Raw genomic sequence first — 188,916 nt, forward strand, 5'->3', positions numbered from 1 at the left:
CACTTCCTCCTTCTGGCAGGCAGTGGTAAGCGATGACAATAAAGCGATGGCTAAAAGTTGCTTGATTTTCATTAACTGCTTAAAATTTAAAAATTAATATGTATGGTGTTTTCTTGCTGATAGTGATATTGTAGTTTTAAAAGTCGTTATAACAAATGTTTATAGGTATTAATGTAATTTCTTTGTGTTATCCTTCTTGTTTTGACTTCACAAAGATTCCAGGAAGCATTAAAAATGTTTAATTAACCTATCTCGTTTGGCAAACATATATTATATGTTATTAACTGCAAATTCATTAACTAAAATATTATAATATTCATTGTGTTTCTTATTTATGTTATATAAATATGATCATAAAAGCTTTATATGCTTGGTAATGTCTAATAATCAACATTTTAATTTATATATATAGTGGTAGAGTAGATTGGTTGGGAGTTAATGGATGTGCATGAAATTCTTCGGTCTATTTTCAAACTTTAAGTCAATAATGAGTATAATGTTTTGAGAGGAGGTATAGTACATTTTTTTCTGAGTATTTAGGAGATGAATTTTGAAAATTGGACTTATGGTATGTCTTAAGTGTGTTATAACAACGGGTGTATGAAAAAGGAAAATGTGTCTATAAATAATAGCTGGAGTACATTGGAGCGAGGTTAAGTTGGAGAGAAGAAACACAAGAAGCTACTAGTTTGATGATAAACACATAAAGATTTAACTCAGGACTGGTTTTGAATAAAGCATCAATAGGAAATAGTTTTACAATTCACTTATGTAAAAAAAATGTAAAGTTTGGCTTTTTTGAAGCAAAAAGAGGGTTTTAAGTTGTAATGTAAGCACTGATACTGCGTATAAAACTAGATAGAGCTATACATTATTTATTAAGGGAGGACTAGGTATAACTTTATGAGCTTTACAAAGCTATTACATAAGATAACTTTAATTCTTGTACTAGAAATTGTACTTGTTGCCAATATATGCGCAGACACAACTCCTCTAACCTTTATTTTGGATAGAGAATTACTGAAAAGAAACAAGTATGAAATCAGAACCGGTAACGAGATTTACCTGACAGCTTTATCAGACCTCGTTTTAGCTGCAGACAATGTGCTCAATAATCCTCCCTATACTGTAGTTAATAAAACGATTATACCTCCTAGCGGTAATAAGCATGATTACTTTAGTTTAGCTCCCTATTGGTGGCCTGATCCAACCAAACGGAATGGTCGGCCTTATAAGCAGAAAGATGGTAGAACAAATCCTGAAGCAAACGTAATAAAAGACAAATTTTATGTTGCCAGTTTGAGTAAGGACATTCAGTTGCTCGGGTTAACCTATTACTATACAGAAGATGAAAAATATGCTCGGAAGGCAACAGAATTGTTGCGCGTATTTTTTATTGACAGAGCCACTAGAATGAATCCAAATCTCAACTACGGACAGGCCATACTTGGTGTCAATGATGGGCGCAGTGTGGCATTAATCGAGACACAGCATTTTGTTAATCTAATTGACGGTGTTCAGCTGGTTGCGGGGTCTGATAGTTGGACACCTAAAGATCACGAAGCATTAACTAATTGGTTTTCGCAGTTTTATAAGTGGATGTTGAATAGTTCTATTGGCAAAGAAGGGATAAAATCTGATAATAATATAGGCACTTATTATGACATACAGATTATAACTTACGCACTGTTTACTGAGAACAAGTCATTCGCAAAGTCCTATCTAATTAATAATGTAATGAAAAGGATAGACGTTCAGTTCGATAAAGATGGTAGCCAACCACTTGAACTTAAGCGTACCAAGTCTTGGACCTATTGTATAAAGAATATAAGGGGATGGATGATGTTGGCAAATCTTGGGGCTGTGACAGGAGTTGATATTTGGAACTATAGAACTAGTAGTGGTAAATCGCTTGAACAAGGTATATTATGGTTACTACCTTATGCAGCCGGAGATAAAAAATGGGATTATGAGGAAATAAGATCTGTGAATCTGGATTGGTTCATCCCTATAGCAAGAACATCATTGCCAGTATACAAAAATGTACGATTGGCTTCATACCTTTCACACAAAACTTTGACCTCCAGAAGTAAAAAGGAATTGCTAATGTAATAATATTTGTCTGCTAAATTTATAATCCATCAGCGGGATTACATACGATTTAATGGGAGTGTAATTTAAACTGTGTCATTTCCTGATTTCCATTTGCTGGCCCTGTTGCTGTACTGGCATGAAGCCATATAGTAACAGGGCCAGACTTTTGAAGTGCGGCTCACTGCAAGTCCAGCAGCATCGTGTCCCTGAACCAGATGGAGTGTTGCCGGACCGTCTGGCTCCAGTTGCTTGAGCCCACATACTTGATGCAGCAGCGGATCTGGTGCACGATACAGTTTTGTACTTCAGCCTGAGGGAAGACACTGGCAATAGCCTTTATGTTGTCGATGCAGGCAACGAGCATGTCGGAAGCGCCCGGCTGCTACAGGTCGGTGAGCACTAAGAGCTAGAAGGCGGCCCCCTCGCATTCGGAGACTCACAGGCCCAGCAACTCCTTGTGGTCGTGGCGGACTGTACACAGAATGTTATAAACAGCTTGCGAGATGGTGCACCTCCAGCACCGCGTCCAGGGCAACTTACAGAAAGTGCTTCAGCAAGGACCCTAAGGCGCCGTCTTGGCCGAAGATGGGCTTGCCGCTCCGGAACTCTTCTAGGAACTGGCGCTTCTTGATCTTCTCCAGATCCAGCTAGTTCTACTATTCCATGTTGACTGTCTTGAAGGTATTAGTTCTAATCCTTTGATACGTTTTATTTTACAGCCTCAATATAGGAAAGATACTTGTCTGCTATTTTAGCTACCGCAAAGTCTTCTGCTCTAGTTATCAATTCTTTTTTCTGAAAACTCACATTGTTTAATATTTGAGCTAGTGCAGCAGCCATTTTATCTGGATCACTGGTAGGAACTAATATACCATACTTGCCATTCTGTAGGATTTCATCAGGTCCGCTCGGACAATTTGTAGAAACTACGGGTGTTCCTACTCCAAGCGCTTCTACTATTGTATTCCCAAAACCTTCAAACTTAGAAGAAACGACAAGCGCCGATGCTCTTCTAACATAGTAAAGCGGGTTGCTAACAAATCCTAGAAGTAGTACATGATCACTTAAAGACAGCTGATTTATCTGTTGCTCTAACTCTTCCCTTAAAGGGCCTTCTCCGAGTATAACTAACGAAATATCTTCTTTCTGCCTTAGAAGGTAAAATGCTTCAATCAGAGTAGCGAAATCTTTTTGTTGTGTTAACCTACCGACACCTATTACAAATCTTTTGTTTAGGTTTTTAAATCGTAGGTCTACCGTTTCAACACTCTCACAACCCAAGTCGTAAGGCTTGTAAACAGGATTATAGATTACTTCTATATTTTTTCTATTAACCCCCATCCTTAAAGCAAAGTCATCCGCCACCCCTTCTGATACAGCAATAATTTTTGACGGGAGTTTGTAGAGCAACTTGGCCATTAGCTTAAAGTGTAACTTCTTATATAATAGTGCACTTTTGTGCTGGCTGTAGTAGTTCTCAGCAGTTTGGTTTGTATGTAGTGATACTACTGCTTTTGTCCTGTTTAAAGTAGTGGCACAGCATACAATATTTACAATGTTGAGGTATTCTCGCGCAGAAATAACAGCAAAAGGTTTCTCCTTGTGTAGGTAGTTTATGAAGCTTCTGATGCTAGCAGATGCCCTTCCATTACCTTCGAACACCCTTACGTTTTCAGGAATTTGTTCAAGAAACTCCCCTTCTTTCTTTGTAAGAAATAAGTCTACAGGGATACCTCTGCTTGTATATTCTTCTATAAGGTTAATAAAGAGTTTACCAATACCACCTAATGAAAGTGTGCCAGGGAAAAAGCAAATTCTTTTCATTAATCGATTAACTATTATGTATGTGGAGTTTCATTTGTAGCGAGTCTATAGTTTTCAAATACTCGCGGACAGTTACTGAAGAATATGCTAGTATGAGTCCTAGCCAGAGCCAAAACACACCTTCACCAAATATTGAACTAGGTCCTACACTTAAAAGCGGGAAAACAATAATTGAAGCTCTGAGCATCATTGGCATAGCATTCTGTACAGCAAAATGATACGAACTCAATCTTTTGTATACTCTAAACAGGATATAAAGCTGACCTATGACTATTAGGATGCCATACTCCACAAGTAATTGCAGGAAATAACTATGTGGAGGTAATCCATTTAAATTATGTACTGAAGAACCTGGACCCATGCCTATACCTAAATTTTCAAGTGCATAGTTTAGGGTAGTTGAATATAGAACACTTCTTCCTTCTTCTTTTGTTTGGTGGTTTTTTTCAACAACAAGGTATAGTTTACTTGTAATGGCGTCTAAAATTGCGGGTTCAAACAAAGCGAGGCCCAAGAAGGCTATTACTCCTAAAATAGCTAAGTTGGCTAAGTTGACTTTAAGCTTGCTAGTGGAGAGGAATGTAAAAATAAAGAAGAGAGCGAAACATAATGAAAATCCTGCAATGGCAGCTCGGGAGTAAGAGCAAATAAGTATAAAAATGCTAAGTGAGAGGCTAAAGCAGTTTATAATATACAATTTAGTTGGTTGATATTTCTTTATGATCTTGCCTAACAATACTATGGATGTGATGGCATTAAAAAAAGCGTAGTTATTTTGGTTGTTAAAAATTGACCTAGGTGCTAAAAAACCAATTCGCTCTATTGCTCTTTCTGTTTTAGAGCCTATTTCTGTTACAAGCAAAAATTGCTGATTTAACACCTCCCACAGCCCAATCAGGTTGACAAATATTGCTCCGAAAATCCAAATACTGATGACAAGGTTTAATCTATCCTCTGTATTTACATACCTGGTTATAAGCCATGTAAAGGTTAGTCCGGTCTGTAAAATCCCTATTTCTTTAATTGCGAGTATTTTGTCGGGAGCCCAAACTACACTTATCAGACCCAACAGCAAAAAGACTGCGATAAACCTTGAATTGAAAGATAATAAGGGGTCGTTCCATCCTTTGTTTATTAGTATAAAGAACACTCCAACAAATCCGAAGAAACGTAATGGGTATAATTGAAAAAAAGATAAATCTATTTTTACTAAGAGACTACCTAAGAAGACGCTGCCAACAGACAGAATGGTAAGTATAAAACCCCAATCCCAGGTCTTTAACTTTTCCTCTTCATGCGTAGTATCAGGTTCAATTCTGTTTAATGTGACTTCACCCATATCCTTTATTTTATAGTAGCAAAGGTAATTTAGGCTAAATATCAGAATGAGTGCCTAACCCTATTTAAGTGCAGTTTTGTTATAAGCCATACGGCTTGTAGGTTTAAGTTCATTTTCTTTACGAGATCATATCGAATACTCTTACGCTCATAAACCCGACCATTCAAAAGAATATACAAATACCTGTTCTGATAATACTTTATAGCTTTTTTAACTGTATTGTTTTGCGTGTGAAGCAAATCCTGTAAGAACGGTGAGAAAATAAAAGTGATATCTCGTTCAACATTCTCCGTTACCATATTTACAGAGTCCATGTGATAATAGGACAAGACTTTATTTATCCAAATACATTTACTGCTGCGCCATAAACACCTTGTCCAGGTATCCATATCGCCTCCTCGTTTAAAACCATTCTCAGGGAATCCCGATGACTCGATTAACAGCTTTTTTTTTATTGAAACTGCTCCGGTCCACATAGGTTGTGGCCCTTTTAGGAAATCAATTAGATTAAAAGACCTTTGAGAGTATTTTTTGTTTTGTTTCGAAAAGGTATCCAGTTCTTTTTTAGAACCTGATACCTTGCACCAGCCCCAACTGATAATTTCGATGTCTCTGTTTTGCTGTAAGGTGTTGTGTAGATTTTCCAATAATGTTAACTCCCAACGATCGTCTGCGTCCAGAAAACATACCCAGTTGTTCTGAGCTGTAGCAATGCCTAAATTTCTCGCTGCATATCCTCCAGGTCCAGGGGTGTCCCGTCTTAATAACCTTATTCTCGGATCTCTGAAAGTTTTAAGTTTCTCAGAGGATCCGTCAGTTGATGCATCGTCAATAAGAAGCAGCTCAAAATTTTGGTGCGTTTGGTTCAGCACTGAATTTACTGACCGCTCCAAATGGGGGAGTTTATTGTGAACAGGGATGATAACTGAAAATGTAATCTCTTTATCCATATGGCGCATGTTATAGGGGTACTTCCATTGTAAAAAAAATTTGAGATAACTAATCGATATCTCTGAATGGTTCTGCACCATGCTGCAGCCTTATTTCCTCATAAGCACGAATAACTCTTATGTTATACCTTAGAAAGAAAACAAGCAGCTTTAACTTAAGGCTTAAGTGCTTGCCCCTGGCATATATATGCCTGAACTCATTTATCGGTGGGCGAACCTCATAGATCAGATAAGCGAGTCTGGAAATAGACGATTCCATGGATTGGTGTTCCATTTGAATTGTTCCGGAGGCACAACGACGTACTTTGTCTATAATTTGCTTCAGACTTTTTCTAGCTGGGTGCTTAACGATAACATCGGGTGAAAATCCAATATGGAATTTTTTTGATTCTGCCCTTTTACCCCATTCGTAGTCGCCTCCAGAGAACATGTTAGAATTAAAGTATCCAACCTCATTCAGCACTGATTTCTTTGTAAACATATTGGCGGTTACAGAAACTCCTCTGCTCACGTTTTCTTCTTGCCTGAAAGCATATATAAGATCGTAAGCTTCTGCCAGGTTGTAGTTGTCGCCTGATGTAAATAGATCAACTCTTCCACCTAGTCTATCTATATTTTGGTTCTTATCAAAAAAGGAGACCGCAGCTCTTATCCAATTAGGGTCAGGTATGCAGTCTGAGTCAGTAAAGCCTATGATCGAACCTTTCGCTTTGGCAATACCTGTATTCCTAGCAGCATAAGATCCAGGTACGGCTTCATTTATGACTTCCAGGTTTGCATCAATTTTAATTTTCTCTGGAATTAGATCATCGGGAGCATTATTAATAACCAGTACTTCGAATTTCTCCTTGGGATATGTCTGCGTCTCCAATGCTCTCAAGCAAATTAGTAGCCTATCCCAGTCATGGTAAGTAGGTATAATGATCGAAACAAATGGAGTTGGTGATGACATAGTGACTTGGTGTTTACTGAGGTTATCTTAGTTGCAACGCTTTATCGGTAGTTTTTCTGCCGAAATGTTTGAATAGATTTAATATCTGAGTAAGTAGGCGTATTTAACTATAAGTACGATATCTAGAAGTTTAGTAGGTATACTAGAATCAGCATATTTCATTCTGGTATAATGGCTTACAAAATTTCCATAAGCTTTAAGCTTGTTGATAAATTTTAGTTCTGAAAAGTGAGCGTACTTTTTCTGCTCCTTAAAAAAGTAACTGTTTTGTTGTCCTATTAGAAATAGGAGGTAATACATGTTTTTGAGTATCTCTTGTTTATATTGAGAGGAGAGAAGCCCCTTTTGTTCTAAATGGTTAAATATCCTTACTCTCAGATCGTATCGGTTGTGAAAAATCACCGCATTTTTAGTCGTATTATTTGTCTTGGAGATAGATTCAGGTTGTTTATAGACGATGGTGTGCATGTAGTGGCTTTGTGCAAACACATGGTTTGACTGTAAAAGCCTGAACATTAAGTCATATTCTTGAGAAGACTTTATATTCTCATCAAATCTTTGAACTTGTAGAAGGCTTTTCCTCTTCCATAAGTTTGCACTTGTTATACCTAGTTTAGAGCTTATAAGTCCTTTCCATGGATCATCTTCTGTAGCAATCTCCACTTTATAGGACTTGTTTTTGTTTTGAACAAATCTTACGTAATCCCCAGTAACAACATCGGGCTTATGTTCTTTTATGATATTCACCTGTACCTCAATTTTTTCAGGTAGAATTTCATCATCAGCGTCCAGGAACTGTATCCATTCTCCTTTTGCTTTTTCAATACCTAAATTTCTTGCAGCACATGCTCCTTTTTTAGACTCTCTATACACTTTGATCAACCCAGGATACGCTTGTTCGAACTTCCGAAGCAGATCTTCAGTCCCATCCGTCGAGTTGTTTTCGATCAGTAAAACCTCAAATATCGGATAAGACTGTTTTAACACACTATTAATGGCCCTGCTAACCCAATCCTCGCAGTTGTGACAAGGAATGACAACTGTAACAGGTACTACTGTTTGTGTTATTCTGTGACGAGAAGCCTCTATCATTGATCACTCAGTTAATACAAAATGAACTCATCTTAAACAGCAATGCTACTCTTTTTCTTCCTGAAAGTACTGCTGAAATTATGCAACTGCTCTGTAAGCTCATCCTTCAAAAACAGCCATATTAAGCCCCCATATGTTAAACCTAATGCCGCAGCACAAAGAAGGTAGTGTAATTTTAAGCTATAAAGCAAAAAGCTAACAATGAAGGCTGCTGCGCTGGCTAGTAAAACAGGTCTCATTGTAACCAACAAATCCTTTAGCGAAACGTGTAGCAGTTTATTCAGGTAGAATTGGGCAATCGCAACTTCTAAAGTTTTATTTAAAACATACGCCCAAGCCGCACCCACTATTCCATAGAAGTAAATGCCAACAGAAATAGAAGGAACATAAAGTAGAGCCTTTAAAAATTGCATTTTCATTTCAGCGCCGGGTTTGCCAATACCTCTGATAAGAATTGCATGGCTGCTGACGAGCATATGTAACATAACAGAAACGCTCAAGATTTTTAAGGGCAATATTGTACCTATCCATTTTTCGCCAAAAAACCCTAGCACAAAAGGCTCCCCTAAAACAATAAAAAACAGCATAATAGGATAAACGATGGCTCCATTTAACTTAACTACTTTATAGTAATATCTTTTTAAGGCAGGTAAATCAGACTGCTGTTGGCTGTAGACCGGATACATTACCTTATTAACCATGGTTGTCAATTGATTTCTAAAGGTGTCAGTCAGCACAAAGGCGAGCGTATACTTTCCTAATGCTGCTGCGCTTAAAAGTTTGCCAATAAGCAAATAATCAATGTTCAGTATCAGAAAATTTACAAGGTGAGACCCTGTAGTGAAAAGGCCAAATCCGAATATATCTTTAAATGCTGTCTTGTCCCATACCAACTTGGGTAACCAGGATGTAGCTTTGAAATACAAGGGCATCGCAACCAGAAAGGTAGCTACAGAGTTAAAAACCAATGCCCAGACACCTGCACCAAGATATGCCAATGTCAGGGCTAGTAAACCTGAGAAAACTGTTGATACATTGTCTATGTAAGCGAGCTTTTTAAAATCCATCTGTTTTGTCAAACGCGCTTTATGCACTAGGTTAACTGGCCCGGATAATATCCCAAGGCTAAGCACCGGAATGATTTTCTCGAGCATGGGCTCGTTGAAAAACAAAGCAGCCATTGGCGCAAACACAAAGTAGATAGATATGTAAACGGCCACAGCCCATATTACGCCTGTCCAAAAAGCTGTATGGTAGTGACTGTCTTTGAGATTTTCTTCTTTCTTTTGAATTAGAGCAGCCCCTATACCTAGGTCATTGAATACCTGAATTAGACTGATAAAGACGGTAGCCATACCCACTATACCGAACTGCTCGGGGAAAAGCAGTTTAGCTAAGAGTATCTTGATGGCAAAAGCAAATACTTTATTGATGACCAATTGTACAGAACTCCATAGTATTCCGCTAAAAATCTTTTTGTTTAAACTAAGGGGTTCCATTAAGATACTCGACGTTATATTTAGTGGCGGCTATTATTAAATTTTACACTCTTCTATCATTCTCATAATTCAACCTGTTTCCTGCTGTTATACTTTCACATTCTTGTTGAAATTGTGGTTTTTCTTTTGCTCACCATATCCGTAACCATACCCATAGCCGTATCCATTCTTCCTTTTTGCATCGTTGAGCACAATCATTGGAAACTTGAGCTTCCTGTTTCTATAAATTTCATCAATGATGTTAATCTGCTCCTTTGAAGTGTAATTATACCTCACAATGTAAATGCTTGAATCGATGTAAGGAGATAGTGCGAGAGCATCTGCCACCTGCCCGATAGGCGACGTGTCAATGATAACATAATCGAAGATGGCTTTAAGGTCCTCTATTAGTTTGTCCACCCTCGGATGAAGCATTAATTCTGAGGGATTAGGTGGAACCGGACCAGCCCCGATCAGGTAGAGTTCTGGTATCTGTGGCGATTGAACCACGATGTCGTCTATAGAAGGAGTTTCAGAGATGAGATAATTCGTAATGCCTTTTTCGTGTGTAATACCTAAATAGTGCATTAACTTTGGCTTGCGGAGATCAAAATCTAAAACAATGACTCTCTTGCCGGTTAGGACTAAACTTGCAGCAAGATTCAAACTGAAAAAGGTCTTTCCTTCTCCACTCATGCTAGAAGTTATCAGAATGACTCTGTTTTCTCCACCTACTGTAGCGAACTGAAGGTTAGCACGAATCAATCGGAACGATTCAGCTACCGATGTTCTGTTTTTGTTAGTCACTACCAAAGATTCCTTCTCTTCGTTGTGTGCTAACTCTCCTAGAATTGGTGTTTCTGTCGCGCGCTCTATATCTTTCTTATGTTGTATATCGTGATTCAACTGGTCTTTCAGGAAAACAAAAGCTACGGGTAAGGCTATTCCAAAAATGATCGCTGCCAGGTAAATAAGTTTTCTTACGGGTTTGATTGGATCCAGACTGACCATTGCTTCGTCTATGATCTTGATATTACTGACATCTGCTGCCAATGAAAGGGCGGATTCCTCTCGTTTCTGGAGAAGGTATAGGTATAGGCCTTCTTTAGTGCCTTGCTGTCTATTAATCTCTAATAAATCGCGTTCTATTGAAGGGACTAGCTGTTTTTTAGTTTGAAATTGTGCATAGCTCTTCTGTAAATTGTTCCTGGTTACAATAAGACCTTGTTTAATGTTTCGTAAGTTCTCCAGGATGTTTACTTCAAGGTTTGAGAGTTGGTCGTTTAAGTTGACTACCAGTGGATTGTTGGGTTGCATTGTACGCAACAGGCCCTGACGTTCCAGTTGTAATTCGTTGAATCTACTAATTAGGTCTTGTAGGGTAGGGTCTTTAATGTTGAGAGTACTAGGTACAAGTATGGACTTGTTCTTACTTTTGGTAAGATAATCTTCGATGGTTTGGAGAACATCTATTTGTACCTGCCATTCTGAGATTTGCCGGTTATAATCTGCTGCTTTTTCTACATACATGCGAGCATCCGAATCGAGGTTTGTTACCTCGTTACTCCGTTTATACCGTTCCACGTTCTCTTCGACATCGGTAAGCTCACTTGAAAGAAATTTTATACGCTCATCTAAGAAGCTCAAGGAGTTAACTGCTGAAGCCTTCTTATCATTCGCCTTATCTTTATTATAGAGAGAAATCAAATGGTATACCAGGTCTATGCCTTTCTCAGGTACAGGCTCAGTAAGTTCAATGGCTATAACTTTCGTCTCTTTATTGATAGGATAAATGCTAAGAGCATTGCGGTAGTAGTTAGCCACCCTTCGGTAATCCTTGAATTCAACTAAAACTTCGCTGTAATTGGTAGTTGAGAAACCTGGTGCTGCAGTAACGGTAAAAGTTGCATAGGGCAGAACAATCTTTTGTCCAAATTCATGCAAGGTTTCCTTCTCCTCATCATTTAAAACAAAATTGTTTTTATCCTTTATCTGGACTCTCAATGTCTTACCAAAGGCGGGCTGTTTCAGATCGCTAACCACTACTTTAATAGGTAAGGACGAGCCATATATTTCCTCTGTCTTAATGTGCCCTTCAACATAATAATTCACATACAGAGAGAGGTCTTTGACTACACGTTGCATTAACGAGATTGATTTTAGCAACTCAATCTCGTCGTTTATGCTCTGATTTGTTTGGAATATGCCTAGTTCGGAGAAAAAGGAATTTTCGTAAACAGAGGCTCCTTTATTATTATCCTGTATTAGAAGGGTGCTGGAAATGAGGTATTGGGGTGTAGCATAGCGTAAGTAGGTATAAGCTCCGGCTAGGGACAGTAGTAAAGTAGCTGCGAAAAGATACCAGTATCTTAAATACTTAGTTAAGACTCCCCTTAAATCAAAATTTTCCGGCTCTGCTAGGAATATATCTTTCTTGTTCATAAACGGGGTTCCTTAAAGTAAACGCCAAAGAATTAATGATAGCGTAGACATTGCTGCAAATGTCAATGAAATGAAACGGGTATCAACAGTAGACTGTGTTATCTTGGATTTGTTAGGCTCTACATATACCACGTCATTTTGTTGCAGATAAAAGTATGGAGAGCTAAATGTGCTCTTACTATTTAAATCAAGTCTGGCTAACTTCCTGGTACCATTCTCTTCTCTGATTATAAGCACGTTGTCTCTTCTTCCGAACGGAGTCATGTCGCCTGCCATACCTAATGCCTCTATAACATTAAGTCTCTCAGATGGAATAATGAAGGTGGAGGGGCGGCTTACCTCCCCAACAACCGTAACCCGGAAATTAAGAAATCGGATGTTTGCTGTAGGTTCCTTCACATAGTCGCGTAGCTGACTTACTATTTTTTGGGTTGCTTCCTGCTTGGTGAGTCCCCCTAGTTTGATTTTGCCTAGTACAGGTAAATCTATGTTGCCATCTTGGTCTACCAAATAGCCTAGTTCCCCATTCGCTTTGCTACCAGGTATACCTGTGCTACTGGGATTACTTACTTGTGCTACAGTCCCTCTGCTGAAGAGGGTACCAGCATCGGCACTTAAACTGCTTATCGTAATGCTCAAAAGGTCGTCAGCTTGGATCCTTGGTTCTGAGAGGTTTACTATTTTTTCTTCATATTCAGGCACTTGCTTTAAATCACTGAAATATGCTAGGTTTCTATTGCTGCATGAAAATAGAAGGAAGATAATCAGGTAGGATAAATATTTTATTCTCATAAAGTTAGCAATGCTGAAAGGGTGAGGACTTTAATAAGAGACAGGGTATACAAGAACCCTGTTCGCTTACCTTTTTGTGGCTTGAATCTATTTACGTAATATTTGTAAAAAGTATGTATAGTGTGACAAAAAAAACTTAGAAACATCACAAATATGCTATGATGAGGTTTTAGGTTGCATATAAAAAGATATATTTATGTATATAGTAGAGAATCAAGCCTGTTTGTAATTTTCAGAACCGCGTGCAGATGTATGTATGGTTACATGATTTCACGCAAATTGGAAGCACCTTTCATAGTAGCTGCTTCATGTGGATTAGACTAGCAATGCGTGCAATTTAGAGTAGGGGTTGATAGAGAAAGGTTAGACTACCTCCTTTTTAAATGGTCTACCACTTGAAATCATCACCTGCCGCCTTTCATGAATTTGGGTATAGATGTACAACACAAGAGATGTGAATGCAATAATCAAAGAAATACTGAACAAGATCAAAGTCTTTAAAAGCCTTTGATCAATGTTTATACTGAAGGTGTTATGGATAAATTCAAGTAGAGAAGGGACCATAAAGCCTTCTCTGAAGAAGAAATGATAGAGACCGTAAGAGAGTATCAGGGTTAAGCAGACGAAAAGGTACTTAGGCCTGATGAATTTATTGGCAATATTATTAAAGGAAGCCGAGTTTAACACTGGATAAAAGATGGCCCAATTGATAAAAAGTAAATAGGTTAGTAAATTATTTGTGAATACAATTCCAAAGGTGAGGAATATTGAAATATGGAATAGAACGGCAGAGAAAACAAAGAACCTAAAAACCTGCGGCCAGAATATTGCAAGTAAAAACCCGAACTCAAATACAACTGCCAGGTAATCCAATGCTTCCCAGAATACGATATTTTTTATCTGAAGAACTTCTTGTAAAAGTAAAGGCTCTCTATCCCAGTATAAATCGTTGTAAACCATATGGGGAAAAGTAGCATGAGAATCAAATGAAAGCCATCCTGAATAAATTTTGGGAAAACTGGCTGTAAACATAGCGAAGCCTAATAGCAGTGCCATCAAGCTAATGGCCCAAGGGTTTACGTCCTCCTTCCTTTGGTACAAACTATCTATTGAGTAGGTATTGCCCCAACCCGAGAAGGCCATGACTAATGGTATGACAAGCCAAATTATATTGTGGTCTATCTTTCCAAATGAAAACGAAAAGCTCTGGCATATCAGTAGTACAAAGAACAAAGCCAGTGATGTGTATTTGGTTCTCCAACCGAAGAGCAGCAGTACATGAAATATTACGATCAAAAGATCGGCAATAATGAAGAATACTGCATCAGGAAAACCATTGAACAAATTAGCCAGGCTTATTTCTGGGGAGAAAACAACATATCCGGACTGTTGCCGATCCAGCTAAATCTTGGAATACCGAAGAAAGTAAATGTGAACAAGCAATATAATATACGATAAACCCCTAAATACTCTGATTTTAATTTATAGGAGTCGAAAATGAAATTGTCAATCCTATTGGTAAGTTTATTGAACTGTATCATACAGATTGTTGCTTCAATTAAACAGTAATACAGCTTAAGGTTTAAGTTCTACCGTAGTGTTATTTCGACTCTATCTAGAAACTCGGCTTCACCCACTTTATCGGGCATAGTAAGATCGCGTGTTGTAATTATCTTTCTGATCACTAGTTTGTCGCAATGCTCTTTGCCTAAAACGGCTAGTCTTGAATTGATCCACTTTTGAAATTCTTCATACTCACTTGCTGCATCACTTTCTAACAGATGCGATTTTTCTGATGACCTTTTATTATGAGTTGTGAAAATGTTGCTTAACATTCACGGGACATATGTTTTAGGATACCCCTCGAACAAATCATAAGCGCTTACAGCAGTAGAGTCATAAGCATTTATGTAAGTAAACAATTCGTAATTTATCGCTTGAATTTGTCCCTCAGTCTGTGGAATGCTTCCAAAGCCAGGAAATTTAATAGCAGGATAGGGCTCAGACACTTTTAAGATAAAGAGAAACTGGATTATAAGAAAACAGGTCAGAATGATGAATAATAACCTATTCCTGAATTTGTTCATACCGTCTTATTAAATAAACCAACACTTACCCATCTAGAAGTTTTCATTTATCATTATATACGATAAGTTTAAAATAAAATTTAAAAAATATAATTTTATTATAATTGCATATGCGATTACATTATTAAGCGGATCTCATATGGGTTCAGCTGCGTTAGCAAACTATCGGCTTTTATAGCGATCCGCTTAAGTGGTATGAATAAAAGGTTATTGTCGCTTGATCATCGGCTACCTGCACCTGTCTTGGCTCGGTTTCGTGTCGCTCTTCGTACTGGGCTTCCTCCTGCAGCAAGGCCTCTACCGACTCGGCCGATATGGCGGTCTCAGGCTAACGCTTTTTCTGGCTGGCTTCTTCGCCACGGAATTGCTGATGTTCGGGCAGGGTACTTTGCTCTGGCTCGGGCTAACGGCTTTGCCGAGTTTCAACTGGCTGATGTTCTGGGCGAGTGTGCCCATGCCCCTGGGGTTGGGGTTGTTGTTTCTGGGGCAGCGGGGGTTGAAAGTGAAAATTGTCTGAATTAGGATTTACAGGATTATAGGATTGGCAGGATTGATATGTTTGCTACGTATTACTTTTTGAGTATTGGAAGAAGTTTAATCTCTTCAATTTGACTTTGGAAGATTTTTATAAATTTAAAATTTACTTTAATTAACTTATAAAGAGCAATATATTGATTAATCATATTAGAGCGACGAAATTCAACCTCGCCTGAATGGTTTTCAATCATTTTCGAACCATAGACACTTCCTTTTTGATCACCTACATTTACTTTAGGTTGAGAAAGTATACTTGAGCTAAAGTCATATTTTCTGCAATTTTCTAAAAATTTTATACATTCTATTTCTAGATTTGGCCAATATGAAAAATTAATATCTAGAATTAGTTCTTTGATGCTATTCTCTAAACTTTTCAAGTGCTTAAAGTAATATGAAACGGCTGGTTCATTAAAGTCATCAGTCATTCTAAAACTACTTAAAAACAAGTCTTTCATGTCGTTGAATGAAAAATCTTCATTAATAACATTTTCATTATTTCTATTCGCCACAGGTGTTGTTATATCATAAGTATATGTCAAATAGAACTGTAGATTTTGTTCGATAATCTTACTGTGTCTTAATATTTTTTCACATTCAGTTTTAAAGCGTTCTTGTTTTTCTTTTTCCTTTTCTTGTTCTGTTAGTTCATTTGCCTGCTGTATAGATAATGAATTCAAAAACAAACCGATTGTAATAACTCCAAGAATCGTTTCTGACATCACTAGTATTTGCGCAGTTATTGTAAGAGAAGATATATCCCCATAACCTAAAGTAGTAATTGTAACTGTACTATAATAAAGACAAGTAATAATGTTATCCATTGATAAATCCCCTTTAAAACTATCAGAGGGCAATAGAAAATATATAAATGCAAAGCTTGGGATTAAAATGAAGTAGCTCCAAGCGTAAAAATTAGGTTTCTTTTTTGTCATCGAGTTCGAGTATTTAAATTACCACCAACAGAGTTAAGCAGCTTGGGATAGACATATAGTAAGGATTGAGGCAGAAACTGGTTGGAAGTGTTTACTTTTTTTCAAACTCATATGGAGATTCAATAAAATCCAAAACTATTTTAGGATACTTATCTTGTAGAAAGTCCATTAAGTTAAGTGCGAATGGTAATACACTATCATTGTTAATACCCTTGTTTATGTTGCTCCATGTTGTCGGATAATACCTAGAGATTGTTCCAAAAATAAATGATGCTGCATACATAGTTGAGATATCATTTATGTAAACCCCTTTTCTGAAAGGAGGAACAACGCAAGGATCACCTATCACTTGAAAAGCACTTACCCATTTTTGAGCAAGATTTGGGAATTGGTCAGAATCAATTTTGACGATACAAGTATGATTCCGTTCAACAATCTCTAAATTATTAAAATAAGTTGCGGGGAAAATCTGGTCCAACAATTCAGGATTACATTTACCTTGAATCTCTAGCTCAATTTTATTGCCATTAAGCTTTAAATTATTAAACACCCTATACGGTACTTCTACATCCAGCCATGACTTTACAGACATATCTAAGTCAGGAAAACAAAAAGAAATTTCTTTCAAGCTAAATTCGAATTCGTTATCTGGTATGTCAAATTTTACATGCCAATTAATTCCACTACTACCAGCTCGGAAATAAGATTTATTTTCTGTCACTGAAATGAGTTCAGTAAAGGTTCCTTTCGATGATCTTAGAATAACGTCCTCTATTTTACCTGATTTGTTAACATCATTCCAGTTCTTGATTTTCAAACCGTGTGAGGGCGTAATATTGTTCTCTCTAGCTTCTTTGTTCATGATCAGAATAAGTCCTCTACTTAAAGCTACTATTCCATAATACTGTAATAAAGGTCTAACCGAAATATCTGCCTTAAGACAAGAAGAGAAGTATTCTCTTCCTTGTGTAAAAGCAGAAGTAATTTCTAAAGCCTTAGAGGTGTTCAAGCCGTAGTCATATTTCTTTTTAATAAACCTTTTGACTAACTCCTTACTTTCAAATTCTCTCAAAAAATGCCAGATATCGTTCATTCTTTCTGCCGACTAATTTTTAAAGTCACTATAGCGTTTATAAATCATATATGTGATGATGTACTACTGCCTAGATTAACTTATCTGTCCTAAAACATGCTAAGTCTACCATATGCATTTAACAAATCTAATATAGACCTTTTTATATAACACCCACCTCACCCCCCCAAACAAAAAAACAGGAGCGCCTATACCCAGACGCTCCTGTTTCATTTCCACTTAATTCGATCAACTACACCCCAAACTATTCCCACAGTTCAGGCACTTGTAGCATGTGCCGGAGCGGATGGTGATGTGGCCGCAGACGTTGCAGATGGGGGCATCGCCCATCATGCTGGCCAGCACCTGCTGGGTCTGTTCCATCAGCACGGTGCGGCTCTGCGAAACCAGGGTATAGCCATTGGCTCTCCCGTCGGTGACTGGCTCGGGCTGGGCCACTGGCTTTATTACGGCAGGTATAGCCGCGGCAACGGGCGGGGCGGGTGCTTCTGTTTTCTCACGCGGTACATGCACGAGGTCTTCGCGCTGCAGGTACTCGTAGCCGAGGAGGCGGAAGAGGTAGTCGAAGACCGAGGTGGCAGACTTGATGTTGGGGTGCTCCACACGGCCCGCCGGCTCGAAGCGGGTAAACGTGAAGCGGTTCACAAACTCTTCCAGCGGCACGCCATACTGCAGCCCCAGCGACACCGAAATGGCGAAACAGTTGAGGATGGAGCGGAACGAGGCGCCCTCCTTGTACATGTCGATGAACACTTCGCCCAGCTCGCCGTTCGGGTACTCACCCGTGCGGATGTACACGGTATGGCCGTCAATCTTAGCTTTCTGAGTGAAACCGTTGCGCTTGTCGGGCAGTTTGCGGCGCTCCACCATGTGGGCCAGTTGCTTACGGAACGGCTCGTTGGCGGCGTCTTCCAGAATGGCCTTGGCCGCCTGCAACACCTGTTCGGCGCTGATGCTGTTGTCGGTCTGCGGCGCTTCCGCGTCGGGTGCTGCGTCGGTTTCGGCTTTCTTGCTGCCCGACGAGAGCGGCTGCGAAAGCTTGCTGCCGTCGCGGTAAATCGAACAGGCTTTCAGGCCCAGCTCCCATGACAGGTGGTAGCAACGGGCCACTTCTTCGCGGGTGGTTTCGTTGGGCAGGTTGATGGTTTTGGAGATGGCCCCCGAAATGAAGGGCTGCACCGCTGCCATCATCTGGATGTGCCCCTCTGGTCGGATAAAGCGCTTGCCTTTCTGTCCGCACTTGTTGGCGCAGTCGAACACAGGGTAATGCTCCTCACGCAGGTAGGGAGCCCCCTCAGTGGTCATGGTGCCGCAGATGTAGTCACTGGCTTCTTCTATTTCTTTATAGGTATAGCCCAGCGCGCGGAGCAGGTTGAAGTCAGGCAGCCTGTAAAGCTCAGGCACAAAACCCAGTCGCTGCAAAGTGGCCTCGCCCAGGGTATAGACGCTGAACAGAGAGGCCACATCGTAAGCCGTCGGCAGGGCCGCTTCCAGTTGCTGCACCTCCTCTCTGGTAAAGCCCTTTTCCAGCAAGGCTTTTTCGTTGATGTGCGGAGCGCCTTTGAATGTCGCGTGGCCTTTGGCGTAGTTCACGATGGCCTGCAGCTCGGCTTCGGTATAGCCCAGTTTGCGAAGCGCGGCAGGTATAGACTGGTTGATGATTTTGAAATAACCGCCTCCCGCCAGCTTCTTGTACTTCACCAGCGCAAAGTCAGGCTCCACGCCCGTGGTATCGCAGTCCATCAGCAAACCGATGGTGCCCGTCGGGGCGATGACCGTAGCCTGCGCATTGCGGTAGCCGTGCTTTTCGCCCAGTTCCAGCGCTTCGTCCCACGCCTGGCAGGCGGCAAGGTATAGGTAATCGGGGCAGAGGGCAGGGGCGAGGGGCTGCGCAGGTATAGACAAGCCTTCGTAAGCTTCGGGCTGGTTGTGCGCGGCCGCACGGTGGTTGCGGATGATGCGCAGCATGGCTTCTGCGTTGGGTTTATACTTCGGAAAAGCCCCCAGTTCGGCGGCCATCTCGGCAGAAGTCGCATAAGCCGTACCCGTCATAATCGCGGTGAGCGCGGCGGCCACGGTGCGGGCTTCGTCGCTGTCGTAGGCGAGGCCCTGCACCATCAGCAAAGCACCGAGGTTGGCATAGCCGAGGCCGATGGTGCGGTAATCGTAGGAGCGCTGCGCCACTTCTTCGGAGGGGAACTGCGCCATCAGCACCGAAATCTCCAGCACCATGGTCCAGAGGCGGCAGGCGTGACGGTAGGCGGCCACATCAAAGGTCTGCGTGGCTTCATCGAAAAAGCGAATCAGGTTGAGCGAGGCGAGGTTGCAGGCTGTGTTGTCGAGGAACATGTACTCCGAGCACGGGTTGGACGCCCGTATCGGTCCTTCGGCGGGACAGGTATGCCACTCGTTAATTGTCGTGTCGAACTGCAGTCCAGGGTCGGCGCAGGACCAGGCGGCGTCGGCAATTTGGTCCCACAGCTCGCGGGCAGGTATAGCCTTCACCACCTTGCCAGTGGAGCGGGCACGCAGGTGCCAGGGTTCGTTGTTATTCAGTGCCTTAAAAAAGGAGTTCGGCACCCGCACCGAGTTGTTCGAGTTCTGGCCCGACACGGTCTGGTAGGCTTCGCCGTTGTAGTCGGCCGAGTAGCCCGCCGCAATCAGGGCCGCCACTTTTTTCTCTTCTTCTTTTTTCCAGTTTATAAACTCCACAATCTCGGGGTGATCCAAATCGAGGCACACCATTTTAGCCGCCCGCCTTGTCGTGCCACCCGACTTAATCGCCCCTGCCGCACGGTCGCCAATCTTCAGGAAAGACATCAGTCCTGAAGAGCTGCCGCCACCACCCAGCGCTTCGTCCTTGCCGCGGATGTTGGAGAAGTTGGTGCCCACGCCCGAGCCATACTTAAATATGCGGGCTTCCTGCACCCACAAGTCCATAATGCCACCTTTGTTCACCAGGTCATCGTCCACGGCCAATATAAAACAGGCATGCGGCTGCGGACGCTCGTAGGCCGAGGTCGACTCCTGCAGCTTTTCGGTTTTGGGGTCTATATAATAGTGTCCCTGCGCCTTGCCCTTTAATTTATAGGAGCTGTAGAGGCCCGTGTTAAACCACTGCGGGGAGTTGGGTGCGGCGTACTGTCCGAGGAGCATGTACACCAGTTCGTCATAGAACGCCTGCGCGTCTTCTTTGGTCCTAAAATAACCATGGCCTTCGCCCCACGAGCGCCAGCAATCAGCCAGACGGTGGACCACCTGTTTCACCGATTTCTCGGGGCCCTTGCTGCCGTCGGGCTGCGGCACGCCCGCCTTGCGCAGGTACTTCTGGGCGAGTATGTCGGTGGCAATCTGCGACCATGTAACAGGCACTTCCACATCCTGTATCTCGGCCACTATACTACCAGTGGGATCACGGATGGTGGAGGACCTTTTTTCGTAGTCGAACAAGGCATATGGGCTCCCACCTTTTTGGGTGAAGAAGCGGGAAACAGCCAGACCGCTGGCTCGGGGACTTCCTTTTTTCATAAGGCTTGTTTTAAATTTTAAGTGCTGAATATGAATGATTTATGAAATATCGTGAACTGCTATATAGGATGCTGTAAATGTAGAGAATAAATATTTAAGAAAAAAAGACCTTTTTATCTTTTATATCTGATTCCTCGTACATACCTTTACATCGGCAATCATTTACAACCTACTCAAAATTTTAAAACAACACCATGGAAACCATAGAAAAATTAGATGTAACGGTACTGGAGCCGCGCATGAAACACCCGACCATTTTTAACTGGTTCGACAACCTGAATGGCGGCGAGGCTTTCGTGATTCACAACGACCACGACCCGAAGCCGCTGTACTACCAGTTGCTCGGCGAGCGCGGCAATACCTTTAAGTGGGAGTACCTGTTGCAGGGCCCCGAAATCTGGGAAGTGAAAATCTCGAAACTCACACAAGAGGAGGGAGAGACCGTGGGCGAGCTGGTGGCAAAAGACTACCGCAAGGCGCAGGTGTTCAAAAAATACGGCATCGACTTTTGCTGCGGCGGCAAGAAATCGCTGAAGCAGGTGTGCGAAGAAAAAGGCATCAACCCCGAAGTGGTAGAAAACGAGCTGAACGCTATACCTGAAACAGGCAGCGCCACCACACGTGGCAACGAGTACGAAAAATGGAGCCTGAGCTTCCTCGGCGACTACATCGTGAACATGCACCACAGCTATGTGCGTGAAGCCATCCCTACACTTTATGAATATACCACCAAAGTAGCCCGTGTGCACGGCAGCCGTCACCCGGAGGTGATTGAAGTGGCCAAGCACTTTGTAAACATCGCCAACGAGCTGGAGGCCCACATGCCGAAAGAAGAGCGCGTGCTGTTCCCCTTCATCAAGCAACTGGAAGAAGCCCAGAAGAGCGGCGTGAAAATAGACCGTCCCGCATTCGGCAGCATCCAGAACCCGATCAACATGATGGAGATGGAGCACGAAGCCGCCGGCGACGAACTGGCCGCCATCCGCACCCTGACCAACGACTACACCCTGCCAGCCGACGCCTGCGCGACCTACCGCGTGATGTTCTCGAAGCTGCAGGAATTCGAGGAAGACCTGCACCGCCACATCCACCTGGAGAACAACGTGCTGTTCCCGAAAGCGCTTGAGCTGGAGAAAGAGGTGCTGAAGTAATACCCCACCCCAGCCCTCCCCTAAGAACAGGGGAGGGAGTTAAGTGCCCTCGCTCGCGTCCCGCGAGTGTGAGCTATTCGGCGGACTCTGGCCGCTAGTTTGTGTCTGTCGGCACAGGTGGCGAGACGCCACCAAATGTCTCACACTCGCGGGACGCGAGCGAGGGCGAAGAGAGACAAGCGAGAGCAAGAAAGTATTTAACCCTTTCCTAACTCCCCCTCCTGTTTTTAGGAGGGGGTCGGGGGGAGGTAAAACACCACCACTATGACTACTGCAACCAAACCACTGAAACGCGACAAGAGCCTGATACCGCTCTCACGGGAGCACCACTTCGGGCTGTTGTTCTGCTGGAAACTGAAACAAGGTTTAGCCAACGGCACATCGCTGGAAATCATGCGCCAGTACATCCAGTATTTCTGGAAAAATGTACTGAAAGCACACTGCCGCGAAGAGGAAATTATTCTCAAAAGACTGCTGCCCAAAGACGATGTGATGTCAGCGCGTCTGCACGAAGAGCACCAACTAATCGAAGCGATCATTGGCCTGATCAACAAGCAAAAAACCGTGAACACCTCGCTGGTGGCAACATTGCAACAGGACCTGACCGACCACATCCGCTGGGAAGAACGCGAGCTGTTCCCTTACCTGCAAACCGTGGCTGACCCGGAGGAACTGTCCGACGTGGGCAGACTGCTGGAGCATGACCTGCAGGAGCCGAAAGATGAGTTTGAGCCCGCTTTCTGGGAGAACAAAAAGGTAGCCTGACCATGGAACTCTCTGCCACCACCCGGATCTCGACCATTCTGCGGGAGAACCCTGCGGCGATCGAGGCCATCGTGTCGATCAACAGGCACTTCGAGAAGCTGCGGAACCCCGTGCTGCGCAAGGTGCTGGCATCGCGCGTGACAATCGCCGATGCCGCCCGCATAGGCAAGTGCCGGGTGGAGGATTTTTATGAAAAGCTGGAACCACTTGGCTTCAGCGTCGCGTCAAAACCAACATACAACAAAAGGGCCATCCCCATGGAAACAGATGTTTTGGAAAGACCCGCCTTTATGGTGAATCTAATAGAAAGCAACACCATTGTGCTGGACGTGCGCGACACCATCACCAAAGGCGACGACCCATTCCTGCAGATCATGGATGCAGTGAACAAGCTGAGTCCTGAGCAAGTGCTGTGCATTGTGAACACTTTTGAACCAATTCCGCTAATTGCGATCGTGCGTCCCAAAGGCTTCGAGTACTATACCGAAACGTTGGGGCCATCGCTGGTGAGGACCTATTTCAAACGAGAATCTGCCGGAGAAAAAGTAGAAATAGCGAAAGTTACCACTGAGGAAAACGTTGATGAACTGGTCAGCAGGTATAGCGGCAAGCTACAGCGCATTGACGTGCGGCAGATGGAAATGCCCCAGCCGATGGTGTCTATATTGAGTGCGTTGGAGACGCTGCCAGCCGACGAGGCTCTTTACGTGCAGCACCGCAAAGTGCCACAGTTTCTCTTGCCACAACTGACAGAGCGGGGCTTTAAGGTGAGCATAAAAGAAGTAGGGCCGAATCAGGTGTATTTGTTGATATATAGGTAAAAGCCCTCGCTCGCCTCTGGCGAATGTGAGTTACCCAGTGGCTTCCCGGCACTTGTGCCGACAGGTTCATATCAAAGCGGCCAAGTCCGCCCGATAGCTCACACTCGCAGGACGCGATCGGAGATACGAGTGCGTTTATACTGGACTAATGCTGTCTTTTCGAATGACTTTTGTCATTTCGACCATCGGGAGAAATCTGGAAATTGTGAACAAAATCAATGATCCAGGTCTCGCAATTCTTTCGAGATGACATATAAGGCTTGTAGCATGTAATACCAAACCATTAACATTCAACAACCAACAATAAACAATTCAAGTCATGAGCGCCGCTACTACTTCCAATTCACCACCCAAATGGCTTGTGCTGCCGCACTATGCGTTTGCGGCGGTGGCCTTTGTGGTGCTGTGTTTGCTGCTGGTTTTCTCAACCGACGCCTTCGGTGGGCACTACTTTCACCCGAAGCTGCTCACACTCACGCACGTGGCGGCGCTGGGTTGGGCAACCATGATCATCTTCGGATCAGTCTACCAACTGCTGCCGGTGGTGCTGGAGGTGCGGCTTTACAGCGAAAAGCTCGGAACATGGGCCTTTGCGCTGCTGGCCATGGGCACAATCCTACTCACTGTTGCTTTCTGGAATTTCTGGGTGGGTACGATCATGCATATTGCGGCCTGTTTGCTCTTTGTTGCCTTTTCGCTCTTTGCCATCAATGTGGTGCAGACGACACGGCAGGTGAAAAAGTGGGGGATCGAGGCTGACTTTATGGTTACTTCGGTGGTTTGGCTCGTGGCTACTGGTTTGGTAGGCGTATTGATGGTTTTCAACTTTCAGTATCCTTTCCTGCCGCAGGACCATGTGCATTATCTGAAGTTGCATGCGCACCTGGGTATGGCGGGTTGGTTCCTGTTGCTGATCGTGGGCGTTGGTTCTAAACTGATTCCAATGTTTTTGCTGGCGCACCCCGAAGATACCAGAAGCCTGAACTGGAGCTATTACCTGATCAACGGTGGGCTGGTACTTTTTGCCATGGATCACCTGTTCCTGCATACGGGTTACAATGCCCTGTATGCGGCTATGGTAGTGGCCGGCATCGCTAGTTTTCTATATTTCCTGTACCAGGCCAAGTGCCTCGGCAAACGGCCCGATCTGGATCTGGGTATGAAACAGACCTTCGTGGCACTTGCCCTCTTGGTGCTGCCTATCGTGCTGGTATTCATCGTAACGCTTCAGTTTGGCTTGCCGCAAGGCCTGCTGTCGGCGCTATACCTGGTGTACGGGCTCTCGATCTTCTTCGGCTTCGTGTCGGCGCTGATCCTGGGGCAGACCTTCAAAACGCTGCCATTCATTGTCTGGATGCACAGCTACGAAGATTATGTCGGACGATTTAAGACGCCTATGCCCAAGGACCTGTATAGCGTGGCGCTGCTGCGCTGGCAGAACATCACCTATATTGTCGGGCTGGTGACCTTGCTGGCAGGCGTGTTGCTGGCCGAGCAAAGCGTGATCCTGTTGGGGGCAGTGCTGCTGAGTGTAGCTGCGGCGCTGTATGCCGGTAATGTATTTAAGGTGCTGCTGCACAAGGTGAAAGATTTAAAACCATTCGGATATGAAAACGCAGGAACAGGAGCTCGTCAACGAAGCGTATGAGGCGCTCAAGTACATCATCGATCCTGAGATCGGTATAAACATTGTGGACCTTGGGCTTGTATACAAGGTGACGCTCAAAGAAGAGGAGGAGAAGCTGCACATTGAGCTGACGCTCACTACGCCGGGTTGCCCGATGAGTGGAACAATCACAACGGCGGCTGAGCAAATGTTGCACAAGCGCTTTCCGAATCTGGAGATAGAAGTGGAACTGGTGTGGCTCCCGCAGTGGACACCCGAGATGATAAGTGAAGAAGGCATGCGATTACTGGGAAATACCTGATAAATTTGCAGGCTGGAGCAAGAAATTAGAAAGGACAAGGTTATGCTTTCGAAAACAACAGAATACGCCCTGCGGTCTATCGTGTACATCGCGATGGCTGACGATGAAGGAAAGCGGGTAGGTATAAAGGAAATCGCAAACGAGCTGGAACTGCCGGCTCACTTTATGGGCAAGATCCTGCAGGACATGGTGCGCAAAGGCGTCATCGCGTCTATCAAAGGTCCGCACGGTGGCTTTTTCCTGCATCGCCCGGCCAGCGAGATCAACCTGTTGGAGGTAGTGCGCATTATCGATGGGCTCGAAGCTTTCAAGAAATGTGGGATGGGCATGAAGCAATGCTCCGATAAACACCCTTGTCCGCTCCACGACGAGATCAAGGTATACCGTGACCACCTGCTGCAAGTGTTCCGCGACAAGACCATCCAGAGTCTTGTAGACGATGTGAAAACCGGAAAATATTTCATCAAAAACCAACCCGAAACCTTGCTGAACGGCCAAGCCCAAGGCATAGTTTAAAACAACCCTAAACATACAAATGACAGCGACCCTGACACAGGGTGCCTTCTCTGAAAAATTCAGAGCCATGCACCCTTTTGCCCAAACCGAAGAGATTGCCGCCCTGCAGGAGATGGTTGAAGAGATACGGGAACTGAAGCGTGAGAAGAACGCGGTGATCCTGTCTCACTTCTACATGTCGCCGGAGTTGCAGGTGTCGCACGCCGATGGCGGTATAGCCGATTTTGTGGGCGACTCGCTTGGCCTGAGCGTGGCCGCCAAAGGTGCACAGGCCGACAATATCATTTTCTGCGGTGTGAAGTTCATGGCCGAAACCGCCAAGATCCTGAATCCGGCCAAGCAAGTGCTGCTGCCCAGTTTTGAGGCAGGTTGTTCACTGGCCGAGAGCATCACTGGCGCTGATGTGCGCAAGCTCAAGGCCCAGTATCCAGGCGTACCGGTAGTGGCCTACATCAACACCTACGCCGAGACCAAGGCCGAAGCCGACATCTGCTGCACATCCCGCAATGCGCTCGACATTGCCCGCTCCTTTGACTCCGACCGACTGATCTTCTTGCCTGACCTGTTCATGGGCCGCAACCTGCAGACCCGCATCAAAGCCGAAACGGGCAAGGAACTGATCCTCTGGGAAGGCAAGTGCGAGGTGCACGAGCAGTTCACGCCCCAACGTATCAACGGACTCAAAATGATGTACCCCGAGGCGCAAGTGCTCGTGCATTGGGAAGTGCCCGACAACACAGTAGCCGACGCCCTGACCGGAGCCGGTGGGGTTGTGGGTAGCACCTCCGACATCCTCCGCTTTGTAGGCGAGAGCAAATCGCGGCAGTTCATTCTGGGCTCGGAGTGCGACCTGGGCGCGACCCTGCGCGGCATGTATCCGGAGAAGGAATTCATCGTGCCCTGCATCAAGTGTCCGCACATGAAACAGATCACGCTGCAGCGCACCCTACAGGCACTGCGGGCCATTGGCACGGAGGCGGAGCAGATGTATACCGTGGAGTTGGCAGAAGATATACGCCAAAGAGCCTTACTGCCGATAGAGCGCATGCTTGCCTTTTCATAGATAAGTCTCGGCTTAGAATAAGACTGGGCCATTCATCAAAGAAATAGTGTTCATGGGAAGAAAGTCTATTGTCCTTTGTCATTCAGTCTTTTGTCAAAATAATAAATGAAAGCGCCAGACTTTGATTTCGTGGTGTTGGGCAGTGGCATTGCGGGGCTCAGTTTTGCCTTGCAGGCCGCTGCCCATTCCTGCGTGCTGGTGCTTTGCAAGTCTTCCCTCTCCGAAACCAACACCGCCTATGCCCAGGGAGGTATAGCCGCCGTGCTCGACCCCACCGATTCCTTTGAGCAACACGTGCAGGATACGCTGGAAGCGGGTGCTGGGCTCTGCAAAGAAATGGCCGTTCGCTACATGGTGCAGGAGGCGCCTGCTGCTATTGAGTGGCTGCAAGGTATAGCCGTGCATTTCGACGAGGCGGCATCCGGCGACATAGCCCTGGGTTTGGAAGGGGGCCACAGCCATCACCGCATTGTACATGTAAAAGACCATACCGGGCGCAGTACACAACAGGCTTTGGAAGAGGCTGTGCGGCGACACCCAAACATCTCTGTGCAGGAGTTTCAGATGGGTATAGAACTGCTCACTGATACCAGTAATGCAGGCACGTTTTGCTATGGCGTGCAGGTGCTGGATCTGCATACGCAGGAGATTCGGTCTATACCTGCGCAGGCGGTGGTGCTGGCTACCGGCGGTTCGGGTCAGGTATACCAGTATACCACCAACCCAGGTATAGCCACAGGCGATGGACTTGCTATGGCGGCCAGGGCAGGAGCAGAGGTGCAGAACATGGAGTTCTTTCAGTTTCACCCGACTTCTTTATATCAGACCAATGGTGAGGTTTTCCTGATCAGCGAGGCCCTGCGTGGGGCGGGAGCGGAGCTGGTGTTGCCGGATGGCAGCCACTTTATGCACCAATACCATCCACTGGGTTCGTTGGCTCCCCGAGACGTAGTAGCCCGTGCCGTGCTCACCGAAATGCAACGCCTCAACAGCCCTTGTCTATACCTGGATGTGCGGCATCTGCCACCGGGGAAAGTGCAGCAAGAGTTTCCCTCTATTTATCATAAGTGTTCCACTATAGATATTGATGTGACAAGCCAGCTCATACCTGTGGTGCCGGCGGCGCATTACCAGTGTGGTGGCGTGAGAGCCGATCTGCACGGACGTACTTCCTTAAACAGGCTGTACGCCATTGGGGAGGCGGCTTGCACCGGGGTGCACGGGGCGAACCGCCTGGCAAGCAACTCGCTGCTGGAAGGTGTCGTGTTTGCGCAGAGTGCCGCAGAGCAGGCTGTGCGTCTGCTTGAGCAGTCGCCGTTTATACCCGCTTTCGCAATTGCTGAAAACAGCCCAGCCTACTGGTGGCCAGGAATGCAGGCTGAGGTGTTCCAATGCCGTGCACGGATGCAGAGGCTGATGTGGGAGCAGGCCGGGATTGTGCGCTCCGTTAGTGGTTTGATGCGCTGTGAAGCCCAACTGAAAGTGTTGCAGCAAAAGGTGAAGTATATTACCAGCCTGACAGGTATAAAGCAGGAGGTGCAGGAACTTCAAAATCTGCTCACTGTGGCCGAGTTGATAACGAAGGCAGCGCTCGCCAGGCGCGAAAGTGTGGGAGGGCATTTCATCGTGGAAGCGCAGACAGACCGACTTTTGAGCGAAAACAGCATGATACCACAGGTAGCCCGAAAATAGGTGTACAATCACTTTTTTGAGAATACTGCCGTAGTGCTTATATTTAGGAAATTAAACGCACTTGGAAGTACACGAAAATCCATCTAATCAGCACACAGACAATGCGTCGCGCCTGAAAGCCATCATCGAGACGGCGATCGACGGCATCATCACCATCGACGGCAGGGGCATTGTAGAGACCGTGAACCCTGCTGCCGCGCATATATTCGGCTATCAGCCCGAAGAAATTGTCGGCCAGAACGTAAGCATGCTCATGCCTGAGCCAGACCATAGTCTGCATGATAAATACCTGAACAATTATCACCGCACCGGTGTGGGGCAGATCATCGGGAAGGGGCGGGAAGTGCTCGGCAAGAAAAAAGACGGCACGGTGTTTCCTTTCCTGCTCAGCATCAGCGAGGTGAACCTGCACGACAAGCAGATCTTCACGGGTGTGATTCACGACATCACCGAACTCAAAAAAACCGAGGCCGCTTTGCGTGAAAGCGAAAGCCGCATCAACTCCATCATCCAAACCGCTGTGGACGGCATCATCACCATCGATACGCGTGGTGTCATTGAGATGATCAACCCGTCGGCATGCAGGCTTTTTGGCTATGATGAGTCGGAGGTGATAGGTCGGAAGATTAACCTGCTCATGCCCGAGCCCGACCGCAGCCTGCATGACAACTACATGCACCACTACCACGAAACCGGCGAGAAACGCATTATCGGTATAGGCCGCGAGGTGTCCGGACTCAAAAAAGACGGTACGATCTTTCCGCTATACCTGAGCATCAGTGAGGTAATACTGGCCGACCGCAAGGTATACACCGGCTTCATCCACGACATCACCCGCCAGAAGGTAACGGAGGAGCGCCTGCGCCGCTACGCTGCCGAACTGGAGCGAAGTAACCGCGAGCTGCAGGACTTTGCCTACGTGTCGTCGCACGACCTGCAGGAGCCGCTTCGCAAAATCCAGGCTTTTGGCGACCGTCTGAAGATGAAGGAATACGAGAACCTGAGCGAGCAGGGCAAGGACTACGTGGACCGTATGCTCAACGCAGCCAACCGCATGCAGAACCTGATTAACGATCTGCTCACTTTCTCCCGGGTCACTTCCAAGTCCAAACCCTTTGTAGAAACAGACCTGAACGAGATTGCCCGCGACGTGATCTCGGATCTGGAGATTGCCATTGAACGCTCCCACGCCACGGTGGAGGTGGGGCCGCTGCCCGTCATTCAGGCAGAGCCCACGCAGTTGCGCCAACTCCTGCAGAACCTGATCAGCAATGCCATCAAGTTCCGCAAAGACGACGTGGACCCGGTGGTGAAGGTATACGGCAAAGAGGTGCAGCTGAAAGCACACATGACAGCAACCCCTGGCGACGAGCTGGTGGAGCTGCACGTGGAAGACAACGGCATTGGCTTCGAAGAGAAATACCTGGACCGGATCTTTAACATCTTCCAGCGGCTGGAGGGGCAGAAATACGAGGGCTCCGGTATAGGCCTGGCCATTTGCCGCAAGATTGCGATACGGCACGGAGGCGATATTACAGCGAAAAGCAAGCCGGGAGTGGGCACGCATTTCATTGTTACTTTAGCAAAAACACATCTGAAGGAATAAAAGCCTATGAAATCGAATAGACCTATTGTGATACTGATAGCTGACGACGACGCGGAAGACCGCATGCTCATTAAGGAGGCGTTGGACGAGAACCGGCTGAGCAATGCCATTCAGTTTGTGGAGAACGGCGAGGAGCTGATGGATTACTTACACAACCGCGGAAATTTTGCAGACAAAGAGAAGTACCAGACACCGGGACTTATTCTGCTCGACCTCAACATGCCCAAAAAAGATGGGCGAGAGGCGCTGAAAGAGATCAAAGCCGACGAACACCTGCGCGTACTGCCGGTGGTGGTGCTGACTACCTCCAAAGCCGAAGAGGATATCCTCCGCACCTACGATCTGGGTGTAAGTTCCTTCATTACTAAACCAGTTACTTTTACAGCACTGGTAGACGTGATGAAAACCCTGAGCAAGTACTGGTTCGAAATAGTAGAACTGCCCAAACCCTAGTAAGTTTAGGAGTTGGGGAGTTTGAGAGTTTAGGAAATATGAATTTTCAGTATTGAGTTAATGAAAGAATGAGACTCAGTCACTTAGTTAAGTCAATTCAACATTCTAAAGCTGTTACCCTACTCTTAACCTCCTAAACTCTCAAACTCCCAAACTCTCTAACTCCCAAACTCAAAATATGCCTGACAGAATCAGAGTTTTGCTGGTGGATGATGATGAAGATGACTTCATCATTGCGCGGGATATTATGGACGATATACCCGGGCGCAACTATGTGCTGGAGTGGGCGCCGTCTTTCAACGAGGCAATTGACATTATCCGCGAGCAGCGCCACCACGTATACCTGGTCGATTTCAGGCTGGGTGCCCATGATGGGCTCGAGCTGATTACGCAGGCGGTGAACGAAGGCATAGCCGCTCCGTTCATTTTGCTCACTGGCCAAAGCGACCGCGAAACCGACGAAAAGGCCATGCGGGCCGGGGCGCAGGATTACCTGGTGAAGGGTACTTTTAACCCGTACGACCTGGAGCGCTCGATCCGATACAGCATTGAACACGCGAAGAGTCTGGCCGAGATCCAGAAACTGAACACGGAACTGGAGCAGCGGGTAGAAGACCGCACGCAGGAACTGGCCGCCGCCATTCAGAATCTGGAGAAAGCGAACCGGACCCTCAAAAAAGCACAGACCGAGATATACAAAGCACTGCAAAAGGAGAAAGAGCTGCACGAACTCAAATCACGGTTCGTGACCATCGCCTCACACGAGTTCCGGACGCCGCTCAGCACCGTGCTGTCGTCGGCATCGCTTATAACCAAGTATAAAACCGCCGAAGACGACGAAAAGCGCCTCAAGCATGTGGGGCGTATCAAGTCAGCGGTGCATAACCTCACCAACATCCTCAACGACTTTCTGTCTATCAGCAGGATGGAGGAGGGGAAAATACACAACGTACCGACTACTTTCGATCTGCAGAGCTTCTCTTCTGAGGTAGTAGACGAAATGCAGGGTTACCTGAAAGAAAAGCAGCGCATTGACTACCACCATGAGGGCGATCAGCAGACAGTATACCTGGACAAGCAACTGTTGCGCAACGTGATCATCAACCTGCTCTCCAACGGCAGCAAATACTCCGGGGAGGAGAGTACGATCTGGTTCAAGACTTTCGTAACAGGCAATGTCGTGACGCTGGAGGTACGCGACGAGGGCATTGGTATACCTGATGAGGACAAGACGCACCTGTTCACCCCGTTTTTCAGAGCGCAGAACGTCACCAACATACAGGGGACAGGGCTGGGGCTTAACATTGTAAAAAAATACGTAGAGATAATGGGTGGCGAGCTACGCTATGAAAGCCAGCTGGGCCACGGCACCACATTCACCATCACTTTGCCATATACCGCACAGATATGAAAAAGATATTGCTGATTGAAGACAACCAGGAGATCCGGGAAAACACCGCCGAGATTCTGTCATTGGCCAACTACCAGGTGCTGGAGGCACCAAATGGCAAGCTGGGTGTGGACCTGGCCAAAAAAGAGCACCCCGACCTGATCATTTGCGACATCATGATGCCGCAGCTCGACGGCTATGGCGTGCTGCACATGCTTAGCAAGTATCCGGAAACAGCCAGCATCCCCTTCGTGTTTCTAACCGCCAAGTCGGAGAAGGATGACTTCCGGAAAGGCATGAACCTGGGAGCCGACGACTACCTGACCAAGCCATTTGACGATGTGGAGTTGCTCGATGTGGTGGAGATGCGGCTGAAGAAAAACGAGATCATGAAGGCGGAGTTCCAGCGCAATGTGCAGGGGCTCGATAACTTTATACAGGAGGCAAAAGGTTACGAGGAACTTAACAAACTGATCTCTGAGAACCGCCGCGTTACGATATTCCGCAAAAAGCAGCACTTGTTCTCGGAAGGAAATTACCCGAGCAACCTGTACTTCCTGAACAAGGGTAAGATCAAAACCTACAAATCGAACGAAGAAGGGCGCGAGTACATCACCTGCCTCTACAAAGACGGCGACTTTATCGGTTACCTCGATTTGCTGGAAGAAAAGGCCTACCGTGAGTCGGCGATGGCGCTGGAGGACTCTGAGGTATACATCATTCCGCGTGAGGACTTCTATACCTTGCTTTACCAAAACCGCGACGTGGCCGGCAAGTTCATCAAGATACTCTCCGACAACCTGGCCGACCGGGAAGATCGCCTGCTGAAACTGGCCTACAATTCGGTGCGCAAACGAGTAGCCGAGGCGCTTCTATTTGTAGAGAAACAGTACAAAGAAGACCCGAACTACAAGTCAGAGGTTTCAATTACCCGCGAGGACCTGGCCAGCATCGTAGGCGCCTCCAAAGAGACCGTGATCCGGACCCTGGCCGACTTCAAGGACGAAAACCTGATCGACACCCGCGGCAGCAAGATCACGATCCTGAACTCGCAGAAGTTGGAACGGATGAGGAATTAAGGGTGACAATTCTCCTACACGAAAGTGACATAAGTCATACTTTCCAATCCCGGGTTTTAAGAAATTTGCATTGTATCTGAGAGAAAGACATGCAAAATCAGTTTAAAGCCCTGACATTATCTTACAAGCAAGCACCCATTGCTGTGCGCGAAGCCGTATCGCTGAACGAGATCGGATGTCGCAACCTGCTGGATAAGATTCGCGAATTCACCGATGCGCAGGATGTGATGGTGCTTTCAACCTGCAACCGCACCGAGGTATACTATTCAGCTGCGCAAGACCTTTCCCGGGCCATCATCAAATTGATCGCCATTGAGAAAGGCTTTATCGCAACCAAAGAGATCTCGACTTATTTCCAGAACATCACCGAGCACCAGCAGGCCGTGCAGCACCTGTTTTATGTGTCGCTGGGGCTGGAGTCGCAGGTGGTGGGCGACATGCAGATACTTAACCAGGTGAAGAAAGCCTACCAGTGGGCGGCCGATGCCGATATGGCCGGACCGTTTCTGCACAGGCTGATGCACACCATTTTTTATACCAACAAGCAGGTGTTTAACCAGACGGCCTTTTTTGACGGAGCTGCTTCGGTTTCTTACGCCACTGTAGAGCTGGTAGAGGAATTGACCAGAGGGATGGCCGATCCGCGCGTGCTGATGATTGGGGTAGGGGAGATCGGAGCCAATGTGTGCGATAACTTCGGCAAGTCGAAGATCAGCAACGTGACCATTGCGAACCGCACGCACCTTAAGGCGCTCGAGTTGGCGCAGAAGACCAATGCCCGCGCTATTTACTGGGAGAACGTGTGGGAAGAAATGGCGAAAGCCGATGTGGTGATTTCGTCTGTACCGGGCGACTGTTTTTTTATAGGCAAAGCAGAGGTAGAGCAAATGGGCACAAACGCACCTCAATTCTTTGTGGACCTCTCCATGCCGCGCAGCATTGATGCTGAAATCGAAAGCCTGTCAAACGCCAAGGTATACAACGTAGACAACATCCGGAACCGTGCCACCGAGGCACTGACCATGCGCATGGCCGCTATACCGCAGGTAAAAGAGATCATAGCCGAAGCCATGATTGAATTTAATGCCTGGACCCGCGAAATGGCGATGTCGCCTGCTTTGCAGCAGTTTAAGAGCCGTTTGGAGGAGATTCGTCAGCAGGAACTGGCCCGCTACACCAAAAAGCTGGGCGATGACCAGCGGGAACTTGTTGAGGCCATTACCAAAAACATCCTCAACAAGATCGTGAAACTGCCTGCTCTGGAGCTGAAAGCAGCCTGCCAACGCGGTGAGTCTGAGGCATTGCTCGAAGGACTGAGTGCGCTGTTCAATCTCGAAAAGCAGGAAGCATAAGCTATACCTGATAAGCTCTAAAATTCTTAGATTACCACATCAGAAGTTTATGAAACTCTCCACTAAAGGAGAGTTTTTTGTTTTAGTCTCACTCGAATCAGCACTAATAATACTTGATCGGAATTGAAAACACTTTCAGGATATCCGGCACTCTGATGCGTGCCTCACGCTGGTCTTTCAGTATGTTCTGTCCGTACCGGAAATTGGCCTCTGCATCCATGGCTGGCATTTTGGTGATCGATTTGTAAACTACGGGTGGAGGTATAACAGGTAGCTTGTCCTTAGGCTCCTCGGGAAGTTTGGTGCGCAGCACGGCCTGCCGCAGGTCATATTCCGTTGCCCAGGGCATCACCTCCACCATAGGCAGCTTGTTTTCTTTTCTCTTGATCACAATCTTTCGCGCCAGGTAGTTTTCTGTCGTCTCCAAAGGCACGATCAGGTATAGCTTTTCGTAACCCAGTGTACCGAATACGACCGTGTCACCAACCACAACAGGCATCGAAAAGTAGCCACTTTTGCGCGTGTGCGTTCCCCGTGTCGTGCCAGGAACATACACGGCAACTCCCTCCAACGCAGTCAGGCTATCGCTGGCAAATACCATCCCCGAAAACTGAATGACTTTTTTGTCGATTGACTGAGTGTGCTGCGCCTGCGCTTCCGAACAGGTAAATAGAGCCAACAGGCCGATCGCAGCGAAGAAGAACAAAGTTTGTTTCATGCAGGGCAGCTGTGGTGGTTATTGCCTCACGGTGACATAAGCAGCTATCCTGCCGCCGATCTCCCGCTTCCAATCTCCCAGGCTGACTTTTCTGGAGTAGACACTTCCACCCAGAGCCGCTCCATAAATAAAAATATACTTCTCGTGGTTGCTATGTTCGGGCAGGTACTCTATACCCAGGTAGAAGTTCTCGTCCATTACTAAATCGTATTGTTCCAGCGGCACTGTCACCCAGCCCTGCGTGAGCGGCAGCCGCTTGATGATGCTTTTCTCGACAAGCCGCTCGCCTGGCATACCTGCCACATCGCGGTACAGGTTGATGCGGAACGTAGCCGAGTCGAGTTTAATGCTGCGCAGGTATACAGTGGCCGATGCAAGCTCCGAAGGTTTGCCATCTAAATTGATATACCTGGCCAATTCGGATATGTCGTCTGATTGTGTGGTTTCAGCTGAGCCGTAGAGGAAGGGGTTGCGCGACGTAGTACCGATTTTCTTGGTCTTGAGCGCCTTGCTGTTGATGACGATTTCGCGCAGCGCGGTTGTCTTTTCCTGGAGTTCAAAAGTGCTGTTATTACCCGAGAGGATTGCCGAAACAGGCACAGCAAGTTCGCTATACCCGATCGCTGAGAAAGCAAGGGTGTCGAGCAGGTTTTCTTCCTTCAGACTAAGCGTGAAACTACCGTCTGGCCGTGTGGCCGTGCCGATGTTTTTCTTTTTGATGCCGATATTGGCATAAGGCAAAGCCTCCTGCTGTGCTGCAGATACAACGGTACCTTTTATGCTGAAGGTCTGGCTGAAAGAAACAGTTGTAATAAAAAGGAAGAGAAGCGTAGTAAGCAGTAGGGGTAATTTGTCTTTAGGCATAGCTTGAATCTTAAAGGTGAGTCGCCTATACCGTGTTTAGGTATAGCGGGTATCAGGAAGATTCAATTTCTGTAACATAGGTTGCAAGCGCTGTCGTGATTTTTGCAAGCGCTCATACAGCAATTGAGTTTTGCTGCTAGGTACTAGTACCTTATCAGACTAGCGGGCTGATCAACCTAGAAGAACTCTTTTGGGTATACCACTTCACCGCTTATACCTGCCAGACCATTTTCTACCAGCTCCACAGCCATGGCGTTTGCATCGGGTACTTCGAAAGGAAAGCGTATGCCAAATGTAGAAGCAGGTTTGTAGCCGGAGCGAGGATAATATTGTTCGTGCCCCACTAAAATAACGGAGGTATAGCCTAAGTCTTTGGCAACAAGGTGCGCTTGCTCCATGAGCATGGCTCCAATCCCTTGCCGATGGTAGGTAGGCAGCACCGCTACTGGCGCCAGCGACAGCGATTCAAACTCCTGCTGGTGGTTCTTGATTTTCAGCTTCGTCAGCAAGATGTAACCGACTATTTTCCCCTGGTCGACGGCCACCAGTGAAAGCTCAGGTATAAACGCATTGGACTTTCGGAGCCGTTCTACCAGAAACTGCTCGGTGTGGTCGCTTATCACCAGATCCCGGAACGCCTGCTCCACCAGCGCAAACACAGCAGGATAATCGGCGGGTTGTTCTTGTCTGATCTGGATGGGCATGCCGTTTAATTTATCTTCTTTAGACTCAGTTCAGCCCAGCTCCACCCAGCACCGTCAACTGCTGGCCTTTGTCAGGTCGGCCGGCCAGCAGCGGCATGGCTTGTGCGATCAGTTCCTTCACACCGGGTGCCTGCAGGGAGTTGTCATGGTCTTCCTTGCTGTCCCATACCTCGGTTACCCATACATCGTCCGGAGCTGTGTCTTCCTGGCTGATCAGGTATAGCCGACACCCTTTTGCTGTTGAAACCATCTTGGAAGCTTCTAATAGAAGCTGGGCGAGTGCAGGGCCGTTGCCTGTAGTTGCCTGTAGTTTTCCGTGTAGGCCGTACTTTTTCATACTGTTGGAAGTGCAAAGGTTTCTGCCCTGTAAGCAAGGCATAATGTCACAATATAAGGAATATTTAATGCAATTGGCGCCGCATTCATTCAGGATATTGGGTTACTGTGGGCAATGGAAGGAGGATGTATCTAATTTATACCTTTAAAAGCATGGCAAAACTAGAAAAGCTGTTTAATTTAAATGCTGTATACCGAAAACCCTGCCATGATGAAAACACTTCTGCCCGCCGTGCATAAACTGGCCTTATACCTGGGTTTGGCCACAGGTATAGTCCTTGCATCGTGTGCGGGTAGCGGACAGGGGGGAAGCAAGCAAATGAATATGATCGAAAAAGTACTCGCCTCCAGACCCGGGCAGTTTAGAGCCATACTCGACAAGCCGGAACAGTACCGTGTGCAAATCCTCTATACCCAGATCGACCGCGACGAGCAGAACCAGCCGCACTTCACTTCTTATACCTACCGTGTTAATCCGGAGGAGTACTTTTACCCAGCCAGCACCGTAAAACTGCCGGGAGCCTTAGCAGCACTGGAGAAGCTAAACGAACTAGGTATAGACGGGCTTGATAAGTATACGCCTTTACAGGTTGACAGCGCCTACAGTGGCCAGAACCCGGTGCGGGGCGACAGCACCTCTGCCGACGGGCAGGCTAGCATTGCGCACTATATCAAGAAACTGTTTTTGGTGAGTGACAACGATGCCTACAACCGCTTGTATGAGTTCGTGGGGCAGCAAGCTCTGAATCAAACGCTGCACAAGAAAGGCTTCAGGGAGGTACAGCTTGTGCACCGGCTCAGCCTTTTTCTGAATCCAGATGAGAACCGCCACACAAATCCGTTCCGGTTTTACAAAAATGGCCAGGTAATTTATGAGCAGCCCTTGATCATTAACCCGACGCCTTTCACGCAGATAAAATTTGATGGTATGCTCGGCAAAGGGCACGTGGTGGGCGACCAGTTGGTAAATGGCCCGATGGATTTCACGGCTAAAAACTACATTTCGCTGGAAGCGCTGCAAGAAATACTCAAAACTGTGCTTTTTCCGGAGGCAGTGCCTGCTCAGCAGCGCTTCAACCTAACCGAAGCCGACTATACCTTTCTCTACAAATACATGAGCATGCTGCCCCGCGAAAGCGACTATCCGGCCTACGACCCAAAAGAGTACCCGGATGGCTATGTGAAGTTTCTGATGTACGGGAATTCGAAAGACCGCATACCTGACAATATCCGCATCTTCAACAAGATCGGCAATGCATATGGCTTCCTGATCGACAACGCCTACATCGTGGACTTCGACAAGCAGGTAGAGTTCCTGCTCTCGGCGGTTATTCTGGTGAATGAGGACGGCATTTTCAACGATGGCAAGTATGAGTACGAAACCATAGGCTATCCGTTTATGCAGCAACTTGGCCGCGCCTTCTACGAGCATGAACTGAAACGCAAAAAGCAACACCTCCCCAACCTCGACAAATTCAGGCTGACCTACTAGTTATATACCTGCTCCAACGCTTTGCTAAGGCATGTTGCGGATAGGAACCGCATATTAGCCGGAAGTAAAAAAAGCAGCAGCCGACCCACCCCGATCAGCTGCTGCTTCCATTACTACCAAAGTCAGAAAATTTAATTTACTCTTAAACTCTCAAACTCTCTAATTCTTAAACTCTACTGATCCCACCACAAACGCTCTGACAATACAGGCGAGTCCGGTGTGTTCGGGTTCTTGCTTGTTTCTCCCTGCGGGTAAGCGATCCTGCGGATAAAGGTGCTCAGGTCGGCATTGGCAGGTAGCTCGAAACTGGCGTACTGGTAATCGTAGCGACGTGCGTCGGTCCAGGCTTCTGCGTTCAGGTAGGTAACCACATACTTCTCCTTGAAGATCAGGTCAAGGGTCAGGTTGGCCGCGCCTACACCCACAGCGGGGTTACTCAGGTAGGCATCGCGCTCACCGGCCGGTACCCCTACCTTGTTCATGTGCGCTGTTATGCCTGCTATGTAAGCATCATATGCCCGTTGGCGATTGCCAGCCCTGAAAGCGGCTTCGGCCTCCACAAACTTCATCTCGGCATACGAGGCTATGGTGATGGGGGCCAGGTCTCCGGTCAGAGGGGAGTTGCGTGAGATGTATACTTCGTCGCGTATGGTGTTGTTGGCCGGCCCCACATTGCCTACACCATTGGGAGTGCCCACAAACGTACCGGCCACAGTAGGGTCAGTAATGCGTGTTAGCCTTGGGTCTACTACACCGTAGGTAGATCCGTTCAGGTGGTTCACGAGCTGCTCCGACAACCAGCCGCCCAGCACAAGAGAGGTGTTGCTGCGCGCTACGGCAGCCCAAGGGTTGATGTCAACAAACACAGCCATTTGTGCGTCGTCGGCATTAGACTGGTAAGAATTCTCAACGGCGCTCAGCACCGCAGCCGGGTTGTAGGAAGGTAGTTTACTAACCTTGTTGAGCAGTCGCGCCTTGAAGGCGTTGGCCGTCCGGATCCACTTCGTTTTATCACCTCCATGGATCAGGTCATCGGCTTTGCTCAGTGTCACACGCGAGTCTGTTTTATTCAACTCAGCTATACCTTCATCCAGCAGTTGCAGGGCCTCTGCGTACAGGTCCTGCGACGAGTCAAAGCGGGGTGTCAGGGTGCTGTTGTTGAAAGCCTCAGAGTAGGGGCCATCTCCCCAGTGGTCGATCACCAGGTTAAGGTGGTAGGCCATCAGGATGTTGGCAACACCCACGTAGTCGGAGGCGCCTTCCTCCACTCCGCGCTGCTTCATGTCGTAAATGTCGGCCATGGCCAGGTAGATCGCGTCCCAGGAGCCGGTCAGGTCCACTACCTGGTAGGTGTCGGTGGCATTGCCTGCCACGGGGCTGGCCAGGTACTGCACATAAAAGGAAGTAGTGGCTGCCACACGCTGGCTGTTGAGCCCGGTTTTGTGGGTGGCTGTGGAGAGCATGGCATTGAGCGGCGGGCTCGACACCAGGTTCGGGTTGTCGTGCAGGTCAAAGTAATCCTCACAACTCTGTAGTCCAAGCGAAACCCCTGCCAGGAGAAACGCTAAGGTATAGCGATATAGCTTTTTCATGATTTTCGTAGGGTTTAGAATCCGACATTGAGCGTAAACAGATAGCTTCTGACAGCAGGATAGGTGAAGCCGGCAAAGCCGTCGACGTTGCTGCCGCTTGGGGTGGCGCTGTTCTCAGGGTCAAAACCCGAAAAGTCCGTCCACAGGATCAGGTTGTTGCCCGTAAGCCCCACCGAGCTGTTTCGGATGAAAGTTTTCTCAAACCAGCTGTTGGGCAGGGTATAGCTCAGTGTAAGCGAGCGCAGGCGCACCCAGGAGGCATCTTCCACAAAGTTCTCGGACACCCCTCTGTGGAAGCGGCGGTAAAATCCGTCTCCGTAGCCTACGCCGTCCGGTCCGATTCCCTGGCCCAGCCACACCTGTTTCGTGTTCGGGGTTCCGTCAGCCAGCACGCCCTCAAATACCTTGAACTCGTTGCGGTTCTCAGTATACTCAGCTATACCGAAGGCAGAGAAAAAGTTGCCCATCTGGTTATACCTTTCGTGACCCACGCGGGCATCAAACAAGCTGGTCAGGCTCAGATTTTTGTAGGTAAAGGTATTGGTCAGACCGCCGATCCAGTCTGGTTGTGAGTTGCCCAGAATCTTCTGACTGGTAAGCGGGGCGCGTACTGGAAAACCATTCTCACCGATCACGATTGGCCGGTCTGTGTCAATGAACAGCGGATCAGGCTCCTCGCCGGGCCCATAGTAGCGCTGCCAGTGTGAGCCGTAGATGTTGCCAAACGGCTGGCCGGGTATAAGTTTCATGGTAACGGTGGAGCCCACGTAGCCAAACTGCGAGGCGTACGGTATTTCGGTGAGGCCTTCGCGAATGCTCAGGATCTTGTTGCGGTTTGCGGAGAAGATCAGTTTCGTGTCCCAGGTAAAGCTCTCGGTGCGGACAGGCGTTGCGTTCAGCACCAGCTCCACGCCCCTGTTGCGCATTTTGCCGGAGTTCACAGCAGCCCGCACATAGCCAGTCGAGGAAGCCACGTCGATGTTGATGATCAGGTCTTTGCTAAGGGAGTGGTAATAGGTGAAATCAAATCCCAGTCGGTTGTCCAGGAACGCCATCTCCAGGCCTGCCTCAAATGTGTTTGTAAACTCCGGCTTGAGCGCTTCGTTACCCAGCAGCGCTGCTCTTGTAAAACCAGTGTATCCGGTTGGCAGGCTGTTGTAAGGTGCAAAACCAGAGGAGGTAGCGTACTCAGAGGCGTCCTTGCCTATACCTGCATACGACAGGCGCAACTTGCTTTGGTTGATGACGGACGGCAACTGGAGATGATCCGAGAAGACATAACTTAAGCTCACTGATGGGTAAAAGAACGAGTTGTTCGGTTTGCGCAGGGTGGAGGTGATGTCGTTACGGCCGGTCAGGGTCAGGAAGAGGAAGTTGCCGTAGTCCACGGAGGCCTCCCCAAATATACCCATCAGGCGGTAGTCTGACTGCGTTTGGGTGGAGCGAAGCAAGCGGGCGTTGCGCAGGTCAAAGTAGTCATACACAGTCAGGTTATCGCCCTCCACGCCAAAACCTTTTACCCTTCTGTCGTACAGTTCGTGGCCCAGGCGGAACGTGGCGTTGAAGTTCTCGCCGAACTTGGTGTTGGCGGTGGCCAGGAACGAGGAGTTGATGGTGCGGAACTTGGTGGTATACTCATACACAAATCCCTGTTCGTTGTCCTCATATACGCGCTCATCGGCAATTCCCCTTGGGCCGGGCGCTGTGCGGGTGCGGTCATCGGTGTAATTGTCCAGCCCGACACGGTAGCTCAGATCAAGCCAGCTGACCGGGCTATACCCTACATGGAAACTGCCGATGAAGCGGTTCACATCATCCTCCATGCGGTTGGTAGCGGCGCCGTACAGCGGGTTGTCGTTGCCGTAGCTTTGCATGGTGCCATCGGGTTTGCGGAAATCCTTCACATCCCAGCGCGGCGACCAATAGCTCAGACTTTCGTTGAAGCGGTCGGCGTTGTAGCGGAAGCCCCCTGAGTTGATGTAGTTAAAGTTAGCGCCTGAGCGAACCTTGTCACTGATCTTGAAATCGGTGTTGAGGCGGGCGGAGAAGTTTTCGTAATTCGTGAAGGGTAGTACCCCTTCGTGCCGGAAGTGGGAGAGCGATGACAGGAAGGTAATGGCCTCGGTGCCCCCCGAAAAAGAAAGGCTGTTGCGGTACTGGTGGCCCATCTCATAGGCATCCTTAAAATGATTGTACAGTTTCTCGGGATGGGTAGGGTCCAGGCGGCGGGCTTCCTCCACGGTCGGTCCCCACGAAGGCCAGAAACTGTTTCGGTCATACACGCCGGAATAGCCCTGGGTATAGGTGTCCTGCATATCCGGGAATTTATTCACTTCCTCTATACCTACGGTGCCGGTATAATTGACGCGCAAGCTGCCCTGCTGACCGCTTTTGGTCGTGATCACGACTACACCGTTGGCGCCTCGTAAGCCGTACAGCGCAGTAGCCGCGCCCCCCTTCAGCACGTTGATGCTCTCGATATCGTCAGGGTTCAGGTCGGTCAGGCGGTTACTCATACCGCGCAGGTCGGCGCTTTGCCCAAACGTAGAGGTGCTGTTGTCCATGATCACGCCGTCGATCACGAAAAGCGGTTCGTTGCTTTTGTTCACGTCGATGGAGTTGATGCCCCTTATCTGGATTTTGGTGCCCTGACCCGGCGCGCCGCCGGTGCTCGAGATAGTGGCGCCCGCCACTTTGCCCTGCATGGCGTTCAACACGTTCGGCTGCCGGTGCTCGGTCAGTTCTTTGGCCTGCACCCCTTGTGCCGCGTAGCCCAGGGCCTTCTTTTCGCGGGTAATACCCAGCGCCGTTACCATTACCTCGCCAAGTTCCTGTGCGTCTGTTGCCAGGTTTACGTTGATGGTAGACTGGCTTCCCACTGTTACCTCCCTTGTCTGGTAGCCCAGGAAGCGGAAAACAAGAACAGCGTTGTTGTCGGGCACCTGAATTTGGTAGTTGCCTTCTGCGTCGGTGGACACGCCGGTGGTAGTGCCCTTCAGGGCCACACTAACGCCAGGCATCCCCTCGCCAGTGTCGGAGGCGGTCACGCGCCCGCTGACTTGCCGCTGCTGTGCCCAGGCACCTGAGGAGCCCAGCACAAATAGCATGAATAAAATGAGTGTAAAGGTGTTTTTCATAATGATCCTGTTTAGTGCATTATAAAATTTATAGAAAGTGAAATTTACATTCAAATATTCAGCATGTCGGGTAGTCTGAGTCAGGAGGCAGCTCGTGTGCTCTTGAGCAGTTCGTAATGTCCTCTTCGGTGTTTGCCTGCAGGTGTTCTGTAAGCAAGCCGCTACTTTACTACATGAACCAGCTAAAGCAGGTTTGTCTGGACACTATAGGGCTAAGTATGGAAAAGTTGTCTTGTATACGACGAATACATAAAAAAGGCAATATTAGATGCTGTTAAATGCAAGTTTGAAACAAAATCCGATGAAATTAGGCAGTCAGAAGGGATAATTATCGGTCTAAAGGGGTTAACTAATGCCAAATAAATATTTGTTAAGTGCTAAATTAAGCATAGCTATCATCACTTCCGGGTATAAAGATTGCCGCGCAGCTGTATAGCACTGCAGGGAGAAATGTGGTTTTTTTAGTTTAGGAAGGAAGCAGGATTGATCCGTTGTTATAACATGGTTTTGGATGCATTGCTTCGTTTGATGAGGAAAGCGCAACCTGATGTGTTAGCCTTAGCACAAGCCGTTTTCTTGGGCAAAAATCGGCACTATAAATACTGGGCCGGCAGGTATAGCAAAAGCCTGATTTCAGGAGTAAGAGGTCTTTTATGCGAAGTTTACGTATAGAAACGCATGGAGATCATTATCATTCTATCGGTTTTAGCCCTCTACGCTGTTGGTTACTTTGTGTATTACATGTATGGCAGGGATAGAAAGAACAAGCGGAAGAGAAAATTTTATGACCACCTGTGGCCCTAAAACAGAACAGGCTGCCCATTCATTGGGCAGCCTGTTTTGTATATCGACTAAGGTATAAGGCCGCTTAGGCGTGCACTTTCTTTTGCAGGGCAGCGATCTGGTCATTCAGTTCTGCCACCAGGTTCATCTCCGTTTGCAGCTCACGCTTGATCTTGATCTCCCGCTCGCGGGCATTTTTCTTGAAGTCGGCGAATTCACGGTCGATGTCGTCAAACTCTTTCTTTTTCTGGTCTGTCACCTTCTTGCTGCTCTTGAACTGGGTATAAACAACACCCAGTGCGATGAGCAGGAGGGCGATGATGGCAGTGTTGATGATCACGTAAATCTGCTTGTGGATCGGGATACCCAGCACATGCAGGTTGTTCACAGCATCTTCGCTCTGCTGCACAGCCGCTTCTTTTTGGGCGTTGTCCAGCTTCAGTGCTTCAATCTCTTTCTCCTGCTCCGCGATACGTGCCTGAGCGGTTTCCAGGTCCTCGCGGGTAGCGTTCAGGTCTTTAATTTGCTTTTGCTCCACTTCCTTGATCGTGGCCTGCACACTTTGCCAGAATGAGTTAAGCAAACCCACGTTCACCACTTTATACTCTCTGTTGCCTTCCATATAGGAGTTGGACTTGCTCTTGAGGTCGTTAAACTGCCCTGTTAGCGCAGTAGCAGACTTGTTCTCATTTTTAGCTGTTTCCTGTGCCTGCACTGCTGGTGCCGCTATGGTCAGCCCAATCAATAAGGAAAGAAAGAATGCTTTCATGTTTTTTGTAATAATGGTAAAAGTTGAATTGCGGTAAATATAAAAATAATATTTTTTTGAGAAAGTCGAATAGCCGATTTTATGCTGTAAATCCAAAAACCTTTTTACACTAACTTCAAAAGTTTATTTTTTATTGCCAGCCAGACCCGAAAAGATAGGTTCTGGTGTGCGGCCAATGCCGCACCCTCCGCGCATTTGCATGCAGGGGTAACACCAATAAGATGGTTAAAGTTCTGATTGCTAGGGATGAAGCAGTTATAGACCACTCTTCAATACTGAGAGAAGCGGGTGATATAGTCAGTTTTCTGCGTCCACAAGGGGCTTTTTGAAAAGGAGCCTCATGCTTTCAGCGCACAACGGATTAATGAAAAGGGCAGGCACCTGAAAGGGACGGAAACGAGTTAGCAGATTTTAAGGCATATACCCGGCAAAGGGTTAGAGGGGCTGTTCTGCCTCGGGTCGGCGGGGCTGCCAGGGGAAGCGGCCTTCCAGTTCTACCTGCAGCGACAGGCTCAGGAAGGTACGAATCAGCACGATTAAACCCAGGGTGAGCACACGCTCCATGGTAGCCTCCGTCACTACCGTCGCGATGATGTCGGCAGCGACCAGTATCTCAAGGCCGAGCAGGATCGCTTTGCCGAGCTCGTGGCGGAGCATCTTATATGAGCGGCGTGTGTTGGGGCGCAGCGGAAAAACAAAATGGAAAAGCGCAATGGTCGACCCGATCGCAATGATCAGGACGCCAATCGCTTCTATGGCACTTGCAATGTATTCAATGTAGAGTTTGAAATCCTGCATGGGCAGTCTGGGGAGTTTGAGTTTACTTTTTAGCGTTCTCCGGGTACCAATTGCGCAGGCGCACCTCAATGTTCTGATTACCCTCGTTCACTTTGCGCTTGAAGGCCTCCACATCACTCAGTCCATCCTGACCCCGGTAGTGGTACGGGTATACGATTGCTGGTTTAAACTCGAGCACTGCAGAAGCCGCCTGGTCGATGTCCATGGTATAGGGCAGGTTCATGCAGACGAAGGCCACATCGATGTCACGCAGGGCGCGCATCTCCGGTATGTCTTCTGTGTCGCCCGAGAGGTATACGGTTTTGTCGGCGAATTGCAGCAAGTAGCCATTGCCACGGCCTTTGGTATGGCGGGAATCCTCTGTTTCAGGCAGGTTATACATCGGTATGGCGGATATGTCGATCCCTAGCTGTTCGGTTTTTTGTCCATTATGGAGCACCACTATCCGGTTTTTGTAGCTGGCCGGTAGCTGCTCGGCTACCGCCTGTGGCACCACTAAGGTTGCTTTGTCTGTTTTGAGTGCCTCCAGCGTTTTCAGGTCCAGGTGGTCGCCATGAATGTCGGTTATCAGGATCAGGTCGGGGGGCGCTATACCTTTAAATGCTGCTGCACCGCCGTAAGGGTCTACGTAAATGGTTTTGCCGCCCCATGTAAGTGCGACGGTGCCATGCAGCACCGGCTGAATGGTAATAGGACCTTTGGCAGTCTCAATGCGATCGGTGTTGTTTTTTTGCTGGGCCTGGGCTGTGAATAGCAGGAGCAAACCTGCCAGCATCAGAAAGAATTTTAACTTCATCGGTTTAATGTTAATGTGGTCAGAATTTAGTTTGATGGATTTCTAACAACTTAAGTCGCTTTTAGTTCTTGTTCAGTTTCCTTTCTCCAGCTTTTTCAACGATTGTTTGATATGCGCTTCGGGCAGGTAGGTATGGCCGATCACAATACCGGCTATGCGCTGGGTTTGGGAGATATCTTGAAGCGGATTGCCGTGCAGTAGCAGCAGGTCCGCCGCGGATCCTACTTTGAGTGTCCCGATGTCTTCCCGGTTGAAATACCTGCCCACATGTATGGTTCCGGTTTTAAGCGCTTCATAAGGGCTCAAACCGGCTGCCACCAGGTACTCAAGCTCTTGGTGCGTCGAAATGCCGGGCACATTGAACACCTGCGGGGCATCGCAACCAAGCAGCAGGCCCACCTGGTTGTCGTTACACACTTTGATCAGCCTCCTGCGCAGATTCACATACCTGTCTATTTTGGCGGCGTCGTAACGCGGGTCGGCCATCAGTTTTTGTTTGGTCGCCACCCAGTTCTGCACCGTTTTGGGGTTCATGTATTTCATCTCAGGCTTGCTGCCCAGCACTTCCGGCGACTCAGCCGGCGACATCCAGCGTTCGGCCAGGGCCTGTGTCGGCACCACCCAGATGTTTTTCTCGCGCAGGGCGGCCATCAGCTTCGGTATACGGGTGGTGTCGGCCTGGTCTGCTATGAACATGGCAAAAAGGCCGGCTTCCTGCTCAGGTATAGCTTCCAGCCCTGGTACCAGGCTCTCCACAAAACCATCCATGTGATCGATGGACGCGTAGCCTGCCTCTATGGCCCGCCAGACACCCACATCATAGGATACATGGCCGGCAAAGGGCATGCTTTCTTTATTGGCCGTACTGGCAATGGCGGCAAAAGTCTCGTTGTTGAGCCCGGGGTGTAGTTTCAGAAAGTCGTAACCTGCCTGCTTTTGTTGTCTTACCATCTCTGCACCGGCTTCGGGTGTCTTGACGCTGTTGCCGTTCAGAGAAGGGCCGGAGGTATAGAACCGGGGACCTATAAGCTCACCCGACTGCAGTTTGCTGCGCAGCTCCAGGTGGCGTGGGTGCCCCAACATACCCCGGATGGTGGTGATCCCGTGCAGCGTGAACAACTGAAGCACCTCTTTCATCTGCTCCAAATCGTCGACTGGCGGTACATGCGCGTGCATTTCGGCGAGGCCGGGGATGAGGTATTTGCCCTTGCCTTCCACAACCAGCGCATTGTTACTGTACTTCACTTTTCCCGTGTTGCCAATGGCTGTTATTTTCCCGTTCTTCACCACCACCGTCTGGTTCTTAATCACCTGCTCTTTGTCCATCGGGATGACATGGACCCCGCGGAACACCACCTCCCGCTCGCGGGAACTGACAGGTTGTTGCGCAAGGGCAGGGTACAGCGGCACTACCAGCAAGAGAAGAAACAGGTATAGCTTCATGGCAAATGTTGGCTAAGTAGTCGTTTGATTCGTTGAAATCTAATGTTATTAATGCTATAACGTAAAATCTGTTTCAGGGTCGGAAATGAGCTACTCTGTACCCTGTAAAGCATTGAAGCCGCCAGATCGGGGATCGGCGGCTTCTATACCTAGGCTGGGAGGTCGCTATACCGTGAAGTAAGCTTCCAAGGCCTGCAGGGTGTTTTCAGTCGTCTGCATGTCCTGCACGATCTGGCCTTTCTCCAGGATAACAATGCGCTTGCATACCTCAGTCACGTGGTTAAGGTCGTGGCTGGAAATCAGCATGGTCATACCGTACTGCTCGTGCAGGCTGCGGAGCAGGTTTTTAAGCCTGATCTGAGAGCTGGGGTCCAGGTTGGCGAACGGTTCGTCCAGGATCAGAAGCTCGGGGTGCGAGAGTGCGGCGGCGGCTATACCTACTTTCTTTTGGTTTCCCTTCGAGAAGTCGCGGATGTATTTGCGCTGCTGCAATATCTCGCCGTTGAAAAGATCGGTAAAGGGCTGCAGCCGCTCCTGAATGTCGCCGGTGGACAAGCCATGCAGGTCACCAATAAATTTAAAGTACTCCTCCGGCGTGAGGTAGTCTATCAGAAAACTCTCATCAAGGTGGGAGCCGGTATAGTGTTTCCAGGCATCCGAATGGGCCACCGCTATACCTTTGGAGGTAACAGCTCCTTTGGTAGGACGCACCAGGTCTAGCAGCATCCGGAACAAGGTAGTTTTGCCCGCCCCGTTGTTTCCCACCAAACCAATGGTCTCGCCTGCTGCTATGTGGAGCGAAGGTATGTTAACGACAGTCGTGTCGCTGTATGCTTTTACAAGGTCTTTTACTTCGATCATTCTGTTTATTTTTTTTCAGGTATAGCTGATGTTTTCGCCTTTGGGCAATAGGGCTTGTTAGTGCTGTCTGAAGCCGGCAGCCAGGGTATACTTCCGTTCTTCCAGGCGTTTGGCCATTAACTGGAGCAGTTGGCGGTGGAAAATTAACCCCAGCGCGCCAGCCAGGGCGATGGCGAAAATGCCCCACTGCGGGATGTCCATAAAGGAGAAGGGCAGGAAGAGGGCCACCGGACCCAGGATCATCGGCAGCATCATCACAAACTTGGAGGCGCCCACCCCTTGCCAGTTAAAGGCCGAACCATTGCTCAGGTCGAGCCGGTCTTTGTTGAGTGCTGCAAAGTAGAGCACCACAATGCTGTTCACACCCATGTTAAAGAGACAGCTGGCCAGGTTGATCAGGAGTACTTTGCTGCCAAACAGGGCATAGGGCAGCGTGAGCACCGTAACCAGCAGAATGGAAGGTATAAACATGAGGTACTTCGCTTTCACATACTGGTACGTGGTAATGGGTCTGGTGAGCAGGGCATCGTAGTGCGCGCTTTGCCAGGCAGGGACAAACTGTCCGTAATTAAACATTGGGGAGCCCGTTACGAAAATGCCCACAAAAATAAGCATGCCCCATCCCTCCAGGTATACCTTGTTGGTATAGAAAATAAGTCCGTAGAAGAGCAGGAAGGCAGAGATCATGACCATGGACTTAGGCCGTTTATGCCGCCAGATGAGTTTAAGCTCTAAGGCAATCAATTTGCCCGTATCGCCAAACCTGTTCAAAAAAGCCATGTCGTTTCCTTCTACTGCCGACACTTTTTTGACATAGATCTCCTCTGGGTATAGGTGCTGCATCAGGAAGCGGTAGTTCAGCAGGTATACGCCGATCAAGCCCAGCAACGGCACCACCACCAGCCAGGGCTGCTGCAGCAAGGCCCCGAAGGCCGCCACCGAAAACTGTCGCAAAGACAGCACGTGTAAATAGTCGAGCAGCATGAGCCCTCCGACAGCCAGGGCCAGCAAAAGAGTGAGTTTTGGGTTGGAGGTAAGTTGCCGCTTAAAGTAAATAAGTATAAAGTTGTTGATGAATGTGAGCAGCAGGAGCGAGGTTAGCCATACCAGCGCTATACCTGTGCCATGCTCCGGCACCACCGCCCGGAACATAAAAGGCACGAATACCAACAGCATCAGCAGGTTAAACACGCTAGGTATAGAGCGTAGCAGCACAAAGTGAACGAGCTTGTTGCGTTTCACGGGCAAATGCAGGTATGGCTGTATCGCCAGCACCGGCAGGTCCTGCAGCATAAAACGCGAGACCAGATCTATCAGAAAGTAAATAAGGAGAAAGCTGTTAAACGAGACCAGAGGGCTTTGGTCAGGGTAAATCTCGCTCAATATTTTATGCCCAAAAAAGCCAAGCGAAAGGAAGAGGAGGGCAAAATAGATGATGAAAAATCCCAGAATAATATTCACCACCAGGCTTTTCTGGTAAGCCGGTGAACGGCGTGCCTGCTTTAGCTGCAGGTTAAGTAAAGTTCCAAACATAAGGTATAATACATATAGCTTTTTAAATATTAAAAAATATCAGTAAAAAACCAAGTGCTATACCATTACCAAAATAATCTACTCAACAGCCACGATGCTGACGTTGATTTCATCTATGGCATTTTCGTCCTCCGGGTCGTAAATGATTTTGTCGATCACAATGCTGTTGCCTGCCTCGGTACTTAAAAGGATGTCAATAAACTCACCTACGCCAAAACTTCCAAGCGGAGCATCGTTCATGCGGGCATAGATGATGGCATCCGGGGAGAAGTATTTTCGGATGGGCGTTCTCCACTGGTCGCGAACCTGCAGCGGTATGTCATGGTTCAGCATGCCACTCAGGTACCCCTCCAAACTGGAAGGTTGCGGGTAGGAGGGCTTAGCTGGTCGGGCCGGGACAGGTTTAGATACCGGCTGAGTTTTTTGCTGCGTTGCAACGGACGGTTTCCTGCTCGTGGCCTGCTTCTTAACGGGTGTGTCAGGTTTGGTCACTGACTGCGCAGTGTCGGCAACTACGGAGTCTGTAGCGGTAGGTATGATGGGGTTGCGCTTTGTTTCTTCTGTTTCGCTTGCTAATTCCTGATCAGGCGTCCTGTTAATATAATAGTAGTAAGCGGCTGCACCTAGAGCGCTTAAAATGAGTAAAACAAGTAAAACCGGCCATAAGCTGGAGCTTTTCTTATATACTATCGATTCTGCTGTCACATCGCCAAAGGCACCGTAGGGCTTCCAGTTGCCATGTTCCAGAAAGTAATTTGCTTCCTCTGCAAGTACCTTTGCGGTGGGTCTTTTCTCAGCATCAAGATGTAAGCAGGCCCGCACCAGGTTGCTCAGTATACGGGAGTAGGGAGTAGGGATGATCGGGATCTCTGCCCCCTGGCTTAGACTTAAACCGCCGTTGCCCAGCCAGGGAGTTTCGCCAGTGCACAATTCGTACAAACTTACCCCAAGTGCGAACACATCACTTGCACCTGTATGTTTTGGGTGAGTGCCAAAAAGCTCTGGTGCGGCATAGGCAGTGCCTTGTGCTAGTGGCGTGCCGGTAGCACGGTGCAACAGGGTGCGCAACTGACTGCTCAGCGCCGGTACAGCCAGTAGGTAATTTCCATTGGCATCCAGTACGATATTGGCTGGGTTGACCTGCCGGTGGGCTAAAGCAGGCCGCTGTGTATGCAGATACTCCAACGCGCTGCCAACCTGTGCGATCAATCGGGCTACTTCCCTCTCCGGAAGCGGTGCGGACTGTGCCAGGGTCTGTTGAGATTGCAAGGGCGCTACTTCAAAGGGAATGCCCTGATGAATGCCAAAACGGGAAGGTAAAAGTAAGTGCGGGTGCCGCAACTGAGCCCGCTGCTCCTGTTCTTTTTGCAGCAGGTCCAGACTTTGGTGGTCGAGTCGTATGTGTGGAGCGTATAGCCTTAGCGTAACAGGAGCGCCTTCCGCTGACCAGTCTTCCGCTTTCCAGACTTCCTCTACCCTGTTAGAACTTAGTCTCTCTTTTAATAAGTAATGTGTTGCAAAAATGCCGTTTGTTTCCGGTATGCTCATAGTACCCATGTAATCACATGGGGTAATACGGGAAAGATAAGTTTAGGTGGTAATAATGGAGCCAGTAGTAGTTTTAAACAAAACAATGGTAGATGATTAATAGATTGAATAAGAGTTTACTATTGATAAGCAGGTAGATGAATATGGCTGGATAGGGTGATTCGTTTTTGTCTCTACCTGCAAGTTTACTAATGATAAGAAAATTCACTTATTCAGCATTTTCTAATCTGTCCTTCTCCCTGTACCTATCTTTACAAGCATTTTTCCATCTGTTAAAAAAGTCTCGTTTCCCTCTTCCCTTACCACAACCCCATTCACCAAAACATATTTAAACCCACCAGCTTTCTGATGCGGATGCTCATACGTCGCATTCTCCCGCACTTCTTCTGGTTTAAACAATAGCAGATCTGCTTTATAGCCTTGCTTCACCAAACCTCGATCGTGCAAACCAATTGTTTTGGCGGACAATCCGGTCATTTTATGAATAGCCTCTTCCAGGGAGAGAAGTTGCTTTTTGACTACATAAGTCTCCAGCACTTTGGCAAAGGTGCCGTAGCTTCTGGGGTGTCGCATTGCGGGGCTGCCATCACTGCAGATCATGATATGCCGGTCTTTTAAGAAAGTCTCCTGCAAGGCTTCGTCCATGATGAAATAGGCACCATCCGCTCCGTATGGACCGATATCTTCCATCAGAGCCAATTCGAATGGCTTGTTCAGTTGTTCGGCTATCTGTTTCAAGGTTTTGCCCTTATAGGGACCTGATCCGATCAACGTCGCTTCAGGACCGTTGCGCTGTATGATCTTGTTACGCAGGAAAGTAGCAAGTTCCTGGCGGCGGGTCTTTAGTACCTCTTCGTAATTATAAGGCTGCTTGGCCCAGTCCGGGAAAAGTATGGCAATACCGGTATAGCTAGCGGTGTAGGGATAAAAGTCAGCGGTCACCTGTATACCTTGCTGTCGGGCAGAGTCGAGTAGTTGCAGTACGCGGTTGGCCCGATCCTCGCCTTTGCCATACACCACCTTAATATGCGATACATGCACCGGACAGTATTTGCCTTGTTCCAGAAGTTCTCTGATAGAGCCCTCTACAAAGGCGTCATCCTCGTTGCGCATGTGACTCATCAATACACCCTTTTTCTTACCTACGATGTGTGCGAGCCTGTTCAGTTCGTCGTGACCTGCATAATAGCCGGGGTTGTATTCCAAACCAGTGGTCAGGCCGAAGCAGCCGGCATCAAGGGCGGCTGTGAGTAGTTGCTCCATTTTCGCCATACCTTCGGCCGTAGGTATAGAGTCATATTGTATACCTGATAGCATACGAAGTGTGTTGTGCCCGGCAAACATGGCTATATTCACGCCTAGCTCTTTTGCGGATACTTCCTGCATCCATTCTTTCAGGTCTTCGCGCTCCGGACTGAAGCCGTCCTGACCCAGGCAAATAGTCGTCACACCCATCGATAGGAAATTAGAGAAATCGGGCGTCTCGAGCGGATCGCCGTGCGCGTGGGTGTCAATGAAGCCTGGCGTCAGGTATAGCCCCTTTGCATTGATGGCGCGATCTGCTGTATAGGTCGACGTGGTGTCGGTATCAATCAGTACAATGGAGTCGCCATTGATGAGGACATGCGCTGCAAAGCCCGGATTTCCTGTACCGTCGATTACCGTGGCGTTCCGAATGAGCAGCTCGTATCGATTCTGATCAGACGGGATTTGCTGGCAGGAGGCAAATACAAGAAACGATATGCTAAAGCTGACAAAAGAGAAGACGAGGCGATACATTTTTTCCATTCTTAAAGATAATTTATACGCTTTAAAAAGCAATACCTTCCCCATTTGGTTTGCACCTTTCTGGGTTAGCGGGTTTTTATTTTAAAATTTTTTATAGTGTTGTAAAATTATTTTACAAGATTTTTTATTCCCTGTTAATTGTCTGTTTATAAGCTTGTTGTGTGTTAAGTGAGTCGCATGTTATACCCTGCTTTCTGGGTAAATAATTGATTTGGTATCCCTGCTTTTATTGTACTGGCACGCAACTTGTAAATAGTCCTGTCAACAGAGTTTAATGTTTTTAACAAAACTGAGAATGTTATGAAAAAGGTAAGCTATATCATGAGCCTGGCACTGATGGCATCAGTAGCTTTCGGCGGATCAGCAGAGGCGCAGGAAAAAAGAACTGGCTGGAGCCCGCAGGCAAAAGGCGCCGTTATCGGTGCCGGTACAGGCGCCGCTGCAGGTGCCATTATACATAAGCGTAACCGTGTAGTAGGTGGTGTTGTAGGCGGTGTTGCCGGTGGTGCCGTAGGTTATGGTGTTGGTAAGGTAATTGACAATAAGCAGAAGCGCGAGGCGGAAGAGGCGCGTATAGCAGCTGCTGAAAGAGCAGCAGCAGCACAGCGTGTAGCAACTGCAGAACGAGCTGCAGCTAATAGAGCTACTGTTGCCAAAAACACACCAGCTCCTGCTAAAAAAGCTCCGGCTGCGCAGTCAAGTCTGATGGCGGCTACGCCTGCCGAAACCGCAGCAGCCAATTCACTGGCTATGATGTATGCCTCTGAAGACGGACCAACGCCACAGATGGTATACGCTAACTTCCTGCCTAACCACGATTATGGTGACCGCAGCAAACCATACTATACCTCTGAGGTTCGGAGAAAGAGCTGGTAACACGTTTACCCCTATACTGCCCTTGGTTTTTGGCCAAGGGCAGACTTAAAACCCCTTGGACCGGTTTTCACGTATTGCGTCGGGGGTTAAACCTAAACTGTAGAAATCATGAAAAACATACTTTATACCTTGTTTGCCCTTTTCTTTCTGGCTTCCTGTGCGAAGTCGGAGGGCGAGTCGGTAGACGTGCATACCCTGAACCAGGAGTTTATTAGTGCCTGGAATGCGCGGGACGCTGACAAAGTGAATTCGATGCTGGCGGATGATGTGAATTTCCTGCAGGGCGAGGTGGCGTACCGAGGCAAGTCCGAAGTATCAGACAAGTGGGTGCGCGAAACCATGGGTACGATTGCCGATTTGAAGATCTACCCAGTCAGTTCGGACACAGACACCCGAATCGCCTACGAAGCAGGTACTTTCTCAACGGACGTTTTGCCATCTGGCCCCGGCGAACCACGTGGGCTTGGCGAGGGTAACTTTATGCTGCTTTGGAAAAAAGCAGAGGACGGAAACTGGAAACTAAGTTACGCGCAGCTGGAGGGTCACCCGGTAGTTGCCCGGAATTAAAATAGTAAAGATGGATAAATAAAAAGCGGCTGGTCTTATTAGATCAGCCGCTTTTTTGTTTAGGTATAGACAGGTTCTAGTGGAAGAACAGGTAAGCAATGAAAATGGCCGCAATTGCGCCCGCAAAATCTGCCAGCAAGCCACAGGTGAGTGCATAGCGGGAGCGTTTGATGCCCACCGAACCAAAGTAAACAGCCAGCACGTAGAAAGTCGTTTCGGTAGAGCCCTGAAATATAGAGGCCATCCTTCCCACAAAAGAGTCAACCCCGTAGGTAGTCATGGCTTCCACCATCAGGCCGCGGGCACCGCTGCCACTCAGTGGTTTCATAAAAGCCACAGGCAGGGCAGGAACAAAATCCGTGTTCACGCCCGTTAGCGCTATCAGGTAGCCTATTCCATTCACGATCATGTCCAAGGCACCAGATGTGCGGAACACCCCGATCGCTACCAGGATAGCCACCAGGTAAGGAATAATGGTGATGGCAACCGAGAAGCCTTCCTTGGCTCCCTCAATAAAGGCTTCATACACATTCACCTTCCGAATAAGCGCCAGCCCCACAAATGAAATGATGATCGAAAACAGGATCACGTTGCTCGCCACCTGCGAAATAACACTCACTTGCTCCTGCGAAATCGTACTGAAGTAGTAGATAAGCCCGATTATGAGTAGCAACAGCGTGCCGATATAGGCCATTATGACAGGGTTGAAAAGGTTAATGCGCTGGTACAGGGCAACTGCGATCAGACCCACTGTAGTGGAAAAAAAGGTAGCCAGCAGAATAGGTATAAAAATATCTGATGGGTCGGCAGCCCCCAGTTGCGCCCGGAACACCATGATGCTGATGGGTATGATCGTCAGGCCGGAGGTGTTGAGCACCAGAAACATAATCTGTGCATTGGAGGCTCTTTCTTTGATCGGGTTAAGCTCCTGCATCTCTTTCATCGCCTTCAACCCCAGTGGTGTGGCCGCATTGTCGAGCCCGAGCATATTAGCAGAAAAGTTCATCAGGATAGAGCCGAACACAGGGTGATTTTTGGGAATCTCCGGGAAAAGGCGGTTAAAGAATGGAGCCACCAGCCGGGAGAAAATGGCGATGATGCCACCGCGCTCACCTACTTTCATCAGCCCCAGCCAGAGGGTCATCACGCCGGTCAGGCCAAGGGAGATCTCAAAGCCGAGTTTGGCGTTGTCGAAGGTGCTGGTAACGAGTTTCTGGAAAATCTCCACATCGCGGAACACGATGAGCTGAAACAAGGCAATGGCAAAGGCGATCAGGAAGAAGGCCGCCCAGAGATAATTTAATACCATGAAGCTAAGGTTGGTCAGGAATCAGTCTGTAAGTTACAAACTGATTCCAAAAGGGACGGATTTTGGCGCACAAATTTATTTGGCCACAAGCCTAATGTAGCAAGCCATGAAAGGTAGCTGGCTGCTCACCCTGAAGGTCATAGACAAAACCATTAAGTACGGCATACCTGGCGAGGCCCTGGTTGTCTTTCAGGATGAAATTTGCAGGTTCCTCAAGCGCCAACCGGTGGTCGACGAGGCTGGCTATACCTGTCACATTCAGTGGGAGCGAGGTGGGGTCTGGCAGCACGCCGGGCAGGTGCTTCACACGGACGGTGGTGTAGCCTCGCTTTAGCAGCCTATAGGCCAGTTCGTCTGTTAGTTCCTCCAGATTGTCGATGGGTTGTTCGTATACCTGGCCGGGCACTAGGGTGAGCCCCCTTGCATCCAGCTCTTCGTACCCATGAAACACGCTCATGTCGCCAATCTCCTCCACCGCACTGCTGTGGTAAAAACCAAGGTGGTTAGGCGCATCCACTTCCAGGCGATTGATGCCAATGTCGAGCAAGGTATCGCGGCCATGTTCGGTATAGCGCACGTGGCGTAGCAGCAGATCGTAGAGGTGCCGTTGGTTCTCTGGTATGCGGTTGTAACCTGCCAGCTCAAAAGAGCGGTATTTTTCTTCTGCAATCAGGTATAGCCCGGAGAGGATGGCCGTGAAATTGAGTTGCCGGATGTGCTGCTTTTCCGGGTCGCCGTGTTGCCCGCCCGATTCTACCAAAATCACGCTGGTGCCCCATTTCTGGATGTTGTCGCCAAAGGCGCGCGGCTCGTGCTCGTCGTTAAACTTGGCCACTTGCCCGGGTATAAACTGCTGCAGCACGTGGTCCATGCCGGCGATGGTGCGCATGGCCCGCTCGCGCACCGTGTTGATGTTGCGGTCGTAATCATAGGCAGGAGCCAGGAAAGAAATGGTGGCCGGCAGGGCAGTATAGCCGGCGGTATAGTAACGGCTCTGGTCGTGCAGGTTAAACCCAAAAGCCGGTTCCAACTGGTCGCGTAGCTGTTTCAGCAGCACCGATTCCGGGCTTTGCAGGCGCAATGCGTCGCGGTTCATGTCGATGCCCAGGGCATTTCGGCGGCTATACATTTCGGCGCCATCCGGGTTGAGCATCGGGACAATGTAAAGCGTCAGGTGCTGCAGTATGTGATCTCTTACGGCATCCAGTTCGTCGGTTTGGCTGAGGAAGTGCATCAGGTCGAACAAGGCCATGGTGGCAGTGGGCTCGTCGCCATGCATCTGAGACCAGAGCAGCACTCTGGTCTTGCCCGTACCCGCCTTGATCAGGTAGATCGAGCGACCCTGCACCGAATGCCCTGCCACCTGTACATCAAAAGAAGATTTTTCCTGCAGTTGCTCGATCAAAGGCACAATATCGCGGTGCCGGAAGCGCCTGTGCCGCAGGGAGGGCTCCTTAAAGCGGTGGTGATTCTCGTAAAATTGGCGACCCAACTGCTGCAGGGCGAAAATGATGTTATCGTCAGAAGGTGAAGTGCTCATCGGATGGGTATGTTAAATACACTCTAAAATAAAGTGTCTCCCGTTTCAGGGCTATACCTGAAAGGGGAGACACAAGTTTGTAAAGGCTATACCTGGCTTAGTTGCCTGGCCATGCCGCCCACGGAATACGGGCCAGTACCAGAATCAGGGCGATGGTGTAGAAGATGGCGATGCTGCTGAAACGCTTCTTGTCGTCCTGCAGACGCTTTGAGCGGGCATAACCCACCGTAATCAGCACCACGGCGATGATCATGGTCAGTGGGTGCTCCAGCACATAAAGTCGTGAAGTAGAGTCTTTCATGAATCCTTCGGTGGCCATGTTGATACCCATTGGCGACACAAAATAGAGAATCACGCCAATAACCCACTGCAAGTGCGCGGGAATCAGACCCAGCAGACCTCTTTTTCTGTCTTTGTCCGTGAATGGCTTGTTGCCTGACATGCCCATAAAGGCAAAAACGATGCTGACGATAAGGCCCAACAGCACGAGGTAGGCCATGAATGAGTGAAGATGCTGTAATCCAGTATACATTTCAGAGAGTAGATTTAGTGTCGGCGGTAAATATAGGAATTTTAAAATCAAATCAGCTGTCCGAAGGCTATTTTAGCAATTGGTGACCAAGCAAGACAAAGCCCCGCTCATAAGTGTATGAACGGGGCTTTGCTGAAGGTATAGCTTTTATTATTTGCCTTTACCAGCTTTCTTGTTATCAGGAACAGTCCACAGATAAATGGTAGAGCCGTCAATCACCTGTGTCTCTTCCGGCTCCCAGTCACCCATGTCGAAGGCGTGGGACACAATGCGGGTACCTGGTTTGAGTTGCTCGAGCAATACCGGGCGAAGCTTCATGTTCACATTCGGCAGCAGGTATAGCGTAACCACAGAAGCTGGCTTGTAGTCCACCTTAAACAGGTCCTGCTCCACAAACTTCACTTTGTTTGTCACGCCGGCTTCCTTTGCGTTCTCATTGGCCTCCTTGATGCGCTCCGGGTTTATGTCAAAGCCAGTTCCGGTGGCACCGTGCTCTTTGGCCGCTGTAATCACGATCCGCCCATCGCCGCAGCCCAGGTCATACACCACATCGCCTTCCTGCACATTGGCCAGTTTCAGCATGGCATCCACTACTTTCTGCGGAGTTGGCACATAAGGCACATCTAGTTTGGGGGCCGTGGCAGTGGTTTGGGCAAATGCCGCTGTGGCAAATAGCGTGAGCACGAGTGTGCAAAGCGAATGTCTGATTGCTCTCATCTTGTTTTCATTAAGTTAGAAATTCATTTAAGAAATTTTAAAGGGTATAAGGTGAGCAGTTCGGAATTGCGTGTCACTACACACAGGGTGTATTTACGTGCCTCCGGTACCTGTAGTTCTTGATTGTGGCACTTTATAAATATTTTACTTGGATTCCTTTTAGCCGACCACACCTCAAGCTGCATGTTCCTGTTTTTTTCGAATGCGCGGAATAGCCAGCAACACCAGTACGCCCACCACCAGCACACCTATACCTACCAGGGCTCCCAAGCCGGTATACATCAGGCTCGAGTAAAACAGGTATGCGCTGGTGAAACAGAAGATGAGTGGCAAAATCGGGTAGAGAGGCACTTTAAACGGTCTGGGGCGATCCGGCTCTTTGCGTCTCAGCACAAACAGGGCTATACCTACCAGCAACAGAAAGAACCAGAAAACCGGCGCCGTGTACTCCACCATCGTCTCAAACCCATTGCGCGTAACAAGGGCAAGTCCGATCAGGGCCAGGGCAATCACTCCCTGCACCACGTAGGCATTCACCGGGGAGGAGGCCCGGCTGTTCCACTGCCCCAGGTAATTGAATACCGGGAAGTCGCGGCCGAGGGCGTAGTTGGTGCGGGCGCCAGTCAGGATAGTGGCATTGGCCGAGGTGAGGGCAGCAAGCACCACAATCACGCCGATCAGTACCATGCCTGCATCGCCAATCGCTAGCTGAGCCAGGTCAGCGGCTATCGCGTTGGAGGCGGCCATGCCCTCCAGCCCCAGCACATGCAGGTATGCCAGGTTGATGAGGAGGTAGATCAGGGTAATAACGGCGATGCTGGCGATCAGAGCAGTGGCCATGCCCCGGGGGCCGCTTTTGAGTTCGGCAGAGATGTAGGCCGCCTCATTCCAGCCACCAAAAGTGAGCAACACAAAGACCATAGCCAGCCCCATGGAGGTTTCGTTAGGCTCCCCGGCACTGCCAAACGCTGCTGTTTCGGGTGGCGTGAACAGGAAAGCGGCTCCCAACACGATCAGTATTCCCAGTACCTCCAGCACAAGAAGAAAACGCTGCACACCTGTCCCGACACTAACCCCGACAATGTTGATGACCGTGAGCAGCACGACGACCAATGCGGCATAGATGACCGAAGAAAGCTCCCCGAAACTGTAAAGCTGGGACATGTAGTCGCCGATGATAAAGGAGAGAAGCGCGATGGAACCTGTCTGGATAACGCTCATACGTGCCCAGGCAAACAGAAAAGCCAACCGCTTGCCGAAGGCCCTGGTCAGGAAATGATAGTCGCCGCCGGCATGCGGGAAAGTTGTAGTGAGTTCTGCGTAGCACAGCGCCCCGATCAAGGAAACCAATCCGCCCATTACCCAGGTCAATAAGAAAAGGGATCCGCTCTCCACGTTGGCGGCTACCAGCGAAGGCGTCCGGAAAATGCCGGCCCCTACTACCACCCCCACAATCACGGCTATGGCATCGAACATGCTGAGAGCGGGTCTGGGCTCTGCTTTCGGTTTTTCATCAGACAAAGCAGCAGTTTCGGTACTGGCCAGGGTTGTGCCGGCCTCCAGGTAGTCTTCGTTCAGGTTAGGCATAGGTTTGCAGCTAGGTATAGGCTTTATCTTCTCCGAAACACTGTTTACGGACAGTCGCTGGATTTAAGTTATAAACCATGCGCTTTTTTAAGGAGTATGCGCTATAAGAACCATGCTTGAGCAGCTGCCTGTCAGGTATAGCTCTCGGGATAGGTGCAGGCTTACTTATTAAAATCAGACACTATGAACACAAACCCCTCTTTCAGCCAACCCAGTCGTGCGATAATCGGTAAAGTAAGTGGTAACACTACAAAACTTATGGGAAAAGCCCTCGGTACCTTTCTGATTGCCATCGTCTCTGCCGCACTTGCCATTGTCGGTTACAAGTTCTTCGAAGGAGACCAGGCTCCAAACGGAAATTTCAACAACAGCAGCCCGGCCGCTATACCTGTGGTATCGTCGGTGGGCAACCCCGATTTTGTGGCCGCATCAGCCAACGTGACACCTGCCGTGGTGCACATCCAAACGGTATACTCATCCGGCCAATCAAGCCGTAACCCGATCTATGAGCTCTTTGGCTTGCCGCAGCAGTCAACGCCGGCGCGCGGCTCAGGCTCGGGTGTGCTCATCTCCAAAGACGGTTATATCGTCACCAACAACCACGTCATCGACCGCGCTTCAGGTGTGGAGGTGGTGCTACCCGACCGCCGCACGTTTGAGGCGAAACTGATCGGCACGGACCCCAGCACGGACCTGGCCCTGCTCAAGGTGGAAGCCAGCAACCTGCCGGTGGTGCCGCTTGGCGATTCTGACAAGGTGCAGGTAGGGGAGTGGGTACTGGCCGTAGGCTATCCGCTCTCGCTTAATTCGACGGTGACGGCTGGCATTGTCAGTGCCAAAGGCAGGAGCATCGGCATCCTCAACAGACCCGGGCAGGGCGGCTATGTAGACCCGGCGCAAGTGGCCAACACCGCCATCGAATCGTTTATACAAACCGACGCGGCCATTAACCCCGGCAACTCGGGTGGGGCTCTTGTAAACACGTCTGGCCAGCTCATCGGCATCAACACGGCCATTGCTTCGCAAACGGGCAGCTATTCAGGCTACGGCTTTGCTATACCTGTCAACCTTATGCAAAAGGTAGTGGGCGATCTTCGGGAGTATGGTAAAGTGCGCCGTGGCTTTTTGGGTGTGAACTTCCCGGTTCCTGCCGTAGAAGACCAGATGCTGCGCTCGCGCGGCATTGATCCGGGTAAAGTGAGCGGCGTGTACATCATGGGGGTGCAGCCCGGAAGCGGCGCTGAAAAAGCGGGTTTGAAAGAAGGCGACATCATTCAGGGGATAGACGGTATAGACGTGAATTCCTCAGCGGAGCTCTCCGAGCGTATTGCCCGCCATTACCCCGGCGACAAAGTGGAACTGGCCCTGCTCCGCGATGGCAAACAGCGCAAAGCCACCGTTACGCTGCAGGGAGAGGATGAAGAGAGCGCCACCGACATCGCTGCGAAAGGCCTGGAAGCCCGCTTAGGGGCTAATTTCGCGCCGCTCACCGACCGCATGAAACAGCAGTACCGCCTGAGCGAAGGGGTTTACGTGACGAAAGTGGAACCGGGCGGCTTCTTCGACTCGGCAGGTATACCGGTAGGCACGGTTGTGGCGCGTGTCAATGGTCGCGCTGTCAACAGCCTGGCTGACATCAGTAAGTCGTTGGCGGCCTCACGTAGCGGCATGGTGCGCCTGGATGGCATCACGCCAGACGGAACGGCCTTTGTGTTCAACTTCCCGCTGGGAGCCTAAAGCGCAAATGACAAATACGAACAAGCTACACATCGGCACTTCCGGCTGGAGCTACCGCTGGCGGGAAGTGCTGTATCCCCCCGAACTCAAATCGGCAGATTTTCTGAGCCACTACGCCACGCGCTTTAACTGCACAGAGATCAACAGCAGCTTTTACCATTTCACTATGGCCAAAACCATCGAGAAGTGGCTGGCCCAGACACCTGCGCATTTCATGTTTGCGCCCAAGCTGCACCAGGAGATCACGCACAAGCGCAAGTTTCAGGAGATAGAGGAGCCTTTGCAGAAGTTTATGTCGCGCTACCAACTGATGGGTAATCGGCTGGGGCCTGTCCTGGTGCAGATTGCGGGCAGTTTCCGTTTCGACAATGGTATAGCAGGCGATTTTTATCATACCTTGCGCGAGCTATACCCGGAGCAGCCCTTCGCGCTGGAGGCCAGGCACGTGTCGTGGTTCACGGATGAGAGCTTTGAGCTGATGCGCGATTTCAAAATCACCAGCGTTATCGCCAATGCAGGCAAGCGCTTTCCGGGTACTGAAGTGACAACCACCGACATTGCTTACCTGCGCCTGCACGGCGATGAGCGGTTGTACTCCTCTTCCTACTCCGACGAAAAGCTGGAACGCTACGCCTACATGGTAAAGGATTGGCTCGAAGACGGAAAGGAGGTATGGGTGTTCCTCAACAACACCATCCTGGGCAATGCTGTGCTCAACGCCGACAGATTACGTCAGTTTGTGACAGAGCTTTAATTTTTTCAGCTTCACGTTTTCGGTAAGCGTTTAAACATCAAACACTTGCGCTTGTTCTTAAGTCATTGAGAATGTAGCGACTAAAAATATATAGTGTTTTCAAAACATTTCGGAGAGATTTGGGTAATACCTGCGATGTAATTTAGACCTTCAGCCATGCGCTTCTTTTTATTCCTCTTCGTTTTCTTACCTGCACTCAGCTTTGCACAAACGGGTGTGATAACGGGTACCGTGCGCGATGCCAATACCAAAGAAGCCCTGATCGGGGTTTCGGTGCAGGTGGTGGGAGCCCAATTGGGTACCGTCACCAACGAAAACGGCACTTACCGGATCGACAACATTCCGCTGGGCAGCTATACCTTGCAGAGTTCGTACATTGGCTACCAGCAGCTGAGCAAATTCAACGTGAACGTGACCTCGGGCAATGCCCAGATCATCAACTTCGAGTTGGTGCCGGCATCGAGCCAGCTGGGGGAGGTGGAAGTGGTAGCCCGGCGCCGGCAGAGCGCAGCCATTGCCGACATCGTGACGCCGCTGTCGGTGCAGAGCCTGAGCACCGAGGAGATCCGCAGCAACCCGGGGGGTAATTTCGACATCTCAAAAGTGGTGCAGGTGCTGCCGGGCGTTGCAACCAACGGTGCAAACGGTGGCGGACGCAACGACCTCATCATACGTGGCGGTGCTCCGAACGAAAACGTGTACTACCTCGATGGCATCGAGATTCCGCTCATCAACCACTTCACTACGCAGGGTAGCGCCGGTGGCGCCACGGGTATTATTAACGTGTCCTTTATTGAGGACCTGAAAGTGAGTTCTTCGGCTTTCGACGCACGGTACGACAATGCATTGGCCTCGGTATTCGAATTCCGGCAACGCTATGGCAACCCGGAGCGCTTCTCGGGCAACGTGCGCCTGAGCGGCTCGGAGTTCGCAACTACCCTGGAAGGCCCGCTTTCACCTAAAACCACCTACCTGGTGTCAGCTCGCCGCAGCTACCTGCAGTTCCTATTCAAACTTATTGACTTACCGATCCGGCCTAACTACTGGGATTTTCAATACAAAGTAGACCACAAGATCGACAGCAAAACCTCGCTTTCCTTTATCGGGGTGGGGGCCATTGACGAATTTGCCTTTGGGGTGCCGCGCAAAAGCACGCCCGAAAGCGAGTACATTCTACGCTCTATACCTTCCAACAACCAATGGAATTACACGACTGGCGTTGCCCTGAAGCGACTCGTGAACGATGGCTACGTGAACCTGGCCTTGAGCCGAAACGCATTCAACATCGACCTGGAGAAATCGGAGGCTGCGCAGGAGGGAGACGCCTCGCAACTTACGCTCAAGTCCACGTCACGTGAAACGGAGAACAAGCTGCGGCTTGATGTGAACAAGTACAAGAACGGCTTCAAGTACGCCTATGGCGTATCGGGACAGTACGTGCAGTTCACCAACGACATTTTCAGCCTGATTCGAAACGAAGTGCGCGACGAAAGCGGCAACCTGGTGCAGCCTGCCGTAACGGTAGACTACGACACTAACCTCGACTTTTTCCGATATGGCGCCTTTGGGCAGGTGTCGCGCTCGGTGCTCAATAACCGGCTGGGACTGTCATTCGGTCTGCGCTCCGATATGAACTCCTTTACCGACGAGGGTCGCAACCCACTGAAAACGCTTTCGCCACGCCTCTCGGCCTCATACCTGCTCACCGACAAGTGGACGATCAACGGCTCGTGGGGCACTTATTATAAACTGCCTACCTATACCGTGCTGGGCTACCAAGAAAACAATCGCTACCTCAATCGCTCTGCCGATTACATCCGGTCGATCCACTATGTGCTGGGCACCGAGTTTCTGCCGCGCGAAGACTTGCGCTTTACTGTAGAGGTTTTTTACAAAGATTACGGCAACTACCCGGTATCGCTGCGTGACGGGATCTCGCTGGCTAACCAGGGCGGTGATTTTGGCTCGATTGGCAACGAGGCTGTTAGTACCAATGGTAAAGGAAGGGCCTACGGTGCGGAGTTTTATGTGCAGAAGAAACTGACGGGCACGGTGTTCGGGGTGCTTTCCTATACCTATGTGATCAGTGAGTTCGCCGGTACCGACGGCCGCTACGTGTCCAGCGCCTGGGACTACCGCCACCTGGCCTCCGGCTTGCTGGGCAAAAAGTTGCCGCGCAACTGGGAGTTTGGTGCCAAGTACCGCTATGCCGGCGGCGCACCCACCACACCTTTCGACCTGGAGGCTTCTCGGCGCAACTATGCCTCGCTGGGTGTAGGTATACTTGACTATACCCGCCTCAACACCGATCGCCTGCGGCCGTTTAGTCAATTGGACGTGCGCATCGACAAAAAGTGGAACTTCAACCGCATCACCCTCGACCTGTTCCTGGACATTGCCAACGTACTGGCCAGCAACACACCGGGCTACGACCGCTATACCTTCCAGCGCAATGAGGACAATACCGGCTTTGCCACTACCGACAGCAACCCGCTGCGCCTCGACGGAAGCAACGCCATACCTGTCATCCTTAAAAACGACGACGGCAACCTGGTGCCGACACTCGGGTTTATTGTGGAATTCTAGGTGCCGGAATCTGGCTGTCTGTGCGCTTTATCTCTAATTTTCGTACCTTTGAGTAGTAGGTTGCAACATTAGACGAAGAACCAACATGAGCCAGAAAAAATCCGCTTTGTACAGCATTTTCTTCAACCGGTGCCCACGCTGCCGCGAAGGTAAGATGTTTAAGAGTGGCCTTTATACCACCAAATTTGCCGATATGCATGAAAACTGCCCCTGCTGCGGGCAGGAGTTTGAGCCTGAGCCGGGCTTTTACTATGGGGCCATGTACGTGAGCTTTGCCTTCAACGTGGCAATATTCATTGTGTCGCTTTTTGTGCTGTACCAGTTCGTAGAGGAGATCACGATGGGCATGATGATTGGTGTGGTGGCAGCTGTGGTGGTCGGTTTGTTGCCTGTCATCTTCAGGTGGTCGCGCTCACTTTACATCCACATCTTTGTGCGCTACGAAGGCCCTTGCAGCCAGATACCCAAGAAAATGCATACCTAAGCCGTGGGCTTGGCAGCAGTCAGTTTAAGCTAAATTGCCTTTACCTGTAACAAGCGCGGGCGCCCTGGTTTATGCCGGGGCGCCCGCGCTTGTTACAGGTATAGGCAATTTAGTTCACCGTAAAGCCCTGCATGGTATAAAGTATGCCCAGACCCAGCGACTGGTTATACTGCACGTCGCTGTCCTGGTCGTAGTCGTAGATAAAGTTGGCCATGATATTGACATTAATGTAGCGATTCACCTTAGCCGTGAGCGTTGAGTTGAACATGTGGTCGATGCGCTTTCCGGAGAGCTCTTTGTAATTGATGTAGGACATGTAGTTCAGCCTCAGGTTGACATTGGTGAAGATGTCGCGGTTGTAGGTGGCCTGCACCATGGCGGCGAACCATTCCGTCCGCACGCTTTTGCCCTCTGGTACGCCATAGCGCTCATTGGCTGCCACGGCGTCATCGGTCAGAAACGTAAAGCGGGGTGCAAAAGGGCTGAGGCGAAGTGAGAAATAAGGGTTGGGCTTGTACTCGGCCCCCAGCGCAAAGGTCAGAAAACCTGGTGAAAGGAAATTGGAGATCAGGCGGTCGTTTCCGTCTGCATCTATGTCATACTCATAGCCTTTGGTGAACTGCGAAAGAAAGTTGGCCGACACAAAGGTGTTCCAGTCAGTTGAGATCGCGTAGCCGTACTTGGAGTCCAGAAAAATGCGGTCGATGCTTTTGCGGCGTTCTTCGCCTTTGTTCTTAAGCAAACCGTATTGCAACTGCACGGCGTTGTCCCAGGAGATTTTGCCCAGTTTATAGTCAGCCCGCCCATCCACGTGTGCGTTAAAGGCGATAGAGCTGATGCCCCCGGCCTTCCAGTTGTCGCTGAAGGCCGCCTGGTTAAGGTTGATGCCGGCTGCAAACGTTCTGCGCCAGGTAGTGTCGGGCTCTACTTGTGCCGTGGCGGAGGTTACGGTAAAGAAGACGAACAGGAGGAAAAGTAGAAGTTTGTGCATATGCGTAGGTTGCTTGGTTGAAAATTCAGGTATAGCGGCCCAGAGCAGCAGAAGATAGTACTGCTGCATCAGGTTCACTATATAGCGCTTACGCAATAGAGTTTGAATAGGTATAGCTTTGGGATAATTAATGAGATTGCTGCTTGCAAACAGGAGCTTATGAAGAGTTCAGCGAGGTTGATCACTTTTGTCCTTGCCTGGTGAATGGCACAAACACCACGGGCATCAGGTTGCGGGTAACAGCTTTTCCGCGTTTCTTTTCAATCAGCTTGAGGGTTTGCGTCCTGTGCACCGGCCCGACAGGTATAACCATACGACCACCTTCCCTGAGTTGCGCAAACAGGGGAGGTGGCACAGACTCAGCTCCGGCCGTCACGACAATGGCATCGAAAGGCGCATGCTCTTCCCAACCGGCATAGCCATCGCCAATTTTCACCTCCACATTATCGTAACCCAATTGCTTAAGTCGCGCTGCAGCCGCTTTGCCGTGCTCCGGAATGATCTCGATGGTGTATACCTGCTTCACGATCTCTGCCAGAACAGCCGCCTGGTAGCCCGACCCGGTACCTATTTCCAGCACTTTCATGGTCGGTGAGGGCTTGATCACCTCCGTCATGTAGGCCACCATATAGGGCTGGGAAATAGTTTGGCTTTGCCCGATGGGCAAGGCGCCGTCAGAGTAGGCTTCGGCGGCGATGGAGGCAGGGACGAAAAGGTGTCGTTTTACGTTGCGCATGGCATGCAGCACAGCTGGGTCACTCACGCCACGGGCCTTAATTTGCCTGGCTACCATCTCTTCGCGCTGTGCTTTGTAGCTGTCTTCCTGCACAGCGGTGGCCAGCAGTAACCATGATAGCAATATGTAAACTGGTAGCCACATCACACCCTGACGTTTAAAAACAGCTCTAATTATGTATACTGCCGCCTGTAGAGAATGTTATGGGAAGTTTGCGGTTTATGTGTGGTCATTACACTCTGAGGCATTGGCTTAAAATAACGGGGAAATACAAATTTCTTTAGGTAGAGTTGCTGGTAAAACCGATCACATCTTTTATATTTAAAGCTCATTTCTCTTGTTGGTATTTTTCAGGTATGGCTTTTAGTATCATTCAATCGTTCTTAATCCGAGGTGTAGCGGCGTGCGCCTTGTTCATGTCTTTCAGTGCTTGCTCCGGCTTTAAAAAGGAAGAGCTTATTGTGGAGGAGGACTGCGAATTGCATGTGGAGGCGCCTGAAACCTTTACGCCCACTGTCGCTACCAAACTCGGCCGTCAGGTTGATTCCATTTTCACGCAGTTGCACAAAAGAAAGGGCTTCAACGGCACGGTTCTCGTCACCAAGTATGACCAGATCATTTACCGCGGCGCTTTCGGTTATGCCGATTTCAAGACAAAAGACACCCTGAGCACGCAGACCGTCTTTCAGTTGGCTTCCGTGTCGAAGCAGTTCACTGCAGTCGCTATCATGATGCTGAAGGAACAGGGCAAACTCAACTACGACGACAGCCTGCAGGTGTACCTCCCTGATTTTCCTTACAAAGGCATTACCATCAAGCAGCTGCTCACACACCGCTCCGGCCTGCCCAACTATACCTATTTCAGTGACGAACTGTGGCCCGACCGTAAAGTGGATCTCAGCAACGATGATGTGCTGAGCATGATGGCTGTGCACAAACCCAATATCTACTATCAGCCGGACCGAACCTTTAGCTACAGTAACACAGGCTATGCGCTGCTGGCCTCCGTTGTGGAAAAAGCTTCTGGTCAGCCATTTGCCGAGTTTATGCGCGAGCACATTTTCGAGCCGCTCAAAATGAACAGCACCTATACCTTCAATCACGAGCTGGTAGCTCAGACTGGCAAGGTGGCATCGGGACACATAGGCGGTCGCCGCAAACGTCTGCCTGATTACCAGGATACGGTACTGGGCGATAAGGGCATGTACTCTACTGTAGAAGACCTATACAAGTGGGACCAGGCGCTCTATACCCAAAAACTGGTAAAACGCGAAACGTTGGAAGAGGCTTTCTCGCCTACGGGTAAGGTAAACAGAAGGGATGAGTCCTATGGGTATGGCTGGCGCATCAAGCAGGTCGAGAGTGGCGATACCGTGGTTTACCATGGTGGGCTGTGGCACGGCTTTAACACCTACTTCCTCCGTAACCCCAATGACCACAGCGCCATCATCGTGCTCAGTAACCTGACCAACGGCAGCCTGAACTACATGAAGGATGTTCGCAATTTTTTATACCCTGTTCGTTCCAAAAATACCCCAAGATCAGCGCAAGTGGCAAGCGTAAACTAATCTTTTCCGTTTATCGGACTTCCCGAAAGCCGATTGGTCGGAGAAGTTAAGTCTATCGGTAATCCGCAGGATCGACAACTTAGGCTGTCGCAGTTGTAAACGCGCCTCGCGGTTGAGCATCTTGCCTTAGTGGTACTGGCAGGTTGAGGTGAGTTCGTATGCTATAAGTATTCGCACTATGCTAAACTCCACTTATCGATGGAGGGCTTGTTTATCGATAGTGCGATCGGAGTATCTCAAGTTATCATGATAAGTATACCTGTGTAGGTAGAAATGCACCCTTTTCATGAAAGGTAAAGCAATAGTACCCTTGCACAGCACCACATGCTTTTTGAAAAGTGAAATTTTAGCTTCATTCGACATTTACATCCAATATCTGCTTAAATTAGAGCGAAGTCGGTTTCAAGAGATATTTTAATACAAAATCAATACTGCTAATGAGTACCAGATCGAGCGACCAACAAAAGAAGCAGCGCCAGAAAGAATTCAAAGAACGCAAAGAACACGAGGAACAGCTTAAAGCTGCGGCAAGGAAAGCTAAGCGCGCCACCTCTGGAAAAGATGGAGAAACCAAGCCAGATGGTGTTGATTGATTATATTCTATGCCCCTAGAGTACCGATCCTAGATTGGGGATTTCTTTACAGTTTTAAGTAAAATAAAAAGCCGCTCCAGGATTAGCTGAAGCGGCTTTTGTAGTCCGTAGGGGAATCGAACCCCTGTTGCCAGAATGAAAATCTGGAGTCCTAACCCCTAGACGAACGGACCGTGCTACTGTATTGCGGGTGCAAATATACGAGCCGATCTCATAGATGCAAAATATTTTTTTATAAAATAGCGATCTTTCTTTCCCAGTAACAACAATTTTCTGACCACTTCCTTATACCTGATTAATACTTAGGGTACTAGGTTGAGCGGATAGAAATTGTAAACTTCATCTTATCTTGCGCCGTTATATCTTCATCAGTAAAAAAATAAACACTATGTCAAAAAGAGCATTCTACACAGGCGTGACGCCGGAAGCATACAACGAACTGAAAAGCAAGCTGCAGACCTACGGCATGAATTTGCAGGGCGATAGCGGGCGCATTAGCGAGAAGGGCGTCAATGCGAATTTCAACTATGACCCTGCTGCAAAATCGCTCGAGATCAGCGACCTATCAGTAGGCTTTCCGGCCAGCATGATGATCAACGCCGACAGCCTGCTGCAGCGCATGAACGAGATGATCACCAAATACGGTGGCCGCGCTGAGGTATAGCCCATATCCTGACGCAGATAATGCCGTATAAGAAAACCACTTGAACTAATTACCTAAACGAAACAAAACTATGGAAAACGATAACAAGAGCAACCAGAAGGCCAGCAACGGCACACAAAGCCAGGGCAAGAAGGAACCAAGCGCTCTCAAGCTTCTGCAGCCGCACGACATGTCGAAGACCGTGGAGTCGGCGATGCACGTATTTCAGGGGAAACATGACAAACTGCCTGAGCTCCTGCACGATGTAGGCAAACTGGTCCTACAGGGCGCACGCCGCATGAGCACGACGCAGCTTATCCTGACAGCCGGCGCGGTAACGCTTGGTGCCGTATTGGTGGCTAAATATGTGGCTGAACAGGACTTTGATTTCGAGGCTTAGTCTCACACTCATAAAAACTAAGACCCTTCGCCTGTTGGTGAAGGGTTTTTTTGTGCCTGCACATTTCTGGTACGGCCTTTGTAATAGGACCCTATATAGCAACTGGCTATATTTACCAGATTATTTCAACCTTTTTTAACAAAACTATGAAGAAAGTATCCTTAGTTGCCCTACTGTTCATGCTGGCAACTGTATTCCCCGCATTGGCGCAGCAGCAGGTTTTGCCGCCCCTGATTAGTGTAAACGGAATAGGGGAGGTGAAGCTCGAACCAAATGAAGTAGTTATTACCCTGGGTGTGGAAAACCGGGAGAAGACCCTGGATCAGGCCAGAAAGCAAACCGACAAGCAAGCCGCCGCTATTATCGCCTATCTGCGCAAGCAGGGTGTAGACGCTAAAGACATCCAGACCTCTTTTGTGAACCTGCAGCCTATATACGCGGGAACAGAGTATGGCAAAGCACAGCCGGAGTTTTACCTCGCCCAGAAAACCATGACGATCGTGATCAAAAAGATCAACAAGTTCGACGAACTCCTGTCTGGGTTGTATGACAATGGTGTGAACCGCATTGATAACATCTATTTCAGGGTGTCGGACATGGAGAAGCACCGCGCTGAGGCCCGTAAGAAAGCCATAGCCGATGCCAAGCAGAAAGCCAACGCGCTCACTTCCGAGCTGGGTGCTAAGGTTGGCAAGGTATACTCTATCAGCGAGTATACCTCTAACGGTTCTCCGCGCGTAGGCTATGCAAAAGTGTCGATGGACATGGAAATGGCGCAGAGTGGCGGACCTTCCATTGCCGGCGGCGAAGTAACTGTAACTTCTACTGTCAACGTAAGCTTTGTGATTGAGCAATAGGTGCAACAGGTATACCGCATTAAAAAAGAGCTCCCTGGCTACAGCCGGGGAGCTCTTTTGTTTTGTTGGCCAGAATAAAAGGAGCTGCTTACTGTTGCTTCTGGTAACGTTCCATTGGTTGGAAGTTGTTGTAGTCGTCGAGCAGAAAGCTGATTGGTTTGCCGGGAACCGCCAGGATCTCATGCTCGCGGATATCCCAGGGTTTAAGCATTTCCTCCAGCATGTGCGCATAAGCAGTCATCTCCCAGGGGTTGAAGATCTCGTTCGTCACATCATCTATGATCGTGTCGAGGGTAATATGGCTGTCTCCGGGCTTTAGCGGGCGCTCGAAATACTCTGGTATCACATTAAAAATATAAGCCGCATAAAAAACACGCGCCTTGAACTCCGCTACCTGTATAGGGTGCAGTTGCTGCCCTTGCGTGAGACGGTAAAGCTTGCCCAGCGCCTTGCCGATGATGCCGTTGTCGAGCAGGGTGCATGCGAGCACTACCGGACCCAGTTTAATGCTAAAAGCCATGGTAGTAAGTTCGTCCTGGTATTCGAAAGGCAGATCGTCTTCCGTCGGATTCACTTCCAGGATAAAAAGCGAGCAAGGTAGAAAATCGGAAAACTCCATAGGCACCCGCATGGATTGCAGCACTTTAAAGAACTCACGGAATTTGCCCAACATTTTCGGATTTTCGCTCACCGGGTTCTGCGGCATGATCAGTGGGTCGGCCTCCTTGATAAGTTCGGTGATCAGGGTGCCGTAGTACATTTTGCCGATCCACTGAAACAGCTTTTTGGGATCCATTGCCTGAAAGCCCGCTATACCTTGCTCAGCCGCCTTCGCTATTTCATGTTCGAGCGGAATGACGTGCTGGGTATGGCAGTGGTCGCAGCAAGGGATGGTCAGTTCGGCGTATGTTGTAATGCTCTTATCGAGCAGCAGCAGTTCTTTGTCCCGCAGTTGGTATTTGTCCTGCAACCAGGTCGCGAACACCGGTGTTCGATTTTCAGGTTCAGTATGTGCCCCGCACAGAAAGCAGTGCTTGTCGCTGAACTGCATGTTCGGAAACGGGTCATATAGTTTCAATTCCGTCATGGTCGTGTTGTTTGGAGGTGCAAAGATACGAAGAAGTGCTTGCCGGAGTCAGGATTTTCAGGATTAAAGAGGCCCTCTACCCATGTATTGACAGGTTTCTCTTATAAGTCAGAAGAGGTTGTGTAGGTATAACTTGTCAGAATCAGGATTTTCAGGATTAAAGAATTGACAGGATTCTCGTGCACGATTGACATCCCCCTGCCCCCAAGGGGGACTTTCTGCTATTGCCATTCGACAGGTATATTGTCCGAAATAACCTGCTCTGAGCCTTTGAGTAGAACGCTATACCTTGCCAGATCATCAGCTATACCTTATACCTGGGCCGGAGGCCCCACGGAACCAGACACGAGCGTGGACGTTCGCGCCATTCGGCAAATACTTTGGTGAGAAAAAATATATAAAGAAAAGCCGATCGCTATACCTGCCCGAACTAACAACTAAAAAGAAGAGATGATCTAACAAAAGAGAAGTGAGAAAGAAAAGTTTAACAGCAAGCCTGTAAGCCGGGTTCTGTCGCTACGCCCGAAAGCGCGCGTCTTATCATTTATCTAGGCCTGCACTCACGCACAGGCTCCATCGACCTACCCACTGACATCGGACGAGCAGCCCTTAGCCCCGCCGAAGCGAGGCGCTGTCAGCCTATTTGGTCTTTCAACTCCTAAGGTTTACCCAGCCGGACTGGTCACCCAGCCGCTGGTGCGCTCTTACCGCACCTTTTCACCCTTACCCTTTTTCAGTGATCAGTTAGCAGTAAACAGTCACCAGAAAACTGATTACTGTTTATTGTTCCCTGTTTACTGTAAAGGGCGGTACTTTTCTGTGGCACTGGCTGTAGCCTTCCCGTCTCCCGAAAGGCCCCTTCCCGTTAGGAAGTAGGATGCTCTGTGTTGCCCGGACTTTCCTCCCCTCCAAACGGAGCGGCGATAAGACGGCTTGCTGTTAAGCTTTCTATACCTGCAAAGGTACGAAACAGTATACAGTTAGCAGTTATCAGTAAACAAGAATCCCTTATAAATAATTCTGGTCTCCAATTCACTGATAACTAAGTATTGTTAACTGTCATATTGTTATCTGAGCCTCACCAAGGTCGCGCCGTAGCCAAACTTTTCTTTTTTGGCGTCTTCGTAATGGCGAATGTTGGGGGTTCTGCTCAGGATCTTCTGAATTTCCTTGCGCAGCACGCCGTTGCCGGTGCCGTGGATGAACACGATCTCGTGCATGTTGGCGGCCATGGCGCGGTCCAGCGCATCCTGAAAGCGGTCGAGCTGTAGCTTGAGCATGGCGCTGTTACTCATGCCGCTGTAGTCTTCCACCAGTTTGTCGATGTGCAGGTCCACTTCGTGCTCGGGTGCCTGCACCTTGGCTTGCTCCTGGGCAGCGGGCTTTTCAGAGAGTTGCTCCTTTATCTTGTCTGTGTCAACTGCCACCGGTTTGGTGTCGAGCTGGAACAGGTAAGCCTCTTTGTTAAGCACCGGCGCGGTCTTCTTGCTCTTGTAGAAAGAGTTGGCCCGGAACTGCACTTTCTTGGTGACAGGCTCGAACAGACTCGGACTGCCATTGCGGTGCTGCAGAAACTGCACGATCAGCGTTGGCCACTTCTCAAAGTCCTTCATATGGTAATGGCTCACGATACGGCTTGCCTTCGGAGCCAGCTTGTCGTTCTGCAAGCCCCGGTACTGGTTGTTACGCTCTTCGCCACAAGTAAACAGCACGTCGTAATCGGTGTTGTTCACTACCGTAGCAGCCAGCAGCTCGTCTGACTGGTGCACCATGGCCAGATAAATGCCTTTTTCGGCCAGCACAGGCGCGGGCGGTTCTTTGCGGGCCGCTGGTTTTGCGTAGGCTTCAGGCTCAGTATTGCGGAAAGCCTTTGCCTCTTCCGGCGCGATCAAAACGATCTCACGACGAGAAACAGGTATGGTGAAGTCATTGTCAATGGCGACTTCCACGATGTTATTATCTAGTATGCGGGTGATAATGCCCTCTTCACGGCCCGACATCAGGCGTACGCGATCTCCTACGTTCATAGTCCAATGTTTAAGGACAAAGTATAAGGTTGCTGCTATACCTTGTCTTGTAAGTACAGATTGATTTTACACAAAGATACGATTTGCGCGGCGGATTAATCGTCTTGTATTAGAAGTATAGCGGATGGAAACGTAGTCCATCTTTGCGGTTGTACTCCAGTGCCGGTGCCGGTATCTTAACGATACTAAGTACATAGAGCGCCGTGTTCAGCACTTTGCTACGACCTTTAAAATGCATCAGGTTGAGGTCAGGGCTGAGGTAAAACTGACGGCGGGCATTGAAACCGCGTGCCCGGTTCAGTTCCGGGTCGTTGTATACCATCCCCTCGGCACCGTAACCTACCGCTATGCTCAGCCATTTGGGGTAGTGGCTTTCCGTTTTCAGAAAATCGCCCACATTCACCGACAGCCAGTAGGTTTGACCATTATAGTCTTTCAGTGCCTGCTCCGGCAGGGTACTGCCCAGCACATTGGGCCGCTCAGCAGCATAACCGGTCGTCCGGAAAGAGAACTTGGGCATAATGCGCACCTCCCGCCAGGCCAGTTCCTGTGCTACCACGGCCGCCGAGCCAACTGTATTGGCGATCGCGTCGCCCACCGAAGCACCGTAGTCGGACTGAAAGCCATCGAAAACCTCGATGGGGCTCTGCAGGAAGATTCCCGTCAAGCCACCGTACCAGATCGCCTGTTTGTCGGGCACGCCGGCCCAGCGCAGCAGGTCTATGCCCGCACGGCTCTGGTGGAAGGCCCCCCAGAAGTGACCGGCTTTGTCCATTTGCTTCCATTGCCGGTTATCATTAAAAAAATGAAAGCTCGTGCGCTCCTGATCTTTATACCACGCCTGATTGAGTGATACCAGCATGGCCGTGTAGCCCACTGCAAAACCGCTACCCAACACCACCAGGCGCTGTTTGTTAGGGGCTGTAGCCGTAGAGTCAGGTATAGCCGCCATACCTCGTAGCGGGTGCAGCATGCTAAGCAGACATAGCCAGAAAAGGAGCAGATATCGGTACATGGGGATCAAAGATACGCATACCGCTCAGAAACCAATTTGCCACCCAATATTTTAAGCAGAGTTTAATGCCTTTCTAATCTGTTTTTAATATGCTTTTAATAGCAGCCTTATACCTTCGTGCGAGTTTGAATACCCGCTATGAAACGCACCTTTTTCGCCCTTATTTTTTTTGCAGCCATTTCCATCACGGCCATGGCTCAGGAAACGGCCATACCTGACACTGCCACCCAGCAGCAACCCAAAAAGCCACTGAAGCTGGACCATGCTGAACCGCTGTACATTGACCTGATCCGCGACCTTGGTGCGCACAAAGGAGAGAAGGAGTGGAACATAGGCGCCGGTATGACCGACAACCTCGGCTACGATCGCTACGAGTTTCTGGTGGAGTATGAGTGGGCGCCGATCGACCGACTGGGTCTGGAGATTGAAGTGCCGGTTTCGGTTTACACAACTAATAGCAAAGACCGCCGACCGGAGGTGTACCGCCCTTCTGATCGGATCGAGTCCCTGAAGCTGGCAGCGCAGTATACCTTTTTGGTGAACAAGCGTCTTAAAGCTTCCATGGCGCTGGGCAACATCACCGAGTTTGAGCTGACGGATCTGGACCAGATTCGACGTGACGACATTTTCAAAGGCATTTTGTTCAATCCCTTTTTGGTGGCGGCCAAAAAATGGGGAAGCAATTTTCACTCCCTGATCTATACTGGCCCGCGTCTGATCAACCACTTTGGCCACAACGGACTGGAAACCAGCTACGAGATCAACACGAGTGCCCATTATATGATACCGAACTCACGCAATTTCGTCGGGCTTGAGGTGAACAAGGAAATGCAGGGTGGGCATATGGACATGGTGCTGCGTCCGCAGATGCGACTGTTGATCAACGAAGGGCTGATGATCGGCATCGTGACAGGTATACCGGTTACAAAGGAGCGGGAGCGTATGAGCACCTTTTTCCGACTGATCTACGAGCCGGGGCACAAAAAGCATTAAGTTATAAGAAGTGAAGCAAGTACTTGCTGATATTTTTAAAGTTTAGATTGTTGTTTATTTATTGTCAGCGCCGTTGCCAAGCAACGGCGCTGTTTTTTAAAGGATTTTGACGGTGCTCATGCCGCCATCCAAATGCAGCACCTGTCCGGTTACCCAACTGGAATCGTCGCTGAGGAGGTATGCGGCGGCCTTGGCCAGGTCCTCGGGTTGGCCTATGCGGCCGAGTGGGTGACGTTTGTTGGCTGCCTCTACTTTTTCCGGGGTGCTCAGCAGGGACTGGGAGAGGGGGGTGGCAGTGAGCGAAGGGGCGATGGCGTTTACCCGTATACCCGCGCTGGCGAACTCGGCCGCCAGTGATACAGCCAGTCCCTCGACGGCTGCTTTGCTGGAGGCGATGGAAGCGTGAAAAGGCATGCCCAACCGGACGGCCACGGTACTGAAGAGCAGCATGCTGGCATTGGCTGGCTTCTTGAGCAGGGGCAGCACGGACTTTATACTCTGTATCGCGCCCAACACATTCAATTCATACTCCTGCCGGAAGTCCTCCAGGCTCATGCGCTCAAAGGGGCGGAGTTTGATGGAGCCCGGGCAATAAACAAAGCCATGTAGCTCATTTGGCAGGGCTTTGGTAAAGCCTGTGTCAAATGCCAGCACATCCAGCTCCAAGTGCTCTATACCTAGTTCCTCTATTGCATCAGAGGTTTTGCGCGAGGCCACATATACGCGCGCACCTTCCGACTGCAGCTGTTGGGCTATGGCCAAACCAATGCCTGTTGTGCCGCCAATTAGTAAAATGTTCTTCCCTTCAAATCGCATCGTGCTCTTTACCTGTCTCTTGCTATAACAACTGGCAGATCACTGCATTGTTCAAGCCCCCTTCATTTTATTGCTAGTTCAGCGATAAAATACTGACAGTTAACAAGGTATAAAACTGCAAATATTGATTAAATTGAATTATAACCTTATCTTGAAAAAGCCTGTATTAAGGGATGTTTTCAAAGCGGCAGGCTCTTTCTTTTCCCGTCTGTCATCTTCTATACCTGTTTATCTTAATGGCTTATACCTGTGGCATAACATAGTTTTCCTGTTAGCCCTTAACTGATAAAATTTATAGTGCAGCTATACCTTACATCTCACCACTCATGAAAATAAAGAAAGTACTCGTCGCTAACCGCGGCGAAATCGCTATTCGTGTGCTCAGGGCCTGTACCGAACTCAACATCCAGACGGTGGCCATCTATACCTACGAAGACCGCTACTCCCTGCACCGCTACAAAGCCGACGAGGCCTACCAAATCGGCAAAGACAACCAGCCGCTGCAGCCCTACCTCGACATCGACGGCATCATCAAAATCGCCAAGGAAAATGGGGTAGATGCCATTCACCCAGGCTACGGTTTCCTGTCCGAAAACCAGCATTTCTCCCGCAAGTGCGCCGAGAACGGCATTATCTTCATTGGACCAAGGCCCGAGGTGATGGGGGCGCTGGGCGACAAGGTGTCGGCCAAAAAAGTGGCCGTGAGCTGCGAAGTGCCCATTATCCAGAGCAACGACCTCGACCTGAACACCTATGAAACCGCCCTGGAGGAAGCCCATCGCATCGGCTACCCGCTGATGCTCAAGGCAGCGGCTGGCGGCGGCGGACGTGGTATGCGTGTGATTCGAGACGACGAGCAACTGGAGAAAGGCTTTTTTGAGGCGAAGAACGAGGCCCTGAAAGCGTTTGGCGACGATACGCTCTTTTTGGAGAAGTATGTCGAGAACCCAAAGCACATCGAGGTGCAGATTGTGGCCGACAACTACGGCAACATCACCCATCTGTTCGAGCGCGACTGCTCGGTGCAGCGCCGTTTCCAGAAAGTGGTGGAGGTGGCTCCCGCCATTAGCTTGAACGAGGAGACACGCCAGCAACTCTACGACTACGCCATCCGCATTTGCAAGGCCGTGAACTACAACAACGTGGGCACGGTGGAGTTTCTGGTGGAGCCGCACACAAACAACATCTTCTTCATCGAGGTGAATCCGCGCATCCAGGTGGAGCATACCGTAACGGAGATGATCACAGGCATCGACCTGATCAAGACGCAGATCTTCATCGCCGACGGCTATACCCTGGACCACGAGGAGGTGTTGCTCGGTCCGCAGCACACGGTGCGGGCAAACGGCGTGGCTATCCAGTGCCGCATCACCACCGAAGACCCCGAAAACGACTTCAAGCCCGACTACGGCACCATCATCGCTTACCGCAGTGCGGGTGGTTTCGGCATTCGTCTCGACCAGGGCAGCGTGTACCAGGGCGCCAAGATCAGCCCGTTCTTCGACTCGCTGCTGGTGAAAGTGTCGGCACAGGCTCCTACTTTGCGCCATGCCGCCATGAAGATGTCGCGAACGCTCGATGAGTTCCGTATCCGGGGCGTGAAACAGAACATCCAGTTCCTGCAGAACATCATCACACACCCGACCTTTATTTCGGGCGATGCTACGGTGGATTTTGTGAAGAACCAGCCTGAACTGTTTGTGTTCAAGCAGCGCAAGGACCGCGCTACCAAACTGCTTAGCTTCCTGGCCGATGTGATTGTGAACGGCAACCCCGACGTGAAAAAGCCCGACCCGAGCAAGGTGCTCACCAAACCAGATTTCACGGGCTTCAACCTGAACAAACCCTACGAGCGCGGCACCAAAGACCTGCTGACCGAGCTAGGCCCCGAGGAGTTCTCCAAATGGCTGCGCAACGACAAGCAGATCCATTATACCGATACCACGTTCCGAGACGGGCATCAGTCGCTCTTGGCGACCCGCATGCGCTCGTTTGACATGCTTAAAATAGCCGAGGCCTATGCCAAAGATCATCCGCAGACATTCAGCATGGAGGTATGGGGCGGTGCAACCTTCGACGTGTGTCTGCGCTTTTTGCACGAAGACCCGTGGCGCCGACTGGCCGAGTTGCGAGAGGCGATACCGAATATCCTGCTGCAAATGCTGATTCGTGGCTCGAATGGGGTAGGGTATAAGGCCTATCCTGATAACCTGATTGAGTCTTTTGTGGAGAAGTCGTGGGAGACGGGTGTGGATATTTTCCGCATTTTCGACTCGCTTAACTGGATGAAGAGCATGGAGCCCTGCATCAACTTCGTGCGCAAACGCACTGGTGGTCTGGCCGAAGGTGCCATTTGCTACACAGGCGATATCCTCAATCCGAAAAAGACCAAGTATACCTTAGAGTACTACCTGCAACTGGCCAAACAGCTCGAAGACGCGGGCGCACATATTCTGGCCATTAAAGACATGGCGGGTCTGCTCAAACCTTACGCGGCTACCTTGCTGGTAGAGGCCCTGCGCGACACCGTGAAGCTGCCGATTCACCTGCACACACACGATACGTCAGGTATACAGTCGGCCACCTACCTAAAGGCCATTGAGTCGGGGGTAGATGTGGTGGACGTAGCCTTGGGCTCGATGTCAGGACTTACGTCGCAGCCGAACTTCAACTCGATGGTGGAGGCCATGCGCTTCCAGGAGCGCCACCGCGAGTTCGACCAGAAGAGCCTGAACCGCCACGCCAACTATTGGGAGACGGTGCGCGAGTACTACTATCCGTTTGAGTCGGGCCTGAAAGCAGGCACGGCCGAGGTATACCACCATGAAATTCCAGGTGGGCAGTACTCCAACCTGCGTCCGCAGGCCAATGCATTGGGCCTGGGCGACAAGTGGGAGCTGATAAAGGAAACTTATGCCGAGGTAAACCAACTGTTTGGCGACTTGGTAAAGGTAACGCCAAGCTCCAAAGTGGTGGGCGACATGGCACTATACCTGGTGTCGAATGGGTTGACGACGGTGGACGTGCTGGAGCGCGGCGAGCAGATTTCGTTCCCAGAGTCGGTGCAGGCGCTGTTCCGCGGCGACCTGGGTCAGCCTGTTGGCGGCTTCCCCAAAAAGCTGCAGGCTATCGTGCTCAAAGACGAGCAGCCGTACGATAACCGACCTAACGAGCACATGGCCCCGATTGATTTGGAAGGGGAGTTCAGGAAATTTCAGGAGAAGTTCGGCGAGAACACGAAGTACACCGATTTTCTCTCGCACCAGCTCTACCCGAAGGTATACGAGGACTTCCATAAGCACTACGAGCAGTACGGCAACGTTTCCAAAATCCCGACGCGCCTGTTCTTCTACGGCATGCAGCCTGGCGAAGAGGCCATCATCGACATCGCCCGCGGCAAGTCCATAGTGATTAAGTACCAGTCGCTGGGCCACGTGAACGAGGACGGCATGCGCACTGTGTTCTTCAAACTGAACGGGCAAACGCGTAACATCGAGGTGCGCGACAAGTCGGTGAAAGTGGAGCGGGTGCAGCACCAGAAAGTCGACAAAGGCAATCCGAAACACATCGGGGCGCCGTTGCAGGGCTTGCTGTCGAAGATACTGGTGGAGAAAGACCAGGAAGTGAAGAAAAACACCCCACTGTTTGTGATTGAGGCCATGAAAATGGAAACCACCATCACCGCTTCCGAGGCCAGCAAAATCGGCAACCTGCACCTGGCCGAAGGTTCTTTGGTAAATACCGACGATTTGGTAGTGAGTTTGAGCTAGGCTATACCTGTTGAGCCTGAATACGAGGGCGTTTATCTCTTCCCCTTCACGCGGGGTGGCAGGTAAACGCCCTCGCTTTTAAAGTATGCGATGGATGTGGCGATTCGATGGGACAAAGGCCGCTGCAGGACCTTCAGTCCAAGTTGCTCTAAACATAAGCAGCATAGAGAAAGTTATACTAGTATGGCTTGCAAATGTGATGCATGCATACTATTTTTGAAACGGTACCACAGTAACGTATAGCAGACGGCTATTCGTCTTCGTAGTCAAGACCCATGAACTTGTTATAGGCCTGCTGGAGTTCGGCGAAAGCGTGCATGTTGCCTTCCTGGCGGCTCACGAGCATTCCTTTCTTATAAGTTTGCTCTGCCATATCGTTTTGCCCAAGTTCTGCGTACAGACTGGCAGCATGGTAATAAGTACCTACGTAGCGCTCGTGTTCGTTGAGCAATTTTTCGTAGTATTCCATTGCTTTCTGCGGCTCAGAACTGCGCAATTCTGTCGCAATCGCATATATCGTGAACGGGTCGTTGGGGTCCTCTTTGTAGAATTGGAAGAGTTGCAGCAATCTATTTTGAGACATTTCCATTTGGCTATATTTTAACTAACTTCGCATCAAATTTAACTTTTAATAAGCTAACATTTTATTATATGAAAATATTAGTTTGCATCAGTAACGTTCCGGATACTACTTCCAAAATCAACTTTACTGGAGATAACAAAGAGTTCGACAAGAACGGGGTGCAGTACGTGATCAACCCTTGGGATGAGTACGCCCTGACCCGTGCCATTGAGCTGAAAGAGGCCAAAGGCGGCAGCGTAACCGTATTAAACGTAGGCGAAGCCGACGCAGAGCCGAACATCCGCAAGGCACTGGCCATTGGTGCCGACGATGCCATCCGCGTGAACGCACACCCAAAAGACGCTTACTTCGTAGCGCAGCAGATTACTGCCGTAGCCAAGGAGGGCGGTTATGATATGATCCTAATGGGCAAAGAGTCCATCGACTACAACGGCTTCCAGGTGCACAACATGGTGGGCGAGATGATGGGCATTCCGTCTGTTACGCCAGCCTTTAAACTGGACATGGTGGACGACAGCACAGCCCGCCTGGAGCGTGAAATAGAAGGTGGCAAAGAAGTGGTGGAAGTAAAACTGCCATTCGTAGCCAGCGCCCAGCAGCCGATGTGCGAGCCCCGCATCCCGAATATGCGCGGCATCATGACAGCCCGCACCAAGCCACTCAAAGTAGTGGAGCCTGCAGGCGGCGAAGCCAAGTCGGAGTACGTGAACTACAGCAAGCCCGAGAAAAAGAGCGGCGTGAAGCTGATCGACGCGGAAAACGCCGGCGAATTGATTAAACTATTGAGAAACGAAGCTAAAGTACTGTAATATGTCTGTATTAGTATTTGTAGAAGGTCTGAACGGAGAGATCAAAAAGTCCTCACTCGAGGCAGCATCATACGGCAGCCAGGTAGCGCAAGCCATGGGTACAACCGCCACAGCGGTAGCCATCGGCGATGTACACGAAGAGGCGCTGGCCAAACTAGGCGAGCAAGGCATCAGCAAAGTATTGTACGACGCCGACGACCGCCTGAAGCAGTTTGTAGCCGATGCTTACGTGAAAGTGATCGCGAAAGCGGCCCAGCAGGAAAGCGCCAAAGTACTGGTGTTCTCCAACTCCAACATCGGTGCAGCGGTAGGCTCCAAGCTGGCTGTTCGTCTGAACGGCTCACTGGCAACCAACGTAACCGAGCTGCCTAAGATGGACGGCGGCAACTTCATCGTGACACGCGGTGTGTTCTCGGGCAAGGCGTTTGCGGACGTAAACCTTACGTCTGACGTGAAAATCATCGCTGTGAAGAAAAACAGCACCGACATCATCAGCAACGCGGGCTCAACTGCCACAGTAGAGAAACTGTCGGCTGATCTGGCGGAGTCTGATTTTGCAGCCGCCCCGAAAGAGACCGTGATGCAGGATACCGACGGTGGCGTGTTGCTGCCAGAGGCTGAAATCGTGGTATCGGGCGGACGTGGCATGAAAGGCCCGGAGAACTGGCACCTGATCGAAACACTGGCCAAAGAACTGGGAGCAGCTACTGCATGTTCCAAGCCTGTGTCTGACATCGGCTGGCGACCGCACCACGAGCACGTGGGCCAGACTGGTATCACTGTGAGCCCTAACCTGTACATCGCGGCGGGCATCTCGGGTGCCATCCAGCACCTGGCGGGGGTTAACTCTTCTAAAGTGATTGTCGTTATTAATAAGGATCCGGAGGCGCCGTTCTTCAAAGCCGCTGATTATGGCATAGTTGGCGATGCGCTGGAGGTACTTCCTAAATTAATTGAAGCTGCCAAAGCTTTAGACAAATAGAATAGAAGAGCACAATTGTGAAAAAAATACAGCTAGAGATACTCGGGCTCTCCTCCAGCCAATCGCAGACGGGATCGTTTGCGCTGGTGTTGGGCGAGCGTGATGGAAACCGCAGGCTGCCGATCATCATCGGCATGTTCGAGGCGCAGTCCATTGCCATACAGATAGAAAAAATCAACCCAAACCGTCCGCTCACACATGATCTGTTCAAGACCTTTGCCGAGCAGATGAACGTGAACATCACCGAGATCCTGATCTCCGACCTGAAAGAGGGCGTGTTCTACTCCAAGATCATGTGCACCGACGGCGAGAAGGAGTTCGAACTGGATGCACGTCCGTCCGACGCCATTGCCATCGGGCTGCGCTTTGGGGTGCCTATCTACACAGTGGAAAGTGTGCTGTCGGAGGCTGGCATTATTCTGAGTGATCTGGAAGAAGAGGAGGATGAAAACGAAGAAATGGCTGTGAAAAGCACGTCTTCAACCACTTCGAGTGCCAAAGAGCCGCTCAACCAGACGTCAGTCGACGACCTGAACAAGATGCTTAACGAGGCCCTTGAAAAAGAGGACTACGAGCGTGCCGCCAAGATCCGCGACGAGTTGAACAAGCGAAACTAGCATAACATACGCTATACTTTAAAAGTCCTGCCCCTAATCGGAGTGGGACTTTTTGTTTTAACAGATATTCGCCTTACTTTTGGCCAAATTTTGTCCCACAGCATGTTCGATATTTTCAGAGGGCTTCTTGGCCTACTAGCCATTATTGCCATCGCCTTTGCGTTCTCTAAAAGCCGCAAAAACATTGATTGGAGACTCGTAAGCTACGGTGTTTGCTTACAGATTCTGTTTGGCGTATTGGTCACCCAAGTGCCCGTGGTGGCAAAAGGCTTTGCTTACGTGAGCGAGGGTTTCGTTACCTTTCTGGATTTCTCGCAGGCTGGTGCGCAGTTCCTTTTTGGCAACCTGGCCGATCCATCTAATAACGGTGGTTTGGGCTTTATTTTCGCATTCTCGGTTCTACCGACTATCATCTTCTTCTCCACCGTGTCGGCTGGTCTGTACTACCTCGGTGTGCTCCAGAAGATCGTTTACGGCATTGCCTGGGTGATGTCGAAAGTGATGCGCCTGTCTGGCCCTGAGAGCCTTTCTGCCGCGGGCAACATCTTTTTGGGCCAGACTGAGGCCCCGCTGCTGGTGCGTCCGTTCATAGCCCGCATGACGCGCTCCGAGCTAATGTGCTTGATGACAGGTGGTGTGGCCACTTTGGCAGGTGGTGTGCTGGCGGCTTATGTGTCGTTTTTGGGAGGAGACGATCCAGCTCAAAAGGCAATTTTTGCAGCTCACTTACTGACGGCGTCTATCATGAATGCCCCGGCTGGTATTGTGCTCGCCAAAATTCTGGTGCCTGAAACAGAACACGAGGAGATTTCAAACAAACTGGAAGTAAACCAGGAGCAACTGGGCGTGAACCTGGTGGATGCGCTGTCAAGGGGGGCGGGAGACGGGCTTCGCCTGGCTGCGAACGTAGGTGGCATGCTGCTAGCCTTTATCGCGGTTATCGCCCTGGTCAACTACATCCTGACCGATATGATCGGTGTGTGGACTGGTCTGAACGAAATGGTGGTAGCCAGTACGAACGGTCAGTTCAACGGATTTTCCATGCAATATATTCTGGGCCAGATCTTCCGGGTGTTTGCCTTTATCATGGGTGTGCCGTGGGCCGATACCCTGCAGGTAGGCAGCTTGCTCGGACAGAAAACTGCCATCAATGAATTCGTAGCTTACCTGGACCTGGCTAACATGAAAGAGGCGGGCACACTCGGACCTAAGGCCCTGGTAATGGCAACATACGCGCTGGCGGGTTTCTCTAACTTCAGCTCGATCGCCATCCAGATAGGTGGTATCGGCAGCATGGCGCCTAACCAACAGGGGCAGCTTTCCAAGCTCGGTTTCATCGCCTTACTTGGAGCTTCGCTTGCCTGTATGATGACGGCTACCGTAGCAGGTATGCTGTTCGGTCTGGACTTCTAAGCAAGAAATTTTCCATACAAAAAAGGCTCCCGCTAAGGTATAGCGGGAGCCTTTTTTGTATCACTGGGCCAGGTGGTATACCAGCTATTGCACCGGTTTATACCTGATTCTGGCCTGTTTGCGTAGTGGCAGCTGGTCCCTCCGGATTCTGGGGTTGAGGTTCGTTTGGCGTATCTGCCGGAGGAGCCATATTGTTTTCCTGAGCAGCTGGCTGGTGGTGCAGGCGTTCCTCTTCCTCTTCGCGCTCTTCTTCCTCTACTTTCTTGGCATCGCGCATCAGGCGGTTGGCAAAAATGAAATCGTTGAGTTCTTTAATATCCGTGTCCATGATCTCGTCGCGGGTGCCTTCCCACAACTTCTTGCCCTCGTACAGGAAAAAGATCTTGTCGCCGATTTCGATCACGGAGTTCATGTCGTGCGTCACGATAATAGTGGTGATGTTGTATTCCTCGGTAATCTCTTTGATCAGTTCGTCAATCTTGAGTGCCGTTTGCGGATCGAGGCCGGAGTTGGGTTCGTCGCAGAACAGGTAGGTACAGTTTGGGGCAATGGCGCGGGCTATACCCACACGTTTTTTCATACCACCGCTTATTTCAGAGGGCATCTTTTTGTTGGCACCCTCCAGTCCCACACGCTTCAAACAGAAATTTACCCGCTCCATGCGCTCATCCTTGTTCATGTCGGTGAGCATCTTGAGCGGGAATTCCACGTTTTGCTCCACGGTCATGGAGTCAAACAGTGCAGAGCCCTGAAAGAGCATACCTATCTTGCGGCGGATCTCCTGTCGGATGTCGAGTTTGTTATTGGTGAAGTAGGTGCCGTCGAAGGTCACGCTGCCCAGGTCGGGTTTGATGAGGCCCACAATGCATTTGAGCAGCACGCTTTTGCCGGTACCGCTGGCGCCGAGCAGCAGATTGGTCTTGCCGGTCTCAAAGACGCCACTTACCCCATCCAGCACTTTCTTGTCGCCAAAGGTTTTATGTATGTTGTGTATTTCGATCATGTGTTTTACAAAAAATTAAACTGGCTGGCCTAAAGCAGCACATAAGCCAATACAAAGTCGCCGATCAGGATGGCGATGACACTGCTGGTTACGGCAGAGGTACTGGCAGCTCCTACCTCCAGGGCCCCGCCGCGGGTGTTGTACCCTCTGAATGAGGAGATTGATGAAATCAGAAAGGCAAACACCACCGATTTGATCAGGGCAAAGGTAATGTTGTAAGGTATAAACCCGTCGCGGATGCCGGTGATGTACTCCTGGGGTGTCAGCTCACCGGAAATTGTGCCGGCCAGGTAACCGCCCAATATCGAAAGAAACATCGACAGGATAACCAGCATCGGGAACACCATAATGGCGGCCACCACTTTCGGGAGCACCAGGTATGAGGCAGAGTTTATGCCCATTACCTCGAGGGCGTCTACCTGCTCGGTAATCTGCATGGTGCCCAGCCCGCCGGCAATGCTGGAGCCTACTTTGCCAGCCAGCACGATCGAGGTAATAGTGGGAGCCAGTTCGAGGATAGTCATTTCACGCACCATAAAACCAATGGTGGAACGGGGGATAAACGCATTGTCCAGGTTATAGGCCACCTGCACGCAGGTAACAGCCCCGATAAAGGTGGAGACAATGGCGACGATGAATATGGAGTTGATGCCGATCAGAATAGCCTCGTCGATTGTGCGGCCGAACAGAATCTTGGTCGACTCTTTCCGGATGAAGAGGCTTTGCAGGAACAGCAGGTATTTCCCAAAGGATTGTAGCATACAGGCGATACGTGTTAAACAGGGTTTTAAACGTGCTTCTAAACAAAAATACTGTTTAAATGCCTATATTACGGTTAAATTCTGAAAACGTATTATCTAAAAACTATATAGAGCACATGCAGCAGTATATTTTGGTGACGGGTGGCACAAAGGGCATTGGTCGGGCCGTAATCGAGCAATTTGCAAAAGAGGGTTTCCACATCATCACCTGCTCCCGAAACGGGAACGACCTGCATAAACTCAAGCTGGAGATTGAGGAGCGCTATACCTTCTCCAAAGTCTTTTTCCAGGAGGCTGACCTGAGCGATATGAACTCGCTGCGAAACTTTATCGCCTATGTAAAAGACCTGAAAGTGAAAATCGAGGTGATCGTGAATAACAGCGGCCTGTTTATACCTGGCAAAGTGCACGAGGAAGACGATGCGGCGCTTCCGATGATGATCAACACGAACCTCTACAGCGCCTATTACATCACCAAAGCCTTCGTGCTGGATATGAAAAAGCGCCGGAGCGGCCATATCTTCAACATGTGCTCCACAGCCAGCATCACGCCCTATACCAACGGCGGCTCCTACTGTATCTCTAAATTTGCCCTGCTGGGAATGACCAAAGTGTTGCGTGAGGAAATGAAGGAGCATGGGGTACGCGTTACGGCTATCTTGCCCGGGGCAACCCTCACGGCCAGCTGGGAAGGCGTGGACCTGCCACCAGAGCGCTTCATGCGGTCCGAAGATGTGGCCATGGCGATCCATGGGGCTTATACCATGTCGCCGAACAGCGTGGTAGAGGAGATCCTGATCAGACCACAACTGGGAGACATTTAAGTTAGAAAGCAATAAAGTTTAGAAGTTATAAAGTGTGAAGGTGATATGTGAGGAAGTTTACCGACAATCCAAATTCTGTATGAAAACACTATACCTGCTTTTACTGGGTTTATGCTGCACAGCAGTGGCTTATGGGCAAAAGCTGGAAATTGGGGCTCAATTGAATTCCGGCATCTCGAGATTCGGCGGAGAGTCAGCTACCAGAACTACCGGTTTAAGCCTTAGCCGTAGCTGGGGACACGGCCCAGGCGTCAGTAATCCGTATGGAAGTAGGTATAATATAGCGTATGGTGCCAACCTACAGGGGCAATACGTGACTTCCAAAGGCTTTTTGCTTGGCACGCAGTTGGGGTACGAGCAACTGCGTACAACAGCTAAGATAGATAAAGCTTACGGTGTCTGGTCACACAGCTCTTCTATGATACATCCCGCTGACGGCAAAGCAGTTATTATTGCCAATTACATCAACCTGCATCCTTACATAGGCTGGCGAATCACGCAAAGGCAAGTAGATCTGGACTTGACCCTGGGCTCTGACATTGGCTTTAGCCAGCAGATGAAGGAACGATCGGAAGCGACAATGGAAGACGGCACTGAAATTAAAATAAGAGAAGACCGCAGTGAGTCTATCACTGATTTCAGGCCACGACTAGGTATAGCAGGCTACCGCGGGCATTTTGGCGTATCTATGAGCTATGCTCATGGAATCAAAAACTACCGGGCTAATATGGATGGCGCTGACATGAAATTATATACCAGAGTATTTCGGCTGGGCCTGCTCTACAGGTTGTAATAGTTTTGTAAATCGCTTTGATGCTATAAACGGTTTCGGGTACAACACAAGGACGACAAACGATGAAATTAGAAGGAAAAATAGCCGTGGTAACCGGCGTAAGCAGAGGTATAGGCCTGGCGACAGTTGAGGCGCTTTTAGAGCAGGGCGCTAAAGTAGCGGGCTGGGGAAGAACAGCCCCGGAGGTGCAGCACCAAAACTTCGAATTTGTGGAATGCGACGTGCGCCGCGCCGATTCGGTGCAAATGGCCTATAAGCACACCGTGGAGCATTTCGGAGGACATGTCAGCGTGCTGGTGAACAACGCCGGCCTGGGCCGCTCGGCCGCGCTCGAAGACCAGGGCCTGGACGAATGGCACCTGATGTTCGACACCAACGTGCATGGCCTCTTCTACTGCACCAAACTGGTTGTGCCAGGTATGAAACAGCAAGGCGAAGGCCACATCATTAACATTTCGTCTATAGCCGGCACGACAGGTATAGAACAGATGTCGGCTTACTGCGCCACCAAACATGCGGTGCGCGGCATCTCGCACTCACTCTACAAAGAAGTGCGCGACTACGGCGTGAAAGTGACCTGCATCTACCCTGGTTCGGTGCAAACCAACTTTTTTGACAACATCGACAGCGTGACGGTGAACGATAACATGATGCGTCCGGAGGATATCGCCTCTACCATAATACACTGTCTGGAGTCGCACGCCAACTACCACCACGTGGACATTGAGGTGCGTCCGCTGATGCCAAAAGGCCGGAAACAGGTATAGCCATAATGTGGAACAGCTTTTGTAGCTTTGCATGCCGAATTAATGCATAATTAATAATGACGAATGTTTAATAATTCGTCATTATTCATTCTATACAGATGTCAGTTGAAGTAAAAAATCTCACCAAGCTTTTCGGGTCGCAACGGGCTGTCGATGATATTTCGTTTTCGGTCTCGCAGGGGCAAATACTTGGTTTCCTGGGGCCTAACGGTGCCGGCAAGTCCACGACCATGAAGATTGCCACCTGCTACCTGCCACCCAGCGCGGGCACCGTTTTGGTAGCCGGTTACGATGTGCTGCAAGACCCGATCGCCGTGCGCCGCAACGTAGGTTATCTGCCGGAACACAACCCCCTCTACCTGGACATGTATGTGCACGAGTACCTGCAATTTGTGGCTTCTGTTTACGGCCTGAAAGGGCGACTGGCAAAGGAGCGGGTGCACGAAATGGTGGAGCTTTGCGGCCTCACCCTGGAGCAGGGCAAGAAGATCGGAGCGCTTTCCAAGGGCTACCGTCAACGGGTTGGCCTTGCACAAGCGCTGGTGCACGATCCGCAAGTGCTGATCCTCGACGAACCGACCACTGGCCTCGATCCTAACCAGATCGTGGAGATACGTTCCCTGATCAAGCGCATCGGGCAGGACAAAACCGTGATCTTCTCGACGCACATTATGCAGGAGGTGACCGCCATTTGCGACCGTGTCGTGATCATCAACCGTGGCAAACTGGTGGCCGATAGCGACGTGGCTAGTCTGCAGGCCGGTGCCCGTAACGAGAAGACAACCCTTGTGGAATTTGAGCAGCCTATACCTGTGGAGGTGCTCGAGCAGGTGCCGGGCGTACTGGGCGCAACCTTGGCCGAGGGCACTACCTACCGGGTAGTTTCCCGCAAAGACACCGATATCCGGGCAACCCTTTTCCGGGTGGCTGCCGAGCGCAACTGGCCGCTGGTAGGCCTGCGCCACGAAGAAAACTCCCTCGAAAAGATTTTCCAACAACTGACGAAATAGGTATACCTATGCTCGCTATACTTAAAAAAGAATTTAACGGCTTCCTGAATACGCTGATCGCCTACATTGTGATTATGGTGTTTTTAGTGGCCATTGGCATGTTCATGTGGGTGTTCCCCGAGAGCAACGTGCTCGATTACGGCTTTGCCGACATGCAGACGCTCTTCAACATGGCACCCTGGCTGTTCCTGTTCCTGATACCGGCCATCACCATGCGGACCTTTGCCGAGGAGAAGCGGGAAGGCACGATTGAACTCCTGCTCACCAAGCCGATTTCTGATCTGCAACTGATCCTGGGCAAGTACTTTGCGGCGCTACTGCTGGCACTCTTCGCCCTTATACCTACGCTGATCTATTACTATACCGTGTATGAACTCGGTAACCCGCAGGGCAACGTAGACTCGGCCGCTGTGGTGGGCTCATACTTGGGGCTTGTGTTCCTGGCTGGCGTTTTTGCAGCTATCGGTGTGTTCGCCTCTTCTGTTTCAGATAACCAGATCATCTCCTTTGTTATCGCTATTTTCCTCTGCTACATCTTCTACGCAGGTTTCGAGTTGATCGCTTCTATACCTATGTGGGGCGGCTACAGCTATTTTATCAGTCAGCTAGGTATAGAGTACCACTATTCCGCCATCAGCAAAGGGCTGATCGATTCACGTGACGTGCTGTACTTTCTGAGTGTGATCGCGATCATGATTCTTTCCACCAAACTTGTATTGAGCAGCAGAAAATGGTAACAGAGCAGGCAACGACACACAAGAGCAAGCGCAGCCGCGACCTGACCCGCTTTCTGATCGCGTTAGCAGCCATTGTGCTGCTCAACATACTGGCCGCCAACTTCTTTTTCCGCCTCGATTTGACTGAGGACAAGCGCTACACCATCTCACCTGTCACAAAACAGATGCTGTCGGAGCTGCCAGAGCCCGTGTTTGTAGAGGTATACCTGGAGGGCGAGTTCCCGGCAGGTTTCAAGCGCCTACAGCAGTCCGTACGCGAGACGTTGGACGAGTTCCGCATTTACGCGGGCGGCAATGTGCGCTATGAATTCATCGATCCGAACGATATATCGGATGAGAAAGAACGAACAGAGTTTTTTCAGAAGTTGGCGCAGGCAGGTATACAACCCACTAATTTGCGAGCCAACGAGGGCGGCAAGCAGGTGGAGCGCCTGGTGTTCCCGGGTGCTCGCGTGATGTACAAAGGCAAAGAAACCGGCGTGATGCTCCTGAAAGGCAACCTGGCCGCTTCGCCTGACGAACGCCTGAACCAGTCAGTAGAAGGCGTGGAGTATGAACTGGCCACAGCTATCCGTAAAATGGCCTTCCAGGGTGGCAAAACCATCGGCTACATCAGCGGACAGGGGCAACTGGAGACGCAGAACGTGACGGATCTACTGGGCTCTTTGCAGGAGTTTTACCGGGTAGCCCGCGGCGAGCTGCGCGACATCCCTTCGCTGCAGGGCCTGGACCTGATCATCATTGCCAAACCAACGCAGGCCTTTACCGAGGCTGACAAGTATAAGATCGACCAGTTCATCATGAACGGGGGCAAGGCAGTGTTTTTTGTGGATGCACTCAATGCGAATATGGATAGCGTAGGAGCAGGAGGTATGTTTGCGATGCCTTACAATCTCAATTTGGACGATATGCTTTTCCGGTATGGGGTGCGTCTCAATCCAACTATGATCATGGACCTGAACTCAGGCTTTATACCTGTCGTGACGGGCTATATGGGTGAGCGGCCACAGACCGAAATGACGAACTGGCGCTTCTACCCGCTGCTCAACAACTTTGCTAAACACCCGATTACCCGCAACATCGACGCCGTTTACAGTAAGTTTATTGGCACCATGGACACCGTGCGTGCCGATGGTATCCGCAAAACACCGTTAGTCTATACCTCTGTATACTCACGTGTAATGCAAGCCCCCGTACCGCTTACGCTTGAAGAAGCCCGTATGGAAGTGAAGCCGGAGCAGTACCAGGCGGGACCGCAGCCAGTGGGTTATCTGCTGGAAGGTGCCTTTACCTCGCTCTTCCGTAACAGAAGAGCTCCTGAGGGAGTGGCAAACGCACAAGTAAAGGAGCAGGGAGTGCCAACCAAAATAGCAGTTTTCTCGGATGGCGACCTCGTGCGCAACGATGTAAATCCACGCACTGGTCAGGCTTATGAACTGGGCTTTGACCGATATAACAACGTAACCTTTGCCAACCGCGAATTGGCTATGAACACCATTCATTACCTGCTGGATTCAGAAGGCTTGATCAACGTACGCAGCAAAGAAATTCAGCTGCGGCCGTTGGATAGGGTGCGGATAAAGGAGGAGCGTACCTATTGGCAGTTGCTCAATATCGTGGCTCCGATCGTGCTGTTGGCCTTGTTTGGGGTGGTGCGCTACTACCTGCGCAAGCGTCGCTACGAGCGCTTCTAAATTTTTCGCCCTGTATGTAAAGAAATTGTGAAAAAGCCAGGCCGCTGCTTTAGCATAAATGCGAAAAAGTTTTAACTTTGTCCAAATAACATTATAGCTATACATAATGAAATTTATCGTCTCTTCATCTGCTCTCCTGAAGCAGTTAGCCAGCATAAACGGTGTGGTAACCAACAACCCGGTGGTTCCTATCCTTGAGAACTTCCTGTTCGAAATCAACGACAGCACCCTGACCATCACAGCCAGTGACCTGGAAACTTCCATGATCACCGAGCTGCAGGTAGAAGCAAAGGAGAGTGGCCGCATTGCTGCCCCTGCCAAAATTTTGATCGAGACGCTGAAGAACCTGCCAGACCAGCCAGTTACCTTCACTATCGACGAAGAGACCTATACCATTGAAATCAGCTCTTCAAACGGACGCTATAAGCTTTCTGGTGAAAACGCCACTGACTTCCCGCGTGTACCTGTGGTGAAGGGCGGCAGCGCCATCGAGATACCTTCTAACGTGCTATCTCGTGCCATTAACAAGACCATCTTTGCAGTGAGCAACGACGAGCTTCGTCCAGCCATGACAGGTATTTTCGTGCAGCTGCGTTCTGATAATGTTACCTTCGTAGCCACTGACGGGCACCGTCTGCTGCGTTTCCGTCGCACGGACATCGCCACCAGCCAGGAGGCTTCTCTGATCATTCCACGCAAGGCTTTCACGCTGCTGAAGTCTACGTTACCTTCTGAGGCTACTGCGGTGCGTATGGAGTTCAACCAGTCCAACGCGTTCTTCAGCTTCGACAACATCCGCATGATCTGTCGTCTGATTGACGAGCGCTACCCAGACTACGAGAACGTAATCCCTGTGCAGAACCCGAACAAACTGGTAATTGACCGTGCTGCTCTATTAAGCTCTGTGCGTCGTATCTCTATTTACTCAAACAAAACTACGCACCAGATCCGTTTGAAACTGTCAGGCTCTGAGCTGCAGGTTTCTGCCGAAGATCTGGATTTCTCTAACGAAGCAAACGAGCGCCTGACTTGCCAGTATGATGGTGAGGACATGGAAATCGGCTTCAACGCGAAGTTTTTGATCGAAATGCTGAATAACATCGACGCTGACGAAATATCGTTTGAGCTGTCTACACCGAACCGTGCCGGTCTGCTAATGCCGCTTGCCAACGAGGATAATGAAAATGTTCTGATGCTGGTGATGCCTGTAATGCTAAACAATTACGTATAAGAAGATAATTTCTCCTAATGCAGGAAGGCGGGCCTATTTGGTCCGCCTTCTCTGTTTACAGGCTATACCTACTTCTGCAACTTAATGTATACCGGGAAGTGGTCGCTATAGCCACCCAGGTAGAGGGTGCCGGACCAGGTCTGGCGGGGCGTATCTTTATACCTGCCGAATGTGAACTTGGCAAACTCCGGGTCATGGATGAAGGCAGCCCCATGGGCATAATATAGTCCACCCCGAGTATTTAAGAGCGATTTGGATACAAGGATCTGGTCGCGCATTTTGTTATCGTTGCGGGTATGGAAGCTGCCGCGGCCCTGCACGTACCATAGGTAAAAGGTATTAAAAAGTTCTTCGTTGTAAGCCGGGTTAGGTCGTCCTGTTGCCCTCAGCACCTTTTCCATGTTCGTGGACTTTGGCTCATCCGTAAAATCGCCCAGCACAATTATTTTAGCATTTTTGTCCGCTTTCTGCTGCGCGCCTATCTGCTTTCGCAGCTCAGCTGCCGCCTCTCTTCTGCGGGCATTGCCAAGGGTTTTGCTGCCGCGGTCTTCAGGCCAATGGGTCACGTATACTGTCACCGGCTCACCAGCCAGAGTGCCTTTTACCTGCAGTACCCCACGCGAGGCAAATCCTTTCTCCGAAAACTTTATGGGCAGGTTTGTATGGGAGGTTGGTTTAAACACTCTAGGATTATAGAGCAAGGCCACATCCATCCCTTCAGGATCTGGTGAGTCGTAATGGATAATGCCGTATCGGCGTTTGCGAAGGGGAGAGGAGCTTACCAGATCGTCGAGCACCTGGCGGTTCTCCACTTCAGCTAATCCGAGGATATCAGGGCCACTTTTCCCGCCAATGGTTTCAATCACTTTTGCTATGTTCCGTATCTTGGTCTTATACCTGTCCTGGTCCCACTGCATGATGCCACCTGGCGTAAAGCCATCGTCGTCTGTTTTTGGGTCGTCTTGGGTATCGTAGAGCTTCTCCGTGTTATAAAAAGCAAGCGTGTATAGTTTCTGCTTTTTACTGGATGTGGTCAAGCTGGCGCATCCCGAAAGGATGGCCAGACTAAAAAGGAAAAAGAAGGTTTTTATTCCGTAGCGCATCGCGTAACTTTGTACTTGGTTTTAGTATTCAAGCATAGTACGAGATATATATAGTCCAAAGTTTAAAAAGAAGCAAAAATGAAGAAGTCTGAAATATACTTTAGCATTGCCCTAGACGAGCAGAAAATACCGGAAGCCATCAGCTGGAGAGCAACTGATGCAGGTGAGAAAATCCACTTTGCCAAAGCCATCAACATCTCCCTTTGGGATCGTGATGAAGCGGGAACCATGAAGATCGACCTTTGGACAAAGGATATGCCTGTTGATGAAATGAAGTATTTCTACATCGATACAATTGGTGCCATGGCGCAGAGCATTGCAACCGCCACCAGCGACAAAGTAATGGCCGATAAGATGCGCGCCCTGTGCGAGGACCTGATGAACCACGTAGAAGAAGAACGCAGAAAGCAGAACAACTAAGCCCTTAAACAACGAAAGCCACCTCAAGAGGTGGCTTTTATAATTTAAAAATTCAGATTGGACTAGTTCACACGTGTGGCAAGCGCCTTTTTCTGATCAGCGGCCATGTTCTGGGAGCCTTCCTCGTTCATGCTTGTCACGAACTCACGGTCAACTTTAGAGTACATCTTACGATCACCGAAGTAATCGTTATACTGCACGGTGCTCAGGATATCCTCAAACTGCAGGTCACGCGCTGCCAGGATGTCTTTGCACTTTTCAGTAATCAGCTGCTCGTTACCAGCGTGCTGCTGCTCAATTTCAGTGATCTGGGCAGCTACATCGAGGTTGATCTCTCTCACTTTGTTCGACTGGTAGTTGTTCAGACGAAGTTCACGAATCATCTGCTCAGAAAGGTGGTTGGCACGCTTCTCGGCAACAGCTGCAGCGTTGTTACCTGAGGCAAAAGCGCCATAAACAGTTCCGAATACCATCAATGTCATTACCAGTAGCTTTTTCATAATTGTAGTGTTTTGGTGTTGTCAGTGCTTTATCAGATTCTTTTCTGGGATTGCACAGTTTAAAAACGTGGGCAGTCTGTAAATGATTCCGGCGTTTAAAACTTTTTTTGCTAAATCTTCAGAGTCGAATACAGGCTATATAAAACAGAAATAATGCCAAAGAGGTCAAATACAACAGTATTTGACCTCTTTTTTTAATCTTTTTTGGATTTTACCACTCGTTCCGCCACATCATCGACTCAACGGGCTTTGTGGTGCGGTTATTATATTTTGCGTTGGATTTGCTGTTGTAATAATTCTCAATGCCGCCTTTTACTTCGAAATAGATCAATTGGCCAATAGGCATGCCGTAGTACACCCGCACCTGCTGGGTCACCGAGATCTCGAGGGTCCAGGTATTGCAGAAGCCTACATCGCCTTTGCCGGCAGTGGCATGGATGTCTATACCCAAACGACCAACACTTGACTTGCCTTCCAGGAAAGGCACGTGGGCGTGCGTTTCAGTATACTCCAGTGTCACGCCCAGGTATAGCGTGTTCGGTTGTAGTACAAATCCTTCTTCCGGAATCTCAAACACGTCAATTTCGTTGTGATGGCGCGCGTCCAACACCTCGTTGCGGTATGTAGCCAGGTAGCGGCCCAGGTGTACATCGTAAGAGTTCGTGCCCAGGCTGGAGCGCTTAAATGGCTCAATCAGGATAGTGCCTTTCTCGATCTCTTCTAAAATCTGTTTATCTGTAAGAATCATGGGGTGCGATGTTATGACCGTAAAAGTAAGTAAAATTGACGAGTGTTGAATTGTTAAATTGTTGATTGTTGGATTGTTAAATTGATGAATAGCTAAATTGCTGAATGTTTGAATCCGACTCTGTGAGAAAATGGGCATTTGCTGTTATAGCAATCCTGAAAAGACTTCGGACCAATGCCTCCTTTCAAGTATTAACGCGCTTTAGAGGGAGCTATGATACGCTTATAATCACAAAATAAAGACGACAGCCCGTTACAGAGCTGTCGTCTTTATTTTGTGATTCTTAAGGAGCTATACTTTATCTGCTGGCTTCTTGAAGTGCTTCTCGGTTTGCCTGCAGGTATTCTTGCACCAGGTCATCAGTAATGGCGGTGGATACGAACAGTGATTCGTACTGCGAAGGGGCCAGGTATACGCCGTGCTGGAGCATGCTGTTGAAGTAGCGCCCGAACATAGTTGTATCAGAGGTCTTGGCGCTTTCAAAATCGGTCACGGGTTGTTCTGTGAAGAAGATGCTGAACATGGAGCCCACGTGGTTGATCGTGTAGTTCATGCCAAGTTCCTGCATGTTCTGCTTCATGCCGTTCACCATGTTGGAAGTGGTCTGCTCCAGATTGGTGTATACCTCCGGGTGGCTCTGCAGGTACTGCAGCATGGCCATACCGGCCGACATGGCGATCGGGTTGCCAGACAGGGTGCCTGCCTGGTATACTGGTCCGGCCGGGGCTACAAAGTTCATGATCTCTTTTTTGCCTCCGTAGGCGCCTACAGGCATACCGCCCCCGATAATCTTACCGAGTGTGGTCATATCCGGCGTAACACCAAACAGTTGCTGCGCGCCACCTGGTGCCAGGCGGAAGCCCGTCATCACTTCATCAAATATCAGTACAATGCCCTCTTTGGTGCAAAGGTCTCGGAGGCCCTGCAGGAAACCCTGCTCCGGAAGCACCAGGCCCATGTTGCCGGCCACTGGCTCCAGAATAATGGCAGCTACCTGATCCTTATTGGCTTCCACCAGTCTCTTAACCGCCTCCAGATCATTATAAGGAGCGGTGAGTGTATCGGCGGCCACGCCCTGGGTTACACCCGGGCTGTCCGGCACTCCGAGGGTAATAGCGCCACTTCCGGCAGCGATCAGGAATGAGTCGCCGTGGCCGTGGTAGCAGCCTTCGAACTTGATCATTTTGTTGCGGCCGGTATAGCCCCTGGCCACGCGCACAGCCGACATGGTGGCCTCGGTACCTGAGTTTACCATACGCACCTTCTCAATAGAAGGCACCATGTCCACGATCAGCTCCGCAATCTCAATTTCTTTGCGGGTAGGGGCTCCAAAAGAAAGGGAGTTAGGTATAGCCTTAAGCACCGCTTCCTGCACTACTTCAGCGGCGTGGCCCAGGATCATGGGCCCCCAGGAGTTGATCAGCTCAATGTAACGGTTGCCGTCTTCGTCAAACATGTAAGGTCCTTTGGCCGACACCATAAAGCGCGGATTGCCACCCACGGCCCGGAAGGCACGAACAGGAGAGTTTACACCGCCAGGTATGGAGTGTTGTGCACGCTGGAAAAGTTCTTCGCTGATAGGCGCTATTTTCATAATGCTGTGTTCTTAGATAGTTAAAAACAATGATTTGGTTCAGGTGCTATACCTGTTTTGGATTGGCTGCGACTCTAAAATACCGGATTCACGACAGTCAGTTGCAGGTTCTCCAGTTTGGTGATTGGGATGTACTGGTTGTCGCGCCGCACTTCATTTAGGGCTGCGCGGTCGGTGTAGCCTATACCTTTGTAAAATACACCCGGTCTTAGTCCTTCGGAGCCCAAAGCCAGGTTAAAGCGTGGGCCATAGTTCTGGAGCAGGGTCCCGAAATAGTACATCATCTCAAAACCGGCATAAGCATAGGGCGAAGGCGGCATGTTATACCTGGCAGCATACCTTTTGCGGAAGTGGCGCACGACGGAGTTCATCTGGTCCACGTATTTCGGGTTAACGAAGTAGATCTCCAGGTCATCCAGTTGGCGCAGCGTCAGCTGGCCTATACCTAACCAGTTTTCGAATGTGAGCAGTGGGAGCGTGGCTGCTCTGGCCTGCAGGGTGCTTACTGTGTTTGCGGCAGCTGTCATCTGATCGGAGAATACAGCCAAATGCCCAATGCCCTCCAGTTTCAGCTCTTTAAAGACAGCAGCCGTTGCGGAGGTCTGCTTGGAGTTGATCTTTTTATAAGCGGCTATTTTCCCTCCTAACTTCAGGAACTGTTCGCGGTAGTACTGGCTAAACGCGATGTCGTCTTTGCTGTCTTCGTACAGAATGATAGCTGTTTTCGGCTCGAAGGTGTTATAAGCATACGTTGCTGCCTGCCGTGCCTGCGTTGCCACCGACGATTCGAACAAGAAGATATTCGGATTCTCACCGGCGACTTCCAGGTCCTGCGAAAGCGGATTAATCACGTTAACGTTGTTTTGAGCCGCAAAACGGTTTACTATTTTTGCAGAAGATCTATAAACGGGGCCAATGAGCAAATCCATGCTTTTGATCTCTGGAGTCTCCAGAATGCGTTTCACGGCTGTGGTATCCGTACCGGCATCGTAGGCATAGAGGTTAATGTTGATGCCCTGTCGTTTGAGAGAGTCCTGCGCCATTTTCATGCCGGCGTAAAGGTCGGTGGCAAACTGGTTTTTGCGTGCGGCCTGTCCCAGGTCCTGGTCCAACTGAAAGGGCAGAAGCGCAGCTACGGTGTAAGCCTGTTTGCGCATGGCGTTGGCGCTGAGGTAACGGTTGCGATCCAGCCGGTGCTTCGATACAATGTTTTCGAGGGTTGACTTGTCTTCGGGGCGATACCATCCTGCCAAAAGCTTGTCAGCGAAGGTTTGCGCAAGGGCCTTATCGTCCGGATAACGCTGCAAAAGCTGCTCGAAAGTTTCGCGGTCGGTGATGCGCATTAGGTAATGCCGCTTCAGGTTTTCGGCATCGGCTTGCAGCTTGTTGGAAGACAAGCTGCTTAGCTCTGCAAGTGCTTGTTCGAATTCGCCTTGTTCAAAAAGTACGTTGGCCAGCAGGTAGCTTGCTTCCGTCTGGTTTGGCCAGGTAGGGTGCTGGCCCTGCAACTGCTGCAGCATGCGGCGGGCTTCGGGCAGCTTGTTTGCCTTCAGTGCCGCCACGGCATAGAGGTAAGAGGCTTCAGGAGCATATTGATTTTTCGGGCCAGCCTGGGTGATCGGCAAAAGTTCGGCCATGGCCTTGTCGTATTGCTCCCGCTCGATCAGGACCTTGCCATTGCCATAGGTCGTGCTGAAGTCTTGCTGGGCCTGTGCCGGAAGTGCCAGTGCAGCCAGCAGCAACATACCCGCTGTATGCTTCAAAAAGCTTCTATTCATGTTGTTTTATTTTGATTGAGTGATTGAGTGATTTAGCGAATGAGTGATTGTTAATTTGGCGAGTGATTAATTCAATCAAATCAAATACTGAACCTACACGCTACCTAGCAGCAGCTTCGCTGAAACCAGATCAACAATTCAGCCATTTAACAATTTAACCAATCACTAACTCACTCAATCACCAAATCACTCCATTAAATTACTCCCACTCGATGGTAGCTGGTGGTTTCGAGCTGATATCGTACACGACGCGGTTAACGCCTTTTACCTTGTTGATGATCTCGTTCGACACATCGGCCAGGAACTCATACGGCAAACGGCTCCAGTCCGCTGTCATGCCGTCAATGGAGGTCACGGCGCGAAGGGCCACTACATTTTCATAAGTACGCTCATCGCCCATCACACCAACCGATTGTACCGGCGTCAGGATAGCGCCTGCCTGCCATACCTCGTCATACAGACCCGATTTTTTGAGGTTGCTGATGAAGATATGATCCACTTGCTGTAGTACTTGTACCTTCTCCGGAGTGATATCGCCTAGTATGCGGATAGCCAAACCCGGACCAGGGAAAGGATGGCGGCCGAGGATGTTGTCGTCAATTTTCAGTGTTTTGCCTACCAGACGCACTTCGTCTTTGAAGAGCGTCTTGAGTGGCTCTACCACTTTCAGCTTCATAAAGTCAGGAAGACCGCCTACGTTGTGGTGCGATTTGATGGTAGCCGAAGGACCTTTTACGCTCATCGATTCGATCACATCCGGGTAGATCGTGCCCTGGCCGAGCCATTTCACGCCCTCAATTTTATGTGCCTCGTCGTCGAACACCTCAATGAACACGCGGCCAATGGCTTTGCGCTTGCCTTCGGGGTCTGATATACTGGCTAGTGCGGAGTAAAAACGGTCTTTGGCATCCACGCCCTTCACGTTCAGCCCCATGTGCTTGTAGGAGTCGAGCACTGATTCGAACTCGTCTTTGCGCAGCAGTCCGTTGTCAACAAATATACAGTACAGGTTCTCGCCTATCGCCTGATGAATCAGCATGGCTGCCACGCTGGAGTCCACACCACCGGAGAGGCCGAGCACGACCTTATCGTTACCCAACTGCTGCTTCAACTCGGCTACAGTCGCATCCACGAACTGCTCGGAAGTCCAGTCCTGCTGGCAACCGCAGATGTGCACCACAAAATTGCGAAGCAGGGTCTTGCCTTCATCGGAGTGTGTTACCTCCGGGTGGAACTGAATGCCGTAGGTCTCCTGGTCGCGCAGCTTGTAAGCGGCCACGCGAACGGTTTCCGTACTGGCTATTACTTCAAAATTGTCAGGAATTTCTTTGATCGTGTCACCATGCGACATCCACACTACCGAACCAGGTGTGAGTTCTTTCATCAGGCGGTTGGCAGTGTGCAGCTCTGAAAGTCTGGCACGGCCATATTCGCGGATGGTGGAAGGAGTTACTTCGCCCTGGTGCTCGTGGGCGATCAGTTGCGCCCCGTAGCATACACCCAGCAATGGGAGCTTGCCCATGAATTGGTTCAGGTCAATGGTAGGGTGTTCTTGGTCACGCACCGAGCAGGGGCTGCCCGATAGAATAACGCCTTTGACATCTTCCGTTAGTTCCGGAACATTATTGTAAGGGTAAATCTCACAATACACATTTAGCTCGCGCACCCGTCTTGCGATCAACTGGGTGTACTGGGAGCCGAAGTCGAGAATCAGTATTTTTTCTGGCATGCGCAAAGGTAAGGCACTTTAGGCTTTTTTGCCAAAAATAGGGGAGATATGTTTTGATGTAGAGTTTTGCGCCTGACCGGCGAGGTAGTCGAGTATGGCGCGAGCGTTCACGCTCGGTTCTGGTGTAGTTGGACCTCTGGACCGGTGTTAGGTGTACCTATACCTATACCTATACCTATACCTGGCGTAGCAACCGCTTTTAGGTATAATACCTGTACTGCTCTGATACCTGTACTGCTCTGTAGCTTGCCCTGGCCGGGCGGGCCTCACTTTTTTCCTTGATGAAAAGAAAGAGGGCCCCTACCCCCAGTAAGCAAAAAAATCAAGACGATTTTGAATCGAGGGCCCCTACCCCCACTCGCTGACCGCTCAAACAAAAAATCGTCGGTGGCGCACCTGGCACAGCTGTTTGTTACATAGCTGGCTGATAGTTAGTCTTGCTATACCTGCCAGTGGTCATGTACTACGGAGCTTATACCTTTAAATGGCAATAGCCAAAAGTCCCGCTTCGAAGGGGGCAGGGGGATGACAATCGTGCATAGCTCCTTCCCCTGTTTTTAGGGGAAGGTTGGGATGGGGTTAAAATCATGCACCAAAATCCTGTAAATTCTTTAATCCTGAAAATCCTGATTCAGACTAACCATTCACTATGCCATCAAACACCGCGGCGCTCCGGCCCTCCAATCTTCCTCTTTCCATAGCCACAAGCATCCTCCTTTCAAAAATAAACCACCTGAGCAGTAACATCATCGGGGGCAAACAGCGAGGTTGAGAGATAAATCTTTAATAGATGCTTGCACTTCAGGATAATCTTCGTACTTTTGTAACGGCAAATCGGCACGGCCAGCTCCCGTCGAACTCCCCCAGGGCCGGAAGGCAGCAAGGGTAGATGGTTGAAGCGGCGCGATGTTGGTTTGCCACTTTTTTTTGCCCTTACTTTTCTGACCGGCTCCTGCGCCGGTCTTTTTGTTTTGGTGCTATAACTGTCCCATCTTGCAGTCCCTTCGCCTAATGGCGCTGGAAAATAGACTGTTCCCTTCGTTATTTGGCGCTATACCTAAATTGTGTCGCATCTTTTATTCAATGTCTTTTGACTTAGGGCATATTGCGTTAGATTTGTAAGCAAATCTACATCCCCAGCATTATGAAATTCTTTGTTGATACTGCAAACCTGCAGGAAATTCAGGAAGCGCACGACCTTGGTGTGCTCGACGGTGTAACCACCAACCCATCGCTGATGGCCAAAGAGGGTATCTTCGGGCACGACAACGTGATGGCGCACTACAAGCAGATTTGCGAAATTGTGGACGGTGACATCAGCGCCGAAGTGATCGCAACAGACTTCGACGGCATGGTGCGCGAAGGCGAACTGCTGGCCGAACTGCACCCGAACATCGTGGTGAAAGTTCCGATGATCCGCGACGGCGTGAAGGCGATTCGTCACTTTAGCGAGCGCGGCATCAAAACAAACTGTACGCTGGTTTTCTCTGCCGGTCAGGCTATCCTGGCTGCTAAGGCAGGTGCTACGTACGTGTCTCCGTTTGTAGGTCGTCTGGACGACGTGTCAACAGACGGTCTGCAGCTGATCGAGCAGATTGTACACATCTATGGCAACTATGGTTACCAGACACAGGTGCTGGCAGCTTCTGTGCGTCACGTGATGCACCTGGTGCAGTGCGCTGAGCTGGGTGCTGATGTGGTAACCTGCCCTCTTTCAGTGATCACCGGCCTGCTGAACCACCCGCTGACTGACATCGGTCTGCAGAAGTTCCTGGCCGACCACGCCAAAGGCAGCAAGTAAGACAATTAGGAATTAAGAATTAGGAATTAAGAATTGTAGAGGTATAAGCCAAAAACAATTTTAACCATTCCTAATTCTTAATTCTAAATTCTTAATTCATTCCGATGTACATCATCAAAGTAAAGGGCAAGGCCAAAATTCCGGATTATATTCAGCTGCGCGACGATAATTTCGTGCTCATCGCTTATTTTAGGGCTGATCGTCCGCTCAAGAACCTGGACCGTTATGGTCTGGAGGGAAAAGAGGAGGAGTTGGCTGCGCTGATTGAGTCCCTTGAGTTTGGTAAACTGCAGCAACTAGATATTTAATTTTCTTATGAGCTTTTCATCATCGACCCCCGTGGTCTCGCTACGCGACGTGGCTATTTATCAGGATGTAAACACCGTGCTGAGCAGTGTCAATTTCGACATTGACAAAGGGGAGTTCGTATACCTGGTGGGCCGTACCGGAAGCGGAAAAAGCTCGTTGCTTAAAACCCTTTACGGGGATTTGCCGCTTCAAACAGGAGTAGGTACCATCGCCGATTTCAAACTGACAAAGCTCCCACGCAAGCAGGTGCCATACCTGCGCCGTAAGATCGGCATTGTGTTTCAGGACTTTCAATTGCTTTTTGACCGCACAGTGGCAGAGAACTTAGCCTTTGTGCTGAAAGCCACAGGCTGGAATGACAAATCGAAGCGTAAGCAGCGCATCACGGAAGTGCTCATGCGTGTCGGACTGGATGCCGCCGCCAATAAACTGCCGCACCAACTGTCTGGTGGCGAGCAGCAGCGTATCGTAGTAGCCCGTGCCCTCCTTAACGAGCCGGTCATTCTGCTGGCCGACGAACCGACCGGTAACCTCGACCCGATTGTGGCCGACGGCATCATGCAGCTCTTCAACGAAATCAATAACAGTGGAACAGCCATCCTGATGGCTACGCACAACTACGAGATTATCAACCGCTATCCACACCGCGTGCTCAAGTGCGAAAACGGCAAAGTGCTCGATTCGAAAGTAGAGTCCTTTAACCTGACAACAGGCTACTAAATTTAATTTTCTTTTCTTGGTTTTAGAGTCGTGGAGTTTCACAGAAAGCTTCCCGGACAGGTATATCTTTACATATACTTGTCACAGTTTTCAGTTAATGAACCCTTCGACTTAATTAAGTCTGCGCCACTGTGCGAGCAGCCAATGGTTCATGTCCGGGTATACCTGCAAACTGATTATCAAGCCCATATAGATGGCGGTGATCAACAGGGAGCGGACCAGGATGTCCAGGTATAGATTGCCCAGGTATGGCACCAGGTATGAGGCCCCCAGCGCAACGGCGGCGATAGCCGTCACACCCAGAGAATTCCAGGCGAAAGGCTGCATTTTGTAGAGGTACTGCACAAAGAACAGGCGCAGCAGGTTGATCGTCACATACGAGATCATGGAGGCCAATGCAGCACCGTTTATGCCGTACAGCGGAATGAATACATAATTTGTCCAGATGGTTAGGCCGGCCAGCACCACATTAAAGAGCAGATCCCAACGGTATTTTTCGGAAGTGGCCAGGATGATGCCGTTTATACCTGTGGCCAGGTCGATGATGCGGGCCATGGACAGGAACAATACTACATACTTACCAGCCCGGTAAGTCTCCGGCATAAAGGAGAACAGGTTATCGATATTGGCCCAAATGCCAATAAAGAGCAGCAAACCCACGATCAGGTTGATCAGGGTGATCTGTTTGTAAAGCCGCTCCATACCTGCCATATCCCTGTCTTTCCAGTACTCGGCCACCTGCGGAAAAGCGATCTTGAAAATAGAGCGTGCCGGCACCATAATGGCGCTGGTGATGAAAAAAGCCGTAGTGTAGATACCGTTGTCGCCCAGGCTGTAAGAGCTGATCATGATCTGGTCGACGGTGGTGATGATGGTTACCGAGATATTGCCCAGGAAAGTAAAGAATCCGAAATACAACATCTCCCGCAAAGGCACAATACTCAGAGCAGCCAGACGCGGACGCAAAAACAACTGCTTCAGCCACAGCGCATACACTACCAGCGAAAGCGTGATCACTGCATTAATGACAATGTACAGCAGCACGAATTGCCTGAAGTCGATCCACTCAAACGCATAGAGCCCGATGAGGGCTGTGGTGAGGATGCGCAGCAGAAAGTCCTGGGCGAAAGACGAAATAATGGTCTTGAACAGCGAGCGCAGGTAGGCGGTGAGCAGGTTAAAGAGCAGCGTGAAAAAGGCCAGCGGGATGACAAAGTAATAGTAGTCGAGCAGGAGAGGAGAGTTCTCGATATAGTAGTCGATGACGACCGGCTTAAAGAGTAGGAAGAGCCCTGTAATGGCTCCAAAGCCCAGCACAGGTATAGCCAGCAGCAGAAACAGGAAGCCGTGGTGCTCCTTGCTCTTATCCCGGAAATAAGGGAAGTAGCGCACGCTCATGTTCACGAAACCGAGCGCCGAGAACTGCGCAAACATCACCGAAATCTGAATCAGCAGACGAGTCAGGCCCACTTCTTCCTCCTCCAGAAAGTTCGGAAAAAGCAGGATGGTGTTTACATAGCCGATGGCGATGCCGGCGTATGAGATCACGGTGTTCCAAATACCCTCGCGCTGGAGATGTTTGCTCATGTTTTTATTTCAGGCCACAAAGGTAGCCGATTCCTATAATTTGCTGCCCCCGGACAGCATCGCTTTTACAAAAGTGCTTGCCAGTTCGCCACTTCTGCCGTCATACTCGGTTCCTACTGTTGCGTGATAATAGCTTGCCCGCCGGTATACCTCGGGTTTGTGCGCTATACCTTGTGCTATCATCGGCCTGAGCGCGTCGTAGGAAATGGCTTCTTCAATCAGTCCCTGCGCTACAAAGCCATAATAGTCATGCAGCTCTTCTTTCGGGTTGAAATTGTAGTAGACCGACCACACATTCAGCAGCACCGCCTCCAGGTGGATGCCGGAGTTGCCGCTCACCAGCATGTCTATCCCTTGCAGGTACTCAAAAACGGATTGTTGCCGTGGGGTGGTAAGGGTAATGTTCGGACTAATGCCAGTGGCGAAGGTATAGCTGCGTTTGTCACGGGGATGGGGGCGGAGCAGGATGCGCAATTCCGGAAAATCACGACTGATGTTGCGAACAAGCTGTTGTACCTCTTCTGTCAGGTCCATCAGGTTACAGGCTATACCTAGTGTCTTTACCTGCTTACTCCTGTTGCGGTGCAGCACAAACTTGTCCGCTTTGGGCATACCGATAAACTCTACCCGCCCTGTAACCGGACCGCACAACTTATACTTGTCCAGCGAATCCTGCCCCTCCAATAGGCTCAGGTTAAATGCCAGTGGCGGAAATAAGTGGCTCACACTGGAGTGCTGCACATAGATGGTAGGTATACCTAGTTCTTTCGCTGCCAGCAGCAGGGCACGGGCATCCGCATTGTGGTCGTTGGCAAACACAATGGCCTGCGGACGGTATTTTTTCAGCTTCTGCAGGTATACCTCATAAAATCCAACGGCATCGTAAAGCAGGTCCACAAAGCGCAGGGTTCTGTGCTTGCGTTGTGCGAGAAACTGGAAGAACAGTGGCAGAAACTTGTAATAATAGAGTAGTTTTTTGCGCAGCGAGATCCGCGCAACTGCCTGGTTATACCTGCCAATGGCTTTGCTCTGACCAGCTACCATCACAGCATCAGGTATAGCTGCCTCTAAAAAGTGCAGACTATCGTAATTGTTCTGGCTCACCACATACAGCCATACCTTGTCCTGCAGTTGCTCCGGCTTCTCTACTGTTTTAAATAAGTTGCCCAATAGCCGCACTAGGGTATAGCCGGCCATGCGCAGCAGTCGCATCACCAGATTGCCGGGTGAGGCTGCGTTTTTGGCACTTTCAGGGAGATTGTAAAAACCTTCGGAAAAGTGCAGGTATAGGATGTTGCTGTACAGGGTATACCAGTCTTTCATGTGTTATACCATGTCCCAGCTAAGCGGTGTGCCTGCTTTGATGTCCTGCGTGGCACTTTTGCCCAGCAAGTTGTCGTAATGTTTCGGCGGTAGCCCCAGGCCCGGACGGATCACCCGGATGTTCTCTTTGGTGAAAGGTTCACCGGCTTTGATATCCTGTGCGGCATAAACCGAGCGCTTGAAAAGACGGCTCTTCTCCTCGGCACGCTGCACGCCGTATTGTACCTGTCCCAGCGCCAGCCAGGCCCTTTCCGATTCCACCACCAGCGAGCGCAACTCCACCGGTTCCAGCGAGAAAGCGGAGTCCACGCCGCCATCGGCACGGCTTAGCGTGAAGTGTTTTTCGATAACAGTGGCACCCAAGGCCACAGCGGCTACTGACGCTCCAACGCCCATGGTATGGTCCGACAGGCCGACCTGCACATCATACAGAGCGCTGAGATGGGGAATGGTGCGCAGGTTCGTGTTTTCTGGTGTGGCCGGGTAGGTGGAGGTGCACTTGAGCAGGATAAGCTCCAGGCAGCCTTCTTCGCGCAGCACATGCACGGCCTCGGCCACTTCCTGCACGGTGGCAGCGCCGGTGCTCATGATCACGGGCTTGCCAGTGGCCGCTACTTTTCGCAGCAGCGGGTGGTCCGTGTTCTCGAAAGAGGCGATCTTGTAGGCGGGCGCTCCCAGGCTCTCCAGGAAATCCACCGCCGATTCGTCGAAAGGGGAGGAGAAGGCGATGATGCCGCGCTCCCGTGCCCGCTCAAAAATAGGTTGGTGCCACTCCCATGGGGTGTAGGCCTCTTTGTAGAGGTCGTACAACTCACGGCCTTTCCACAGGGAACCCTCGTCCTCGATGGTGAAGGCGCCGGGCAGTGTCATGGTGTCGGCTGTGTAAGTCTGTAGCTTGATGGCATCGGCACCTGCATCGGCAGCGGCATCGACAATGGCCAGCGCCCGCTCCAGCGATTGGTTGTGGTTGCCCGACATCTCCGCGATGATGAAAGGCTTGTGGCTCGGGCCTATTAAACGGCCGGCAATAATGATATCGTTGATCATGATTTCTTTTTCTAAACTATCCCCTGGCCTTTGGCTGCCAGACAAAACGAAAAGCCTTCGGATGGGCCGGATCAGTATCACCGTAAGCAAAGCCGGCTTTTTCAAATGACCGCACCGAGGCTTTGTGATCCTGCTGCACCAGACCGTCCACCATAGTCACATCAGGCCGGTCCAGCAGCAGGTGCTGTATACCTTTGAGTAACACCGTATGTCCGAGTCCTTTGCCCCGAAAGTCCGCTCCGATCAGGTAGCTGATCGTGGCTTTACCGTCTTTCAGGTCGAACCGTATGTGCGCGGCTGGATTGCCGTCTGCTTCAGCAAGATAGAGCATGGCGTCGGGGTTGTCAAGTTTGGCCTGAAACCAGCGGGTATGGTCCTCGAGCGGAATCGGTTCCGGGTTGAACGAGTGCCGGCGCACCTCTGGGTCATTGGCCCAATCGAAAAGCAGGTGAAGATCTTCAGGTATAACGTGCCGGATTTTCAGATTAGTCGCCAGACTGAGACTTTGGAATATCTCCAACAGTCGCTCACCACTTTTTCCGTCAAAGAACTGCCGTTGAGTTGCAAGTTGTGTCTCAAAATCCTGCTGACTTATACCTTGCTGTAGTGCTTGCGAAAGGCTGCTGTAGTCACGGGCTATACCTTCTGTTGTCAGGAACTGGTGCATGCTTGTCTGGTTATCGGCGGTTTGCTTCACAAACAGCACACCACCCACGGCAGCATATTCATAAGAAATACCGCTGGCTGAGGTGATGGCAGCCTGGCATTTGGCCATCAGGCGGCGCAGACTTTCAGCGGAAAGATCCCGGTGCAGTTTAGCAAGTGGCTGGTCTTTCAGTTTCTGTTTCAGCTCGTGCAAGTGGGTATAAGCGCTACCCACCACTATTTCGATCTGCTTGACGGCAGGTATTGCCTGCAGCATTTTCAGCGCCTGCAAGGTATGGTTGTCGGGGTCGGCGCCTCCCATGGAAACCAGCACATGTAAGTCACCTTCAGGTATAGACCGCGCCGCTTTGGCAGCTCTCAAAAAGGCAGGGCGAAGCAGCGTATAGTGTGGACCGAGTAGCAGTCGGGTATAGGGAGCGACCTGGTAGAGCTCTGGAGACACTCCTCCAGCCTGATTGATCACCGCATCTGCCACAAAAGGATAGGCATGAATATCGTCGATGCAAACAACTGCCGCGCCGCGTGATTTGATGTTCTGTTGGTAATCCGTGCCAAAGGTATAGCCATCCAGCACTACGATCTCTTCATCAGAAACATAGGCATCCAGCTCGTGCACAAAGCGGTCGGCATCCGGTTCGGCGGGAGGAAGCACGATGATGCCGTCGCATACCTCCCATATCCGCTCCTGCAAAGCCTGGTCAGGCGACTGAATGGCAAACACGCATTCAAACTCCCGGCGCAGCATGTGCACCAGCGCAAGCGAGCGCGTGACGTGGCCCAGTCCGATGCGGCTGTTCCCGTCTGCCCTGAAAATGATGCGTGTCTTCCTGTTCATACGATTATAATTTTAGCAGCACTCTTACAGCTTTCGCAGCGCTCTGGTAAATCCTCCGGACTGCAGCAATTTTCTGGCGGCAGCCATTTCCTCTTCTTCAGAATTGAAAACCTGCCGCTGCGAATTGGCCGCGTTGATTTCCTGCAACCAAGGGTGCTCCTGCAGTAACGCAGCAATTAGCTCGTGTGTCACCGGTTGCCCCGTTTTCCAGAGCCGCTCTATAATCAGGGAGGCTAGTGCGTAGTCCGTTGGGTAGTCTACGGTCAGGCGCAGCGCTTCGATGGGGGAAGTGTATGGTAGCACTTGCCTCTTGAAACTGGCTGCTCTTCTGATATAAGGCGTCACGTGCTCGCGGTCGGCGGCTTCAGTAGCTTCTTTGGCAGCCGTTTCAAGAGCTTCTCGCGTAAACACTTCCACATTGGTGCCGAGCGGCAGGCCTGTGCTGATGATATAGTCTGATGCTGTTTCTAATAACCGGTTCACCGCCTGGTCGATCGTTTCCGGCATCACGAAAGGGTTATCTCCCGTGAGGCGTACGATCACGTCCAGCTCGTAGGTACGGGCTGTCTGCAGGAAACGCTCCAGCACATCATCGGCTGCGCCACGCAGGTAAGGAATAGCCTTCTCATTGCAGAAGGTTTCAATCACATCGTCAGTACTCCGGGTGGTGGTGGCTATAATTGTTTGCTGCAAAGAACTGGCAGACTGTGCATTGGCTACCACGTGCTCCAGCAGACTGGTATTTCCGCTGAACGGGAGCGGCAGCAGTGCCTTGCCGGGCAGTCGCTCCGAGCCCAGGCGCACCTGTATGATGGCGCCGACCTTTACCATGCCGTCCAGCCTCCGTCCAGCACCATGTTCTGGCCCGTCATAAAAGACGAGGCGTCTGAGGCCAGGTATACGAAGGCCCCTTTCAGGTCGTCCGGCTGCCCGATACGCCCCAGTGGGTTCTTGCGCTTAAGCTGCTCTACAAACACCTCATTCTGCTGCACCTGCTCGCTCGGGAAAGGACCCGGTGTAACGGCATTAACCGTAATGTTATGCTTGCCCAGGTAGCAGGCGAAGTAGCGCGTTAGCTGCAGTACGCCGGCTTTGGCGGCTCCATAGTGCGGCGGGTTCAGGAAAGCGGGACTCTCGTCGTAAATACTGAAATCGGGCGAGACCATGCCGTACATGGAGGACACGTTAATGATCCGACCGCCGTTTTGCTTCAGGTAGGGTATCACCTCCCGGATGCAGCGGTACACGCTGTTGAGATTACCGTCGATGCCGTAGGCCCATTCCTCATCCGTGAGCTGCTCGGGCTGCTGACCCTTAGAGTAAAAGGCATTGTTCACCAGCACGTCGATGCGGCCCGCTTCCTGCTGCACTTGCCTGAAAGCAGCAGCTACAGTGGCTGTGTCTGAAATGTCACAGTAGGCGAAGGTGATTTTCAGATCCGAATGTTCTCCGAAAGCCTCCCTGAACTTTTCCTCGCTACGGCCCAATACATAAACAGTGGCACCGGCTTCGGCCAGTCCGAGACTGATGGCAGTGCCCAGGTGTCCGTAACCACCCGTGACGAGGGCTACTTTGCCGGAAAGGGAAAATAAGTCAGTTATGCTTCTGCTCAATGTGCGGGCCACTTGTAGGGTAAGATTATGTTTTCGTTTTCTTCTTTCAGTTCCTGTAGCGCGGTATAGATTGCCGGGGGCAGTTCTGTGCTGCTGTAGCGGATGTTCTCCTGCAAGGTCTGCAGACTCTCCACACCGATCACCACCTGTGAAATATAGGGATTTGCCAGCGCAAAAGCCAGACATACCGCCCCAATTGGCAGTTGGTAGCTGTTGGCCAGCAGCTGTAGCTGCTCTAGTTTTGGAGTTACCCCCTGCAGGTATAGCGGCAGCCGATCAGGTTGCATAAAGAAAAGCCCCTGCAGGTATACAGACCGCACATGCGTTTCAATGCCCCGGTTCTGCAACTCAGGCAGTAGCTCCTCGAAGCGCCTGTCGAAGATGTTGTAGGGAAACTGCAAGATGTCGATCTGCGCCTCCTGCTTCAGCAGCGCCTCCGCTTCTGCAGGGTGGTAAAGCGAGAGCCCCACCCTCTCGGTTAGGCCAGAAGCTTTGAGCTCCTGCAGCTCGTCGAGCAGGGCAGGTTTGCTGCTGTAACTGGCGTAGCTGTGGAGCAGGTAGCCGTACAACTTCTCTACTCTCAGCCGCTTCAGCGACTCGCGGCATGCTTGTGCAATGCTTTTGTCAGGGCTGTTCGGCGGATACTTGCTGATGATACGGTAAGGTGCCGGCAAGTTATGCAGGACGTTGCCCAGGCACTGTTCACTGCTGCCATAGGCTGCTGCCGTGTCCAGGGTGTCTATACCTGCCTTCGCTGCTTCAGTTAGTATGGTGGCTATCTCGGCTTCAGGAATTTGCCCACGTTGGTTGCTGATGCCATAGGGGAGCCCGAACTGCGCCGTGCCCAGGATCAGCCTGTTTGTATATGTCTGACTCGTCAAACCTATTTCTTGCAAAACTCTTTCACTTTCTCGATCACGTAAGCTTGCTCTTCGTCCGTTAAACTTGGGAACATCGGCAGGCTCAGGCAAGCCTCGTAGTAGCGCTCTGCCTGCGGGAAGTCCCCTTTCTTATACTCCAAACTACGGTAATACGGCATGGTGTGGGCCGGGATGTAGTGCACCTGCGCAAAGATCTGATGCTCCCGCAGGAAATCATACAGCCCCTTACGGTCTGCCACTTTGATCACGTACAGGTGGTAGGCGTGGCCTGTCTCACCTGGTTCTGTCAGTGCGGAGGGGTTGGTGCCCAGCACCTCTATACCTTCAAAGCCCGCAAAAGCCTCGTCGTATATCCTGGCGATCTGTCTTCTTCTTACCATACCCTCATCGGCGCGACTCAACTGCGTGATGCCCAGGGCGCAGAGCATATCCGGAATGCGGTAGTTGTAGCCCAGTGCCTGCATCTCCATGTACCAGCCGCCGTGGTTCTCTTCCAGCAACTCAGGGTCGCGGGTGATGCCGTGGGTACGGTAGAGCAGGAGCTTCTTGTAGAGTTCCTCGTCGTTGGTGGTTACCATACCGCCCTCGCTCGTGGCGATGTGCTTGACGGGGTGGAAGGAGAAGATAGCCATGTCGGCATACCTGCCGTTGCCGCAGAACTGCCGCTCGCCTTTGCTGTCGACAAAGAAGCCACCGGGGGAGTGGGCCGCGTCCTCGATGATCCATAGTCCGTGCTCGTCCGCCAGCGTGCGCAGCTCCTCCAGATTCACTGGGTTGCCGGCAAAGTCAACAGGGATAATGCCGCTGTAGTAGCCCTTGGGTTTACTCTCCACCAGCTGCCGTACCTTGGCAATGTCGATCAAGGCCGTGGCCGGGTCAATGTCAGCAAACTCCACCGTGCCGCCGCAGTAGCGTACGCAGTTGGCAGAGGCCACAAAAGTGATCGGCGTGGTGATCACACAGGAGTTCTCGTTCACCCCCAGCGCCATGGCGCAGAGGTGCAAAGCAGCCGTACCATTGCTCACCGCCACAGCGTATTTAGCGCCCACGTAAGCGGCAAAGGCCTGCTCAAACTCAACCACCTTCGGCCCCTGCGTCAAAAAATCAGATTGCAATGTTTCCACCACTGCCTGAATGTCGGCCTCGGTAATGTGCTGGCGACCGTAGGGTATAGGGCGCATGTGCTTTTGGTTTTGCATGAAAGGAGGGGGTTACTCAGTCACACTAAAATTAGGATCCACGTGCTTTCGGATCTGCTCACGGAGTTGCTCGACGCTGAGCCAGTCTGAGTTAGTGCCGGAGTTATACTTGAAACCAAGCTCGACCATCTTACCGTTGTGGGCTTTCATGAAGTCTTCCACTGTCCAAAGCGGGGTGGAAGGCACAATCACGTAGTATTTATCCAGTTCTACGGTATTCAGCGAGTCAGTCTCTGTGATCATCTCCTCATGAAGTTTCTCGCCCGGACGTATACCTACCACCTCCTGCTTGCAGTTCGGACCAATGGCCTCAGCCAGGTCGGTGATCACGTAAGACGGAATCTTCGGCACAAAGATCTCCCCACCCCAATGATGCTCCAGCGCATGGAAAACAAGCTCCACACCCTCTTCGAGAGAGATGTTAAAGCGGGTCATTTCCGGGTGCGTGATCGGCAGTATACCTTCTTCACGCTTCTTCAAAAAGAAAGGCACCACGGAGCCACGGGAGCCGATCACGTTGCCGTAACGCACTACCGAAAATTTGATATCGCGCTTGCCTTTCATGTTATTGGCAGCCACAAACAGCTTATCGGAGCAAAGCTTTGTAGCACCGTAGAGGTTGATCGGAGCAGCGGCTTTGTCAGTCGAAAGTGCTACCACATGCTTCACACCCGTGTCGAGCGCGGCGTTGATGATGTTCTCGGCACCCAGTACGTTGGTTTTGATGCACTCCATCGGGTTGTACTCGGCGGCTGGCACCTGTTTCATGGCGGCGGCATGCACAATGATGTCGATGCCTTCGCAGGCCCGCTTGAACCGCTCACCGTCACGCACGTCGCCAATGAAGTAGCGAACCGAGTTATACTTGCTGTGTGGAAAAACCTGCGACATCTCGAACTGCTTGAGTTCGTCGCGCGAGTAGATTACCACACGCTTCACGTCCGGAAAACGGGCGTATACCATCTCCACGAACTTCTTTCCGAACGAACCCGTGCCGCCCGTCACTAGTATAGCCTTATTGTTGAGGTCTAATGCCATGTTTCTTTTTTACTTAATAAGGGGGCTCCGTTTTCGTAACCCAAGCCAAGCTGCAAGTTAAATATTTAATTGCTGAATGTTAATTGCTAAATTGTTGAATGGTTAAATTGTTGATTGCTGCTTGTTAATTGTTGGTTGTTGTTGAGGGAAGTTGTTAATTGCTCGTTGTTGGGTGGCTGGATTGTTTAATTGCTGATGGTTGATTGTTGTCTAGACATGTTTACCCCCTGCCATCCTCGATAGCAAGGCCAGTTCATTCTACGCTTTTTGTCATCCTGCAAGGATCCTGGTAGCGAATAGTATAGACCTTAGCTCCCGGGGGTAGGGCCCCTCTATTTCAACTAGGTTTCTCTAGATAATGACATGAGGCACTGCGCATATTTTTTTAGAATGGGACGGCACTGCGCCCGAGAGGGGATTCCGGTTCGTGATTTGGCAAGTCGCGACCTGCGCCTTCAGAGCAATTGTGATTTTATAAATTTTAACCAACTCATGTAAGGCTAATACTGCTACAGTTCGACTTTCTAACTCTCAAACTCCTAAATTCCCAAACGCCACTGTTTCATGTTAAAGAAAGCTTTTTTCGGGGTGTTGCATGCGCTGGGATACTATTCCCGCTATACCTCGGTGCTGCATCATCCGGGTAAACAGACGCTTGCACCTGGTTTTGTGCAGCACTTTAATGAAGCAGAGAAAGCTTTTCTAGAAGATTCGGCCCGCAGCTTTAATTATGTCATTGACTACAGCCTGGGCTACAGGCAAAAGGAGCAGTTTCTGGTGCGTTTGCCGGAAGTAGAGGTACTAGGTAACACGGGTGCGGTGGTGCTGAACGGGAAAGTCGTAATGGAGTCGGTGGGGGAGGTAAGCCGGTTAGCCAAGTCAGATGCTTTCAAAGAGGTGTCGCTTCTGCTACCGAAGCGAAAAGCAGGTCGCTATACCTCCGTGTTGTTCCTGCCCTGGGCTGATAATAACAACTACCACTGGTTCTTTGATTGTCTGCCGCGGCTATACCTGGTGCTTGAAAATACGCAGGAGCCGATCCAGGTCATCATGCGCCGCGATATGGCCCCTTACCAACTCGAAACTCTGCATTTTGTGTTGAAGGGTTATTCACAGGCTAGTGTAGTATACATTGGCAAACATGAAAAATGGCAGGTAGATGAGTTCGTGCTGCCTTCCTTCGTAGCCAATGCGCAGAGTGGCTTTCTGCCCCGGGAGGTAGCCGATTGGCTGCGACAGAAGGTTTGGCAGGGGTATAATGTGCAATCACCAGCTCGCAAAAGACGTCTCTACATCAGTCGCGCACAAGCCAAAACCCGCCGTGTGTTGAATGAGACAGAGCTTCTACCGGTGCTGCAAAGGTATGGCTTTGAGATGGTGCGTGCCGAGGAACTGACTTACCAGCAGCAAGTACAGCTTTTCTTTGAAGCGGAGGCAGTCATGGCCCCACACGGCGCCGGGTTAACGAACCTGCTTTTCTCAGAGCAGTGTCAAGTGTTGGAGTTCCACCCCGCCAATTTAATCAAGACTCACTATTTCCTACTCTGCAAAGCACTTGGCTTCAAATATAGCGCTCTAGTCGGTACAACAGGGGATAAACTGGAGTGCTACCAAGTGCCTGTTCGGGAAGTGGAGGTGTGGTTGGAAAGTATAGGGAGTTAATTAATGAAACCAGTACCTACCAGATCCTGAAAGGATATGGAGTAAAAGCAGTTTTAATTCCCTATCAAGATGGCGGCTACAAAACAGTGGCGGGCTATACCTAGATACTATACCTGAGCACAGACCTCGAAAACTTTTATGAACGCAAGGGCTGGCTATACCTGGCTGATGGGTATAATGTGATGGGAGAGGCTATTAAGATCTATACCTGCAGCACTGAGAAGTAAGCTAAATCTTAGCAGCCTTCACTGTCAACCGCTTCACCACCTTGGCCAGCTTCTCCGTCAGGGCCCTTCTCGAAAACTGCGAATGGTTGATGTAGGGCAGGTCGAGGTTGGAGTTGATGGTCCAGGCTTTGCTCATCAGCATCATGTGGTCGAGCATCAGCTCGTAGGCGGTGTAGTGAAATAAACGGCCGGCGCCACATTCATCTATGATGCGGTCGGTGTCGGAGTGCACGGGCCCCAGGCAAACGATCGGCTTGTTCGACGCCAGGTACTCAAACAACTTACCCGGCACATTGGAGTAAACGGCGGGCACATCGGCTATAGCCATGAGCAGCATCGTGCTTTCCATCAGGTACTTGATCGCCTCCGTATGCGGCACATGCGGCACAAATTCCGTTAGCCCTTCCAACCCGGCCTTGCTGATGCGCTGCTTCACGCCCTCCGATACCTTCCCTACAAAGCGCAGCTTATAGCGGATGTCGGTGTTCACTGACCTCAGGTGCGCGATCACTTTCAGAAATACATCGATGTTGTAGTTCTCGGTGATGGTACCGGTATAGGTGATCAAAAACTCATCTTCGGGCGGTGTAGAGGGATATATGAAATCATCCTCGTCATAGCCGTTCGGAATAACATGAATCTTATTCGGGTCAATCTTAGCCGGTTTGTTCAGGAAAAGGCGCTTGGTGTCTTCACTAGTCACGATCACGGCATCAGCCCGCTCCAGCACCTGCAGCTCATAATTTTTATCGATGCGCTTGGCAATGGGTGTATGGTACAGCTGGTCGTAATAATGGATGTTCGTCCAGGGGTCGCGGAGGTCGGCTATCCAGGGCAGGCCATACTTTTCTTTCAGTTTCAGGCCGATTAGCTGCGTAGAGTGAGGCGGGCTGGTTGTCAGAATTGCCTGAAACCGATCGTTCTGCAACAGGGCTTCTGCCTTTTTGAGCGCATGCTTGTTCCAGCCCACGCGGGCATCGGGTATAAACAGGTTGCCGCGCAAGAACTTAAACACTTTACCCAGGAAGCCGGTTTTGGCGTCTTCGTTGGCAAAACCGCTGTAGGGGATTTCTTTCTTGCCGGAGAGCTTCTTGTAATACTCAAAAGGCTCGGAGGTGGCAGTACGGTACACGGCTATAGCTTCGGGCACTTCGCCCGCAAAGGTATGGTCCAGAACCGGATAAGAAGCTTGTTTCTCGTCAACGGTCAGCACGCTGGGCCGCACACCCGCCTGGGGCAGGTATTTGCAAAACTTCAGTCCACGCTGCACGCCCGGGCCACCGGACGGAGGCCAGTAGTAGGAGATATAAAGTAAATTGATCTGGTCCGTTTTTTCCAAAGCAATCAGTTTAAGAGCATCTTTCCCAAAGATAGAAAACAGTTGTCAGTTATCAGGTAATAATAAGCAGTTAACATCTCATTTCTATCTGACGAAGTATAGGAATCAATGATCCTTTTACTCAAAATCTGAAAATTGTTTACATTATTCTCCTGCCAGATCCCTGTTTCGTGATAACTGTTTAGTGTTAACTGTAAAATGTAGCAACTATTCCTGATATTGCTTAGTTTTGTAGGTAAATCCAGAATTAAAGAGATGTTTGATAACTTAAGTAACAAACTAGACCGCGCCTTTAAAACCCTTAAAGGCCAGGGAAGCATCACCGAGATCAACGTAGCCGCCACCATCAAAGAGGTACGCCGTGCCCTGGTGGACGCCGACGTGAACTATAAAGTAGCCAAAACGGTAACCGACAAGATAAAGGACGAGGCCATGGGCCGCGACGTGCTCATTGCTGTGTCTCCGGGACAGCTGATGGTGAAGATCGTGTACGAGGAACTGACAGCGCTGATGGGTGGTGAGAAGCAGGACATCAACCTGAAAGGTGAGCCGGCCATCATTCTGATTGCAGGTCTCCAGGGTTCTGGTAAAACCACTTTTACAGGCAAGCTGGCGAACTACCTCAAAAAACAAGGCCGTAGCGTCATGGTGGCTGCCTGCGACGTATACCGTCCGGCTGCGATCAACCAGCTGCAGGTGCTGGCCGAGCAGGTAGGCGTAGAGGCGTATACCGAATTGGAAAACAAAAATCCGGTTCAGATTGCCCTGAATGCCGTAGCGCACGCCAAAAAGACAAACAAGAAAGTAGTGATCATCGACACCGCCGGTCGTTTGGCCGTGGACGAGGCGATGATGAAAGAAATAGCCGAGATCAAGGCTGCCGTGAAACCAACCGAAACCCTGTTCGTTGTGGACTCCATGACCGGTCAGGATGCGGTGAACACAGCCAAAACCTTCAACGAGCGCATCAACTTCGATGGCGTAGTACTCACCAAGCTCGATGGTGACTCACGCGGTGGTGCGGCCCTTTCGATCCGCTCTGTAGTAGAGAAGCCGATCAAGTTTATCTCTACTGGCGAGAAGATGGAGGCCCTCGACCTGTTCTATCCGGATCGTATGGCCCAGCGTATTCTCGGCATGGGTGACGTGATCTCCCTGGTGGAGCGTGCGCAACAGGCTTTCGACGAGGACGAGGCAAAGCGCATCAACAAGAAGATCCGCAAGAACCAGTTCAACTTCGATGACTTCCTGACACAGCTCGAGCAGATCAAGAAGATGGGTGATATCAAAGACCTGGTAGGTATGATACCGGGTGTTGGCAAAGCCTTGAAGGATGTGGAGATCGACGAGAGCGCTTTCAAACCGATTGAGGCAATCATTAAGTCAATGACGCCGCAGGAGCGCGAGAACCCGGACATGATCAGCGGCAGCCGCCGCGCGCGTATTGCAAAGGGCTCCGGCACCGACATCACCCAAGTGAACAACCTGATGAAACAGTTCAACGACATGCGCAAAATGATGCGCTCGATGAACAAGATGGCCGGTACTAAAGGTGGCATGGCGAACCTGGCCAAAATGATGGGCGGACGTCGCTAGGCGATTCTGGAAATACAGCAAAAGGGCTGAGCTTCTAAAAGCTCAGCCCTTTTTATTTTAGGAAACAAGCGCCTGTATAGCGGCTCAGTATACCTGTTTGTTCTCCTTGCCTGCCCAACGTTTAAAGGCATCCTGCGCTTCTTCCCGCATCATCTGCTCCATAGGTATAGAGCGGTCCGGTGCGTCTTTCTCTATCTCGTTGTAAATGAACTGATCATCGAAACCTACTGCGGCGGCATCGTCTTTTGAATTGGCATAATATACCTTGCGCGGACGAGCCCAGTAGATGGCTCCCAGGCACATGGGGCAAGGCTCGCAGCTGGTATAGAGTTCACAGTCAGTAAGCTGAAAAGTGCCCAGCGCCTGGCAGGCCTTACGGATGGCATCCACCTCGGCATGGGCGGTTGGGTCGTTGGTGGCCAGCACATTGTTATACCCGCGGGCTATAATCTCGCCGTTGCGCACTACCACGGCACCAAAAGGGCCCCCAAAACCGGCCTCCATTTTCTCCACGGATAGCTTAATGGCTTCCCGCATAAAGTTTTTCTGGTCTTCTGTCATAAGATGAGGTTATCGGATGCACATACGTGATGACGCTCCAATCCGGCTGAAGATACGTTTAAAAAAGGGGGAGCTGTGTGTAATTTGTTAGCCGGAGCCTTGTCCGAATTTCCGCGAGATAAGTATATATTAAACACAGCAATAGCTTACACTACACTTGTGCCTTTTAACGCATACTCGTAGTGCAAGCTACTCAAGCTAAAGCTGCCCGATGGGTATGAGCAGCTGATGTGAATTCCATTAAGTATTTAACTATGGAAGTATATGATTTAATATTTGTGTTTTAACAACCTTTCGAAATTAAATACGAACCATTTATTGGATTAGTTTTGATTACGGCAACTACGTAATTATATTTTATTGTTGGAACGATCATAATTTGAACTGCCTGATAACAAATGATTAAGAATAAAATGACCCTAAACTTGCGCCAATTATTGTACCAGCCGCTCCGTTTTGTATACCTCCCCCTTCGGGTCAGTGCTTTTGCACTGTTGGTCTCCTTGTTACTCAGTGCGTGTACCGCTACCCGCGAACAGGAGATTGAGGGGGATGTGAACGAGTTTCGGTCGTGGGTGAACGCACAGACAAACAAACTGGAAGAACGGACAGAGGAGGACTGGAAACGAACCAAAGAGGACTTTAAGCAGCGCACCGCAGAGCTAGACCGAAAGCAGGAGAGTTTCTCCGAAAAGCTGCGGGCTGATTACCAACAAATTAAGGCAGACTTCAAAGCCCGTGAAGCCGCACGCGATAGTATGGCTAACAACGAGGAACTTCTAACGAAATGGGAGCGGGACCTCCTGGGGCAGTATGCCAATGGCACGGCCCTGAGTGCAGCCAATGTAGAGCAGGCCTACCAGAATTTTATGAGTAATGTGCGGGCCAGGAAGAAGAACTGGCGTGAGCAGGATTGGGAAATGGCAGCTGCTGTGCTGGAAGAGTTGAACCAGCGCAAGGCCGCCTTCGAAGAACTACCCGACGAAACCGAAGTACGTATAAAGACCCTCCAAATGGAGTTTGCTGCCTTGAAGGAAAGCGAAACCGCGAACTAGTATTACCCCCTTAATTGCATACACCCCATGGCCAACCCCGAGACCCTCATACCTGAGCTATACCTTGTTAAAGCCTTTACAGAACAACCAAACGGAGGCAACACAGCCGGCGTGGTGCTCTTCGCCGACAGACTCTCGCATGAGAGACGCCAGAAAATAGCAGCCATGCTGGGGTTGTCCGAGACGGCCTTTGTGTCTGCCTCCGAGGTAGGAGACGTGAAAGTTGAATTCTATACCCCTCTGAAGCAGATTCCGCATTGCGGCCACGCAACGGTCGCGGCTTTTAGCCTGCTCTGGCAAAAAGGGCTGCTGCTGAACGGTAGTGCTGTTAAGGAGTCGATAGACGGCACCAGGCAGATCAGTTTTGAAGAAGGCAAGGTATACCAGGCACAACTACCGCCGCAGTACACGCCAATTGCAGCGGCAGGCATCAAACCACACCTGATCAGTACGGCGCTGGGACTTCCGGCTGGTTTTAACTTTCCTGCTATGCCTCTCATTGCGAGCACCGGAGTGCCTTTTCTGCTGGTGCCTATACCTGATGAAGCTACGCTGCACCATCTGCAACCGGACCAGGAGCTTATACGGGCTGTTTCGGACAAAGCCGGCTTGGTAGGCTTCTATGCTTTTACCACAGCTACGCAAGGGGCCGATGCAAGCGCCCGGATGTTTGCCCCGAGCTATGGTATACCAGAGGAGTCCGCGACGGGCATGGCGGCAGGGCCACTAGCCTGCTACTTGCATGATCATTTGAAGCAACACAAGGCCTCTTTCCTGATACACCAAGGCTATCTCATGCGCCACCCGTCTCCGAGTCAGATCGAAGTGATGCTGCAACTGGACGGCGAGGGGAACATCATGGGGCTGCGTGCAGGAGGCAATGGGTTGGTGATCAGAAAAATGGAGCTGGGAGACTTTTAATTGGCGCTACTGCGCCTCACGCTATTGCAGCCATAGCTGCCGAAGTCGGGCTATCTGGCGGGCGTGGTGGCTGAAGTGGTCGTGCAGAAAGTCGAGCGTTTGGTAAATATTGAGCATACCCGCATAAGGATGCCGAAAAACGCACTTATCCAGCTGTTGCTGTGGCAGGGCAGTCAGTGTGTCCTCCAGTGCATAGCGGGTGGCGTCCCATTGAATGCGAAGCGAGTTGAGGTTTACATAAGGGGGCACTTTGGAGACAACGGCAGGAGCCTTGAATTTCATGCCCGAGTGCAGCGCGATGCGCAGCAGCAGCGAGCGAAGGCTATGGGCCAGCGTAGCCGATTCCAGTTCCTGTTCCTGCACTTTGCGCTGTATGTAGCTATTGGTCAGCTGCTCTACTTGAATCACATGAGCCACAATCTGGTTGATAGACCACTTGCCGGCAGCAGCCGAGCGGTTCAGCAATTCTTCCTCCAGTCCCTCTAACTCCCCGATCAGGCGGTTCCGCGACTCTTCCAGTTTCAGGTATCGGCTTTCAAGTAAAGGATTCATCAATTGAAGATGGCTATAGACGGTTGTGCTCATAGGTAAACGTAGGTATAGGTCGATTATTGATTGCCAATCTACATAAATTTCTGATTAATGCAACGGGAGGTGCTATTTTTTTGATGTTAATTAGCTGATAATAAGCCAAGTGGTAAAATATGGAGTAAAATATATAATTGGATAAGTTCAACTTTGGTGAAAGAGAGCAAGATATTCCCTTACTTTGTATAAAATAAACAGAGCGCATGAAAGTGACGAATGACCCAGTTGGGGCTGCTATACAGGATTTTAGGTCTGGAAACCAAGCGGCTAGCATTGTGGTGGAGAGCAACCTCACAGATGATGACGAGATACCGGTAGCCTACCTTTTCCGAACCGAAGAGGAAATGCCGGAGCTGGAACAGCTCGCCCTGGAACAGTGCCGGGGGAGTGTGCTCGATGTCGGTGCAGGGGCGGGCTGCCATAGCCTGGTGCTACAGGAGCGGGGAGTGGAGGTAACGGCGCTCGATCTTTCGGCCGGCGCAGTGCAGGCCATGCAGGAGCAAGGTATAAGGCAGGTCTTGCAGCAGGATATCTTTAAGTTAAGCGGCGTGCGCTACGATACCTTGCTGCTGCTCATGAACGGGATCGGTATTGCAGGCGACCTGGAAGGCCTCGAACGCTTCCTGGAGCACACCAAAACCCTGTTGGAGCCGGGAGGACAGATCCTGCTTGAGTCCTCGGATATCCTCTACATGTTTGAGGAGGAGGATGGCTCCGTGCTGCTCGACCTCAATGCAGGATACTACGGTGAAGTAGTGTACAACATGCGCTACAAGCAACACCAGACCGGTGCGTTCAAATGGCTTTTCATCGACCCGGCCATACTCCAGGACTATGCCACAGCCCATGGCTATACCTTTGAGCAGCTTTACGAAGGAGAATATGGCAACTACCTCGCCCGCCTGGCACTGCATCAGGCTTAGGTGCACTTTGCCCACCGGGCTATACCTTTCGTAGTCGCTTTGCCGTATGCGTGTAGGTATAGCAAAAAGGCAAACCACATGCAAAAAAGGCTTACGACAACCTGGCAACTCACCAAAAAGACCTTTCAGAAATTCATCGATGACAACCCGCTCGACTATGCGGCCATTATTGGGTTCTATACCATCTTCTCGCTGCCGGCCGTGCTCATTATCACCATCCGCATTGCAGGGGCCGCCTTTGGGCAGGAGGCTGTGCGCGGTGAGGTCGTGAAGCAGGTGGGCGGTATTGTGGGGCGAAGCAGTGCCACGCAGGTGCAAAGCATCATCGAAAATGCGAGTCAGTCGGAGGCCAGCACCATCGGCACGGTGGTAGGGGTGCTAGTGATGGCCTTTAGCGCGACCACCGTGTTTGTGGCGCTACAGGATTCTCTCAATGCCATGTGGAAAGTGAAGGCCAAAGTAGAGAAGGGCTTCATGAAACTCGTCATCGGTCGTTTGCTTTCGCTTGCGCTGGTGGTAAGTTTTGGGTTCTTGCTGCTCGTCTCGCTTTCGGTGGATGTGGTGCTGGGCCTTGTCTACGATTATCTCCGGCAGGAACTCTCTGGTGTGGCCGTATACCTGGTCACGATCGGCAACATTTTAGTTTCTATCGCCATCGCAACGGTTATTTTCGCTGCCATCTTTAAAGTACTGCCCGACGCCCGCATCCGCTGGGCCAATGTATGGGTAGGCGCTGTGGTTACGGCCATTCTGTTCACGCTCGGCAAGTACATCCTCAACATCTATTTCCAACACGACCCACTGGCCGATACCTACGGCGCTGCCGGTTCCCTTGTACTTATTCTGGTGTGGGTATACTATACCTCCATTATCTTTTTGCTGGGAGCTGAGTTTACACAAGTATATTCCGAAGCTCACGATCGCGGCGTTGAGCCCACTGACACCGCCGTGAAAGTAGAGAAGCAGGAAATAGAACAGGACCAGGACACCGGTCAGGTAGAAGTAAAGCGAAAGTCAGGTCTCAATTGATCGTTGGCACTCTTCCTAAAGGTTACAAGGTTTGGCGGTTCAATATACTCGGCCTTATACCTTACTGCCGGATCAAACTGAAATATAAATCCATCGATATAAGCAGGAATCGTATATTTTGTTTGCCTATTATATCTTACAAAACTTTGCTGCGTAACAGCATAAACCGAAATCATCAACTTAAATCCTATACCTTATGAAAAACCTGAAATCCTGGCTGGCCGTGTTCGCCATGCTGACCTTGTTTATGTATGGCTGCGACAGCGGCAGCACCGATGTAGTGGAATCTGGCACGTACCAGGGCACTGTGAAAAAAGCAGTTCCTGAAAAAACAGAGATTTACGTGGAGACTGAGGACAAGAAAACCCTGGAGCTCTATTTCACAGACGCCACTACCCTAACCCGAAATGGCGAAACGGTACCGTTTGACCAATTGCGCGAAGGCACTAGGGTAGAGGTGCAGGTAGAGAAAGTGGGCCAGCGCCTGGATCCGGTAGCCGTGCGCATTCTGGAATAAGCCTATGGAGGAACTGCTGAGTTGGCGTACCGAAGCCTGGCATCCACTCACGGTGCACTTCCCGGTAGCTTTGCTGCTCTTTGGTACACTTGCTAAACTCCTGGCTGTATTGGTGAAGCCGCAGCCTGCAGCCTTCTGGCACCGCATGGGCGCTTACCTGCTCTATGCTGGCACTGCTGGCGCTTGGCTGAGCATCTATACCGGTGATCTGGCAGATGGCATTGTATCCCGGAATCTTTGCGACCCAACCGTGCTAAAGCGCCACGAATTGGCGGCTTATAACCTGGCCTACCTTTTTACGGCGGCTTCGGTACTCGATCTGAGTTTCGCGCTGGCCTGGGTGCAAAAGTATAAGAAGCTGCTGGCTGTCGTTGTGGTGCTGCTTATGCTGGCAGGCAGTGCTTACCTGGCCTATACCGGTCACCTCGGCGCCAGGCTCGTGTATGAGCAGGCGGGAGGCGTACAGGTGCCACCCGCTGATTGTGCTGGGTTTTAAAGCAAAACGGCCCCTGGTTCCGAGAACCAGGGGCCGTTTTTTATCATCAGCTCAGCTTACGCTTTCTGATACATCACTTGTTTTACGGCAGCTATCGTACGCTCCACGTTTGGAAGGGATGCTTCGATCAACGTTGGGGCGTAAGGAAGTGGCACGTCGCGGCAGGTCACGCGCTTCACAGGGGCATCCATGTAGTCAAACGCGTTGCTCTGGATATGGTAAGCCAGCTCAGCGGAGATTGAGGCCAGTGGCCATGCTTCTTCCACTACCACCATGCGGTTGGTTTTCTTAACAGACTTGATCAAGGTCTTGTAATCGATCGGGCGCACGGTACGCAGGTCAATTACTTCGGCGTTCACGCCGTCTTTGGCCAGTTCCTCTGCGGCGGCCAAGGCTACTTTCATCATCTTGCCAAACGACACAATGGTAACGTCCGTACCTTCGCGCTTCACGTCGGCCACCCCGATCGGAATCAGGTATTCTTCTTCAGGTACCTCGCCTTTGTCGCCGTACATCTGCTCTGACTCCATGAAGATCACCGGATCGTTGTCACGAATTGCAGACTTCATTAAGCCTTTGGCATCGTATGGGTTAGATGGAACGACCACTTTGAGGCCTGGGGTGTTGGCATACCAGTTTTCGAAGTTCTGAGAGTGCTGCGACGAAAGCATGCCGGCGCTACCGGTTGGTCCACGGAACACAATAGGGCAAGAGTACTGACCGCCTGACATAGACATCATTTTGGCGGCAGAGTTGATCACCTGGTCGATGGCCACCAGCGAGAAGTTGAAGGTCATGAACTCCACGATAGGGCGCAGGCCGTTCATAGAAGCACCTACGCCAATACCGGCAAAGCCAAGCTCGGCAATAGGAGTGTCAATTACGCGCTCCGGACCAAATTCGTCCAGCATGCCCTGGCTCACTTTGTAGGCGCCATTGTATTCGGCTACTTCTTCACCCATCAGGAACACACTCTTATCGCGGCGCATTTCTTCCGACATGGCTTCACGAAGGGCCTCTCTAAACTGTATACTTCGCATAGTAATGTTAAAATCTCGGTTCAATGGGTAAAATTAAGATAAGTCTTTCAATTTGCAATGTATACCCGACAACTTATCGCACCATGCCTTCCCGAAAGCTCTGCTTTCCATGATAGGCAGCAAATTCGGGGTCGTCGAAGGCGCGCTCCATGTAGCTGCGGTCGCGCTGAATGGCCCGTCGCAGGTGGATGCGCACGGCAGCCTCGTTTTGCTCACGGGCACCCACCACCGCCAGGGAATAATGCGCCAGCGGATCTTCCGGCTTTAGTTCCAGGGCTTTCTCGTAGTACTGGCGGGCACCTTCGTAGTTTTCTTTCAGCAGATAGCTCAGGCCCAGGTTCATGTTCGTCTGGTAGTCGTCGCCAGAGTAAGTCAGGCTACGGATGGCTTCGTCGTACTGACCCATTTCCATTTCCAGCGCAGCTTTGTCTGTAAAGATGCGGTGCAGCATTTCTTGTTCTCCGCCCAGTTTGATGGCATAGTCGTATAGCTGTAGCGCTTTTTCACGGTTGCCGCGCAGGTGGTAGGCGCTGGCCAGGGCGTAGTTCACTTCTGCGGTCGGGTTGCGGAAGCCAGCGAAGTTCAGGTTATGAATGGCCTTGTCTAAGAGCGCTTCTTTTGCCTTCGGGCGATACTCTTTGCGGGCCATTTCGGTATACACCACACCCAGGTTGTAGTAGGCAGGCCACTTATCAGTTGTTTTTACAGCCGCTTCATAAAGCTTGCGGCGCTCGGCCAGTAGGGGAGTGAGCGTAGCGGCGTACTGCAGTTCCTCGGCTGTAAGTGCCTGTGCACTCAGGCTGTCTTCGGCAATGCGACGGGCCAGCAGGTATAGCTCGTAGTCCGACTTGCGCGCTCTGTTATAGTCGACTTCTACACGGGCAAAGCGCATAGTCGGGTAGATGTACTTGCGGATGTACTCAAAAGCTGCGCTCTGCTGTAGGGCGTCCGTTTTCTGCTTGTCAGAACCGGTGTTTTGCAGAATTGTACTAACCTCCTGCTTCTGCGCCTTCGGTAGTGCCGATTTGTTCACGCGCTCCAGCAGGGTTCCCCAGTTGGTGCCTTCGGTCTCGGTGCCGATTTCTACTTTTTTACCGGAGTAATCGAGCAGGCCTACTTTGGTTCGGTAATAGTCGGCCAGGGCCTTGGCGCGTTTCTGAGCCAAATCGGTTCCTTTCTCGTTCGGCGCCTGACTGCCGATCACTTTAATTGTTTGCTGTTTTACAGTGTCCATGGCATACTGGTCCAGCACGGGCAGGTTTTCGCCGAGATAATTCCTGGTGGCGAATTGGTTCTCGTCAAAGTAAAATAAGATGCTGGAAGGGCCTTCGGCGATGGTTTTGTAGTTATCGGGCACGTAGGTATAGTCATTGCTGCGCACCATCAGCAGGGCGGTGGTGTTCAGTCCGGTTGCCACCTGCTCCTCCGGGGTATAGGCTACCCGGTCGCGTTTGCGCTTATCGATAACGGTGCCCTGTACCAGCAGTTTTCCCTTGTTTTTGTGTGGGGCGTAGGGGAAAGCGAATTCTTGGGTGATTGTCGGGCGTTTGTTTTCGTAGAGGTAGTTGCCGATGTCGAAGTTAAGGGCGCCGAGGTGCTCGCGCTGCTGACCGGTGGCTTCGTATACTACATCGATCTTGTAGCGGTAGTTCTGGTTGTTGTTGAGCATTTTCTCCGGCAGGGTAGCTTTTAGCTCAAACACCACCTCTTCGCCATTGGCCACGAGGGGGTTTGGTGTAACTTCGATCTCCTGCTTCTCGGCCTGTTTTACCATGCGCTGTAAGGTACATCCTGTGGTTGACGAGAGCATCACCACGGTGAGTGGCAGCAACAATACGGCGCTTTTTTTGTTGTGTTTCATACCAGATTTGGGTAACCAACGTAAGATATAGCTGGTGGCAAGCGTTCTTTCAATACCTTGCCATAGTTTTTGTCGAATATTTTTGACGGAAATCTATTAATTTCCTACTTTTAAATTTAAATCAAACGAAAGTGAAAAGGCTACAATACTTTATCGAATCTCAGGCTTTTGGTGTCTGCGCCATGTTGGGAGAGAAGCTTGGAATAGCCTCTAGCAGCATTCGCCTGTCTTTTATATACATTTCGTTTTTCACACTCGGCTCCCCGATCATCCTGTACTTTATCATGGCCTTTTGGATGAACGTAAGCAAGCACCTGCGCCGCGAACGCAGCACCGTCTGGGACCTATAACTCCCGCACTGTGCGCCGCTGGCGCACAAAGTACTGCCACACAATGCTCCCCCTATAAACGCCTGACATAGCCGGAAAAGTACCTTTCAGGTGCTGTTCTTTTCTGCGCTTGCGCCAGTATTTGCTCTTGCGCAACAGGTCGGCGTGTGCATTCAGCACTGCTTTGGCATCGGCACGCTGTCCGGCCAGCAGCATCCGGAAAGCGGCTAACCAGTCTAGCAGAATGCGGATAACAACAGTTGAAAAAAGCTCTCCGGGCGGCAGGTTTTTGTACAGCAACGCCATGCCGTTGCGGAAGTTCAGGTATGTTTTGCGCGGATTGGACTTGTGCAGCGTGCCGCCCCCCACATGGTATACCTGGCTGTGGCCATTGTACATCACTTTATAACCTACATTCTTGGCGCGCCAACAGAAATCGATCTCTTCCATGTGCGCAAAAAAGGCTGGTTCCAGTCCGCCAAGTCCGTGAAACACGTTGGAACGTACGAACATGCAGGCCCCGGTCGCCCAAAAAACCTCCATCACATCGTTGTACTGCCCTTTGTCTTCCTCCAGTGTCTCAAACAATCGACCGCGGCAGTAAGGGTAACCGAGCGCATCCAGCATACCGCCGCCTGCACCCGCATACTCAAAAAAGTCGGGATGCTGCTGCGAAACGATCTTGGGCTGGCAGACGGCGATGTTCTCGTCCGACTCCATCAACTGGATGATCGGATCTGTCCAGTCCGGCGGAACGTGCACGTCGGAGTTGAGCAGCACATAGTACTTGGCCTCTACCTGACGCAGGGCAATATTATACCCTTCGCAAAAACCGTAGTTGTCGTCGTTTTGGATGATGCGCACTTGCGGGAAGTGCTCTCGTAAGAAAGGGATGGAGCCATCGGTAGAGGCGTTGTCGGCCACGATCACCTCGCAGCCTGTACTGTTTTCCACAACCGACGGCAGGAACTCCTGCAAATAGCGGAGTCCGTTCCAGTTAAGTATGACAATAGCCGTGAGGCTGGGATTAGAGACCAAAGTTTCCTAGATCTAAGCCGGGGATGTTAGGTAAAAGGCCTTCTGTGCTCTTTTTCAGTTCTTCCTGAGCACGCTCGCCTGCTGTTAGCATGGCATTATTCACGGCGGCTACCACCAGGTCATTCACCATGTCGCGGTCATTGGTGTTCAGAATGGAGTCGTCGATCTCGATCTTGAGGAGCTTACGCTGCCCGTTTACGGTTGCCTTCACAAGCCCCGCACCCGACTCGGCGGTAACCGTGATGTGCTGCAGGTTATCCTGCGCTTGTTTCATTTTGGCCTGGACTTCTTTCATCTTGCCCATCATGCCCATCATATCAAACATAGTCTATCTACTTTTTGGGGTTGTTAACGAATATAACGGCTAAGCAGCCTCTCGGCTTATACAAATATACAAGCATAATGTCAGAAAGGCGAGATTAGTTACGAGGTGATCGGCAACCACTAAATTTTAACTTTCGTCCGTTGCTATTGCTGTAAGTATAGAGTCATCTGATAAGCATGTATTCTCCTGGTCAGGAAAAAGATAACACTCACCCGAAAATATGATGCATTCACCCAAGTTTTAGTGTAACCAATTTTAATCCGAAATGGTACTGTTTAAAAGGTTTTGATACCTGGCCTCGTGGTTTTTAGCTGCTGTTTAACTACCACAGGCATTGCCACCCGTACCTGCCACCTGGGTCTGTAGCATTGACTGCATGATCCTTCCAATCATCCTTCCTTTTAGTGCCCTTATTACAATTATATTTTTTGCCTTTGAAAACAATTTAACACGACTAAACTATGATCAAACTTTTATCTCCTATGAGGGCGGCACTTGGCTGGCGCCTCTATCTTATCTTATTGGCTTTCTTTTCCTTAACGTTTACGACCTGGGCGCAGGGTGTGAGCGAAGAATGGTTGCGCAGTTTTGAGATACCGCCGAGCGGCTCAGGCGTTATGGGAACCTCCGCCACTGACGCCGATGGCAACATCTACATGACCGGTTACAGTGAAGTAGGGGAGCGAGCCAACAAACGAATTATAGCCGTGAAGTATAGCCCTGCCGGGGAACTGCTGTGGGCTTTCAGGAACAAGGAAGACATTCGCCGACATCTTTATAATGAAGAAGTCCAGGATATTGCCTTTGATAATGCCGGCAATGTATACGTGACGGGCACGTTAATCTGGCGGGATGTCTTCACCTCGGAGGAAACCCGGATGGCGACCGTGATTAAGTTGAATGCGGCTGACGGGAGCCAGGTATGGTCTGTAAGGTATGGCCAGGATGAAGACCTGACCGATGTGGCCGGCGTAGCAGTAGACAAGTCGGGCGGGGTATACCTGGCGTCAACTGTGAACGCAGACTACAGATTGGTCAAGCTCGACGCAACGACCGGAGCTTTGCAGTGGCAGCAGCAGTATGGTGGAAGCGCCGACCTGACAGACGGTATAGCCGATGTGAAAGTGGACGACAGAGGCGGTGTATACGTAACTGGTAGCACTTTTGAGAAATACAAACCTTTCCCTGATTCAGATGTAATTGTTGATGCCAACGCCATTACGACCATTAAATACAATACGGAGGACGGCTCCCAGGCTTGGATAGCCGGACGCATAGTTGGTAGGGAGCCTCAATATGGAGGACGCCGCCTAGAGTTAGACGAGACCGGAGTCTATATTGTTGGAAATAGCGATGAGATGATCATCCTGAAGTATGACTTGAATACCGGCCATCAAAGTTGGGTGACCAATTTTCGGGGAAACACAAGGGGAAGCACAGGGCGTGATATAGCCCTGGACGGGGCCGGAGGCGTCTATGTGACAGGCGTCAGTGAATCCGGCACGGCCTATATTTCGACGCTGAAGCTAAACGCAGCGAATGGCGAGATCATCTGGTCTAACACGTCTAGTAGTAGCGGTGCTGATTTCAGCCAGGCAACTTCGATAGCAGTAGACACACAGGGCGGGGTTTTTATATCAGGTAGCAGCTATTTCCAGGGAGGTAAGAAAAGCTATGTTGTCATTCGGTACGATGGTGCTTCAGGTGAACAAGCATGGGAAAAGCGCCTTATAGGCATGCATCCTTACTTGAAATCAATAATACTGGCCAGTAAAGACGGGGGCTTATACCTGACAGGTAGTGTTTACAATGACGTTGGGGACCAAACCCAAAGTATGATAGTCACCAAAATGAATGCCGCGAACGGGGACGATGCCTGGAGTCAGAGATACGGTTGGAATGGACCAGTTCAGTACACAGGGACAGATGTGGTGGTAGACGAGGCTGGAAATACCTATACTACTGGGATAATCAGCGTTGAATTTGGTGAGAAGTATGTGTATGCCGTTAAATATGCTGCTTCGGGAGAAATGCTATGGAGCAAGCATTACCGGGACAATCGAACAGCTACCAGCAGAAATTTCATCGGCCTCGATAAAAAAGGAGGCGTGTATTTGGTCACCTCCAAGGGGCTGCTACTGAAGCTGCAGGCTACGGATGGTGAGCTGCTATGGCGGTCGCAGGTTCGTGTAAATTACGAGGTGCCAGTTCAAATAAATGCCATGATGCTCGATGATGCAGGAAACGTATATGTGGCTGGCGCTGAGGAAAAACCAAGGGTGAGCTTTGAGATAATCAGCTCTTTCCTTACCGCAAAATTTGAAGCGGCTTCCGGAAGCATAATCTGGGAGAAAAAGTATGGCGGTAGTTCCGGGAGTGATCACGTCAAAGATCTTGTCCTCGACGAAAATGGCAACCTGTATGCCACCGGCTTGGTATTCGGCAGTGACAGAACGGTTAAAATGGCTACCATCAGGTATAGCAGCGCTAATGGCGAAGAACGCTGGATTGCCCTACACGATAATGGATATCCGACAGCAATTGCTGCTGATGGAGCTGGGGGCATCTATGTAACGGGAAACAAATCGTTAGTTAACAATTTTACAACAATCAGATACAATGCGGAGGATGGAAAAGAGGTATGGGTGTCAGAGTATGGTACAGATGGAAGGCGCGATGTACCAGAAGCGATAGCTGTTGACAAAGCGGGAGGTGTGTACGTGGCTGGTATCAACCAAAGTGATGCGAACGGCATGCAGATATCCATCCTCAAGTACAATTCGGCCGATGGATCAGAGGTATGGTCGCACCGGCATGAACAATGGATTCAGGGTGAAAGCGGCACCAGACTTATGCTGGACAACGAGGGGAGCGTTTACGTGGCTGGCAATATGAGGAGGACCTTCGTAGTAGCCAGGCATAATAGTGAAGACGGTGAGGTACTTTGGACGAAAGAGTCGGATAATGTACTGGGCTTGGGGTCGGATTTTGTGTATGACTTTATCTTAGACGCCCAGCATAACCTATACCTGATTGGCCTTAACTATGGAAACATCACGACCCGGAAAGCCTTTACCATCAAATATAGCCAGGATGCGCCATGTGTGCCGGTGGTGCAACAGGCGATAACTGGTCCGGACAAGATCCGGGCTGGTTCAGAAAATGTCACCTATACCTTAGAGGGCACGAAAGCTACCCCCTATACCTGGACCATTGACGGGCAGGTGCCTGTTACATTCGACGGACAGGGCACGGAGAAAATTGTTGCAGCCTGGCCGGTCACGACTGGCTTTTATGAAGTGAAAGCCAGCTATGGCAACGACTGCAGCTCGCAATCGGCCACGCACAAAGTAGCAGTTTACAACCCGGACGACCGCATTGTAGCTGCCGCCGGCTGGATTCACTCCCCTCAAAACGCGCAGCTGGACTATATGCAGCAGGAGGGAAAAGGCTACTTTGGCGTGGCGGTGCAATACCGCAACAATACCGAGCAGGTACAGGGGCAGGTAGCTTTTCATCTGAAGGAAAACGACCTCAGTTTTAAGAGTACTTCCTTTGAAGCTGAGCGTTTGATCGTGTTCGGGCAGGAGGCCAATTTTAAAGGGAAAGGGACGATCAATGGCAAGAGTGGCTATGGTTTCCTGGTAGCTATCGTGAACCATGCCCTGAATGTGAACAACCCGAACGACCGGCTGCGTCTGATGATCTGGGAAGAGGAGAGTGGCCGGATTGTGTATGACAACCAGGCAGGTGATGCAGAAGAGGCTTCGGCCATCAACCGCATCGGTATGGGTGCCATGGTACTCTACGATCCGAAAAACCCGGATTTACTGGCGAAAGCGCAACTGGAGGCGCTCGGATTACAATTCCCTGGAGCAGAAATCGCGTCGAAACTGGTAGCCTACCCGAATGCTTTTTCAGAAAGAACCACCATCTCATTTGCGCTGGAAAACGACGGCGCCTATACCCTGGAGGTATACGACCTGAACGGCCGACTTGTGAGGAAAGTAGGAGAGGGCACCGCCAAAGCAGCGCAACTATATGCCTATGAGCTCGAGGGGCAAACCCTGGCAGCCGGTATGTACGTTGCCCGACTAGTGACCGGCTCAGGTACGCAAAGCATCAAGCTGTTGCTAAGAAGATAATTTAGGTTGTTTGTTTATTAAAAGGAGCTGGCTTACCGGCTCCTTTTTTTATGACTCTTCAGCTGTGGTCTTCTATGGAAATGATCTTGTCATCTTGAAAGCCGAAGATCGTTTTTCCCTGCAGCTCCAGGGTGTTGCCTGCTTTCAGCTCTTCGGATAGGTCTGTGGCCAGCACGGCCCGGTATGCAATCGTGACCTCCACTGCATTTTCATGCTCCTGATACGTAAGTACCACCTGTTCACGCTCCTCGAACAGCTTTGCAGCTTGCTCGGCCTGTCCCCGAAAGGCCTCTATACCTAGCAGCGACAGGTTAACTTCGCCATTTGATATGTTTCTGAACACTACTTCTTCATGCAGGTATAGCAGCATACCCTGCACATCGAAGCGGTTATAAGCCCTGATGTAATGCTCGATGATTTCTTTTCTGGTCATAGACTGCCTATTATTTAGCGCAGCAAGGTAATAGTACCGATGCGCTGCTTTGTCTCCCCGGAGTTACTCACAATGTTCACCTCGTAGGCGTAAGCACCTGCAGGCATTGGTTTGCCCTGGTAGGTGCCGTCCCAGCTGGTGTTGCGGTCCTCGGAAGTAAACACAACCTGCCCCATGTGGCTGTATACCTTGATGCTGAAGGATTTAATAAAACGGCCTTTCACCTCCAACACATCGTTCAGGCCGTCGCCGTTGGGCGTGAAGGCATTCGGAATGTGCACCTGCACGGGTTGCTCAATCATCACGATATTGGAGAAAGAATGAGTACTGCCGTTACCCGAAGTCGCCCTAATGCGGTAGCGGAGCTGCTGCAATTCATCGCTCGGGTTGCGTTCTTGGAAAGTATTGCCCGAAACGGGTATACTGCTAATAACACGATTATCGGCATTTAAAAGCTCCAGGGTATACTGGCTTACCCCATCCGGGAAACCCACGTATCCTGTCCAGCCCAGGGTGATGAGCGGGGAATTCTCCTGAGGTAAGGCGATGAGGTATACCGGGCAGGTAGTATTGCTGAGAGGTGCACTCCGCTCGCATAGATTGGTATAGCTGGCGCGGTAACAAACAGGGTTCAGAGGTTGCAGCAGGTCTGTTTGGGCTGTCTGTGTGCCAACGGATAGGTCTGCAAAGGGAGCCCCGTCGATGCTGCGCTGGTATCGGACCTGCTGCGCCGTCTGCCCGTTAGGTAGAGTCAGCTGGAGCTGTACCTGATTGTCAAGGTCGTAGGTGCTATACAGGTAACCAGCCGGTGGGGTGGTGGTGGAAGTGGCCCGGATGCAGCGGGCAGCGGAGAGCGTGCGGCTAAGTCCATTATTTAAAGCGCCCGTAACCCGGTAGCAGTAGTTTTGGCCGCAGGTCAGGTTAGGGTCAGTATAGGTGGTCGTGTTGCCATTAAGCTCGATTAGCTGGTTGCCGTCGCGGTATACCTGGTAGCGCTGCATAGCGGCTCCTATACCTGACCACCTGAGGTTTGCCAACTCATTGCCCGGCTGCACGCCAAGCACCAGACTGGTGACAGGCTCTGAAAAAATAGTCAACTGATTGCCACAGTCATCAGCGGGCCGAATCCGGAACTGGATGGGCTGCCGGGTATCCACATTGCCCATTCTGAAGTCTGTCCACGTGGTTTGCGTGAGCTGCGTGCTGGTGTAAATGGTTTCGAAGTTGCCGGTAGCCGTTGTGCGTCGCTCCAATACGTAGCGGTAGCCTGGTTGCAGTCTCTCTAACGTAAACACTATTTCGCCATCTATAGCTTCCCGAAGTACTTCCAACTGCGTTATGACCGGTGTAGGGGGAGTTGGCAATAGCGTGACCGTATTTGTGCTGCTGCTCTCGCAAGTGCTACCTGTATACCTGCCGCTTACCCGGATGGTGTAGGAAGAAGCAGTGCCCTGGTAGGTATAGCGCGGCTGTTCCCCGGCGGAAACGCCCTGTACCACGGTATTGTCGCCGTAGTCGATGTCGTAGCGGTCGTAGCCTGTTTCGGCAATGGTCAGTTGAACCGATCGGCTGGCGCAGGCCTGTACTGTGAATGCGGGAACAGGGGTGGCCACCACTTCAAACTCCATGGGCTCGATGGTGGTGCTTTGACCGCCGCCCCGGTTGATGATCTGGGTGATGATGTATTTGCCCGGATTCGTGTAGGTATACTGAAAACGTCCGTCGGCGCCACGGCTCACCAATTTGCTCTCGTCGTAGTTTTTAGGATCAAAGGCTTTTGGGCCGGGGTCATAGAAGGTGGTATAGCGTGTACTTTGATCGGGACTGCAGTCTTCAAAGAAAACAGGTATACCTACACAAATCACTTTCACTTCCTGCCCATTCTGGATAGCCCGAAAACAGCCCTTCTGCCCCAGAACAGGTATAGCAGCTAACAGAAGCGATATGAAAAGCAGTAGTTTCAAGCTATAGGTATAGGGTGTGCTACGAATATAGGCAAGCGCCAGGTATGAGAAAAGCTTGTGTTTAATTTTCAGGTATACGCCGAAGCACTGCCTGTACGACAGTTAAGTCAGGTATAAAGTAAAAATCCGCAGTAGCATGCCAGGCTATCGCGGATTTCTTTTGAAAAGGATGATCTTTTAACCTATAGAAACTGGCAAACGGCAGGTTCTGAGGAAAGTCACGCTGCGCTCCATGTCGGGATGCATTACACGGTCGGTGCTCACAAATGGAATCTGCTCCCGGAATTCGGCCAGCAATTGCTCGAGTGGTGCTGAAGTGCGCTGTGGACGTCTGAATTCCATCGCCTGTGCCGCGTTCATCAGTTCAATGGCCAGCACGCGCTCCACATTCTGCACCACTTTATAAAGCTTGGTGGCCGCGTTTGATCCCATGCTCACATGGTCCTCCTGCCCGTTGGACGAAGGAATGGTGTCGATGGAAGCCGGGGTGCAAAGCTGCTTGGTCTGGCTCACGATAGAGGCGGCCGTGTACTGTGTGATCATGAAGCCAGAGTTCAGGCCGGGCTCCGCCACCAGAAAATCAGGAAGTCCGCGGCTTCCAGAGATTAACTGATAAATACGTCGCTCGGATATGCTGCCTAGCTCCGCCAAAGCAATTGACAGGAAGTCGAGCGCCAAGGCTAGCGGCTGTCCATGGAAGTTGCCGCCTGAAATGATCTCGTCCTCGTCCGGGAAGATGTTCGGATTGTCAGTCACCGCATTGATCTCAGTCAGGATAACGCCTTCCGCATAACGAATGGCATCTTTCGAGGCACCATGTACCTGCGGGATGCAGCGGAAGGAGTAAGGGTCCTGCACGTGCTGCTTGAACTGGCTGATCAACTCACTGCCCTGCAGCAGCTGCCGGAAAGTAGCGGCAGTTTCTACCTGTCCCGGATGCGGACGAGCTTGATGAATCAGGTGGTTGAAAGGCTCGATGCGTCCGTCAAAGGCATCCAACGACAGGGCACTCACCACATCGGCGGTGCGCGACAGGCGGCGTCCCTGCAGCAGGCAGTGCACCCCGTAGGCGCTCATAAACTGCGTACCGTTGAGCAAAGCGAGACCTTCTTTGGCCTGAAGCGCAATTGGCTTCCAACTGAACATCTCCAGCACATGGCGGCTCTCCAGGCGATAGCCCTGGTAGTATACCTCGCCTAAGCCAATCAGCGGCAGGCAAAGGTGCGCCAGCGGAGCCAGGTCACCACTCGCCCCGAGCGAGCCCTGCTGGTACACGATCGGGTAAATATCGCGGTTATAAAAGTCGATCAGGCGTTTTACGGTCTGTAACTGCACACCGCTGTTGCCATAAGCCAGTGACTGTATCTTGAGCAAAAGCATCAGTTTCACCACCTCAGCCGGCACTTCATCGCCCATCCCGCAGGCATGCGACATCATCAGGTTGCGCTGCAGTTGCTCCAGGTTATCGTGTGAGATCTGCTTCTTATACAGCGACCCAAAACCAGTGTTGATGCCGTAGATGCTTTTGTCGGTGCTGGCGATCTTGCGGTGCAGGTAGTTGTAGCAGTGCAAAATGCGCTCCTCCGCCTCTTGCGATAGGGCCAGGCTATACCTGCGGCTGATGATTTCTTCGATGCGCTCCAGGCTCAGGTGCTGACTGGAGATATGGTGAACGTCGCTCATGTGGTTGTTTAGTTCGCTTCAGATTTCAATTGGGAGATGATGTCGTCGATGTAAAGTTCGTCCTGCTCGCCGGTCTGCATGTCGCGCAGCTTCAGCTTGCCAGAGGCCATTTCTTCTGACCCCACTAGCAGCACAAACGGTATCTTTTTCTGGTCGGCATAGCCCATCTGCTTTTTCAGTTTGGCCGTTTCCGGGTATAACTCAGAGGCTATACCTGCATTGCGCAGTTTCTGGAGCAGGGGTAAGGCGTATCGCTCCGATTCCTTGTCGAATTGCACGATCAGCACCTTGGTACCCACCTCGCTGCTGGCCGGGAAAAGCTGTAACTCCTCCAATACATCGTAAATGCGGTCTACCCCGAACGAGAAGCCCACACCCGATACGCCCGGCATACCGAACATACCCGTCAGGTTATCGTAACGGCCACCGCCGCTGATGCTGCCCATGTTGGCATTGTTCACCTTCACCTCGAAGATGCAGCCGGTATAGTAGGAGAGGCCACGGGCCAGTGTTACGTCCAGTTGCAGACGTGGCTGGCCGGATGGATTTTGTGTGGTGAGGGCATCACTTCCCAAATCGTTCAGATACTCCCATACCTCCTGCAGGTCCTTCAGGCCGCGTTGGCCCTCTTCGGTGTTGCCGAGCAGGGTTTGCAGTTGGGCCAGTATTTCCTGGTTTGTGCCTTTCAGATCATAGAGCGGCTCGAGTTTATCCACGGCGCCTTCAGCTATACCTCGCTCCAGCAGTTCTTTGCGCACACCATCCGCCCCAATCTTGTCAAGCTTGTCGATGGCTACACAAATGTCACCTTCGCGGCCTTTTTCACCGATCGCCTCGGCTATACCTGCCAACACGCCGCGGTGGTTGATCTTAATAGTGAAATCGGTCATTCCTAAGGTGCTCAGCACCTCGTCAATCATCTGCACGATCTCGGCCTCGCACAGCAGGGAGTTGGTGCCCACTACGTCGGCGTCGCACTGGTAAAACTCGCGGTAGCGGCCACGCTGCGGACGGTCTGCACGCCAAACCGGCTGTATCTGGTAACGCTTGAAGGGGAAGCTGATCTCGTTGCGGTTCATCACCACGAAGCGGGCAAAAGGCACCGTCAGATCATAGCGAAGGGCTTTCTCGGAGATCTTGCGGGTCAGGTGCTTAGAGCCCTGCTCAATGTCAGCGGCCGTGGTTTTACTCAGGAAGTCGCCGGAGTTCAGAATTTTGAAGATCAGCTGGTCGCCCTCGTCGCCATACTTGCCCGTCAGCACCGAGAGCTGCTCCATGGCGGGCGTTTCGAGTGGCAGGTAGCCGAATTTTTCGAAGGTGCGCTTGATAACGCCGAATATATAGTTGCGCTTGACCACCACGGCGGGGCCAAAGTCACGGGTTCCTTTCGGTATAGATGGTTTTTCCTTGCTCATGTTTTCAACTTTGCTGGCGAAGTTACTAAAACAGGAGCAAATGCACGGACTGATTTTTAAAATGCATTGTCCTCGCCGCGCAGCATATTGTACACGGTATAGAACACGATTTTAAGGTCGAGGAAGAATGACCAGTTCTCGAGGTAGAAGATGTCGAGTTTTACACGGCCACGTATCTGGTAATCGGAACTGGTGTCGCCACGATATCCACGCACCTGCGAAAGGCCTGTTATACCTGGCTTGATAAAATGGCGCACCATGTATTTTTCGGCCACCATGGCATATTCCTCGTTCACGAACAAAGGGTGCGGACGGGGACCCACAATGGACATATGTCCCATAAAGACGTTGAAAAATTGCGGGAGTTCGTCCAGGCTTGTCTTTCGGATAAATGCCCCCATGCGCGTAATCCGCGAGTCACCCCGCTTTGCTAATTGTGACTCGCTGTTCACATACATAGAGCGAAACTTCCAGCAACGGAAAGTTTTATAGTTTATACCGGAGCGTTCCTGTCCGTAAAAGACGGGTCCTCTGGAGTCAATTTTAATCAGAATCGCAATGATTGGGATAAACCACGAAAGGAAAAAGACAATCACTATAGATGAGAACGCAATGTCGAAGGCTCTTTTTATGGCTTTGTTCACAATATCATCCAACGGAATGGAGCGCGAAACCAGCACTGGGAGCATGTCATAAAAGTCGATCTTGAGCTTGTTCTGGGGTAATGCGCTGGGCTCCGGCAAAAATTTCATCCGGATCAGGTGGTCATCTGCATAATTCATGATGCGGATCACCTGATTTCGGTTAAGTTCGAACGAGGAGCAGTAGATGTCGTCTATGTAGTTATGCTCCAGGTAGTTCTCCAGTTCATCTATGGTGCCTAGTTTGTCTGGGTCATTCACGGTGTTATCATCGAAGTATCCGATGAAGTGGTAACCATACTCCGGGTGGGTATTGAAGTACTTTCGGAGTTCCTTGCCTGCCTTACCCATCCCCACAATGATCACATAGCGCTTATTGTAACCCTTCTTCCGGAAATAGCGCAGCGAAGCCAACACGATGATGCGGTATAAAACAACGCAAACTGCCAGGATAGCATAATGGTACAGCAGGAAATCCCTGGTGACAGCTTCCAGTTCAATGACATTCGAAAGGGCTTCTATCAGTAGCAGGTATAACAACATAACCTTCAGAACACTGACGGCCACATTCTTGAAATGTACTATCCGGTAAAATTGGTACGTGCCGAGCAGATAGGTGCAGATATACCAGGCCAGTAAGGCATATAAAATAAATTGCGGAAGAAAGTAGCGAAACGAAACAGCTGTCAGGCCATGCGTAAGCTGAAAAGCCACTACGGAAGACAGCACGATAGAAACTGCATCGCCAAATGCATGCAGCGGTTTAATGTATTTATTGTAAAGACCTGGCATATCTACTAATTTGTTAACCCAAAAACCTCAAGTGTTTTCAGCATTTGAGGTTTTACCATAAAGAAATTGAGAGGCAAAAATTGAGTTAAAGAGCGCATATAACAATATACCTTTGTTCGAGGCAAGGATATTTTCAGTGATACCGCTAATCAATATCAAAATTAAGAAAAAGGTATATAAGTAATACTTGTATTTTATGCTTATATAAAGTGGATACAGCAAAGTGAGCAGGTATAGCGCCAGACCGAATATGCCAAAGGTGATCAGGAAATCAAGGTACTGGTTGTGCGTATTCAGATGAATGAGTTGATCCAACCCGTGTTCGATGTAACTGGCCTCCATCGCTTTTTCTGTATCGCTTGTCCCTACTCCCCACAGCCAATTGTCCTTTGCAACGCTGAAGCCTGCTACTAATGGGCCGACTCTATTGGAAGAGTAGTTATACTGGTCGTTTTCAACATTGTCGAAAGACAGGAATATGCGTTGCTTGTATCGGTTAAGGCTTGGATGGCCACTGTTAATAAGCAGCCCGGCAGCCCCAACTACTACCAGCAAGGCGATAACGATGTAGGTAAGCTTAAAGTGTTCATACAGAAAGTAACATACCAGCAAACCGGTAGACAGCACGAGCACAATAAAAGACATAAAGCTTCCTGAGGTGAAAACCAGGACATATAGGAAGCTCACCAATACACTAGTCAGAAGTTTCTGAAAGCGGGACTTCTCTTTTTGCTTTAAGAACAAAAAGATAAGCATGTAGATGGCTAATACCATGTATAAACCAAAATACACATGGCTCATAAACAGGTGCGGTATCTCAATATAAAAATTATTGAGCTCGAATTCAGATAGATTTTTTAAGATAAACCTTTTGTAAAGGGCATTGCCAATTCCTATAACAGCAGCCAGCAAAACTCCTGCAACAAACGCTTTTAACACATTGCCGAACTGTTTTTCGCTTAATCTGGGAGAGGAAAGGATGATAAGCGGAAATAGAAACAACGTTAGAATTTTCTCAATCTTAAAAAGCCCCCAAGCGAGATTGTCTGAGTAAAGTAAACCTATGCAGCTAACAAAGAATAATGAGAAGAACAGTATGCTTATCTTATGTTCTTTAAGAAGTGATATTTTTACAACGAAATTACTTCTTATAATCCAAATTAAGGTAAGAAGTATAATCAGGATGTTCGTTATAAGTATAGGGAATGGCAGGGAAAAGCTTAGAAGAAGCAGCGTGTAATAATAAGCATTCGCCTTTAAGTTCTGGAGCATGCAAATGTGTCTTAAATAGAGGTATAAAGTTTTAACAAGTTGGATGCATAATCCTCTATCCTGAATTGCTCATTGTAAAAATCAAAGCCATTCTTACCCAGCTCTTCTCTTAATTCTGGAGTGTTATGATATTTCAGAATTTTCTCTGCTAAGGCGTTATAGTCTCCCGGCTCGAATACTAAACCTGTGTGTTTATCCTGTACCAACTCTTTGGGGCCCTCCACATTGCTAACGACAACAGGCAATTTGGCTCTGAACGCTTCTAACAGTACGATACCCATTCCTTCAAATATTGATGGCAATACAAATACGTCGCAGCATGCAAAATACTTTTCAGGATTAGGAGTCGGTTTTCGAAATTCAACCAAGTGTTGGAGCCCAAGACTTTCACACAGTGTTTTCAACTCATTCTCCAGCTGTCCTTCACCAACTAAGTAAATCTTCAGGTTCTGAATCTTATTTTGAAGCAGGTTTGCAGCCAATAACAGCGTACTGACAGATTTTTGAGGGGCTAACCTGCCGACGAACAGTACATTAAAATGAGCTGGGTCGATTCCCATTTCCTTGAATAAATCGGGAGATGCTTGCTTTGGGTCGGTTTTTAGGGCAGGTATACCATTGTAGAGCAAGTGAGTCCGTTTGCTGGGAACCCGAAGCGTGTTCACTACGTGCGTTTGAACCACACGGGAGATATTAATGACATGTGTTCGCTTTACCCAAACGTTCAATAAAAACCGGTAGGCCAAAAAAATAAACTGGTCAACTTTATTCCACTTGAACCAGATGTTATGCATGGTGCAGAACAATTTGTAAGGCATGTTATAACTTACCCCCAGCCCCAGTAGGTCTGCATGGCCCAGGTGCGTATGTACCACGTCAGGTTTGATGTCAGCCAGGTATTTTTTTAGATTGTAGGCAGCATTCCATTTCAGTGGGATATACTTAAGTGTTATGGATGGGTCAAGCTCTGGTACAAGTGCCGTGAGTTCCTTTAAATAGACAATGTATACTTCGTGTTCTTTGGCATGAAGATTCGAGAAATTTACCAGCAGCCGCTCAGCTCCCCCAAAACCTAAACCTGTAATGATATGGCAAATTTTCAAACCGGTGAATATGCTTAGTTAGTTTTTTAGAATCTAAAAGATAGCTTTTGCTTAACAACTGAGGTTATTCGGGCTCGCTGCTGAAAGAGATCAAAAATCAAGCTATCGAGTGTGCTAAAAGCGAAATGCGTTGACAAGACCTTCTTGTATTCGTTGTAATGTTTTTGCCGATTGCTTTTATTTTGAGTTTTACTCTCCTGGTGCACTCGGAACTTCCCTAAAAACTGCGGGATTCTACCATAAGTAAAACCTTGCTTTAAGGCCTTGGCGTAGAAGTCCACATCCATGCAAAAGTATAAACTCTCGTCGAGTAAGCCAACCGCTTCACTAACGCGCCTTCTCCAGAACACCGTTGGCTGAACTGGGCAGAATCTGCCATGAATAAAAAGCCAGCTGTTCCATTCAATTGGCTGTACATCACAAAGCCAATCACCTTGTTCATCAATCATCTGGTAATAGCCATATACAATATCAACCTCTGGGTTTGCCGTGAAATAGTCGGTCACTATCTGGAACGCGTCTGGGGTATACAAGTCATCACCGTTCTGCCAGGCGAAAATGTCTCCGTCAATTAACCCAAAGCCCTTGTTAATGGCATTGGATTGTCCGCTATCTTTTTCCGAAATCACCTTTTTGATGTCGTAATTTTTGACAATCTCTAAGGTGTTATCCGTAGATAAGCCATCGATGACAACATGCTCAAAATTTCTGTAAGTCTGCTGATGTATGGAATCGAGGGTGTCTTTAATGTAAGCGGCCGAATTATAAGTAGGCGTTATGATGGATATCTTCATGCGGTATGAACTGTGATCTTTCGAAATGTAATTTTCCAATCAAAATAAGTAAAATCCAAAACGGAGCGTGGTAGAAGTCTCCCACAATTGCGAAATGGATAAAGGTTGCAACAAAGGCGATGCCCACATAAAACCTGACACGGAGTGGTAGCAGGAAGACTTTAATAGCTTTAGAAAACATGAATGTTCCGAAAGCAAGAATTGAAAGTATACCCAGATCCGCTAATATAGAAAAATATACGCTGTGGTAACCCGATCCGTAGAGCTGTACACCATGACCAGGGCCATTTCCTAGCAGCGGGCTCAGGCGCCAGTCTCGAAAAGCTTTGTACCAGGTTTCGGTGCGAATACTCGCAGATGCGTCCCGGGTATTGAGCGATAGTTTTTGACTTATTTCGTTTGTGATGCTAGCAATAACATGTTGATTATTAATGGCTATTATGATAATGGCAACAAGCCCCACAGTAATCAGTACAATCCTGTTCAAGCTTATCCTGATCTTTTTGGATTCAAGTAAATTATAGAGGTATAGCACACTAACGGCGAAGATCAGGTTAAAAAGCCCGGCAGTGGAGAACAGGCAGAAGAGGCCCACCCCATACATGGCAAGCAAAATGCTGTAGGCTTTAGAATTTTGGCGCTGTTCAAAATACAATAGGCCAAGCGGAGCTGTGATATTGAGCAGCAACGCCATACTCCCTGGTTCTTCAGCTACCCCACCGACAGAAAAGAAATAGGCTCTCTGGAAGTAAAGCATATTCGCCGTGTTGTTTTCAACGTTCACAAAGTAATCCCTTATACCTATACTGAAGAGGTTAACAAGTGTCCAGTCCAGAATAATGATTCCGCAACAAACAATACTTGTAATGGCAAAGTGCTTCAAAATGAAAGCTGAGTCGATTTGATTGTTGTTTACAATCATTCTGAATATAAAATAGTAGAATCCAATCGCGAAGGTATAAGCAATCGCATGATTTAAACTACGCCCTTCCCCAAAGCCAAAAAGCCAGGACATCCAGACAAGAAGCAGAAAAATGAGCAGGAAGAAATCCTCTCTATCAATTTTTAAAACAGCTACGGCTATTTTCTGCCTGATGGCAACAGCCAGAATTGATATCGCCACCAAAATAAGCAGCACGATAACTGGTAGTCGAAGCCACGAGGATACAGCGAAGTAAGAAGTAAAGGGGGTTAAAACTATGAATATCCCAATTAATTTTCTGAGCATAGTACTTCAGCCATTGTGTAGCAGTGTGTATGGAATAGAACTGAAAAGTCAGGAGCCTTTGTGCTACATCAATTGCTCGTAAACAGTTTTGTATGCGTTACCTACATTTACCTCTAAACAGTCCTGCACAACTTCAAAAGGTGGTATGTAACTTTCACGTTGTGCTTTTAATTCCTGGAGACCGGCTTTTAGGCTGGTGACAGATCCCGGATCTACCTTTAAGGCATTTGCGTAATATTTTTGATAGGCATAGGCTCTGTCTGCAATCAGTAGAGGTTTTTGCATGGCGGCAGCCTCTAACAGCGAAATAGGTTGCTGTTCCTCAAAGCTTGGCAATGCAAATGCGCTACATGCCCTATATGCATCGATTAATTCATCAGAGCCGGGCTCCAGACCACGGATCCACTTAACATTAGAGCTCTTTTCAATTAATTGCTCAAGCTGCTGACTGTATTTTGTTTCGCCATCCAGTACCTTACCGATTATAACCAGCGGTGTACCTGTCTCGATACAGGCTTTGGCAAGGTTCAGTTGGTTCTTTCGTTGGCAGACATTACCGGTTGTCAATATAAAATCTGCCACGTTATACCTGGCAGTGAATTGGTTAGGACGGTCCGTTTTACCAGAGGCCGCGAAGAACTCGTTTTTGACTACATTGGGGGCAATCGATATTCTGGAGGGGGGAACCGAGAAGTAACGCTGGCAGACCTCAGCCTGCACATCGTTTACCACTATGACGTGATCAGCCAGGCGCGCCATTTCCCTCATCAATTTCACTTTGTAAATGGCAGCTGAAGCCAGGAATTTCGCTTTTTCAAACAGTGTCTCGTAGTAAGGAAAAAGGGCAGAAATAACCACTTTTTTGCCAGATCTGTTTGCCCAGTACACATTTTCATAATTCGCTATACCCAGTCCCCAGCAGTTCAGGATGTCATAGCTACTGTCTCTGTCCCAAACGTCCAGCTTTGAGGCGTTTATACCTGACTTTTGTACAGCCTGAAGCGTACTAAGTGTTTGTACCTCAAAACCCCCGAATGCAAAGCAGTGCGGTTGGTAAGGCAGAAATTTTACCTTCATATTTTAATTTGCTAATACTGCTCTGACATTGCGTGCAGAGAAATATTCTTCATAGATCGTTGCGTAGTCCCTGAGGATCTCCTCGTTGCGGCTATTTTGCGCAATTTCTAAAATAATATTCGATAAGTTATGAAGATTGTCCTCGTTTACGATAAAAGACGTATTCCGCTTGTGGAAAAAGTCAATAACAGAGCTGTACTTGGGACCCACGAATAGTATCGGGCGCCTGAGTTGAATAAGCTCGGCAACCTTTTGAGGAAACGAGGTGCTGACCAGATCCGCGTATACCTTGTCAAAAGAGTAAGGAACAATGAAACAATCTGCTTCTCTAAACGATGGGATGTTCGAGCTTCGTTCAGCTGATGTTCTGTACTCAACCACATTAGCTGGGAAATCCAGCCTGGCGAAGTCCTCGAAAGCCGAATAGGTCTGTATAATCAACCTGGAATTCAGTTCATTTCTCGATTTCAGCTCGCTCAGCTGTATTGCAAATTGCTTCAAGGTGTCGTTGTACAACATGCTGAGCCCTCCTGAGAAGACAAAAGTAAACGCCCTATTTCCAGGCATCATCCTGTTATTCTGCAACTGTACTTTATCAAAGCATGGAAGTAAAACCTGTGAATCGATTCCAAACTCCTGAAAGTATTTTTCTCGCAGTCCGTTGCTGATCACAATAAGCCGTTTGGTTGACCTGAGTACCCTTTTGAAAAAGAGATTCGAGATCAATTGTTCGAGCTTATTTCCATTCAGTTTATTTATTTTATGAAAATCATCAACGATATAGAGCCAAAGCTCATTTTTTAGGAATAAGCTCAAAAAATAGGCATATAGAACTGGCCTTGCCGAAGCGCCAACACAGACCATAATAGGTTCGGTAGGGTTTTTATGGGCAACTGTTCTGAGCCTAGGTAGAGCGGACAGGAACGAAATGATAAATTGGAATGCCTTGAAACTGCCAAGAACAGGTATCTTTCTAAGCTTCTCAGCGCCCGATATTAGCTCTACTTCCCACGAAGCATCATCAACGATGTCGGATTTGGTGATAGCACCTGAGTTGTGAAACGTGAAAACGCAATTTTTGCTGCTCCCCAGCGATTTGAGGATATTGAACATCAATACAGATAAACCATATCCTTTCTTTTTGAGAGGAGGATCTTCAGTGAGAATAAACATATTGTAGTTAGAAGGATTGGGTTTGATACAAACCAAACGGAGATATTGTAAGTTCGGAGGCTGCCCTTTCTTTGATTACCCGCGCAGGCACACCACCGGCAATCGTAAACGGCGGAATGGTACCGGTTACCACGGCGCCAGCGGCAATGATGGCGCCTCTACCGATTTTGGCACCACCCAGTATCGTAACGTTTGCCCCGATCCAGTTCCCGCCTTCAATTATTACCTCCTGATCTTCCTCCAAAGGGGCGAAGTTGTCGGTGCGGTGCCCACCAGATACAATAGTTACTCCCAAAGCGGTTTGAACGTAAGGACCAATAACTACTTTATTAAAGGCCCATATTTTGTTATGGTGTCCAAATGAACAATTCTCAGCGATCAGAATATTCCTGGGGTATAGGCATTTAAATCCCTTGTCAATAAAAACAGGAGAGCTGAGACGTATGCCAATCGTTTTAAGAAGCTTGCCCTTCAAACTGGAGAGTGGCAATGGGTAGCTAATCGTTAACAGGTTAGCAAGAGCCAGGACTAGCGGCTCAAGTAATCGCAGTGAAATCTCTCCTGCCAGCCTTCGAATTACTTTTACTATCATTACTATACTATAAACCCTGCACGCTACTTATTCTTCCTGATCCAGATTGAGCGGGGTTCTTTGTCAGGATTTTTAGCTAAAACAGGGCAGGCCTTGGCCAATGCGTCAAAATGATCATGCTTCAAGTAATTCACTGCGCTTATTATTTCAAAGCTATCATTCGCTGAAAGCAATGCTTCCAGCATATACTGCTCGTTAAGGAAAACGACATAGTTGTCGAAATTCTCATTTAAGTAGTCCCTTGGCGTAAAAATATCATGGATATGTATAATCACCCCTTTCTTAATAGTAGGCAACAACTCCAGGTATTCGTACAATACATCTCCCTGCGGACGTATAATATGCGAGGAGTCTATAAATAAGATATCGTTTTCCTCTAGTTCCTGAAAGAAGGAAAGGTCAATGTCCTGCACCATTTTCCTGATCACCTCTACACCTGACTCCTCTAGCCAGGGCACCTCATAGGGTTCTATGCATTTTATCGTGCAGTCGTAACTGTTATCAATTTGTTTGTTACGGTTAACTGCCTGAAGCATCATCAGGGTTGAATTTCCGCTTCCGATCTCAATAATTCTTTTCGGTTTAAAGAACCTGATCATGTTATACAGCACTTCGGCATCCCCAGCGAAGAACGAAGGATTATTATAGTAATAGTGCAGCTTGCCACTCTCTCTCTCAGCTGGAATTGCTGCTAACTCATCCTGGTAGCTAAACTCCGAGAGAAGACGAAGCTGCGTGTCTTCGTTTAAGTTGATACCTGGTAAGTTTCGCTTGTCCCTTGTTTTGAGATTCAAATGCTTAGGATTGAACAATGGTTCGTAGTAATGATCCCGGATGGGGAAAACACCGATCTTCCAAAAGGCACTTCTGCTGGCAGGCATTTTCTGTACACCATATTTTCTGATAAATAAAAACCAGAGGGCAGCGGCATAAGTAACCGGGTACAGGAGCACATCCAGAGCGGGAATGAACTTATGGGCAAGTTTCTTTAGCATAGCACAAGGGGTAGTATGAAAGGTTATATAGACAGAAAAATCATTGACTATTGAGTTCCATTCGTCTGACTAGCTGTCTGAATTGCAGGGGAATCAGAATGGCTGCAGGCAATATACAAACTATATTCGCCAATATTATGCCTTCGAGCCCCCACTCTAAGTTGCGGGCAAATATAAAAGATAATGGCACTAATAGTACTGCTGCAACAGAATATACCAATAACTGTATGTTAATTTTCCCCATTCCATTCAAAAGGTACCCAAAAACGTTATTCCACATCAGTAACACAGTATGCACCCCTATCAGAACAGTAACAGTATATGGTATGCTCACTTGATCCTTAATCCAAATGTCATATACAAAAGGTGAGGCGACTACCATCAATACAGCCAGGAAAAACAGGCCTAACCAAATGAACAGTAAGTTACTTGCCGCTTTTTTGAGCCAGAGGAAATTTTGTAATTGATAGGCTTCCGAAGCTGCAGACCAATAGGGGTTAAAGATAATAACCGACACCATCGTTAACGTATTCAGGTACTTGGCTGCAATATTATAGGTAGTTACCTGCTCAGGTCCTAAAATGGCTGTAATAATAAAGTTATTGCTGAAGAAGATTACCAGTACGGCAGCCTGCAGGAAAAAGAAGGTACCTCCTAGTTTGAGTAATTCTTTGGCATATTTAAATTGTATAAAGCCAATCCTTGGGGAAAACCTCCGATACCTGGTAAAGAAAAAATAGAAATTGGCTAAGACCGGTACCAGTGCAATGACAAGACTTAAGCCACCCCCGGCAAGTATAAGAGAGCTGCTTGTAAACCGGCTTAACAAATAAATGACAACTAAAGATACGATGTTAGTCAACAGTTCAAAAAAGCTAACCATGCCCACTTTCTGATCTGCTGCAAGCAAAGCGTAAATTAACCCTGCTGTCAGGCGCACAGTAAATGCAATCAGCACAAACAGCACAAGCTCGGACAGAACGGGTGTGCTGTAGTCTGTGAATCGAGAGAGCAACTCATTGGAAAAGAAAAAGTAAAGTATGAAATAGGCAAGGATTAGGATAATACCAATTATACCTATCGTGAAATAGGCAGTGCTGGTAAATACCCTGGCCAAGTACTCATCTTTTTTGACCAAAGCCTCCGCAAACTTGATACGTAAGCCGTTGCTGAGCCCGAAATCAAAGAATGTAACCCAGTGGAGCAGTGCACTTATGGTCAGCCAGATACCATAGTCTGTCGCCGAGAGATAGCCCAGCGTAAGCGGGACTATTAGCAGACTAACTGCTATTCCTAGGCCTTTAAAGGTAAACGATAGTGCAATATTCTTATATGCCTTAAGTGTTATTTCATCCTGTCGGTCAAGAAATTTGGATTTGGCTGCTTTGAAATAGCGAAGAGGCAATGGAACGGTGCTTTTGTATTATGGATAATTGCGAAAAGCAAAATTAGCGAAAACTGCTTAATTGTTAATACGAATGATGTTAGCTGTGAAATTAAAGTTCGAACTGGTAAACATTTGAGTGGAGTTACTATCTTTGAAAGATAATTAAGGCACGTGCCGATAGAATTGATGAAGGTTGTCCATGTTGTTGAATGCTTCTCAGGGGGCACTATAAACTTTATAAATTTAGCCACCAAATTGATTCCGGACTGCCAGCACATAGTGGTGCATGGTGAAAGACCCGATGAAATATGTCCTCAGAAAGTGAAGGCTACATTTGAGCAGGAGGTAAGCTTTATCAAATGGACATCGGTTCAAAGAGAAATTTCGGTTTGGAAGGATTTTAAAGCATTAATTTCCCTGTATAACATTCTGAAAGGTATAAAAGCCGATGTGATTCACCTTCACTCATCAAAGGCTGGCTTCCTTGGGCGGGTTGTCTGCAAGGCACTAGGTATTAAACCGGTGATCTATACGCCCCATGGGGCAGCATTTTTAAGGAAAGATATACCTGCTGGTAAAGTCAGGCTATTCAAGTTGCTCGAAAAAATTGGAGCTAACATTTCCGGTACCGTTATCTGTTGTTCCGAGTCTGAATGCAGAGCATTTACAGATGCTTCCATTCAAGCCTCTTTTATCAATAATGGTATAGCTGTAGGTAACCGGCATATCGAATTTAGGAAATCACCTGATTCGAGTCTGACAATCGTAAATTGCGGCAGGGTTACGGTTCAGAAAAACCCGCTTTTGTTCAATGAAATCGCCAGGGCTTTTGAAGGGAATGCCGGTCTCAGATTTATTTGGGTTGGAGAAGGCGAACTGCAGCATGAACTTGAAAGCAGTAATATCGAGGTAACGGGTTGGCTTCCGAAACAGGAAGTCTTAGCTTTGCTTCGGCAAGCCGATCTCTATTTATCTACTTCCTTATGGGAGGGACTCCCGTTTGCTGCGCTTGAGGCCATGAGTTTAGGCAAGCCTATGTTACTCAAGGATTGTGTAGGGAACGTTGATTTGGTACAGGATAACTATAACGGGTTTCTTTTCAGCGAAGCGGATGAAGCGGTGCAGAAAATCAAACTATTGCAGGCGAACAGAGAGATGCTCAACGAAATGGGAGCAAAGTCTATTCAATTATGCATCGACAGATTTAATATTCAGGACACATTTCAGCGCTATAAGGAACAGTATTCAAAAGTATCGCAGTTAAATGTTCAATAGACTGCATTTTCATCAGATAAATTTTTAGAACCAGAATTGTTAAATGTATAACGAGCGAGAGCAACAAAATCGGCTAACCCCGCCAAAACAGAATGATCAGATTGATCTGAGAGATGTTTTTAAAGCCATTGGAGAAGGGTTTCAAAAAATCAGCCGGTTCATATCATACCTCATTACATGCATTAAAAAGAGGATAGTGCCCGTGGTTGCTGTGCTGCTGCTAAGTATTGCGTTGGGCTATGCGGCTCATTACATTTCGAAGCCCTATTACAATTCTTCCATGACGCTTGTTCTAGCAAACATCAGGAACGAATTTATAGAAGATCAACTTAATAAGCTTTCGGAAATGATTGAGGATAACAACTTTGAAGCAGTAGCTGAAAGGCTTGATATCACCCCCGGGGCTGCCAGAGAGATCAGAGCAATGAAGTTCATTAACCTGGACCAAGATAGAATTGCCGAGGACAGCGTACTGACAGGCTCGCCGTTCAGAATCGAAATCTCCATTTACAATCCGCAGCTATTCGACATACTCGAGCCAGGTATCACCAATTATCTGGAGAATAACAGGTATTTTGCCCGACAGAAACAGATTAAGCAGCGACAGGTAGCCAGTATGATTTCGAAGTTGAAGGGAGAGATAACCTCTATTGATAGCTTAAAAACGACTGTAAGTGAACCAAGAGGACCTGTCAATGGATTTGTTTATGGACAGCCAATTGATCCGACCAACCTGTATCGCGAAAGCATTTCGATGTACAAAGAGCAGGTGGATTTAGAAGCCGATTTAGAAAAACTTGCTAACGTAGAAATTGTTACCGGCTTCATACCCCGACTTAAACCAACCGGCCCGAGGTTAAGGTATTTTCTGGCTGTAAGCGGATTGCTTGGATTGTTGCTCGGGACGATAGTGGCCGTAAATCTAGAAAAGAAAAAAATGAAGCGATCAGGTATAGCCTCATAATTATTAAATTGAGGAGCTACCCAATAAAAAAGCGGGCTGCCGATACCGGCAGCCCGCTTTTTTTAATGAGTATGGTATACTTACTCCTCCTGCCGCAACACCCAACTCAGATTATACAAATCCTTTCTGCGATCCTTCAGGTTCCTTACACTTCCAGCCGTATTCAGGTCCTTGAGCAGGTCCAGGTCCAGGTCGGCGATCAGGGTCATCTCGGTGTTCGGAGTCGCTTCGGCTACCACGGCGTCATGTGGGAAGGCGAAGTCGGAAGGGGAGAAGACGGCGGACTGGGAGTATTGGATGTCCATATTCTCCACTTTTGGCAAGTTGCCTACGCTACCCGTAATGGCCACGTAGCACTCGTTCTCGATGGCGCGGGCCTGGGCGCAAAGGCGCACCCGCAGGTAGGCGTTCTTCGTGTCTGTCCAGAATGGTACAAACAAAATTTTCATATCCATGTCAGAGAGCATACGGGCCAGTTCCGGGAACTCCACGTCGTAGCAGATCAGGATGCCGATCTTGCCGATGTCTGTGTCGAATATCTTCAGCTTATGGCCTCCGCGCATACCCCAGTAATGCGACTCATCCGGCGTTACGTGCAGCTTGTATTGCTTGTCGTAGGTGCCGTCGCGGCGACACAGGTAACTTACGTTGTAGAGCTTGTTGTCATAGTACTCCGGCATGCTGCCCGCAATGATATTGATATTGTAAGAGAGGGCCATGTGGATCATGCGCTCCCGGATCTCGTCCGTGTACTCCGCCATACTTCGGATGGCCTCCGAAGGCGACTCTTCGTTTGTAAGGGCCATGAGCGGTGCGTTAAAGAACTCGGGGAACACCACCATGTCAGACTTATAGGAACTCACGGTGTCCACGAAGAACTCCACCTGTTGCATGAAGTCGTCTATGTCTTTTACGGCACGCATCTGCCATTGTACAATGCCGATCCGGACCACCGTTTTCTTGCCACCCAGCAGCTTTTCCTTTTCCTCGTAGTACACGTTGATCCATTCCAGCAGTGTAGCATACGCCCTCGACTCGGTATCATCCGGCAGGTAGCCTTTCAGGATTTTGCGTACGTGGAAGTCGTTGCTGAGCTGGAAAGAAAGCACCGGATCTGATAATTCCTTGTTGCGCACCATCTCAATGTACTTGGCGGGGGTGAGCTTCTCTGCGTAATCCTTATAGCCAGGTATACGGCCGCCGGCAATGATGCCACGCAGGTTCAGGTTCTCGCAAATCTCTTTCCGGGCATCATACAGACGACGGCCTAAGCGCAGGTTGCGGTACTCCGGGTGCACAAACACGTCAATGCCGTACAAGGTGTCTCCCTCCGGGTCGTGTGATTTAAAGGTGCCTTTGTCAATGATCTGGTCGTAGGTATGCTTATCGCCATACACGCTGTAGTCTACAATCAGACTGAGGGCTACGGCCACTACTTTGCCTTTATCTTCGATACAGATTTGTCCTTCGGGGAATTTCTTGAGGAGGTTAGAAAACTCCTTGCGAGTCCAGGCACCGTCTATATTGGAATAGACCATGTCCATGATTTCCTTTACTTCTTTGTAATCTTTAAGTTCCAGCTGGCGCAATAACAGCCGGTGCTCAGAGTTTGCTTCTATTTTTTCACTCATATGTCAGGTTTGGGATTGCTTGCTACGGGTATACGTGAAGCAAGTATCGTTTTGATATGATATTTTAACCTAAAACGGGAATTACCGCTTTCAGGCAAATTTAAAAAGAAAAAGCGCAGCTTTGACACTGCGCTTTTTTCATACGATAGGTATAGCAGATTAAAGCTGCACCTCCGGAATGTCTCCTTCCACGATCAGGCGACCTTCAGTGGCGTTTTGAATCTCTTCCACTGTTACGCCAGGCGCACGCTCCAGCAATTTAAAACCATCCCCGGTCACTTCTATCACGGCAAGGTCAGTCACAATCTTTTTGATGCACTTTAGGCCTGTAATAGGCAGGGTGCATTCTTTTAGCAGTTTCGAGGAGCCGTCGCGGGCAGTGTGCTGCATGGCCACAATGATGTTTTTGGCGGAGGCTACCAGGTCCATGGCACCGCCCATACCTTTCACCATCTTGCCCGGTATTTTCCAGTTGGCAATATCGCCCTGCTCCGACACTTCCATGGCACCCAGGATGGTCAGGTCCACGTGCTCACCCCGGATCATGCCAAAGCTCTCCGCTGAACTGAAAATAGAGGAACCGGGCAGTGTCGTGATGGTTTGCTTGCCTGCATTGATCAGGTCAGCGTCCACTTTGTCTTCGGTAGGGAAGGGCCCCATGCCCAGCAGCCCGTTTTCTGACTGCAGCACCACTTCCACCCCCTCGGGTATGTAGTTGGCCACCAGCGTAGGTATACCGATGCCCAGGTTCACGTACATCCCGTTCTTTACTTCTTTTGCGATGCGTTTCGCTATTTGATTTTTATCTAAAGCCATTTCTTTGTCGGTTAAGCAGTTCTAACTGTACGCTGTTCGATGCGCTTCTCGTACTTCTCGCCCTGGAAAATGCGCTGCACGTAAATGCCTGGCGTATGGATCATGTTCGGGTCCAGCTCTCCGGCAGGAACCAGCTCCTCTACCTCCGCCACCGTTATCTTGCCGGCTGCTGCCATCATCGGGTTGAAGTTGCGGGCAGTGCCTTTGTAGATCAGGTTGCCGGCTGTGTCGCCCTTCCAGGCTTTTACAAAAGAAAAGTCAGCCTTCAGCCACTCTTCCATCAAATACATCTTCCCGTTGAACTCGCGGCTCTCTTTGCCTTCGCCCACCTCGGTGCCATAGCCGGCCGGGGTAAAGAAGGCAGGTATGCCGGCACCCCCGGCGCGTATGCGCTCGGCCAGCGTGCCCTGCGGAATCAGCTCTACTTCCAGTTCGCCGCTCAGCAGCTGCCGCTCAAACTCTGCGTTCTCACCCACATAACTGGAGATCATCTTTCTGACCTGGCGCTTTTGCAGGAGCAGGCCTATGCCAAAGTCGTCCACGCCGGCGTTGTTTGAGATACAGGTTAGGTCCTTCACTCCTAAACGTAGCAGTTCCTGAATGGCATTCTCAGGTATACCGCACAGACCAAAGCCTCCCAGCATCAGAGTCATGCCATCCTGCACACCCTGGAGGGCTTCCTGTGCGTTCTTTACAGTTTTATTTATCATAGTTTATGATGTGCTTAGGCCCTACAAGGTATAGCCATACCTGCCCGGGCAGCGGTTAAACAATTGATTAACTAGAAAAGGTAAGTTAGATAGAAAAAAAGCCATATACAATGTATGGCTTTTCGTTTTTGGGTGAAATAGGTTTTGGATCAGGTGAAATCAGTTACTGGTTTAACAGAAGTGCCGTGGCCTCCTTGTCTTTTGCCAGTTGGGCCTTCAGCGCCTCCAAACCGTCGAACTTCTTTTCGTCTCGTAGCATCTCTACAAACTCGACCGTGAGGGTGCGGCCATATAGATCCCCCTCGAAGTCGAGCAGGTGTACCTCCAGGGTAAGGTGGGAGCCGCCTACGGTTGGGCGCACGCCGATATTCATCATGCCAGGCAGCCGCTGACCGTTGTGCTTTGCCCAAACGGCATACACGCCATGGGCAGGTATAAGCTTGTTCGGAGAGGGAAGGGCCATGTTAGCGGTTGGGAAACCAATGGTGCGCCCCAGTTTGTTGCCCTCTTCCACAACAGAGGTCAGGCTGTAGGTATGGCCCAGGTAGCGGTTAGCCGTAGGTATATCACCAGACTCTATGGCCTTCCGTATTTTCGTGGAGCTCACACCAATGTCGTCCACATCCTGGCGCGGAATCTCTTCTACCTCAAAGCCATATTGCGCGGAGCGGGCCTTCAGGTGCTCAAAGCTGCCCTCGCGGTTCTTGCCGAAACGATGGTCGTAGCCAATCACCAAGACCTTGGTGTGGATGGCCTTTACCAGTACATCTTCAATAAAACTGCGCGAGCTCAGGCGGGAAAACGCTTTGGTGAAAGGGATGATCAGCAGGTAGTCGATGCCGAAGCTTCGCAATTGCTCGATGCGCTCTTCAATAGTAGAAAGGAGCTTCAGGTCGTTGTCTTCCGGAAAGAGCACCAGCCGCGGGTGTGGCCAGTAAGTGATGACCACACTCTGGCCATTGGCCAGGCGGGCGCGCTCCTTCACCCGCTGCAGTATTTTCTGATGGCCCACGTGCACTCCATCAAATGTGCCGCTGGTGACCACCGGAAAACTCAGCTTTGGGAAATCAGCTATATCACGAATTACTTCCATTCGCTTCAAGTTGAGCTCTTCTGATCTGCTGTATATCTTCTATCGTGAGGGCGTCTTCCAGTTTATACTCCCCAATGCGGATACGCACCAGCGACGAGAGGTGGGCACCCACGTGCAGTTTCTGCCCCAGGTCATGCGCCAGGCTGCGGATGTAAGTGCCTTTGCTGCAAATCACCTTGAATGAGATAATGGCACCTTCGATGTTAGTAATGTCGAAGGCCTTGATGGTAATGCTGCGGGGTTTCAGCTCGGCCTCCTTGCCTTTGCGGGCCAGGTCATAGGCGCGCTTGCCGTCGATCATCACCGCCGAGTAAATAGGAGGGATCTGCTCGATCGTGCCCACAAAACTGTTGGCGGCGCTTTGTATGTCTTCCGGTGTCAGGTGGCTGATGTCTTTGCTTTCGCTTACCGGAGTTTCCAGGTCGTAAGAGGGTGTGGTCTGGCCCAGTGTAATGGTGCCGGTATACTCTTTTTCCTGGGCCTGTATTTCGTCGATGCGCTTGGTGAACTTGCCTGTGCAGAGAATCAACAAACCGGAAGCCAGCGGATCAAGTGTGCCGGCATGACCGATCTTCTTGACGCGTAAGGTATTGCGCACTTTCTTCACCACGTCGAAAGAGGTCCAGGTAAGCGGTTTGTCCAGTAACAGGATCTCGCCTGCTTCGAAGTTGTAGTTCATGTTATACTCTTAAGTCAACTCCCATGGCCAGCAGGGCCAGTAACACGATACCCAGGGCGATGCGGTAGTAACCAAACATCTTGAAGCCATACTTGGTTAGGAAGTTGATGAAAAATCTGATCGCGATCATGGCCACGATAAAGGCCACGATGTTGCCGATTAACAGCAGCCTGAGGTCATCGCCTGTGATCACGTCAAAGCTGTTTCTGATTTTTACGAGGTCGAAGGTGATGATGTCCGAGATCTCCAGTTTCAGGAGGTCTTTGACAAGCTTGTAACCAGCCGCCGCCAGCATGGTAGGCACCGCCAGAAAAAACGAGAATTCAGCGGCCGCCTTGCGGTTGATGCCTTGCGTAAGTCCTCCGATAATAGAGGCTGCAGAGCGCGACACTCCCGGAATCATGGCGATACACTGGAAAAAACCAATGACAAGGGCATTTTTGTAAGTTATCTTGCTCTCCTGTGCATGGGCAAACCATTTGTCCACAAAAAGGAGCACCACACCACCAGCCACCAGCATCACAGCGGTAATGAATACACTACCCAGCATGGCGTCGATCACATCGTTGAGCAAAAAGCCAATGACAGCGGCAGGTATAAATGCCAGGAGCAGCTTCTGGTAAAACTCAAAGCTGTTCAAAAACCGCCTCCAATACAGCACCACCACCGACAGGATAGCCCCAAACTGAATATTTACGGCAAAGATCTTGGTGATCGGGAGCTCGTTAATGCCCATCAGGGCCGATGCGATGATCATGTGGCCTGTAGAGGATACAGGCAAAAATTCGGTAAGTCCTTCAACTATGGCTAAGATTATAGCCTGCCATTCACTCATCTAACTAATCTTGTGTGTTTTCGTGTGTTCTATCTTTCACCATGATCGCAAACAGCTCGATCACAAATCCGGCCATAACCACGATCGGACCCAGGGTGATGCCCATAAAGCCCAGGCCATACTGCTCGTTATCGAGCGTCATGATGATAAAACCAACGGCCAGTATGACTATACCTACCAGCATCAAGATGTAGTTTTTCCTGCCAAAGGCAAGCTTGTTCTTATTTTCCATATTAATATAGTTCGTCCAGTGAAAGGCGCAGGTACTTGCGCACGGCGCGGTAAGAGCTCAGGAAACCGATCACGGCACCCAAGACAATCAGGGTAATCATGAGCATATACATCTGTTCTTCATCTTTCAGCAGGCTCAGTTCTGTAATTTCGCGATAAGCATACTGCATCAGCGCAAAGAGCAGCACAGAGGCAATAATACCACTGATGATGCCCTGGAAGGCCGCACGATTCAGGAACGGGCGCTGTATGAAGAACGAGGTTGCCCCAACCAATTGCATGCTCCGGATCAGGAAACGTTGGGAGTACAGGGCCAGTTTGATGGTGTTGTTGATCAGAATGATTACCACCAGCACCAGTATACCTGCAAAAGCGATTAGTAAAATACTGATTTTCTGAATGTTGCTGTTTATAGACTCGATCAGGCTTTCAACATACTGCACCTCATATACGCCCTCTATACCTTCAATGTCGTTTTTTATACCTTTGAGTTGGGCAGAACTGGAGTTTTCCGCATTAATCCGGATTACATAGGTGTCGCGGAGGGGGTTGTCTCCCAGAAATGCGGTGAAATCTTCGCCGGTCTCTTCCAGAAAGGCCTTGGCTCCATCTTCTTTTGACAGGAAGCGCACTTGAGCAGTGTCGCCTTTGTACGCCACATACTCTTTCGCGGCAAGCGTCTTCTTCAGGCGGTCCAGCTGTACCTGAGTCAGGTTACGATCCAGGTATACCTGCATCTCAATGCTTTCCTTCACAATATCCGACAGTTTGCCAGCATGGATCAGGAGCATACCAAACAAACCGATCACAAACAGGGCCAGTGAAATGGAAAACACCACCATGGCATGCGGGTAGTTGCCGAGCTTCTTCTTCTTAACTGTCTTGGGGGTAGTTGTTGCCATACGATACGCTTCCGTGCAAAAATAGAAATATTATTTAAATATGAGATGCTTCCGGTCAGCTAATGCAAAAAGCCCGGCTGGCGCGCCGGGCTTTAAAGTTTCATGCGTGGGTCAGAGTCGAGTATAATAGGGTCGCCCTGCTGCTCCCGACGGCGTTCGCGGCGTCCTTCCCTGTCCCGGCCAAAGAGCTCGCGTAGGTTGTCGAAGTGCTTGGTGTGGAGCAGGCTGAGGCGCTGTGTATTGGTGATGCGGCCGTAGGTGGTCGGGAGCGTGTTGTACTCCAGTCGCCCGCGCAGCTCGCCGCTCTTGGTTATATAATACTCCACCGACCAGCTGCCCTGGTACGAATTGCGGTTGGTGCCACCCGCCTGTCCGGTCTGTGTCGTTGTGTTTCCTAAACCCGTCTGACTGCTCACACGCAGGCGACCCTGGAAGAATGAGTAGCTCAACCTCAGCTGCAGGGCAGAGAGGTCCGCCTGGCTGATGTCGCCCAGACCGATGTCGATCTCCAGGTTGCTGTCAATGGAGTTGAGGAATCCGCTCAGTTGGCCGGTGAGCAAGCTGCCCAAACTGCCGCCTACTGCAGCCGCTCCCGGGTTTTCGCCAAAGAAGGCACCTGGCGGCGCGAGCCTGCGCAGTACAAGCAAGCTGAATACCTGCCGGTTGAGTTCGTTTTCGTCGTTCCGTATACCTAGCAGGACGGGTTCAAGTCCTAGCCTTACACTGGCAGGGAGGTTCTCAAAATCCAGGTCAAGCCGGATGTCCGGCGTCAGGATAGGTCCCTTCAGGTCGACAATGGCTGTTACGGGGTAGCTTCCCTGCACGCTGCCTATCTGTCCGCTGCTCTGCATGAGGTTGTCGATGCGGGTGTTTTGCACATAGGTGGCCCTGATGTCCATGATTCCCTCCAGTGGGTCGCCGTTCCAGGAGAGCGTGCCCCCGGGAGTTACCCTAAATTCGCGCGATACCACCCCTTCAAGCAAATTAAGGTTGTAGGCGCCGTTAGCGATCACGAAGTTGCCAAACATATTAAACTCGCCCCGGGTGTCGATGGTCATCTGGATCTGTCCACTGCCCGAACCGCGTATCACGTCACCTGTCTGCCGGTCGATGATGATCTCAAAATAGGCGTCATCAGTCACATCCAGGTCAAAATTCATGTTGATGCCCGATAAGTCTACTTTTTGCTCTTCTACCGCCATGGCCACGCCGGTGGAGTCGCTGATGTTGCGGTTCACGAATCGGATAAAGTCTTTTCGGGCCAGGTCGGTCTGGTTGTCGAGCGGCACCACAATGCGGGTGTTGGCATCGCTGCGGGCATTCACGTCTATCTTCAGGTTGTCCACGGGGCCCAGCACACTGGCAGTGCCCGTGCCGAAGGCGGTGCCGTAGTAGAGTTCGTTCTGTTCATAAGTTGTGTTCAGGATCATCAGGTTCCGGAAACGGGCGTTCAGGTCAAGCACCATGTTCTGGAAGCCGTCATGCGCGATGCCGCCTGTCACGTAGCCCACATTGCCATAGAGGTCGCGCAACTGTGCATTGCGGAAACTGATGCTGTTGGCCCCGAAGTACACGCGGTCGGAGAAACGGTAGGTAGTGCCAAGGTAATCGAAGCGGAACTGGCCGCCCGTCACCATCACGGACCCGGTCAGTACCGGAGCCGACAATCTGCCAAGTACCCGGATCCGTCCTTCCATCGTCCCTTCCATCTCCGACATTATCGGTTTCAGGATCGGCTCCACGATCTTCAGTTGGGTTTCATCCAAAATGGCCAGCATGTCCAGCTGCTCTTCTTCGGCTCGTGGATAATAGTTGCCTGTTAGCGTCAGCACCTTTTTGTTGTTTCGGTCGATGTCCACATCAATGGCCATCTGCTGCTGGTCGTTGATCCAATTGCCTTTGCCCTGTATGTTGCCGATCAGCACATTGTCCAGGTAAAAAGAGTCGACACGCATGCCGGCGTTGAGGAGGGCATTGTTGTAAACATCCTGAGCCGTGAGTTCTGCATTGAGCGTGCCCCGGATCTGCTCCGGCATAAGCGGATTGAGATTGCGCAGGTCAAAGTTCTTGATGCTGGCGACGAGTGTACTGCCCGGGTCCTGCCCAATGGCCCCATCCACCCGGATGATCTGATTCTGGTTTGATAGGATCAAATCCTCAAAATCAAAGCGCTTACCGTTTTCGCTGATGTAGACCATGCTGCCTGGCTGAAAGGCCCAGGGTGTTTCGCGAAGCGTGATGTTTGATCTGCCGAAAACAACCTGTAGCCGGTCCTGCAGGAAGTTTACATCGCCCACTACGGTCGCCTGGTTGTTAAAGGCGGGTTGCAGCAGGTTGGTATAAAACCCGATGGTGCGCTCACTCCAGATCGCCTCGAGCAGGAGGCGCTCCGTTTCGCCGACAGAGGGCAGCAATTGTTTGTCTGACGTGAACTGGGCACTGGCCAGCACATCCGGGCTGTTCTGCAGCTTGGAGGTGCTCAGTTCGATGTCGTTGTGGTAGAGAGTGGCGTTGTCGTATAATATAGTATCGATGCGCGCATAGGAGGTCAGGATAACCGTGTTGCCATGCCGGAAAGTACCTTCCATTTTGGAGAAGTCGGAAATTGTGAGCTCCGGTACAAACAGCTGGAGCAAGGGGTTGACCTTTCGCAGGTATAGATCATAGTCCAGGCTATACTCAGGTCGGCCATTGGGACGTTTCCGGGCGTAGTAGGCTGTTGTTGCGGCATCGTTGCTTTCGAAATTCAGCTTGTACTCCTGCACCAGTTGCTTCAGATCATCAATCAGGGTCGAGTAATTGAAATCGCCGCTCACACGCAAGGCCAGCGGGGTGGAGCGAAGCGTCAGGCTGCGGATGCCCTCCCCAACGCGGGACTGTACCCGGATCGTGTCGAGTGCGACACGCTGGCCTTCGTAGGTAACAGAGGCGCTGTCAAAGAAAGCGGTTCCCTCAAAGTCGTCGAGCTTGAGGCCACGGAAATTGAGGTCGGCATTGGCCCGCACGATCACCGACTTGTCTGTCAGGCGCAGCGCTTTCAGGTCGGCTTTGTCCAGGTCGGCTCTCAGGTTAAAAGCCTGGTTGTTGTTTGCCAGGTTCACCTCCCCATTGGCCCTAAAGGCGAGGTTCGGGTCGGCTATGGCAAAGCGGCCTTCGTAGCGTTGTCTGCTCAGGGTGCCATCCGTGCGAATGTTGCGGTAGTTGTAGTCGAGCAGGTAAAGCTGGGCAATGTCGGCGTTGATTTCCAGGCGGGCATCTTGCAGCGTGAAACCTGAGCCGGCCACGCGCCCATCCATGGTGATCGTCTTGATAACATTTTCCTGCCCGATCAGGCGACCTATGTTGAAGTTCTGGGTCTTGAGGCGACCCCGGTATGAGGAGGTGTTGTTGCTCCTGTTGATCTTCATGTTAATGTCGGACTGCACATTGCCAAGCGCGGTGGCAAAACTGCCATTGGCCACAAAGTCGTTGTAGAAACCGAGGAAGCGACCGTCAATCTTTACGGTACCAAGCCGGGCGGCAATGGTATAGGCCTCAGCTGGCAGAAATTGCTTGATATCCTCGGCATTCAGTGTCGATGGCCTTAGGCGGATGTTGGCAAAGGTCTCGCCCCAGTTGGGCAGGCCGTCCACGTTCATGGTGCCTACAATGTGCGTGTTCTTCCCATACCTGACATCCAGGTTCGTCGCTATGAACTCCGCCACCCGGCCCTCTACCTCGGCAGACGCTACGTAGGCATTCTCATCGTAGTCTTTTAGAGGAGGGGCAAACAGGGCAATGTCACGGGAGTATACCTTGGAGTCTTTGATCCGGCCGGTAACGGTTACACTATCGATAAAGTCGGAGAAGTTGCCGAATCGGTTGTAGTCGAACCGCACATAGTTTTGCACATTGCTGTCGTTCACCCGCAGGTCCAGCTCGTCCCACTCCCAGAAAGTGGAAGCATAGGTCATCAGCACATCGAGGTTGTGCAGGCGTATACCTGATGGGCGCTCGTGGGCAGAGAGGTCCGTTACCCGTACCTTGAGCGTGTCACCGGGCTCAAACTCGGTGAAGCGAGCCGAGATGCTGTCGATGGCCAGGTGAAAGTAGTCGATGCCGTAGTCGGTGGGTGGGCGGTTGAAGTTGTCGTAGCTGAAGTGGCCGTTCCGGATCACTAACTCGTCAATGGAAAACTCGAAGGGTTGGCTCGCCTTGGTGGTGTCTTTGGTGATCAGCTCGCCAAGGGAAGTAATGAAGGTGGACAAGTTGAGGGTGTCGCTGCCCTCGTACTGGATCAGGTGCGCCCGAGGTTCCTGCAACTCCAGGGAGGCTATACCTAATGTGTTTGGTTTGAAGATGGAGAAGAGGCTGATGTCAGCCTCTGCCCGGCCTACGTAAAAAAGCTCCTCGCCCTTGTAATCGAGCACCTGCACTTTTTCCAGGATTACATTGCTGAAGAACTCAATGTCGACCCGTTGGATGGTTACCTCATGGTCGATGGTGCGGGAGATGTACTCGGCGGCTTTCTGGGCGACTTTTGTTTGCACGCCCGGGTAGCGAATAGCCACAAAAACAACCGCAAAAGTCACCAAAAGCAACAGGATTAGCGCCAAAACTATTTTTAGAATGGCTTTTCCTATAACTTTGAAGTAATTTATGGACTGTTCTTTTTCCAAAAGATGACCGAACCTACAATTTTAGCGATTGAATCTTCATGCGACGAAACATCTGCAGCGGTTATACGCGGCGGAAAAGTTTTATCGAATATTATTGCTACTCAGGCTGTTCACGAAAAATACGGCGGCGTAGTGCCGGAGCTTGCTTCGAGAGCACACCAACAGAACATTATTCCGGTGGTGGCGCAGGCCTTGCATACGGCAAATGTAAACAAAACTGACTTAAATGCAGTGGCTTTCACCCGTGGTCCCGGCTTGTTGGGCGCGCTGCTGGTGGGCAGCTCTTTTGCTAAGTCCTTTGCGCTGGGGCTCAACATTCCGCTAATCGACGTTAACCACATGCAGGCGCACATTCTGGCCCATTTTATCGACGATCCCAAGCCTAACTTTCCGTTCCTTTGCCTGACCGTAAGTGGCGGCCATACCCAGATCGTGCTTGTGAAGGACCACCTGGATATGGAGATCATCGGTCAGACCACGGACGATGCCGTAGGGGAGGCCTTCGACAAAACAGCTAAAATGCTCGGCCTGCCCTACCCGGGCGGACCGATGCTCGACAAGACGGCAGCACAGGGCAACCCCGCGGCTTTCTCATTCCCGGTAGGCAACATGCCCGGCTACGACTTTTCGTTCAGCGGCATCAAGACCTCAGTGCTCTATTTCCTTAAGGATAAAACGAAAGACAACCCGAACTTCGTACAGGAGAACCTGGCCGATATCTGCGCCAGCGTGCAGTATACCCTGATCAAAACCCTGCTCAAGAAAGTAGTGCAGGCAGCCAAGGACCTGGGCATAAAAGAAGTGGCGATTGCCGGAGGTGTATCGGCCAATTCGGGCCTTCGCCAGGCCCTGCAGGATTACGCCAAAAAGTACGACTGGAACGTGTATATACCTGCTTTCCAGTATTGTACCGATAATGCAGGTATGATCGCTATAACGGCTCATTACCAGTATCTTAAAGGCGACTTCGCTGACCAGTACGTAAGCCCGGAACCGAGGATGAAATTTTGATTGAGTGATTGAGTGAATGAGTGATTTTGAAATTTGGAGATTTGAAGAGTCTAGTGTAGGGACAGATCGCGACCTGTCTGAATCGTGCATAGGTATAATTTGTCTGAATCTTTCTATAGGGCCCCTTCCCCAAGGATTTTCAGGATTAATGGATTGACAGGATTCTCAAGATCGATTGTTCTTATATATCAAGCTTTAAAATCCTGATTATACAACATCAATCAACCATTTAACAATCACTTATTCACTAACTCACTCAATCACTAAATCAAAATGAAACACCTCTTCCAGGTCGGTGACACCAAGGTATACCGCAAGACGGTAACGGCGGCAGACTTTGCCCGTTTCGACGATGGGCTGGTACATGCGGTTTGCTCTACCTTTTCGTTGGCGCAGGCGGCAGAATGGGCGGGTCGCTTGTTTGTGCTGGAGATGAAAGAAGAAGATGAGGAAGGAATAGGTACATTTCTGACTATCAATCATAAAAGCCCTGCTTTTGAAGGCGAAGAGATGGAGATAAATGCCACCTTGAAAGAGGTGAATGGCAATAATGTAATTTGTACCTTTGAGGCCCGTGTGGGAGACAGAGTGGTGGCAGACGGCGAGACAGGGCAGAAGATATTAAAGAAAGACAAACTGGCCAGGGTGCTGGCCCCGAGATAAAGCATGGCGAAAGCAAAAGACAAAGACCGGATAAAGAAGCACGTGAACATCGTCAACAGAAGAGCTTCTTTTGAATACCAGTTCCTGGATAAGTATACGGCGGGCATTATGCTCAAAGGCACCGAGATCAAATCGATACGGGAGGGCAAGGTAAACATGCAGGATGGCTACTGCGTGCTGCACAACGGTGAGCTATACCTGTACAACGTCCATATCTCTACCTACACCGAGGGCACCCATTACAACCACGAGCCGATGCGGGTGCGCAAACTCCTTGTGAACAAGAGCGAGCTCAAGAAACTGGAGAAGGGCGTGCAGGAGCAGGGTGTCACGATTATTCCGATCCGGGTGTTCATCAGCGACCGGGGCTTTGCTAAAGTAGAGATTGCACTGGCACGCGGTAAGAAGCTGCACGACAAGCGGGAAGACATCAAAGCAAAGGACGTAAAACGCGAACTGGACAGAAGCGGATATTGATTGGATTGAGTGATTGAGTGAATATTTTAGATTTTTGATTTAGTGTTTGAGTGAATGAGTGATTGTTTATTTATTTTGATTCAAAAGACCTTTACTTAAGTTTTAATGTCATATGTAATCATCATAAAGCACTAAACATTTCATTCAAAAGCTACTCAGTCGCTAACCCACTCTTTCCCTCAATAAAAAAAATCACTAACTCACTCAACCACTCAATCACTAACTCAAAAATGGACTACGGAATATGCATGCTCAGTCTAGTGCCGATGCGCGCTGAGCCTTCAGATAAAGCGGAAATGGTGACACAGGTGCTCTTTGGGGAGTGTCTGGAAGTACTGAGCAAGCAGGGGAACTGGGTGCAGGTGCAGTTGGCATCAGATGGTTATACCGGTTGGGTCGACTATAAGCAGTATGTGCCTGTTTCGGTGGATTATTACCAGGAGTGGAAGGTGGCGCAGCACCCGCGTGCGCTGGACATTGTGCAGGTGGTAAGCAACGCTGAGATGCGTATACCGGTAGGTATAGGAGCCTATTTGCCTTTTTTTGACGGCATGACCCTGCGTATAGACGGGCAAAGCTACCAGTTTAGCGGCCGCGCCACTAACCCTGCCGTGCCTGTTAGCAAAGCCCAGTTGACAAAACTGGCCCAGGGCTTCCTGAAGGCGCCCTACCTGTGGGGTGGCAAGTCTATGTTCGGGATCGATTGCTCGGGGTTTACGCAGCAGGTATACGGCCTTTGTGGCTATCAATTGCCCCGCGACGCGAGTCAGCAGGTGACAGTGGGGGAGGAGGTGCACTTCGCAACCCAAACGCAACCGGGTGATCTGGCTTATTTTGCCAACGATGAGGGCCGGATCACGCATGTAGGCATCATGCTGGAGGGGCAGCAGATCATGCACGCCCATGGTGAGATTCGCATCGATACCTTGGATCACAATGGCATCTACAATGCCGAGCGCAAGCGCTATTCCCATAAACTACGGATCATCAAGCGTATTTTTTCCTGATTCTCAGCGCTTTTCTTTGAACATAGGCTATAACGAGTCGGTTAATTCTCGTAGAAGCTATAGCATAAGTTCAAAGCAAAGCCATGAGAGACAAGGTGCTGATATTAAACCAGGACTTCAGCGCGATCGCCGTCTGCACGGTGACCAAGGCTTTTTTGCTTGTATACCTGGAGAAGGCTGAGCTCATCTCCAAGGCTAATGGCGCAGTTCTGCGCACCATCTCTACGACTTATCCCGTTCCTTCTGTTATTCGGCTGCAGCGCTATGTCAAGGTGCCTTATTACGGCATTGCCTTGAGTAGGCACAATGTGTTGCGGCGCGACAACTTCCTCTGCCAGTACTGCGGCACCAACCGCAATCTTACTTTAGACCACCTTTTGCCTCGCTCCAGAGGAGGTGAAACCAGTTGGCAGAACATCGTGACGGCCTGTTCCAAGTGCAATTCCAGAAAGGGAGACCGCACCCCCGAAGAAGCGGGCCTCAAGCTATACCGTCACCCTTCCCGTCCGTCCCTCTATACCTTCCTGCAACAGCACCTGAACGACGCCAACGAGGACTGGCAAATCTACCTGAAGGTGGCTAAAAAATAGTATTATATAGTTGCTAACAAATTTAGTTGTACGCATTTAAACGGTTGTTCATCAGTGGTTAGCAGCTATTAAGCTTGAGTGTTGATGGATGATAGTATATTGAACCCTTGTTGAGACTCCGGCTTGAGTGAAATTCCACTTGCTTAGGTGTAAACTTTAGCGGAGCCGTACCTCTTATGCCCCATTTTATTTACACAGCCACACCTGCCTGGCTTTATTGGTGGCTTCACGATTTTATGCTATTCGCATTAAAGGACCATGCTGAGGCTATATAAAATATAAAGTGCTATACCTCTATATAAGGAGTAGCTATACCTGCCGGCTGGTCTTGCGCGATATGGAGAAGGTCAGTGGTATGTGCCTTATGAATCAGGTACTTAGGGCCGCCACTTCTTTTGCGAAATCTCCTCTATATACTAGCTTTATTTTAAAGTATTTCTTACTTTTGCCCCTTCATTCGAGTGAATGGCCCTGGCACAGTGCCACGGGAAATGTAAAACCAAACCAAACCGGCCCATTGCTCTAAGCCGGTGGCTTCTCCAGAGCAGTAAAACATTATGAGTAATTCTCCAGACAATTTCGATTGGGACAAGTTTGAGTCCCAAGGTTTCGGTGGCGGCTACAGCAAAGATGAGCGCGCTGAAATGGAAAAAATGTATGACGACACCCTGACTACTGTACAGGAGCAGGAGGTTGTTAAAGGAATCGTGGTAGGTATCACAGATCGTGACGTGATCCTGAACATCGGTTTCAAGTCTGACGGCCTGGTGCCGGTTTCTGAATTCAGAGACCTGCCTGAGCTGAAAGTTGGCGACGAGGTTGAGGTGTTCATCGAAGACCAGGAAGACCCGAATGGCCAGCTGATCCTTTCCCGCAAGAAAGCGAAAATCGTATCTGCCTGGGCTCGTATCTACGACGCACTGGAGAACGACAACGTGCTGGAAGGTGTAGTGAAGAGAAGAACCAAAGGTGGTCTGATCATGGACCTCTACGGTGTTGAAGCCTTCTTGCCAGGTTCTCAGATCGACGTGAAGCCGATCCGTGATTTCGACGTATTCGTTGGTAAGAAGATGGAAGTGAAAGTTGTGAAAATCAACGCCGCTTTCGACAACGTGGTAGTTTCTCACAAAGTACTGATCGAGAAAGACCTGGAGCAGCAGCGTGCCGCTATCCTGAACAACCTCGAAAAAGGTCAGGTTCTGGAAGGCGTTATCAAGAACATGACAAACTTCGGTGTGTTCATCGACCTTGGTGGCGTAGACGGTCTGCTTCACATCACAGATATCTCTTGGGGACGTATCAACCACCCAGAGGAAGTATTGCAGCTTGACCAGAAGGTGAACGTGGTAGTGCTTGACTTCGACGATGACAAGAAGCGTATCTCTCTTGGCATGAAGCAGCTTACTCCGCACCCATGGGATGCACTGCCAGCTGACATGGAAGTTGGTACAAGAGTTAAAGGTAAGATCGTTAACGTGGCTGACTACGGCGCATTCCTTGAGCTGATGCCAGGCGTGGAAGGTCTGATCCACGTTTCTGAAATGTCATGGTCACAGCACCTGCGCAACCCACAAGACTTCATTAAGCAAGGCGACGAGGTTGAGGCAGTTGTATTGACACTGGACCGCGAAGAGCGCAAAATGTCTCTGGGCATTAAGCAGCTGACTGAAGATCCATGGACAAAAGAAGATGTTATCACGAAATATGCAGTTGGCACCAAGCACACCGGCGTAGTTCGTAACCTGACAAACTTCGGTCTGTTCCTGGAGCTGGAAGAAGGTGTTGACGGTCTGGTACACGTATCTGACCTGTCTTGGACGAAGAAGATCAAGCACCCATCTGAGTTCGTGAAAGTTGGTGAGAACCTGGACGTAGTTGTTCTGGAGCTGGACGTAGCAAACAGAAGACTTGCTCTTGGTCACAAGCAGCTGGAGGAGAACCCTTGGGATACGTTCGAGTCTGTATTCAACATCGGTTCTGTACACAAAGCGACAGTACTTGAGAAGTCAGACAGAGGCGCTACACTGGAGCTGCCATACGGCATCGAAGGTTTCTCATTCCCGAAAGGTCTTGTGAAAGAGGACGGTTCTCAGGTTGAAGCAGGTGAAAGCCTTGACTTCCGTGTAACTGAATTCTCTAAAGACGATCGTAAGATCATCCTTTCGCACACAGCTACTTACTCTGAGGCTGACAACGCTCGCATCGCGAAAGCGACGAAAAAAGCTGCCCCAGCTGCTGGTGAGAAGAAGGAGAAAGCTCCAAAAGTTCAGAAAGAAGCTGAGAACAAGTCTACCCTTGGTGACCTGGACGCCCTTTCTGCCCTGAAAGAGCAAATGCTCGAGAACGAGAAAGAAGCTGGCGTGAAGAAATTAGAAGCTGCTGCCGCTAAAAAGGCAAAAGATTCTGACGATGCGTCTGCTGAAGAAGAGAACAACGCTTAGTACTAAGCTTGTCCTATAATAAAAGGCCCCGGAGCAGTCCGGGGCCTTTTTTGTTTTCGGGACCAGAAATTCGCTGTAGGCTTATTGAATAATTGGTAATAAACAATATATTAGCTTAATGCTATACCAGCTATGGTGAATTGCTTTGTAGCAACTTTCATCAAAGGTTCCCTTGAAAAACTACTTCTGCTATCTATTCTTTTCCTCTCTTCGGGAGAGAATGGGTAAGGGATTCTGTTTCGATGCTGGGTTGTAGTAAGAGTAAGACACACTGATCTGATGGAGGTGAGGCAAATTGCAACTGATCTCAAGAGGGGTTTCTGAACTAACTTAATTTTATAAATTTAAAATAATGGCGTTAAAACAAATAATTACATATTCCCTAATTTTCTTTCTCTCATTGGCCCTTCTAGGCTGTAACAAGCATGAGATAGAACCAGATACTCCCCAGAACACATCTGGTGTATATGCGGCAGGGTATGAAGAGAATATAAAAGGAATATCCGTAGCTAAATACTGGAAAGATGGCATAGCAACTGCGCTCACCGATGGAACGCATGGGGCTAACGCTACCTCCATTTTTGTGGTAGGCAACGATGTATATGTAGCAGGAAACGAAGCTACTGCCGAAAGAAAATATGTGGCTAAATATTGGAAGAATGGTAATGAGATTAACCTTACCGCAGGAGCCAATATGGCCTTTATTCATTCCATCTATGTAAAGCAATAGCTATAAGCCTAGTAATAGCGCTCGAAGCGGATGCGGTGGACAGTCTCTGGACGTAAAAGCAGGAATAGCCGTTTTCTACATTGACTCCAAAGGCGTTAATATCAACCATACTCCATTAGGCATCAAAATACCTTCCCGTACCCCATAAACAAACTCCTCATCCCATGCGAAAAGTAATCCTAGACCTGGCCGTAACCCTAGACGGATTCATTGAAGGCCCGAATGGTGAAATAGACTGGTGTATTCTGGACGATGACATGGACATTACAGGCTTTCTGGCAGGTATAGACACGATCCTCTACGGACGGGTGAGTTATGATATGTGGGGGAATTATGAGCCAGAGGAAAGCGCAAATGAATCAGAGAAGGCAATCTGGTCAGCTGTCCACTCGAAAGAGAAAATCGTTTTCTCAAGCCAGGTGCGAACTGGTACGGATGTCACTTTTATCGCCACAGCTATACCTGAAGCCATTGCCGAGTTGAAACAACGAGACGGAAAGGACATGTGGCTGTATGGCGGGGCAAAACTGATCACCACCTTCATCCAGCATGGGCTGATCGATGTGTTTCGGGTTTCCGTGCACCCGACTGTGTTAGGAGCCGGCAAACCGCTGTTTCAGGATTTGAAGGAGCGGATAAACCTTGACCTGAAGGAAGTGAACCGATTCAGATCCGGAGTAGTGCAACTCGTATACGAGCGTAAGAGCTAAATGCCAGAACGGGAGGCCCCACGAACCAGCATCAAAATAAGCAACCCCAAGGTATAGTGTAGAAGATATTCGCAGTAATAAATACCTTTCACCTGAACGCATGCAAAGGAAGTAGCATCACCCCATGAACCCATACCTGGAAATCCATCCTGAAGTACAGCAAGCCTTGGCAGCAGGCAAACCAGTCCTGGCGCTGGAATCGACGATCATTGCCCATGGCATGCCTTACCCGCAAAACGTGCAGACGGCCTTGGAGGTAGAAGCTGTTGTGCGGGAAGCAGGCGCTATACCTGCCACCATGGCTATCCTGAACGGTAAATGCTGTGTGGGGCTTTCACAGCAGCAGATTGAGCACCTGGGACAGGCCAAAGAGGTATGGAAGGTGAGCCTGGTGGATATGCCGTATGTCATCAGCCAGCAACTAGATGGGGCTACTACTGTGGCTGCTACGATGCGCCTGGCGGCCATGGCAGGTATACGGGTGTTTGTGACGGGAGAAATCGGTGGGGTGCACCGGGGCGCTCAGACCACTATGGATATTTCGGCTGATTTAACAGAGATGGGGCAAACCTCGGTAGCGGTGGTATCGGCAGGCGTGAAGTCGATCCTGGGTATCGGGCTGACACTGGAGTACCTCGAAACAAAGGGTATACCGGTGGTGACGTTTGGGCAGGACGAGTTCCCAAGCTTTTACTCCCGCCACAGTGGCTTCGGGTCGCCTCTGCGGCTGGACTCGGCGCACGACATTGCCAGCCTGCTGCATACCAAATGGCAGTTGGGATTGAACGGTGCCGTGTTGGTGGCTAATCCGATACCTGAGCCCTTCGAAGTGCCGGCTCCTCAAATGGAGTGGTACATCACGCAGGCCCTGCACGCCGCTGCACAGCAGCACATCAAGGGGAAAGCCGTTACGCCTTTTCTTTTAAAGTACATTGCAGAACATAGCAAGGGGGAAAGCCTCGAGGCCAACATTGCCCTGATCAAGCATAACGCGCGATTGGGTGCAGCGGTAGCCCTTGCTTATAGGCAGTTCTAATTTACATAAGCGGCTATACCTGCTCAGTGGGCACCGTTTCTGGTTTGGCAAACCCGCTGACAGGCACTTTCTTTTCTTGCGGTAAGGCATGGCCCGAACGCTGCTTATACCAGGTCTTCAGGCGGCTCACAGTAGGTTTCTCAATGTATGTTGTAATCAGCCAGGCAGCTGCGAGCGAAATAACCAGTGGCGGCACGATGACCAGCAGGCTGTCGCCGAACAGGTGCCGCGTCTCGTTGATGATCACGTAGCCAATGAACTGATGGATCAGGTAGAGTGCATAGGAGATGCTGCCTAAGAAGAGGAGTACCTTGTTCACCAGAAACTCCATCTTGCCCTGCAACCCAAGGTAGAAAACGGCAAAGAAGGAAATTACGACCAATGTATGGGGCAACCCCTCGGGCAGGTATAGGGCCACAATGCAGGCGATACAGAACAACAAGTGCCCGATGATAAGGTTTCGCTTTTCCGGCTCCTTCATGAGCAGGTAGAAGAGGATGCCCGCATAAAAGAACACACCGTGGTACAGATTGAGCAACGCACCGGCCGGCCCGAAGCTAAATGCATACTTGTGTACCAGACTCAGCAGCACCCAGACCGGACCAACCCACAGGATGCGCTTCAGGTTATTTGTCATAAACAGGCCGAGCATCATCAAATAGAACATCCACTCCGAGAATAGCGACCAGTACACGCCATCCACGTCCGGCACGCGGACCAGTTTCTGAAACATGGTCAGGTTCACGAGCATGTCGGTAAAAGTGGTCTCGAAGCCGGGCAGACCGAACGTTTGCACCACCACAAAGGTCGTGATCATGCTGAACCAATAGGTAGGGTAAAGGCGGATGCCCCGGTTAAAGAGGAATTCGCTACCGCTCTTAATGCGATCGAAACTGAAGAAGATCACAAAGCCTGAGATCATAAAGAAAAGCTCCACCCCAAACAAGCCATAGTCGACGTCGAAAGCAGGGGAGAAGCGGTGGCCATACAGGCTGCGGTACACGGAGGTATAGTGGAAAAGAGCCACGGAGAGCGCAGCAATGCCTCTTAATGCGTCAAGGAATAGAAGTCTGTTCATATCGGTAAACAAAGCCAGGCCCCGAAGGAATAAGGGTGCAACCAGTTTCCTTCTGCGCCACTGACTGGCTGATACGGCCAGTATGTATTGTGTGTTATTGTAAAGGGTAAATGCTATGCGTGAAGCTTTGACAAGTTCGGGTACGGCAGCTGAGTGGCTTGAGTTCCGGACTAATTACAGCGCATAGAAGTTTTTCTGGATATACCCTGAAAGGTGTCATAAAGTTATAGCAGGCAGAAATAGTTTTTGAGCTGGCTGGGGTAACTGTATGTCGGATGGATTTTGGTTTTGCGGCACCTTTTTGGTAGCTTGTCGGTTGTAACAAGAGCTCCCGGGCGCTGCCAAAAGGATGGCAGACGCAGATGGCTGCATATATTCTAACTCATTGCATGAAAACTATCGTTAACGTACTGCTGGCTGCTGCCCTGATCGGCTTTAGCGCTTGCTCAGAAGACAATAAGACAACCAGCACATCTGCCAGCCAGACTACAACTGCGCCAGGCCAGCGTGCCGCTACAGCTGCTCCTGCAGGCAATGTTGCTCTGAACCCGGCACATGGCCAGCCAGGCCACCGCTGCGACATTGAAGTTGGAGCACCACTCGATCTGCCTGCACAGCCCAGACTGACGGCACCACAGCCGGCGTTCCAGCCGCAAGTGTCTGGTTCGGTAGCAGCCGGCACCAATCCGCCGCACGGCCAGCCTGGTCACGATTGCGCTGTACCGGTAGGAGCGCCGCTTCCTAAATAGGGACTGTGGAAGTCTGCAAAAAATAAGGGGCTTATTCTTAGCGCTATACCTGTCGGCGTTTAAAAAATATGGCCTGATTGTTTGACAAGCATACTTCTCTGCTTATATTTGCACTCCATTCAGGGTAACGTGGCCGAGTGGCTAGGCTCAGCTCTGCAAAAGCTGCTACAGCGGTTCGAATCCGCTCGTTACCTCTTCATCGCCCGGTCAGTATTCCTGACCGGGCGTTTTTTTTGCCCTTCTCAGGTTAAAATTTTCCAATTAACGTAGTCGACCGTTGCCATGGCGCGAGCGTCCACGCTCGTGTCTGGTATAGTAGGGCCTCTGGCCAAGGTATAAGGTATAGCTGAGGTATACTTATGATCTGGCAAGGTATAGCACTCTAAGAGAAGGCTTCAAAAGCTTAGGCTCTTTCGGATTTCCAAATCCGAAAGCCCTCTGCTGGGGATGTCCACATCCCCGTGTGAAGGTATAGCGGTTCTTGTTCCATAGCTTTCGCTTAGCCAGCGGGGCAGCCGTTTCGCCTGTGCGGCGGGCACTCACTTTTTTCCTTGATGAAAAAAGTAAGCAAAAAAATCAAGACGATTTTAAACTCGCTGACCGCTCAAACACAAAATCGTCCTTAGTGCACCTGGCACTGCTTTCCGTTTCATAGCTGGCTGAGAGTATGTCTTGCTATACCTGCCAGGGGGCATGTACTACATCGCTTATACCTTTTGAATGACAATAGCAGAAAGTCCCCCTTTGAAGGGGGCAGGGGGATGTCAATCGTGCAAGGAATCCTGCTAATCCTCTAATCCTGCAAATCCTTGGGTTAGGGGCCCTATAGAAAGATTCAGACAAAAGGTAAACAGGTATACCAACCCCACCCTAAATCACCTTTCTATACCTAAGTAATTATCTCCCAATTACTTCAATCGGATCGTTCTGATTTTTCTACACTGCCTATATCCTTTGTCGACTTATAACGTATTGCAAGCAGGCAATTTTTAGGTTGCCGTTTCCTTCAACACCTACAACTTATCTGATCAGGCAATACAAGCTGCTTACCCATTCCCATGAAGATTACAGACTTGCGCATCATGCGCGGACCAAACTACTGGTCTGTTGAGCATCCTAAAATTATCGTACTGAAGCTGGACCTGGAAAAATTAGCCGATACCCTTACCCATGAGGTAACCGGCTTTGCTGACCGTCTCAAGCGACTTTTCCCTGACATGTATGCTCACCGCGCTAGCGAAGGCGTGGCTGGCGGCTTTTTTAAGTCCGTGGAAGAAGGCACCACCTTTGCCCATGTCGTGCAGCACATCGCCCTCGAACTGCAAACAATGGCAGGTATGGAGAGCGGCTATGGGCGCTGCTACATGGCCCACGAGCAAGGCACGCATTTCGTTATTTTCTCTTATCAGGAGGAGCGTGCCGGAGAGTATGCCGCGCATGCTGCCCTGCGCATCGCCGAAGCCCTCATCAAGGGAGAGAAATTCAAAATTGATGAAGATGTCGACCGCCTGCATCAGATACGGGAGGATGAGTATTTCGGACCGAGCACTTACTCCATTGTGTCGGAGGCCGAGAGCCGGGGTATACCTTACATCCGCCTCAACCGCCACTCCCTTATACAACTGGGTTACGGCGTGAACCAGAAGCGCATTCAGGCTACCATGACCTGCGGCACCGCCTGCTTCGCTGTAGAGATTGCCGGCGACAAGAATGCCACTAAAGAACTGCTGGAGGAAGCAGGTATACCTGTTCCAAAAGGAACCACTGTATACGACCAGGAAGAACTGAAACGCGCCATCGACCGCCTTGGCTACCCGCTGGTGCTGAAGCCGCTGGACGGCAACCATGGCAAAGGCGCCACCATCAACATCACCAACTGGAAAGACGCCCTCAAAGGCCTGGCTGCCGCACAGCAGTACTCCGGGGCGGTGATGGTGGAACGCTACATCCAAGGCTTCGATTTCCGCTTACTGGTGATCAATAAGAAGTTTGTGGCAGCCGCCAAGCGTACTCCCGCCATGGTGACCGGCGACGGGGCTTCTACTATAAAGCAACTGGTAGATCGGGCCAACAAAGACCCAAGAAGGGGTGTGGGGCACGAGAAAGCCCTGACACGCATAAAAATTGATCAACACACCAAAAATATTTTAAAGGCCAAAGAGCTTACTACTCAGTCGGTTCTGCCCGAAGGGGAAGTGCTATACCTAAAAAGTACGGCCAACATAAGTACTGGAGGCACTGCAACCGACGTTACTGACTTAGTAGATCCTTACAACATCCTGATGGCTGAGCGTATTGCCGGTCTGGTGGGGCTGGATATCTGCGGCATCGATGTGATGACAACCGATATTGCTATTCCGCTGAACGAGGCGGGTGGTGCTGTGCTGGAGGTGAATGCGGCGCCCGGTTTCCGGATGCACATTTCGCCGACCTACGGACTGCCGCGCAACGTGGCCGAGCCGGTGGTCGACATGCTCTTTCCGCACGGGAAGCCGGCCCGTATCCCGATTGTGGCTGTTACAGGTACCAACGGGAAAACCACAACCACGCGCCTGATCGCGCACATGGTCAAAAACAAGGGCTACCGGGTAGGGTATACGACCACCGAGGGGATCTACATACAGGATAAACTGCTCGAAAAAGGCGATACAACCGGGGCTTACAGTGCACAGTTTGTGCTTAAGGACCCTACCGTAGACTTTGCCGTGCTGGAGTGCGCCCGTGGCGGCTTGCTGCGCTCAGGTCTGGGCTTCGACCAATGCGACATCGGCATTGTGACCAACGTGAGTTCTGACCACCTAGGACTGCGAGACATCCATACCCTGGAGGACCTGGCCAATGTGAAGTCGGTGATCCCGAAGAGCGTGAGCAAGGACGGATACGCCATTCTGAACGCCGATGATGACCTGGTATATGCCATGGCAGAAGGCCTGAAGTGTAAGGTGGCTTTCTTCAGTATGGACGAGAATAACCCGCGCATCCTCAAGCACATTGCCAAGGGCGGTTTGGCTGCAGTTTTTGAGAACGGTTATATCTCGATCTTCAAAAACAGCTACAAGATCCGCATCGACCGGGTGGGGGACGTGCCGCTGACCTTTGGTGGTAAAGCGAAGTTTAACATTGAGAATATACTGGCGGCCGCGTTGGCTGGCTATGTTTCGCACTTTGACATAGAAGATATTAAGCGTGCCCTGCGCACCTTCATCCCTTCGCCGGATAAGACGCCGGGCCGTATGAACCTGTTCGAGTTCCCGAACTTTGAGGTGCTGGTGGACTACGCGCACAATGTGGGCGGACTGAAAGCCATCGGCGGCTTTATGGAAGACCTGGAGGTGTCGCGCAAGGTTGGCATCATAGCCGGCGTCGGCGACCGCAGAACGCAGGATTTCTACGAGATGGGTCAAGTTGCGGGGGAGATATTCGATGAGATCATCATCCGACTAGACAACGACCTGCGCGGAAAGACGCCTGAGGAGATCACGTTGCCGATGCTGCAAGGTATAGAGGACGTGGCCCCGCACAAGCAGGTAAAGGTGATACCGGAGGAGATGCGCGCCATCGCTTATGCACTGGAGAATGCCGAACCGGATTCCATTGTAGCGATTTTCACGGAAGACGTGCATGAGTCTGTGAAAATGGTGGAGAGCTTTAAAGTAATACAACACCGCAGCAATATGCTGGTGGAATAAAGATTTTCTTGTTGATTAAATTCTAATGCCTGCATTAGAGAATTTCATGTGAACGATGGACTAAAACCCTTTCCTCAGGATAGGGTTTTTTTTATGGGGTGAATTGTTGATTGTGGAATTGTTGATTGTTGAATTGATGATAGTTAAATTGTTGAAAGTTGTGCCGACTATAACTGATGATGGAGAAGGTGAGAAAATTACTTGTGAGCTGTATACCTCTACCTGCTGCATCAATTAAACCGGCTATACCTTAGGGCGTACAGGCGGGCATAAAAAAAGCCCCGTCCATTTGGACGGGGCTTTCAGACTTTAGGGTTTATGTTATTTCAGTACGAAGTTGGTCGTTCCGATCAGGAAGCCGTCGGCGTACAGCTCAACCGTGTGCTGGCCTTTCTTATACTCAGCGTTTTTGCTGTACACGAAGCTTACCTGCTGCTGCGTATTGTCGAACACGATGTCGCGCTTGGCTGTGTAGTACATGTCCGCCCCGTCGATCTCAAAAGAGCCTGAACCGGTAGACAGGTTATACAGCGCTGCGCCATCTGGCTCGATCAGGCGCATGTAGATCGTTTTTGGCTCGCGCGGAGCCACATCGTTTTTGCCCAGGTTAAAGGCCACGCGGATCTTCTCCACATTTTTTACCTTGAACTCGTTGTTCTTGTCATCCAGTTCTTTACCGCGTTTGTTCACCACCTGCACGTTCATGCGCTGTGCTTCGAGTCTGGAGGCCACTTTTACCTTTTCAGCCAGGTTCTCGTTTGTCGACTTCATGGTAGTGAGGCTGTCGCTCAGTCGGTTTTGGGTTGTTTTAAGCGAAGTGTTTTCTGTAAAGAGCACTTCGTTGTCCTGCTTTAGGGTAGCAATTTCCTGGTCTTTCTGTTTCAATTGCTGCTCAAACGCCTGTGCACGGTCGCGGAAACGGCGCTGGTCAGCCAGGCTGTAGCTGCTCTTACGGAAACCGCGCAACTCGTTCAGGTCAGACGTGATAGAGGCGATCTGGGCTTCCAGCGAGTCGTTTTCAAGGCCCATGGCCTGCAATTCCTGGCTCTGGCGCTCAAAATCGGCTTTGAGGGCTTCGTACACTTTTATCTGGTTCTCCAGTTCCTTATCTTTCACACGGATCACCTCGGCCTGTTCCTCGTTTTTCTCTTTTTTCTGATAGTTCATGTAAAGCAGGATGCCGTTGATGCTGATCAGGATGACAAGGAGACCGCTGATCAGGAGTTTGCGGTTGCTTCTTTTTTCAGAAGGGTTCATGGGCTGATGTTCGTTTTGGGTGTCTTTTTTTTCCAGCGTACTCATATTTTAAGCTTTTTGTGTCTGGAATGGTTCGTATGCAAGTTTCAAATTTAAGACTTTTGCTGTATTATCATACAAGATGAAACAAGAATTTAATGCCGACTACTGGCAAAACCGCTACCAACTGGGCCAGACGGGTTGGGATGTTGGGGCTATAACGACGCCACTCCGCGATTATTTTGATCAGATGCCTAACACGGGCCAGCGCATCCTGGTTCCGGGCTGCGGCAACGCCTACGAGGCGGAGTACCTATACCATAAGGGCTTTGTGCATACCTATGTAGCCGATGTTGCCGAGGCGCCCTTGCAGCTTTTCTCTGAGCGTGTGCCGGATTTTCCAAAGGATCAGTTGCTGCTCCAGGACTTTTTTGCGCTTGACAGCCAGTTCGACCTGATTGTGGAGCAAACCTTCTTTTGCGCCATCGACCCAAGCCTCCGGCCTAATTATGCCCGTAAATGTGCTGAGCTACTTACGCCAGGGGGGAAACTGGTCGGCCTCCTTTTCGACACCATTTTTGAGCAACCCGGCCCGCCCTTCGGCGGTAGCCGCGAAGAATACCGCACCTACTTCGAGCCCTATTTTGAGTTCCTGCACTTCGAAACCGCCTACAATTCCATCCCGCCACGGCAAGGGAGGGAGCTGTTTATAGAGTTGAGGAGGTTGGGAGTTTAAGATTTTAAGAGTTTGTGAGTTAGAAAGTTGGGACGTTAAAAAGTTAGAAAGGTATAGCTTGTAGGCACAGATCGCAATCTGTTCGAATTGTGCACACGTATTATTTGTCTGAATCTTTATATAGGGCCCCTAACCCAATGATTTACATGGTTTTAAGATTTTCAGGATGGCTTAATAGGAACAGTTGATATTGTGAATTCTGATGATCTGTGGATAGGAGCCCTCTTAAATTCTGTGAATCCTAAGATTACAAATATAGAATCCTGTTAATCCTTTAATCCTGAAAATCCTGATTCAGACAAACAACAAATTAGCAATCACTAAATCGCTCAATCACTAACTCACTAACTCACTCAACCACTCATTCACTAAATCGCTACATCACTAAATTTTTCCCGTAACTTTGCAGGCCGAAAGGTATAAACCAAGCAATTCATTATGTTCGAAATACCCAAACTGAAACACACCGGCTCCGGTAACTTCTTCTTGATGGCTGGTCCTTGCGCCATTGAAGGCGAAGAAATGGCCCTGCAGATCGCAGAGCGGCTGGTAGCCATTACCGATAAACTGGAGATTCCGCTGATCTTCAAAGGCTCTTACCGCAAAGCCAATCGCTCCCGCCTCGACTCCTTTACAGGTATAGGCGACCAGAAAGCGCTGCGCATTCTGCAGAAGGTGAGCCAGACTTTTGATATACCTACCGTTACCGACATTCACGAAAGCGAAGAAGCGGCTATGGCTGCTGAATATGTGGATGTGCTGCAGATACCGGCTTTCCTGTGCCGCCAAACCGACCTGCTGGTAGCAGCTGCTAAAACAGGTAAGGTAGTGAACATCAAAAAAGGACAGTTCCTGTCAGGCGAGGCCATGCGCTTTGCCGTGGACAAAGTGCGCGAGTCGGGCAATGAGAAAGTGATCCTGACTGACCGTGGCAATAGCTTCGGCTACTCCGACCTGGTGGTGGATTTCCGAAACCTGCCTGAAATGCAGACAAACGGTGTACCGGTGGTGATGGACGTGACGCACTCGCTGCAGCAGCCTAACCAAAGCTCCGGTGTGACCGGCGGCAAGCCAGCCCTGATCGAGACGATCGCCAAAGCGGCCATTGCGGTTGGAGCCGACGGACTGTTCATCGAAACGCACCCACAGCCATCCATCGCTAAGTCAGATGGCGCCAACATGCTGCCACTTGACCAGCTTGAAGGCCTGCTCACCAAACTGATCCGTATCCGCCAGGCTATTCGCTAGACAGCCGATTAACATATGAAAGGAGAGCATTGACTGTGGTTGATGCTCTCCTTATTTCATTTAGATGACACCTATGACCACACCTACCCATACCCCCGAGTGGGAAGTTTATTTCTGCGACATCAACGAGCGCCCTGCCTGCATCAGCGTCGATCTGGCTTATGAGCACATGGCGCCTATACCTGAAAAAGACCGTGCCTTTGAGCTAGTGGTAGCACTGCAACAGCCTGATGCGGATGGCTTTCCGGAAGATGAAGCCGAGTGGGAGCAGCTGGAGGCGATCGAAGAGGCATTGGTGGAAGCGTTGCAGAACTCGCTGCAAGCTGCCTTTGTAGGCAAACTGCTGCACGACGGCAAGCGCAGCTTCTACTTCTACAGTGCTCAGGAAGCCCTACCGGAAGTGATCGCCACAAACGTGATGCAGCAATTTCCCGCCTATACCTTTGCCACTAACAACCTGCACGACCCCGATTGGGGCCTATACCTGGATTTCCTGTTCCCGGAGCCAGCCGACATGCAAAGCATTCGCAACAGCCGTATTCTGCGCATGATGGAGGAACAGGGAGACGAACACCACATTCCCCGCCCTGTGTCGCACTTTATAAGTTTCGCAACGGAAGCTAACCGCGCGGACTTTAAGCGTGCAGCAGAAGCAGCCGGCTATACCTTGGTCCAGGAAGGCAAGAACCAAAATGAATCGGATGTTCCTTATAGCCTCGTGGTAGCGAAAGTGCTACCTGTTACGGAGGAGGAAATCCATACCATTACGGTGGAGTTATGGCAAATGGCGGAGGAGTTTGAGGGCGTGTATGGCGGCTGGCAGGCGCAGGTAGTGCGGGAGAATGATTAGTAAAGCAAGGTAAAATGTTCTTTCGGTTGGGTCTTGCGGAAGAACACCAGCCCGACATAGAACAAGTCAATGGTTTGGCATACCTGCGGATGTTGCTTGATTTCCCGCCAGGCCCGCTTCATCTCAGCTGACCAATACAGGTCATCCACTACAAACACACTATGCTCGTGGTGTTTGTCTAAGCAGGCCTCGAAATAACGCATGGTGGGTTCGTAGCGGTGATTTCCGTCAAAAAAAACGAAATCCAGTTGCTCCACTAGTCGCAGTTGCTGTCGCAGCGTATCATCCAGGTTACCAATGACCTGCTGCACGTTCTGTAGTCGCAGCTTTACAAAAGTAGCCTTAGCCTCTGCTGCAATGGAAGGACAACCTTCGAAGGTATAGACCTTAGCCTGCTTGTTTCCCATGGCCAGGTATGATGTGGTGAGGCCGAGAGATGTACCCAGATCGAAAATAGTTCGGGGCTTGAAATGGGCTATGAGCCGAAACAGCAGTTGCGCATATTTGGCGGGTTTGGCTGAGGTGCGGGCAATGTAGCTGATCTTGCGGTCTTTTCTTAGTCCGGCCTTCGGACCAGCCCCAAAATCAGTAACAGGGATGGTTCTGTCCTCCAACAGTAACGAAGCACGCAGTTCCTCAACTAACGGATAGGCGTAGTAATCGCCTTCATGCAAGATGACGTTCTGATACAGGTCGAATACAAAAGGGGAGTGGACTCCGTGCAGCTTAAAAGCCCTTAGGCGGTAGAGCAGGTAATTTGCCGCAAGGTGGAAGGGGAGCAACGTTTAAATTGTTAGATTGTTGATGGTTGAATTGTTGTTTTCTGGATGATGATCTCAGTGTGTAAATCAGATTAATCCTTCAGAATCTACAAATTTAAAGGTATAGCCGAATTAACAATGAAACAATTAATTCAAGTATCGATAAATCAACATTTAAACAAGAATACCCCTTTCAACAATCAGTCTGTTATAGCCGAAACAACAATCAGCAATAAACAATCAACAATTAACCAGGTATAGCCGAATCATAAATTCAGCAATTTAACTATCAATTCAACTTATACGGTACGATGAGCGAAAACTCGGGTATGGTAACATGAAACTGTTTGCCGTCGACCATGCGCTCCATCAGGTAAGTGCCGCGCATTTTGCCCATACCTGTCTTCAGGTTGCAACCGGACACATACTCGTGCGACTCGCCGGGCTCCAGCACAGGCTGCTGGCCCACCACGCCTTCGCCTTCCACCTCACGCACAGAGCCAGTGGCGTCGTGTATGTACCAATGGCGGCGCAATAGCTTCACCGTGAACTCGCTGTTATTCTCAATACTGATCTTATAGGCAAATACGAAGTGCTGCTGTACCGGACTGGAGTAATCGGGCAGGTAGTTGGTCGTGACCGTTACTTTTACTCCTTCTGTAGTTTTTGTATCCATGTTACAGAGTTTTTTGTATAATTAGCATCTGTTTCAGGTATAGCCATTCCAGGCCTGTTACCTGTGTCCAGGCAGACCTAAACCCCTACAGACGCTCATGAATGTAAAGATAGAAGAAAGCTGGCAAAAAATCCTGCAAGAAGAGTTTGAAAAGCCCTATTTCAAAAACCTCGTGTCTTTTGTTAAAGACGAGTACACCTCCCAAAAAGTTTACCCGCCTGGAAACCAGATTTTCAACGCTTTCGAGCACTGCCCTTTTGATAAGGTAAAAGTAGTTATTCTGGGCCAAGACCCTTACCATGGCCCTAATCAGGCCAATGGATTGGCTTTTTCGGTGAAGGATGGTGTGCGCATACCTCCCTCGCTGATCAATATTTTTAAGGAGATCAAAAACGATCTCGGAAAGGACCTTCCCGCCACCGGCAACCTGGAGCGTTGGGCAGATCAGGGCGTTTTGTTGCTCAACGCCACCCTCACCGTGCGTGCAGGCGATGCAGGTTCTCACCAGAAAAAAGGTTGGGAGGAGTTTACCGATGCCGTGGTTCGCAAAGTGAATGACCTGAAGGAAGGCGTGGTGTTTATGCTATGGGGCGCCTATGCCCAGAAGAAAGGGGCTTTTATTGACGTACGCAAACATTTGGTGCTCAAAGCAGCCCATCCGTCACCTTTCGCTGCCGACCGCGGCTTCTTCGGCACACACCATTTCAGCAAAGCTAACGAGTATCTGAAGGCGCAAGGCAAAGAGCCGATTGATTGGTAACCTCCCCCCAACCCCCTCCTAAAAACAGGAGGGGGAGCTAGCAGTTTGAGATTTTACTTCCAGTTCGTGGTTTTAAACTGCTTCGGGTCAAACCAGCTTTGCTCTACTTTTTCAGGGAAGGAGATATTGAAGTACTCCTCGTGCAGGAACAGCTGGCCGTTATTTTTAAAGACGATCTCCGTTGCGACCATATTCCCTTCAATCTCCTGGTAGTTGTTCATCTCCACATCGCGGGCCACGCCTTTGTTATTCGTTAAAATGCGCACCACATAGAGGTTCTCCTTGTCTACCCAAATCTGGCTGCGGCTTTGATCGTTCGGATCGGTTGTGCCGACTACATAGGCTTCGCGGCCCTGCCAGGTCGCTTCTGTCAGCTGGCTCAGGTCGAAGTTCAGTTCCTGTGCCTTGCGGATGGTGGTGGCTGGGTCGTAGAAGTACACATCAAAGCTCAGCAGCACCAGTGGGTGAATCGAGTATTGTTTGTTCGCCAATTGCCCTTCTTTGAAGGTATAGACCGTATCCTGGTTATAGATCACGCCGTTGCCGGTCTCAAAGCCATCGAAGCGGATGTGCAGATTGGCCGGGTAACTGTAGATTTCCTGCCAGATCTCCTCACGGCTCACCTGATCGTCCTTGTAGAAAATGGCCCGTTGGTCGAAGGCAAAGTTCGGGTACCACTTGTTTTCCCAGTGGCGGTACATGGCCTCGATCACTTGCTGACCATTTTGAGGCTTGCTGGCAGTTGTTGTCATCTTTTGGGTGCAGGCTAGGGTAAGGAAGGGGAGAAGCAGGTATAGGATGCTGGGTAACAGGTTTTTTTTCACGGTTTTATGTATAAGTATAGGTTTGCTTTTTTTCAGGCGCCTCTCAGAATTTTCTCCATCTTTTTACCCTTTGCCAACTCGTCTACCAACTTGTCTAAATACCGGACCTGCTTGGTCAAAGGGTTTTCAATGTCTTCTACCCGATAGCCACAGATCACGCCCGTTATCAGATGCGCATTTGGGTTTAAGTTCGCCCGCTCAAAAAAGTCAGTGAAGGTTGCTTTCTCTTCTATCAGTTTCAGCAGTTGCGCGTCATCAAAACCCGTTAGCCAGGTAATGACCTGGTGCAGTTCCTCTTTGGTTCTGCCTTTCTTTTCTACTTTGGTAACGTAGTGCGGGTATACAGAAGCAAAGGTCATGTTGGCCATGCGTGCGTCGTGCTCGGGGGTAGTTTTCATGTTTGGTGTTGTAATGTTTTTAGTCGGAGGTTAACGTACTTGGCCATAAGGCGGCGTAGCTGGCTTATGGGTGTGGTTAGCGTTTGTATTTCTTTGTTATTCTTTCTCCTTCTGATTCAATCTTCAGAATGATTTCTTTTGAAGTCACAGAATCTATTTCTACACAGTTCCTAAGTCCGCCAATTTGCTCTTTTACGCAGTTGGAATCCGAGAAATCCTTGACTACTATTTCCTTCTTATTCTTTAGGTCAAGGAGTTTTAGGTCTTCGTTTTCTTCATATATGTTTGTGATGTAAAGGATTACCTTTTCTGGTTGGTTCACATCCACCCAAACCCCATTCATCAATTCCTTGCCTGTCTTCTTGTCAATCAGCTGTATCTCGTGAGGATTCCCTGAACCGAATGACTGCACAAAAAGGAAAGTATCGCCAAAGTCTGCTCCGATGTAACCAAGGTTCTTATGAAGCATTGGATAGCTTGTCTCGCTCAACTGCTTAATATCCCTCTTCCCTTTTACAAGTGTAAGGCTCTGTAGTCCTTCGTCTGTTGCTGAGTCAAGATAGACTCTGTAAGAAAGGTGATAGCCTTGACTTAGAAGCGTGTCGTAACTATACTGCTCAATTTCTTTTTTATTCAATTCTATTCCTTTACCCTTTTTGTCCTGTGCGTTGGTAGCAAAAGCAAAGAGTAGAATTAGCAATATGATGTGTAGAGCTTTTATCATTTCATGTACACGCTAACGGTCTCGTGTATACCTTGTGCGAGGCAATCAGCCGAAGCATTGGGTATAAACCTTGTTGGCGGCTGGAGTTCTTATTCTTTCACAACCGTTT

At 49.8% G+C, this 188,916-nt stretch carries 164 protein-coding genes, 2 tRNA genes, 2 other RNA genes and 1 pseudogene; 73 read left to right on the forward strand and 96 right to left on the reverse strand.

Translation table 11 applies throughout. The annotated features are described in order from the left end of the window. Positions 1–903: 903 nt before the first annotated feature. Positions 904–2,112 (forward strand): alginate lyase family protein, encoded by a 1,209-nt coding sequence (locus tag BD749_RS17140; protein WP_101446768.1) that lies wholly within the window; start codon positions 904–906, stop codon positions 2,110–2,112. Between the two features lie 160 nt (positions 2,113–2,272). Here BD749_RS17140 and BD749_RS17145 read toward each other — a convergent pair whose 3' ends face one another. From BD749_RS17145 to BD749_RS17190, 10 genes are all read right to left on the reverse strand, one after another. Further along, complete coding sequence (locus BD749_RS17145) at positions 2,273–2,458, reverse strand: transposase (RefSeq protein WP_101446770.1); 186 nt, start codon at positions 2,456–2,458, stop codon at positions 2,273–2,275. A gap of 344 nt (positions 2,459–2,802) precedes the next feature. Continuing rightward, positions 2,803–3,918 (reverse strand): glycosyltransferase, encoded by a 1,116-nt coding sequence (locus BD749_RS17150; RefSeq protein ID WP_101446772.1) that lies wholly within the window; start codon positions 3,916–3,918, stop codon positions 2,803–2,805. A 7-nt stretch (positions 3,919–3,925) separates the two neighbouring features. After that, positions 3,926–5,257 (reverse strand): O-antigen ligase family protein, encoded by a 1,332-nt coding sequence (locus BD749_RS17155; protein WP_101446774.1) that lies wholly within the window; start codon positions 5,255–5,257, stop codon positions 3,926–3,928. Positions 5,258–5,298: 41 nt separating this feature from the next. Continuing rightward, a complete protein-coding gene (locus tag BD749_RS17160; protein WP_180336447.1) occupies positions 5,299–6,207 on the reverse strand; it encodes a glycosyltransferase family 2 protein in 909 nt (302 codons plus the stop codon). A 49-nt stretch (positions 6,208–6,256) separates the two neighbouring features. Continuing rightward, complete coding sequence (locus BD749_RS17165) at positions 6,257–7,159, reverse strand: glycosyltransferase (RefSeq protein WP_101446778.1); 903 nt, start codon at positions 7,157–7,159, stop codon at positions 6,257–6,259. Between the two features lie 78 nt (positions 7,160–7,237). Beyond that, on the reverse strand, positions 7,238–8,251 hold the full coding sequence (locus tag BD749_RS17170) for a glycosyltransferase family 2 protein (RefSeq protein ID WP_101446780.1): 1,014 nt from the start codon (positions 8,249–8,251) through the stop codon (positions 7,238–7,240). A gap of 32 nt (positions 8,252–8,283) precedes the next feature. Next, positions 8,284–9,750, reverse strand: coding sequence for a lipopolysaccharide biosynthesis protein (locus BD749_RS17175; protein WP_101446783.1), 1,467 nt, complete (start codon positions 9,748–9,750; stop codon positions 8,284–8,286). A gap of 87 nt (positions 9,751–9,837) precedes the next feature. Continuing rightward, complete coding sequence (locus BD749_RS17180; RefSeq protein ID WP_101446785.1) at positions 9,838–12,171, reverse strand: GumC family protein; 2,334 nt, start codon at positions 12,169–12,171, stop codon at positions 9,838–9,840. Positions 12,172–12,183: 12 nt separating this feature from the next. Further along, entirely contained in the window at positions 12,184–12,963 is a 780-nt protein-coding gene (locus BD749_RS17185; protein WP_101446787.1) for a polysaccharide biosynthesis/export family protein, read from the reverse strand. 363 nt (positions 12,964–13,326) lie between these two features. Continuing rightward, positions 13,327–14,307, reverse strand: a complete 981-nt coding sequence (locus BD749_RS17190) for a hypothetical protein (protein WP_101446789.1) — start codon at positions 14,305–14,307, stop codon at positions 13,327–13,329. 960 nt (positions 14,308–15,267) lie between these two features. Here BD749_RS17190 and BD749_RS17205 point away from each other — a divergent pair. Continuing rightward, positions 15,268–15,567, forward strand: coding sequence for a hypothetical protein (locus BD749_RS17205; protein ID WP_101446795.1), 300 nt, complete (start codon positions 15,268–15,270; stop codon positions 15,565–15,567). Positions 15,568–15,619: 52 nt separating this feature from the next. Here the strand turns inward: BD749_RS17205 and BD749_RS17210 are convergent, their stop codons facing one another. From BD749_RS17210 to BD749_RS17220, 3 genes are all read right to left on the reverse strand, one after another. Beyond that, a complete protein-coding gene (locus BD749_RS17210) occupies positions 15,620–16,519 on the reverse strand; it encodes a potassium channel family protein (protein WP_101446797.1) in 900 nt (299 codons plus the stop codon). A gap of 91 nt (positions 16,520–16,610) precedes the next feature. Further along, the gene (locus BD749_RS17215; protein WP_101446799.1) at positions 16,611–17,612 is read right to left on the reverse strand and encodes a YaaC family protein; all 1,002 of its coding nucleotides are present in this window, start codon (positions 17,610–17,612) and stop codon (positions 16,611–16,613) included. A gap of 228 nt (positions 17,613–17,840) precedes the next feature. Continuing rightward, the gene (locus BD749_RS17220) at positions 17,841–21,140 is read right to left on the reverse strand and encodes a vitamin B12-dependent ribonucleotide reductase (protein ID WP_101446801.1); all 3,300 of its coding nucleotides are present in this window, start codon (positions 21,138–21,140) and stop codon (positions 17,841–17,843) included. Positions 21,141–21,334: 194 nt separating this feature from the next. Between BD749_RS17220 and ric the strand changes: the two genes are divergently transcribed. From ric to hemA, 13 genes are all read left to right on the forward strand, one after another. After that, a complete protein-coding gene (ric, locus tag BD749_RS17225) occupies positions 21,335–22,291 on the forward strand; it encodes an iron-sulfur cluster repair di-iron protein (RefSeq protein ID WP_101446803.1) in 957 nt (318 codons plus the stop codon). Positions 22,292–22,555: 264 nt separating this feature from the next. Beyond that, positions 22,556–23,056, forward strand: coding sequence for a hemerythrin domain-containing protein (locus BD749_RS17230; protein WP_101446805.1), 501 nt, complete (start codon positions 22,556–22,558; stop codon positions 23,054–23,056). 2 nt (positions 23,057–23,058) lie between these two features. After that, positions 23,059–23,877: a DUF2249 domain-containing protein gene (locus tag BD749_RS17235; protein ID WP_101446807.1), complete on the forward strand. Its 819-nt coding sequence runs from the start codon at positions 23,059–23,061 to the stop codon at positions 23,875–23,877. A 319-nt stretch (positions 23,878–24,196) separates the two neighbouring features. Next, positions 24,197–25,525, forward strand: a complete 1,329-nt coding sequence (locus BD749_RS17240; RefSeq protein WP_101446809.1) for a heme-copper oxidase family protein — start codon at positions 24,197–24,199, stop codon at positions 25,523–25,525. Next, positions 25,485–25,805, forward strand: a complete 321-nt coding sequence (locus BD749_RS17245; RefSeq protein WP_101446811.1) for a metal-sulfur cluster assembly factor — start codon at positions 25,485–25,487, stop codon at positions 25,803–25,805. The genes BD749_RS17240 and BD749_RS17245 overlap by 41 nt, the downstream gene beginning before the upstream one ends. A 42-nt stretch (positions 25,806–25,847) precedes the next feature. Beyond that, complete coding sequence (locus BD749_RS17250; protein ID WP_101446813.1) at positions 25,848–26,321, forward strand: RrF2 family transcriptional regulator; 474 nt, start codon at positions 25,848–25,850, stop codon at positions 26,319–26,321. 19 nt (positions 26,322–26,340) lie between these two features. Continuing rightward, the gene (gene nadA / locus BD749_RS17255) at positions 26,341–27,384 is read left to right on the forward strand and encodes a quinolinate synthase NadA (RefSeq protein WP_101446815.1); all 1,044 of its coding nucleotides are present in this window, start codon (positions 26,341–26,343) and stop codon (positions 27,382–27,384) included. Between the two features lie 105 nt (positions 27,385–27,489). Further along, the gene (nadB, locus tag BD749_RS17260) at positions 27,490–29,076 is read left to right on the forward strand and encodes an L-aspartate oxidase (RefSeq protein WP_101446817.1); all 1,587 of its coding nucleotides are present in this window, start codon (positions 27,490–27,492) and stop codon (positions 29,074–29,076) included. Between the two features lie 61 nt (positions 29,077–29,137). After that, positions 29,138–30,682, forward strand: coding sequence for a sensor histidine kinase (locus BD749_RS17265; protein ID WP_101446819.1), 1,545 nt, complete (start codon positions 29,138–29,140; stop codon positions 30,680–30,682). 6 nt (positions 30,683–30,688) lie between these two features. Then, a complete protein-coding gene (locus BD749_RS17270) occupies positions 30,689–31,135 on the forward strand; it encodes a response regulator (RefSeq protein ID WP_101446821.1) in 447 nt (148 codons plus the stop codon). A 178-nt stretch (positions 31,136–31,313) separates the two neighbouring features. Further along, a complete protein-coding gene (locus BD749_RS17275) occupies positions 31,314–32,546 on the forward strand; it encodes a hybrid sensor histidine kinase/response regulator (RefSeq protein WP_101446823.1) in 1,233 nt (410 codons plus the stop codon). Next, the gene (locus tag BD749_RS17280) at positions 32,543–33,604 is read left to right on the forward strand and encodes a response regulator (protein WP_101446825.1); all 1,062 of its coding nucleotides are present in this window, start codon (positions 32,543–32,545) and stop codon (positions 33,602–33,604) included. The genes BD749_RS17275 and BD749_RS17280 overlap by 4 nt, the downstream gene beginning before the upstream one ends. Positions 33,605–33,693: 89 nt before the next feature. Beyond that, on the forward strand, positions 33,694–34,956 hold the full coding sequence (hemA, locus tag BD749_RS17285) for a glutamyl-tRNA reductase (protein WP_101446827.1): 1,263 nt from the start codon (positions 33,694–33,696) through the stop codon (positions 34,954–34,956). 103 nt (positions 34,957–35,059) lie between these two features. Here hemA and BD749_RS17290 read toward each other — a convergent pair whose 3' ends face one another. From BD749_RS17290 to BD749_RS17305, 4 genes are all read right to left on the reverse strand, one after another. Next, positions 35,060–35,674: a carboxypeptidase-like regulatory domain-containing protein gene (locus tag BD749_RS17290; RefSeq protein ID WP_101446829.1), complete on the reverse strand. Its 615-nt coding sequence runs from the start codon at positions 35,672–35,674 to the stop codon at positions 35,060–35,062. Positions 35,675–35,692: 18 nt separating this feature from the next. Continuing rightward, positions 35,693–36,538 (reverse strand): carboxypeptidase-like regulatory domain-containing protein, encoded by an 846-nt coding sequence (locus tag BD749_RS17295; protein WP_101446831.1) that lies wholly within the window; start codon positions 36,536–36,538, stop codon positions 35,693–35,695. A 176-nt stretch (positions 36,539–36,714) separates the two neighbouring features. After that, a complete protein-coding gene (locus BD749_RS17300; protein ID WP_180336448.1) occupies positions 36,715–37,242 on the reverse strand; it encodes a GNAT family N-acetyltransferase in 528 nt (175 codons plus the stop codon). 25 nt (positions 37,243–37,267) lie between these two features. After that, positions 37,268–37,579, reverse strand: coding sequence for a putative quinol monooxygenase (locus tag BD749_RS17305; protein ID WP_101446833.1), 312 nt, complete (start codon positions 37,577–37,579; stop codon positions 37,268–37,270). A 207-nt stretch (positions 37,580–37,786) separates the two neighbouring features. Between BD749_RS17305 and BD749_RS17310 the strand changes: the two genes are divergently transcribed. Then, a complete protein-coding gene (locus BD749_RS17310) occupies positions 37,787–39,070 on the forward strand; it encodes a serine hydrolase (RefSeq protein ID WP_245869394.1) in 1,284 nt (427 codons plus the stop codon). A gap of 173 nt (positions 39,071–39,243) precedes the next feature. Here the strand turns inward: BD749_RS17310 and BD749_RS17315 are convergent, their stop codons facing one another. The 10 genes from BD749_RS17315 to BD749_RS17360 form a co-directional block, all read right to left on the reverse strand. Continuing rightward, complete coding sequence (locus BD749_RS17315) at positions 39,244–40,662, reverse strand: SusD/RagB family nutrient-binding outer membrane lipoprotein (protein ID WP_101446835.1); 1,419 nt, start codon at positions 40,660–40,662, stop codon at positions 39,244–39,246. Between the two features lie 14 nt (positions 40,663–40,676). Continuing rightward, positions 40,677–43,799 carry a SusC/RagA family TonB-linked outer membrane protein gene (locus tag BD749_RS17320; protein ID WP_101446837.1) on the reverse strand — a complete coding sequence of 1,041 codons (3,123 nt, stop codon included), beginning with the start codon at positions 43,797–43,799 and terminating at the stop codon, positions 40,677–40,679. Between the two features lie 868 nt (positions 43,800–44,667). Continuing rightward, on the reverse strand, positions 44,668–45,351 hold the full coding sequence (locus tag BD749_RS17325; RefSeq protein WP_180336449.1) for a hypothetical protein: 684 nt from the start codon (positions 45,349–45,351) through the stop codon (positions 44,668–44,670). 435 nt (positions 45,352–45,786) lie between these two features. Beyond that, on the reverse strand, positions 45,787–46,149 hold the full coding sequence (locus BD749_RS17330) for a DUF1622 domain-containing protein (RefSeq protein ID WP_101446839.1): 363 nt from the start codon (positions 46,147–46,149) through the stop codon (positions 45,787–45,789). Between the two features lie 22 nt (positions 46,150–46,171). Then, positions 46,172–46,945 (reverse strand): MBL fold metallo-hydrolase, encoded by a 774-nt coding sequence (locus BD749_RS17335; protein WP_101446841.1) that lies wholly within the window; start codon positions 46,943–46,945, stop codon positions 46,172–46,174. A gap of 72 nt (positions 46,946–47,017) precedes the next feature. Next, positions 47,018–48,388, reverse strand: coding sequence for an amidohydrolase family protein (locus tag BD749_RS17340; protein ID WP_101446843.1), 1,371 nt, complete (start codon positions 48,386–48,388; stop codon positions 47,018–47,020). A 165-nt stretch (positions 48,389–48,553) separates the two neighbouring features. Beyond that, the gene (locus BD749_RS17345) at positions 48,554–49,249 is read right to left on the reverse strand and encodes an ABC transporter ATP-binding protein (RefSeq protein WP_101446845.1); all 696 of its coding nucleotides are present in this window, start codon (positions 49,247–49,249) and stop codon (positions 48,554–48,556) included. Between the two features lie 57 nt (positions 49,250–49,306). Beyond that, complete coding sequence (locus tag BD749_RS17350; RefSeq protein WP_245869397.1) at positions 49,307–50,782, reverse strand: DUF5687 family protein; 1,476 nt, start codon at positions 50,780–50,782, stop codon at positions 49,307–49,309. Between the two features lie 78 nt (positions 50,783–50,860). Then, positions 50,861–52,330: a protein kinase domain-containing protein gene (locus tag BD749_RS17355; protein WP_180336450.1), complete on the reverse strand. Its 1,470-nt coding sequence runs from the start codon at positions 52,328–52,330 to the stop codon at positions 50,861–50,863. A 222-nt stretch (positions 52,331–52,552) separates the two neighbouring features. After that, positions 52,553–54,118 carry an N-acyl-D-amino-acid deacylase family protein gene (locus BD749_RS17360; protein WP_101446850.1) on the reverse strand — a complete coding sequence of 522 codons (1,566 nt, stop codon included), beginning with the start codon at positions 54,116–54,118 and terminating at the stop codon, positions 52,553–52,555. A gap of 300 nt (positions 54,119–54,418) precedes the next feature. Here BD749_RS17360 and BD749_RS17365 point away from each other — a divergent pair, with 300 nt between their 5' ends. Beyond that, on the forward strand, positions 54,419–54,994 hold the full coding sequence (locus BD749_RS17365) for a hypothetical protein (RefSeq protein WP_101446852.1): 576 nt from the start codon (positions 54,419–54,421) through the stop codon (positions 54,992–54,994). A gap of 108 nt (positions 54,995–55,102) precedes the next feature. Further along, the gene (locus BD749_RS17370; RefSeq protein ID WP_101446854.1) at positions 55,103–55,561 is read left to right on the forward strand and encodes a YybH family protein; all 459 of its coding nucleotides are present in this window, start codon (positions 55,103–55,105) and stop codon (positions 55,559–55,561) included. 76 nt (positions 55,562–55,637) lie between these two features. Here the strand turns inward: BD749_RS17370 and BD749_RS17375 are convergent, their stop codons facing one another. The 5 genes from BD749_RS17375 to BD749_RS17395 all read right to left on the reverse strand — a co-directional run bounded on the left by BD749_RS17375 (position 55,638) and on the right by BD749_RS17395 (position 61,246). Further along, positions 55,638–56,870, reverse strand: a complete 1,233-nt coding sequence (locus BD749_RS17375; protein WP_101446856.1) for a nucleoside recognition domain-containing protein — start codon at positions 56,868–56,870, stop codon at positions 55,638–55,640. A 91-nt stretch (positions 56,871–56,961) separates the two neighbouring features. Further along, positions 56,962–58,410, reverse strand: a complete 1,449-nt coding sequence (locus BD749_RS17380) for a M14 family metallopeptidase (protein WP_101446858.1) — start codon at positions 58,408–58,410, stop codon at positions 56,962–56,964. Between the two features lie 97 nt (positions 58,411–58,507). Further along, on the reverse strand, positions 58,508–58,942 hold the full coding sequence (locus BD749_RS17385) for a hypothetical protein (RefSeq protein ID WP_101446860.1): 435 nt from the start codon (positions 58,940–58,942) through the stop codon (positions 58,508–58,510). Positions 58,943–59,092: 150 nt separating this feature from the next. Further along, positions 59,093–59,659, reverse strand: coding sequence for an SAM-dependent methyltransferase (locus BD749_RS17390; RefSeq protein ID WP_101446862.1), 567 nt, complete (start codon positions 59,657–59,659; stop codon positions 59,093–59,095). Between the two features lie 174 nt (positions 59,660–59,833). After that, the gene (locus tag BD749_RS17395) at positions 59,834–61,246 is read right to left on the reverse strand and encodes an APC family permease (protein WP_101446864.1); all 1,413 of its coding nucleotides are present in this window, start codon (positions 61,244–61,246) and stop codon (positions 59,834–59,836) included. A gap of 258 nt (positions 61,247–61,504) precedes the next feature. On the opposite strand from BD749_RS17395, the gene BD749_RS17400 reads away from it, so the two are divergent. The 4 genes from BD749_RS17400 to BD749_RS17415 all read left to right on the forward strand — a co-directional run bounded on the left by BD749_RS17400 (position 61,505) and on the right by BD749_RS17415 (position 66,807). Continuing rightward, on the forward strand, positions 61,505–62,983 hold the full coding sequence (locus tag BD749_RS17400) for a trypsin-like peptidase domain-containing protein (protein ID WP_101446866.1): 1,479 nt from the start codon (positions 61,505–61,507) through the stop codon (positions 62,981–62,983). 7 nt (positions 62,984–62,990) lie between these two features. Continuing rightward, complete coding sequence (locus BD749_RS17405; RefSeq protein WP_180336451.1) at positions 62,991–63,737, forward strand: DUF72 domain-containing protein; 747 nt, start codon at positions 62,991–62,993, stop codon at positions 63,735–63,737. 156 nt (positions 63,738–63,893) lie between these two features. Next, the gene (locus BD749_RS17410; RefSeq protein ID WP_101446870.1) at positions 63,894–66,323 is read left to right on the forward strand and encodes a TonB-dependent receptor; all 2,430 of its coding nucleotides are present in this window, start codon (positions 63,894–63,896) and stop codon (positions 66,321–66,323) included. A gap of 85 nt (positions 66,324–66,408) precedes the next feature. Then, complete coding sequence (locus tag BD749_RS17415; protein ID WP_101446872.1) at positions 66,409–66,807, forward strand: DUF983 domain-containing protein; 399 nt, start codon at positions 66,409–66,411, stop codon at positions 66,805–66,807. A gap of 109 nt (positions 66,808–66,916) precedes the next feature. Here the strand turns inward: BD749_RS17415 and BD749_RS17420 are convergent, their stop codons facing one another. After that, positions 66,917–67,894, reverse strand: coding sequence for a DUF3078 domain-containing protein (locus BD749_RS17420; RefSeq protein ID WP_245869400.1), 978 nt, complete (start codon positions 67,892–67,894; stop codon positions 66,917–66,919). 85 nt (positions 67,895–67,979) lie between these two features. After that, positions 67,980–68,657 carry a protein-L-isoaspartate(D-aspartate) O-methyltransferase gene (locus BD749_RS17425; RefSeq protein WP_245869403.1) on the reverse strand — a complete coding sequence of 226 codons (678 nt, stop codon included), beginning with the start codon at positions 68,655–68,657 and terminating at the stop codon, positions 67,980–67,982. 293 nt (positions 68,658–68,950) lie between these two features. Here BD749_RS17425 and BD749_RS17430 point away from each other — a divergent pair, with 293 nt between their 5' ends. Both BD749_RS17430 and BD749_RS19500 read left to right on the forward strand, forming a co-directional pair. Then, positions 68,951–70,102: a serine hydrolase domain-containing protein gene (locus BD749_RS17430; RefSeq protein WP_101446876.1), complete on the forward strand. Its 1,152-nt coding sequence runs from the start codon at positions 68,951–68,953 to the stop codon at positions 70,100–70,102. A 437-nt stretch (positions 70,103–70,539) separates the two neighbouring features. After that, entirely contained in the window at positions 70,540–70,695 is a 156-nt protein-coding gene (locus tag BD749_RS19500; protein WP_180336452.1) for a hypothetical protein, read from the forward strand. A gap of 101 nt (positions 70,696–70,796) precedes the next feature. On the opposite strand, the gene BD749_RS17435 is transcribed toward BD749_RS19500, so the two are convergent. Further along, a tRNA-Glu gene (locus BD749_RS17435) sits at positions 70,797–70,868 on the reverse strand. 215 nt (positions 70,869–71,083) lie between these two features. Here BD749_RS17435 and BD749_RS17440 point away from each other — a divergent pair. The 3 genes from BD749_RS17440 (at position 71,084) to BD749_RS17450 (ending at position 72,595) form a co-directional block, all read left to right on the forward strand. After that, a complete protein-coding gene (locus BD749_RS17440; protein ID WP_101446878.1) occupies positions 71,084–71,359 on the forward strand; it encodes a hypothetical protein in 276 nt (91 codons plus the stop codon). 70 nt (positions 71,360–71,429) lie between these two features. Then, positions 71,430–71,738 (forward strand): hypothetical protein, encoded by a 309-nt coding sequence (locus BD749_RS17445; protein WP_101446880.1) that lies wholly within the window; start codon positions 71,430–71,432, stop codon positions 71,736–71,738. A gap of 146 nt (positions 71,739–71,884) precedes the next feature. Further along, positions 71,885–72,595, forward strand: coding sequence for an SIMPL domain-containing protein (locus BD749_RS17450; RefSeq protein ID WP_101447094.1), 711 nt, complete (start codon positions 71,885–71,887; stop codon positions 72,593–72,595). 88 nt (positions 72,596–72,683) lie between these two features. Here BD749_RS17450 and BD749_RS17455 read toward each other — a convergent pair whose 3' ends face one another. The 4 genes from BD749_RS17455 to BD749_RS17470 all read right to left on the reverse strand — a co-directional run bounded on the left by BD749_RS17455 (position 72,684) and on the right by BD749_RS17470 (position 76,724). Then, on the reverse strand, positions 72,684–73,682 hold the full coding sequence (locus BD749_RS17455; protein WP_245869405.1) for a hypothetical protein: 999 nt from the start codon (positions 73,680–73,682) through the stop codon (positions 72,684–72,686). 483 nt (positions 73,683–74,165) lie between these two features. Further along, an RNA gene (gene rnpB, locus BD749_RS17460) (RNase P RNA component class A) lies at positions 74,166–74,622 on the reverse strand. Between the two features lie 127 nt (positions 74,623–74,749). Then, positions 74,750–75,709, reverse strand: coding sequence for a Smr/MutS family protein (locus tag BD749_RS17465; protein ID WP_101446882.1), 960 nt, complete (start codon positions 75,707–75,709; stop codon positions 74,750–74,752). 109 nt (positions 75,710–75,818) lie between these two features. Continuing rightward, positions 75,819–76,724 (reverse strand): DUF2279 domain-containing protein, encoded by a 906-nt coding sequence (locus BD749_RS17470; protein WP_245869407.1) that lies wholly within the window; start codon positions 76,722–76,724, stop codon positions 75,819–75,821. A 138-nt stretch (positions 76,725–76,862) separates the two neighbouring features. On the opposite strand from BD749_RS17470, the gene BD749_RS17475 reads away from it, so the two are divergent. Continuing rightward, on the forward strand, positions 76,863–77,717 hold the full coding sequence (locus tag BD749_RS17475) for an HAEPLYID family protein (RefSeq protein WP_101446884.1): 855 nt from the start codon (positions 76,863–76,865) through the stop codon (positions 77,715–77,717). Positions 77,718–77,813: 96 nt separating this feature from the next. Here the strand turns inward: BD749_RS17475 and BD749_RS17480 are convergent, their stop codons facing one another. Then, the gene (locus BD749_RS17480) at positions 77,814–78,533 is read right to left on the reverse strand and encodes an SDR family NAD(P)-dependent oxidoreductase (protein ID WP_101446886.1); all 720 of its coding nucleotides are present in this window, start codon (positions 78,531–78,533) and stop codon (positions 77,814–77,816) included. 326 nt (positions 78,534–78,859) lie between these two features. Between BD749_RS17480 and BD749_RS17485 the strand changes: the two genes are divergently transcribed. Next, a complete protein-coding gene (locus BD749_RS17485) occupies positions 78,860–82,303 on the forward strand; it encodes a pyruvate carboxylase (RefSeq protein ID WP_101446888.1) in 3,444 nt (1,147 codons plus the stop codon). 250 nt (positions 82,304–82,553) lie between these two features. On the opposite strand, the gene BD749_RS17490 is transcribed toward BD749_RS17485, so the two are convergent. After that, the gene (locus BD749_RS17490; RefSeq protein WP_180336453.1) at positions 82,554–82,886 is read right to left on the reverse strand and encodes a tetratricopeptide repeat protein; all 333 of its coding nucleotides are present in this window, start codon (positions 82,884–82,886) and stop codon (positions 82,554–82,556) included. Between the two features lie 68 nt (positions 82,887–82,954). On the opposite strand from BD749_RS17490, the gene BD749_RS17495 reads away from it, so the two are divergent. From BD749_RS17495 to BD749_RS17510, 4 genes are all read left to right on the forward strand, one after another. Beyond that, positions 82,955–83,695, forward strand: a complete 741-nt coding sequence (locus BD749_RS17495; RefSeq protein WP_101446892.1) for an electron transfer flavoprotein subunit beta/FixA family protein — start codon at positions 82,955–82,957, stop codon at positions 83,693–83,695. Between the two features lies 1 nt (position 83,696). Beyond that, positions 83,697–84,677: an electron transfer flavoprotein subunit alpha/FixB family protein gene (locus tag BD749_RS17500; protein ID WP_101446894.1), complete on the forward strand. Its 981-nt coding sequence runs from the start codon at positions 83,697–83,699 to the stop codon at positions 84,675–84,677. A 17-nt stretch (positions 84,678–84,694) separates the two neighbouring features. After that, positions 84,695–85,294 carry a bifunctional nuclease family protein gene (locus BD749_RS17505; protein ID WP_101446896.1) on the forward strand — a complete coding sequence of 200 codons (600 nt, stop codon included), beginning with the start codon at positions 84,695–84,697 and terminating at the stop codon, positions 85,292–85,294. 102 nt (positions 85,295–85,396) lie between these two features. After that, positions 85,397–86,707 (forward strand): NupC/NupG family nucleoside CNT transporter, encoded by a 1,311-nt coding sequence (locus tag BD749_RS17510; RefSeq protein WP_101446898.1) that lies wholly within the window; start codon positions 85,397–85,399, stop codon positions 86,705–86,707. 259 nt (positions 86,708–86,966) lie between these two features. Here the strand turns inward: BD749_RS17510 and BD749_RS17515 are convergent. Further along, positions 86,967–87,710 (reverse strand): annotated as a pseudogene (locus BD749_RS17515) (ABC transporter ATP-binding protein); the annotation flags it as partial. Between the two features lie 29 nt (positions 87,711–87,739). Beyond that, the gene (locus tag BD749_RS17520; RefSeq protein ID WP_101446900.1) at positions 87,740–88,471 is read right to left on the reverse strand and encodes an MlaE family ABC transporter permease; all 732 of its coding nucleotides are present in this window, start codon (positions 88,469–88,471) and stop codon (positions 87,740–87,742) included. A gap of 116 nt (positions 88,472–88,587) precedes the next feature. Between BD749_RS17520 and BD749_RS17525 the strand changes: the two genes are divergently transcribed. From BD749_RS17525 to dnaN, 7 genes are all read left to right on the forward strand, one after another. Further along, entirely contained in the window at positions 88,588–89,295 is a 708-nt protein-coding gene (locus BD749_RS17525) for an SDR family oxidoreductase (RefSeq protein ID WP_101446902.1), read from the forward strand. 79 nt (positions 89,296–89,374) lie between these two features. Then, the gene (locus tag BD749_RS17530) at positions 89,375–90,088 is read left to right on the forward strand and encodes a hypothetical protein (protein ID WP_101446904.1); all 714 of its coding nucleotides are present in this window, start codon (positions 89,375–89,377) and stop codon (positions 90,086–90,088) included. A gap of 62 nt (positions 90,089–90,150) precedes the next feature. Next, complete coding sequence (locus BD749_RS17535) at positions 90,151–90,855, forward strand: SDR family oxidoreductase (RefSeq protein ID WP_101446906.1); 705 nt, start codon at positions 90,151–90,153, stop codon at positions 90,853–90,855. A gap of 98 nt (positions 90,856–90,953) precedes the next feature. Further along, on the forward strand, positions 90,954–91,865 hold the full coding sequence (gldA, locus tag BD749_RS17540) for a gliding motility-associated ABC transporter ATP-binding subunit GldA (protein ID WP_101446908.1): 912 nt from the start codon (positions 90,954–90,956) through the stop codon (positions 91,863–91,865). An 8-nt stretch (positions 91,866–91,873) separates the two neighbouring features. After that, positions 91,874–92,602 carry a gliding motility-associated ABC transporter permease subunit GldF gene (gldF, locus tag BD749_RS17545; RefSeq protein ID WP_101446910.1) on the forward strand — a complete coding sequence of 243 codons (729 nt, stop codon included), beginning with the start codon at positions 91,874–91,876 and terminating at the stop codon, positions 92,600–92,602. Next, positions 92,596–94,296, forward strand: a complete 1,701-nt coding sequence (gldG, locus tag BD749_RS17550; protein WP_101446912.1) for a gliding motility-associated ABC transporter substrate-binding protein GldG — start codon at positions 92,596–92,598, stop codon at positions 94,294–94,296. Before gldF ends, gldG begins: the two co-directional genes overlap by 7 nt. A 106-nt stretch (positions 94,297–94,402) precedes the next feature. Beyond that, on the forward strand, positions 94,403–95,527 hold the full coding sequence (dnaN, locus tag BD749_RS17555) for a DNA polymerase III subunit beta (RefSeq protein ID WP_101446914.1): 1,125 nt from the start codon (positions 94,403–94,405) through the stop codon (positions 95,525–95,527). Between the two features lie 68 nt (positions 95,528–95,595). Here dnaN and BD749_RS17560 read toward each other — a convergent pair whose 3' ends face one another. Then, complete coding sequence (locus BD749_RS17560; protein WP_101446916.1) at positions 95,596–96,630, reverse strand: endonuclease/exonuclease/phosphatase family protein; 1,035 nt, start codon at positions 96,628–96,630, stop codon at positions 95,596–95,598. A gap of 78 nt (positions 96,631–96,708) precedes the next feature. Between BD749_RS17560 and gldC the strand changes: the two genes are divergently transcribed. Further along, positions 96,709–97,050 (forward strand): gliding motility protein GldC, encoded by a 342-nt coding sequence (gene gldC / locus BD749_RS17565; protein WP_101446918.1) that lies wholly within the window; start codon positions 96,709–96,711, stop codon positions 97,048–97,050. 62 nt (positions 97,051–97,112) lie between these two features. Here gldC and BD749_RS17570 read toward each other — a convergent pair whose 3' ends face one another. The 5 genes from BD749_RS17570 to guaA all read right to left on the reverse strand — a co-directional run bounded on the left by BD749_RS17570 (position 97,113) and on the right by guaA (position 103,399). Next, complete coding sequence (locus BD749_RS17570) at positions 97,113–97,550, reverse strand: hypothetical protein (RefSeq protein WP_101446920.1); 438 nt, start codon at positions 97,548–97,550, stop codon at positions 97,113–97,115. 211 nt (positions 97,551–97,761) lie between these two features. Continuing rightward, a complete protein-coding gene (dcd, locus tag BD749_RS17575) occupies positions 97,762–98,298 on the reverse strand; it encodes a dCTP deaminase (RefSeq protein WP_101446922.1) in 537 nt (178 codons plus the stop codon). Between the two features lie 298 nt (positions 98,299–98,596). Further along, positions 98,597–99,892: a glutamate-1-semialdehyde 2,1-aminomutase gene (gene hemL / locus BD749_RS17580; RefSeq protein ID WP_101446927.1), complete on the reverse strand. Its 1,296-nt coding sequence runs from the start codon at positions 99,890–99,892 to the stop codon at positions 98,597–98,599. Between the two features lie 74 nt (positions 99,893–99,966). After that, positions 99,967–101,670 carry an ABC transporter substrate-binding protein gene (locus BD749_RS17585; RefSeq protein WP_245869408.1) on the reverse strand — a complete coding sequence of 568 codons (1,704 nt, stop codon included), beginning with the start codon at positions 101,668–101,670 and terminating at the stop codon, positions 99,967–99,969. A 199-nt stretch (positions 101,671–101,869) separates the two neighbouring features. Further along, positions 101,870–103,399, reverse strand: coding sequence for a glutamine-hydrolyzing GMP synthase (gene guaA / locus BD749_RS17590; protein WP_101446931.1), 1,530 nt, complete (start codon positions 103,397–103,399; stop codon positions 101,870–101,872). Positions 103,400–104,225: 826 nt separating this feature from the next. Here guaA and ffs point away from each other — a divergent pair. The 4 genes from ffs to BD749_RS17610 all read left to right on the forward strand — a co-directional run bounded on the left by ffs (position 104,226) and on the right by BD749_RS17610 (position 106,229). Beyond that, positions 104,226–104,323, forward strand: an RNA gene (ffs, locus tag BD749_RS17595) — signal recognition particle sRNA small type. 220 nt (positions 104,324–104,543) lie between these two features. Continuing rightward, positions 104,544–105,200, forward strand: a complete 657-nt coding sequence (gene fsa, locus BD749_RS17600) for a fructose-6-phosphate aldolase (RefSeq protein ID WP_101446936.1) — start codon at positions 104,544–104,546, stop codon at positions 105,198–105,200. Positions 105,201–105,304: 104 nt separating this feature from the next. Next, positions 105,305–105,508 (forward strand): fructose-6-phosphate aldolase, encoded by a 204-nt coding sequence (locus tag BD749_RS17605; RefSeq protein ID WP_076665736.1) that lies wholly within the window; start codon positions 105,305–105,307, stop codon positions 105,506–105,508. 7 nt (positions 105,509–105,515) lie between these two features. Then, positions 105,516–106,229: a cell division ATP-binding protein FtsE gene (locus tag BD749_RS17610; protein ID WP_101446940.1), complete on the forward strand. Its 714-nt coding sequence runs from the start codon at positions 105,516–105,518 to the stop codon at positions 106,227–106,229. Positions 106,230–106,340: 111 nt separating this feature from the next. On the opposite strand, the gene BD749_RS17615 is transcribed toward BD749_RS17610, so the two are convergent. From BD749_RS17615 to pseB, 9 genes are read right to left on the reverse strand one after another with little or no spacing between them, the layout of a single operon-like run. Beyond that, positions 106,341–107,816, reverse strand: coding sequence for a lipopolysaccharide biosynthesis protein (locus BD749_RS17615; RefSeq protein ID WP_101446943.1), 1,476 nt, complete (start codon positions 107,814–107,816; stop codon positions 106,341–106,343). 33 nt (positions 107,817–107,849) lie between these two features. After that, positions 107,850–109,139 carry a glycosyltransferase family protein gene (locus tag BD749_RS17620; RefSeq protein WP_101446945.1) on the reverse strand — a complete coding sequence of 430 codons (1,290 nt, stop codon included), beginning with the start codon at positions 109,137–109,139 and terminating at the stop codon, positions 107,850–107,852. A 3-nt stretch (positions 109,140–109,142) separates the two neighbouring features. Continuing rightward, the gene (gene pseI / locus BD749_RS17625) at positions 109,143–110,186 is read right to left on the reverse strand and encodes a pseudaminic acid synthase (RefSeq protein ID WP_101446947.1); all 1,044 of its coding nucleotides are present in this window, start codon (positions 110,184–110,186) and stop codon (positions 109,143–109,145) included. Between the two features lie 16 nt (positions 110,187–110,202). Continuing rightward, positions 110,203–111,687 (reverse strand): UDP-2,4-diacetamido-2,4,6-trideoxy-beta-L-altropyranose hydrolase, encoded by a 1,485-nt coding sequence (pseG, locus tag BD749_RS17630; protein ID WP_101446949.1) that lies wholly within the window; start codon positions 111,685–111,687, stop codon positions 110,203–110,205. A 24-nt stretch (positions 111,688–111,711) separates the two neighbouring features. Next, positions 111,712–112,518: a cytidylyltransferase domain-containing protein gene (locus tag BD749_RS17635; protein ID WP_101446951.1), complete on the reverse strand. Its 807-nt coding sequence runs from the start codon at positions 112,516–112,518 to the stop codon at positions 111,712–111,714. Next, positions 112,512–113,300, reverse strand: a complete 789-nt coding sequence (locus BD749_RS17640; protein WP_245869410.1) for an SDR family NAD(P)-dependent oxidoreductase — start codon at positions 113,298–113,300, stop codon at positions 112,512–112,514. The genes BD749_RS17635 and BD749_RS17640 overlap by 7 nt, the downstream gene beginning before the upstream one ends. Beyond that, positions 113,297–114,181, reverse strand: a complete 885-nt coding sequence (locus BD749_RS17645) for an aldo/keto reductase (protein ID WP_180336454.1) — start codon at positions 114,179–114,181, stop codon at positions 113,297–113,299. The genes BD749_RS17640 and BD749_RS17645 overlap by 4 nt, the downstream gene beginning before the upstream one ends. Positions 114,182–114,183: 2 nt before the next feature. Next, complete coding sequence (gene pseC / locus BD749_RS17650) at positions 114,184–115,380, reverse strand: UDP-4-amino-4,6-dideoxy-N-acetyl-beta-L-altrosamine transaminase (RefSeq protein ID WP_101446955.1); 1,197 nt, start codon at positions 115,378–115,380, stop codon at positions 114,184–114,186. A 12-nt stretch (positions 115,381–115,392) separates the two neighbouring features. Then, complete coding sequence (gene pseB / locus BD749_RS17655; RefSeq protein ID WP_101446957.1) at positions 115,393–116,418, reverse strand: UDP-N-acetylglucosamine 4,6-dehydratase (inverting); 1,026 nt, start codon at positions 116,416–116,418, stop codon at positions 115,393–115,395. Between the two features lie 564 nt (positions 116,419–116,982). On the opposite strand from pseB, the gene BD749_RS17660 reads away from it, so the two are divergent. Beyond that, positions 116,983–118,080, forward strand: coding sequence for a glycosyltransferase family 61 protein (locus tag BD749_RS17660; protein WP_101446959.1), 1,098 nt, complete (start codon positions 116,983–116,985; stop codon positions 118,078–118,080). Positions 118,081–118,308: 228 nt separating this feature from the next. On the opposite strand, the gene BD749_RS17670 is transcribed toward BD749_RS17660, so the two are convergent. Then, on the reverse strand, positions 118,309–119,646 hold the full coding sequence (locus BD749_RS17670) for a glycosyltransferase family 4 protein (protein ID WP_101446961.1): 1,338 nt from the start codon (positions 119,644–119,646) through the stop codon (positions 118,309–118,311). A gap of 255 nt (positions 119,647–119,901) precedes the next feature. Here BD749_RS17670 and ffh point away from each other — a divergent pair, with 255 nt between their 5' ends. Further along, a complete protein-coding gene (ffh, locus tag BD749_RS17675; RefSeq protein WP_101446963.1) occupies positions 119,902–121,242 on the forward strand; it encodes a signal recognition particle protein in 1,341 nt (446 codons plus the stop codon). Between the two features lie 84 nt (positions 121,243–121,326). Here ffh and BD749_RS17680 read toward each other — a convergent pair whose 3' ends face one another. Next, positions 121,327–121,803 (reverse strand): nucleoside deaminase, encoded by a 477-nt coding sequence (locus tag BD749_RS17680; protein WP_101446965.1) that lies wholly within the window; start codon positions 121,801–121,803, stop codon positions 121,327–121,329. A gap of 398 nt (positions 121,804–122,201) precedes the next feature. Between BD749_RS17680 and BD749_RS17685 the strand changes: the two genes are divergently transcribed. Together BD749_RS17685 and BD749_RS17690 are read left to right on the forward strand one after the other, a co-directional pair. Continuing rightward, positions 122,202–122,858, forward strand: a complete 657-nt coding sequence (locus tag BD749_RS17685) for a hypothetical protein (RefSeq protein ID WP_245869413.1) — start codon at positions 122,202–122,204, stop codon at positions 122,856–122,858. A gap of 27 nt (positions 122,859–122,885) precedes the next feature. Beyond that, positions 122,886–123,779, forward strand: a complete 894-nt coding sequence (locus BD749_RS17690) for a PhzF family phenazine biosynthesis protein (RefSeq protein ID WP_101446967.1) — start codon at positions 122,886–122,888, stop codon at positions 123,777–123,779. Between the two features lie 21 nt (positions 123,780–123,800). Here BD749_RS17690 and BD749_RS17695 read toward each other — a convergent pair whose 3' ends face one another. Beyond that, positions 123,801–124,331 carry a DinB family protein gene (locus BD749_RS17695; RefSeq protein WP_101446969.1) on the reverse strand — a complete coding sequence of 177 codons (531 nt, stop codon included), beginning with the start codon at positions 124,329–124,331 and terminating at the stop codon, positions 123,801–123,803. Positions 124,332–124,570: 239 nt separating this feature from the next. Here BD749_RS17695 and BD749_RS17700 point away from each other — a divergent pair, with 239 nt between their 5' ends. The 4 genes from BD749_RS17700 (at position 124,571) to BD749_RS17715 (ending at position 127,332) form a co-directional block, all read left to right on the forward strand. Further along, positions 124,571–125,290: a class I SAM-dependent methyltransferase gene (locus tag BD749_RS17700; RefSeq protein WP_101446971.1), complete on the forward strand. Its 720-nt coding sequence runs from the start codon at positions 124,571–124,573 to the stop codon at positions 125,288–125,290. 78 nt (positions 125,291–125,368) lie between these two features. After that, positions 125,369–126,319 (forward strand): YihY/virulence factor BrkB family protein, encoded by a 951-nt coding sequence (locus BD749_RS17705; protein WP_101446973.1) that lies wholly within the window; start codon positions 125,369–125,371, stop codon positions 126,317–126,319. A gap of 196 nt (positions 126,320–126,515) precedes the next feature. Beyond that, complete coding sequence (locus BD749_RS17710; RefSeq protein WP_101446975.1) at positions 126,516–126,836, forward strand: hypothetical protein; 321 nt, start codon at positions 126,516–126,518, stop codon at positions 126,834–126,836. A 4-nt stretch (positions 126,837–126,840) separates the two neighbouring features. Then, positions 126,841–127,332 (forward strand): DUF2231 domain-containing protein, encoded by a 492-nt coding sequence (locus BD749_RS17715; RefSeq protein WP_101446977.1) that lies wholly within the window; start codon positions 126,841–126,843, stop codon positions 127,330–127,332. A 56-nt stretch (positions 127,333–127,388) separates the two neighbouring features. Here the strand turns inward: BD749_RS17715 and BD749_RS17720 are convergent, their stop codons facing one another. Both BD749_RS17720 and BD749_RS17725 read right to left on the reverse strand, forming a co-directional pair. Beyond that, positions 127,389–128,372 carry a pyruvate dehydrogenase complex E1 component subunit beta gene (locus tag BD749_RS17720; protein ID WP_101446979.1) on the reverse strand — a complete coding sequence of 328 codons (984 nt, stop codon included), beginning with the start codon at positions 128,370–128,372 and terminating at the stop codon, positions 127,389–127,391. A gap of 73 nt (positions 128,373–128,445) precedes the next feature. Next, positions 128,446–130,233 carry a tetratricopeptide repeat protein gene (locus BD749_RS17725; RefSeq protein WP_101446981.1) on the reverse strand — a complete coding sequence of 596 codons (1,788 nt, stop codon included), beginning with the start codon at positions 130,231–130,233 and terminating at the stop codon, positions 128,446–128,448. Positions 130,234–130,364: 131 nt separating this feature from the next. Between BD749_RS17725 and BD749_RS17730 the strand changes: the two genes are divergently transcribed. Then, positions 130,365–130,583 (forward strand): PspC domain-containing protein, encoded by a 219-nt coding sequence (locus BD749_RS17730; protein WP_007654962.1) that lies wholly within the window; start codon positions 130,365–130,367, stop codon positions 130,581–130,583. On the opposite strand, the gene BD749_RS17735 is transcribed toward BD749_RS17730, so the two are convergent. Both BD749_RS17735 and BD749_RS17740 read right to left on the reverse strand, forming a co-directional pair. Beyond that, complete coding sequence (locus BD749_RS17735; RefSeq protein WP_101446983.1) at positions 130,578–131,600, reverse strand: glycosyltransferase family 2 protein; 1,023 nt, start codon at positions 131,598–131,600, stop codon at positions 130,578–130,580. The genes BD749_RS17730 and BD749_RS17735 overlap by 6 nt on opposite strands. Beyond that, positions 131,590–131,925: a YbaB/EbfC family nucleoid-associated protein gene (locus BD749_RS17740; protein WP_101446985.1), complete on the reverse strand. Its 336-nt coding sequence runs from the start codon at positions 131,923–131,925 to the stop codon at positions 131,590–131,592. Before BD749_RS17740 ends, BD749_RS17735 begins: the two co-directional genes overlap by 11 nt. A 461-nt stretch (positions 131,926–132,386) precedes the next feature. Here BD749_RS17740 and BD749_RS17745 point away from each other — a divergent pair, with 461 nt between their 5' ends. Next, a complete protein-coding gene (locus BD749_RS17745) occupies positions 132,387–136,070 on the forward strand; it encodes an outer membrane protein assembly factor BamB family protein (protein ID WP_101446987.1) in 3,684 nt (1,227 codons plus the stop codon). A gap of 58 nt (positions 136,071–136,128) precedes the next feature. Here the strand turns inward: BD749_RS17745 and BD749_RS17750 are convergent, their stop codons facing one another. The 14 genes from BD749_RS17750 to BD749_RS17815 form a co-directional block, all read right to left on the reverse strand. Further along, positions 136,129–136,503, reverse strand: coding sequence for a nuclear transport factor 2 family protein (locus tag BD749_RS17750; RefSeq protein ID WP_101446989.1), 375 nt, complete (start codon positions 136,501–136,503; stop codon positions 136,129–136,131). Positions 136,504–136,517: 14 nt separating this feature from the next. Next, entirely contained in the window at positions 136,518–138,467 is a 1,950-nt protein-coding gene (locus BD749_RS17755; RefSeq protein ID WP_101446991.1) for a T9SS type B sorting domain-containing protein, read from the reverse strand. Positions 138,468–138,644: 177 nt separating this feature from the next. Then, on the reverse strand, positions 138,645–140,150 hold the full coding sequence (hutH, locus tag BD749_RS17760; protein WP_101446993.1) for a histidine ammonia-lyase: 1,506 nt from the start codon (positions 140,148–140,150) through the stop codon (positions 138,645–138,647). 8 nt (positions 140,151–140,158) lie between these two features. Beyond that, positions 140,159–141,565, reverse strand: coding sequence for a histidine--tRNA ligase (gene hisS, locus BD749_RS17765; RefSeq protein ID WP_101446995.1), 1,407 nt, complete (start codon positions 141,563–141,565; stop codon positions 140,159–140,161). Between the two features lie 56 nt (positions 141,566–141,621). Next, positions 141,622–142,998, reverse strand: coding sequence for an undecaprenyl-phosphate glucose phosphotransferase (locus tag BD749_RS17770; protein ID WP_101446997.1), 1,377 nt, complete (start codon positions 142,996–142,998; stop codon positions 141,622–141,624). 27 nt (positions 142,999–143,025) lie between these two features. Next, positions 143,026–143,937 carry an O-antigen ligase family protein gene (locus BD749_RS17775; RefSeq protein WP_180336455.1) on the reverse strand — a complete coding sequence of 304 codons (912 nt, stop codon included), beginning with the start codon at positions 143,935–143,937 and terminating at the stop codon, positions 143,026–143,028. 344 nt (positions 143,938–144,281) lie between these two features. After that, the gene (locus tag BD749_RS17780; protein WP_101447001.1) at positions 144,282–145,373 is read right to left on the reverse strand and encodes a glycosyltransferase family 4 protein; all 1,092 of its coding nucleotides are present in this window, start codon (positions 145,371–145,373) and stop codon (positions 144,282–144,284) included. A 26-nt stretch (positions 145,374–145,399) separates the two neighbouring features. Continuing rightward, positions 145,400–146,167 (reverse strand): glycosyltransferase family 2 protein, encoded by a 768-nt coding sequence (locus tag BD749_RS17785; protein ID WP_101447003.1) that lies wholly within the window; start codon positions 146,165–146,167, stop codon positions 145,400–145,402. Beyond that, positions 146,136–147,395: an O-antigen ligase family protein gene (locus BD749_RS17790; protein WP_101447005.1), complete on the reverse strand. Its 1,260-nt coding sequence runs from the start codon at positions 147,393–147,395 to the stop codon at positions 146,136–146,138. The genes BD749_RS17785 and BD749_RS17790 overlap by 32 nt, the downstream gene beginning before the upstream one ends. 63 nt (positions 147,396–147,458) lie before the next feature. Further along, positions 147,459–148,283, reverse strand: coding sequence for a glycosyltransferase (locus BD749_RS17795; RefSeq protein WP_245869415.1), 825 nt, complete (start codon positions 148,281–148,283; stop codon positions 147,459–147,461). A 192-nt stretch (positions 148,284–148,475) separates the two neighbouring features. Further along, positions 148,476–149,645, reverse strand: a complete 1,170-nt coding sequence (locus BD749_RS17800; protein WP_101447009.1) for a glycosyltransferase family protein — start codon at positions 149,643–149,645, stop codon at positions 148,476–148,478. A gap of 7 nt (positions 149,646–149,652) precedes the next feature. After that, positions 149,653–149,940 carry an acyltransferase gene (locus BD749_RS19650; protein WP_245869419.1) on the reverse strand — a complete coding sequence of 96 codons (288 nt, stop codon included), beginning with the start codon at positions 149,938–149,940 and terminating at the stop codon, positions 149,653–149,655. Positions 149,941–150,260: 320 nt separating this feature from the next. Continuing rightward, on the reverse strand, positions 150,261–151,232 hold the full coding sequence (locus BD749_RS17810) for a class I SAM-dependent methyltransferase (protein ID WP_101447013.1): 972 nt from the start codon (positions 151,230–151,232) through the stop codon (positions 150,261–150,263). Positions 151,233–151,272: 40 nt separating this feature from the next. Beyond that, positions 151,273–152,637, reverse strand: coding sequence for an MATE family efflux transporter (locus BD749_RS17815; protein ID WP_101447015.1), 1,365 nt, complete (start codon positions 152,635–152,637; stop codon positions 151,273–151,275). Positions 152,638–152,790: 153 nt separating this feature from the next. Here BD749_RS17815 and BD749_RS17820 point away from each other — a divergent pair, with 153 nt between their 5' ends. Together BD749_RS17820 and BD749_RS17825 are read left to right on the forward strand one after the other, a co-directional pair. Next, on the forward strand, positions 152,791–153,894 hold the full coding sequence (locus BD749_RS17820; protein WP_143741279.1) for a glycosyltransferase: 1,104 nt from the start codon (positions 152,791–152,793) through the stop codon (positions 153,892–153,894). A 43-nt stretch (positions 153,895–153,937) separates the two neighbouring features. Next, the gene (locus BD749_RS17825) at positions 153,938–154,858 is read left to right on the forward strand and encodes a chain length determinant protein (protein WP_101447019.1); all 921 of its coding nucleotides are present in this window, start codon (positions 153,938–153,940) and stop codon (positions 154,856–154,858) included. An 80-nt stretch (positions 154,859–154,938) separates the two neighbouring features. Here BD749_RS17825 and BD749_RS17830 read toward each other — a convergent pair whose 3' ends face one another. From BD749_RS17830 to BD749_RS17870, 9 genes are all read right to left on the reverse strand, one after another. Then, positions 154,939–156,489, reverse strand: coding sequence for a carbon-nitrogen hydrolase family protein (locus BD749_RS17830; protein ID WP_101447021.1), 1,551 nt, complete (start codon positions 156,487–156,489; stop codon positions 154,939–154,941). Between the two features lie 159 nt (positions 156,490–156,648). After that, positions 156,649–157,305: a CoA transferase subunit B gene (locus BD749_RS17835; protein WP_101447023.1), complete on the reverse strand. Its 657-nt coding sequence runs from the start codon at positions 157,303–157,305 to the stop codon at positions 156,649–156,651. A gap of 11 nt (positions 157,306–157,316) precedes the next feature. Further along, positions 157,317–158,015 carry a CoA transferase subunit A gene (locus BD749_RS17840; protein WP_101447025.1) on the reverse strand — a complete coding sequence of 233 codons (699 nt, stop codon included), beginning with the start codon at positions 158,013–158,015 and terminating at the stop codon, positions 157,317–157,319. Between the two features lie 163 nt (positions 158,016–158,178). Further along, a complete protein-coding gene (locus tag BD749_RS17845; RefSeq protein ID WP_101447027.1) occupies positions 158,179–159,108 on the reverse strand; it encodes a bifunctional riboflavin kinase/FAD synthetase in 930 nt (309 codons plus the stop codon). After that, positions 159,092–159,787 (reverse strand): tRNA pseudouridine(55) synthase TruB, encoded by a 696-nt coding sequence (gene truB, locus BD749_RS17850; RefSeq protein ID WP_101447029.1) that lies wholly within the window; start codon positions 159,785–159,787, stop codon positions 159,092–159,094. Before truB ends, BD749_RS17845 begins: the two co-directional genes overlap by 17 nt. Position 159,788: 1 nt before the next feature. After that, positions 159,789–160,622 carry an undecaprenyl-diphosphate phosphatase gene (locus BD749_RS17855; protein WP_101447031.1) on the reverse strand — a complete coding sequence of 278 codons (834 nt, stop codon included), beginning with the start codon at positions 160,620–160,622 and terminating at the stop codon, positions 159,789–159,791. Positions 160,623–160,626: 4 nt separating this feature from the next. Beyond that, positions 160,627–160,854: a DUF3098 domain-containing protein gene (locus tag BD749_RS17860; protein ID WP_101447033.1), complete on the reverse strand. Its 228-nt coding sequence runs from the start codon at positions 160,852–160,854 to the stop codon at positions 160,627–160,629. A 1-nt stretch (position 160,855) separates the two neighbouring features. Continuing rightward, entirely contained in the window at positions 160,856–161,755 is a 900-nt protein-coding gene (locus tag BD749_RS17865; RefSeq protein WP_101447035.1) for a cell division protein FtsX, read from the reverse strand. Positions 161,756–161,847: 92 nt separating this feature from the next. After that, positions 161,848–166,350, reverse strand: a complete 4,503-nt coding sequence (locus BD749_RS17870) for a translocation/assembly module TamB domain-containing protein (RefSeq protein ID WP_143741280.1) — start codon at positions 166,348–166,350, stop codon at positions 161,848–161,850. A gap of 66 nt (positions 166,351–166,416) precedes the next feature. Here BD749_RS17870 and tsaD point away from each other — a divergent pair, with 66 nt between their 5' ends. The 9 genes from tsaD to BD749_RS17915 all read left to right on the forward strand — a co-directional run bounded on the left by tsaD (position 166,417) and on the right by BD749_RS17915 (position 175,078). Then, a complete protein-coding gene (gene tsaD, locus BD749_RS17875) occupies positions 166,417–167,424 on the forward strand; it encodes a tRNA (adenosine(37)-N6)-threonylcarbamoyltransferase complex transferase subunit TsaD (protein WP_101447039.1) in 1,008 nt (335 codons plus the stop codon). 273 nt (positions 167,425–167,697) lie between these two features. Beyond that, entirely contained in the window at positions 167,698–168,087 is a 390-nt protein-coding gene (locus tag BD749_RS17880) for a thioesterase family protein (protein WP_101447041.1), read from the forward strand. A gap of 3 nt (positions 168,088–168,090) precedes the next feature. Continuing rightward, positions 168,091–168,564 (forward strand): SsrA-binding protein SmpB, encoded by a 474-nt coding sequence (gene smpB / locus BD749_RS17885; protein WP_101447043.1) that lies wholly within the window; start codon positions 168,091–168,093, stop codon positions 168,562–168,564. Between the two features lie 230 nt (positions 168,565–168,794). Beyond that, positions 168,795–169,571 carry a C40 family peptidase gene (locus tag BD749_RS17890; protein WP_245869422.1) on the forward strand — a complete coding sequence of 259 codons (777 nt, stop codon included), beginning with the start codon at positions 168,795–168,797 and terminating at the stop codon, positions 169,569–169,571. A gap of 83 nt (positions 169,572–169,654) precedes the next feature. After that, entirely contained in the window at positions 169,655–170,161 is a 507-nt protein-coding gene (locus BD749_RS17895) for an HNH endonuclease (protein ID WP_101447047.1), read from the forward strand. Between the two features lie 557 nt (positions 170,162–170,718). After that, positions 170,719–172,602, forward strand: coding sequence for a 30S ribosomal protein S1 (gene rpsA, locus BD749_RS17900; RefSeq protein WP_101447049.1), 1,884 nt, complete (start codon positions 170,719–170,721; stop codon positions 172,600–172,602). A gap of 352 nt (positions 172,603–172,954) precedes the next feature. Next, positions 172,955–173,332 (forward strand): hypothetical protein, encoded by a 378-nt coding sequence (locus BD749_RS17905; protein ID WP_101447051.1) that lies wholly within the window; start codon positions 172,955–172,957, stop codon positions 173,330–173,332. Between the two features lie 164 nt (positions 173,333–173,496). Then, a complete protein-coding gene (locus BD749_RS17910; protein ID WP_101447053.1) occupies positions 173,497–174,042 on the forward strand; it encodes a dihydrofolate reductase family protein in 546 nt (181 codons plus the stop codon). Positions 174,043–174,166: 124 nt separating this feature from the next. Further along, positions 174,167–175,078 (forward strand): pseudouridine-5'-phosphate glycosidase, encoded by a 912-nt coding sequence (locus tag BD749_RS17915; protein WP_101447055.1) that lies wholly within the window; start codon positions 174,167–174,169, stop codon positions 175,076–175,078. Between the two features lie 13 nt (positions 175,079–175,091). On the opposite strand, the gene BD749_RS17920 is transcribed toward BD749_RS17915, so the two are convergent. After that, positions 175,092–176,156 carry an acyltransferase family protein gene (locus BD749_RS17920; protein ID WP_101447057.1) on the reverse strand — a complete coding sequence of 355 codons (1,065 nt, stop codon included), beginning with the start codon at positions 176,154–176,156 and terminating at the stop codon, positions 175,092–175,094. 389 nt (positions 176,157–176,545) lie between these two features. Here BD749_RS17920 and BD749_RS17925 point away from each other — a divergent pair, with 389 nt between their 5' ends. Both BD749_RS17925 and BD749_RS17930 read left to right on the forward strand, forming a co-directional pair. After that, positions 176,546–176,905, forward strand: coding sequence for a hypothetical protein (locus tag BD749_RS17925; protein WP_101447059.1), 360 nt, complete (start codon positions 176,546–176,548; stop codon positions 176,903–176,905). 123 nt (positions 176,906–177,028) lie between these two features. After that, a tRNA-Cys gene (locus BD749_RS17930) sits at positions 177,029–177,099 on the forward strand. Between the two features lie 48 nt (positions 177,100–177,147). Here the strand turns inward: BD749_RS17930 and BD749_RS19695 are convergent. Further along, entirely contained in the window at positions 177,148–177,276 is a 129-nt protein-coding gene (locus BD749_RS19695) for a hypothetical protein (RefSeq protein WP_262503009.1), read from the reverse strand. 687 nt (positions 177,277–177,963) lie between these two features. Here BD749_RS19695 and cphA point away from each other — a divergent pair. Beyond that, on the forward strand, positions 177,964–180,594 hold the full coding sequence (cphA, locus tag BD749_RS17935; protein WP_101447061.1) for a cyanophycin synthetase: 2,631 nt from the start codon (positions 177,964–177,966) through the stop codon (positions 180,592–180,594). 321 nt (positions 180,595–180,915) lie between these two features. On the opposite strand, the gene BD749_RS17940 is transcribed toward cphA, so the two are convergent. Continuing rightward, entirely contained in the window at positions 180,916–181,896 is a 981-nt protein-coding gene (locus BD749_RS17940; protein WP_101447063.1) for a hypothetical protein, read from the reverse strand. A 76-nt stretch (positions 181,897–181,972) separates the two neighbouring features. On the opposite strand from BD749_RS17940, the gene BD749_RS17945 reads away from it, so the two are divergent. The 3 genes from BD749_RS17945 (at position 181,973) to BD749_RS17955 (ending at position 184,664) form a co-directional block, all read left to right on the forward strand. Continuing rightward, positions 181,973–182,566 (forward strand): methyltransferase domain-containing protein, encoded by a 594-nt coding sequence (locus tag BD749_RS17945; RefSeq protein WP_101447065.1) that lies wholly within the window; start codon positions 181,973–181,975, stop codon positions 182,564–182,566. 438 nt (positions 182,567–183,004) lie between these two features. Beyond that, positions 183,005–183,814, forward strand: a complete 810-nt coding sequence (gene kdsA / locus BD749_RS17950; protein ID WP_101447067.1) for a 3-deoxy-8-phosphooctulonate synthase — start codon at positions 183,005–183,007, stop codon at positions 183,812–183,814. A 73-nt stretch (positions 183,815–183,887) separates the two neighbouring features. Then, positions 183,888–184,664, forward strand: a complete 777-nt coding sequence (locus tag BD749_RS17955) for a DUF695 domain-containing protein (RefSeq protein WP_101447069.1) — start codon at positions 183,888–183,890, stop codon at positions 184,662–184,664. Here the strand turns inward: BD749_RS17955 and BD749_RS17960 are convergent. Continuing rightward, on the reverse strand, positions 184,661–185,446 hold the full coding sequence (locus BD749_RS17960) for an O-methyltransferase (protein WP_101447072.1): 786 nt from the start codon (positions 185,444–185,446) through the stop codon (positions 184,661–184,663). The two genes, BD749_RS17955 and BD749_RS17960, sit on opposite strands and share 4 nt — an antisense overlap. A gap of 268 nt (positions 185,447–185,714) precedes the next feature. Continuing rightward, positions 185,715–186,101, reverse strand: coding sequence for a Co2+/Mg2+ efflux protein ApaG (apaG, locus tag BD749_RS17965; RefSeq protein ID WP_101447074.1), 387 nt, complete (start codon positions 186,099–186,101; stop codon positions 185,715–185,717). A gap of 97 nt (positions 186,102–186,198) precedes the next feature. Between apaG and ung the strand changes: the two genes are divergently transcribed. Beyond that, positions 186,199–186,861: a uracil-DNA glycosylase gene (gene ung, locus BD749_RS17970; RefSeq protein ID WP_101447076.1), complete on the forward strand. Its 663-nt coding sequence runs from the start codon at positions 186,199–186,201 to the stop codon at positions 186,859–186,861. A 53-nt stretch (positions 186,862–186,914) separates the two neighbouring features. Here the strand turns inward: ung and BD749_RS17975 are convergent, their stop codons facing one another. The 3 genes from BD749_RS17975 to BD749_RS17985 all read right to left on the reverse strand — a co-directional run bounded on the left by BD749_RS17975 (position 186,915) and on the right by BD749_RS17985 (position 188,807). Next, positions 186,915–187,685 (reverse strand): LolA-like protein, encoded by a 771-nt coding sequence (locus BD749_RS17975; protein WP_101447078.1) that lies wholly within the window; start codon positions 187,683–187,685, stop codon positions 186,915–186,917. A gap of 32 nt (positions 187,686–187,717) precedes the next feature. Then, positions 187,718–188,083: a DUF2200 domain-containing protein gene (locus BD749_RS17980; RefSeq protein ID WP_101447080.1), complete on the reverse strand. Its 366-nt coding sequence runs from the start codon at positions 188,081–188,083 to the stop codon at positions 187,718–187,720. 76 nt (positions 188,084–188,159) lie between these two features. Beyond that, complete coding sequence (locus tag BD749_RS17985) at positions 188,160–188,807, reverse strand: hypothetical protein (protein WP_101447082.1); 648 nt, start codon at positions 188,805–188,807, stop codon at positions 188,160–188,162. Positions 188,808–188,916 lie beyond the last annotated feature (109 nt).

It is taken from the genome of Pontibacter ramchanderi, assembly GCF_002846395.1.
In the GTDB taxonomy this organism is placed as follows: Bacteria; Bacteroidota; Bacteroidia; order Cytophagales; family Hymenobacteraceae; genus Pontibacter; species Pontibacter ramchanderi.

Coding starts and splice junctions, on each gene's coding strand:
- BD749_RS17235 (WP_101446807.1), top strand. CDS start 23,059: ATGGAACTCTCTGCCACCACCCGGATCTCGACCATTCTGCGGGAGAAC.
- BD749_RS17480 (WP_101446886.1), bottom strand. CDS start 78,533: ATGCGATTTGAAGGGAAGAACATTTTACTAATTGGCGGCACAACAGGC.
- BD749_RS17570 (WP_101446920.1), bottom strand. CDS start 97,550: ATGAAAAAGCTACTGGTAATGACATTGATGGTATTCGGAACTGTTTAT.
- dnaN (WP_101446914.1), top strand. CDS start 94,403: ATGAAATTTATCGTCTCTTCATCTGCTCTCCTGAAGCAGTTAGCCAGC.
- BD749_RS17750 (WP_101446989.1), bottom strand. CDS start 136,503: ATGACCAGAAAAGAAATCATCGAGCATTACATCAGGGCTTATAACCGC.
- ung (WP_101447076.1), top strand. CDS start 186,199: ATGAATGTAAAGATAGAAGAAAGCTGGCAAAAAATCCTGCAAGAAGAG.
- gldF (WP_101446910.1), top strand. CDS start 91,874: ATGCTCGCTATACTTAAAAAAGAATTTAACGGCTTCCTGAATACGCTG.
- BD749_RS17745 (WP_101446987.1), top strand. CDS start 132,387: ATGATCAAACTTTTATCTCCTATGAGGGCGGCACTTGGCTGGCGCCTC.
- BD749_RS17145 (WP_101446770.1), bottom strand. CDS start 2,458: ATGCTCGTTGCCTGCATCGACAACATAAAGGCTATTGCCAGTGTCTTC.
- BD749_RS17445 (WP_101446880.1), top strand. CDS start 71,430: ATGGAAAACGATAACAAGAGCAACCAGAAGGCCAGCAACGGCACACAA.
- BD749_RS17345 (WP_101446845.1), bottom strand. CDS start 49,249: ATGATCGAAGTAAAAGACCTTGTAAAAGCATACAGCGACACGACTGTC.
- BD749_RS17860 (WP_101447033.1), bottom strand. CDS start 160,854: ATGGAAAATAAGAACAAGCTTGCCTTTGGCAGGAAAAACTACATCTTG.
- BD749_RS17635 (WP_101446951.1), bottom strand. CDS start 112,518: ATGGTAAAGGTCGGCGCCATCATACAGGTGCGCCTGGGCTCGGAGCGA.
- BD749_RS17855 (WP_101447031.1), bottom strand. CDS start 160,622: ATGAGTGAATGGCAGGCTATAATCTTAGCCATAGTTGAAGGACTTACC.
- BD749_RS17390 (WP_101446862.1), bottom strand. CDS start 59,659: ATGAGAGCAATCAGACATTCGCTTTGCACACTCGTGCTCACGCTATTT.
- BD749_RS17365 (WP_101446852.1), top strand. CDS start 54,419: ATGAAAAAGGTAAGCTATATCATGAGCCTGGCACTGATGGCATCAGTA.
- BD749_RS17940 (WP_101447063.1), bottom strand. CDS start 181,896: ATGAGTACGCTGGAAAAAAAAGACACCCAAAACGAACATCAGCCCATG.
- BD749_RS17385 (WP_101446860.1), bottom strand. CDS start 58,942: ATGTATACTGGATTACAGCATCTTCACTCATTCATGGCCTACCTCGTG.
- BD749_RS17320 (WP_101446837.1), bottom strand. CDS start 43,799: ATGAAAAACACCTTTACACTCATTTTATTCATGCTATTTGTGCTGGGC.
- fsa (WP_101446936.1), top strand. CDS start 104,544: ATGAAATTCTTTGTTGATACTGCAAACCTGCAGGAAATTCAGGAAGCG.
- BD749_RS17790 (WP_101447005.1), bottom strand. CDS start 147,395: ATGCTCAGAAAATTAATTGGGATATTCATAGTTTTAACCCCCTTTACT.
- BD749_RS17560 (WP_101446916.1), bottom strand. CDS start 96,630: ATGCGCTACGGAATAAAAACCTTCTTTTTCCTTTTTAGTCTGGCCATC.
- BD749_RS17535 (WP_101446906.1), top strand. CDS start 90,151: ATGAAATTAGAAGGAAAAATAGCCGTGGTAACCGGCGTAAGCAGAGGT.
- BD749_RS17810 (WP_101447013.1), bottom strand. CDS start 151,232: ATGCTAAAGAAACTTGCCCATAAGTTCATTCCCGCTCTGGATGTGCTC.
- BD749_RS17295 (WP_101446831.1), bottom strand. CDS start 36,538: ATGCCTAAAGACAAATTACCCCTACTGCTTACTACGCTTCTCTTCCTT.
- BD749_RS17485 (WP_101446888.1), top strand. CDS start 78,860: ATGAAAATAAAGAAAGTACTCGTCGCTAACCGCGGCGAAATCGCTATT.
- BD749_RS17890 (WP_245869422.1), top strand. CDS start 168,795: ATGGACTACGGAATATGCATGCTCAGTCTAGTGCCGATGCGCGCTGAG.
- BD749_RS17685 (WP_245869413.1), top strand. CDS start 122,202: ATGATTAAGAATAAAATGACCCTAAACTTGCGCCAATTATTGTACCAG.
- BD749_RS17325 (WP_180336449.1), bottom strand. CDS start 45,351: ATGAAAGCATTCTTTCTTTCCTTATTGATTGGGCTGACCATAGCGGCA.
- BD749_RS17825 (WP_101447019.1), top strand. CDS start 153,938: ATGTATAACGAGCGAGAGCAACAAAATCGGCTAACCCCGCCAAAACAG.
- BD749_RS17880 (WP_101447041.1), top strand. CDS start 167,698: ATGAAACACCTCTTCCAGGTCGGTGACACCAAGGTATACCGCAAGACG.
- BD749_RS17605 (WP_076665736.1), top strand. CDS start 105,305: ATGTACATCATCAAAGTAAAGGGCAAGGCCAAAATTCCGGATTATATT.
- BD749_RS17690 (WP_101446967.1), top strand. CDS start 122,886: ATGGCCAACCCCGAGACCCTCATACCTGAGCTATACCTTGTTAAAGCC.
- BD749_RS17185 (WP_101446787.1), bottom strand. CDS start 12,963: ATGAGAATAAAATATTTATCCTACCTGATTATCTTCCTTCTATTTTCA.
- rpsA (WP_101447049.1), top strand. CDS start 170,719: ATGAGTAATTCTCCAGACAATTTCGATTGGGACAAGTTTGAGTCCCAA.
- hemL (WP_101446927.1), bottom strand. CDS start 99,892: ATGAAAATAGCGCCTATCAGCGAAGAACTTTTCCAGCGTGCACAACAC.
- BD749_RS17290 (WP_101446829.1), bottom strand. CDS start 35,674: ATGAAACAAACTTTGTTCTTCTTCGCTGCGATCGGCCTGTTGGCTCTA.
- BD749_RS17770 (WP_101446997.1), bottom strand. CDS start 142,998: ATGCCAGGTCTTTACAATAAATACATTAAACCGCTGCATGCATTTGGC.
- BD749_RS17840 (WP_101447025.1), bottom strand. CDS start 158,015: ATGATAAATAAAACTGTAAAGAACGCACAGGAAGCCCTCCAGGGTGTG.
- BD749_RS17330 (WP_101446839.1), bottom strand. CDS start 46,149: ATGCAGGATTTCAAACTCTACATTGAATACATTGCAAGTGCCATAGAA.
- BD749_RS17925 (WP_101447059.1), top strand. CDS start 176,546: ATGAAAACTATCGTTAACGTACTGCTGGCTGCTGCCCTGATCGGCTTT.
- ric (WP_101446803.1), top strand. CDS start 21,335: ATGGAAACCATAGAAAAATTAGATGTAACGGTACTGGAGCCGCGCATG.
- BD749_RS17280 (WP_101446825.1), top strand. CDS start 32,543: ATGAAAAAGATATTGCTGATTGAAGACAACCAGGAGATCCGGGAAAAC.
- BD749_RS17370 (WP_101446854.1), top strand. CDS start 55,103: ATGAAAAACATACTTTATACCTTGTTTGCCCTTTTCTTTCTGGCTTCC.
- BD749_RS17615 (WP_101446943.1), bottom strand. CDS start 107,816: ATGAGCAAACATCTCCAGCGCGAGGGTATTTGGAACACCGTGATCTCA.
- BD749_RS17400 (WP_101446866.1), top strand. CDS start 61,505: ATGGGAAAAGCCCTCGGTACCTTTCTGATTGCCATCGTCTCTGCCGCA.
- BD749_RS17340 (WP_101446843.1), bottom strand. CDS start 48,388: ATGAAGCTATACCTGTTTCTTCTCTTGCTGGTAGTGCCGCTGTACCCT.
- BD749_RS17350 (WP_245869397.1), bottom strand. CDS start 50,782: ATGTTTGGAACTTTACTTAACCTGCAGCTAAAGCAGGCACGCCGTTCA.
- hisS (WP_101446995.1), bottom strand. CDS start 141,565: ATGAGCAAGGAAAAACCATCTATACCGAAAGGAACCCGTGACTTTGGC.
- BD749_RS17450 (WP_101447094.1), top strand. CDS start 71,885: ATGAAGAAAGTATCCTTAGTTGCCCTACTGTTCATGCTGGCAACTGTA.
- BD749_RS17945 (WP_101447065.1), top strand. CDS start 181,973: ATGAAACAAGAATTTAATGCCGACTACTGGCAAAACCGCTACCAACTG.
- BD749_RS17585 (WP_245869408.1), bottom strand. CDS start 101,670: ATGAATAGAAGCTTTTTGAAGCATACAGCGGGTATGTTGCTGCTGGCT.
- BD749_RS17895 (WP_101447047.1), top strand. CDS start 169,655: ATGAGAGACAAGGTGCTGATATTAAACCAGGACTTCAGCGCGATCGCC.
- BD749_RS17845 (WP_101447027.1), bottom strand. CDS start 159,108: ATGGAAGTAATTCGTGATATAGCTGATTTCCCAAAGCTGAGTTTTCCG.
- BD749_RS17710 (WP_101446975.1), top strand. CDS start 126,516: ATGAAAAACCTGAAATCCTGGCTGGCCGTGTTCGCCATGCTGACCTTG.
- BD749_RS17315 (WP_101446835.1), bottom strand. CDS start 40,662: ATGAAAAAGCTATATCGCTATACCTTAGCGTTTCTCCTGGCAGGGGTT.
- BD749_RS17495 (WP_101446892.1), top strand. CDS start 82,955: ATGAAAATATTAGTTTGCATCAGTAACGTTCCGGATACTACTTCCAAA.
- BD749_RS17985 (WP_101447082.1), bottom strand. CDS start 188,807: ATGATAAAAGCTCTACACATCATATTGCTAATTCTACTCTTTGCTTTT.
- apaG (WP_101447074.1), bottom strand. CDS start 186,101: ATGGATACAAAAACTACAGAAGGAGTAAAAGTAACGGTCACGACCAAC.
- kdsA (WP_101447067.1), top strand. CDS start 183,005: ATGTTCGAAATACCCAAACTGAAACACACCGGCTCCGGTAACTTCTTC.
- BD749_RS17905 (WP_101447051.1), top strand. CDS start 172,955: ATGGCGTTAAAACAAATAATTACATATTCCCTAATTTTCTTTCTCTCA.
- BD749_RS17490 (WP_180336453.1), bottom strand. CDS start 82,886: ATGTCTCAAAATAGATTGCTGCAACTCTTCCAATTCTACAAAGAGGAC.
- BD749_RS17530 (WP_101446904.1), top strand. CDS start 89,375: ATGAAAACACTATACCTGCTTTTACTGGGTTTATGCTGCACAGCAGTG.
- dcd (WP_101446922.1), bottom strand. CDS start 98,298: ATGATTCTTACAGATAAACAGATTTTAGAAGAGATCGAGAAAGGCACT.
- BD749_RS17245 (WP_101446811.1), top strand. CDS start 25,485: ATGAAAACGCAGGAACAGGAGCTCGTCAACGAAGCGTATGAGGCGCTC.
- BD749_RS17835 (WP_101447023.1), bottom strand. CDS start 157,305: ATGGCTTTAGATAAAAATCAAATAGCGAAACGCATCGCAAAAGAAGTA.
- BD749_RS17660 (WP_101446959.1), top strand. CDS start 116,983: ATGTTAAAGAAAGCTTTTTTCGGGGTGTTGCATGCGCTGGGATACTAT.
- BD749_RS17360 (WP_101446850.1), bottom strand. CDS start 54,118: ATGGAAAAAATGTATCGCCTCGTCTTCTCTTTTGTCAGCTTTAGCATA.
- pseI (WP_101446947.1), bottom strand. CDS start 110,186: ATGATCAACGATATCATTATTGCCGGCCGTTTAATAGGCCCGAGCCAC.
- tsaD (WP_101447039.1), top strand. CDS start 166,417: ATGACCGAACCTACAATTTTAGCGATTGAATCTTCATGCGACGAAACA.
- BD749_RS17305 (WP_101446833.1), bottom strand. CDS start 37,579: ATGAAAAAGTACGGCCTACACGGAAAACTACAGGCAACTACAGGCAAC.
- BD749_RS17955 (WP_101447069.1), top strand. CDS start 183,888: ATGACCACACCTACCCATACCCCCGAGTGGGAAGTTTATTTCTGCGAC.
- BD749_RS17165 (WP_101446778.1), bottom strand. CDS start 7,159: ATGTCATCACCAACTCCATTTGTTTCGATCATTATACCTACTTACCAT.
- cphA (WP_101447061.1), top strand. CDS start 177,964: ATGAAGATTACAGACTTGCGCATCATGCGCGGACCAAACTACTGGTCT.
- hutH (WP_101446993.1), bottom strand. CDS start 140,150: ATGAGCGACGTTCACCATATCTCCAGTCAGCACCTGAGCCTGGAGCGC.
- BD749_RS17865 (WP_101447035.1), bottom strand. CDS start 161,755: ATGGCAACAACTACCCCCAAGACAGTTAAGAAGAAGAAGCTCGGCAAC.
- BD749_RS17150 (WP_101446772.1), bottom strand. CDS start 3,918: ATGAAAAGAATTTGCTTTTTCCCTGGCACACTTTCATTAGGTGGTATT.
- BD749_RS17405 (WP_180336451.1), top strand. CDS start 62,991: ATGACAAATACGAACAAGCTACACATCGGCACTTCCGGCTGGAGCTAC.
- BD749_RS17410 (WP_101446870.1), top strand. CDS start 63,894: ATGCGCTTCTTTTTATTCCTCTTCGTTTTCTTACCTGCACTCAGCTTT.
- BD749_RS19500 (WP_180336452.1), top strand. CDS start 70,540: ATGAGTACCAGATCGAGCGACCAACAAAAGAAGCAGCGCCAGAAAGAA.
- BD749_RS17300 (WP_180336448.1), bottom strand. CDS start 37,242: ATGCCCATCCAGATCAGACAAGAACAACCCGCCGATTATCCTGCTGTG.
- BD749_RS17180 (WP_101446785.1), bottom strand. CDS start 12,171: ATGAACAAGAAAGATATATTCCTAGCAGAGCCGGAAAATTTTGATTTA.
- BD749_RS17310 (WP_245869394.1), top strand. CDS start 37,787: ATGATGAAAACACTTCTGCCCGCCGTGCATAAACTGGCCTTATACCTG.
- BD749_RS17705 (WP_101446973.1), top strand. CDS start 125,369: ATGCAAAAAAGGCTTACGACAACCTGGCAACTCACCAAAAAGACCTTT.
- BD749_RS17415 (WP_101446872.1), top strand. CDS start 66,409: ATGAGCCAGAAAAAATCCGCTTTGTACAGCATTTTCTTCAACCGGTGC.
- BD749_RS17715 (WP_101446977.1), top strand. CDS start 126,841: ATGGAGGAACTGCTGAGTTGGCGTACCGAAGCCTGGCATCCACTCACG.
- BD749_RS17525 (WP_101446902.1), top strand. CDS start 88,588: ATGCAGCAGTATATTTTGGTGACGGGTGGCACAAAGGGCATTGGTCGG.
- BD749_RS17720 (WP_101446979.1), bottom strand. CDS start 128,372: ATGCGAAGTATACAGTTTAGAGAGGCCCTTCGTGAAGCCATGTCGGAA.
- BD749_RS17620 (WP_101446945.1), bottom strand. CDS start 109,139: ATGAAAGACTGGTATACCCTGTACAGCAACATCCTATACCTGCACTTT.
- nadB (WP_101446817.1), top strand. CDS start 27,490: ATGAAAGCGCCAGACTTTGATTTCGTGGTGTTGGGCAGTGGCATTGCG.
- gldC (WP_101446918.1), top strand. CDS start 96,709: ATGAAGAAGTCTGAAATATACTTTAGCATTGCCCTAGACGAGCAGAAA.
- guaA (WP_101446931.1), bottom strand. CDS start 103,399: ATGCCAGAAAAAATACTGATTCTCGACTTCGGCTCCCAGTACACCCAG.
- BD749_RS17220 (WP_101446801.1), bottom strand. CDS start 21,140: ATGAAAAAAGGAAGTCCCCGAGCCAGCGGTCTGGCTGTTTCCCGCTTC.
- BD749_RS17440 (WP_101446878.1), top strand. CDS start 71,084: ATGTCAAAAAGAGCATTCTACACAGGCGTGACGCCGGAAGCATACAAC.
- BD749_RS17395 (WP_101446864.1), bottom strand. CDS start 61,246: ATGCCTAACCTGAACGAAGACTACCTGGAGGCCGGCACAACCCTGGCC.
- pseB (WP_101446957.1), bottom strand. CDS start 116,418: ATGGCATTAGACCTCAACAATAAGGCTATACTAGTGACGGGCGGCACG.
- pseG (WP_101446949.1), bottom strand. CDS start 111,687: ATGAACAGGAAGACACGCATCATTTTCAGGGCAGACGGGAACAGCCGC.
- BD749_RS17335 (WP_101446841.1), bottom strand. CDS start 46,945: ATGAAGTTAAAATTCTTTCTGATGCTGGCAGGTTTGCTCCTGCTATTC.
- BD749_RS17455 (WP_245869405.1), bottom strand. CDS start 73,682: ATGACGGAATTGAAACTATATGACCCGTTTCCGAACATGCAGTTCAGC.
- smpB (WP_101447043.1), top strand. CDS start 168,091: ATGGCGAAAGCAAAAGACAAAGACCGGATAAAGAAGCACGTGAACATC.
- BD749_RS17475 (WP_101446884.1), top strand. CDS start 76,863: ATGAAACGCACCTTTTTCGCCCTTATTTTTTTTGCAGCCATTTCCATC.
- BD749_RS17700 (WP_101446971.1), top strand. CDS start 124,571: ATGAAAGTGACGAATGACCCAGTTGGGGCTGCTATACAGGATTTTAGG.
- pseC (WP_101446955.1), bottom strand. CDS start 115,380: ATGCAAAACCAAAAGCACATGCGCCCTATACCCTACGGTCGCCAGCAC.
- BD749_RS17215 (WP_101446799.1), bottom strand. CDS start 17,612: ATGAACGATATCTGGCATTTTTTGAGAGAATTTGAAAGTAAGGAGTTA.
- ffh (WP_101446963.1), top strand. CDS start 119,902: ATGTTTGATAACTTAAGTAACAAACTAGACCGCGCCTTTAAAACCCTT.
- BD749_RS17470 (WP_245869407.1), bottom strand. CDS start 76,724: ATGTACCGATATCTGCTCCTTTTCTGGCTATGTCTGCTTAGCATGCTG.
- BD749_RS17140 (WP_101446768.1), top strand. CDS start 904: ATGAGCTTTACAAAGCTATTACATAAGATAACTTTAATTCTTGTACTA.
- BD749_RS17830 (WP_101447021.1), bottom strand. CDS start 156,489: ATGAGTGAAAAAATAGAAGCAAACTCTGAGCACCGGCTGTTATTGCGC.
- BD749_RS17680 (WP_101446965.1), bottom strand. CDS start 121,803: ATGACAGAAGACCAGAAAAACTTTATGCGGGAAGCCATTAAGCTATCC.
- BD749_RS17380 (WP_101446858.1), bottom strand. CDS start 58,410: ATGAGCACTTCACCTTCTGACGATAACATCATTTTCGCCCTGCAGCAG.
- BD749_RS17230 (WP_101446805.1), top strand. CDS start 22,556: ATGACTACTGCAACCAAACCACTGAAACGCGACAAGAGCCTGATACCG.
- BD749_RS17465 (WP_101446882.1), bottom strand. CDS start 75,709: ATGAACGTAGGAGATCGCGTACGCCTGATGTCGGGCCGTGAAGAGGGC.
- BD749_RS17980 (WP_101447080.1), bottom strand. CDS start 188,083: ATGAAAACTACCCCCGAGCACGACGCACGCATGGCCAACATGACCTTT.
- BD749_RS17270 (WP_101446821.1), top strand. CDS start 30,689: ATGAAATCGAATAGACCTATTGTGATACTGATAGCTGACGACGACGCG.
- BD749_RS17430 (WP_101446876.1), top strand. CDS start 68,951: ATGTCTTTCAGTGCTTGCTCCGGCTTTAAAAAGGAAGAGCTTATTGTG.
- gldG (WP_101446912.1), top strand. CDS start 92,596: ATGGTAACAGAGCAGGCAACGACACACAAGAGCAAGCGCAGCCGCGAC.
- BD749_RS17520 (WP_101446900.1), bottom strand. CDS start 88,471: ATGCTACAATCCTTTGGGAAATACCTGCTGTTCCTGCAAAGCCTCTTC.
- BD749_RS17170 (WP_101446780.1), bottom strand. CDS start 8,251: ATGATAGAGGCTTCTCGTCACAGAATAACACAAACAGTAGTACCTGTT.
- BD749_RS17210 (WP_101446797.1), bottom strand. CDS start 16,519: ATGACAAAAAAGAAACCTAATTTTTACGCTTGGAGCTACTTCATTTTA.
- BD749_RS17240 (WP_101446809.1), top strand. CDS start 24,197: ATGAGCGCCGCTACTACTTCCAATTCACCACCCAAATGGCTTGTGCTG.
- BD749_RS17355 (WP_180336450.1), bottom strand. CDS start 52,330: ATGAGCATACCGGAAACAAACGGCATTTTTGCAACACATTACTTATTA.
- BD749_RS17160 (WP_180336447.1), bottom strand. CDS start 6,207: ATGGATAAAGAGATTACATTTTCAGTTATCATCCCTGTTCACAATAAA.
- BD749_RS17250 (WP_101446813.1), top strand. CDS start 25,848: ATGCTTTCGAAAACAACAGAATACGCCCTGCGGTCTATCGTGTACATC.
- BD749_RS17510 (WP_101446898.1), top strand. CDS start 85,397: ATGTTCGATATTTTCAGAGGGCTTCTTGGCCTACTAGCCATTATTGCC.
- BD749_RS17610 (WP_101446940.1), top strand. CDS start 105,516: ATGAGCTTTTCATCATCGACCCCCGTGGTCTCGCTACGCGACGTGGCT.
- nadA (WP_101446815.1), top strand. CDS start 26,341: ATGACAGCGACCCTGACACAGGGTGCCTTCTCTGAAAAATTCAGAGCC.
- BD749_RS17275 (WP_101446823.1), top strand. CDS start 31,314: ATGCCTGACAGAATCAGAGTTTTGCTGGTGGATGATGATGAAGATGAC.
- BD749_RS17695 (WP_101446969.1), bottom strand. CDS start 124,331: ATGAATCCTTTACTTGAAAGCCGATACCTGAAACTGGAAGAGTCGCGG.
- BD749_RS17375 (WP_101446856.1), bottom strand. CDS start 56,870: ATGGTATTAAATTATCTCTGGGCGGCCTTCTTCCTGATCGCCTTTGCC.
- BD749_RS17155 (WP_101446774.1), bottom strand. CDS start 5,257: ATGGGTGAAGTCACATTAAACAGAATTGAACCTGATACTACGCATGAA.
- truB (WP_101447029.1), bottom strand. CDS start 159,787: ATGAACTACAACTTCGAAGCAGGCGAGATCCTGTTACTGGACAAACCG.
- BD749_RS17500 (WP_101446894.1), top strand. CDS start 83,697: ATGTCTGTATTAGTATTTGTAGAAGGTCTGAACGGAGAGATCAAAAAG.
- BD749_RS17785 (WP_101447003.1), bottom strand. CDS start 146,167: ATGAAGATATCCATCATAACGCCTACTTATAATTCGGCCGCTTACATT.
- gldA (WP_101446908.1), top strand. CDS start 90,954: ATGTCAGTTGAAGTAAAAAATCTCACCAAGCTTTTCGGGTCGCAACGG.
- BD749_RS17725 (WP_101446981.1), bottom strand. CDS start 130,233: ATGAAACACAACAAAAAAAGCGCCGTATTGTTGCTGCCACTCACCGTG.
- BD749_RS17175 (WP_101446783.1), bottom strand. CDS start 9,750: ATGGAACCCCTTAGTTTAAACAAAAAGATTTTTAGCGGAATACTATGG.
- BD749_RS17915 (WP_101447055.1), top strand. CDS start 174,167: ATGAACCCATACCTGGAAATCCATCCTGAAGTACAGCAAGCCTTGGCA.
- hemA (WP_101446827.1), top strand. CDS start 33,694: ATGCAAAATCAGTTTAAAGCCCTGACATTATCTTACAAGCAAGCACCC.
- BD749_RS17910 (WP_101447053.1), top strand. CDS start 173,497: ATGCGAAAAGTAATCCTAGACCTGGCCGTAACCCTAGACGGATTCATT.
- BD749_RS17740 (WP_101446985.1), bottom strand. CDS start 131,925: ATGTTTGATATGATGGGCATGATGGGCAAGATGAAAGAAGTCCAGGCC.
- BD749_RS17920 (WP_101447057.1), bottom strand. CDS start 176,156: ATGAACAGACTTCTATTCCTTGACGCATTAAGAGGCATTGCTGCGCTC.
- BD749_RS17800 (WP_101447009.1), bottom strand. CDS start 149,645: ATGTTTATTCTCACTGAAGATCCTCCTCTCAAAAAGAAAGGATATGGT.